General features: G+C 64.9%; 215 protein-coding genes and 3 tRNA genes (2 of these 218 running past the window's edge). 105 read left to right on the forward strand and 113 right to left on the reverse strand.

The features are described from left to right. From EZM81_RS01030 to EZM81_RS01045, 4 genes are all read left to right on the forward strand, one after another. On the forward strand, positions 1-877 hold the 3' portion of the coding sequence (locus tag EZM81_RS01030; RefSeq protein ID WP_248298091.1) for a hypothetical protein. 65 nt of this gene lie to the left of the window's left edge; 877 of the gene's 942 nt are visible here — the last part of the coding sequence; its start codon lies beyond the left edge, outside the window; the stop codon is at positions 875-877. A gap of 115 nt (positions 878-992) precedes the next feature. After that, positions 993-1,646: a protein-L-isoaspartate O-methyltransferase gene (locus EZM81_RS01035; protein ID WP_136644468.1), complete on the forward strand. Its 654-nt coding sequence runs from the start codon at positions 993-995 to the stop codon at positions 1,644-1,646. A gap of 90 nt (positions 1,647-1,736) precedes the next feature. Further along, positions 1,737-3,101: a TolC family outer membrane protein gene (locus EZM81_RS01040; protein ID WP_248298092.1), complete on the forward strand. Its 1,365-nt coding sequence runs from the start codon at positions 1,737-1,739 to the stop codon at positions 3,099-3,101. A 98-nt stretch (positions 3,102-3,199) separates the two neighbouring features. Further along, positions 3,200-3,988, forward strand: coding sequence for a hypothetical protein (locus EZM81_RS01045; protein WP_136644469.1), 789 nt, complete (start codon positions 3,200-3,202; stop codon positions 3,986-3,988). 65 nt (positions 3,989-4,053) lie between these two features. Here EZM81_RS01045 and EZM81_RS01050 read toward each other — a convergent pair whose 3' ends face one another. The 3 genes from EZM81_RS01050 to EZM81_RS01060 all read right to left on the reverse strand — a co-directional run bounded on the left by EZM81_RS01050 (position 4,054) and on the right by EZM81_RS01060 (position 7,200). Beyond that, positions 4,054-4,380, reverse strand: a complete 327-nt coding sequence (locus EZM81_RS01050; protein WP_135447109.1) for a DUF6280 family protein — start codon at positions 4,378-4,380, stop codon at positions 4,054-4,056. A gap of 237 nt (positions 4,381-4,617) precedes the next feature. Beyond that, on the reverse strand, positions 4,618-5,385 hold the full coding sequence (locus tag EZM81_RS01055) for a folate-binding protein YgfZ (RefSeq protein ID WP_135447107.1): 768 nt from the start codon (positions 5,383-5,385) through the stop codon (positions 4,618-4,620). Positions 5,386-5,529: 144 nt separating this feature from the next. Then, on the reverse strand, positions 5,530-7,200 hold the full coding sequence (locus EZM81_RS01060; protein WP_248298112.1) for an ABC transporter ATP-binding protein: 1,671 nt from the start codon (positions 7,198-7,200) through the stop codon (positions 5,530-5,532). A gap of 209 nt (positions 7,201-7,409) precedes the next feature. Here EZM81_RS01060 and EZM81_RS01065 point away from each other — a divergent pair, with 209 nt between their 5' ends. The 3 genes from EZM81_RS01065 (at position 7,410) to EZM81_RS01075 (ending at position 10,159) form a co-directional block, all read left to right on the forward strand. Continuing rightward, positions 7,410-8,612 carry an alanine--glyoxylate aminotransferase family protein gene (locus EZM81_RS01065; RefSeq protein ID WP_136644471.1) on the forward strand — a complete coding sequence of 401 codons (1,203 nt, stop codon included), beginning with the start codon at positions 7,410-7,412 and terminating at the stop codon, positions 8,610-8,612. A 121-nt stretch (positions 8,613-8,733) separates the two neighbouring features. Continuing rightward, a complete protein-coding gene (locus tag EZM81_RS01070) occupies positions 8,734-9,540 on the forward strand; it encodes a gamma-glutamyl-gamma-aminobutyrate hydrolase family protein (RefSeq protein WP_248298093.1) in 807 nt (268 codons plus the stop codon). A gap of 67 nt (positions 9,541-9,607) precedes the next feature. After that, positions 9,608-10,159, forward strand: a complete 552-nt coding sequence (locus EZM81_RS01075) for a flavodoxin domain-containing protein (RefSeq protein ID WP_136644473.1) — start codon at positions 9,608-9,610, stop codon at positions 10,157-10,159. Here the strand turns inward: EZM81_RS01075 and EZM81_RS01080 are convergent. The 4 genes from EZM81_RS01080 to EZM81_RS18160 are packed head-to-tail and all read right to left on the reverse strand — an operon-like array spanning position 10,146 to position 14,087. Continuing rightward, positions 10,146-11,450, reverse strand: a complete 1,305-nt coding sequence (locus tag EZM81_RS01080; protein WP_136644474.1) for an HlyC/CorC family transporter — start codon at positions 11,448-11,450, stop codon at positions 10,146-10,148. The two genes, EZM81_RS01075 and EZM81_RS01080, sit on opposite strands and share 14 nt — an antisense overlap. 18 nt (positions 11,451-11,468) lie before the next feature. After that, positions 11,469-12,407: a site-specific tyrosine recombinase XerD gene (locus EZM81_RS01085; RefSeq protein ID WP_136644475.1), complete on the reverse strand. Its 939-nt coding sequence runs from the start codon at positions 12,405-12,407 to the stop codon at positions 11,469-11,471. A gap of 2 nt (positions 12,408-12,409) precedes the next feature. Beyond that, complete coding sequence (locus EZM81_RS01090) at positions 12,410-13,963, reverse strand: hypothetical protein (protein WP_136644476.1); 1,554 nt, start codon at positions 13,961-13,963, stop codon at positions 12,410-12,412. After that, complete coding sequence (locus tag EZM81_RS18160) at positions 13,950-14,087, reverse strand: hypothetical protein (protein WP_167850869.1); 138 nt, start codon at positions 14,085-14,087, stop codon at positions 13,950-13,952. The genes EZM81_RS01090 and EZM81_RS18160 overlap by 14 nt, the downstream gene beginning before the upstream one ends. A gap of 189 nt (positions 14,088-14,276) precedes the next feature. Here EZM81_RS18160 and EZM81_RS01095 point away from each other — a divergent pair, with 189 nt between their 5' ends. Both EZM81_RS01095 and aroB read left to right on the forward strand, forming a co-directional pair. Continuing rightward, the gene (locus tag EZM81_RS01095) at positions 14,277-14,825 is read left to right on the forward strand and encodes a shikimate kinase (RefSeq protein WP_136644477.1); all 549 of its coding nucleotides are present in this window, start codon (positions 14,277-14,279) and stop codon (positions 14,823-14,825) included. Beyond that, entirely contained in the window at positions 14,822-15,931 is a 1,110-nt protein-coding gene (aroB, locus tag EZM81_RS01100) for a 3-dehydroquinate synthase (protein WP_136644478.1), read from the forward strand. The genes EZM81_RS01095 and aroB overlap by 4 nt, the downstream gene beginning before the upstream one ends. Here aroB and EZM81_RS01105 read toward each other — a convergent pair. The 3 genes from EZM81_RS01105 to EZM81_RS01115 all read right to left on the reverse strand — a co-directional run bounded on the left by EZM81_RS01105 (position 15,928) and on the right by EZM81_RS01115 (position 17,500). Beyond that, positions 15,928-16,854, reverse strand: a complete 927-nt coding sequence (locus EZM81_RS01105) for an alpha/beta fold hydrolase (RefSeq protein ID WP_248298095.1) — start codon at positions 16,852-16,854, stop codon at positions 15,928-15,930. The genes aroB and EZM81_RS01105 overlap by 4 nt on opposite strands. Before the next feature lie 81 nt (positions 16,855-16,935). Then, positions 16,936-17,388 carry a hypothetical protein gene (locus EZM81_RS01110; RefSeq protein WP_135447084.1) on the reverse strand — a complete coding sequence of 151 codons (453 nt, stop codon included), beginning with the start codon at positions 17,386-17,388 and terminating at the stop codon, positions 16,936-16,938. A gap of 37 nt (positions 17,389-17,425) precedes the next feature. Further along, a tRNA-Gln gene (locus EZM81_RS01115) sits at positions 17,426-17,500 on the reverse strand. 112 nt (positions 17,501-17,612) lie between these two features. Here EZM81_RS01115 and EZM81_RS01120 point away from each other — a divergent pair. Continuing rightward, positions 17,613-18,788: an NAD(P)/FAD-dependent oxidoreductase gene (locus tag EZM81_RS01120; protein ID WP_136644480.1), complete on the forward strand. Its 1,176-nt coding sequence runs from the start codon at positions 17,613-17,615 to the stop codon at positions 18,786-18,788. A 66-nt stretch (positions 18,789-18,854) separates the two neighbouring features. Then, complete coding sequence (locus EZM81_RS01125) at positions 18,855-19,181, forward strand: multidrug efflux SMR transporter (RefSeq protein WP_135447080.1); 327 nt, start codon at positions 18,855-18,857, stop codon at positions 19,179-19,181. 3 nt (positions 19,182-19,184) lie between these two features. On the opposite strand, the gene kdsA is transcribed toward EZM81_RS01125, so the two are convergent. The 4 genes from kdsA to EZM81_RS01145 all read right to left on the reverse strand — a co-directional run bounded on the left by kdsA (position 19,185) and on the right by EZM81_RS01145 (position 23,660). Then, a complete protein-coding gene (kdsA, locus tag EZM81_RS01130) occupies positions 19,185-20,015 on the reverse strand; it encodes a 3-deoxy-8-phosphooctulonate synthase (protein WP_136644481.1) in 831 nt (276 codons plus the stop codon). Between the two features lie 16 nt (positions 20,016-20,031). Beyond that, positions 20,032-21,663, reverse strand: coding sequence for a capsule biosynthesis protein (locus EZM81_RS01135; protein ID WP_136644482.1), 1,632 nt, complete (start codon positions 21,661-21,663; stop codon positions 20,032-20,034). Beyond that, positions 21,647-22,300, reverse strand: coding sequence for an ABC transporter ATP-binding protein (locus EZM81_RS01140; RefSeq protein WP_136644483.1), 654 nt, complete (start codon positions 22,298-22,300; stop codon positions 21,647-21,649). Before EZM81_RS01140 ends, EZM81_RS01135 begins: the two co-directional genes overlap by 17 nt. Before the next feature lie 133 nt (positions 22,301-22,433). Then, a complete protein-coding gene (locus EZM81_RS01145; protein ID WP_136644484.1) occupies positions 22,434-23,660 on the reverse strand; it encodes a Na+/H+ antiporter NhaA in 1,227 nt (408 codons plus the stop codon). Positions 23,661-23,758: 98 nt separating this feature from the next. On the opposite strand from EZM81_RS01145, the gene EZM81_RS01150 reads away from it, so the two are divergent. The 4 genes from EZM81_RS01150 to rpsI all read left to right on the forward strand — a co-directional run bounded on the left by EZM81_RS01150 (position 23,759) and on the right by rpsI (position 26,348). Further along, positions 23,759-24,343, forward strand: a complete 585-nt coding sequence (locus EZM81_RS01150) for a uracil-DNA glycosylase family protein (RefSeq protein ID WP_136644485.1) — start codon at positions 23,759-23,761, stop codon at positions 24,341-24,343. A gap of 4 nt (positions 24,344-24,347) precedes the next feature. Next, on the forward strand, positions 24,348-25,121 hold the full coding sequence (locus EZM81_RS01155) for an SseB family protein (protein ID WP_169052286.1): 774 nt from the start codon (positions 24,348-24,350) through the stop codon (positions 25,119-25,121). Positions 25,122-25,398: 277 nt separating this feature from the next. Further along, positions 25,399-25,863 (forward strand): 50S ribosomal protein L13, encoded by a 465-nt coding sequence (gene rplM, locus EZM81_RS01160; protein WP_135447066.1) that lies wholly within the window; start codon positions 25,399-25,401, stop codon positions 25,861-25,863. Positions 25,864-25,865: 2 nt separating this feature from the next. Beyond that, positions 25,866-26,348, forward strand: a complete 483-nt coding sequence (rpsI, locus tag EZM81_RS01165; RefSeq protein ID WP_135447064.1) for a 30S ribosomal protein S9 — start codon at positions 25,866-25,868, stop codon at positions 26,346-26,348. A 242-nt stretch (positions 26,349-26,590) separates the two neighbouring features. Here rpsI and EZM81_RS01170 read toward each other — a convergent pair whose 3' ends face one another. Beyond that, entirely contained in the window at positions 26,591-27,565 is a 975-nt protein-coding gene (locus EZM81_RS01170; RefSeq protein WP_136644487.1) for a glycosyltransferase family 2 protein, read from the reverse strand. Between the two features lie 183 nt (positions 27,566-27,748). Continuing rightward, positions 27,749-27,952: a DUF1127 domain-containing protein gene (locus EZM81_RS01175; protein ID WP_136644488.1), complete on the reverse strand. Its 204-nt coding sequence runs from the start codon at positions 27,950-27,952 to the stop codon at positions 27,749-27,751. A 70-nt stretch (positions 27,953-28,022) separates the two neighbouring features. Between EZM81_RS01175 and EZM81_RS01180 the strand changes: the two genes are divergently transcribed. The 5 genes from EZM81_RS01180 (at position 28,023) to EZM81_RS01200 (ending at position 32,779) form a co-directional block, all read left to right on the forward strand. Continuing rightward, positions 28,023-29,447 (forward strand): PLP-dependent aminotransferase family protein, encoded by a 1,425-nt coding sequence (locus EZM81_RS01180; RefSeq protein ID WP_248298096.1) that lies wholly within the window; start codon positions 28,023-28,025, stop codon positions 29,445-29,447. A 126-nt stretch (positions 29,448-29,573) separates the two neighbouring features. Next, positions 29,574-29,834: a hypothetical protein gene (locus EZM81_RS01185; protein WP_135447055.1), complete on the forward strand. Its 261-nt coding sequence runs from the start codon at positions 29,574-29,576 to the stop codon at positions 29,832-29,834. Between the two features lie 172 nt (positions 29,835-30,006). After that, positions 30,007-30,876 carry an ABC transporter permease gene (locus EZM81_RS01190; protein WP_135447053.1) on the forward strand — a complete coding sequence of 290 codons (870 nt, stop codon included), beginning with the start codon at positions 30,007-30,009 and terminating at the stop codon, positions 30,874-30,876. After that, on the forward strand, positions 30,873-31,682 hold the full coding sequence (locus tag EZM81_RS01195) for an ABC transporter permease (protein WP_136644490.1): 810 nt from the start codon (positions 30,873-30,875) through the stop codon (positions 31,680-31,682). Before EZM81_RS01190 ends, EZM81_RS01195 begins: the two co-directional genes overlap by 4 nt. A 23-nt stretch (positions 31,683-31,705) precedes the next feature. Then, positions 31,706-32,779, forward strand: coding sequence for an ABC transporter ATP-binding protein (locus EZM81_RS01200; RefSeq protein WP_205909942.1), 1,074 nt, complete (start codon positions 31,706-31,708; stop codon positions 32,777-32,779). Positions 32,780-33,004: 225 nt separating this feature from the next. Here EZM81_RS01200 and EZM81_RS01205 read toward each other — a convergent pair whose 3' ends face one another. The 7 genes from EZM81_RS01205 to EZM81_RS01235 all read right to left on the reverse strand — a co-directional run bounded on the left by EZM81_RS01205 (position 33,005) and on the right by EZM81_RS01235 (position 39,428). Beyond that, the gene (locus EZM81_RS01205; protein ID WP_136644491.1) at positions 33,005-33,652 is read right to left on the reverse strand and encodes a TetR/AcrR family transcriptional regulator; all 648 of its coding nucleotides are present in this window, start codon (positions 33,650-33,652) and stop codon (positions 33,005-33,007) included. Then, positions 33,619-34,491, reverse strand: coding sequence for a polyphosphate kinase 2 (ppk2, locus tag EZM81_RS01210; protein WP_135447045.1), 873 nt, complete (start codon positions 34,489-34,491; stop codon positions 33,619-33,621). The genes EZM81_RS01205 and ppk2 overlap by 34 nt, the downstream gene beginning before the upstream one ends. A 41-nt stretch (positions 34,492-34,532) precedes the next feature. After that, complete coding sequence (locus EZM81_RS01215; protein ID WP_248298097.1) at positions 34,533-35,423, reverse strand: alpha/beta fold hydrolase; 891 nt, start codon at positions 35,421-35,423, stop codon at positions 34,533-34,535. A gap of 16 nt (positions 35,424-35,439) precedes the next feature. Next, on the reverse strand, positions 35,440-36,357 hold the full coding sequence (gene metA, locus EZM81_RS01220) for a homoserine O-succinyltransferase (protein ID WP_135447041.1): 918 nt from the start codon (positions 36,355-36,357) through the stop codon (positions 35,440-35,442). Between the two features lie 36 nt (positions 36,358-36,393). Continuing rightward, complete coding sequence (locus EZM81_RS01225; RefSeq protein WP_136644493.1) at positions 36,394-37,254, reverse strand: ATPase; 861 nt, start codon at positions 37,252-37,254, stop codon at positions 36,394-36,396. 98 nt (positions 37,255-37,352) lie between these two features. Continuing rightward, entirely contained in the window at positions 37,353-38,450 is a 1,098-nt protein-coding gene (locus EZM81_RS01230) for an outer membrane beta-barrel protein (RefSeq protein ID WP_136644494.1), read from the reverse strand. Positions 38,451-38,531: 81 nt separating this feature from the next. Beyond that, positions 38,532-39,428: a DMT family transporter gene (locus EZM81_RS01235; protein WP_136644495.1), complete on the reverse strand. Its 897-nt coding sequence runs from the start codon at positions 39,426-39,428 to the stop codon at positions 38,532-38,534. Positions 39,429-39,589: 161 nt separating this feature from the next. Here EZM81_RS01235 and EZM81_RS01240 point away from each other — a divergent pair, with 161 nt between their 5' ends. Next, positions 39,590-40,183: an outer membrane protein gene (locus EZM81_RS01240; RefSeq protein ID WP_169052269.1), complete on the forward strand. Its 594-nt coding sequence runs from the start codon at positions 39,590-39,592 to the stop codon at positions 40,181-40,183. A 123-nt stretch (positions 40,184-40,306) separates the two neighbouring features. On the opposite strand, the gene guaA is transcribed toward EZM81_RS01240, so the two are convergent. After that, positions 40,307-41,881 (reverse strand): glutamine-hydrolyzing GMP synthase, encoded by a 1,575-nt coding sequence (gene guaA, locus EZM81_RS01245; protein WP_136644497.1) that lies wholly within the window; start codon positions 41,879-41,881, stop codon positions 40,307-40,309. A gap of 216 nt (positions 41,882-42,097) precedes the next feature. Between guaA and EZM81_RS01250 the strand changes: the two genes are divergently transcribed. After that, entirely contained in the window at positions 42,098-43,639 is a 1,542-nt protein-coding gene (locus EZM81_RS01250; protein WP_135447026.1) for a trimethylamine methyltransferase family protein, read from the forward strand. Positions 43,640-43,700: 61 nt separating this feature from the next. On the opposite strand, the gene EZM81_RS01255 is transcribed toward EZM81_RS01250, so the two are convergent. After that, positions 43,701-43,985 carry a DUF6477 family protein gene (locus EZM81_RS01255; protein ID WP_136644498.1) on the reverse strand — a complete coding sequence of 95 codons (285 nt, stop codon included), beginning with the start codon at positions 43,983-43,985 and terminating at the stop codon, positions 43,701-43,703. A gap of 193 nt (positions 43,986-44,178) precedes the next feature. Between EZM81_RS01255 and EZM81_RS01260 the strand changes: the two genes are divergently transcribed. Then, positions 44,179-45,330 carry a DUF6456 domain-containing protein gene (locus tag EZM81_RS01260; protein WP_136644499.1) on the forward strand — a complete coding sequence of 384 codons (1,152 nt, stop codon included), beginning with the start codon at positions 44,179-44,181 and terminating at the stop codon, positions 45,328-45,330. Between the two features lie 6 nt (positions 45,331-45,336). Here EZM81_RS01260 and EZM81_RS01265 read toward each other — a convergent pair whose 3' ends face one another. After that, positions 45,337-45,909, reverse strand: a complete 573-nt coding sequence (locus tag EZM81_RS01265; protein ID WP_248298098.1) for a hypothetical protein — start codon at positions 45,907-45,909, stop codon at positions 45,337-45,339. 172 nt (positions 45,910-46,081) lie between these two features. Between EZM81_RS01265 and lipA the strand changes: the two genes are divergently transcribed. Beyond that, the gene (gene lipA, locus EZM81_RS01270) at positions 46,082-47,026 is read left to right on the forward strand and encodes a lipoyl synthase (protein WP_136644501.1); all 945 of its coding nucleotides are present in this window, start codon (positions 46,082-46,084) and stop codon (positions 47,024-47,026) included. A gap of 299 nt (positions 47,027-47,325) precedes the next feature. Here the strand turns inward: lipA and EZM81_RS01280 are convergent, their stop codons facing one another. From EZM81_RS01280 to hpt, 3 genes are all read right to left on the reverse strand, one after another. Beyond that, a complete protein-coding gene (locus tag EZM81_RS01280; RefSeq protein WP_136644503.1) occupies positions 47,326-48,213 on the reverse strand; it encodes a c-type cytochrome in 888 nt (295 codons plus the stop codon). A 66-nt stretch (positions 48,214-48,279) separates the two neighbouring features. Beyond that, positions 48,280-48,456: a hypothetical protein gene (locus tag EZM81_RS18165; RefSeq protein ID WP_169052270.1), complete on the reverse strand. Its 177-nt coding sequence runs from the start codon at positions 48,454-48,456 to the stop codon at positions 48,280-48,282. Then, on the reverse strand, positions 48,453-48,992 hold the full coding sequence (hpt, locus tag EZM81_RS01285) for a hypoxanthine phosphoribosyltransferase (RefSeq protein ID WP_135447016.1): 540 nt from the start codon (positions 48,990-48,992) through the stop codon (positions 48,453-48,455). The genes EZM81_RS18165 and hpt overlap by 4 nt, the downstream gene beginning before the upstream one ends. A gap of 206 nt (positions 48,993-49,198) precedes the next feature. Between hpt and EZM81_RS18735 the strand changes: the two genes are divergently transcribed. The 5 genes from EZM81_RS18735 to EZM81_RS01310 all read left to right on the forward strand — a co-directional run bounded on the left by EZM81_RS18735 (position 49,199) and on the right by EZM81_RS01310 (position 52,568). Next, complete coding sequence (locus EZM81_RS18735; protein ID WP_371685706.1) at positions 49,199-49,540, forward strand: tetratricopeptide repeat protein; 342 nt, start codon at positions 49,199-49,201, stop codon at positions 49,538-49,540. A 108-nt stretch (positions 49,541-49,648) separates the two neighbouring features. Continuing rightward, a complete protein-coding gene (locus EZM81_RS01295) occupies positions 49,649-49,894 on the forward strand; it encodes a hypothetical protein (protein ID WP_136644505.1) in 246 nt (81 codons plus the stop codon). A gap of 172 nt (positions 49,895-50,066) precedes the next feature. Continuing rightward, positions 50,067-50,549 (forward strand): type II toxin-antitoxin system RatA family toxin, encoded by a 483-nt coding sequence (locus tag EZM81_RS01300; RefSeq protein WP_135447009.1) that lies wholly within the window; start codon positions 50,067-50,069, stop codon positions 50,547-50,549. Next, positions 50,546-51,628: an AI-2E family transporter gene (locus EZM81_RS01305; protein WP_135447007.1), complete on the forward strand. Its 1,083-nt coding sequence runs from the start codon at positions 50,546-50,548 to the stop codon at positions 51,626-51,628. The genes EZM81_RS01300 and EZM81_RS01305 overlap by 4 nt, the downstream gene beginning before the upstream one ends. A 61-nt stretch (positions 51,629-51,689) precedes the next feature. After that, complete coding sequence (locus tag EZM81_RS01310; protein ID WP_169052273.1) at positions 51,690-52,568, forward strand: PHB depolymerase family esterase; 879 nt, start codon at positions 51,690-51,692, stop codon at positions 52,566-52,568. Positions 52,569-52,652: 84 nt separating this feature from the next. Here the strand turns inward: EZM81_RS01310 and EZM81_RS01315 are convergent, their stop codons facing one another. From EZM81_RS01315 to EZM81_RS01325, 3 genes are read right to left on the reverse strand one after another with little or no spacing between them, the layout of a single operon-like run. After that, positions 52,653-53,120 carry a CinA family protein gene (locus EZM81_RS01315; protein WP_135447440.1) on the reverse strand — a complete coding sequence of 156 codons (468 nt, stop codon included), beginning with the start codon at positions 53,118-53,120 and terminating at the stop codon, positions 52,653-52,655. Continuing rightward, positions 53,117-53,623, reverse strand: coding sequence for a phosphatidylglycerophosphatase A (locus EZM81_RS01320; RefSeq protein WP_135447003.1), 507 nt, complete (start codon positions 53,621-53,623; stop codon positions 53,117-53,119). The genes EZM81_RS01315 and EZM81_RS01320 overlap by 4 nt, the downstream gene beginning before the upstream one ends. After that, positions 53,620-54,750 carry a bifunctional 2-C-methyl-D-erythritol 4-phosphate cytidylyltransferase/2-C-methyl-D-erythritol 2,4-cyclodiphosphate synthase gene (locus EZM81_RS01325; RefSeq protein WP_136644507.1) on the reverse strand — a complete coding sequence of 377 codons (1,131 nt, stop codon included), beginning with the start codon at positions 54,748-54,750 and terminating at the stop codon, positions 53,620-53,622. The genes EZM81_RS01320 and EZM81_RS01325 overlap by 4 nt, the downstream gene beginning before the upstream one ends. Before the next feature lie 184 nt (positions 54,751-54,934). Between EZM81_RS01325 and dusB the strand changes: the two genes are divergently transcribed. The 9 genes from dusB (at position 54,935) to hflX (ending at position 66,840) form a co-directional block, all read left to right on the forward strand. Further along, a complete protein-coding gene (gene dusB / locus EZM81_RS01330) occupies positions 54,935-55,912 on the forward strand; it encodes a tRNA dihydrouridine synthase DusB (RefSeq protein ID WP_371685707.1) in 978 nt (325 codons plus the stop codon). After that, positions 55,909-57,009 (forward strand): nitrogen regulation protein NR(II), encoded by a 1,101-nt coding sequence (locus EZM81_RS01335; RefSeq protein ID WP_240783898.1) that lies wholly within the window; start codon positions 55,909-55,911, stop codon positions 57,007-57,009. The genes dusB and EZM81_RS01335 overlap by 4 nt, the downstream gene beginning before the upstream one ends. Further along, on the forward strand, positions 57,010-58,374 hold the full coding sequence (locus tag EZM81_RS01340; protein WP_136644508.1) for a response regulator: 1,365 nt from the start codon (positions 57,010-57,012) through the stop codon (positions 58,372-58,374). Positions 58,375-58,472: 98 nt separating this feature from the next. Continuing rightward, positions 58,473-60,746: a PAS domain-containing sensor histidine kinase gene (locus tag EZM81_RS01345; RefSeq protein ID WP_136644509.1), complete on the forward strand. Its 2,274-nt coding sequence runs from the start codon at positions 58,473-58,475 to the stop codon at positions 60,744-60,746. Positions 60,747-60,750: 4 nt separating this feature from the next. Next, positions 60,751-62,142, forward strand: a complete 1,392-nt coding sequence (locus EZM81_RS01350; RefSeq protein WP_135446994.1) for a sigma-54 dependent transcriptional regulator — start codon at positions 60,751-60,753, stop codon at positions 62,140-62,142. 87 nt (positions 62,143-62,229) lie between these two features. Next, positions 62,230-63,606: a Trk system potassium transporter TrkA gene (trkA, locus tag EZM81_RS01355; protein WP_135446992.1), complete on the forward strand. Its 1,377-nt coding sequence runs from the start codon at positions 62,230-62,232 to the stop codon at positions 63,604-63,606. Then, complete coding sequence (locus EZM81_RS01360) at positions 63,606-65,120, forward strand: TrkH family potassium uptake protein (protein WP_136644510.1); 1,515 nt, start codon at positions 63,606-63,608, stop codon at positions 65,118-65,120. Before trkA ends, EZM81_RS01360 begins: the two co-directional genes overlap by 1 nt. A 155-nt stretch (positions 65,121-65,275) precedes the next feature. Then, positions 65,276-65,509, forward strand: coding sequence for an RNA chaperone Hfq (gene hfq / locus EZM81_RS01365; protein ID WP_008028786.1), 234 nt, complete (start codon positions 65,276-65,278; stop codon positions 65,507-65,509). A gap of 56 nt (positions 65,510-65,565) precedes the next feature. Beyond that, positions 65,566-66,840 (forward strand): GTPase HflX, encoded by a 1,275-nt coding sequence (gene hflX, locus EZM81_RS01370; RefSeq protein ID WP_248298099.1) that lies wholly within the window; start codon positions 65,566-65,568, stop codon positions 66,838-66,840. A gap of 19 nt (positions 66,841-66,859) precedes the next feature. Here hflX and EZM81_RS01375 read toward each other — a convergent pair whose 3' ends face one another. After that, positions 66,860-69,322, reverse strand: a complete 2,463-nt coding sequence (locus EZM81_RS01375) for a penicillin acylase family protein (protein WP_136644511.1) — start codon at positions 69,320-69,322, stop codon at positions 66,860-66,862. A 62-nt stretch (positions 69,323-69,384) separates the two neighbouring features. Between EZM81_RS01375 and EZM81_RS01380 the strand changes: the two genes are divergently transcribed. Further along, positions 69,385-70,266, forward strand: a complete 882-nt coding sequence (locus tag EZM81_RS01380; RefSeq protein ID WP_256371600.1) for an NAD(P)-dependent oxidoreductase — start codon at positions 69,385-69,387, stop codon at positions 70,264-70,266. Positions 70,267-70,300: 34 nt separating this feature from the next. On the opposite strand, the gene EZM81_RS01385 is transcribed toward EZM81_RS01380, so the two are convergent. Together EZM81_RS01385 and EZM81_RS01390 are read right to left on the reverse strand one after the other, a co-directional pair. Next, positions 70,301-70,861, reverse strand: coding sequence for a YSC84-related protein (locus EZM81_RS01385; protein WP_135446983.1), 561 nt, complete (start codon positions 70,859-70,861; stop codon positions 70,301-70,303). Between the two features lie 119 nt (positions 70,862-70,980). Beyond that, positions 70,981-71,571, reverse strand: coding sequence for a sulfotransferase family 2 domain-containing protein (locus EZM81_RS01390; RefSeq protein WP_136644513.1), 591 nt, complete (start codon positions 71,569-71,571; stop codon positions 70,981-70,983). Positions 71,572-71,774: 203 nt separating this feature from the next. Here EZM81_RS01390 and recA point away from each other — a divergent pair, with 203 nt between their 5' ends. The 4 genes from recA (at position 71,775) to EZM81_RS01410 (ending at position 76,922) form a co-directional block, all read left to right on the forward strand. After that, positions 71,775-72,845, forward strand: coding sequence for a recombinase RecA (gene recA / locus EZM81_RS01395; protein ID WP_135446979.1), 1,071 nt, complete (start codon positions 71,775-71,777; stop codon positions 72,843-72,845). Between the two features lie 222 nt (positions 72,846-73,067). Beyond that, complete coding sequence (gene alaS / locus EZM81_RS01400) at positions 73,068-75,722, forward strand: alanine--tRNA ligase (protein WP_136644514.1); 2,655 nt, start codon at positions 73,068-73,070, stop codon at positions 75,720-75,722. A 3-nt stretch (positions 75,723-75,725) separates the two neighbouring features. Beyond that, a complete protein-coding gene (locus EZM81_RS01405; RefSeq protein WP_136644515.1) occupies positions 75,726-76,016 on the forward strand; it encodes a DUF1330 domain-containing protein in 291 nt (96 codons plus the stop codon). Positions 76,017-76,175: 159 nt separating this feature from the next. Continuing rightward, positions 76,176-76,922 carry a class II glutamine amidotransferase gene (locus tag EZM81_RS01410; RefSeq protein WP_371685713.1) on the forward strand — a complete coding sequence of 249 codons (747 nt, stop codon included), beginning with the start codon at positions 76,176-76,178 and terminating at the stop codon, positions 76,920-76,922. 42 nt (positions 76,923-76,964) lie between these two features. On the opposite strand, the gene typA is transcribed toward EZM81_RS01410, so the two are convergent. The 6 genes from typA to EZM81_RS01440 form a co-directional block, all read right to left on the reverse strand. Next, positions 76,965-78,782, reverse strand: a complete 1,818-nt coding sequence (typA, locus tag EZM81_RS01415; protein WP_136644517.1) for a translational GTPase TypA — start codon at positions 78,780-78,782, stop codon at positions 76,965-76,967. A 72-nt stretch (positions 78,783-78,854) separates the two neighbouring features. Next, a complete protein-coding gene (locus EZM81_RS01420; RefSeq protein WP_248298100.1) occupies positions 78,855-79,478 on the reverse strand; it encodes a YitT family protein in 624 nt (207 codons plus the stop codon). A 169-nt stretch (positions 79,479-79,647) separates the two neighbouring features. After that, complete coding sequence (locus EZM81_RS01425) at positions 79,648-80,862, reverse strand: NADP-dependent isocitrate dehydrogenase (protein ID WP_136644518.1); 1,215 nt, start codon at positions 80,860-80,862, stop codon at positions 79,648-79,650. Between the two features lie 171 nt (positions 80,863-81,033). Beyond that, on the reverse strand, positions 81,034-81,618 hold the full coding sequence (locus tag EZM81_RS01430; RefSeq protein ID WP_135446969.1) for an HD family hydrolase: 585 nt from the start codon (positions 81,616-81,618) through the stop codon (positions 81,034-81,036). Continuing rightward, positions 81,615-81,884 carry a hypothetical protein gene (locus EZM81_RS01435; RefSeq protein ID WP_135446966.1) on the reverse strand — a complete coding sequence of 90 codons (270 nt, stop codon included), beginning with the start codon at positions 81,882-81,884 and terminating at the stop codon, positions 81,615-81,617. The genes EZM81_RS01430 and EZM81_RS01435 overlap by 4 nt, the downstream gene beginning before the upstream one ends. A gap of 1 nt (position 81,885) precedes the next feature. Beyond that, positions 81,886-82,545 carry an alpha/beta hydrolase gene (locus EZM81_RS01440; protein WP_135446964.1) on the reverse strand — a complete coding sequence of 220 codons (660 nt, stop codon included), beginning with the start codon at positions 82,543-82,545 and terminating at the stop codon, positions 81,886-81,888. Positions 82,546-82,717: 172 nt separating this feature from the next. On the opposite strand from EZM81_RS01440, the gene EZM81_RS01445 reads away from it, so the two are divergent. The 9 genes from EZM81_RS01445 (at position 82,718) to EZM81_RS01480 (ending at position 91,277) form a co-directional block, all read left to right on the forward strand. Further along, a complete protein-coding gene (locus EZM81_RS01445; protein WP_135446962.1) occupies positions 82,718-83,191 on the forward strand; it encodes an Rrf2 family transcriptional regulator in 474 nt (157 codons plus the stop codon). 84 nt (positions 83,192-83,275) lie between these two features. Further along, positions 83,276-84,319 carry a cysteine desulfurase family protein gene (locus EZM81_RS01450; protein WP_136644519.1) on the forward strand — a complete coding sequence of 348 codons (1,044 nt, stop codon included), beginning with the start codon at positions 83,276-83,278 and terminating at the stop codon, positions 84,317-84,319. 15 nt (positions 84,320-84,334) lie between these two features. Continuing rightward, positions 84,335-85,855 carry a Fe-S cluster assembly protein SufB gene (gene sufB / locus EZM81_RS01455; protein ID WP_135446958.1) on the forward strand — a complete coding sequence of 507 codons (1,521 nt, stop codon included), beginning with the start codon at positions 84,335-84,337 and terminating at the stop codon, positions 85,853-85,855. After that, positions 85,852-86,583 carry an FkbM family methyltransferase gene (locus EZM81_RS01460; protein ID WP_136644520.1) on the forward strand — a complete coding sequence of 244 codons (732 nt, stop codon included), beginning with the start codon at positions 85,852-85,854 and terminating at the stop codon, positions 86,581-86,583. The genes sufB and EZM81_RS01460 overlap by 4 nt, the downstream gene beginning before the upstream one ends. Positions 86,584-86,935: 352 nt before the next feature. Beyond that, entirely contained in the window at positions 86,936-87,691 is a 756-nt protein-coding gene (gene sufC / locus EZM81_RS01465) for a Fe-S cluster assembly ATPase SufC (protein ID WP_136644521.1), read from the forward strand. Next, the gene (sufD, locus tag EZM81_RS01470) at positions 87,691-88,992 is read left to right on the forward strand and encodes a Fe-S cluster assembly protein SufD (RefSeq protein ID WP_135446950.1); all 1,302 of its coding nucleotides are present in this window, start codon (positions 87,691-87,693) and stop codon (positions 88,990-88,992) included. Before sufC ends, sufD begins: the two co-directional genes overlap by 1 nt. After that, a complete protein-coding gene (locus tag EZM81_RS18175; RefSeq protein ID WP_169052274.1) occupies positions 88,989-89,468 on the forward strand; it encodes a YIP1 family protein in 480 nt (159 codons plus the stop codon). The genes sufD and EZM81_RS18175 overlap by 4 nt, the downstream gene beginning before the upstream one ends. Next, complete coding sequence (locus EZM81_RS01475; protein ID WP_169052275.1) at positions 89,465-90,064, forward strand: YIP1 family protein; 600 nt, start codon at positions 89,465-89,467, stop codon at positions 90,062-90,064. Before EZM81_RS18175 ends, EZM81_RS01475 begins: the two co-directional genes overlap by 4 nt. Beyond that, on the forward strand, positions 90,057-91,277 hold the full coding sequence (locus EZM81_RS01480; RefSeq protein WP_136644523.1) for a cysteine desulfurase: 1,221 nt from the start codon (positions 90,057-90,059) through the stop codon (positions 91,275-91,277). The genes EZM81_RS01475 and EZM81_RS01480 overlap by 8 nt, the downstream gene beginning before the upstream one ends. Before the next feature lie 48 nt (positions 91,278-91,325). Here EZM81_RS01480 and EZM81_RS01485 read toward each other — a convergent pair whose 3' ends face one another. Then, positions 91,326-93,539 carry a S8 family serine peptidase gene (locus tag EZM81_RS01485; protein ID WP_169052276.1) on the reverse strand — a complete coding sequence of 738 codons (2,214 nt, stop codon included), beginning with the start codon at positions 93,537-93,539 and terminating at the stop codon, positions 91,326-91,328. 179 nt (positions 93,540-93,718) lie between these two features. Between EZM81_RS01485 and EZM81_RS01490 the strand changes: the two genes are divergently transcribed. Together EZM81_RS01490 and EZM81_RS01495 are read left to right on the forward strand one after the other, a co-directional pair. Next, positions 93,719-93,795 (forward strand) — tRNA-Arg (locus EZM81_RS01490). A 284-nt stretch (positions 93,796-94,079) separates the two neighbouring features. After that, a complete protein-coding gene (locus EZM81_RS01495) occupies positions 94,080-94,763 on the forward strand; it encodes a D-lyxose/D-mannose family sugar isomerase (protein ID WP_135446943.1) in 684 nt (227 codons plus the stop codon). A 50-nt stretch (positions 94,764-94,813) separates the two neighbouring features. On the opposite strand, the gene EZM81_RS01500 is transcribed toward EZM81_RS01495, so the two are convergent. The 3 genes from EZM81_RS01500 to kynU form a co-directional block, all read right to left on the reverse strand. Further along, entirely contained in the window at positions 94,814-95,710 is an 897-nt protein-coding gene (locus EZM81_RS01500) for a L,D-transpeptidase (protein WP_136644525.1), read from the reverse strand. A 181-nt stretch (positions 95,711-95,891) separates the two neighbouring features. Further along, positions 95,892-96,284, reverse strand: a complete 393-nt coding sequence (locus EZM81_RS01505) for a RidA family protein (RefSeq protein WP_136644526.1) — start codon at positions 96,282-96,284, stop codon at positions 95,892-95,894. Beyond that, the gene (gene kynU / locus EZM81_RS01510) at positions 96,284-97,480 is read right to left on the reverse strand and encodes a kynureninase (RefSeq protein ID WP_136644527.1); all 1,197 of its coding nucleotides are present in this window, start codon (positions 97,478-97,480) and stop codon (positions 96,284-96,286) included. Before kynU ends, EZM81_RS01505 begins: the two co-directional genes overlap by 1 nt. A 131-nt stretch (positions 97,481-97,611) precedes the next feature. On the opposite strand from kynU, the gene EZM81_RS01515 reads away from it, so the two are divergent. The 4 genes from EZM81_RS01515 (at position 97,612) to EZM81_RS01530 (ending at position 102,916) form a co-directional block, all read left to right on the forward strand. Next, positions 97,612-98,073 (forward strand): isoprenylcysteine carboxylmethyltransferase family protein, encoded by a 462-nt coding sequence (locus tag EZM81_RS01515; RefSeq protein WP_248298101.1) that lies wholly within the window; start codon positions 97,612-97,614, stop codon positions 98,071-98,073. A 112-nt stretch (positions 98,074-98,185) separates the two neighbouring features. Next, complete coding sequence (locus tag EZM81_RS01520) at positions 98,186-99,757, forward strand: Re/Si-specific NAD(P)(+) transhydrogenase subunit alpha (RefSeq protein WP_135446934.1); 1,572 nt, start codon at positions 98,186-98,188, stop codon at positions 99,755-99,757. A 10-nt stretch (positions 99,758-99,767) separates the two neighbouring features. Further along, a complete protein-coding gene (locus tag EZM81_RS01525) occupies positions 99,768-101,201 on the forward strand; it encodes an NAD(P)(+) transhydrogenase (Re/Si-specific) subunit beta (RefSeq protein WP_135446932.1) in 1,434 nt (477 codons plus the stop codon). Positions 101,202-101,632: 431 nt separating this feature from the next. Continuing rightward, positions 101,633-102,916 (forward strand): DUF3422 family protein, encoded by a 1,284-nt coding sequence (locus EZM81_RS01530; protein WP_136644682.1) that lies wholly within the window; start codon positions 101,633-101,635, stop codon positions 102,914-102,916. 126 nt (positions 102,917-103,042) lie between these two features. On the opposite strand, the gene EZM81_RS01535 is transcribed toward EZM81_RS01530, so the two are convergent. Continuing rightward, positions 103,043-104,386: an FAD-binding oxidoreductase gene (locus tag EZM81_RS01535; RefSeq protein WP_136644528.1), complete on the reverse strand. Its 1,344-nt coding sequence runs from the start codon at positions 104,384-104,386 to the stop codon at positions 103,043-103,045. 142 nt (positions 104,387-104,528) lie between these two features. Further along, positions 104,529-105,686 carry an acetylornithine deacetylase gene (gene argE / locus EZM81_RS01540; RefSeq protein WP_371685708.1) on the reverse strand — a complete coding sequence of 386 codons (1,158 nt, stop codon included), beginning with the start codon at positions 105,684-105,686 and terminating at the stop codon, positions 104,529-104,531. Between the two features lie 250 nt (positions 105,687-105,936). On the opposite strand from argE, the gene EZM81_RS01545 reads away from it, so the two are divergent. From EZM81_RS01545 to EZM81_RS01565, 5 genes are all read left to right on the forward strand, one after another. Beyond that, entirely contained in the window at positions 105,937-106,959 is a 1,023-nt protein-coding gene (locus EZM81_RS01545) for an ABC transporter ATP-binding protein (protein ID WP_135446924.1), read from the forward strand. Next, complete coding sequence (locus EZM81_RS01550; RefSeq protein WP_135446922.1) at positions 106,952-108,007, forward strand: ABC transporter ATP-binding protein; 1,056 nt, start codon at positions 106,952-106,954, stop codon at positions 108,005-108,007. Before EZM81_RS01545 ends, EZM81_RS01550 begins: the two co-directional genes overlap by 8 nt. Then, a complete protein-coding gene (locus tag EZM81_RS01555) occupies positions 108,004-109,707 on the forward strand; it encodes a peptide ABC transporter substrate-binding protein (RefSeq protein WP_136644530.1) in 1,704 nt (567 codons plus the stop codon). The genes EZM81_RS01550 and EZM81_RS01555 overlap by 4 nt, the downstream gene beginning before the upstream one ends. Before the next feature lie 100 nt (positions 109,708-109,807). Beyond that, positions 109,808-110,815: an ABC transporter permease gene (locus EZM81_RS01560; protein ID WP_135446918.1), complete on the forward strand. Its 1,008-nt coding sequence runs from the start codon at positions 109,808-109,810 to the stop codon at positions 110,813-110,815. Further along, on the forward strand, positions 110,808-111,719 hold the full coding sequence (locus EZM81_RS01565) for an ABC transporter permease (protein ID WP_136644531.1): 912 nt from the start codon (positions 110,808-110,810) through the stop codon (positions 111,717-111,719). The genes EZM81_RS01560 and EZM81_RS01565 overlap by 8 nt, the downstream gene beginning before the upstream one ends. A gap of 17 nt (positions 111,720-111,736) precedes the next feature. On the opposite strand, the gene EZM81_RS01570 is transcribed toward EZM81_RS01565, so the two are convergent. The 4 genes from EZM81_RS01570 to alr all read right to left on the reverse strand — a co-directional run bounded on the left by EZM81_RS01570 (position 111,737) and on the right by alr (position 114,828). Beyond that, positions 111,737-112,171, reverse strand: a complete 435-nt coding sequence (locus EZM81_RS01570) for a paraquat-inducible protein A (RefSeq protein WP_136644532.1) — start codon at positions 112,169-112,171, stop codon at positions 111,737-111,739. A 91-nt stretch (positions 112,172-112,262) separates the two neighbouring features. Continuing rightward, the gene (locus tag EZM81_RS01575; protein ID WP_136644533.1) at positions 112,263-113,009 is read right to left on the reverse strand and encodes an ABC transporter ATP-binding protein; all 747 of its coding nucleotides are present in this window, start codon (positions 113,007-113,009) and stop codon (positions 112,263-112,265) included. Then, the gene (locus tag EZM81_RS01580) at positions 113,006-113,782 is read right to left on the reverse strand and encodes an ABC transporter permease (RefSeq protein ID WP_136644534.1); all 777 of its coding nucleotides are present in this window, start codon (positions 113,780-113,782) and stop codon (positions 113,006-113,008) included. Before EZM81_RS01580 ends, EZM81_RS01575 begins: the two co-directional genes overlap by 4 nt. Beyond that, entirely contained in the window at positions 113,779-114,828 is a 1,050-nt protein-coding gene (gene alr, locus EZM81_RS01585) for an alanine racemase (RefSeq protein WP_135446907.1), read from the reverse strand. Before alr ends, EZM81_RS01580 begins: the two co-directional genes overlap by 4 nt. Before the next feature lie 114 nt (positions 114,829-114,942). On the opposite strand from alr, the gene EZM81_RS01590 reads away from it, so the two are divergent. Further along, positions 114,943-116,829 (forward strand): cation-translocating P-type ATPase, encoded by a 1,887-nt coding sequence (locus tag EZM81_RS01590; protein ID WP_136644535.1) that lies wholly within the window; start codon positions 114,943-114,945, stop codon positions 116,827-116,829. Between the two features lie 238 nt (positions 116,830-117,067). On the opposite strand, the gene EZM81_RS01595 is transcribed toward EZM81_RS01590, so the two are convergent. The 7 genes from EZM81_RS01595 to EZM81_RS01625 form a co-directional block, all read right to left on the reverse strand. Then, positions 117,068-117,847, reverse strand: a complete 780-nt coding sequence (locus EZM81_RS01595) for an SDR family oxidoreductase (protein ID WP_135446903.1) — start codon at positions 117,845-117,847, stop codon at positions 117,068-117,070. A gap of 145 nt (positions 117,848-117,992) precedes the next feature. Beyond that, positions 117,993-119,501 (reverse strand): replicative DNA helicase, encoded by a 1,509-nt coding sequence (locus EZM81_RS01600; RefSeq protein WP_371685709.1) that lies wholly within the window; start codon positions 119,499-119,501, stop codon positions 117,993-117,995. A gap of 218 nt (positions 119,502-119,719) precedes the next feature. After that, complete coding sequence (locus EZM81_RS01605) at positions 119,720-120,397, reverse strand: orotate phosphoribosyltransferase (protein ID WP_136644684.1); 678 nt, start codon at positions 120,395-120,397, stop codon at positions 119,720-119,722. A gap of 84 nt (positions 120,398-120,481) precedes the next feature. Further along, positions 120,482-121,522 (reverse strand): dihydroorotase, encoded by a 1,041-nt coding sequence (gene pyrC / locus EZM81_RS01610; RefSeq protein WP_136644536.1) that lies wholly within the window; start codon positions 121,520-121,522, stop codon positions 120,482-120,484. A 315-nt stretch (positions 121,523-121,837) separates the two neighbouring features. After that, entirely contained in the window at positions 121,838-122,728 is an 891-nt protein-coding gene (locus EZM81_RS01615; RefSeq protein WP_135446897.1) for a phosphoadenosine phosphosulfate reductase, read from the reverse strand. Between the two features lie 175 nt (positions 122,729-122,903). Beyond that, positions 122,904-123,938 (reverse strand): glycosyltransferase family 2 protein, encoded by a 1,035-nt coding sequence (locus EZM81_RS01620; protein ID WP_135446895.1) that lies wholly within the window; start codon positions 123,936-123,938, stop codon positions 122,904-122,906. Positions 123,939-124,042: 104 nt separating this feature from the next. Next, positions 124,043-125,263, reverse strand: coding sequence for an acyl-CoA dehydrogenase (locus tag EZM81_RS01625; protein WP_136644537.1), 1,221 nt, complete (start codon positions 125,261-125,263; stop codon positions 124,043-124,045). Positions 125,264-125,352: 89 nt separating this feature from the next. Between EZM81_RS01625 and EZM81_RS01630 the strand changes: the two genes are divergently transcribed. The 6 genes from EZM81_RS01630 (at position 125,353) to EZM81_RS01655 (ending at position 132,947) form a co-directional block, all read left to right on the forward strand. Next, positions 125,353-126,231, forward strand: a complete 879-nt coding sequence (locus EZM81_RS01630) for a LysR substrate-binding domain-containing protein (RefSeq protein ID WP_136644538.1) — start codon at positions 125,353-125,355, stop codon at positions 126,229-126,231. A gap of 48 nt (positions 126,232-126,279) precedes the next feature. Next, positions 126,280-127,185: a MoxR family ATPase gene (locus tag EZM81_RS01635; protein WP_135446889.1), complete on the forward strand. Its 906-nt coding sequence runs from the start codon at positions 126,280-126,282 to the stop codon at positions 127,183-127,185. A 2-nt stretch (positions 127,186-127,187) separates the two neighbouring features. Beyond that, the gene (locus EZM81_RS01640; protein ID WP_136644539.1) at positions 127,188-128,438 is read left to right on the forward strand and encodes a VWA domain-containing protein; all 1,251 of its coding nucleotides are present in this window, start codon (positions 127,188-127,190) and stop codon (positions 128,436-128,438) included. Between the two features lie 145 nt (positions 128,439-128,583). Further along, positions 128,584-130,869: an OmpA family protein gene (locus tag EZM81_RS01645; RefSeq protein WP_136644540.1), complete on the forward strand. Its 2,286-nt coding sequence runs from the start codon at positions 128,584-128,586 to the stop codon at positions 130,867-130,869. Between the two features lie 96 nt (positions 130,870-130,965). Beyond that, positions 130,966-131,952, forward strand: coding sequence for an XdhC family protein (locus EZM81_RS01650; protein ID WP_136644541.1), 987 nt, complete (start codon positions 130,966-130,968; stop codon positions 131,950-131,952). Next, positions 131,952-132,947 (forward strand): molybdopterin-binding protein, encoded by a 996-nt coding sequence (locus tag EZM81_RS01655; RefSeq protein ID WP_136644542.1) that lies wholly within the window; start codon positions 131,952-131,954, stop codon positions 132,945-132,947. The genes EZM81_RS01650 and EZM81_RS01655 overlap by 1 nt, the downstream gene beginning before the upstream one ends. A gap of 49 nt (positions 132,948-132,996) precedes the next feature. Here EZM81_RS01655 and infC read toward each other — a convergent pair whose 3' ends face one another. Next, complete coding sequence (gene infC / locus EZM81_RS01660) at positions 132,997-133,536, reverse strand: translation initiation factor IF-3 (RefSeq protein WP_135447421.1); 540 nt, start codon at positions 133,534-133,536, stop codon at positions 132,997-132,999. A 213-nt stretch (positions 133,537-133,749) separates the two neighbouring features. Between infC and EZM81_RS01665 the strand changes: the two genes are divergently transcribed. Further along, on the forward strand, positions 133,750-134,199 hold the full coding sequence (locus tag EZM81_RS01665) for a hypothetical protein (RefSeq protein ID WP_135446879.1): 450 nt from the start codon (positions 133,750-133,752) through the stop codon (positions 134,197-134,199). Between the two features lie 84 nt (positions 134,200-134,283). Here the strand turns inward: EZM81_RS01665 and EZM81_RS01670 are convergent, their stop codons facing one another. The 5 genes from EZM81_RS01670 to EZM81_RS01690 form a co-directional block, all read right to left on the reverse strand. Beyond that, positions 134,284-135,114, reverse strand: a complete 831-nt coding sequence (locus EZM81_RS01670) for a ferredoxin--NADP reductase (RefSeq protein WP_136644543.1) — start codon at positions 135,112-135,114, stop codon at positions 134,284-134,286. A 62-nt stretch (positions 135,115-135,176) separates the two neighbouring features. Continuing rightward, positions 135,177-135,578 carry a DUF934 domain-containing protein gene (locus EZM81_RS01675; RefSeq protein ID WP_136644544.1) on the reverse strand — a complete coding sequence of 134 codons (402 nt, stop codon included), beginning with the start codon at positions 135,576-135,578 and terminating at the stop codon, positions 135,177-135,179. Beyond that, on the reverse strand, positions 135,575-136,327 hold the full coding sequence (locus EZM81_RS01680; protein ID WP_136644545.1) for a phosphoadenylyl-sulfate reductase: 753 nt from the start codon (positions 136,325-136,327) through the stop codon (positions 135,575-135,577). The genes EZM81_RS01675 and EZM81_RS01680 overlap by 4 nt, the downstream gene beginning before the upstream one ends. Continuing rightward, a complete protein-coding gene (locus EZM81_RS01685) occupies positions 136,317-137,987 on the reverse strand; it encodes a nitrite/sulfite reductase (RefSeq protein WP_136644546.1) in 1,671 nt (556 codons plus the stop codon). The genes EZM81_RS01680 and EZM81_RS01685 overlap by 11 nt, the downstream gene beginning before the upstream one ends. A 7-nt stretch (positions 137,988-137,994) precedes the next feature. After that, positions 137,995-138,300 carry a DUF2849 domain-containing protein gene (locus EZM81_RS01690; RefSeq protein WP_136644547.1) on the reverse strand — a complete coding sequence of 102 codons (306 nt, stop codon included), beginning with the start codon at positions 138,298-138,300 and terminating at the stop codon, positions 137,995-137,997. 142 nt (positions 138,301-138,442) lie between these two features. Here EZM81_RS01690 and EZM81_RS01695 point away from each other — a divergent pair, with 142 nt between their 5' ends. After that, positions 138,443-138,904, forward strand: coding sequence for an Lrp/AsnC family transcriptional regulator (locus EZM81_RS01695; RefSeq protein WP_135446866.1), 462 nt, complete (start codon positions 138,443-138,445; stop codon positions 138,902-138,904). Between the two features lie 260 nt (positions 138,905-139,164). Here the strand turns inward: EZM81_RS01695 and EZM81_RS01700 are convergent, their stop codons facing one another. The 6 genes from EZM81_RS01700 to ssb form a co-directional block, all read right to left on the reverse strand. Further along, positions 139,165-140,346, reverse strand: coding sequence for a cytochrome P450 (locus EZM81_RS01700; protein WP_136644548.1), 1,182 nt, complete (start codon positions 140,344-140,346; stop codon positions 139,165-139,167). Continuing rightward, positions 140,346-141,278, reverse strand: a complete 933-nt coding sequence (locus EZM81_RS01705) for a DMT family transporter (protein WP_136644549.1) — start codon at positions 141,276-141,278, stop codon at positions 140,346-140,348. The genes EZM81_RS01700 and EZM81_RS01705 overlap by 1 nt, the downstream gene beginning before the upstream one ends. A gap of 59 nt (positions 141,279-141,337) precedes the next feature. Beyond that, positions 141,338-142,078: a triose-phosphate isomerase gene (gene tpiA / locus EZM81_RS01710; RefSeq protein ID WP_135446860.1), complete on the reverse strand. Its 741-nt coding sequence runs from the start codon at positions 142,076-142,078 to the stop codon at positions 141,338-141,340. Positions 142,079-142,160: 82 nt separating this feature from the next. Next, positions 142,161-142,520, reverse strand: coding sequence for an iron-sulfur cluster assembly accessory protein (locus tag EZM81_RS01715; RefSeq protein ID WP_136644550.1), 360 nt, complete (start codon positions 142,518-142,520; stop codon positions 142,161-142,163). Positions 142,521-142,580: 60 nt separating this feature from the next. After that, a complete protein-coding gene (locus EZM81_RS01720; RefSeq protein WP_135446856.1) occupies positions 142,581-142,934 on the reverse strand; it encodes an SUF system Fe-S cluster assembly protein in 354 nt (117 codons plus the stop codon). Positions 142,935-143,003: 69 nt separating this feature from the next. After that, complete coding sequence (gene ssb / locus EZM81_RS01725; protein WP_136644551.1) at positions 143,004-143,516, reverse strand: single-stranded DNA-binding protein; 513 nt, start codon at positions 143,514-143,516, stop codon at positions 143,004-143,006. A gap of 250 nt (positions 143,517-143,766) precedes the next feature. On the opposite strand from ssb, the gene EZM81_RS01730 reads away from it, so the two are divergent. The 7 genes from EZM81_RS01730 (at position 143,767) to EZM81_RS01760 (ending at position 150,862) form a co-directional block, all read left to right on the forward strand. Beyond that, the gene (locus EZM81_RS01730) at positions 143,767-144,357 is read left to right on the forward strand and encodes a lytic transglycosylase domain-containing protein (protein WP_136644552.1); all 591 of its coding nucleotides are present in this window, start codon (positions 143,767-143,769) and stop codon (positions 144,355-144,357) included. A gap of 350 nt (positions 144,358-144,707) precedes the next feature. Further along, positions 144,708-145,598, forward strand: coding sequence for a metal ABC transporter substrate-binding protein (locus tag EZM81_RS01735; protein ID WP_136644553.1), 891 nt, complete (start codon positions 144,708-144,710; stop codon positions 145,596-145,598). A gap of 7 nt (positions 145,599-145,605) precedes the next feature. Further along, positions 145,606-146,466, forward strand: coding sequence for a manganese/iron ABC transporter ATP-binding protein (locus EZM81_RS01740; protein WP_136644554.1), 861 nt, complete (start codon positions 145,606-145,608; stop codon positions 146,464-146,466). Positions 146,467-146,620: 154 nt separating this feature from the next. Continuing rightward, positions 146,621-147,454, forward strand: a complete 834-nt coding sequence (locus EZM81_RS01745) for a metal ABC transporter permease (RefSeq protein WP_135446845.1) — start codon at positions 146,621-146,623, stop codon at positions 147,452-147,454. Beyond that, entirely contained in the window at positions 147,451-148,269 is an 819-nt protein-coding gene (locus EZM81_RS01750) for a metal ABC transporter permease (protein WP_136644555.1), read from the forward strand. Before EZM81_RS01745 ends, EZM81_RS01750 begins: the two co-directional genes overlap by 4 nt. A gap of 167 nt (positions 148,270-148,436) precedes the next feature. Next, positions 148,437-150,137: a glycosyltransferase family 4 protein gene (locus tag EZM81_RS01755; RefSeq protein WP_136644556.1), complete on the forward strand. Its 1,701-nt coding sequence runs from the start codon at positions 148,437-148,439 to the stop codon at positions 150,135-150,137. After that, positions 150,134-150,862, forward strand: coding sequence for an SDR family oxidoreductase (locus tag EZM81_RS01760; protein ID WP_136644557.1), 729 nt, complete (start codon positions 150,134-150,136; stop codon positions 150,860-150,862). The genes EZM81_RS01755 and EZM81_RS01760 overlap by 4 nt, the downstream gene beginning before the upstream one ends. A 6-nt stretch (positions 150,863-150,868) precedes the next feature. Here the strand turns inward: EZM81_RS01760 and EZM81_RS01765 are convergent, their stop codons facing one another. Further along, the gene (locus tag EZM81_RS01765; RefSeq protein ID WP_136644558.1) at positions 150,869-151,240 is read right to left on the reverse strand and encodes a helix-turn-helix transcriptional regulator; all 372 of its coding nucleotides are present in this window, start codon (positions 151,238-151,240) and stop codon (positions 150,869-150,871) included. A 170-nt stretch (positions 151,241-151,410) separates the two neighbouring features. On the opposite strand from EZM81_RS01765, the gene EZM81_RS01770 reads away from it, so the two are divergent. Continuing rightward, on the forward strand, positions 151,411-152,337 hold the full coding sequence (locus EZM81_RS01770) for a PHP domain-containing protein (protein ID WP_136644559.1): 927 nt from the start codon (positions 151,411-151,413) through the stop codon (positions 152,335-152,337). 35 nt (positions 152,338-152,372) lie between these two features. Here EZM81_RS01770 and EZM81_RS01775 read toward each other — a convergent pair whose 3' ends face one another. From EZM81_RS01775 to EZM81_RS01785, 3 genes are read right to left on the reverse strand one after another with little or no spacing between them, the layout of a single operon-like run. Continuing rightward, positions 152,373-153,347, reverse strand: coding sequence for an ROK family protein (locus tag EZM81_RS01775; protein ID WP_136644560.1), 975 nt, complete (start codon positions 153,345-153,347; stop codon positions 152,373-152,375). 9 nt (positions 153,348-153,356) lie between these two features. After that, the gene (locus tag EZM81_RS01780) at positions 153,357-154,682 is read right to left on the reverse strand and encodes a GH1 family beta-glucosidase (RefSeq protein WP_136644561.1); all 1,326 of its coding nucleotides are present in this window, start codon (positions 154,680-154,682) and stop codon (positions 153,357-153,359) included. 1 nt (position 154,683) lies between these two features. Next, positions 154,684-155,712, reverse strand: a complete 1,029-nt coding sequence (locus EZM81_RS01785; protein ID WP_135449140.1) for a LacI family DNA-binding transcriptional regulator — start codon at positions 155,710-155,712, stop codon at positions 154,684-154,686. A 264-nt stretch (positions 155,713-155,976) separates the two neighbouring features. Between EZM81_RS01785 and EZM81_RS01790 the strand changes: the two genes are divergently transcribed. The 7 genes from EZM81_RS01790 (at position 155,977) to EZM81_RS01820 (ending at position 164,695) form a co-directional block, all read left to right on the forward strand. After that, on the forward strand, positions 155,977-157,329 hold the full coding sequence (locus EZM81_RS01790; protein WP_136644562.1) for an ABC transporter substrate-binding protein: 1,353 nt from the start codon (positions 155,977-155,979) through the stop codon (positions 157,327-157,329). Positions 157,330-157,475: 146 nt separating this feature from the next. Beyond that, positions 157,476-158,717 carry a carbohydrate ABC transporter permease gene (locus tag EZM81_RS01795; protein ID WP_136644563.1) on the forward strand — a complete coding sequence of 414 codons (1,242 nt, stop codon included), beginning with the start codon at positions 157,476-157,478 and terminating at the stop codon, positions 158,715-158,717. Between the two features lie 27 nt (positions 158,718-158,744). Further along, positions 158,745-159,887, forward strand: a complete 1,143-nt coding sequence (locus EZM81_RS01800) for a carbohydrate ABC transporter permease (RefSeq protein WP_136644564.1) — start codon at positions 158,745-158,747, stop codon at positions 159,885-159,887. Between the two features lie 5 nt (positions 159,888-159,892). Beyond that, positions 159,893-161,527 carry an alpha-amylase family glycosyl hydrolase gene (locus EZM81_RS01805; protein ID WP_136644685.1) on the forward strand — a complete coding sequence of 545 codons (1,635 nt, stop codon included), beginning with the start codon at positions 159,893-159,895 and terminating at the stop codon, positions 161,525-161,527. Between the two features lie 12 nt (positions 161,528-161,539). Continuing rightward, positions 161,540-162,625, forward strand: coding sequence for an ABC transporter ATP-binding protein (locus EZM81_RS01810; protein ID WP_136644565.1), 1,086 nt, complete (start codon positions 161,540-161,542; stop codon positions 162,623-162,625). Positions 162,626-162,738: 113 nt separating this feature from the next. Beyond that, a complete protein-coding gene (locus tag EZM81_RS01815; protein WP_136644566.1) occupies positions 162,739-163,524 on the forward strand; it encodes a phytanoyl-CoA dioxygenase family protein in 786 nt (261 codons plus the stop codon). A gap of 163 nt (positions 163,525-163,687) precedes the next feature. Next, positions 163,688-164,695, forward strand: coding sequence for a tellurium resistance protein (locus EZM81_RS01820; RefSeq protein WP_136644567.1), 1,008 nt, complete (start codon positions 163,688-163,690; stop codon positions 164,693-164,695). Between the two features lie 82 nt (positions 164,696-164,777). Here EZM81_RS01820 and EZM81_RS01825 read toward each other — a convergent pair whose 3' ends face one another. Continuing rightward, a complete protein-coding gene (locus tag EZM81_RS01825; RefSeq protein WP_136644568.1) occupies positions 164,778-165,476 on the reverse strand; it encodes a type 1 glutamine amidotransferase in 699 nt (232 codons plus the stop codon). 146 nt (positions 165,477-165,622) lie between these two features. On the opposite strand from EZM81_RS01825, the gene guaB reads away from it, so the two are divergent. The 3 genes from guaB to EZM81_RS01840 all read left to right on the forward strand — a co-directional run bounded on the left by guaB (position 165,623) and on the right by EZM81_RS01840 (position 170,404). Next, positions 165,623-167,071 (forward strand): IMP dehydrogenase, encoded by a 1,449-nt coding sequence (gene guaB, locus EZM81_RS01830; RefSeq protein ID WP_136644569.1) that lies wholly within the window; start codon positions 165,623-165,625, stop codon positions 167,069-167,071. Between the two features lie 9 nt (positions 167,072-167,080). Beyond that, positions 167,081-168,226 (forward strand): RsmB/NOP family class I SAM-dependent RNA methyltransferase, encoded by a 1,146-nt coding sequence (locus EZM81_RS01835; RefSeq protein WP_136644570.1) that lies wholly within the window; start codon positions 167,081-167,083, stop codon positions 168,224-168,226. A 66-nt stretch (positions 168,227-168,292) separates the two neighbouring features. Then, the gene (locus EZM81_RS01840) at positions 168,293-170,404 is read left to right on the forward strand and encodes an ATP-binding protein (protein WP_248298102.1); all 2,112 of its coding nucleotides are present in this window, start codon (positions 168,293-168,295) and stop codon (positions 170,402-170,404) included. Here EZM81_RS01840 and hemB read toward each other — a convergent pair. Continuing rightward, positions 170,401-171,399, reverse strand: coding sequence for a porphobilinogen synthase (hemB, locus tag EZM81_RS01845; protein WP_136644571.1), 999 nt, complete (start codon positions 171,397-171,399; stop codon positions 170,401-170,403). The two genes, EZM81_RS01840 and hemB, sit on opposite strands and share 4 nt — an antisense overlap. Positions 171,400-171,527: 128 nt before the next feature. Between hemB and EZM81_RS01850 the strand changes: the two genes are divergently transcribed. Further along, positions 171,528-172,052 carry a component of SufBCD complex gene (locus EZM81_RS01850; RefSeq protein WP_346763301.1) on the forward strand — a complete coding sequence of 175 codons (525 nt, stop codon included), beginning with the start codon at positions 171,528-171,530 and terminating at the stop codon, positions 172,050-172,052. A 10-nt stretch (positions 172,053-172,062) separates the two neighbouring features. Continuing rightward, positions 172,063-175,527 carry a transcription-repair coupling factor gene (gene mfd, locus EZM81_RS01855; protein WP_136644572.1) on the forward strand — a complete coding sequence of 1,155 codons (3,465 nt, stop codon included), beginning with the start codon at positions 172,063-172,065 and terminating at the stop codon, positions 175,525-175,527. A 66-nt stretch (positions 175,528-175,593) separates the two neighbouring features. Here the strand turns inward: mfd and EZM81_RS01860 are convergent, their stop codons facing one another. From EZM81_RS01860 to EZM81_RS01870, 3 genes are read right to left on the reverse strand one after another with little or no spacing between them, the layout of a single operon-like run. After that, the gene (locus EZM81_RS01860) at positions 175,594-176,817 is read right to left on the reverse strand and encodes a multidrug effflux MFS transporter (protein WP_169052278.1); all 1,224 of its coding nucleotides are present in this window, start codon (positions 176,815-176,817) and stop codon (positions 175,594-175,596) included. Continuing rightward, entirely contained in the window at positions 176,814-177,467 is a 654-nt protein-coding gene (locus EZM81_RS01865; RefSeq protein WP_136644573.1) for a DsbA family oxidoreductase, read from the reverse strand. The genes EZM81_RS01860 and EZM81_RS01865 overlap by 4 nt, the downstream gene beginning before the upstream one ends. After that, positions 177,464-178,966 carry a class I adenylate-forming enzyme family protein gene (locus EZM81_RS01870; RefSeq protein WP_136644574.1) on the reverse strand — a complete coding sequence of 501 codons (1,503 nt, stop codon included), beginning with the start codon at positions 178,964-178,966 and terminating at the stop codon, positions 177,464-177,466. The genes EZM81_RS01865 and EZM81_RS01870 overlap by 4 nt, the downstream gene beginning before the upstream one ends. A 64-nt stretch (positions 178,967-179,030) precedes the next feature. Between EZM81_RS01870 and EZM81_RS01875 the strand changes: the two genes are divergently transcribed. Continuing rightward, a complete protein-coding gene (locus tag EZM81_RS01875; RefSeq protein ID WP_135449126.1) occupies positions 179,031-179,654 on the forward strand; it encodes a helix-turn-helix domain-containing protein in 624 nt (207 codons plus the stop codon). A gap of 43 nt (positions 179,655-179,697) precedes the next feature. Here the strand turns inward: EZM81_RS01875 and EZM81_RS01880 are convergent, their stop codons facing one another. Beyond that, positions 179,698-179,814 (reverse strand): entericidin A/B family lipoprotein, encoded by a 117-nt coding sequence (locus EZM81_RS01880; protein WP_135449125.1) that lies wholly within the window; start codon positions 179,812-179,814, stop codon positions 179,698-179,700. Positions 179,815-179,842: 28 nt separating this feature from the next. Continuing rightward, positions 179,843-181,663: an extracellular solute-binding protein gene (locus tag EZM81_RS01885; RefSeq protein ID WP_371685710.1), complete on the reverse strand. Its 1,821-nt coding sequence runs from the start codon at positions 181,661-181,663 to the stop codon at positions 179,843-179,845. Between the two features lie 258 nt (positions 181,664-181,921). On the opposite strand from EZM81_RS01885, the gene EZM81_RS01890 reads away from it, so the two are divergent. Beyond that, entirely contained in the window at positions 181,922-182,695 is a 774-nt protein-coding gene (locus EZM81_RS01890; protein WP_136644575.1) for a 3-hydroxybutyrate dehydrogenase, read from the forward strand. 57 nt (positions 182,696-182,752) lie between these two features. Here EZM81_RS01890 and EZM81_RS01895 read toward each other — a convergent pair whose 3' ends face one another. The 3 genes from EZM81_RS01895 to EZM81_RS01905 form a co-directional block, all read right to left on the reverse strand. After that, entirely contained in the window at positions 182,753-183,469 is a 717-nt protein-coding gene (locus tag EZM81_RS01895) for a DUF502 domain-containing protein (protein ID WP_248298103.1), read from the reverse strand. 81 nt (positions 183,470-183,550) lie between these two features. Further along, complete coding sequence (locus EZM81_RS01900) at positions 183,551-184,465, reverse strand: pseudouridine-5'-phosphate glycosidase (protein WP_135449122.1); 915 nt, start codon at positions 184,463-184,465, stop codon at positions 183,551-183,553. Beyond that, complete coding sequence (locus EZM81_RS01905) at positions 184,462-185,352, reverse strand: PfkB family carbohydrate kinase (protein ID WP_136644577.1); 891 nt, start codon at positions 185,350-185,352, stop codon at positions 184,462-184,464. Before EZM81_RS01905 ends, EZM81_RS01900 begins: the two co-directional genes overlap by 4 nt. Positions 185,353-185,691: 339 nt before the next feature. Here EZM81_RS01905 and rpsB point away from each other — a divergent pair, with 339 nt between their 5' ends. Together rpsB and tsf are read left to right on the forward strand one after the other, a co-directional pair. Then, positions 185,692-186,450 carry a 30S ribosomal protein S2 gene (gene rpsB / locus EZM81_RS01910; RefSeq protein WP_136644578.1) on the forward strand — a complete coding sequence of 253 codons (759 nt, stop codon included), beginning with the start codon at positions 185,692-185,694 and terminating at the stop codon, positions 186,448-186,450. 72 nt (positions 186,451-186,522) lie between these two features. Then, the gene (gene tsf, locus EZM81_RS01915) at positions 186,523-187,431 is read left to right on the forward strand and encodes a translation elongation factor Ts (RefSeq protein WP_135449120.1); all 909 of its coding nucleotides are present in this window, start codon (positions 186,523-186,525) and stop codon (positions 187,429-187,431) included. A 256-nt stretch (positions 187,432-187,687) separates the two neighbouring features. On the opposite strand, the gene EZM81_RS01920 is transcribed toward tsf, so the two are convergent. The 4 genes from EZM81_RS01920 to ndk all read right to left on the reverse strand — a co-directional run bounded on the left by EZM81_RS01920 (position 187,688) and on the right by ndk (position 190,595). Further along, a complete protein-coding gene (locus EZM81_RS01920; protein WP_136644579.1) occupies positions 187,688-188,473 on the reverse strand; it encodes a LuxR family transcriptional regulator in 786 nt (261 codons plus the stop codon). 175 nt (positions 188,474-188,648) lie between these two features. Beyond that, positions 188,649-189,317, reverse strand: a complete 669-nt coding sequence (gene gph / locus EZM81_RS01925) for a phosphoglycolate phosphatase (protein ID WP_248298104.1) — start codon at positions 189,315-189,317, stop codon at positions 188,649-188,651. Further along, a complete protein-coding gene (rpe, locus tag EZM81_RS01930; RefSeq protein ID WP_135449118.1) occupies positions 189,310-189,999 on the reverse strand; it encodes a ribulose-phosphate 3-epimerase in 690 nt (229 codons plus the stop codon). Before rpe ends, gph begins: the two co-directional genes overlap by 8 nt. A gap of 173 nt (positions 190,000-190,172) precedes the next feature. After that, the gene (gene ndk / locus EZM81_RS01935) at positions 190,173-190,595 is read right to left on the reverse strand and encodes a nucleoside-diphosphate kinase (protein WP_135449117.1); all 423 of its coding nucleotides are present in this window, start codon (positions 190,593-190,595) and stop codon (positions 190,173-190,175) included. 124 nt (positions 190,596-190,719) lie between these two features. Here ndk and EZM81_RS01940 point away from each other — a divergent pair, with 124 nt between their 5' ends. From EZM81_RS01940 to EZM81_RS01955, 4 genes are all read left to right on the forward strand, one after another. Next, positions 190,720-192,567 carry an ABC-F family ATP-binding cassette domain-containing protein gene (locus EZM81_RS01940; RefSeq protein ID WP_136644580.1) on the forward strand — a complete coding sequence of 616 codons (1,848 nt, stop codon included), beginning with the start codon at positions 190,720-190,722 and terminating at the stop codon, positions 192,565-192,567. After that, complete coding sequence (locus EZM81_RS01945) at positions 192,560-192,976, forward strand: DUF2267 domain-containing protein (RefSeq protein WP_248298105.1); 417 nt, start codon at positions 192,560-192,562, stop codon at positions 192,974-192,976. Before EZM81_RS01940 ends, EZM81_RS01945 begins: the two co-directional genes overlap by 8 nt. A gap of 107 nt (positions 192,977-193,083) precedes the next feature. Next, entirely contained in the window at positions 193,084-193,704 is a 621-nt protein-coding gene (locus EZM81_RS01950; protein ID WP_135449114.1) for a MarC family protein, read from the forward strand. A gap of 51 nt (positions 193,705-193,755) precedes the next feature. Beyond that, positions 193,756-194,331, forward strand: a complete 576-nt coding sequence (locus tag EZM81_RS01955; protein WP_135449113.1) for a TIGR02281 family clan AA aspartic protease — start codon at positions 193,756-193,758, stop codon at positions 194,329-194,331. A gap of 38 nt (positions 194,332-194,369) precedes the next feature. Here the strand turns inward: EZM81_RS01955 and EZM81_RS01960 are convergent, their stop codons facing one another. The 7 genes from EZM81_RS01960 to EZM81_RS01990 all read right to left on the reverse strand — a co-directional run bounded on the left by EZM81_RS01960 (position 194,370) and on the right by EZM81_RS01990 (position 207,174). Then, on the reverse strand, positions 194,370-195,902 hold the full coding sequence (locus EZM81_RS01960) for a trimethylamine methyltransferase family protein (protein WP_135449112.1): 1,533 nt from the start codon (positions 195,900-195,902) through the stop codon (positions 194,370-194,372). 95 nt (positions 195,903-195,997) lie between these two features. Further along, positions 195,998-197,623, reverse strand: a complete 1,626-nt coding sequence (locus tag EZM81_RS01965; RefSeq protein WP_136644581.1) for an alpha-D-glucose phosphate-specific phosphoglucomutase — start codon at positions 197,621-197,623, stop codon at positions 195,998-196,000. Then, positions 197,620-199,752: a glycogen debranching protein GlgX gene (gene glgX, locus EZM81_RS01970; protein ID WP_256371598.1), complete on the reverse strand. Its 2,133-nt coding sequence runs from the start codon at positions 199,750-199,752 to the stop codon at positions 197,620-197,622. The genes EZM81_RS01965 and glgX overlap by 4 nt, the downstream gene beginning before the upstream one ends. Next, a complete protein-coding gene (gene glgA / locus EZM81_RS01975) occupies positions 199,749-201,179 on the reverse strand; it encodes a glycogen synthase GlgA (RefSeq protein WP_135449110.1) in 1,431 nt (476 codons plus the stop codon). The genes glgX and glgA overlap by 4 nt, the downstream gene beginning before the upstream one ends. Before the next feature lie 80 nt (positions 201,180-201,259). After that, positions 201,260-202,531: a glucose-1-phosphate adenylyltransferase gene (glgC, locus tag EZM81_RS01980; RefSeq protein WP_135449109.1), complete on the reverse strand. Its 1,272-nt coding sequence runs from the start codon at positions 202,529-202,531 to the stop codon at positions 201,260-201,262. 31 nt (positions 202,532-202,562) lie between these two features. Then, the gene (gene glgB, locus EZM81_RS01985; RefSeq protein ID WP_136644582.1) at positions 202,563-204,734 is read right to left on the reverse strand and encodes a 1,4-alpha-glucan branching protein GlgB; all 2,172 of its coding nucleotides are present in this window, start codon (positions 204,732-204,734) and stop codon (positions 202,563-202,565) included. A gap of 31 nt (positions 204,735-204,765) precedes the next feature. Beyond that, a complete protein-coding gene (locus EZM81_RS01990; RefSeq protein WP_135449107.1) occupies positions 204,766-207,174 on the reverse strand; it encodes a glycogen/starch/alpha-glucan phosphorylase in 2,409 nt (802 codons plus the stop codon). 751 nt (positions 207,175-207,925) lie between these two features. On the opposite strand from EZM81_RS01990, the gene EZM81_RS01995 reads away from it, so the two are divergent. Further along, the gene (locus EZM81_RS01995) at positions 207,926-208,264 is read left to right on the forward strand and encodes a TfoX/Sxy family protein (RefSeq protein ID WP_135449106.1); all 339 of its coding nucleotides are present in this window, start codon (positions 207,926-207,928) and stop codon (positions 208,262-208,264) included. 34 nt (positions 208,265-208,298) lie between these two features. On the opposite strand, the gene EZM81_RS02000 is transcribed toward EZM81_RS01995, so the two are convergent. Together EZM81_RS02000 and EZM81_RS02005 are read right to left on the reverse strand one after the other, a co-directional pair. Continuing rightward, positions 208,299-208,373 (reverse strand) — tRNA-Thr (locus tag EZM81_RS02000). 143 nt (positions 208,374-208,516) lie between these two features. Next, complete coding sequence (locus EZM81_RS02005) at positions 208,517-210,175, reverse strand: iron ABC transporter permease (protein ID WP_136644583.1); 1,659 nt, start codon at positions 210,173-210,175, stop codon at positions 208,517-208,519. A gap of 110 nt (positions 210,176-210,285) precedes the next feature. Here EZM81_RS02005 and EZM81_RS02010 point away from each other — a divergent pair, with 110 nt between their 5' ends. Further along, positions 210,286-211,170 carry a hypothetical protein gene (locus EZM81_RS02010; protein WP_136644584.1) on the forward strand — a complete coding sequence of 295 codons (885 nt, stop codon included), beginning with the start codon at positions 210,286-210,288 and terminating at the stop codon, positions 211,168-211,170. Positions 211,171-211,193: 23 nt separating this feature from the next. Here EZM81_RS02010 and EZM81_RS02015 read toward each other — a convergent pair whose 3' ends face one another. Next, positions 211,194-211,448, reverse strand: coding sequence for a DUF2312 domain-containing protein (locus EZM81_RS02015; protein ID WP_135449103.1), 255 nt, complete (start codon positions 211,446-211,448; stop codon positions 211,194-211,196). A 137-nt stretch (positions 211,449-211,585) separates the two neighbouring features. Between EZM81_RS02015 and EZM81_RS02020 the strand changes: the two genes are divergently transcribed. After that, on the forward strand, positions 211,586-211,801 hold the full coding sequence (locus EZM81_RS02020) for a hypothetical protein (protein ID WP_135449102.1): 216 nt from the start codon (positions 211,586-211,588) through the stop codon (positions 211,799-211,801). A 6-nt stretch (positions 211,802-211,807) separates the two neighbouring features. Here the strand turns inward: EZM81_RS02020 and EZM81_RS02025 are convergent, their stop codons facing one another. The 3 genes from EZM81_RS02025 to EZM81_RS02035 form a co-directional block, all read right to left on the reverse strand. Further along, entirely contained in the window at positions 211,808-213,544 is a 1,737-nt protein-coding gene (locus EZM81_RS02025; protein ID WP_136644585.1) for an enoyl-CoA hydratase-related protein, read from the reverse strand. 64 nt (positions 213,545-213,608) lie between these two features. Then, positions 213,609-213,821 (reverse strand): hypothetical protein, encoded by a 213-nt coding sequence (locus EZM81_RS02030; RefSeq protein WP_136644586.1) that lies wholly within the window; start codon positions 213,819-213,821, stop codon positions 213,609-213,611. Continuing rightward, entirely contained in the window at positions 213,818-214,141 is a 324-nt protein-coding gene (locus tag EZM81_RS02035; RefSeq protein ID WP_135449099.1) for a TraR/DksA family transcriptional regulator, read from the reverse strand. Before EZM81_RS02035 ends, EZM81_RS02030 begins: the two co-directional genes overlap by 4 nt. A 153-nt stretch (positions 214,142-214,294) precedes the next feature. Here EZM81_RS02035 and EZM81_RS02040 point away from each other — a divergent pair, with 153 nt between their 5' ends. Beyond that, positions 214,295-214,726: a TIGR01244 family sulfur transferase gene (locus EZM81_RS02040; RefSeq protein ID WP_136644587.1), complete on the forward strand. Its 432-nt coding sequence runs from the start codon at positions 214,295-214,297 to the stop codon at positions 214,724-214,726. A 4-nt stretch (positions 214,727-214,730) separates the two neighbouring features. Here EZM81_RS02040 and EZM81_RS02045 read toward each other — a convergent pair whose 3' ends face one another. The 11 genes from EZM81_RS02045 to EZM81_RS02095 all read right to left on the reverse strand — a co-directional run bounded on the left by EZM81_RS02045 (position 214,731) and on the right by EZM81_RS02095 (position 225,173). Next, positions 214,731-215,696, reverse strand: coding sequence for a FliM/FliN family flagellar motor switch protein (locus EZM81_RS02045; protein WP_136644588.1), 966 nt, complete (start codon positions 215,694-215,696; stop codon positions 214,731-214,733). A 55-nt stretch (positions 215,697-215,751) separates the two neighbouring features. After that, positions 215,752-218,436 carry an ATP-binding protein gene (locus EZM81_RS02050; RefSeq protein WP_136644589.1) on the reverse strand — a complete coding sequence of 895 codons (2,685 nt, stop codon included), beginning with the start codon at positions 218,434-218,436 and terminating at the stop codon, positions 215,752-215,754. Between the two features lies 1 nt (position 218,437). Continuing rightward, the gene (locus tag EZM81_RS02055; RefSeq protein WP_136644590.1) at positions 218,438-218,704 is read right to left on the reverse strand and encodes a hypothetical protein; all 267 of its coding nucleotides are present in this window, start codon (positions 218,702-218,704) and stop codon (positions 218,438-218,440) included. 10 nt (positions 218,705-218,714) lie between these two features. Next, entirely contained in the window at positions 218,715-219,077 is a 363-nt protein-coding gene (locus tag EZM81_RS02060; RefSeq protein WP_135449094.1) for a response regulator transcription factor, read from the reverse strand. Between the two features lie 80 nt (positions 219,078-219,157). Continuing rightward, positions 219,158-220,435: a helix-turn-helix domain-containing protein gene (locus EZM81_RS02065; RefSeq protein ID WP_136644591.1), complete on the reverse strand. Its 1,278-nt coding sequence runs from the start codon at positions 220,433-220,435 to the stop codon at positions 219,158-219,160. A 308-nt stretch (positions 220,436-220,743) separates the two neighbouring features. Then, a complete protein-coding gene (locus EZM81_RS02070) occupies positions 220,744-221,724 on the reverse strand; it encodes an ABC transporter substrate-binding protein (RefSeq protein ID WP_136644592.1) in 981 nt (326 codons plus the stop codon). A 39-nt stretch (positions 221,725-221,763) separates the two neighbouring features. After that, positions 221,764-222,609 carry an ABC transporter permease gene (locus EZM81_RS02075; protein WP_136644593.1) on the reverse strand — a complete coding sequence of 282 codons (846 nt, stop codon included), beginning with the start codon at positions 222,607-222,609 and terminating at the stop codon, positions 221,764-221,766. Next, entirely contained in the window at positions 222,606-223,472 is an 867-nt protein-coding gene (locus EZM81_RS02080; protein ID WP_136644594.1) for an ABC transporter permease, read from the reverse strand. The genes EZM81_RS02075 and EZM81_RS02080 overlap by 4 nt, the downstream gene beginning before the upstream one ends. Further along, the gene (locus EZM81_RS02085) at positions 223,469-223,804 is read right to left on the reverse strand and encodes a hypothetical protein (RefSeq protein WP_136644595.1); all 336 of its coding nucleotides are present in this window, start codon (positions 223,802-223,804) and stop codon (positions 223,469-223,471) included. The genes EZM81_RS02080 and EZM81_RS02085 overlap by 4 nt, the downstream gene beginning before the upstream one ends. Then, on the reverse strand, positions 223,805-224,383 hold the full coding sequence (locus EZM81_RS02090; RefSeq protein ID WP_136644596.1) for a hypothetical protein: 579 nt from the start codon (positions 224,381-224,383) through the stop codon (positions 223,805-223,807). It lies immediately after the preceding gene. Beyond that, positions 224,376-225,173, reverse strand: coding sequence for an ABC transporter ATP-binding protein (locus tag EZM81_RS02095; RefSeq protein WP_135449087.1), 798 nt, complete (start codon positions 225,171-225,173; stop codon positions 224,376-224,378). The genes EZM81_RS02090 and EZM81_RS02095 overlap by 8 nt, the downstream gene beginning before the upstream one ends. 83 nt (positions 225,174-225,256) lie before the next feature. On the opposite strand from EZM81_RS02095, the gene EZM81_RS18180 reads away from it, so the two are divergent. Continuing rightward, positions 225,257-225,397: a hypothetical protein gene (locus tag EZM81_RS18180; protein ID WP_167850948.1), complete on the forward strand. Its 141-nt coding sequence runs from the start codon at positions 225,257-225,259 to the stop codon at positions 225,395-225,397. 6 nt (positions 225,398-225,403) lie between these two features. Here EZM81_RS18180 and hydA read toward each other — a convergent pair whose 3' ends face one another. Then, on the reverse strand, positions 225,404-225,454 hold the end of the coding sequence (hydA, locus tag EZM81_RS02100) for a dihydropyrimidinase (protein ID WP_136644597.1). Its footprint extends 1,404 nt past the window's final position; only the last 51 of its 1,455 coding nucleotides appear in the window; its start codon lies off the right edge, out of view — the gene reads right to left on this strand; the stop codon is at positions 225,404-225,406.

Raw genomic sequence — 225,454 nt, forward strand, 5'->3', positions numbered from 1 at the left:
GGTCATTGTCACCGGCACGGGCGCTGGTGTCGGCTACGGATTCGGGGCCTTCGGGGACGAGGATTTTCAGGCGTCCAGCGCGTTCTGGGGCGGTGCGGCGGGGCTCGCACTGACGGCCGGGGTGATCTTCTTCCTGCGTGATTACACCCTTTACATGGTCAAGGCCGGCCACATCGCCGTGATGGTCGAGCTGCTGGATGGCAGGTCCGTTCCCGGCGGCACGGGGCAGATCGCCCATGCCCGCGACGTGGTGAAAGCGCGCTTTGGTCAGGCCTCGGCGCTGTTTGCACTGGATGTGCTGGTGAAGGGCGTGATCAATGCGGTGACCGGCCTGCTGGGGGGGCTGATGTCATTTCTGCCGATCCCGGGGCTTGACCGGCTGATGGGCGGGCTTCGGGCCTATCTGCGCCTGGCGGTCGGCCTGATCGACGAGGTGATCCTGGGCCACGCGATCCGCACCCGTTCGGAAAACGCGTGGGAGGCCGCGCATGACGGCCTGGTGCTTTATGCGCAGAATGCCCGGCCTATGCTGGCCAACGCGGCGTGGCTTGCGCTGATGACCTGGGTTCTGGCTGCCCTGGTCTTTCTGGCCGTGCTTGGTCCGGCTGCGGCCCTGGCCGGGGTGATGCCGGGCGACGGCATGGCGGGCACGTACGTCCTTGCCCTGATCTTCGCATGGGCCGTCAAGGCCGCGCTGATCGAACCTTTTGCGGTGGCCTGCATGTTGCAGGTCTTCTTGCGGGTGACCGAGGGGCAGGAACCGATGCCGGAATGGAAGGGTCGTCTGACCCGGGCATCGGACAAGTTCCGCAAGCTTGGCGAACGCGCGTTGTCCGTCGCCCCTTCGGCAGGATCAGGCGTGGGCATGCAGACATGACCGGCGGACGGTGCGCCCTTGGCCAAATCCATGATCCTGCGGCTTTCGCCCGTTGCGAGGTCCGGGGTTCTGTGGCAAGACTGCCCGACAGAGCCATGAAATCATCGAGTTCAGAATGAGCGATTTCGCCTCCCGCCGAGTGATGATGGTGGATACCCAGGTCCGCCCCTCGGATGTGACCAAGTTCCCCATCATCGACGCGATGCTGTCGGTCCCGCGCGAGGTCTATGTGCCCGCAGAGCGGCGCGAGGCAGCCTATGTCGGCGAAAACCTCGACATCGGCGGGGGCCGCGTGATGCTGGAGCCGCGGACGCTGGCAAAGCTTCTGGATGCGCTGGATATCCAGCCCGGAGAGATGGTGCTCGATATCGGCTGCGGTCTTGGCTATTCGGCCGCGGTCATCGCCAGGCTGGCAGGCACCGTCGTGGCCGTGGAAGAGGACGAGACCCTTGCTGCCGAGGCTGCGCGTCTTCTGTCGGCAGAGGGTGTGGACAACGCGCATGTGTTGCCCGGCGCCTTGGTCGCCGGGGCACCGAAGCATGCACCTTATGACGTGATCACCATCGAGGGTGGGGTGGAAACGGTGCCCGATGCGCTGCTGGCACAGCTCAAGGATGGGGGACGCATCGGGGCGATCTTCATGGACGGGCCGCTGGGAACGGCGAAGGTCGGCTTCAAGAGTGAGGGTGGCATGAGCTGGCGTCCGGTGTTCAACGCCGCGGCCCCGGTGCTGAACGGCTTTGCCAGGAAGCGGGGCTTTGTGCTTTAGGCCCCTAGGGCCTTGTCCGGAGAGGGCCAAGCGTCCGTTCGGATCCTTGATCATACAACCGCAGGAGTGCGCGGGCAAAGGAAAGGCAGAATGATGCGGGCATGGATGAGGACGGTCGTGGTTGCGGTGGCCGGAGCGCTGGCCGCGCCGGTTGCAGGGGCCGAAACGCTGGCCGATGCGTTGATTGCGGCCTATCGCAACTCCAACCTGCTTGATCAGAACCGCGCGGTTCTGCGCGCCGCGGACGAGGATGTGGCGCAGGCGGTCTCCTCGCTGCGGCCGGTCATCGCCTACACCGCGCAGGCCGGCTGGGGCCGGACCGATAGCGGCGCGGCGGTCGTGGACGGCACCAGTGCCTCGCTGCAGCTGACGGCAGACCTGACGCTTCTGGACTTCGGACGCTCGCAACTCGGGATCGCGATAGCGCGGGAAAGCGTTCTGGCGACGCGCCAGGCGTTGGTCGAGGTCGAGCAGCAGGTGCTTCTGGCGGCGGTTCAGGCCTATGTCGATGTGCGCCTGGCGCAGGACGTGGTAGCGCTGCGGCAGTCGAACTTGCGGCTGATCACCCAGGAACTGCGCGCCGCAGAAGCGCGTTTCGAGGTGGGAGAGAACACCCGTACCGACGTGGCCATTGCCGAGGCGCGGCTTGCCGGGTCTCGCGCGGCGTTGGCGGCGGCTGAAGGGGATCTGATGGTGGCGCGCGAGGCCTACAAGGCCGCGACCGGTGCCTATCCGGGCCGTCTGGCCCCGCTGCCGAAGGCGCCGGCCCTGCCCAAGTCGCTGGAAGAGGCGCAAGGCGTCGCTCGCTCGACCAACCCGCTGATCCGACAGGCGCAGCATCTGGTGACTGTCAGCGACCTGCAGCTGCGTCTGGCCGAGGCCGCGCGCCTGCCAACGGTCGGCGCCCGGGCCACGGTCGAGACGGATGACAGGGGCGTGGACAAGCAGACCATCGGCCTGAACATGAGCCAGACGATCTATGCCGGCGGGCGGCTGTCGTCGTTGCAGCGTCAGGCGATCGCCGGGAAGGACCGTGCCCGCGCCGCGTTGCAGCAGACGGCGGTGAACGTGATCCAGAACGTGGGTGTCGCCTGGGCGAACCTTGCCGTTTCGGCGGCCTCGATCGAGGCATCGGACCGTCAGATCCGCGCCGCACAGACCGCATTTGACGGTGTGCGCGAAGAGGCGAATGCCGGAACGCGTACGACACTGGACGTGCTGGATGCCGAGCAGGAACTTCTGAACGCGCGCAACAGCCGTCTTCAGGCCGAAGCGCAGCGCTATGTCGGGGTCTACCGCGTGCTGGCCACGATGGGGCTTTTGACGGCGGAACATCTGAAGCTCGGCATTCCGACCTACGACCCCGAGGCCTATTACGACACGGTTCGCAGGGCGCCGTCGCACAGCGTTCAGGGCAAGAAGCTGGACCGCATTCTGGAAAAGATCGGCAACTGACGCGCCCCCCGCATGCCGCGTGTAGAAATGCGTTGCCGGCTAGAGAGTTGGCGGGGTAACCTGATGTCGGGGTCGGCAGTCGGCTACGGAAACAAGTGATGTCAGGGCCACTCAGCAGCAATGAAATCGAGGATGTGGTCTCCTCTATCCGTCGCCTGGTCTCGGCCGAGATGCGCCCAAGACCAGCACCGCGCAGCCAGGGTGAGGACAAGCTGATCCTGACCCCGGCCCTGCGTGTCGTCACCGATGACGCTGAGGCGCCGATGCCGGCTCCCCCGTCTGCGGCCAAGGCAGAGCCGGACAGGCCCGCAGAGCCTGAATCGGAAGCTGTCTCTCAGATCGTCGATGCCGACTGGCAGGATCCGATCTGGCAGGAAGAGCCGACCCCGCTTGCGGAACTGGCGCTTGGTGCAGAAGAGGCCGAACTTGTCCTTCCCGCAGAGGAAGAAGGCCCCCCCTTGGTCGAGATGGCAGCAGAGCCGGTCTGGGAGGTGCCTTCGGAGTTCGAGGAGGACTTGCCGGAAGCCGTGATCCCAGAGCCGCAGATTGCGGAATTGGCGCCCGGACCCCGCGATGCCGAGGTTTGGGCGGGGGTTCAGGAAGACATCCCGGCAGACCCTGCCACCGTCGAACCCGAGGCGTTGGTGGGCCAGGCAGAACGCGGTAGGCCGACCGTATTCAGTTCGATCCTGGACGAAACGCAGACTCTGGTCGACAAGGACGGAAATCCCCTGACGGTCCTGGACGAAGAGGCCTTGCAGGAAATCGTGCGCAGCATCATCCGCGAGGAACTGCAGGGCGTTCTTGGAGAGCGCATAACCCGCAATGTCCGCAAGCTGGTCCGCGCCGAGATCAACCGCGCCCTTGCCGCGCGGGCGCTGGACTGACGCAGCCCTGAAATGAAAAGCGCGCCCCGAAGGGCGCGCTGTCGTTTGATCGGCTGGTCGCCGCCTCAGGCGGCTTCGGCCTGTTCGGCCTCAAGCGCGTGGCGGCGTTCGGATTCCTCGCGGCTAAGGGCGACGGAGGTGCGCACACCCTTGGCGACAAATTCCATCAGACCCTTCACGACACGCTCGTTCGGGTCGATCCCGGCGCAGGACAGCACTTCGCGCCCGTCGCGCGACCGCGCCCAACGGGCGATCTGGTCGGGTCCGTTGCCGTACTTCTTGTCGTCCGCAATGGCATCATCCAGCGCAGCCAGAACCACGGCGGCAAACAGCTTGCGCGCGCGCTGGCCCTGCTCGAAGTTGTAGGCGGTGCTGTCGATGGAGTCGAACATCTGACGGTCCTTATTCTTGCTCTTGTCTTTCGCGGCGTTCGCGGGTTGTAACGGTTTGATATCGATTCGGTGCTTCCGGTTTGGAATGGCGGCCATGCAACCGGTGCATGGCTTTGCCGGGGCGGCTCAGTATCTTGTGCCGATCTGCCGGAGGCGTTCGCCACATTTAGCGAAGCCGCCGCGAAATTCAACTGTTTGGTAAGAAATTCTGACAAATCCCTGTGATCGGACGCCGGGTCAGGTGTCCAGCCTGATCTTTGCTGTTCCTGCGGTCATCGGGCCATCGGCCCGGTCAAAGCGCAGATACGCCAAGGCCCGGTCGCCGGCCTGGGTGAACAGGACCCCGGCCTGCCTGTCGCCGGCATGAATTGGGGTGCCGACCGGCGCGCTGCCGTCTATCACTACGCGAACAAGGCCCTTGGCCAGCTGGGTCTTGTGCTTCATCCTCGCAGTGACCTCCTGGCCGACATAGCATCCCTTGCGGAAATCTACCCCATGCAGGCGTTCGAACCCGTGCTCCAGGATGTAGCTTTCGTTGGGGACGAGTTCGATGCCGCTTTCCGGGATCACATGTTCCACCCGGATCGCGTCCCAATCGATTGCGGGGGGGCTGCCGGCCTGATCCCCATAGGCACGCCAGCCTAGCGCAGGGTGGCGCGGGTCGGGCAGTGCGCCTTGCGGGGCGGGGCCAAGGCCGCGGCGCACATGCAGCGTCGAGGGCGAGATCCGCGCGTCGGCGCGCAGGCGGTAAAGGGTCAGCCGGTTCAGGGTAGCCGGTGCCAGCGGGGTGGCAATGTCGATCAGCAGGTCGCCCTCGGGCCGGCGGACGATGAAGAAGTCGGCCAGATACTTGCCCTGTGGTGTCAGCAGCGCGGCCCAGACTATGCCGGGGGCACCTTCCAGCGGGCGGACGTCGTTCGAGACAAGCCCTTGCAGGAAGCCCAGCGCGTCATTGCCGCTCAGGTTCCAGAGTGTGCGTTCGGGGATGGCTTCGCCTGTATTCATGCGCAGAAGATAGGCGGCGGCATGGCCGGGGGGAAGGGGCCTGCACGTGGGGGCCTTCTCGGGCGACTGTCTCTTCTCATCGGTGGGTCGCCATACGCCAGGTTGGTGCAGCATCGGGTCAGGGGCCGCGATCAGCAACAGGGGTCAGTCGCGCAGCTGGGCCTGTTGCAGCTGGGCATATAGCCCGCCCTTCTTCATCAGTTCGTCATGCGTGCCTTGTTCGACCACGCGGCCGCGGTCCAGCACGATGATCTTGTCGGCCCCCTTCACGGTGGAAAGCCGGTGCGCGATGACCAGCGTCGTGCGCCCCGCCTGTGCACGGGCCAGGGCGGCAGAAACGGCCGCCTCGGTGCGCGTGTCCAGCGCCGAGGTTGCCTCGTCCAAGAGCAGCACCGGCGCATCGGCAAGCAGCGCACGGGCTATGGCGATGCGCTGGCGCTGCCCGCCGGAGAGCGCCGAGCCGCGCGGACCGGCCGGCGTGTCCAGGCCATGCGGCAGGCTGGCAGCGAAGCCGGTAACTTCGGCATCTGCCAGCGCGGCAGCCAACCGGGTGTCGGGAATATCTGACCGGCCGAGCAGCAGGTTTTCGCGCAGCGTCTCGTCAAACAGTGCCGCATCCTGCGAGACCGAGGCCAGCAGTGCACGCTGGTCGGCAAGGCTCAGGTCGGTCACATCGACCCCGCCGATCATCACCCGGCCCGACTGGGGCTCGACCAGGGCGGCGATGATCTGGAAGACGGTGGATTTCCCCGCCCCCGAGGCGCCCACCAGCGCGGTGACCTTGCCCGCCTCGGCGCTAAAGGAAAGGTTGTCCAGCACTGGGCGGTCGGGATAGGCGAAGGTCACGTTCTCGAACCGGATCTCGGGCGCGCCGGGGGCGGGGCGGGCGCGGCTGACGGCGGGCCGACTGGTCGAGGGGCGAGTGTCGAACAGGGTGAAGATCCGTTCCAGGCTGGCTTCCGCTACCTGCCACTGCCCCGCCAGATCGCCCAGCCGACGGATCGGCTGGAAGGTCAGCGCCATTGCGGTGAAGAAGGACATGAACTCGCCAGTGGTTCGCGTGCCTTCGGCGACCTCGCGTCCACCCAGCATCAGCACGGCAAAGAAACCGATGCCGGTGATCACGTCGACCAGCGCTGGCATAGCGGCACGGCCGAGCGCGGTCTTGACCTCGGCCCGGACGATCGCATCGACGATGCGACGGAAGCGCGTGGCCTGATAGCTTTCCATGCGGTTCAGTTTCACCGCCTGGATGCCGTGGAATATCTCGTCCAGGCGCGTGGCGCGCAGGCCGGCCTGTTCGCGGGTGTGCAGGGCCTTGCGCCGCAGATAGCGGCGCAGGATCAGGGTGGGCAGCAGCAGAAGCGGCGCCCCGATCAGCGCGGCCAGCGTCCAGATCGGGTCGATCCACAGGGCCACGGCAAAAAGCCCCACCAGCGACACCAGATCGCGGCCGATCCCCCCAATGACCAGCGTTGCCGCGCCCTGTGCGGCCAGCGTGTCGCCCTGGACCCGCTCGATCAGCTTGCCTGGGGAATGGGTCTGGAAGAAGCCGGCATCCAGCGTGAGCAGGTGCTGCACCAGATCGGCCTGCATTGCCCCGGCGCTGGACTGGTTCACCCTGGCCAGAAGCCAGCGGCCAAGGATAGAGGTCACGGCGCGAACCAGGAACAGTGCCAGGATCGCCGCCCCCACCCAGACCAGCGCGCCCCCGCCACCCGGAACAAAGACCAGATCGAAGAGCGGCTGGATCATGTAGCTGAGCAGACCCAGCGTCGAGCCTTCGATGACCATCATGGTGAAGGCCAGCGCCATCAGCCCGGCATAGGGCCGCAGATAGCTGCGCCAGTAGCGGGCAAAGAGCGTGCGGGACGAATAGGCGCGGGCGGTGGGCACGTGGCCTCGGGCTTTGGGGCGGGTCTGGCAGGGTTTAACGGGTAAGGGCCGCCGGCTCAAGCGAGGCGGGCGCATTGACGCGGGCGCCCTGCGGGCCTAGCCATGGCGGGCTGACAGAGGAGAGACGCATGAGCCTAGCCAACGGCCGCCCCTATCTGGCGATTCCCGGCCCATCGGTCATTCCCGACAGGGTGCTGCGCGCCATGCATCGCGGATCGCCCAACATCTACGAAGGCCCGCTGATCGAAATGGTGGCAAGCCTTTTCCCCGATCTGCGCATGGTGGCGGGCACCACCGGCCATGTCGCAATCTACATCGGCAACGGCCATGCCGGGTGGGAGGCAGCGAATGCCAACCTTTTCTCTAAGGGGCAGAAGGCGCTGGTCCTGGCCACGGGACAGTTCGGGCTGAGCTGGGCGAATTCGGCCCGGGCCATGGGGGTCGAGGTCGAGGTGCTGGATTTCGGCAAATCCTCGCCCGTGGACATGGGGCGGGTCGAGGCGGTGCTGCGTGCGGACGCCGCTCACCGGATCAAGGCGGTGCTGACCACGCATGTCGATACCGCCAGTTCGATCAAGACAGACATACCGGCGCTGCGGGCGGCGATGGATGCGGCGGGGCACCCGGCGCTTCTGGCGGTGGACTGCATTGCCAGCCTTGGCTGTGACGAGTTCCACATGGACGACTGGGGTGTCGATGTGATGGTCGCGGCCTGTCAGAAGGGGTTGATGACGCCGCCGGGAATGGCCTTCGTCTGGTTTTCGGAAGAGGCCCGTCAGCGCTGCGGCAAGTCGGATCTGGCCACACCCTACTGGGCCTGGGGGCCGCGCGCGGAACCCGAGGAGTTCTGGCAGATCTGGAACGGCACGGCGCCGACCTCGCATCTTTATGGCCTGCGCGAGGCGCTGGACATGATCCGCGAAGAGGGTCTGCCGAATGTCTGGCGTCGGCACCGGGTGCTGGCGGGGGCGGTCTGGGCGGCCTTTGACGCATGGTCCGCGGGCAACCCGGCGATCGGCATGAATGTCGCGGACCCGGCCCATCGCGGCTGGTCGGTGACAGCGGCGCGCTTCGGTGCGCCGCATGCCACACGGCTGCGCGAGTGGTGCGAGAATAACGCCGGGGTGACGCTGGGCATTGGCCTCGGCATGGCACCTTCGACCGATCCGGCCTATCATGGTTTCCTGCGGGTGGCGCATATGGGGCATGTGAATGCCCACATGACGCTGGGTGTACTTGCAGTGATGGAAGCCGGCCTGCATTCCCTTGCCATTCCCTGTGGCCCGGGGGCGCTGGATGCGGCGATCCGGGCCGTGGCCGAGGGCGCCTGAAGCTGTCCGCCGCATTTCCGGGCATTGTGCGGGCGGCATGCCGATCTGTGCGGCAAAGCCAGGTTACTCCTCTTTCCGTGTCAGTCGGGGGGCGTTATCTTTCTGTGATGGAACGTGTCAGGTGACGGATGTGAAAGAAGAACGCTGCGGGGCCCGGCGGCCAGTGGTCGGGATCATCGGCAACAGCTATCTGCTTAACGACCACTATCCCGTGCATTCCGGTGGCACGATGAATTCCGCAGCCGTGGCCGAGGTGGCCGGCTGCCTGCCGCTGATCATCCCCTCGGACCCGAGATTTGTCTGCGTTAAAGAACTGCTTGATCTGTGTGACGGTTTTCTGTTGACCGGAGGACGACCGAACATCCACCCCAGCGAATACGGCGAGGAAGAGACCCCCGCCCATGGCACCTTTGATCGGTGCCGCGATGCGATCACCCTGCCGCTGGTGCGCGCCTGCGTTGAACGCGGCCAGCCCTTCATGGGCATCTGCCGCGGCTTTCAGGAGGTCAACGTGGCGCTTGGCGGCACGCTGCACCCCGAGATCCGCGACCTGCCGGGCCGGATGAACCACCGGATGCCGCCCGACGGCACGCTGGAGGAACAGTTCGCCCTGCGCCACAAGGTTACCTTCACCGAGGGCGGGCCATTTCATCGACTGCTTGGCGCGCGCGAGGTGATGACCAATACCCTGCATGGTCAGGGCATCGCGCGCCCGGCACCCCGGATCGTGATCGACGGGTATGCGCCCGACGGCACGCCCGAGGCGATCTATGTCAAGGATGCGCCTGGGTTCACGCTATCGGTCCAGTGGCACCCGGAATGGAACGCGGCCAATGATCCGGTGTCGCGTCCGCTGTTTCAGGCCTTCGGCACGGCGGCGGCGGAATGGGCGGCACGCAGGGCTCCGGCAGTGCGGCGGTCGGCCTGATCCGGATCAAGGCGCCGCTGCGCGGGCCGTGCTGTCCTGACCGGGTTAGCCGTGAAAGGATTCGTCCATGCTGCTGCTTGTCGCCTATGCCACCACCGATGGCCAGACCCGCAAGATCGCCCGCTTTGCCGCCGACCGGTTGGCGGGGCAGGGGCATGGCGTCGAACTCCTGAATGTCGAGGACGCCGAAGGTCTGGACCTGTCCCGCTTCGATGGCGCGATCCTGGCGGGCTCGTTGCACGCCGGGGGCTACCAGAAGGCCCTGATACGCTTCGTTTCCAGCCAGCGCGCGGCCCTTTCGGAAATGCCGACGCTGTTCCTTGCCGTGTCTCTGTCGGCGGCGGGGAATGATCCCGACGACTGGGCGGGGCTCAACCGCTGCCTGGCAGAGTTCCAGTCGGAAACCGGCTGGACCCCCGGCCGCACCGAACATGTCGCCGGCGCCTTCCGCTTTTCGGAATACGACTTCTTCCGTGCCTGGGCGATGCGCCGCATCGCCGACCAGAAGGGCGAGAAGGTCGAGCCCGGCAAGGACAAGGAATACACCGACTGGTCCGCGCTTGCCCTTGCGCTGGACGGCTGGGTCAAGGGGCTGGCACCGCGCGTCAGAGGGGCTTGACCTTCAGCTTTGTGATCCGGTTCTCGCGGCGTTCCACCACCTCGAAGCGGAAGCCGTGGAAGCTGAAGATCTGGCCCGTGTTCGGTATCATCTGCGCCTCGTGGATCACCAGACCGGCCACGGTGTTGGCCTCGTCATCGGGCAGCTGCCAGTCCATCGCCCGGTTGAGGTCGCGGATCGTCATGGCACCATCGACCAGCCAGGCGCCGTCCTCGGTCTTGGTGAGGCCGGAATCCTTTTTGACCGGGTCGAATTCGTCACTGATGTCGCCGACGATTTCCTCAAGAATGTCTTCCAGGGTGATCAAGCCCAGAAGCGCGCCGTATTCGTCCACCACCAGCGCGAAATGGGTGCGCCTGGCCAGGAACTCGCGCATCTGTTCGTCCAGTGTCGTGGTGTTGGGCACGAAATAGGGCTTCATCGCAATCTTCAGGATGTCGAGATTCTCGATCCCCCTGACCGAGCCCTCTTCGCCCCGGATCAGACGATGGACCTCGCGCAGGAGATCCTTCGCATGGATCACGCCCAGGATGTTGTCGTCGGTGTCACGAAAGATCGGCAGGCGGGTGTGGGGCGAGGCAAGGACCTGGTTGATGATCTCGTCGGGCGGCAGATCGGCATCGATCATCTCGACCTGGCGGCGGTGGCGCATGATCTCGTCCACCGTGCGGTGCGCAAGATCCAGTGCGCCCAGAAGGCGGTCGCGGTCTTCCTTTTCCACTGCGCCTTCGGAATGGCCGAGCGCGATGGCGCCGGCAATTTCCTCGCGCAGGGCCAGCAGTGGATCGGTCGTGTCGGCACGCATGCCGAACAGCCGCAGGACAGCGTTGACCAGCGTGCGCACGACAAGGATGACCGGCGAGAACACCTGCGTCACCAGCCGGATCAGCGGGGCCACGCGGGTGGCCACCGGCTCGGGGTAGGTGATGGCGACGGTCTTCGGCATCACTTCGCCGAAGATCAGGACCAGCAGCGTCATGCCCAACGTTGCCAGCGCCACGCCGCTGTCACCGAAGATTCGGGTCAGAAGCGAGGTGGCCAGCGCGGCCGACAGGATGTTGACGATGTTGTTGCCCAGAAGGATCGCCCCGATCATCCGTTCGCGGTCCTCGGTCACCTTCAGCGCGGCCTTCGCTCCGCGCGAGCCACGATCGGCCTGGGCCTTCAGCTTCGCCCGGGACGATGCGGTAAGCGCGGTTTCCGAACCTGAAAAGAAGGCAGACAGGACCAGCAGCAACAGGATTGCAACAGTGGTCAGCCAGAAGGCGGTGTCTAGTGCTGTATCAGGCATGGCGTCCAGCGGGTCTGGTCAGCCCTTGCGGGCCAGGGGGTGCTTGGTCAGGACAAGATCCTTCAGATGGTCGTCAAGCACATGCGTGTAAATCTCGGTCGTGGCAACATCTGCATGGCCCAGAAGCGTCTGTATCACCCGCAGATCGGCGCCATGCGCCAGAAGATGGGTGGCAAAGGCGTGGCGCAGCACATGTGGCGTCACCCGCGACGGAGAGATTCCGGCCAGCACGGCGACATCCTTGACAAGGCTGTGGAAATGCTGCCGCGTGAGGTGTCCGTCACGCCCCTCGCCGGGGAAAAGATGGCGCGAGGTCGCCCGCCCCGCCTGCCGCGCGGCTTCGTCCTCGGCGGTGCGGTGGTCCAGCCATTCGGCCAGCGCCGCCCTGGCAGGGGTCGACAGTGGCACCATCCGCTCCTTCCCGCCCTTGCCGCGGATCAGGATCATGCGCGGATCGCCCCGGACAGCGGCCAGGGGCAGGCTGACCAGTTCGGTCACGCGCAGGCCGGTGGCATAAAGCAGTTCGAACAGGGCGGTGTCGCGCAACCGCTCTGCCGGGCTGCGGCCGCGCCTGCGCGCCGCCTCCAACAGCCGGGCGACCTCGGCCTCGGTCAGGGTCTTCGGCAGCGACTGCGCCTTTCCCGGACCCGAAAGCCGCAGGGCCGGATTGTCACCGCGCCAGCCCTCGTCGAAGGCAAAGCGATAAAGCTGGCGGATCGAGGACAGGCGGCGTGCCCGGGTTGCCTTTGACAGCCCCTGCGCATCGCAGTGGACAAGGTAGGCCTCGACCGCCAAGCGGTCAGCCCCGGCAAGCGTATGCCCTTTCCGGCCCAGCCAGTTGGCGAAATCCATCAGGTCGCGTCCGTAGGCCAGCAGGGTATTGCGCGCAGCGCCCTGATCGGCGGCACAGGCATCAAGGAAGGTGGAAATCCATCGGCTGGACTCTGCGTCGGGCATCGCTAGCCCCGCCGTTCCAGGATCATCAGTTCCAGCGCCGTGCGCCGTGCCACGCTGTCCAGCCCGGCGGCGCGCAGCAGCGACAACCCTTCGGTCACCCCGCGCAGGTCGCCCTTGACGCCCCGCCCGACGCTGCGGATAGCCAGCAGGACGGCCTCTCCCTTGCGGTTGCCGTCGAGCAGCGCCTGCCCCTCGGCAGGAAGCAAGGGGGCCCGGAAGGCGGCGGCAATCGCCCGGCCCATGCTGTCGGGCGGCAACACGCCCGCCAGATCGCCTGCGACCAGTCTGGCAAGAAAGGTCTCTATCGGGCCATCGGGCTGCAACCGCTGCACGGCCAGTTCGCGGTAGGGCGAGAGAAGCGCCACGCGGAAGGCGATTTCGGCAGCATCCCCCTCTAGCGGCAGGTCGATCAGCGCCTTGCCGAACAGGACGGCAAACGGCACTTCCAGTTCGGCTTCCTGCATCCGCGCCCAGACTTCCGGCAGGGTCTGTTCCACGCGACCGGCATCCCCCGAATTCAGCGCCGCCTCGAACCGCTGGAAGGCGCCGGCCCGGTCCCACACCCCGCCCGAGGCAGCAGGCTGGCGTTCCGTGTAGAGACCAAGGATCACGTTCGGGGGAATGGTCCCGCCGCGTGTCAGTCGCTCGGCCGCCTCGATCCGCGCCTTCCAGCCGGATTTCGGGCTCATCTCGGCATAGGAAAAGGCAACCGGCAGACCTTCGGTCGGAAGCGGCTCGCCGATGGCTTCGTACATCTTCCAGTCCAGCGGCGTGACCGGGTTGGGGGCGGGAGGCGGAGGTTCGCCTTCGAAGGGATCGGGGTCAAGGAACCGGGCAAGCAGGGTCGCCTGATCCGGTCCGATCTCGCCCAGGGCTTCGGCACTGTGCAGGGTCAGGGCGGCGGTGTCCCAGTCGCCCGCGCGGGCAAGGCAGAAGATCCGCGCCGGCACGGTGGGGGCCAGAAGCGGGGCCTCGGACATGCCATCGCAGGCGCGGTCTTCGGCCCCGGTCAGCAGGGCCACGTCGAAGGCACGGCGGAAAAGTTCGGGAGAGCTGACCCCAGCTGCCTGAATCAGGGCGGCGGCCTGTTCTAGGGCCCCCAACGCCAGAAGCTTGTCGATGCGCACCTGCAGCAGTTCGCCGCGGCCGCCGGCATCCGCCGGGGGGGCAAGTTCGGCCATCAGGATCGTCAGGAAAAGCTGGCGCAGCGCCGGCAGGTCGCCGTCAGGATGGGCAATGATCGCCTCGGCGATCTCGCGCGTCAGGCCCGCGCCCCAGAAGTCGTGCGGCAGGCCCGATGCTGCCGGCGGGATCAGGCCCACGGCATCGGGCTGAGGCCCGTCAAGCGCCGTGGTGGCCACCGGCTGCGGCAGTGCGCCGCCGTCGCTGGCCACCGGCGGTTCGTCGATGGCCACGGGCAGTCCGCCGGTGTCCTGCGCCGCCGGTGTCGCCACTGATTGCGACAGCCAGTCGATCGCCGACAGGGGCCCGTCCTGGGCCACCGCCGCCGATCCGGCACAGGCAAGGACCAGACTTGCAGCCCTAATTGGTCGCATTCAGCACCACAGGCTTCGTCACCTCGCCTTGCACGGGGGTCAGATCGCCAAGATAGGCATAGATCGTCAGACCGATGAACCCGAATACCACCAGCACCACCAAAGCCTTGACGATCCGACCCATGCGCTTGCCCTTCCTCGTGTTCTGCCCGGACGGCTTGATCCGCCCGATCTTCTTGGCCTCGGCCGGGGCAGGCTGCGCCCGCTGAGGCTGTTCATGATGCGAATGTATATAGCATTCGCCGGAACTTCACGCCATTGAAGGAGAAAGTTTTCCCCGGGGCGGCGGAATGCCCCATGGGACGGGGGCAAGATGGTGCATCTGGCAAAGACCGTGGTGATGGTCGGGATGATGGGGGCGGGCAAGACTGCAGTGGGAACGGCACTGGCCCGGCAGCTGGGTGTGGAGTTCAAGGATTCCGACGAGGAAATCGTCCGCGCTGCCAACATGACCATCGCCGAGATCTTCGAACGCGACGGTGAACCCTTCTTTCGCGCCCGCGAATCCGAGGTCATTGCCCGGCTGCTGCGCGGCGTCCCCTGCGTGCTGTCCACCGGGGGCGGGGCGTTCCTGTCCGAGGCGAATCGGCGGCTGATCCACGACATCGGCGTTTCAGTCTGGCTGCGCGCGGATCTTGACCTGCTGTGGCAGCGGGTCCGGCACAAGACGACGCGGCCGCTGTTGCGCACCCCGAACCCGCGCGAGACCCTGCGTGAGCTTTACGAGGCGCGGCTGCCCCATTACGCCAAGGCCGACCTTACGGTGGATTCCTCGCCCGACCTGTCGGTTGAAGAGATGGCCACCCGCGTGCGTCAGGCGCTTCTGACGCGGCCGGATGTTCTGGTGGAGGACCAAGCTTGAACCGGGTTTCTGTCGATCTGGGCGCGCGCTCGTACGAGGTGCGCATCGGTGCGGGGTTGCTCGCGCGGGCCGGGACCGAGATCCTGCCACTTCTGCGTCGCAAGCGCGTGGCGGTGGTGACGGACGAGACGGTGGCCGCCGTTCACCTTGCTAAGCTTACAGCCGCACTGGAGGCCGAAGGTATTGCCGTATCCGCCCTTGCCCTGCCGCCGGGCGAGGCCACGAAGGGTTGGGACCATCTGGCGCACTGCACCGAATGGCTGCTGGAACAGAAGGTAGAACGGAAGGATCTGGTCCTTGCGCTTGGCGGCGGCGTGATCGGCGATCTGGTCGGCTTTTCAGCTGCGATCCTGCGCCGTGGCGTGCGCTTCGTGCAGTTGCCGACAACGCTTCTGGCGCAGGTGGACAGCTCGGTGGGCGGCAAGACGGGGATCAATACGGCGCAGGGCAAGAACCTGGTTGGCGCCTTCCACCAGCCCAGCCTTGTCCTGGCGGACATCGATGCCCTGGCGACCCTGCCCGAGCGCGACTTCCTGTCGGGATATGGCGAGGTGGTGAAATACGGGCTTCTGGGCGATGCGGCCTTCTTCGAATGGCTGGAGATGCACGGCCTGGCGCTGAAGGCTGGCGACTGTGCCGCGCGTCTGCATGCGGTCACGCGGTCTGTCGAGATGAAGGCGGGAATCGTGTCGCGGGACGAGACCGAGGAAGGCGAGCGTGCGCTGCTGAACCTTGGCCACACCTTCTGCCATGCCCTTGAAAAGGCGACCGGATATTCCGACCGTCTGCTGCATGGCGAAGGCGTGGCCATAGGTTGCGGGCTGGCCTTCGAACTCTCGGCGCGTCTTGGCCTGTGCAGCCAGGAGGATCCCAGCCGCATCCGTGCGCATCTGGCGGCGATGGGAATGAAGGTCGATCTGCGCGACATCCCGGGCGATCTGCCGGGAACCGAGGCGCTGATCGCGCTGATGGGCCAGGACAAGAAGGTGCAGGACGGGCGCCTTCGGTTCATCCTTGCGCGCGGCATCGGTCGGGCCTTCGTGGCCGAGGATGTGCCGGGCGATGCCGTCCGTGCCGTGCTGGACGAGGCACTGGCGCGGCGCTAGCCGTCCAGGAACTCGATCACCGGAACCAGGCTTTCTGCGGGCGCCTCTTCCTGCGGAACATGACCGAGGCCGGGCAGCACCACCAACCGCGCGTCGGGCAATTCGGCCAGATAGTCCCGTGCATTCGCGACGGGAATCATCGCATCCTTTTCGCCCCACATGAGCAGGACCGGCACAGGGATCCGCCGCAACAGGGGCCGCGGATCTACCAGCACCGTGTGACGCATCCGGTCGAGCATCGCCTTGCGGTTGCCGGAAGCCAGCAGCAGCGCGTGGTAGCGTTCCAGCACCGGCTCGCTCAGGCGGGCGGGGTCGCCATAGGCCGCCGCAATGCTTGGGCGCAGTGCCCATCTCGGCAGGAAGCACCGGATCAGGTTCAGCATCAGCGGCAGCTCGGGGGCCGTGCCGTAGGAAAAGCCTGGGCTTGCATAGCCGTCGGGTGCGATCAGGATCAGACGGTCCACCCGGTCGGGATGCACAGCGGCAAAGCGCCAGGCCAGCCGCCCGCCGATGGAATTGCCGGCAAGCGTGGCTGATTCAAGCTCAAGCCGGTCCAGGACGGCACAGAGCAGGGCAATGGATCGTTCATTGGTATAAAGGCTGTCAGGATCCGGCCCCGACAGACCCGCGCCCGGCAGATCGAACCGGATCACCCGGTAGCGCGCCGACAGAGCTGCCGCCCAGCCATCGAAGGTGTGCAGGCTTGATCCCAGCCCGTGCAGCAGGATGATTGCGGGTGCGGCAGGTGGTCCCTCGTCGCGCAGATGCAGGTGGGTGCCGTTGATCCAGACCAGGTCGCCGGGGTGACGCAGGTAGGCGGCCTCCAGCTTGGCGCGCGGCAGGTCCGGGGTGTAAAACCAGGTCGCCGCGCCAGCCAGCAGGACCAGCAGGATCGCGATGCCCCGGGCCAGAAACCGTATCACCGCGATCCTCCGTTCCGCCTGCCAGCACCACGTTGGCATGTCGGATGGCGCAGGGGCAGCGTGTCGGCTTCAGGCGTGTTCCTAGAACAGCAGCTTGTAGACGTTGCCCAGCGTGTCGGTCGCGCTGCCGGTGCCGCTGGCGGTGCCAGATCCGATCATGAACGTCCCCTGCACCCGCCGCCCGTCGGAACAGACGGCATAAAGTTCGCCGTCGTTCACGCGGGCCACAGTCTTGGTTTCGGCCCCGACCTCCCCCCCTGTCTTCTTCCACGTCAGCGACAACCCGCGAGAGCGCGAGACGGTCTTGGGGGTTAGCGAGGTCCAGGTGCCCTCGCAGCGCACCCGGCCGGGCAGGCGGAAGGTCAGCGGGCCAGAGGTGCCGCTGACGTTCTGCATCGTGGCCTCGATGACCAGGGTCGGGTCGGCTTCGGCAATGGCGCCTTGCAGCGGGTAGAACTGCATCGTCGTCGTGCCGCCGCCGCCACAGGCAGCCAGCGGCAGGAGGGCGGCGAGGACCAGAGGGCGAAGGGTCACGGGGCGCTGTCCTTTTGCTTCCAGGCTGTCGGGGGGTTGGCTGGGGCGCTAGGATTCGAACCTAGGTATGGCGGTACCAAAAACCGCTGCCTTACCACTTGGCGACGCCCCAACCGTGCGGCGGTGTTTAGCGAAGCGTCCGGGGGCGTGCAAGGGGCCTTCGGCGAAATTTCGTCGCCGTCGCGCGACTTGTCGCGCAGGCCCTTACGGGCTAGGTGCCCGGGATGATCTGGGATGCAGTGATCCTTGGTGCCGGGGCAGCCGGCATGATGGCCGCCATCGAAGCCGGGCGCCGCGGGCGCCGGGTGCTGGTGATCGACCACGCCAGCGCGCCCGGTGAGAAAATCCGCATCTCGGGCGGGGGGCGGTGCAATTTCACGAACCTTCACATCGCGCCCGAGCGATTCCTGTCGCAGAACCCGCGCTTTGCGCTTTCGGCGCTGAAGCGGTTCACGCAATGGGATTTCATCGCCCGGATTGATGCGGCCGGAATCGCCTGGCATGAAAAGTCGCTGGGCCAGCTGTTCTGCAACGGTTCGGCCACCCAGGTCGTGGACATGCTCGTGCGCGACATGGAACGGGCCGGTGTGACGCTGTGGCTTGGCTGTGCCCTGGGCGAGGTTCGGCGCGAGGCGGCGGGATTCGCGGTTGAAACCGCGCGTGGCATGCAGCTGGCCCGGGCGGTGGTGGTGGCGACCGGGGGCAAATCGATTCCGAAAATGGGGGCGACCGGCTTTGGCTACCGGGTGGCCGAAAGCTTCGGACTGCCAGTAGTGGAAACCCGGCCCGGACTGGTTCCGCTGACCTTCGCCGAACAGGAACTGACGTGGATGCGCCCGCTGGCGGGGGTCTCGCTGCCGGGGAGGGTGTCTTGCGAAAAGATCGGCTTTGACGAAGCGCTTCTGTTCACGCATCGCGGCCTGTCCGGGCCGGCGATTCTCCAGATATCCAGCTACTGGCGCGAAGGCGAGCCAATCCACCTTGACCTGCTTCCGGGGCGCGATGTGGCGGCGGATCTGCGTGCGGCCCGGCAGACGCAGGGCAGGGCGGCGCTGCGCACGGTTCTGGGCAATTGGCTGCCCGAACGTCTGGCCAGGCATCTGGAAGAGGCCACCGGCGTGACCTTGCCGGTGGGGGCGCTGTCATCGGCGACCCTGGATCGTGTCGCCGCGCTTCTGCGCGACTGGCGCCTGGTCCCCGTGGGATCCGAGGGCTACAGGACTGCCGAAGTCACCCTTGGCGGGGTCGATACCCGCGCCCTGGACGGGCGTACAATGCAGGCCGCGGGCGTTCCCGGCCTGTATTTCGTGGGTGAGGTCGTGGATGTGACCGGCTGGCTGGGCGGCTACAATTTCCAGTGGGCCTGGTCGTCGGGCTGGGCGGCCGGGCAGGCGGTCTGAGCCGGCGCTTGCCTGCAAGCTGCGATTGCGCCATGCAATTCAGGCGGAGCAACGGGGTCAACGCACATGGGCTGGATCTACCTTCTATTGGCCGGCACGGCCGAGATCTTCTATGCCGCGGCCATGCCGAAAACCGACGGGTTCACCCGGCTGGGGCCAAGCCTGTTTGCCATATTCTTCATCGCGGCCAGCATGTATCTGCTGTCGCTGGCCACACGGACGATCCCGATCGGCACCGCCTACGCGGTCTGGGTCGGGATCGGTGCGGTGGGCACTGCGGCCTACGGCATGATCGCCCTGGGCGAGGACCGCAGCCTGCTGCGGATGCTGTGTTTCGTCCTGATTCTGGCCGGGATCGTGGGGCTGAAACTGCTGTCCAGCCCCGGAAAGTGATCTTCAGACCCGCAACGGATCGGCCTTGGCCAGCCGGTCGAAGTGCATCAGGCTGGCCACCAGCGCAGGCATGTCCCGCAGCGGAATCATGTTCGGCCCGTCCGAGGGCGCCCGGTCCGGGTCTTCGTGCGTTTCGATGAAGACCCCGGCAATGCCAAGGCTGACGGCAGCCCGCGCCATGACGGGGGCGAACTCGCGCTGGCCGCCCGAGCTGGAGCCCTGGCCGCCCGGCTGTTGCACCGAATGGGTGGCGTCCATGATCACCGGATATCCCGTCCGTGCCATGATCGGCAGGCTGCGCATGTCGGCCACCAGCGTGTTGTAGCCGAAGCTGACGCCGCGTTCGGTCAAAAGGATGCGCTCGTTTCCGGTGCTGGCAACCTTGGCCGCGACATTGGCCATGTCCCAGGGCGCAAGGAACTGGCCCTTCTTGATGTTCACCACGGCACCCGTTTCCCCCGCAGCCAGCAGCAGATCGGTCTGCCGGCAGAGGAAGGCGGGAATCTGGATCACATCCACCACCGCCGCCGCCTCGCGCGCCTGGCCAGCGTCGTGAACGTCGGTAAGCACAGGAAGCCCCATTGCGCGGACCGCGGCCAGAACTTTCAGCCCCGCCTCGATCCCCAGACCCCGGCGTCCCGACAGAGAGGTGCGGTTTGCCTTGTCGTAACTGGCCTTGAACACATACTGCGCCCCGGCGGCAGCGCAGGCCTCGGCCATGCGGCCCGCGATCATCTGGGCATGGTCCAGGCTTTCCAGCTGGCACGGGCCGGCAATCACCAGAAGCGGCCGGTCGTTGCCGACGGTCAGCCCGCCGATCGTCACATCATTCATTTCAGATTTCACTTCCCTAGGCAGAGACCTGTTCGCGCAGGATCGCTATGGTCATCGAGACCATCAGATAGATGCCAAGCATGATCAAGAGGCTGACCAGAGTGTTCTCGAAGGCGCGGGGATAGGCTGGCGCATCCGTCGGGATCGGCCGTACGGACATAGACAGGTATCGCACCTGCCGGTTCGCCTCGATCCGGGCAGTCTCCATCGATTGCAGGGACTGCGCCAGGATCATCTGGCGCGTCTGAAGATCGGCCTGTGCGACAAGCAGCTCCCCCTGCACTTCGGCTAGGCTGGTCGCATTTTCACCACCCTCGGTCATGCGGGCCCGCAGGGCGGCAATTTCGTTCTCGAGGGTGGCGATCCTGCGGATCAAGGGCTCCATCCTGGCCTGATTGGGGTTCTCGTTCGCCTGCATCTGCGCCAGCGACAGGCGATCCTGTGTCAGCTGGCCCTCGAGCGACGCAATCTGCGAGGTCAGAAGCCCGACTTCGGTTTCGGAAGAAAGAACCTTGTACTTCTCCTGCAGCTCGATCAGCCGGCGTTGCGATGCCGCCAGATTTGCCTGCGCCTCATCATAGCCGATCTGGGCATCGCGCATCTGGTCGGCCCGCAGCCGCTGGGTCAGATGGTCCACCTGTTCCTCGGCGTAGGCAACCAGCTGCTCGGCCCAGGCGGTGGCCACCTTAGGGTCTGCCGCCATGACCTCCATCCGGACGATGCCTTCCGTCGGGTCGTAGGAAATCTTCACGAAACGCTTATAGACCTTGTAGGCCTCTTCCATCGTCGCGTCGGGGCCAAGCCTTTGCAGCGGGTCGATGTTTTCCGATTGGAAATGCGCGCGAAAGCCGACATCCGCCTCTAGCCGCGCCATGGCCTCGCGCGATTGCAGATAGCCCTGAACGGCGATCGAATCCTGCGAGGTTGCAAGCGCCGTACCCGAGAACAGCCCGCCTAGCGCGCCCGAGGCGCCGCCGGCCGGACCGGCCTGCTGAATCTGGAACTCTGCCCGTGTCGCATACATGGGCGTGGCGATCATGTAGAAATACCAGCCGGCCAGGAAGGCGGGCAACAGGACGAACACCGCCATCCGTGCCGCCAGCAGCGCGAGCCTGCGCCTGCGGCGGCGTGCGATGTCCTGCTGCATCCGCAGGATTTCTGCTGCCTGGTTGACCTGGGCCCGCTGTTCGGGCGATGGCGCCGAAATCGGCTGGGCGCGATCGGGCAGTTGAACCTCGTCGCCGGGCAGGCGGGCAAGGCTGCGCCCAGTTTCCGGGGCCGGGGCAGACTGCGGGACCACCTCCAGCATCGATGAGCGAGAGAAAGGTTCGATCCCGGCCCTGCGCAGTTGCAGGACGGCATCAAGGTCCGAACGGTGGGGGATGCCGTGCTGCTGTGCGACCATGCGTGCGCGGCGCAGCTGCCGTCCGGTCAGCCCTTCGGCCGCGATGGCAGCGATGGCGGCGTCATCAGGATCCTCGGCCTTCGGCAAAGCGGGCGTGTCCGCGCCGGTAGCCGCCGTTTCGGGGCGCCGGAAGTCCTGGGTTCCGAACCCGTCCTCGTGGTTGTCGAACGGCAGGTCCGACGCCGGCGCCGGCCGTTCCATGCGACGCAGGTAGAACCGTGCTGCCTTAGGCCTCGTAGTCATAGAGCCGTTTCGCTTCCTCGAGGGTCTCGAACTGGTAGAGTCTGCCATTCTTCAGGACGGCGGCAGATCGGCAGAACTTCTGAAGCGTCTGCGGTGAATGCGACACGATGACGACCGTGGCCTTCTGCAAGCGTTCCTTCAGGATGTTTCCCGCCTTTCGGTTGAATTCGGCATCCGCTGTTGCGGGCATGCCTTCGTCGATGAGATAGATGTCGAATTCGATCGAAAGGAGAAGCGCAAAGGAAAAGCGTGACCGCATCCCCGAGGAATAGGTCGCAAGCGGCATGTCGAAATATTCGCCAAGGCCGCAGACCCAGCGGCAGAAGCTTTCCACATAGTCGGGGTCCAGCCCGTAAATGCGTGCGATGTGGCGACTGTTTTCCCTTGCCGAATGCCTGGCGTTCACCCCGCCCATGAAGCCCAGCGGAAAGGACACGCGCGACGTCTTGCGGATGATCCCTTCGTCAGGTTTTTCGAGGCCCGCCATCATGTTGATGATCGTGGTCTTGCCGGCCCCGTTCTCGGCAAGGATGCCGAGGGATCTGCCAAGGTCCACCCGGAACGAGGCGCGGTCGAGGATGACCTTGCGCTGCTTGCCCGTCCAGAACGATTTCGAGACATCCTGAAACTCGATCATTCCTGCCTCTGAGTTCCGTTCTTCTGCCCCGGTGCCGGTGCGGTCCCCCGGCCGGTCTACGAGCCTAGCGTTAACATTCCGTTTGTGGCGGTAAAAGGGCCTGGGCCTGGCATCGCCGCGTGTCGTCCTGCCATCACGGAGATTTTCCTGCCTTGCGCTGCGCCCCTGCAAGCACAAGGGCCACCGGCCCTGCCAGCAGGCTGATGGCCAGGCCAAGGCGGGCTGCCTCCTGCATCACGCCGCCCGGCAGGGCGGTTTCAATTGCCACCAGCGGCACGGTGAAACCCATCGTCATGATCACTGCAATGGCCATGATGTTGCGCAGGCTGACGCCAGCGGGCAGCCGCAGCCCAAGGGCGGCAGCAAGACCAAGGCCAACGATCAGCATTCCCAACGGACGACCGAGCCAGAGCCCCGCTAGGGTTACCAATGTCGTCGGCGTGAAGGCTGCAAGATCGACCCCGCCGCGTGTCAGGCCGAACAGGAACAGCACCACGGTCAGCGGCCGGACAAGGGCATGGGCCAGCCGGTTCAGCGGGTCGTGCAGCAGCTCTTCGACTTCCGCAAGCAGCCCGAAGCTGTGGTTGGCATGGGCAATGGCAGGGACAATCGGCAGAAGCCCCAGCGCAGGCGGCAGGCCAGAGGCTGCGACCCCCAGCCACGAAACCAGCCCCGCCAGCACATAGGGCCACAGAACCTGCCGGGCCCGCAGTGCCCGTTCGGAAGATGCGGCCAGCGGCGTCCGGCCCAGTGTCGCCCAGATGCACAGCGCAGCGCCGAGCGGCAGGCCCAGCCAGATCGGTTGCAGTGCCGCAAGGGGCCGGGTCAGCCCCAGGACAAGCAGCGCAAGAATGTCGGTGGTGATCGTCAGCACCAGAAGAAGATGCAGGGCCGGATGGCCTGGCCCGAACAGGCTGCGTCCGACCAGAAAACAGATGACCACATCCGACCCCAGCGGCACCTGCCAGCCGCTGCCGAGGCTCGCCTTTTCGGCCGTCTCGAACAGGGTGGCGGCCAGCATCCAGACGCCGCCAGCGCCGAACATCCCGCCGAGAGACAGGCCGAGCGGCAGGATTGCCTGTCTGCCGTGCAACGCCCCGCGCGGAAGGGCCAGCGCCTCCCACAGCTCCTTTCCGATGAAGAAAAAGAACATCGCCATCAGCCCGTCAGAGACAACGGACATCGGGGTCAGGGCAAGGGGCAGCGGCCGGAGCCAGGCCGGCAGCGCAATGTCGGTAAGCCGGAATTCGATCGCATCGTAATAACTGGCCGGCGACAGGTTGACCCACACCGTGGCCAATATGGCACCCCCCAGAAGGGCACGGGCGAAGCGGGTGACGAAGGGCGATACGCGATACATGGCTCTGGCCGGTTTTGCGCTATCTGAGCGCGGATCACCGGGCGCTGCAATGGCTGTCTGGGCTTGCGTCCTGCCGCGAGAGGGGGCAGGTGTCCGGGATGGGGCTTGTCGAGGACATCCGTGATTGCAGGCTGTGTTCGGGCCGGTTCGCAGCCACGGCAACGGCGCACCAGCCGCGGCCAGTGGTGTGGTTTCGCGCCGGTGCGCGCCTGTTGATCGCCGGTCAAGCGCCGGGGGCGCGCGTACACGCCAGCGGACGCCCGTTCACCGACCGCTCGGGTGACCGGCTGCGCGATTGGACGGGGCTGGCGGAAGACGAATTCTATGACTTGTCGCGCGTGGCGATCGTGCCCATGGCCTTCTGCTTTCCCGGCTATGACGCGAAAGGGGCCGACCTTCCGCCTCCGTCGATCTGTGCGGCGACCTGGCGTGCACGGACCATCGCGGCGCTTGGAACGGTGTCGCTGACGCTGCTGGTTGGCGGTGCGGCAATCCGTTGGCACCTTGGACTGCGGAAGGTGACGGCGGCCGTGGCACAGTGGCGCGCCTGGGCGGAAAGGGGCGTCTTCCCCTTGCCGCATCCCTCGTGGCGGAATACCGGGTGGCTCAGGCGCAATCCCTGGTTCGAGGCTGACCTGGTTCCCGAATTGCGTGCCCAGGTGCGGAGGCTGATGGATGAGTGAGATCGTGACCCTGCTCGATGCGGCCCATGCCGCCGTCTCGGCCGATCCGGAAAACGAGGCGCTGCGTCTGCGCTTTTTCGAGCGGCTGGCTGATGGCGAACTGGTGATCCTGCTGGAGCGCGAGGCAGTCGGCGAAAGCCTTGAACCCAAGGTCTTCGAGCTGGAGGCGGGACCGGTAGTGCTGGCTTTCGATCGCGAGGAACGGCTTGCTGCCTTTACCGGCGGCATCGCGCCCTATGCCGCGCTGCCGGGGCGGGTGGTCGCAGGCCTGCTGAAAGGGCAGGGGATCGGGCTGGGGGTGAACCTGGGTGTTGCGCCGTCCTCGATGCTGCTGCCGCCCGAGGCAATGGATTGGCTGGCTGAGGCACTGGATGGCGGACCGGAAGAAGCCGAGGCGGTGCCGGAGGAATTCCTGCCCCCATCGGTGCCCGAATCTGTGCTGGCGGGCCTGGACGCCAAACTTGCCCGAGCTGGCGGTCTTGCGGTGGCCGCAGTGCTGGCCGGGGTGCGCTACCGTGACGGTCGGCGGGGGCATCTTCTGGCGCTGCTCGATGCGGTGCCCGGAGCAGAGGAGGCATTGGCGCGCGCGATCCGCGAAGCGCTGGTCTTTTCCGGAATCGAGGCGGGCGAACTGGATGTGACCTTCCCGCCGGCATCAGACCCCGTCGCCCTGGCGATGGCACGGGTGGGCCTGCGCTTCGACCTTCCCGCACCGGAACGTGCCGAAGCGCCGCCCGCGCCCGGACTTGACCCGTCGCGCCCGCCGAAACTGCGGTAATCGAAAGGAGCGGCTGCCGCCGCAGGCCTTGCGTCTCGCCTCTGGCCGTTCCGGCCAACCGGCTCGGGATGTGGTGGTTTTCTACCCCCACGCCCCTGGAGGATATTTGGGCGGAGAGGAAGGCTATTTTGGGGTATTATGTTACCCTAAATTCAAGGCATTGATTATACGGAATTAAATCTTCTACCAGGCGCTTGACGCAGAGTAGAGCTTCGGCGATAAGCCCGCATCCGAGATTCCGGGGGCAGGGGTGCCCCCCTATTCGTTGGGAACCACGATGAAAACCTTCACCGCTACTCCGGCGGACATCGAGAAGAAGTGGATCCTGATCGACGCCGAGGGCGTCGTTCTGGGTCGCCTCGCCACGATCGTCGCCAACATCCTGCGCGGCAAGAACAAGCCGACTTTCACCCCCCACATGGACATGGGTGACAATGTGATCGTCATCAACGCCGACAAGGTGCAGATGACCGGCAACAAGCGCAACGACAAGGTCTACTACTGGCACACCGGCCATCCGGGCGGCATCAAGCAGCGGACCGCGCGCCAGGTGCTGGAAGGCGCCCACCCCGAGCGCGTGGTGATCAAGGCAGTCGAGCGCATGATCACCCGCAATCGCCTTGGCCGTCAGCAGATGACAAATCTGCGCGTCTATGCCGGCCCGTCGCACCCGCACGAGGCGCAGCAGCCGACCGTTCTGGACGTCAAGTCCATGAACCCGAAGAACACCCGGAGCGCGTGATCATGGCCGACATCAAATCTCTCGACGACCTGAAATCGGCCGTGGGTTCGGCACCCGCCGCCGTCGAGGCCGCGCCGCGCCAGCCTGTCCGCGACAAGCTCGGCCGGTCCTATGCCACCGGCAAGCGCAAGGATGCGGTTGCCCGCGTCTGGGTCAAGCCGGGTTCGGGCAAGGTTGTGGTCAACGGAAAGGACATGGCGACCTATTTTGCCCGCCCGGTGCTGCAGATGATCCTGAAGCAGCCGTTCCAGGTGGCCAATGTCGAAGGCCAGTTCGACGTGTATGCCACCGTGGCTGGCGGCGGGCTGTCGGGCCAGGCCGGCGCCGTGAAGCACGGCATCTCGAAGGCGCTGCAGCTTTACGAACCCTCGCTGCGCCCGGCGCTGAAGGCGGCTGGCTTCCTGACCCGCGACAGCCGCGTGGTCGAACGGAAGAAGTACGGCAAGCCGAAGGCCCGCCGGTCGTTCCAGTTCTCCAAGCGCTGATCCGGTTCGTTCAGGCCGGATACACGATGCCAGCGGCCGCGGATTTCCGCGGCCGTTCCTTGTTGCGGCGCAACAGAAGTGCGGGAGAGGTGCGGGCGGTTTCTGCCGATGTCCGAGGCCTTCGTCATAGGCGGCAGACGCCGCCATGCGTTCGCGCTGCATCGAAGGCGTCACTGTCGCGACGGCGCTGTGGTGCAGGCAGGGTGGGACAATGACCGAATTCTGGCCGCCAGGCGCGCGCATCACCCCTGGAACAAGGTGTATTGCGGCTGCGCGGGAAGTGGCCTGACAAGGTGAAGCTTGTCCTGTGCCACCCGGGATCCGATTGTCCATACCCGCCCCGGCGGCCAAAGGGCAAAGGCTGCAGCGGCCAGCAAGCCGTTCTCCGACTTCCGGTCCAGGAAGTCGCGATACAGGAATTTTCCGCGCACTTGTCGGGCATGTCGCCGGATCATCGCAAACGCCGGGTCGGAAGGGTCGATCGCATCCAGATGTCGCCGGGATGCACGGTAGAGTTCCAGAAGATCCCTTGTCCGGTGCTGCCCGCTCAGCGATGCCGCCCGCACCTGTGCCGCATAGCCGATGCGTCGGGTCACAAGGAACCGTGCTCCGCGCATCATCATGCGGACATAGAGATCGTAGTCTTCACCCAGTCGGATGGACTCATCGTAGCGCAGCCCTTGTCCGTCGAGGAACGCCCGCGACAGGACGGGCTTCAGAAATCCCAGCTCGCCGCGAGGACGTTTCCGGTGGGCGATGTTACCCTGCACGAATGTCGCCAGCGAAAGATCGGTAAAGTCTGCCAGCATGGTGACCGGGACAATTGGGGGCCACGGGGCGCGATCTGGGTCGACGAACAGGATGTTGTCGGCAACAAGCTCTGCCTCGGGCGCAGCGGCAAGGGCGGCAAAGCGACCTGGCAGGATCAGGTCATCTGAATCCAGTATCGCGATCCGTGGGGCCCGGCTGATGGCGATTCCAAGGTTGCGGGCGGCCGAAGGCCCGGCGTTCCGTGACTGTCGGACGACCTTCAGCCGTCGTGACCCGTCATCTGCAGCCATGGCGGCCTGATCGCTGTCATCTGTGGACGCATCGTCCACGACCACGACCTCAGATACTTCCGGCTCTGCCAAGGCTGAAGCAACCGCAGAGCCGATCGTGCTTGCGGCATTGAATGCGGCAATGATGACACAGACCTCCGACCCGGAATTCTGCACCACAGTTCATCCTCGGGCTGCGAACAGCTTGCGAAAAAACGATAGATCAGTGCGGGATGCGGAACAAGGCCATAGCCGCGCCGTCAAAGACCTCTGCCTGCAACGTGGCCTTGCATCGCGGCACTTGGCAGAAAAAAAGGCCGGGAAAGCCCGGCCCAGTCAGGGGTAGGAAGAGTGGGGACTTCAGGCTCGCCAGAACGGCTTGGCCGCCTCGATTCGTGCCTGTTCCGGCGAAAGTCCGATGTCGCGCAGCAGATGCGCATCAAGATGTCCGAGGGACTGGCGTTCGCGCTGCCGGATGATTGCTTCGGAAAGAGTACGGACCAAACGCCTGACCAGGCCGGACCGGCCGGCAAAGGGAAGGGTTCTGATGTCGCTGCGGTACATCGCAGCCTCCTGTGATTTGTATTGATACAATCGGAACATTTCTGTAGGAACAATGTAGCAAGGGTTTTCAATGAGTCGCCAGAGGATTATTGTGCCAGATACAAATTGGGTGCCGAATCTGAGTCAATTTCCCGGACCAAAGTATCTTGCCCTCTCGCGGGCCTTGCGCGAGGCGATCCGCAGCGGTGAACTTCCCCCGGATTCCCAATTGCCTACGGTGCGCGATCTGGCCTGGCGGCTGCATCTTACCCCAGGCACCGTTGCCCGGGCCTATCAGTTGGCAACCCAGGAAGGTCTGCTTGCCGCAACGGTGGGCCGCGGCACTTTTGTTGCGGCACAATCGCCACGCCTTGGGCCTACACAGCCTTTGTATACCGAACGGGTAACCGGCGGGGCGACCGGGCTTGTGGACCTGCGTCCGCCGCTGGTACCCGAGGTGGGCCAGGCCGAGGCGTTCCGCGCTGCCCTTCTGGTGATGGCGGAAGCGACGGGGCAGGGCTGGCTGGACTACACCAGCCAGCGGGGCGAGGCCGCCTTGCGGGCAGAGATCGTGGCCTGGATGGGCGACCGCATCCTGGGGCCGATCGGGCCGGATGACGTGGCGCTGACCCATGGCGGGCAGAATGCGATCTCGCTGATCTTCGACTGCTGCCTCCGCGGCGAGCGTCCGGTGGTGCTGATCGAGGAGCTGGCCTATCCCGGTTTCCGCTACGCGGCCCGCGCGGCGCGGGCCGAAGTGGTGGCTGTCGAGATAGACGAGCACGGCATGGTGCCTGCCGCGCTCGAGGCTGCCTGCCGTCGACATGGTGCCCAGGTACTGTGTCTGACGACCGAGGCGCAGAACCCCACGACCGGACGGATGCCGGTGAGGCGGAGGCAGGAAATTGCCGATATTGCCAGAAGTTACGATCTTCAGGTGCTTGAGGATGACTGCTATTCGGTTGCCGAAAGTGATATCCCCTCGTTGCGTGCGCTGGCCCCGGAAAGGGTGTGGCTGGTGGGGTCCGTATCCAAGACCATCTCGGCCGCATTGCGCTTCGGCTATGTGATCTGTCCGTCCGGCATGGGCGAGGCTGGTCGGCTGACGGCGCAATACGGCTTCTTTGCCCTGTCTCGGCCGGTGGCCGACTTGATGCTGCATCTGTTCCGCAGTGGGGCGGCTGCGGACATCAAGTCGAAGGTTCAGGCCGAATTCGCCGCCCGCCAACAGATTCTGCTGAACCTTCTGGGCGGATATGACCTGTGCTGGCAGCCGGGTGTGCCCTTTGTCTGGCTGCGCATGCCACAGGGTTGGCGTGCTTCGACCTTCGTGCGCATGGCCGAAGCTCGCGGAGTGCTGCTGCGTTCGGCCGACGAATATGCGCTGGTCCACGCGCGCGCACCGAATGCGATCCGCATCGCCATCGCCGCGAACCTGCCAAGGCATGATTTTGTCGCAGCCGTAACGACGCTGGCCGAACTCCTGGCGCGGCCCCCCGCAGACCTGACCGTCTGAGACCGGAATTTCCGACCTGTTGCAGGAATGACTCGCTCACGCCGCTGTGATTCGGCGGGGCAATTGACCGGATTGGCCTGCCTGACAGAAAGTCGGGTCACGAGCAGATATGGCGAGAGTCCGAAAATGGGCCTGCAATCGACCTTTCATGCGCCCCATGGGGGCGCAGATTTTCTTGGCTGGCGCAAGACGCGCAAGGGCACGACCGAGATTGTCTATGACGACGGCGTGGCGCGGCGCATGGTCTGGCGCGTGGCTGGCGACGACCCGTCCGAGGCACGGATTGCCGATGCGCTGCGCGTGGCGGTCAGCTCTGTCCGCGTCGTGCCGACGCTTTACGATGAGCTGAAGAAACGCGCCATTGCCATTGAACGCGTGGCAGGCTAGGTCCGCCCCCGGCCCGCGACCGGATGCCCGGAAGGCGCCCGCCTTCCGGCACCGGTTGTCGTGGCCTGCGATGGCCCTCTTGCCTTGGCGGGGTGCGTCGGGCTAGATTTGATCAAATAGCGGGGCCGGGTACCGCGCCGGGTAGAATGGCGTGGGCAGGACAGGGGGAAACATGGCTGCGACGCCTAAGTCCGAGGCCAGGGCGGGCCTCAAGCTCATCAGTCCGACGGCAATCTACGTCATCCTTCTTCTGGCTGTGCCTCTGGCGACCGTTCTGGTGTATTCGGTGATGACGGGCGGCCGCGGCGTGGTGGCGCTGCCGCTGACCATCGAGAACTATGCCCGGCTGTGGTCGCAGCCGGTCTACGGCTTCATCATGTTCAAGTCGCTGATGGTGGCGCTTACGGTGACGCTGATCACTGTCCTGCTGGCCTATCCTGTCGCCTACTACGTCAGTTTCCATGTCAGGCCGGAACGGAAAAGCCTGTGGCTGTTCCTGATCACCATTCCCTTCTGGACCAGCTACATCATCCGCGTAAGCCTGTGGTTCGTGATCCTGGGCTATGACGGTGTTCTGGACCGTGCGCTGATTTCGCTGGGGATCATGGATACCCAGTTGAACTTTGCCAGCTACGGGATCCCGGCGATCATCTTCGTTCTGGCCCACGCCTATGCGCCGTTTGCCGTTCTGCCTGTCTTCGTGAGCCTCGAGAAGGTCGATCGCAGCCTGTTGGAGGCCGGCCAGGACCTGGGCGAGACGCGCTGGCGCACCTTCCTGCGCGTGACCTTGCCGCTTTCGATGCCGGGCGTCATTGCTGCTGCGCTGATCGTCTTCATCCCGACAGTCGGCGACTATGTGACCCCGCGTCTGGTGGGCGACGGCAAGGAGCCGATGATCGCCAACTTCATCGAGACGCAGCTCCTGCGCCTGCAGAACATGCCGCAGGGATCGGCCTTTGCCGTGGCCTCGATGACGATGGTGGGTATCGTCAGCATCGCCTTCGTCCTGTTGAACCGCCGTTTCCTGCGAGGGCAGAAATGAAGAAGGCTCCGATCCTGCGCGGCTTCACGCTGGCCTATCTGCTGTTTCTGTACAGCCCCATCATCCTGCTGCCGATCTTTGCCTTCAACGACAGCCGGGTGGTTGCCTTTCCACTCACCGGGTTCACACTGAACTGGTTTTCCGAGATGCTGGGCGACGTGAACCTGCGCAATGCGGCGAAGAACAGCCTGATCATCGCGCTTTCGGTTGCCTCCCTTTCCACCGTGCTGGGCATTTTCGCTGCCCGCGCCTCGGTTCGCTACAGCTTTCCGGGCAAGGCACCGCTGATGGGGCTGATCATGCTGCCCCTGGTGCTGCCCGAAATGATCGTGGCCATGGCGCTTCTGGTCGTGCTTCTGTCATTGAACATCACGCTGTCCCTGCTGACCGTGATCATCGGCCAGACGCTGATCTGCACTCCCTTTGCCGTGGCGATCCTGACCTCGGCCTTCCAGTCACTTGACCGCTCTCTGGAAGAGGCGGCGATGGATCTGGGCGAAACGCAGTGGTCGACCTTCCGGCTGATCATCCTGCCACTGGTCATGCCCGGGATTCTGGCCAGCTTCCTGATCTGTTTCACCATCTCGTTCGATGAGTTCATCATCGCGAACTTCCTGGGTTCGGGCCAGCCGATCCTGTCGGTCTACATCTTCGGCCAGTTCCGCTTTCCGGCCAAGGTTCCGTCCATGCTGGCGCTGGGGACGGTGCTGGTCCTGTTCTCGATCATCCTGCTCGGCGTGGCCGAGTATTTCCGTCGCCGTGGCATCGCCAAGGCCGGCGGCAAAGATACCGGAGGCTTCCTGTGACCTTTTCCGACGACCGCCCGACGATGATCGAGTTCCGGGATGTCCACAAGTACTACGGCGACTACCACGCGCTGCGGGGGATCAACGGCACGATCAAGGCCGGGGAGTTCTTCTCGCTGCTCGGGCCTTCGGGCTGTGGCAAGACCACGCTTCTGCGCACCATCGCCGGGTTCGAGGATATATCCTCGGGCGTCGTGATGATAGACGGCAAGGACATGGCCGGCGTGCCGCCGAACGTGCGCCCCACGAACATGGTGTTCCAGTCCTATGCGATCTTTCCGCACATGACGGTCGCTGAAAACGTGGGCTTCGGGCTGCGCAAGGATCCACGCTCTAAGCAGGAAAAGGCCCGCGCCGTGGCCGAGGCGCTTGAGATGGTGGGGCTGAAGGGCTTCGGCAATCGTGCGGCGCACGCGCTGTCTGGTGGGCAGCGCCAGCGGGTGGCGCTGGCGCGCGCGCTGATCCTGAAGCCCAAGGTCTTGCTTCTGGACGAGCCGCTGTCGGCACTCGACAAGAAGATGCGCGAACACATGCAGGTTGAGCTGATCAAGCTGCAACGCCAGGTCGGCATCACCTTCATCCTGGTGACGCACGACCAGGAGGAGGCGCTGGTCATGTCCGACCGCATTGCCGTCATGTTCGAAGGCGAGATTGCCCAGCTTGCCGATCCCGAAACCCTTTATCGCCGGCCCAATTCGAAGAAGGTCGCCGATTTCATCGGCACGATGAACTTCATCCCGGCCGAGGTGCTTTCGGAAAGCGGTGACAAGGTGGAGGTAGAGGCCAAGGGGCTTGGTCGGGTCACCATCGACGCTTCGGCGGCGCCAGCCGCGAAAGGGGAAAGCCCGGTCGTGGGTCTTCGACCAGAGACGATGACCTTGCTCTATGACGACCAGAAGGCGATCGAGCGCGAGACTGCCGGGGTCATCGACGAGGTGATCTATTTCGGCGACATGACCTATTACGATGTCTATCTTGGCGGCACTGATGTCGAGGTGCGTCTGTCCATGCGAAACGTTCCCGGACGTCCGGTTCTGGATGTGGGAGAGAAGGTGCGCGTGGCCTGGAGTCCCTCGGCGCTGGTGCTGTTCCGCTAGGGCTGCACCCCTGCATCACGCCTCTGGCCGTTCCGGCCAACCGGCTCGACCAAGCGGGGGTCTGATACCCCCGCGCACCCGTGGAGTGTTTCGGAAGAAGCAAGCACACTTGCTCTTTTCCAAATGCTCTCAGGGGGCTTGGGGGCAGAATCCCCCCATCGCCGAGGAGGAGCGCGCAGGCGCGACGACGAGTGGAAAGCTGTGCGGCCGCACGGCCGCGCCGCATCAGAGGTCGGGGGCCAGCAGGCCCAGGCCACGCAGATAGATGCCGATGGCCGTTTCCAGCAGATCCTCGGGCGGCCAGGGCTGCGGGCCGCCATTGCCGCGCAGGAACAGTTCCACCACCCCATGGCTGACGGCCCAGACGTGGGCCGAGATCATGCTGGCCGGCGGGCGCCGGTCTGCGGGCAGGCCGCGCGCCAGGTTGTCTGCGGCCCGGTCCATCGTTGCCCGCGCCTTGGCGGCAACCTGCGCAAGGTCGGGATGTTTTCCCGGCTGCAGCCCGCTTTCGAACATGGCCTGATAATGGCCGGGATATTTGCGTGCGAAGGCCAGATAGGCGCGACCTGTTGCCTCGAAGGCAGCAATCGGCGAGGGGCGGCCTTCGTCATAAGCGTATTCCAGAAGTGCCGCGAAAATGTCGAAGCCTTGCCTCGCGACCTCGGCCAGAAGGTCGTCGCGCCCCGCGAAATGCCGATAGACGGCCGCCGGTGTCACGTCCGCCGCCTTTGCGGCCTCGGACAGGGTAAAGCCCTGCGGCCCCTTTGCGACGATCAGCGTCAGCGCGGCCTCGACAAGGGCCTGCCGCAGGTTTCCGTGATGATAGCCGCGCTTCAAGGTCAGTCCTTCGGCCGAAGCTTCGGCCCGCCGCATATGCTGCTATCGACCTTGCCGATGGCCTTCGCGTCCTTGCCCGCATAGTCCACCGCGCCCAGGATCGTCTGGATCGCGGCGATGCGGGCACGCTTCTTGTCGTCGGACAGGATCACCGTCCAGGGTGCATTGCTGAAATGGGTGCGCTTCATCGTCTCGTCGATGGCGGCGCAGTAGTCGTCCCACTTCGCCAGGCCGTCCACGTCGATCTTCGAGAGTTTCCACTGCTTCAGCAGATCCTGTTCCCGCGCAAGGAAGCGGCGCAGCTGCTCTGCGCGCCCGACCTCCAGCCAGAGCTTGAGGAAGATGATGCCCTCATCGACGATCATCTGTTCGAATTCCGGCAGTTGGCGGAAGAACTTTTCGCGCTGGTCCGGCGTGCAGAAGCCGAAGACATGTTCGATCATCGCTCGGTTGTACCAGCTGCGGTCGTAAAGTGCGATTTCGCCCTGTGCCGGGAACCAGTCGACATAGCGCTGGAAATACCACTGCTGGCTTTCGCGTTCGGTCGGTTTCGGCAGGGCCACGACATAGGCCTGGCGCGGGTTCAGGTTCTCGGTCGCCACCTTGATGGTGCCGCCCTTGCCGGCGGCGTCGCGCCCCTCGAAGATCACGATCATCCGCTGGCCCGAGGCCTTGATACCGGCCTGCATCTTGGCCAGTTCGATCTGAAGCGCGCTCATGTGGGTGTCATAGTCCTTGCGCTTCATCTCTTCCCGATAGGGGTAGGATCTTGTCAGGATCTCGTCCTTGCCGCCCTGTTCGATGGCCTTGCGCACGGCTTCGGGTGCGCCTTCGCGGAAATAGCGGCTGATTGCACCGTCGAATGGCAGGGTCATGTTGGGCCTCCCGTTTTGCCGCAGTATGGCGAATGGTCCGGTCAGCGCAATGCGGCGCGGTCGATGGCTGTGATCACCGTTTCGGGGTGCGAATGATGTGGCATGTGGCCGGCGCCCTTGATCACGGTCAGCCGCGCGTCGGGCAGCAGCCGCGAAAGCGGGCGTGAGTGGATGTCGATCGGAACGATCCTGTCCGCGCTGCCATGGATAAGCTCGACCGGCAGGGTCAGATCCCGGTAGCGGTGCTGCATCCCGACCAGTTCGGCGCGCAGAGCATTGACTTGGGCGGCATTCGCGGCCAGGGACTGACGCCGAAGGATCAGCGGCATGCCCAGGTGTTCTTCATAACCGGGTGGAACAGGGTCCGGCGCAAAGACATCGGCAGTGGCAGACCGGATATAGGCCCGCGGCACGAAGGCCGAGGCCAGCGGGGCGGCCAGCGCCCGGCCGGGTTTCGTCGCGGTGACCCTGTACCAGGGGTCAAGCGTGCCGGGCCAGGGCAGCGAGGGCGAGCCAACCAGAACCAGCGACCGCGGCCCGCCCTCCAGCGCCCAGGCCAGCGCAACCGCGCCGCCGTAGCTTTGTCCAAGAACCACGGGATTGCGGACGCCAAGCCGCGCCAGCCCCGCCGCGATGTGCCGTGCCTGCGCGCGCAGCGACACCTCGTCAAGCGGGTCGGAATGGCCAAGGCCGGGGCGGTCAACCACTGTCACGCGGAACCGGTCGGTCAGCCGGTCGCGCAAGGCATGGGTGAGGTCGCGCAGGGAACCGGAGGCCCCGTGAATCATCACCAGATCGGGGCCGCTGCCGACCATTTCGTAATGCAGCTTCCGACCTTCGACAGGGATGAAATCGCCCGACGGGGGATAGGCTGCCAGAGCCGCCGCCTCGCGTGCCGAGGCGCGCCAGTGCGTGGCGCCGGCAATGGTCAAGGCAGCGATGAGGAGGCTAGCGGCCAATCTCGTTCAGGTCATATGGCGTGGTCTGGTAGATCTCGTTGATCCAGTTGCCATATAGAAGATGGGCGTGGCTTCTCCACCGGTTCAGGGGCGGCATCGCGGGGTTGTCATCGGGGTAGTAGTTCACCGGCACGTTGATCGGCGTGCCATTGGCCACGTCGCGGTCGTATTCCTGTTTCAGCGTGTCGCTGTCGTATTCGAAGTGGTTGAAGATGTAGAGCGCCCGATGCGCTGCATCCTCGACCAGACAGGGGCCGACTTCGTCGGAGCCAAGCAGTGTCTTCAGGCCCGGAACGGCGTCGATCTCGGCCTGTTTCATCTCGGTCCAGCGGCTGACCGGGATCACGAAGTCATCCGAGAAACCGCGCAGATAGGGCGATGTCGGGCAAAGGTTCCTGTGCCGGAAGCAACCGAAGGCCTTGGCCGGCAGCATGTGTTTCTGGACCCGGTGGAAATGGTAGATCATCGCCATCCCCCCCCAGCAGACGCCGAAGGTGGAATGCACGTTGGTCTGGGTCCAGTCGAAGACTTCGCACAGTTCGCCCCAATAGGTGACTTCCTCGAAGGGCAGGTGCTCGACCGGTGCGCCGGTAATGATGAGGCCGTCGAACTTTTCTTCCTTCACCTCCTGGAAGGGTCGGTAGAAGGTTGCCATGTGTTCGGCCGCGGTGTTCTTCGTCTGATGCTCCGTCATGCGGATCAGTTGCAGGTCGATCTGCAGGGGCGTGGCGCCAATCAGGCGGGCGAACTGGTTCTCTGTCTGGATCTTCTTCGGCATCAGGTTCAGAAGCCCGATGCGCAGCGGGCGGATGTCCTGCCGCGCCGCGCGTTCGGGCGTCATGACCATGACGCCCTCGTTCCGCAGAACTTCAAAGGCGGGCAGGGTCTCGGGCAGGGTGATGGGCATCTTTCGCGTCCTTCTGGAGCGGTGGATGTAGAGGGATCAGACCTGACGATCAAGCGCGCGGGCGATCAGAGCGTCGAAGCCTGTGGCGGTGCGCACGGCTGACACCTCTTCCGCCGTCACGGTGACGCCCCAGCGCGCCATGGCGGCATAGCGCGGCTGGCGGTGTGCCAGCGCGCGGGCATAGGTCCAGCGCACGAAATGATCTGGATCGCAGGATTCTTCAGTAACATCGTGGGTTGCGCGGTATTCTTCCCACATCGCATGAAGAAAGTTCGGCTGGTAATACATCGGCTTGGGCGCGCGATCGAAGCGGCGGACCAGTTCTGCCGTATGCGCCTCGGACCCCTTGATCCAGACCAGAAGCAGCGTGTCGGACAGCTGCCGCATCACCGGGTCGCCGGGATCGTCCGGCTCCACAACCTCGCAGATCGAGCCGGAGGTGTCGCAGACGAAATTCGGATAGCCGTAGATCTCCTCGGCCCGTTCGATGAAGCGGGCGGTGTCAAGGGTAGCGGCGATTTCGGCCTGGCGGTGCTGTTCCTGCCGCTTCATGTATTCGGCAAAGGGCACGCCGCCTCGTGCCGGGTCGCCGGGCTTTCCCAGATAGGTGGACAGGGGCGCAAGGTTGTCGAAGGTGATGTTCGACGCGATGTAGACGCTGTCGGTCATCAGCAATTCCCGAAGCAGCGGCACCTTCATCGCCTCGCGCTTGAAATTGTCGGCGATGTATTCGCCCATGTAGCGGGTGCCGATCCGGTAATCGACCGAGTAGTGGAACCACGACCCCTGGTCGCGCAGCATGTTGGCAAGATGGGTCTTGCCCAGGCCCGACATGCCGAACAGCATCACCCGCTTGCGTGGGGCGGCCAGATAGTCCTTGCCGGAAGCATATATCATCGCGTCACCTCTTCGCGGCCTGTGTTAGCCGCGTGCCTTTGGCTTCACAACGAAAAACCCCGCCAGAAGGCGGGGTTTGCAGCGGCAGTACGCAAGGCTCAGAAGGTGTAGCCGACGCGGATCCCGACACCAAGCCCATGGTTTCCGCTGAAGCTTGCGCTGACCGGCGGGTTCGTCGTCGCATCACCGATATCGACATACCGGATGCCGCCGGTTATCTTGAGGCTGTCCATCGTATAGGTGACGGCAAGGCCCGCGCTTCTGAACCCGTCGGTTGGGCCGAGGTTGCCCGTCAGTTCGCCATCGGCCGGCTCATAGCCAAGGATCACCGCGCCGGACCAGTTTTCGCTGAAGCGTCTTCCGATGCCAAGATTGTAGGTCACCCGATCGTTCGGATAATCGACCAACGCTTGCCCCGAGGTGGCGAGCAGATAGGCAGGCGGTGCGATCACGAATTCCGACCAGTCCACCCAGCGGATCGAACCGAACAGCAGTGTGTCCTTGGCGATGCCCGTCTGGAATTCCAGGTTGAGAGATTGCGGCACCTCTGTCTCGAAGCCGGCGGCCACCACGCCGAATTCAAGTGACTCCAGTTGATGCGTTATCGCCGAATTGTAGGTCAGCGCCACCCGCGCGGCAATCTCGGGCTTTTCCCAAGCGACACCAACGACATAGCCGAATTCGGAATCGTCATTTGTGTCGAGCGTGTAGCCCCCCAATACCGGATGCGCCACCAGCGGTATCGACACCTCGCCGTGCACGGTCTGATACCGCAAGCCGCCATAGAGCGAGACGTTGCTTTCGAACCTGTAGCGCAGCAGGGCGGTGACGGCGCTGGACGTCAGCGTCGCGGTTGTTCCGGCAAGCGGATAGGACAGCGGTCCGAATGTGCCGGGGTAGGCCACATCGGCGCCGATCGGCTGGTCCACGATGACGGCAAGGGCCATCCGGTCGCCGATGTCCATCTTGTAGCCGAGACTCCAGGAATTGAAGCTTGACGACATGTCGCCCGAAGGAAGCAGCCCGCCCAGAACCGAGCCTGTGACCGTCGGATCGAAATGCCCGAAGCTCAGTTCCGCGTAGCGGCCCTTCTCGAACAGGATCGCGACTGATTGTGTCGAACGCTCGACACCCCCGGCCTGCGCCCCGGATGCAGCGGCCGCCAGCGCGGCGGCCGAGCAGAGAATACGTTTCATTTTCCCCCATCCCATTTGCGAGATTTCCCCTGACCGAAACGCTAAGCGCAGGTTGAAAACCGGTCAATTGATGACGCCGCGTCACGGATTCGTGACCTTGCGCTGTTGCCTGTCCGCACGGGTTTCGGCGTTCAGATTGATCCAGATGCCCAGAAAGATCAGGCCGACGCCCAGGAAAAGGCTGGCCTCGACCGGTTCGGCGTAGAACACCGCGCCAATGGCCGCGATGATCGGCAGGCGAGCGAAATCGACCGGCACCACCACATTGGCCGGCGCCAGCGACAGGGCCGTGGTCAGGCAGAGATGCGCAGTCACGCCCGCAACTGCGATGACGCAAAGCCACGGCAGGGTGGCCAGGGATGGCAGTGCAACCCTGCCGTCCCACAGCACCATGACGCCACCCAGAACCGCCTGCATCAGCGTCAGCCAGAACAGGATCGCGATGATGGGCTCGTTCCGGGTCAGCCGCTTGGTCATCAGCGTCGTCGAGGCGAAGAAGAAGGCGGCGCCGGCGGCGGCCATGATGCCCGGGTCAAGGGCGGCGAAGTCGGGGCGGGCGACCACCAGGATGCCGGCAAAACCCAGGGCCGCCGCCAGAAGCCGCGATCGGGTAAGCCGTTCGCCAAGGACCAGCGGCGCCAGCAGCATGACCCAGATCGGCGAGGTGAACTCCAACGCGAAGACCTGGGCCAGCGGAATCAGGGTGATTGACCAGAACCACAGCGACTGGCCGGTGAAATGGAACAGGTTGCGCAGAACGTGGCTGCCCAGCCGGTCAGCCGTGATCTGACCCTGCCGCCCCAAGGCAAGCGCCGCGCCGACGACGATCAGCCAGCCGATCACCGACCGGTAGGCAAGGATTTCAAAGGTGTCATGCTCGCCCCCGATCTCGCGCGTGGCAATGGCCATCGAGGTGAAGGCCGCGATGGAACCCGTCATCCAGAGCGCGGCGGCAAGGGGGCGGTGGGTCCGAGTCATGAGGCCGGACCCTCGCTGCGCCGGGCGGCAATGTCCAGAGGCGCCGGGATCGATGTTGATTTCATGCCACATCCCGAAAGTTGCGGTCTCTCGGGCTGATGCAAGGCCAACAGACATCTGTTAACCTGTTCTCAATTTAAGTGAACTTCGAGGAGCGAGTAGTGCGTTATCTCATCTCTGTCGCTGCGGCGCTTGCGCTGTCATCTGCCGCGGGATCGGTGTCGGCCCAAGGCGCCGACTGGTCGGGCCTTTATGGTGGTCTGTCGATGGCCACACATGACGGGGGAAACTACTACGACGGAAGCGACACGGTAACCTACGATCTGGAGGGGCCCGCGTTCGGTGCCTTCATCGGGTACAACTGGGGCAACGGACCGCTTGTGTACGGGGCTGAACTGGCCGCATCGAAGGGTGGGGTATACGAGGTCGAACCGGACGGTGGCACCAGCTACAAGGACGAGTATGAATATACCCGCTTCCTCGACCTGAAGGGGCGTGTCGGATACACCTTCCACAATGTGCTGCTGTACGGCACGCTTGGAGTCTCGCGCGCATCCTTCCTGTCGGATGAAACGGTGACAATCGACACGACAGGCACGGTTTTTGGCCTGGGCGCCGATTACCAGTTCGGTGGGCGCTATTTCGTGGGCGCGGAATATCTGCGCCGGCAGTATGACTTCTACGACTTCAATCAGGGGTCTGATATCGAGGGTGATATCAATACCTTCACCCTGCGCGGCGGATTCAGGTTCTGAACGCGGGCGACGGATCCACGCTTTGACCGACGTTTTCCGGGTCACAAAGGGCCGCCCCATGGGGCGGCCCTGTCGTATTTCGGCGTTCCGACTGTGGGCAAAGCCCTTCCGGGGGCAACCGGGCTATTCCAGCTCGATCGTTCCCGGCGGCTTTGATGTGCAGTCGTAGAAGACCCGGTTGATGCCCTTGACCTCGTTGATGATCCGCGTCGCGGTTTCCGACAGGAATTCGTGGCTGAACGGGTAGTAGTCCGCGGTCATCCCGTCCACGCTGGTCACTGCGCGCAGGGCCAGCGCATAGTCATAGGTCCGCCCGTCGCCCATCACCCCCACGGTGCGCATCGGCAGGATCGCGGCGAAGGCCTGCCAGATCTCGTCGTAAAGCCCGTGGCGGCGGATCTGGTCGATATAGACCGCATCGGCCTGGCGCAGGATGTCTAGCTTTTCCCGCGTGATCTCGCCCGGGCAACGGATCGCAAGGCCCGGTCCGGGGAAGGGGTGGCGGCCGATGAAGGCCTCGGGCAGGCCGAGCTCACGGCCAAGCGCGCGCACCTCGTCCTTGAACAGTTCGCGCAGCGGTTCGACCAGCTTCAGCCCCATCTTCTCGGGCAGGCCGCCGACGTTGTGGTGGCTCTTGATCGTGACCGAGGGCCCGCCCGAGAAGCTGACCGATTCGATCACGTCCGGGTAAAGCGTGCCCTGGGCAAGGAAGGTCGCCCCGCCGACCTCGGCCGCGTGTTTCTGAAAAACGTCGATGAAGAGCTTGCCGATGGTCTTTCGCTTCACCTCGGGGTCGCTGACGCCCTCCAGCGCAGAGAGGAACAGATCGCTTTCGTCGGCATGGATCAGGCGCATGTTGTAATGGTCGCGGAACATGGAGACGACCTGTTCCGCCTCGCCCAGCCGCAGAAGCCCGTGATCGACGAAGACGCAGGTGAGCTGGTCGCCGATCGCCTCGTGAATCAGGACGGCGGCGACGGACGAATCCACCCCGCCCGACAGTCCGCAGATCACCTTGGCGTCGCCCACCTGTTCCCGGATCTTGCGGATCGCCTCTTCCCTATAGGCGCCCATGGTCCAGTCGCCCCTGAACCCGGCGAGGCGCACGAAATTCTCGAACAGCTTCGCGCCCTTGGGGGTATGGTGTACCTCGGGGTGGAACTGGACGGCGTAAAAATGGCGTTCGGGGTCGGCGGTTATGGCGAAGGGCGCGTTGGGCGAGGTGCCCAGCACCTGGAAACCGGGGGCGAGCTTCGAGACATGGTCGCCGTGGCTCATCCAGACCTGTTCGCGGGCCAGAGGGCCGTCCTCGGGTGGGAACCAGCCGGCAAGGATCGGATGGGTCAGCTCGGTGGGGCTGACATAGGCCTTGCCGAATTCGGCCGTGCCGTGCCCCCCTTCGACCTGACCGCCGAGGCAGTGCATCATCACCTGCTGGCCGTAGCAGATGCCAAGGATCGGCACGCCCAGATCAAAGAGGCCCGCAGGGGGCATTGGGGCGTTCTCCCAATACACACTGGCCGGACCGCCCGAAAGGATCACCGCCTTCGGCGCGAAGTCGCGCAGGAAGGCCTGGTCCACGCGGTTGTAGGGGTGGATTTCGCAATAGACCTTCAGTTCGCGCAGGCGGCGGGCGATCAGCTGCGTCACCTGGCTGCCGAAGTCGATGATCAGAAGGCGGTCATGGGCTTGGGTCATGCGCCCGCGTAGCGCGAGGTTTCGGCCGAAGCAAGGGGGTGGCGGGGCCCGGAGCCGGGGTTACGCCCCGCAGACCCGGCCGGAGGGGTCGGTCGCTGCAGGCAAAGGTCGGAATCCGCGCCGGCTCTTGTCGCTTTTGGTTGGCAGGTGACGGAAACGGGGGACGGCACGGCAAGGTTTGGCGGCATAAGGGCGGCAAACTGACGGAGGTCTTAGATGAACGAAGTGGCAGGGCGCCGGGCGCGCAGTGGGGGCGGCGCAAGCCGCCGGGCGGAACGCACCGCGATCAGCTTCGAGACCGCGCGCTTCATCCAGCGCAACATCCCGAACTTCGAGATCCTGAACGAGGAAGCGCTTCAGATCATCGAGCACAACGCCGAGACGGTGCTGGAAGAGATCGGGGTCAACTTCGTCGAAAACCCCGAGGCGCTGGAGCGTTGGCGCCAGGCGGGTGCCGACGTGAAGGGCGAACGTGTGCACATCCCGCGAGGTCTGGCCCGCAAGCTGTGCGCAACTGCGCCGTCCAGCTTCACCCAGCACGCCCGAAACCCGGAGCGCAATGTCGAGATCGGGGGGCGCAATCTGGTTCTGGCGCCGGTCTATGGCCCCCCCTTCGTGCGCGACATGGAAGGTGGTCGCCGCTATGCGACGCTGGAGGACTTCCGCAATTTCGTGAAGCTGGGCTACATGTCGAAATGGCTGCACCATTCCGGCGGCACGGTCTGTGAACCTACCGACATTCCCGTGAACAAGCGGCACCTGGACATGCTGCTGGCGCACATGACGCTGTCGGACAAGCCTTACATGGGGTCCGTCACCGAACCCTCGCGTGCCGCAGATTCCGTGGCGATGTCGAAGATCCTGTTCGGGGATGACTTCGTTGACCGCAACACGGTGATGACGTCGCTCATCAACATCAACTCGCCGCTCACCTTCGACGGCATCATGATGGGCGCGCTGGAGGTCTATGCCAAGGCCAACCAGGCAGCGATCATCAGCCCGTTCATCGTCGGCGGCGCCATGGCCCCGGTGACGGTGGCGGGGACGCTGACGCAGGTGCTGGCCGAGGTGCTGGCAGGTGTGGCCTATTCGCAGCTGATCCGTCCGGGCGCACCGGTGATCTTCGGCGCCTTCGTGACCTCGATCGACATGAACTCGGGCGCGCCCACCTTCGGCACGCCCGAGGCCGCGCACATCACCTACGGCGCGGGGCAGCTGGCGCGGCGGATGAACCTGCCCTACCGGTCGGGCGGGGCATTCTGCGGCTCGAAGCTTCCGGATGCGCAGGCGGCTTACGAGACGGCGAACAGCCTGAACATGGCGCTGCTGGCTGGGGTGAACTTCATGCTGCACGCCTGCGGCTGGCTGGAGGGTGGGCTGGTATCGTCCTATGAGAAGTTCGTGATGGACGCCGACCAGTTGGGCACGCTGCACCATCTGGCACAAGGCATCAGCATGGACGAGAACGGCCAGGCCATGGACGCGATCCGCGAGGTGGGGCCGGGCGGCCATTACCTGGGATGCTCGCATACCCAGGCCAACTTCAAGACAGCCTTCTGGCGGTCGGACCTGCTGGATTACAAGCCATTCGAGACCTGGGCCGAGGAAGGCAGCCGCGACACGCAGACGCTGGCCGCCGAACGGGTGAAGAAGCTGCTTGGCGATTACCAGCCCCCGGCGCTGGACGAAGGCATCCGCGAGGCGCTGGAGGCCTTCGTGGCGACCCGCAAGGCCGAGATGCCGGACGCCTTCATCTAAGCGTCGGCTTAACCGGGCGAAGGGGCGGCGCAAGGGCCGCCCCTTTCTATCTCAGACCATCTCAGACCATCGCGCTGCGCCGCAGCAGCTGTGCTTCAGCCAGAAGGGCAATCAGCACTTCGATGTGGCGCGCCGCCGAATAGCGCGCATCACCCTGCTGGCGCGTTGCTTCCAGTTGTGCTTCTGCCTCGATCAGGCGCGGCACGGTTTCTTCAGGTGACCCTACCGACCGGACCAGGCGGCGCAGATCGCGGTCGCGGTGGTATTCTGCCAGACCGAACCGCGCCGCGCGCATGAGAAGCCGCGGGCGACGCAGGGTGGCAAGCAGGGTCCAGACATCCGACATGGGGCACTCCATCCTTTGGTGGAGGTGACTATGCAGCAGAACAACCCAGCGTTGCGCGCTGAGCCAGGCAGCGCGCGGAGGTTACCGAAAAGTTTAGGATTTCGGATCAAGGGTTAAGGCCGGCCGAACGCTTAACAAACAGGTAACCATTTCCACCCAAGGTTGCGGATGTCCCTGGCCGGACTTCGCCTGAATGCTCGGGGTGGACAAAGACGGGACGATCGACTTGCCAGACCTGACTGCTGCCAGCCTGCCTTCCTGGCTGCCCGCTGCCGTGCGCCACTACCTTGACCATACGGAGGAGGGCACGTCCCTTCGCGCGCTTGCGCGGCGCGAGGGGATGCATGCTTCCACGATCCTGCGCCAAGTGCGCCGCTTCGAGGGCCGGCGCGAGGATCCTCTGATGGACGAGGCGCTTGATGCGATTGCCCGACTGGCCCTGCGACCGGCCGACGACCCAGCCCGAAAGGAAGACGTACCCATGTCAGCTGCCATGCGTCACACCGCAAAGACTGTCCTTTGTGACGAAGCCGCCCTTGCCCGCGAAGGCCGCCGGGTCTTGCGCCGACTGGTCGAGCCGGGAGCGGTCCTGGCCATTGCCCCGGAGATGGAGAAGGCGGCCGTGCTGCGCGAACTGCCCGATGGCCGCAGCCTGCGCACCGCAGTGCTGGACCGTGCGGTGGCGCAAGCCTTCATCCTCAAGGACTGGATCGCCTGCCGCAAGGCGGGCCGGGTTTCGGCCTACGAGATCACGGCGGCGGGCCGTGCCGCGTTGAGGCGGATGACCGAGGAGGAAGAGCGGCGGCGTCGGGGTCTGGCCGAGGCAGGCGCAGAGTTCGGCGATCAGCACCGGCATTGGGATGAGCGTGAGGTGATCGACGACGACGGGCCGCGCAAGGTGCGCTACAATGTTGCGGAAAGCCCGGTAGCGCTTCTGGGTCGCAGACTGGACCGGGACGGCAAGCCCTTTCTCGAGCCCGATCTGGTGGACGCAGCCGAACGGCTGCGCGAGGATTTCGAGCTGGCGCAGATGGGTCCGCGCGTTGCGCAGAACTGGGACAGGTTTCTGACCGGCGGTGACCGGGGCACGTACAGGCCCGACAGCGGTCTTGCCGAGGGGCCTTCGCAGGCCAGGGCGCGGGTGGCTGCGGCACTGCGCGATCTGGGGCCTGGGCTGGGTGATGTCGCATTGCGCTGCTGCTGCTTCCTGGAAGGGCTGGAGGTCGCCGAAAAGCGTCTGGGCTGGGCAGCGCGTTCGGGCAAGATCGTCCTCAGGATCGCGCTGATGCGTCTGAGACGGCATTACGACGAAACCTATGGCAAGGCCGGCCCGCTGATAGGCTAGGGCGGATCAGGCCCCCGCGCCGCGCAGGATCAGCACAAGCGAAACCGCCCCCAGCCAGACCGAGGCCAGCCGCCGCAGCAGATGCAGCGCGCGCGGCTGGCCGCGCGACCCGCCCCGCAGCGCGGCGCCAGTTGTTGCCCAAAGCAGGGCCACTGCCACGACCAGCCCCGCGAAGATGGTCAGATTTGCGCCCAGCCGTTCGGGCGAAGGCAGGATTACCAGCCCGAAGATCAGTGCCTTGGGATTGAGCGCCGTGGTCACGAACACTGCGCGGGCATCGACAGGGCCCACCTCTCCCGTGGCGGGCAGACCCCACAATCGAACCGCCAGCACCGCCACCCACATCCCTGCTGTCAGCGTGACGGCAGCATGCAGCCCTGGCCAGGCGGCCAGCACCGTTGCGCCGACCAGCGCCAACGGCAGGATTGGCGTCAGATAGCCCGCCAGTTCCGCCGGGATGAGCCGTGCCGCGCCGGCAAGGCCGCGTTCGGCCCCCGCGACCAGCATCAGCGTGTTTGTCGGCCCCGGTGTCACCAGCAGCGCAATCACGGCTAGGGTCAGTTCCGGCAATGTCATCATTTTCTCCTCATGGCGCCTGTCTGCCCCGTCGGCAAGTTCCGGTCCTTGACCCGGATCAAGTCTTGTCCCTTTCGCAAGGGGGGTGAGCAGCGTTGTGGGGGCTCTTCGCGTTGCCTTGGCGGCCGTTTGGCCTTATCTGGCAGGAAGGACGGTCCGTCAGGGGGGAACTTTCGTGCGCGACCTCAAGCTTCCCGAACAGCGCCACCCCGAAAAGGCGCATCGGCCGGACAATGCCCAGCCAAAGAAACCGTCCTGGATCCGGGTAAAGGCGCCGACGTCGGAAGGCTACAGGCAGACCCGCAACATCCTGCGCGAAAAGAAGCTGGTCACCGTCTGCGAAGAGGCCGGTTGCCCCAACGTGGGCGAGTGCTGGTCTCAGGGCCACGCCACCATGATGATCATGGGCGAAATCTGCACGCGCGGCTGCACCTTCTGCAATGTGGCGACCGGCAAGCCGCAGGCGCTTGATCCCTTCGAGCCAGGCCGCGTGGCCCATGCCGTGGCCGAGCTTGGCCTGAACCATGTCGTTGTCACCTCGGTCGATCGTGACGACCTGCCCGATGGCGGGGCAGAGCATTTCGCACAGACGATCCGGGCGATCCGACACCGCCGGCCCGAGACGACGATCGAGGTGCTGATTCCCGATTTCCTGCGATGCGGGCCCGAGGCGCTGGAAGTCGTGGTCGCTGCGCGACCGGACGTGCTGAACCACAACCTTGAAACAGTGCCGGGGCTTTATCCCGAGGTGCGCCCCGGTGCGCGCTATTTCCACAGCCTGCGGCTTCTGCAGCGGGTAAAGGAGCTTGACCCGCTGATGTTCACCAAGTCGGGCATCATGGTCGGTCTGGGCGAGGATCGGCAGGCCGTGCTGCAGGTGATGGATGACATGCGGTCGGCCGGTGTCGATTTCCTGACCATCGGCCAGTATCTGCAACCGACGCCCAAACACCACGCCGTGGCCCGCTTCGTCACGCCCGAGGAGTTCAAGGCCTATGAGACTGCCGCCTGGGGCAAGGGGTTCCTCATGGTCTCGGCTACGCCGCTGACGCGGTCCTCGTACCATGCGGGCGACGATTTCGCCCGCATGCGGACGGCCCGGCAGGCGGGGCGAGGCTGAGGCGATTTTTCACAGAAAATCAGAAACGCATGCGTATCGGGCCGCTGTTGCAGACCACGATGCACCGGGTGTGGGTCAGCAGCAGGTGAATCCCGCGTCTTCTGACCTCGATAATTAAGCGATCATGGCCAGCTTCGGCAGCAACCCAGCCGATGGCGCGAAGCACGAAACCCCCTTGGGCGGATCTGGCGGAGAGGACTTGATCGATCCAGGCATCAGGATCTGTGGTTCGGTGACGGCAACAAGAAACGCACATTCCGGCAGCATCGCCGCGGCAGATTGAGGACAGTTTTCCCCCGTCATGGAACCCCGGGCACGGCCAGAAGGTATTCTGCGACGGCCATCCGATCGCCTTCCGGCAGGCGGGCCATGTTTTCCACCACATGAACCATGTGCCCGCCCACGCTGTCGAAGTCCGGGGTGAAGCCGGTTGTCAGGTACTGCACGATTTCTGCTGCGCTCCAGCCCAGCGCGGTGGGCGTGATGTTCGGAATGCGGCCCTGACCCGAGGGGTTCGGCGCCCCGGCCAGCCAGCGCGAGGCATCCATGCCGCCCAGCGCGTCGCGGGGCGTGTGGCATTCGCCGCAATGGGCCAGCGCCTCGACGATATAGCGGCCGCGGTCTGCGGTGGGTGTCAGGTTGCCGTCCCGTGCCCAGCCTTCGTTCAGATACAGCAGCTTCCAGATGCCCAACATCCCGCGGATCGAGAAGGGGAAGCCGATCTCGTGCGGCTTGCTGGGCGTGGGATCGGCCGGCAGTGTCCTGAGAAAGGCGTAAAGATCCGCCACGTCCTGCATCCGCATCCTGGCATAGGAGGTGTAGGGCAGTGCAGGGTAGTAATGTTCGCCGCCCGGGCTGACGCCGCGTTTCAGTGCATTGGCGAGGTCCAGAAGGCTCCAACCGCCAATTCCGTGAACCGGATCTTGGCTTATGTTCGGTGCGATGAACGTGCCGAAGTCCGATGGAAAGCGCTGCCCCCCGGAAAGCACCAGTTGCGCCTCGCCCCTGGCGCCCTCGGCCATGTGGCACGAAGCGCAGCCGGCTGCCCAGAACACCTGCTCACCGCGCGCGGCGTCGCCGCTCAGGCCCGCCACGGCAGAGGCAGGTAGTGGCTTCGGCCGCGCCAGATACCACAAGCCCCCCGCGCCCATAACCGCAAGCACCATCAGCCAGCGCAAGACCCGCATTGCTCGCCCTTTCCTTTGTCGCTTTGCGTCGCTGTCCAGCCTAGGGGGCCGGACGGGCCTGTCCAGTCACGGTTTCGCGGACAGGCGGTTCACCGTCAGCCATTCGGGCCAGCCGAAGGCCCATTCCCAGGCGGCGATCGCGATGCACACTGCGATCACGCCGAGGACCAGCTTCACCCGGCCTTCCGAGGGTGGATTCTGTGCCCAGCGCTTGGCGCGGACCAGCCAGTGAATGATGTTCATGCCGATTCCACGAAGCGCACCTTGCCAATATAAGGCAGGTTGCGGTTCCTTTGCGCGAAGTCGATGCCGTAACCGACGACAAACTCGTCGGGAATTTCGAAGCCCGTCCAGTCGGCCCTGACCGGCACCTCCCGCCGCGAGGGTTTGTCAAGCAGTGCGCAGGTCTTTAGCCGCGCGGGTTCGCGCGCCTTCAAGAGGTGCAGGACATGGGACAGGGTAAAGCCCGTGTCGATGATGTCCTCGACCACCAGCACGTCGCGCCCTGCAATCTCTCCTCTCAGATCCTTCAGGATGCGCACCTCGCGGCTGGAATGCATAGCATCGCCGTAGCTGGAGGCTTCCAGGAAATCCACCTCTACCGGCAGGTCGATCTCGCGCACGAGATCGGCGATGAAGACGAAGGATCCGCGCAGAAGGCCCACCACCACCAGCTTGTCGGTGCCCCGGAAATGCTGGGTGATCTCGCGCGCAAGGGTCTCGACCCGGGCGGCAATGGCCTTGGCGCTGATCATCTGGTCGATGACATATTCGGACATGTGCCTTCCCCGCGCGTCATCCGGCTTTAACCCTCCCTTCCTTGCGCCAAGCTGGCACGGTTTCAAGAGGAGTATTGCGATGCAACGGTTGCTGATGGCCATCTGTGCGGTCGGGCCTGCCGCGCCGCTGCCGGTTTCGGCGCAGCCGGAAGATGACATCGAGCGCTTTGGGTCCGGCTGATGTTCGCGCGCGGGGACAAGACGCGATGGTTCCGAAGCTTGAGGTTCCGGTCTCGCGTGGGCATGCGCGGGCACAGGCGGATCCCGGATACCTTCACGAAAAGGGCCCTGGTCGCCCCAGGGACAAGGTGCGTGGCCAGGAACTTGCGCTGGCATCGGCAGAGCAGGGCTTTGCCACCGCCAGGCAAGACGTGGGCAGTCGCCATCAGGATGGCTTGGCCGGCGTGCCGGTTGATGAGGTGAAGGCGCGTGAATGGTACCGGAAGGCCGTGGCAGAGGACTGTCTGCCATCGTTGACGGCGCCCGGACACATGCTGTTGAACGGGAAGGGGGGCGGCGGATCGGACCACGTTGCTGGCCTTTCTTGAGCATGCGGTCTACCTTGGAGATCCGATCGCAACCGGTGAACTGCCCTGCAAGACAAGGGCGGCCACGGTGTCGATCATTAAAAGGAACATGCCCGCAGACCGTGCGGGGTGGCGGCGGCCCACCGCCTTGACCGGGCGGAAGGCGACTGTGGCAAGATGCCGGAACAGGGCGATTCCGGGCTGTCAAACATGCTTCGGGCCGATGCCTTCCATCAGCGATCGGCCGGGCAGGAATACCCGATGGCGGGAATGGACCCTGCCGAGATGATCAGGGCCGACCCTGATGCCGACGATGACCAGCAGGTTGAGCCGCTGGCCTGGTGCCACTGGGCCGCGGTGAAACCGCCCATTTAGTTTGTCACCGGTCAGGACGGCCGCTGCATCCAGTTCGAGGCCGAACAGTCAGCCGACGCTCTGGCACGCGCACACGCCCTTGCCGACTTGCCGAAACCTTCTGACCCCGCGACAGGGCGGCGCTTGATCTTCGGGGCCGGGCAGGCCACATGTCGGAAAAAGCCCGACTGCAATGCCAACCCATTCCGAGACCAAGCGCCTGCCCTACACGGCACGCCAGATGTACGATCTGGTGGCCGATGTCGCATCCTATCCGAAATTCCTGCCCTGGAACTCGGCCGCCCGCATCCGGTCGCGCCGCCCGATCCCCGGTGGCGGCGAGGTAATGGAGGCCGATCTGGTGATCAGCTTCAAGGTGTTCCGTGAACGCTTCGGCAGCCGAGTGACGCTTTGGCCGGATGCGCTGAAGATAGACACCGAATACATAGACGGCCCTTTCCGCCACATGAAATCCAACTGGGCCTTCCGCGACGTGCCCGGTGGCTGCGAGGTGGATTTCCACGTCGATTTCGAGTTCCGCAATGCTATCCTTCAGGGCATCATCGGCGTGGTGTTCAACGATGCCATGTTGCGGATCGTGCGCGCCTTCGAACGCCGCGCGGCAGAGCTTTACGGGCCAGTCGCGGCACCCGGCAAGGAACAGGGACAGGGATGAGCAACCGCACGGAAACCCGCCCGATGGGGATCATAACTGCCGCGGCGGGGATGCTGATGCTGATCCTGGTCGTCTGGGTGCTTTACGTCGCGCAGAACGTGCTGATCCCTATCGCCTTTGCCGTGGTCGTGGCCTTCGTCCTCTGGACGGTGGTCGACTGGATGGGGCGGGTGCCGGGGCTCAGGCACATGCCGCTTTTCCTGCGCCATGCGCTCGTGCTGGGGCTTTTCGTCTGGGCCATCGTGCTGCTGATCGGCACGCTGCGCAGCAACGGCGAAGTGCTTGTGCAGCGCCTGCCGCAATATACCGCGAACATTCTGGGTCTCGTTAAGCGCTTGGACGACGCCTACCGGATCGACGAATTCATTCCCGGCGGGCTGTCCTCGGTCGTCGCTTCGAACATCGACGTGACCGGGGTCGCGCGGCAGGCGCTTGGCGCGATGGGCAGCCTTGGCGGGCTGATCGTGCTGATCCTTCTCTATACCGCCTTCCTGATGATTGAATACACCGGTTTCGTGCGCAAGCTGCACCTTGCCTTTCCGACCGGCAAGAAGGCCGATCAGCTGATCGCCTTGTCATCTGACATAAACAGCAGGATCGGCGGCTTCCTTGCGGTCAAGACGCTGATCAACATCGTCCTGGGGGCGCTGAGCTATGTCGCGCTGAAATGGATGGGGGTAGAGCTTGCGGGTTTCTGGGCGATCTACATCGGGGTGCTGAACTATACGCCCTACCTGGGATCGGTGGCGGGCGTCGTGGCCCCGACGCTTATGGTCCTGGCCCAGACCGGCGAGATCAAGGCAACCCTCATCGCCATGGCGGTGCTGTCGGCGCTGCAATTCGTCATCGGCTCGCTCATCGAGCCTCAGGTCATGGGGCGCCGGATCAACCTGTCGCCGATGATGGTGCTGGTGGCGTTGGCCTCGTGGTATGCGCTCTGGGGCCTGCCGGGGGCGGTCCTGGCCGTGCCGATGACGGTGATCATCCTGGCCGTTCTGGGCGCAGTTTCCTTCACGCGGCCGATTGCGGTGCTTCTGTCGAACGACGGCAAGATCGGAGATCCAAGGCGAAGCGATTGATCTGACGCAACGGAAAGCCGCCTGGCGGACGTTAATGGGAAATTCAGCGAACGAGGGTTCCATGCGTATCGTCGCCGTGTTCCTGTCCCTGCTGCTTTCCGCCTTGCCCGCCTCCGCCGAGACCGTGCGGCTTGGCGATCGCTCCTACGAAATACAGCTGCCCGCCGAGCCGCGCGGCGCACCGCTGATCCTGGCGCTGCATGGCGGGGGTGGCAATCCTGTCCAGTTCGCCCGCAGTTCCGGCTTTGGCCGGGCTGCGGTCAAGGCAGGATACGCCGTAGTCTTTCCGGCCGGCACCGGCCGGCGGGGCGACCGACTGCTGACCTGGAACGCCGGCTACTGCTGCGCGTCGGCCGCCCGGAATCGGGAGGACGACCTCGGGTTCCTGGCCCGTGTTGTCAAGGACGCACAGGGCCGCTTCGGTCTTGGCGCCTCGGTCTACCTTACGGGCATGTCTAATGGCGCGATGATGGCCGAGACCTTCGCTGCCCGGCACCCCGCGCTGGTGACGGCCGTCGCGGCCGTGTCGGGCACGATGGACACAGGCTCGATCCGGGTCCGCGAGCCGGTGCCGGCGCTGATCATCCATGGCACGGCCGACGCCATGGTGCCCTATGCTGGCGGCAAGGGCGCTTCCTCGCTGACGCGCACCGAGTTTGCCTCGGTCGCCTCGGTGGTGCGGGCATTCCTCGCCCCCTGGGGCAGCGGTCTGGAGCAAACCGACCGGCAGATCGACCGTCGCGACGACGGCACCTCGGTCACGGTGACGGACTACCAGAAGCAGGGTCGCGTGATCTTGCGGCTGATCACGATCGAGGGCGGCGGCCACAACTGGCCCGGTGGACGCAAGGCAGGGCGTTTGCCCGCCAATGACGGTGCCGTGACACAGGAAATCGACGCCAACGCAGAAATCCTGCGCTTTTTCGCGACGCATCCGTGATTTCCCGGTCAGACAGCCCGTTTCATGCAGTCATCGCCTGCGGCCCTGCTGGCGTGGTGACGCAATCGACGTGGAGGGGGGAACCTAAGCCAAGGCCATTGCCAGCAGGCGCAGAGCATGCGCCGTCGCGGCCTCGCGCACTTTCGGGCGGCCAAGTGCCCCGAACTCCACCGTCTCGCACAATGTCGGCCGGCCACGGCGGGCCAGAGCAAAGCAGACCCGGCCCTCGGGCTTGAACTCCGATCCGCCGGGGCCCGCTATTCCGGTGATCGACACGGCCAGATCGGCGGCTGAGCGCGCCAGCGCGCCATCGGCCATTTCTCGCGCCACCGGTTCGGATACCGCGCCATGGGCCGACAGGGTCTCGGGCCGGACGCCCAGCATTTCGACCTTGGCGGCGTTGGAATAGGTGACGAAGCCGCGGTCGAAAACGTCGGATGATCCTGGAACATCGGTCAGGGCCGCCGCAACCATGCCGCCTGTGCAGCTTTCCGCCGTGGCGATCCGCAGACCCCAGTAGCGCGCCTGCGCCAGAAGCTCGGCCACCTTCACCCCAGCCATGGCTGCACCACGCCATGCCAGAGGCCCGCCAGCACGACCGAGACGATCCCGGCGAAAAGCCCCGCCCAGATGTCATCGAGCATCACCCCCGTCGTGCCCCCCATCCGGTCGGCCCGGCCCGCAAGCCACGGCTTCCAGATGTCGAACAGGCGGAACAGAAGGAAGGGCACCAGCCAGCCCGGCCATGCCCCAAGCGCCAGTCCCGCGACCCCGTGCCACCACAGGGGCAGGACGGTGAAGCACAGCGCCAGAAGCTGACCCGCCACCTCGTCGATCACCACTTCCGAGGGGTCCTCGCCCCCCGTGGCCCGCAGATAGGGCGGCACCGCCCAGAACCCGGCCAGCACGGCCAGCACGAACCCCGCCGGCACCAGAAGCGCCAGCCCCGCCTCATAGGCCACGACCGCCAGCGCGACGGTGACCGCGCTGGCCCAGGTCCCGCTGGCGGGCCGCAGGTAGCCCACACCGAAGAAGGTGGCGATGGTCGTGCTCATGGTCTCACCAGGGTTGCCGTGGCAAGGGCGGCGATGCCTTCCTCGCGGCCGGTGAAGCCCAGCCGTTCCGAAGTGGTCGCCTTGACCGAGACGCGGCCCGGCCCGACGCCCATGATCCGCGCCAGTTCCGCTTGCATCTCAAGGGCATGCTGGCCGATCTTCGGGCGCTCGCAGACCAGCGTCACGTCGCAGTTGCCCAGCTCATACCCCCGCGAACGGGCCAGGCCCATGGCATGGGACAGGAAGATGTGGCTGGGCGCGCCCTTCCATTGCGGATCGCTGGGCGGGAAGTGACGGCCTATGTCGCCCTCGGCCAGGGCACCGTAGATCGCGTCGGTCAGTGCGTGCATGCCCACATCTGCGTCGGAATGACCCAGAAGGCCCTTGTCATGCGGCACCCGCACCCCGCACAGCCACACATGGTCACCTGCGCAGAAGGCATGCACGTCATAGCCGTGGCCCAGCCGCACATCCATGTTGCGCCCCTTCAGGATTGCCTCGGCCCGCGCGAAATCGCCCGGCCAGGTCAGTTTCAGATTGCTTTCCTCGCCCTCGACGATGGTCACGTCAAGACCTGCGGCGCGGGCGACCTCGACATCGTCGGCCGCCCCACCCGGATGCGCAAGATGTGCCGCCAGGATCGCCGCAAAGCGGAAGGCCTGGGGCGTCTGTGCGCGGTAGAGGCCCGCCCGGTCCAGCGTGCCGGTCACCCGCCCCCCCGCGCCGCGCCAGAGCGCATCCGAGATCGCCAACGCAGGGGCCGCGCCCTCGCTGTCGTCCAGCGCTGCCACCAGCCGGTCGATCAGTGCCGGCGAAACCAGCGGCCGGGCCCCATCATGGATCAGCACCTTGTCGATCCCCGACCCCTGAAGCGCCCGCAGCCCTGCCAGAACCGAGGCATCGCGCGTTGCCCCGCCCTCGACCAGCCGGACCGAGGGCGGCAGGTCAAGCGCCTCGGCCCTGCCGCGGTCGTCGGGATGGATCACCAGCACCACTGGCAAACCGGCAAATGCCGCCAGCGTATGTGCCAGCACCTGGCGGCCGGCGAGCATCTGCCATTGCTTCGGCACCTCGCCCCCCACGCGGCTGCCGCGCCCGGCGGCAACGATGATGACGGCTGTCTGCATGCGACATTCCTTTTCCTGAACCTCCCTAATCTCTCTGTCCGCGCCTGACAATCTGGCGTGAGGTGGTGAGGATCTGCCTAATATTTGTGCATCGCATGTTTTTCAGCCATTATGGAGGCGTCGTTGCCTTGGACCTGATCACCGGGCGGGGTAACACAGTGCAAACTTCACAAGGAAAAGGCTGTTGCCGCTGCCCCTAGGCTCACTGACGCTGGATCCTCCCATATTCCTGGCCCCGCTGGCCGGGATCACCGACCTGCCGTTTCGCCGGCTTGTCGCGCGTTTTGGCGCGGGCCTCGTGGTCAGCGAGATGGTGGCCAGTGCCGAAGTGGTCCGCGCCCAGCCCGAGGCGCGGGCGCGGGCGGAACTGGGGTTCGGCGAACAGGCGACCTCGGTGCAGCTTGCAGGGCGGGATCCGCACTGGATGGCCGAGGGCGCGAAGTTCGTCGAAGGGCAGGGCGCACGGATCATCGACATCAACATGGGCTGCCCCTCGAAACGGGTGACCACGGGGCTTTGCGGCTCGGCGTTGCTGCGCGACCTCGATCTGGCGCTGCGGCTGATCGAGGCGGTGGTGAAGGCGGTCAAGGTGCCGGTCACGCTGAAGACGCGCCTCGGCTGGGACGACAGCCTGCACAACGCGCCAGAGCTTGCGCGTCGCGCGGAAGAGGCGGGGGTGCAGATGATCACGATCCACGGTCGCACCCGCTGCCAGTTCTACAAGGGCAGTGCCAACTGGGCGGCCATTCGCGCCGTGAAGCAGGCCGTCCGCATCCCCGTCATCGCCAATGGTGACATCACCGATACCGCGACCGCGCGCGAGGCCCTGCGCCTTTCCGGTGCCGACGGCATCATGATCGGCCGCGGGGCGCAGGGCGCGCCCTGGCGGCTGGCGCAGGTTGCGCACGACCTTTACGGCACGCCGGCCCCGAATATCCCTGACGGGGGGCAGCTTGGCCGCATGATCCTTGATCATTACGACGACATGCTCACCTTCTATGGGCGCGAGCTTGGCCTGCGGATGGCGCGCAAGCACCTTGGCTGGTATCTGGAAGAGGCGGGCCTGCCCCATGCACGCGAGGCGATCCTGACCTCGACCGACCCGGCCGAGGTGATCCGGCTGATCGAACTGGCCTTCGCCGATCTGGAGTTGGCCGCATGACCCCCGCCTACCGGATGCCCTATCCGGTGCCCGGCGTGGTCTGGGCCTCGCTGCCCTTGCCGGCGCTGCTTCTGGACCGCGACGCAAGGATCCTGGAGGTCAACCCCGCGGCCGAGACCTTTCTGAACACCTCGGACAAGGCGCTGCGCGGCCAGCCCGCCTTTGACCGGCTGGCGATCGACGCGCCAATGGAAGAGGCGCTGGCCCGCGCCCGCGCCAACCAGTCGCCGCTGAACATCAATGATGTGGACGTGACCTCGGGCGAACGCCCGCCGGTGCAGTGCACGATCCATTTGGCGCCGATGCACGACAACCCCGACGTGGTCATGCTGATCCTGTCCCCGCGCGAGATCGCCGACCGGCTGGGCCGGTCGATGGGGGTCAAGACGGCCGCGCGGTCCGCGATCGGCATGGCCGAGATGCTGGCGCACGAGATCAAGAACCCGCTTGCCGGCATTTCCGGCGCGGCGCAGCTGTTGTCGATGAGCCTTGCGCCTGAGGATCAGGAACTGACCGATCTGATCGTCGAGGAGACCCGTCGCATCGTCAAGCTTCTGGAGCAGGTCGAACAGTTCGGCAACCTGCGGCCCCCTGACCGCAAGGCGGTGAACATCCACGACGCGCTGGACCGGGCGCGACGCTCGGCGCTCGTCGGCTTTGCCGCGCACATGACCATCGTCGAGGATTACGACCCCTCGCTTCCGCCGACCTTTGCCGACAGCGACCAGCTGATGCAGGTGTTCCTGAACCTGATCAAGAACGCCGCCGAAGCCTGCAAGGATGGCGGCACGATCCGGTTGCACACCTTCTATGACCTTTCGCTGCGCCTGCGCCGCAAGGATGGCGCCTCGGCCGCCTTGCCGCTGAACGTGGAAATCATCGACGACGGCCCGGGAATCCCCCCCGATATCGCTGCGAACATCTTCGAGCCCTTCGTTTCGGGCCGCGAGAACGGCACGGGGCTCGGGCTGGCGCTCGTCTCCAAGATCATTTCCGACCACGAGGGCTGGATCAGCGTCGATTCCGTCCCCGGTCGCACAGTGTTCCGCGTGTCGCTGCCCATGGCGCCACGCGACAGAAGGAAGGAAGCTGAATAGATGGATGGCACCGTCCTTGTCGCAGACGACGACCGCACGATCCGCACGGTCCTTACCCAGGCCCTGACCCGCGCGGGATGCAAGGTCCATGCAACTTCTTCGCTGATGACCCTGATGCGTTGGGTGGAAGAAGGGAAGGGTGATCTGGTGATCAGCGACGTGATCATGCCCGATGGCAACGGGCTGGATGCGTTGCCGCGCATATCAAAGATGCGTCCGGGGCTGCCGGTGATCGTCATCTCTGCCCAGAACACGATCATGACCGCGATTCAGGCCGCCGAGGCCGAAGCCTTCGATTATCTGCCGAAGCCCTTCGACCTGCCGGACCTGATGAAACGGTCCTCCAAGGCACTTGAACAGCGACGCCGGGTGCCCAAGGTAGTGGTCCAGCCGCGCGAGGCGGGCGACGACCTGCCGCTGGTGGGCCGCACCCCGGCGATGCAGGCACTGTATCGTCTGGTCGCGCGTGTGATGAACACCGACCTGGCCGTGCTGATCACGGGCGAATCCGGAACGGGTAAATCATTGATCGCAAAAGCGATTCATGATTTCTCCGACCGTCGGACACTGCCCTTCGTCGTGGCCCAGGCCGCCGATCTTGCCGGGATCGACGGCCCCTCGGCCCTGCTGGCGCGGGCGCGGGGCGGTTCGATCGTTTTCGACGAGGTCGCCGATTATGACGATGACACCCAGGCCCGCGTAGTGCGGATGCTTGATCTGCTGGGCGACAATGCCCCGCGCGTCATGGCGACCAGCCAGTCGGACCTTGCCGCGAAGATGGAGGCCGGCCAGTTCCGCCAGGATCTGTTCTATCGTCTGGGCGGCGTGACCCTGCATGTGCCCAGCCTTCGGGAAAGGGTGGACGACATTCCGCTGCTGGCCGAACACTTCCTTGCGCGTGGCGAGCGTGATCTGGGCGCGATGCGGCGCCTTTCGCCCGAGGCGACCGACCTGATCCGCGCCTATTCCTGGCCGGGCAACGTTCGACAGCTGGAAAACACCATCCGCCGCCTGCTTGTCACCGCCTCCGAGGCAGAGATCGCCCGCGGCGAAGTGGAACAGATCCTGGGCAACCAGCCCGGCCCGGAGCCCCGGTCCGAAGGCGTGGCGGGGGAAAAGCTCTCGGCCTCGGTGGCGCGGCATCTGAAGCGCTATTTCGATCTGCACGGCGGGCAGCTGCCGCCGCCCGGCGTCTATCAGCGCATTCTGCGCGAGGTGGAACTGCCCCTGATCGAGATCGCTCTGGACGCCACCGCCGGCAATCAGGCGAAATGTGCCGATCTTCTGGGCATAAATCGCAACACGCTGCGCAAGAAGATCACCGATCTGGACATTCGTGTGACCCGTCGCCGCAAGTTGATGTAAGGACGCAACGGTCCGTGTGTCTTTCGGGTTTCACAGATCGCACCGACTAGATATAGTGGCGAAAGGCGGAAAAACCGTCGGCCAACGGGCAGATTCGGGTGGATCGCGCAATCCAGAACGACGTTTGGGCACGCTTCTCGCGCCTGCGGCGGCAACGCCGGGTGCAGACTGCGGTCACACTCGGAGTGGTTTTCCTGGGTCCGGTGCTGGCGGTGGCCACCTTCCTGGCGCTGGGCCCCTTCAACCAGGACGCCGCCTCTCCGACCCTGCGGCTGATATTGCTGTCGGATCTGATCTACGTCCTTCTGGTCGCCGCGCTGGTTCTGGCCCGTGTCGTGCGGCTGATCGCCGACCGCCGCACGCGTTCGGCGGGGTCGCGGCTGCACATGCGGCTGTCGGGCGTCTTCATGCTGATTGCACTGATCCCGACCGTTCTTGTCGCGGTCTTTGCCGTTCTGTCGATCAACATCGGGCTTGAGGGCTGGTTTTCGGAAAGGGTCCGCTCGGTCGTCGGATCCTCGCTTTCGGCCGCACAGGCTTATGAAGCGGTCCAGCGCGAGGATCTTGCCGCGGACGCGAACGCACTTGCCGGCTATCTGAACCGGGCAAAGCAGCAAAGCGTGTTTCTGCGCGACGACCAGCTGCGCCCGCTGCTTTCTCAGGCGCAGCAGGTGATCCAGCGCGGCCTGAAGGAAGCTTATCTGGTCGATGGTACAGGCGCGCTTAAGACGCGGGGTGAACGATCCTACCTGTTCGGGTTCGAGCCGCTGACAGCGGAACAGCTGCGCCTTGCGCGCGAAGGCAACACCGTCCTTATCCCCGACTGGGCCAACAACGAATTCCGGGCCCTGGTCTTTCTGCCTGCCTATACGGACCGTTACCTTTATGTGACGCGCGAGGTGGATGGCTCGATCCTCTCGCTGCTGGACGAAACGCAGGAAACCGTTCAGCTCTACAACCAGCTGGAAAGCGAACGTGGGCGGCTTCTGTTCAATTTCGGTCTGATCTATCTGGGCTTTGCGCTGATCCTGATCCTGGCCGCCGTCTGGCTTGGCCTCTGGTTTGCCGAAAGGCTGTCGCGCCCGGTGGGCCGGCTGGCCGGTGCTGCGGAACGGGTGGGCGGCGGCGATCTGGACGTGCAGGTGACTGAAGAAGAGAGCGACGACGAGATCGCCTCGCTGGGGCGCCTCTTCAACCAGATGACCCGGCAGCTCAAGGGGCAGCGCGAGGCGCTGGTCGAAAGCCACCGCCAGACCGAAGCCCGGCGCCGCCTGTTCGATTCGGTACTGTCCAACGTCACGGCCGGGGTGATCGGGCTGGATGCGGATGGCGACATCGACTTCGTGAACCGCGCGGCGGAACGGTTGCTTGATCTGTCCGACGGCCAGTCCGACATGCCCCTTGCGGCTGCTGTCCCGGAATTTGCCGCTCTCTTCGACCGGCTGCGCGAAAGCGGCAGCAATGCCGTGCAGGAGGAAGTGCGCCTGACCCGCAAGGGCAAGCTGGAAAGCCTGCTGGTGAGGATGAGCACGCGACGCAGCGATCAAGGCGGTCTCGAGGGGTATGTGGTCGCCTTTGACGACGTGACCGACCTGGTCAGCGCCCAGCGCATGGCGGCCTGGGGCGATGTGGCACGCCGCATCGCGCACGAGATCAAGAACCCTCTGACCCCGATCCAGCTTTCGGCCGAGCGGATCAGGCGCAAGTTTTCCACCCAGGTTCGCGACCATGAGGATCTGGAGCAATATACCGATGTCATCGTCCGGCAGACGAACGACCTGCGCCGGATCGTGGACGAATTCTCGAAATTCGCGCGCATGCCGGAACCCGACCGCCGCGACTGCGACCTGGTGGAACTGCTGAAGGGCGCTGTCCTGTTGCAGGAAAACGGCCAGCCTGGGGTCCGCTTTGTCAAAAGCATCCCGAATACCCCGCTGCCGATTGAACTGGATGCGACCATGATCGGCCAGGCATTGACGAACCTGATCAAGAACGCGGGTGAAGCAATTGAAACCTATCAGGAAAAGGGCGCATCGACCGGCTTTGTCCCGGAAATCCGTGTCACGTTGATGGTTGACGACGGCGAAGCGGTGATCCGCATCATGGACAACGGTATCGGCCTGCCCCCCGACCGGGCGCGCCTGTTCGAGCCCTACGTCACCACGCGCGAAAAGGGCACCGGCCTGGGCCTGCCCATCGTCAAGAAGATCATCGAGGAACATGGCGGGACACTGGCGCTTCTGGACGCACCGGTGTTCGACGGGTGCGACCACGCCGGCGCCATGGCCGAAATCCGCCTGCCGCGCACCACGCGTCGCAAGGCACGAACGTATGTCCCGCCCGAGGTTGCCGCGGCAGGACAGGGAGGGTGAGTACATGAGCATTCTGATCGTCGATGATGAACAGGACATCCGCGAACTGATCGGCGACATCCTGCGCGATGAAGGCTATGCCGTTCGGCTTGCAGCCAATTCCGACCAGTGCATGGCGGAAATCAATGTTGACCCGCCCTCGCTGATGATCCTCGACATCTGGCTGAAGGACAGCCGGATGGACGGGATCGACATCCTGAAGGCTGTGAAGCGCGACAATCCCGATATTCCGGTGGTGATCATCTCGGGCCACGGCAACATCGAGATCGCGGTCGCCGCGATCAAGCAGGGGGCCTATGACTTCATCGAAAAGCCGTTCAACATCGACCAGCTGATGGTCGTCGTGGGGCGCGCGATGGAGACGTCGCGCCTGCGGCGCGAAAACCAGGAACTGCGCCGCCGCGATGTCGCTTCGGCCGAGATGCTGGGCAGCTCTGCCGCGTTCAAGGCCCTGAAGGCGAACCTCGACAAGGTCACCAAGTCGAATGGCCGGGTGATGCTGACGGGCGAACCGGGGTCAGGCAAGGAAATGGCGGCCCGTTACATCCACAGCAATTCCAGTCGGGCCTCGGCTCCCTTCGTGGTCGTATCTTCGGCCACCATCGAACCCGAGCGCATGGAAGAGGTGCTGTTTGGTCGCGAAACCCCTGAACGGGGCGTAGAGCCCGGTCTGCTGGAGCAGGCGCACGGTGGTGTCATCTATTTCGACGAGGTAGCCGACATGCCGCTGGGCACGCAGTCGAAGATCCTGCGCGTGCTGACCGAACAACAGTTCACCCGGGTGGGCGGCGCCGACAAGGTGCGGGTAGATCTGCGCGTGATTTCCTCGACCTGCCGCGACCTGCGGGCGGAAATCGGCATGGGCCGGTTCCGCCAGGAACTTTACGACCGGCTGAATGTGGTGCCGATCACGGTTCCGTCGCTTGCGGACAGGCGCGAAGACATTCCCGAACTTGCCCGTCACTACATCGACTGGTTCCACAAGACGCAGGGGCTGCCTGCTCGCGACCTGACGCCCGAGGCCGAAACCATGCTTCAGACCATGGCTTGGCCCGGCAACATCCGCCAGCTGCGCAATGTCATCGAGCGGGTGCTGATCCTTGGCGACAGCACCGGCCCGATCGAGGCGCACGAGTTGCCCGGCAACGAGCCCCGGCCCGAGGCCGAAACAGGAATCCTGTTGTCCGGCGCGGTTGCAGCACTGCCTCTGCGCGAGGCGCGCGAACTGTTCGAACGCGAATACCTGCTGACGCAGATCAACCGGTTTGGTGGCAATATCAGCCGCACGGCCAGTTTCGTCGGCATGGAACGCTCGGCGCTGCACCGCAAGCTGAAATCGCTTGGTGTGGTGGGTGCAAACCGCGGCGGGCGCGGACTTGGCGACTACGACGAATGACGGGGCGCAGGGGCCAGGCGGCCTTTGGTTGACCCCTGTCGGCCGATCTGACATGCAGAGATCCGACGACGGCGCGCGGAGAGACTCATGAAGGTGATCATCTGCGGGGCAGGCCAGGTCGGCTGGCAGATCGCCCGCCACCTGTCCGGGGAAAAGAACGACGTCACCCTTGTCGATATCAATACCGATCTGGTCCGCCGCGCGACCGATACGCTGGACGTGCAGGGCGTGGTGGGCTTTGCCAGCCACCCTGACGTTCTGGAAAAGGCAGGCGCGCGCGATGCCGACATGCTTATTGCCGCAACCCATTCCGACGAGGTGAACATGGTCACCTGTCAGGTGGCCCATTCGGTCTTCAACATCACCCGCAAGATCGCCCGCATCCGCGCGCAGAACTATCTGTCGGCCCTGTACAGCGACCTGACCAACCAGGATCGCCTGGCCATCGACGTAGTCATCAGCCCGGAACGTGAAGTCGCCGAGGCGGCGCTGCAACGGCTTGCGGCGCCAGCTACGTTCGATACCGAAAGCTTCATGGGCGGCCGCGCCCAGCTTCTGGGCCTTGCGCTGGACGCCGAGTGCCCGGTGCTGAACACGCCGCTGCGCCAGCTGAACGAACTGTTCTCGACCCTGCGCGCGATCGTCGTGGGGATCCGCCGCGAAGGCAGGCTCTTTGCCCCCGATCCTGGCGACCAGCTTTATGCCGAGGATCAGATCTACGTCTTCACCCATGTCGAGGACGTGAACCGCGCACTGGAAATCTTCGGCAAGAAGACGAAGAAACAGGAACGCATCGTCATCATCGGTGGCGGCAACGTGGGTCTTGCCGTGGCCCGCGCGCTGGAAACCCGCACCGACCGGATTCGTGCCAAGGTGATCGAGAAGGACCGTGCCACCGCCGAGCACGCCGCCGACACGCTGGAGCGCACGATCGTCCTGCACGGCGACGGGATGGACATCGACTTGCTGATGGAGGCTTCGATCGACCGGGCCGACGCGATCCTGGCGGTGACCGACGACGACAAGACGAACCTTCTGGTATCGGTCCGGGCCAAGCAGGCGGGTTGCCAGATGACCATTGCGCTGGTGAACGACCCCACGCTTGCGCCGCTGATGGCGCCGCTGGATATCGACGCCTACATCAACCCGCGCGCTACCACCGTTTCCTCGATCCTGCGCCATATCCGGCACGGTCGGGTCCGTGCGGTCTATTCCATCGGTGATGCCGAAGCCGAGATGATCGAGGCGCAGGTCCTGACAACATCGCCCTTGGCCGGGCGGCTGATCCGCGACATCGAATTTCCGGAGGGGGTTCTGGTCGGGGCGGTGATGAAGGGCGAGAAGGTTCTGAAGCCCACGGGTGATCTGCGGATCGAGGCGGGCGATGTTATCGCGCTATTCGCAATGGCTGGCGACGTGCCTGAGGTGGAGCGCCTGTTGCAGGTCTCCATCGACTTCTTCTGATGTGGACGCGCCTGTCGGAGCTTCCGCTGCTGGTCGTGCTGATCGGCCTGACCGGCCTGCTGGCCCTCTTGCCGGCAGGATATGCCGTGGCGGTTGACCAGACCGCTCTTGGGAGAAGCTTCCTTTACCCGGCTCTGATCATCCTGATCGGAACGACGATGCTGGGTATTGCCACCGCGGCCTTCACCCCTCGCGACCCGGCACGCAGCCATCTGGCCGCCTTGGTCGGGGCCTATGTCGTCCTTCCGGTTGTCATGGCGCTGCCGATGAAGGAGGCCGTGCCCGACACCCGGTTCCTGAACGCCTGGTTCGAGATGGTCTCGTCCTTCACGACGACCGGGGCTACGGTCTATCCGCCAGCGCGCCTGCCGGATGCCGTGCATCTGTGGCGCGCCACGGTAGGATGGTTCGGCGGTTTCCTGACCCTGCTTGCCGGCTATGCGATCCTGGCGCCGCTGAACCTGGGTGGGGCCGAGGTCGCCACCGGCCGGGTTCCGGGGCGGGGTGTGCTGGGCGCGGGGCAGATGGGCCGCGGTGCCGATCCTTCCGACCGGCTGACCCGTTTCGCCCTTCAGCTTTTCCCGATCTATGCGGCGCTTACGCTGGCGCTGTGGGTGCTGCTGATGATCGCAGGCGCCTCGGGCGTGACCGCGCTGATCCACGCGATGGGAACACTGTCCACTTCCGGCATCTCGGGGCAGACAACGCTGGCTGCCAGTGGCGCAGGTTACGTTGGCGAGGCGCTGATCTTCCTGTTCCTCATCTTCGCGATCACGCGCCGGGCCATGCCCGGCACCGGCCTCGCCGAGAACCGCCGCCCGCTGTCCGGCGACCCCGAACTTCGTCTTGCCGGGCTGGTCCTGGGGACCGTGACGCTGATCCTGTTCCTGCGCCATTGGGTCATTGCCGACGAGGCCGGTTTTGCCGTGGACGAAGATCAGGCGGTGGCCTCGCTTTGGGGTATCCTGTTCACGACGGCCTCCTTCCTGACCACGACGGGCTATGTCGGTGCCGACTGGCAGACGGGCGCGGCGTGGTCCGGCATCGGCACGCCCGGCCTTGTGCTGATGGCGCTGGCCATCGTCGGCGGCGGCACGATCACCACGGCTGGCGGCGTCAAGCTGCTTAGGGTCTACGCGCTTTTGCGCCATGGCGAACGCGAACTGGAACGGATCATTCATCCCAATTCCCTGGGCCATGGCGGTCCCGAGGCACGACGGTTGCGGCGCGAGGGGGCACAGCTTGCCTGGGTCTTCTTCATGCTGTTCGCAGTCTCCATCGCGGTCACGGTGACCATTCTGTCCATCCTTCGCGTCGGGTTCGAGCCTGCCCTTGTCCTGGCGTTGTCGGGCCTGACCACGACGGGGCAACTGGCCAGTCTGGGCGCCCCGCAGCCGATTGCCTATGGCGATCTGTCTGACGCGGTGAAGGCCGTGCTTTGCCTTGCGATGATCGTTGGCAGGCTTGAGACGCTGGCTCTGCTTGCGCTGATTCTGCCTGTCCGGGGGCGATGATCCCACCGCTGCGTAACAGCCTGATTTTTGCGCTGGAATCTCCTTGCAAGGCGATTCATACTCTGGTCTGACCGTCTCTGGCGGTGCCGACAGGGGGGATCGGTCAGAACGCCCCACGCGACAGTGAAGCGACAGAAAAACAAGGCAAAAAAGCAATGGCCGCCGACAAGCAAAATCTGCAGGACGCCTTTCTCAATCATGTGCGGAAGGCGAAGGTTCCCGTGACGATCTTCCTGATCAACGGGGTCAAGTTGCAAGGCGTGATAACCTGGTTCGACAACTTCTGCGTGCTTCTGCGCCGCGATGGCCAGTCGCAGCTTGTCTACAAGCATGCGATCTCGACCATCATGCCGGGCGCGCCGATCAGCCTTTATGAAGGGGAAGACTGATCGCACAAGACCCAAAGGATGATGACGATCTCCTCGCCGGGCGCGAGGGTGGGCGGTTGCGTGACACGGCTGCAAGGCCGACGCGGGCCTGGGTGCTTCATCCGGCGCTTAAGTCCGCTGGTGGGCGCCGCCTGCCGGAACACGGGCTGGCCGAGGCCGTGGCACTTGCCAGCGCACTGCCGGAGCTGCAGGTCGTCGGCTCCGAAGTCGTGCGCCTTGCGCGTACCCATCCGGGCACGCTGCTTGGTTCGGGCAAAGTGCAGGAGCTGAAACAGAAGTTCAGGGATCAGAAGATCGACCTGGTGCTGGTCGATGGCACCGTCTCGCCCATCCAGCAGCGGAACCTGGAAAAGGAATGGGGCGTCAAGCTTCTGGACCGCACCTCGCTGATCCTGGAAATCTTCGCCGACCGCGCCCGGACACGCGAAGGGGTACTTCAGGTCGAACTTGCCGCGCTGTCCTACCAGCGCACCCGCCTTGTCCGCGCCTGGACCCACCTGGAACGGCAGAGGGGCGGCTTCGGATTCGTCGGCGGTCCGGGTGAGACGCAGATCGAAAGCGACCGCCGGGCGATCGACGATCAGGTGGTCCGTCTGAAGCGCCAGCTTGATCAGGTGGTCAAGACGCGCGAACTGCATCGCGCAGCCCGCGCCAAGGTGCCTTTTCCCATCGTCGCGCTGGTGGGGTACACCAATGCCGGCAAGTCCACGCTGTTCAACCGGATCACCGGGGCGCAGGTCATGGCCAAGGACATGCTCTTCGCCACGCTCGACCCCACGATGCGCGGCGTGACGCTGCCTTCGGGGGCCAAGATCATCCTTTCGGACACCGTGGGCTTCATCTCGGACTTGCCCACGCAACTTGTCGCCGCCTTCCGCGCGACGCTGGAAGAGGTGCTTTCAGCCGACCTGATCCTGCATGTGCGCGACATAAGCCACCCCGAGACCGTGGAACAGGCCGCCGATGTGACCGACATCCTCGCCAGCCTGGGCGTGAAGGAGGACACCCCGATCATCGAGGTCTGGAACAAGCTTGACCTTGTTGATGCTTCGCAGCGCGAGGCACTGGTTGCACAGGCGGCGCAAAGGCCGATGGTGCTGCCGGTATCGGCCCTGACCGGCGAGGGGGTGGATGCCCTGCTTGCGCTGATCGCGCGCACCCTGGACGAGGACCGGAGCGAGGCTGTCCTGACGGTCCCCTTCGATCAGGGCCGCAAGCGCGCCTGGCTGCATGAGCAGAACATCGTTCAGTCCGAGACCGAGACCGATGATGGCTGGCGGATTACCGTCCGCTGGACCGCACGGCAGGAAAACCGCTGGCAGCGACTTTAGCGCCGCGATCGGCCCAGACTCATTCGGCGGGCGTCAGCACCATGACGCCTGCTGCCGCTGCGCGGGCAAGGTCGGGATCCAGCGACATCGGGATGTATTCGCCGCGCCGCCACAGTTCGCCCAGGTCGTCGTAGTGCCTGCTGAGCGGATGGCCCGACTGGCCGGTGGCCGTGATGAACACCGAACTGTCGGGATCGGCAAAGTCATAGACCCCGCGATAGCCAGCTGAATGCACGTTCTGATAGGGCTCGGGCCCGGTGCCGCGCGTGACGCCGCGCATCAGCGTATCGTCGCCGCCGCTGGTGGATTGCCGGATGTTGACGAAATATTTCAGGATCGGCACCTCGCCCAGCACAGGGTGGTCGTGGGTCGCCTGATGCGCATCGCCCCAGCGCCAGCTTTCCAGATTCGGGCCATAGCGTTCCGTCAGCCGCAGCAGGGCCTCGTCCAGCGCGATGCGGGCAATGTCGGTGCAGGTTTCGATCGCCGCCGACTGGATTACGTCGCACCATATACTGGCGCCGCCCACGTTGCGGTAGACCCGTTCGATGAAGACCGGAGAGATATGGGTGAAACTGTCGGCCATGGCGCCCAGTTCGTCCCGGATCAGCCGGTCCATCAGGGCGCGCAGCCAGGCTTCGGCAATCAGGGGTTCTGGCAGATGCTCGTTCATCTCGCCATTCCATTCCGCCAGCAGAATCAGGGCGCGCTGGCGCAGCCGTTCCGGCGTGCCCTCGGGTGCGGGTTCGCCTGTGAACCACAGGTCCGCCCCGATCAGCGGCAAAAGGGCGCGCGCCGTCGGGTTCACGGTGTCAAGCTGCGCCTCGATGAAGCTTTCCCGTGTATGGACGCCCCGCGCGCGCATCAGCGTCAGCCAGCGCTGGATGCGCTGGGTGTCACCCCAGTCGAAACTGACGTGTTCGGGAAAGGGCCGATCCACGGTCTTGTTGTTGGTGTTGCCCAGAAGGCCCGAGTCCGGGTTCACGAAGCGCGGATTGTCCTCGTACGGCAGGACGCCGCGGAACCCGGCGGCCGGGCTCGCGCCCAGTACCGGCAAGCGGCCCTGCGACGGGTGTGCGGGGTCGCGCGCGGGCATCGCACCAACAAGCTGCATCGCGATCCCGTCCGTGTCGGCCAGCATCAGGTTTTGCGCCGGGGCGACATGCAGCCGCCCGGCCTCCAGCGCCTCGGCGACCGAGCCCGCGCGCATCAGCCGGATCGCGGCAGTCATCGAGGTATCGGCCCCGTTCAGTGCCGTCCAGGCCAGGGCAGCCACATGGCCCGGAGGCGTAACTGTTCCCAGGTTGAACTGCCCGCCGGTCATGATGGGCCCGTTGCGCGACCAGCGCAGCGTCAGGGTGACCGGTTCGGCATCCTTGACCGTGATGATCGTCTGCCGGCTGTCGAACCGGGCCCAGCCATCGGGTGTGCGGTATTCCTCGGGGTTGGCCGGGTTCACTTCCTCGATCAGTACGTCCTGGTCGTCCAGGTAGGCGGTGGTCAGGCCCCAGCCCAGCCGGTCGGACCGGCCGACGATCACTGCGGGAACGCCCGGAATCGTGCCGCCGATGACGCCGCCGGTCGAAAGTTCCAGCCGCGCCAGATACCACAGCGTCGGTGCGGTCAGCCCAAGATGGGGGTCGTTGGCCAGCAGGCTGCCGCCTGCCGCCGATCGTCCCGGCATCGCGGCCCAGGCGTTCGAGGCCCCCGCCTGGCCCGGCGCTGCGACCGGCGAGAAGGGTCCAAGTGCAAAATCGAGAGGATCTGACTGTGGCGTGACACCCGGCACCAGATCGGCATAGTCGGGCAGGGCGGCAACGCCTTGTCCCGGATCATCGGGCAATATGTCTGCCAGCCTGTCAGGTGGCAGCAGCAGCGAGACCCGCGCGCGCAGAACCTCTTTCTGGGCCGCGTCGGTCAGCTGAAGGGCCATCAGCTTCAGGATTGCGATCGAATCGGCGGGGGCCCAGGCCGATATCTCTGGCGAGAACAGGAAGAATTCGGGCGCGCCGCGGCCACGGGCGCCCTTGTTCACCTCGTTGATCCAGGCGTTCACGCCGGCGGAATAGGCCTCGAGCGCGGCCAGTGTCTCGGCGTCCTGCGCCTCTACCGACTGAAGCGCCAGCTGGTAAAGGTCCAGCCGTCGCATCAGTTCGTCCACCGCCAGCGTCGCGGGGCCGAACAGTTCCGACAATCGCCCCTGCGCCGTGCGACGCAGCATCGTCATCTGCCAAAGCCGATCCTGCGCGTGGACAAATCCCAGCGCGAAATAGACGTCGCGATCGGTCTGGCCAAAGATGTGCGGCACGTTGTCGTTGTTGCGGACGATCTCGACCGGGGCGGAAATCCCGCGCAGGGTGAAGTCCTCGTTATAGTCCACTAGCGAACGCGACAGGATCCAGTAGGCCAGCAGAACGGCGACGACGCCCAGGACGATCCCCCCGGTGACGAATCTCATCAGCCAGCGAAAAGCGGTCAGCATCGGGCCCTGTCCTTGACGGCGGAAGCGTGATCGGTTCCTAGTCGATCACCCTGGCAAGGGCAATCAGCGGGGAATCGGACATGGCGAAAGTTGCGTTTCTTGGCCTTGGCACCATGGGCTTTCCGATGGCGGGGCATCTGGCGGCCAGGGGGCACGACGTTGCCGTCTGGAACCGCACCGCCGCGAAGGCAGAGGCCTGGCTGCAGCGCCACAAGGGCCGGCATGCCGCCACCCCTGCCGAGGCCGCCCGCGGGGCCGAGTTCGTGATGGCATGCGTGGGCAACGACGACGACCTGCGTGCTGTCTGCTCGGGGCCGGACGGCGCCTTTGCCGGAATGACGCCTGGGGCAATCTTCATCGACCACTCCACCGTTTCGGCCACGATCACCCGCAAGCTTGCCGCTCAGGCGGCGACCGGTGGGATTGCATTCGTGGATGCCCCTGTCTCGGGCGGACAGGCGGGGGCCGAGAATGGCCAGCTTTCCATCATGTGCGGAGGCGATCCGGCAGACTATGCCCGGGTTGAGCCGGTTCTGGCCACCTATGCCCGCATCTGCCGTCTGATCGGGCCTTCCGGGTCGGGCCAACTGGCCAAGATGGTCAATCAGATCTGCATCGCCGGGTTGTTGCAGGGCCTGTCCGAGGCCCTGGCCTTCGGCGAAAAGGCGGGCCTCGATGGTGAGAAGGTGGTCGAGGTGATCTCTCAGGGCGCGGCCGGGTCGTGGCAGATGGTCAACAGGCACAAGACCATGCTGAAAGGCGAATTCGACTTCGGCTTCGCCGTGGACTGGATGCGGAAGGATCTGGCCATCTGCCTTGCAACCGCCGACGAGATCGGTGCACGGCTTCCGGTGACCGCGCTGGTGGACCAGTTCTACAAGGACGTGCAACTGATGGGTGGGGGGCGCAACGACACCTCCAGCCTGATCCGGCGCCTGAGATAGTCTCAGGCCCGGCGGCGCGCGGGGACCGCACGCCTTACGGAATGATACGGGTGTATTTCGTTCCGCCCAGCGTCGCACCCGCGATCAGGCCCTGCTGGCCGAAGACCAGTGCAATGACGGGTTCAAGCTCGGTTGTTTCCTTGCCGATCGAGGCGCCCTGTTCCGGGGTGGCATAGCGCACATCCGCCCCCACTGCCCAGCCCGACGAGCGGCGGAAGGTTTCCAGTGCATCCTGGGTCATGAAAAACAGGGCATGGGCATATTGCTGTGCGCCGATCTGGAGCCCGATCGTCCCCTTTGCGGCAGCATAGTAATCGACGGTCACGCCCTGAATGCGCAGCGCGCCGCGGCCATAGGCCCCGCCGATGCCGAAACCGGCCTCGGTCACGAGCGGCATGTAAAGCACCCCTGCGGCGCGCGCAGCAAGATCCTGCGTTCCGGGATAGCGCTGGAACAGGAAGCGTTGCGTCGCATCCACACGAGCATCGATCTGCGCAGCGCCGTTCGATCCCACGCCATTCGCGCATGCTGCAAGGCCCAGTGCGCCTGCGCCCAACACCAGACCACGTCGCGTCATGCCGTTTCCGATGGTCATTTGTCCGCCCTTTCTGCCTCACGGGGTCTGAAGGCCCCATTGCCCAATATCTAGCCGCTCACGGCCCGTTTGTCACTGTCTTACCACAAGATGGGCGGCGGGATGCCGAAACTTACGCTTCAGGGCAGAAGCGTCCGGTAAAGGGCGAAATCCTCGGCCGCAGCCCTGTGCAGCATGGCTTCGGTCTCGGGGGAAAGTTCGGTCAAGCCGGGGGGAGAGACGTTCAGGCGAGGCAGGATGATTTCGCAGTTCAGCCGATCCTCGAGGTACTGGACGAAACTGTCGATCTCCTCGTAGCGGAACAGCCGGTCCACCCCCTGGCCCTGTCGCGGACGCAGAAAGCGGGCCTGGCTGCCCACATCGGCGAAGGCGGGGCGCGGATCCTGGCACCAGGCGCGCACGAAATCGTCGAAGCTCATGCCCGCTGTCGACTTGTCCTCGGCCGTTTCCTCGCGCTGGCGGAACCTGTACCACGACCCCAGCCAGTCACGCGGCTCGCGCATCAGGGCGACCAGGGTAAAGTTGTCCTTTGAGGCTGCCTCGAGAAAGGGCCCGATGAAGCGGCGATAGCGGTGGACGGTCGTGTGCTTCAGAAGCGGCGGCCGCTGGATCGAGACAGCCGCAAGCGATTCGAGCGCGGCCGCAATCGCCGTAGAACCCGTCTTGGGCGTGGCCAGAAAGACCAGCCGCTGATCCCAGAACACAAGCACTTTCTTCCCTCGCACAAGAAAGCCAGTCGCTGCCCCGGTTTCGGGCGGCGGCATAAACTATCCGTTAACCAGACCGCGCAAAAGCTGTGTTTGAAGAGAAATTGATTGAAATGTTCCCGATTTGATCTCATAAGGACGAGAACACTTGGGGAACATGTGGCAGGATTGCCGCCCACACGCGGCTATGGAATAAGGAGACGGAAATGGCGGTGGCAAACCTTCTCGACCTCGGGGGCAAGCGGGACATGGACAAGGCGAAGGCGCTGGAAAGCGCGCTGGCGCAGATCGAACGGCAGTTCGGCAAGGGCTCGATCATGCGGCTGGGGGCCGACAGCCCGGCGATGGAGATCGAGGCCACCTCGACCGGGTCGCTTGGTCTGGACATCGCGCTGGGGATCGGGGGGCTGCCCAAGGGCCGGATCATCGAGATCTACGGGCCGGAATCCTCGGGCAAGACGACGCTGACGCTGCATGTCGTGGCCGAGGAACAGAAGAAGGGCGGGGTCTGCGCCTTTGTCGATGCCGAGCATGCGCTTGACCCGCAATATGCCAGGAAGCTGGGCGTCAATCTGGACGAGCTGCTGATCAGCCAGCCCGACACCGGCGAACAGGCGCTGGAGATCGTGGATACCCTGGTCCGTTCGGGTGCCGTCAGCCTGGTCGTGGTCGACTCGGTCGCGGCCCTCGTGCCGAAGTCCGAGATCGAGGGCGACATGGGCGACATGCAGATGGGCAGCCAGGCCCGCCTGATGAGCCAGGCGATGCGTAAGCTTACGGCCTCGATCGGCCGGTCGAACTGCATGGTGATCTTCATCAACCAGATCCGCCAGAAGATCGGGGTGATGTTCGGCAACCCGGAAACCACCACCGGCGGCAATGCGCTGAAGTTCTACGCCTCGGTCCGGCTGGACATCCGCCGCATCGGCGCGATCAAGGACCGGGACGAGGTCGTGGGCAACACCACGCGGGTCAAGGTGGTGAAGAACAAGGTCGCGCCGCCCTTCAAGCAGGTCGAATTTGACATCATGTATGGCGAAGGCATCTCGAAGACCGGGGAACTGATTGACATCGGCGTCAAGGCCGGGGTCGTGGAAAAGTCGGGCGCCTGGTATTCGTTCAAGGACGAACGCATCGGCCAGGGGCGCGAGAATGCAAAGGCCTTCCTGAAGCAGAACCCGAGCGTCGCGATGGAGATCGAGGACAAGATCCGCGCTGCGAACGGGCTGGATTTCGCCATAGCCGGCGGGGATGACGCCGATGTTCTGGACGAATGACCCGGCAAGCCAAGCGGGGCAGTCCGTGACCTTTCTGCCTGTCTGACCTGTTTGGGGCGTGAACTGCGGCGGAAGCCGGTCCTGCATCCGGAATCGCAAGGTCGGCCGGAAGCCCAGCTTCCGGCCTTTTATGTGCATGTCTCGGGCGGATAGTGGACAGGCCCGGTGCATGGGGCTACATGGGAGGCCGAATTCACGTTTCCGCCGCCCGAAAGGCCAGACATGGCATCGCTGAACGACATCCGATCGACCTTCCTCGACTATTTCCGCCGCAACGGCCACACGGTTGTGGACAGTTCCCCCCTGGTGCCGCGGAACGACCCGACACTCATGTTCGCCAACAGCGGCATGGTGCAGTTCAAGAACCTGTTCACCGGGATCGAGCGACGCGACTACGTGCGCGCCACCACTGCCCAGAAATGCGTGCGGGCAGGGGGCAAGCACAACGACCTCGACAACGTGGGCTACACTGCGCGCCACCACACCTTCTTCGAAATGCTGGGGAATTTCTCTTTCGGCGACTATTTCAAGGAAGGTGCCATCCCCTTCGCCTGGGAACTGCTGACAAAGGATTTCGCCATTCCGAAGGATAAGCTGCTGGTCACCGTCTATCACACCGATGACGAAGCAGCAGCAATCTGGAAGAAGGTGGCGGGCCTGCCGGACGAGCGGATCATCCGCATTCCGACCGATGACAACTTCTGGCGCATGGGTCCGACCGGACCCTGCGGCCCCTGCACGGAAATCTTCTATGACCACGGGCCCAGCATCTGGGGCGGCCCCCCGGGCAGCCCCGAGGCAGACGGTGACCGTTTCATCGAGATCTGGAACCTCGTCTTCATGCAGAACGAGCAGCTTCCCGACGGGTCGCTTCGCGTTCTTGACATGCAGTCGATCGACACCGGCATGGGGCTGGAACGGATCGGGGCGCTGCTGCAGGGCAAGCACGACAACTACGACACCGACCTGATGCGCAGCCTGATCGAGGCCAGTGCGAATGTCACCTCGCAAGATCCTGACGGGCCGGGAAAAATTCATCATCGGGTGATCGCGGATCACCTGCGCTCGACCAGTTTCCTGATCGCCGACGGGGTGATGCCGTCGAACGAAGGCCGGGGCTATGTGCTGCGGCGGATCATGCGCCGCGCGATGCGGCATGCGCACATGCTGGGGGCGCAGGATCCGGTCATGCACCGTCTGGTCCCGGCGCTGGTGCGCCAGATGGGCGCGGCATATCCCGAACTTGTGCGGGCCCAGGCGCTGATTGAAGAGACGCTGCGACTGGAGGAAACCCGGTTCCGCCAGACGCTTGAGCGCGGCCTGCGCCTGCTGGACGAAGAACTGGCAAGGCTGCCAGAGGGAAGCCCGCTTCCCGGCGCGGCCGCCTTCCGCCTGTATGACACCTATGGTTTTCCGCTTGACCTGACGCAGGATGCCCTGCGCGAGAAGGGGCGCGAGGTCGATGTCCAGGGCTTCGATGCCGCCATGGCCGAACAGAAAGCCAAGGCCCGCGCGGCCTGGGCGGGAACGGGCGAGGCGAAGGACGCAAGGATCTGGTTCGAGATCGCCGAGGAACACGGCACCACGGAATTCCTGGGCTATGATACCGAGACCGCCGAAGGCGTGATTTCCGCGCTGGTCCGCGACGGGGTGACAGTCGGTCAGGCGGCAGCCGGTGAACAGGTGCAGATCGTGGTGAACCAGACCCCCTTCTATGCCGAATCCGGCGGTCAGGTGGGGGATGCCGGTTTCATCCGCACCGATACCGGGCTGGCCGAGGTTACCGACACGAAGAAGGCTGCAGGGGTATTCATCCACATCGCCACGGTCACCGAAGGCACCGTGATCAAGGGACAGCCGGCGAAGCTGGAGGTCGCCCATGCCCGCCGCTCTGCAATCCGCGCCAATCATTCGGCGACGCACCTTCTGCACGAGGCTTTGCGCCGGCGGCTGGGCGAACATGTCGCCCAGAAGGGCAGCCTGAACGCTGCCGACCGCCTGCGCTTCGACTTCAGCCATTCCTCGGCGATTCCGGCTGCGGACCTTACCGCGATCGAGGCTGAGGTGAACGCCTTCATCCGTCAGAATGCGCCGGTGGAAACCCGGATCATGACCCCCGACGACGCCAGGGCCATCGGCGCTCAGGCCCTTTTTGGCGAGAAGTACGGTGACGAGGTCCGGGTTGTGTCGATGGGCGTGCTGGAAGGTTCGGGCAAGGGCGCCGAGGGGCGGACCTACAGCATCGAACTGTGCGGCGGCACTCATGTGCAGCGCACCGGCGACATCGGGGCGATGGTAATCCTTTCGGAAAGCGCCTCCTCTGCCGGCGTGCGCCGGATCGAGGCGCTGACCGGGCAGGCAGCACTGGACCATCTGCATCAGCAGGAGGCACGGCTGAACGAAATCGCCGCGATCATCAAGGCCCCGCCGGCAGAGCTGGCCGACCGCATCCGCGCGCTGTTCGAGGAACGCAAGGTGCTGGCGAACGAGGTTGCGCAGCTGCGCCGCGAACTGGCAATGGGCGGTAAGGCCTCTGGCCCGGAGGTCAGGGATATCAACGGGGTGAAGTTCATTGCTCAGGTGCTTTCAGGCGTTTCAGGCAAGGATCTTCCAGCGCTGATTGACGAGATGAAGGCTCGAATCGGCTCGGGCGCTGTTCTGCTGATCGCGGATACCGGTGGCAAACCTGCGGTTGCGGCGGGTGTCACCCAGGATCTGACTTCGGGGTTGTCGGCCGTGACGCTGGTCAAGGCCGCGGCCGAGGCGATGGGCGGCAAGGGCGGTGGTGGCCGGCCCGATCTTGCCCAAGCGGGCGGCGCCGACATCACCCTTGCCGACGCGGCAATCAAGGCGGCTGAAGCCGTGATCGGAGGATAACCCATGCCCAGCGCACTCTGGATCGCCCATGTCGAAGTGACCGACGCCGAGGCCTATGGCCGCTATGCAAAGGAAGCCGGCCCCGCCATCGCGGCGCACGGCGGGGTCTTTCTTGCCCGCGGCGGCCGCTATGTGCAGCTGGAAGGCAACGACCGGGCCCGTAACGTGGTTGCCCGCTTTCCCAGCCTGGAGGCCGCGGTGGCGTGCTACAACTCGGCCGCCTATCAGGCCGCGCTGGCCCATGCGAAGGGCGCTTCCGTTCGCGACCTGGTTGTGGTGGAGGAAATCGCGTAGGGCTTTCAGACAATTGAATGGACCAACCCTGCCGGTCGGCGAATTTTCTGCTAGACTTGCAGAAAAACAAAGGTTCGGGCAGATGATCCTTTCAGCCACGGGGGCACGCTGATGTGCCGTTGGGCCGCCTACACCGGGGCGCCGATCTTTCTTGAAGAGATCGTCAGCCGCCCCGGCCACAGTCTGATCCACCAAAGTCACTGCGCCACGCAGTGCCACACCGCGATAAATGCCGACGGGTTCGGGATAGCCTGGTATGGGGCCAGGCCGGAACCCGGCCTGTTCCGCGATGTTCTGCCGGCCTGGTCCGACCCGAACCTGCGCAGCCTTACGGCACAGGTGCAGTCGCATCTGTTCCTTGCGCATGTCCGCGCTTCGACCGGCACGGCCACCAGCCGCAACAACTGCCACCCCTTCACCCAGGGGCGGTGGAGTTTCATGCACAATGGCCAGGTCGGCGGATACGAGGCGTTCCGGCGCGATGCCGACATGATGATCCCCGAGGCGCTGTACCCGCATCGCAAGGGGGCGACCGACAGCGAGGCGCTGTTTCTTGTGGCGTTGGCCGAAGGGTTGGATGATGACCCGCGCAGCGCGCTGGAGCGTGCGGCGGCCCGGTTCATCCGGCTGTCCCGGCAAAAGGGCCAGGCGCCGCATTTGCGGATGACGGCGGCTCTGGCGGATGGGCAGCGGCTCTATGCCGTGCGCTACGCCACCGACGATGCCGCACCCTCGCTCTGGCACCGATGGTCGGACACACGGCAGGGCAGGGCAGTCGTTTCCGAACCGCTCGAGGCCGAAGAACACGGCTGGGAGGAAGTGCCCCCCGCCAGTTTCTGCACCTTCGAAGGAGACAAGGTTCGCATCGAGCCGTTCCTGCCCTGCCGGCTTGCCGCCGCCGCCTGAGCAGGGCGGGCGGGTGCCGCATCGCCCGCCCGATGCCGGGCCTCAATCCTTGCGTGAAGCCCGCTTGCGTTCGTTTGGGTCCAGCAGGCGCTTGCGCAGGCGGATGATCTTGGGCGTGACTTCCACCAGTTCGTCATCGTCGATATAGGCGATAGCCTCTTCCAGGCTCATCTTCACATGCGGGGTCAGCCGCACCGCTTCGTCCGAGCCCGAGGCGCGGATGTTGGTCAGCTTCTTGCCCTTCAGGGGGTTTACCTCAAGGTCGTTGTCGCGGCTGTGTTCACCGATGATCATGCCGACGTAGACCTGTTCCTGCGGCCCGATGAACAGGCGGCCGCGCTCTTCCAGGTTCCACAGCGCATAGGCGACCGAGACGCCGCTTTCGGTCGAGATCAGCACCCCCTGGCGGCGGCCCTGGATCGGGCCCTTGTGCGGCGCCCACCCGTGGAAGATGCGGTTGAGCACGCCCGTGCCGCGCGTGTCGGTCAGGAACTGGCCCTGATAGCCGATCAGCCCGCGCGAGGGCACATGCGCCACGATCCGCGTCTTGCCGGTGCCGGCGGGTTTCATCTCGACGAGGTCGCCCTTGCGCTCGCCCGTCAGCTTGTCGATCACGGCGCCGGTGTATTCGTCGTCCACGTCGATGATGACTTCCTCGATCGGCTCGTGCCGGACGCCGTCGATGTCGCGCATGATCACGCGCGGGCGCGAAATCGACAGTTCGAACCCCTCGCGCCGCATGTTCTCGATCAGCACGCCCATCTGCAACTCACCACGGCCCGAGACCTCGAAGGCCTCGCCGCCGGGGGTGTCGGCGACCTTGATTGCGACGTTCTGTTCGGCCTCCTTCATCAGCCGGTCGCGGATGACGCGGGACTGCACCTTGGTTCCGTCGCGGCCCGCAAGCGGGCTGTCGTTGATGCCGAAGGTCACGGTGATCGTCGGTGGGTCGATGGGCTGCGCGGGAAGTGGGGTGTCCACCTCCAGCGCGCAAAGCGTGTCGGCCACGGTGGCCTTGGTCATCCCCGCAAGCGTCACGATGTCGCCCGCTACCGCCTCGTCGATCGGCTGCTGCGACAGGCCGCGGAAGGCGAGGATCTTGGTCACGCGGAACTGCTCCAGCCGCTCGCCGATGCGCGACAGGGCCTTCAGCGTCGCGCCGGTGCTGATCCGGCCCGATTCCACCCGGCCGGTCAGGATGCGGCCCAGGTAGGGGTCGGCCGACAGCGTGGTCGCCAGCATCGAGAAGGGTTCGTCCTGCCGTGCCAGCTGTTTCGGCGCCGGCACATGGCGCACGATCAGGTCGAAGAGCGTCGAGAGATCCTTGCGCGGCCCGTCCAGTTCCAGATCCGCCCAGCCCGACCGGCCCGAGGCATAGACATGCGGGAAATCCAGCTGCTCGTCGGTCGCGCCGAGATTGGCGAAAAGGTCGAACACCTCGTTCAGCGCGCGGTCGGGTTCGGCATCGGGCTTGTCCACCTTGTTCAGCACCACGATCGGACGCAGGCCAAGGGCCAGCGCCTTGGTCAGCACGAACTTGGTCTGCGGCATCGGGCCTTCGGCGGCGTCGACCAGGAGGCAGACGCCATCCACCATGCTGAGGATCCGCTCCACCTCGCCGCCGAAATCGGCGTGGCCGGGGGTATCGACGATGTTGATCCGGGTGCCCTGCCATTCGACACTGGTGCATTTCGCCAGGATGGTGATGCCGCGTTCTCGTTCGATGTCGTTGGAATCCATCGCCCTTTCGGTGACGGCCTGATTGTCGCGGAAGGCGCCGGACTGTTTCAGCAGCTCGTCCACCAGCGTGGTCTTGCCATGATCGACATGCGCGATGATGGCGATGTTGCGAAGCTCCATCGGAGAAATCACTTTCGTTCTTGCGGTTTGGGGCGGCGATAGCGCAGGCCGCCCGGAAAGGCCAGAGGAACCTTACGCCGCGATATAGCGGTCGCGCCGGTGGTTCACGGCGAGGAACAGCGAAAAGACCGCAGCGCCAAGGAAGCTGTAGGCGAGCGTGTCGAAGGGCAGAATCAGCGCGGCCAGGCCAAAGATCGCCGCGTCCGACAGAAGTTGCGCATGGCCTGCCGGAAAGCCGGTGCGGTCCTGCAGCTCGATCCAAAGGACCGAAAGTCCGCCGAAGCTGCCGCCATGCCGGATCGCCGCCAGCGCCGCGATGCCGAAGAGCAGGCCGAAGAGGATGGCGGCCACCGCAGGCTCGATCCGGCCCAGCTCGACCCAGCCTGGCAGGAGAGCCACCAGAGCCGAAAGCGCCGCGGTCGTCACCAGCGTCTTGATCGCAAAGGCCGCGCCCATCCGCCGCCAGGCGATTCCGAGGAAGGGCAGGGTGACCGCCAAATAGACCGGCGGGAAAGGAAGGCCGGTCCAGTGCGCGATCAGTACCGCAAGGCCGGTGGTCTGGCCGGTGACAAAGCCCATATGGGTCAGGATGTGCATCCCCAGCGCGGCCATGGTGACGCCGAAGGCAATGCCCTGTGCGTCATCTGCCGCGCTGTGGCGCGGGCGGTCGGCGATCTGGTCAGGCCGGTCTGGCATGGCGGAGTCCTTGTCGTGGATCCGATGTGGCGCAAGGCATGATGAAAGTCAATAATGCTGACCTAATTTGTCGGGCGCACGAAGAAGGGCCAGAGGTTGCCCTCCGGCCCCGGTGTCGTCGTGGCGGGCATGCGGTGCGATGCAGCGCACCCTACGCCAGCAACAGGTTTCAGCCCTTCAGCGCCTTGTTCAGGTATTCGTCCACCTTTTCCAGATAGCCCATGGTGGTCAGCCATTTCTGGTCGGGTCCGACCAGAAGCGCCAGGTCCTTCGTCATATAGCCGTCCTCGACCGTCTGCACGGTCACCTTTTCCAGCGTGGTGGCAAAGTTCATCAAGGCATCGTTGCCATCCAGCTTGGCGCGGTGCTTCAGCCCGCCGGTCCAGGCGAAGATCGAGGCAATGGAGTTGGTCGAGGTCTCGCGGCCCTTCTGGTGTTCGCGGTAGTGGCGGGTGACGGTGCCGTGGGCTGCCTCTGCCTCGACCACCTTGCCGTCGGGCGTCATCAGGACGCTGGTCATCAGGCCAAGGCTGCCGAAGCCCTGCGCAACGGTGTCGGACTGCACGTCGCCGTCATAATTCTTGCAGGCCCACACATAGCCGCCCGACCACTTCAGCGCGCTGGCCACCATGTCGTCGATCAGCCGATGTTCATAGTGGATGCCTGCGGCCTTGAACCGGTCCTCGAACTCTTCCTCGTAAACCTTCTGGAACAGATCCTTGAACCGCCCGTCATAGGCCTTGAGGATCGTGTTCTTTGTGGACAGGTAGACCGGCCAGCCCTTCATCAGGCCGTAGTTGAACGATGAACGGGCGAAGTCGATGATCGACTGGTCAAGGTTATACATCCCCATGACCACCCCGGCGCCGGGGGCATCGAAGACCTCGCGCTCGATCACCTCGCCATCCTGGCCCACGAATTTCAGGGTCAGCTTGCCGGGGCCAGGGAAGCGGAAGTCGGTCGCGCGATACTGATCGCCGAAGGCGTGGCGTCCGACAACGATGGGCTTGGTCCATCCGGGCACGAGACGCGGAACATTCCGGCAGATGATCGGCTCGCGGAAGATGACGCCGCCCAGGATGTTGCGGATCGTGCCGTTCGGCGACTTCCACATCTGTTTCAGGCCGAACTCCTGGACCCGCGCCTCGTCCGGCGTGATCGTCGCGCATTTGACCCCCACCCCGTACTTGAGGATCGCATGGGCGGCATCGACGGTGACCTGGTCATTCGTCCGGTCACGTTCCATGATCCCCAGATCATAGTATTTCAGGTCGATGTCGAGATAGGGCAGGATCAGCTTCTTCTTGATGAAATCCCAGATGATCCGGGTCATCTCGTCGCCGTCGAGCTCGACGACGGGGTTTTCAACCTTGATCTTCGACATCGGGACCTCCTGTGGATTCGGTTGCGCGCTGCATAGCGGAAAATCGGACGCATGGGAAGGGCGGTATGCGATTGTATACCATTTGTCGCGGGTGCCTGCCGCCTGCCAGCCAATGATCTTGCCCCCTAGACTGAACAGTGGGTGGCGAATGGCCGCCGTCTCCCTGATCGGTCAGGTGAACCAGGGACGCGCCTTCGCCTTCACCCATTCCCAAAGGCCGGGTGCTCCTTTTGCGATCTTGCTGCCGACCCGTGTTTCCAGCTGGTCGTAGGTGACGTTGTAGGTCGCCCAGGTGCCACCGCCCGACATCAGATTCGCCATCACCGGCTGCACGCGGTCGAGACTTTTGGCAAAGCGGGCGTCCGGGGTTTCGGCGGCTTCGAATTCTTCCCACAGGCTGCGAAGGGCGGTCGCCAGGTCGTCGGGAAGCAGCCCGAAGATCCGCTCGGCAGCCTTTGCCTCGGCCGCCTGTGTCTGCGGGCTGGCATGGGCCTGACCGTTCTGGGCATGGATTGGTACGTCGCCCACGTCGATCTCGACCAGATCGTGGATGAGCAGCATCCGGATGACCCGGTCGACCGACACGCCCGGCCCGGCCTGATCGGCCAGGACCAGCGCATAAAGCGCAAGATGCCAGGAATGTTCTGCTGAATTCTCGGGACGCGAGCCATCGACCAGCGTGGTGGCGCGCATGACGTGTTTCAGCCGGTCGGCCTCGTTCAGAAAGGCGAACTGCTGCTCAAGCCGCTGCGTCAATGGCCCATGCCACCGAAATCAACCGGGGCGACGGGTTCTTCCTCGACCTCTCCGCGCCTGGCCGCGAGGGCCTGGTTCAGGAATTCCCGGCCCCGTCTCTCGGCCAGGCGAACGCGGATCGAGGTCATGAAGGCCTCCTGAAACGTGGGCGAGGCGGCCATCAGCACCTTGGCGATCTTTTCGTAGAACCGGTCGTCCCCAAGCTCGGCCTCGGCGGCCAGGACATCTTCGGCCAGCTTGTCGGCAAGATCCTGAAGCTTGGTCATGCTAGCGCGTCACCTCGGTCATCCGCCGGCGGACATATTCGGTCACCGTGTCGATCATCGGCTTCATGTGGGCTTCTTCGTCCTTGAAGAAGTGATCCGCCCCCTCGATCTCGGCATGGGTGATGGTGATCCCCTTCTGCTCGTGCAGCTTGGACACCAGCGCGCGGATGTCCTTGGGTGGGGCAACCTTGTCGGCGGTGCCATTGATGATCAGGCCCGAAGAGGGGCAGGGCGCAAGGAACGAGAAGTCGTACAGGTTCGCAGGAGGCGCGACCGAGACGAAGCCGGTGATCTCGGGCCGGCGCATCAGCAGCTGCATGCCGATCCACGCGCCGAAGCTGAAGCCGGCGACCCAGCAGTGCTTGGCGTTCTGGTTCATCGACTGCAGATAGTCCAGCGCCGCGGCCGCATCCGACAGCTCGCCAATGCCCTGGTCATACTCGCCCTGGCTGCGCCCGACACCGCGGAAATTGAATCGCAGCACCGTGAAGCCAAGGTTGTAGAAGGCGTAGTGCAGGTTGTAGACCACCTTGTTGTTCATCGTGCCGCCATAGGCCGGGTGCGGGTGCAGAACGATGGCGATGGGTGCGTCGCGGTCTTTCTGCGGGTGGTAGCGGCCTTCCAGACGACCGTCGGGGCCGGCGAATATTACCTCGGGCATGGGCCTCTTCTCATGCAGGAGCGCGCGGTTTCTTGACGCTTTCGCTCGACTAATTTAGAACCATTCTAAAGGGCGCTTGGGTGCCTGTTCATCGGGTCCGGACTGAGGTAATGCGCGCAAGGCGTGGCGTCAATCGGCTTGGCACCAGCATTTTTCGCGCCAGGAGGTGGCGATGAAACTTTCGACCAAGGGACGCTATGCCATGGTCGCGCTTGCCGACCTGGCGCTGGTCGAGGCACAGTCTGGCGGCAATGAACTGGTGTCGCTGGCCGCCATCTCGAAGCGGCAGGACATATCGCTGGCCTATCTCGAGCAGCTTTTCGTCAAGCTGCGTCGGGCAGGCCTGGTCGAGGCGGTGCGTGGCCCCGGCGGCGGCTACAAGCTGGCGAAAAGCCCCGACCAGATCCGCATCTCGGAAGTCATGCAGGCGGTCGAGGAAACTGTCGATGCCATGCACACCGGGGCAGGGGCCAGCGGGGCGGTTTCGGGTACACGGGCGCAATCGTTGACCAACCGGCTGTGGGAGAGCCTGTCGGCGAACGTCTATGTCTTCCTGCATCAGGTGCGGCTGTCTGACGTGGTGAACAACGACCTGACGCCCTGTCCTGCGGTGCCCTCGCTTTTCCGCGTGGTGGACGAGGAATGAGACCCTTGTGCCCGTGGCGGCCGCCGGGGGTTTCACACCCCCGGACCCCCGTGGGATATTTGGGCAGAGAGGAAGGACCGGGTCGTGACCAGACTTTATCTTGACTGGAATGCAACCGCACCGCTGCGGCCCGAGGCGAAGGCCGCGATGGTCGCGGCGATGGAGGTGGTGGGCAACCCCTCGTCTGTCCACGCCGAGGGGCGGGCCGCCAAGGCGCTGATGGAAAGGGCCCGCGCGAAGATTGCGGCTGCGCTGGGGGCGGACGGGTCGGATATCGTTTTCACCTCGGGGGCGACCGAGGCCGCGGCCTTGGCATGTGCCGGGCGCGGGCTGGTTTGTGCGGGGATCGAGCATGACGCAGTGGCCGCCTGGTGTGATGTCAGCCTGCCGACGGACGCGCAGGGTCGGGTGGCCGTGGCCGACGCGGGGCACACGGCACTGCAATTTGCCAACAGCGAGACCGGGGTGCTTCAGGATCTGCCGCCCGGCCTTGCGGTCAGCGACCTCACACAGGCATTCGGAAAGATTCCCCTGTCTTTCAACTGGCTGGGTTGCGACATGGGCCTGGTTTCGGCGCACAAGCTGGGCGGTCCGAAGGGAATCGGCGCCCTTGTGGTGCGACACGGGGTCGAGGTGCCGGCGCAACTGAAAGGCGGCGGGCAGGAAATGGGCCGCCGTGCGGGAACCGAGAACCTGATCGGCATCGCGGGCTTTGCCGCCGCGGCCGAAGCTGCGCAGCGCGACCTTGCAAACGGACTGTGGGACGAGGTTGCCGAAATTAGAAATATTCTAGAATCAGAGTTGTCGGCAGCAGGAAATGGGACTATTTCTGTCGGGAATGCCGCGCCCCGGCTGCCGAACACACTTTGCCTGATCGCGCCCGGATGGAAGGGCGAGACCCAGGTCATGGCGATGGATCTGGCGGGTTTCGCTGTCTCGGCGGGATCGGCCTGTTCCAGCGGCAAGGTGCGCGCAAGCCGCGTGCTGACCGCGATGGGCCTTGACGAGGCGCTGGCGGCGCAGGCGATCCGGGTCTCGATCGGCCCGGGGGTGACGAAGGATGACGTGGGGCGGTTCGCGAAAGCCTGGACCGCCGGCTATGCCAGGGCCCGCGCGCGGGCCGCATGAGGGAGAGACGGGTCGATGAACGCGATTGTTGAAACTGCCGCCCAGGACATCCGTGAAGGGGTGGACCGCGAGACGATCGAAACCGTCCAGGCGATGGCCGGCAAGTACAAGTACGGCTGGGAAACCGAGATCGAGACGGAATATGCGCCGAAGGGCCTGAACGAGGACATCGTGCGCCTGATCAGCGAAAAGAACGGCGAGCCCGAATGGCTGCTGGACTGGCGTCTGGCGGCCTACCGGCGCTGGGTCAAGATGGAAGAACCCCGCTGGGCGATGCTGCATTACCCGGAAATCGACTATCAGGATCAGTATTACTACGCCAAACCCAAGAGCATGGCGCAGAAGCCCAAGTCCCTGGACGAGGTGGATCCGAAGCTTCTGGCCACCTACGCAAAGCTGGGGATTCCGCTGAAGGAACAGATGCTTCTGGCCGGGGTCGAAGGGGCGGATGAACCGCGCAAGGTGGCGGTGGATGCCGTGTTCGACTCGGTCTCGGTCGGCACGACCTTCAAGGCGGAACTGGCGAAGGCCGGCGTGATCTTCTGTTCCATCTCCGAGGCAGTGCGCGAACACCCCGAGCTGGTGAAACAGTATCTGGGCAGCGTCGTGCCGCCGACGGACAACTTCTTCGCCACGCTGAACAGCGCCGTGTTCAGTGACGGGTCGTTCGTCTATGTGCCCAAGGGCGTGCGCTGCCCGATGGAACTTTCGACCTATTTCCGCATAAACGCGGAAAACACCGGCCAGTTCGAACGGACGCTGATCATCGCAGACGAGGGGTCTTACGTCAGTTATCTGGAAGGCTGCACTGCGCCCAAGCGTGACACGCATCAGCTGCACGCGGCGGTGGTGGAGATCGTGATCCTGAAGGATGCCGAGGTGAAATATTCCACCGTCCAGAACTGGTATCCGGGCGACGAGCAGGGCCGGGGCGGCATCTACAACTTCGTCACCAAGCGCGCCGATTGCCGCGGCGACCGGGCCAAGGTGATGTGGACACAGGTGGAAACCGGATCGGCGATCACCTGGAAATACCCCTCGTGCATCCTGCGCGGCGATGACAGCCAGGGCGAGTTCTATTCCATCGCCATCGCCAACAACGCCCAGCAGGCCGATACGGGAACCAAGATGGTGCATCTGGGCAAGCGCACGAAGTCGCGCATCGTGTCCAAGGGCATCAGCGCGGGCCGGGCGCAGAACACCTATCGCGGGCTTGTCTCGATGCATCCGAAGGCCAAGGACAGCCGCAACTATACGCAGTGCGACAGTCTTCTTATTGGCGACAAATGCGGGGCGCATACCGTGCCCTATATCGAAGTGCGCAACAATTCCTCGCGCGTGGAACATGAAGCGACCACCTCGAAGGTGGACGACGACCAGCTGTTCTACTGCCGCTCTCGAGGGATGGACGAAGAGGAAGCCGTTGCCCTGGTGGTGAACGGCTTCTGCAAGGAGGTGCTCCAGGCCCTGCCGATGGAATTCGCCATGGAGGCGCAAAGCCTGGTCGCGATCAGCCTGGAAGGAAGCGTGGGGTGAACGTCACGGTGCAGACCGGGCGGCGGCGCAGGGGCACGTTCGTATCGCCCCTTGCTCATGTCGTGCGGACGGTCATCCATGGCGAGCCGATCTTCTTTACCGTCGGCAACCCGTTCGACGCGATCCAGCGCTGTCACATGGAAGGTCGGTTCTATGAGCAGGAAGAACTTGCCATCATCGCCAGGCATTTTCCCATAGGCGGAACCTTCCTTGACGTCGGGGCCAATGTCGCGAACCACACCATCTATGTTGCGAAGTTCCTTCACGCGTCGCGGATCGTCTGCATCGAGCCGAACCCCCCGGCAATCGCGCTGCTGGAAAGCAACGTCTGGCTGAACGGCCTTGCGAAGGTGGTCGATGGGTCTTTTCTTGGTGTCGGCCTGTCGGACCAGCGGAAAGAAAATGTGGGCTTCCGATACTCCGGCAGAAATCTGGGAGGGGCGCGGGCCGTCGAAGGGGAAGGAGCGATCCGGCTTGAGCGCGCGGACACGCTGCTTGCCGGGCAGCGCTTCGATTTCATAAAGATCGACGTGGAAGGCATGGAATTGGCAGTGCTTTCCGGCATGAGCGGCATGCTGGCCACGCATCGGCCGAAGATGTTCATCGAAGTGGACAACGCCAATGCGCAGGGCTTTGCCGCCTGGCTGGAAGGTTCCGGCTATCGCGTGGTCGAGCAGTTCCGGCGCTATTCGGCAAACATCAACTACCTTGTTGCACCGGTGCCATGACACGTCCGTGCATGATATCGAAGCTGAAAGGCAACCGGCCGGCGCGTGTCTTTCGTGCCTGGCCGGGCCCAGTGGTGCAATCCGCTGCTTTGGCGGATCCGCGGGCGTCACTGCGCGGCGGGCCTGGCGGAACGGCTGCGGGCCAGGTGGTCGATCGTGGTGCCTTTCGACAAAGACGTTTGGAGGCCGGCTGCCAAGACGTCAAAAGGCGGGCCCGCAAGGACGCGCTGGCGGGCCGGATGGCGCGCTGGCCCATCTTGCCCGGCCCGATAGCTCCCGGATTGCCGATCCGGGTGATCGCATGTTTTCCGACCCGATCTGATGGTCGCCCGACATTCACAGGATGAGAAAGATGCTGGAAATCAAGAATCTGCACGTCAAACTTGAGGAAGAGGACAAGGTCATCCTCCGTGGTGTCGATCTGAAGATCGGCCCCGGTGAGGTGCATGCGATCATGGGGCCCAACGGGTCGGGCAAGTCGACGCTGTCCTACGTGCTTGCCGGGCGCGAAGGCTATGAGGTTACCGAAGGGTCGGCCATGCTGGAGGGGCAGGAACTTCTGGAGATGGAGCCAGAGGAACGCGCCGCGGCGGGGCTGTTTCTGGCGTTCCAGTATCCGGTGGAGATCCCCGGCGTCGGCAACATGACCTTCCTGCGCACCGCCGTGAACGCCCAGCGCAAGGCGCGCGGGGAAGAGGAACTGTCGGCAGCCGATTTCCTGAAGGTCGTGCGCGAAAAGGCCAAGGCGCTGAAGATCGATGCCGACATGCTGAAGCGTCCGGTGAATGTCGGATTCTCGGGTGGTGAGAAGAAGCGCAACGAAATCCTTCAGATGGCCATGCTGGAGCCCCGCATGTGCATCCTGGACGAAACCGACAGCGGCCTTGACGTGGATGCGATGAAGCTGGTTTCGGACGGGGTGAATGCGCTGCGTGACGGCAAGCGGTCGTTCCTCGTGATCACCCACTACCAGCGGCTTCTGGACCATATCAGGCCTGATGTCGTGCACATCATGGCAGGTGGCCGGATCATCCGGACCGGTGGGCCTGAACTGGCGCTGGAGGTGGAAACCAACGGCTATGCCGACATCCTGGGCGAGGTGGGTTGATGGCTCTGGCGGCTGCGAAGGAAACGGCGCTGGCGGCGCGCGAGGCTGCCCTGCGGTTGCCCGAGTGCTCAGGCTGGCTGGGCGCGGCGCGGATCTCGGCCCGGGCCCGGCTGGCTGCCATGGGCCTGCCGGCCAGGCGTGACGAATACTGGCGCTATACCGATCCGGCGAGCCTGAATGCGCCCCAGGCCCCTGTGGCGGCAGTGTTCCGGCCCGGCGACGAGGCCCCCGCCTTCGACGGGATCGACCGGTTTAGGATTGTCTTCGTCGATGGTGTCTTCGATGCCGCAGCTTCGGACGACCTGTCGCTTGCGGGGGTGGAGATCGAGCGCCTCTCGCAGGCGGGTGGCTCCGACATCCATTGGGCTCAGGGGATCTATGGCGTGCTTGAGGCCCGGGGCCAGTCCCCCGTGCAGCGGCCCTATGCGGCGCTGAACACGGCCTACGCGACCGACGGCGTACTGATCCGGGCCACCGGCCGGGCGACAAGGCCGATCGCACTGGTTTATGTTCATAATTCAGAGACATCCGATGCGATCCTGCATCACTGCATAAAGGTCGAGGCCGGTGCCGAACTGACAGTGCTTGAAAGCGGCCCGGCCGCGGCGCGGTTTTGCAAGGTGATGGAGGTGGACATCGCGGATGGCGGGCGTTTCCACCACATCCGCGTACAGGGACGCGATCACGAACGCCGGGCGGTGACGCATGTCTTCGCCCGTCTGGGGGCGGAAGCACTGTTCAAGTCCTTCACGCTGACCGCGAACGGGCGGCTCACGCGGAACGAGGCGGTGATCGAGCTTTGCGGGCCAGACTCGGTCGCCCATGTTGCCGGTGCGGCGGTGGGCGACGGCGACTTCCATCATGACGACACGGTGTTCATCACCCATGCGGCCGAACATTGCGAAAGCCGGCAGGTGTTCAAGAAGGTGCTGATGAATGGCGCGACCGGCGTGTTCCAGGGCAAGATCCTTGTGAAGCCCGGTGCACAGAAGACGGATGGCTACCAGATCAGCCAGAGCCTGCTTCTGGATGAGGACAGCCAGTTCCTTGCCAAGCCCGAACTGGAAATCTACGCCGACGACGTGAAGTGCAGCCACGGATCCACCTCGGGCGCGATCGACGAGACCGCGCTGTTCTACCTTCAATCGCGTGGCGTGCCGCGCGTGGTGGCACAGTCGCTTCTGGTTCAGGCCTTCCTGGCCGAAGCCATCGACGAGGTGGCTGACGAGGCCATTGCCGAGGACATCCGTGGCCGGCTGGAAGCCTGGCTGGCACGGCACGCGGCCAAGGCAGGCGCATGACGGTCACCACCGATCTTGTCGCCACCTGGCGGTCGCCCAGGGCGGCCGTGCGTCGGCATCTGGCGCGGGGGGTGTCTGAGCCCTTCGCATTTTCGCTGCTGCTAGTATTCCTGATGCTTGCCTTCATCGGCCAGTGGCCGGTTGCGGCGCGCGAAGCCTTTCTTGCGGGCGAACCATCGGCCGCGCCGCGCATCCTGGCGCGGGCTTTCGCGGTTCTGGCCACCATTCCGCTGTGGTATGGTCTGGCCGCGCTCAGCCGGCTGGTCTCGGGCGCGCTTGGCGGGCGGGGAACATGGTATGGTGCACGCATCGCACTGTTCTGGGCGCTGGCGACGGTGGGGCCGCTGATGCTGCTGCAAGGCATGGTCGGCGGGATGATCGGGCCGGGGCCGGGGCTTTACGCGGTGACGACGGCAGTGGGACTGGCGTTCCTGTGGCTCTGGTTCACCATGCTGCACGAGGTGGAACGCGGATGACGGGCCTGCGCGATCAGATCATTTCCCTGGCGCGGCTGTCGGTGCAGGACCCGCGCCGTGGCGCACGCACGCTTCTGTCGATGGACGTGCCGCTTCCCGCGCGCACCGCGGGCCTTCTGCTGATGGCGGTGGCTTCGGCGGTGCTGATGCATCTGGGGTTCCTGCTTCTTCCACCCGCAAATGACCAGATGAGCCAGTTCCTGATGCAAAGCCCGATCCGCACAGCGGTGATCCAGTGGCTGATCCTCGTTATTTCGGTCTTTCTGATCTTTCAGATCGGTCGCGCCTGGGGCGGGCACGGCAGCTTGCCTGACACGCTGCTGATCGTCGTCTGGTTGCAGGTCATCATGCTGGGGGTGCAGGTGGTGCAGCTTCTGGCACTGATCCTTGCGCCGCCTCTGGCGGGCATTGTCAACATCGCCGGCCTGATCCTGTTCTTCTGGCTGCTGTCCAGCTTCATCGCCGAACTTCACGGCTTTGCTTCGCGCGGGAAGGTTCTGGCCGGGATTTTCGCCACCACCTTCGCCGTGGCGCTGATCGTGGTCTTTGTCCTGTCGCTGTTCATCGGCCCGGAGGCTTTGCAAGGTGGTGTATGACGTCCGGAAAATCCGCGCCGACTTTCCGATCCTCGGCCGCGAGGTGAACGGCAAGCCGCTTGTCTATCTGGACAACGGCGCAAGCGCACAGAAGCCTCAGGTGGTCATCGATGCGGTGACACGGGCCTATTCGATGGAATATGCCAATGTTCACCGTGGCTTGCACTATCTTTCGAACCTCGCCACCGACAAGTACGAGGCGACGCGCGGCAAAGTTGCCCGCTTCCTGAATGCCGGATCCGAGGACGAGATCATCTTTACCACCGGCACGACGGAAGGGATCAATCTTGTCTCCTATGCCTGGGCCGCGCCCCGGCTGCAGGCGGGCGACGAGATCGTGCTCAGCATCATGGAGCATCATGCCAACATCGTTCCCTGGCACTTACTGCGCGAACGGCAGGGCGTGGTGCTTAAATGGGTCGAGGTAGACGGCAAGGGCGACCTTGATCCGCAGGCGGTGATCGATGCCATCGGTCCGAAGACGAAGCTCGTTGCCGTTACCCACATGTCGAACGTGCTGGGCACGGTGGTCGATGTCGCGGCAATCTGCCGTGGCGCGCGGGAAAAGGGCGTACCGGTCCTGGTGGACGGGTCGCAGGCCGCCGTCCACATGCCGGTCGATGTTCAGGCCATTGGCTGCGACTTCTACGCCATCACCGGACACAAGCTATATGGACCAAGTGGTTCCGGGGCGATCTTCATCTGCAGCGACCGTCAGGCTGAGATGCGCCCCTTCCTTGGCGGCGGCGACATGATCCGCGAGGTGACGCGCGACACCGTCACCTGGAACGACCCGCCGATGAAGTTCGAGGCCGGCACCCCCGGTATCGTGCAGCAGATCGGGCTGGGCGTCGCACTTGACTATCTGATGGACTTGGGAATGGCGAATATCGCCGCGCATGAGCGCAGCCTTCGCGATTACGCCCGCGACAGGCTGGCGGGGCTGAACTGGCTGAACGTTCAGGGTCAGTCGGCCACGAAGGGGGCGATCTTCTCGTTCACGTTGGACGGCGCGGCGCATGCGCACGACATCTCGACCATCCTGGACAAGCGGGGCATCGCCGTGCGCGCTGGCACCCATTGCGCCATGCCTCTGATGGAACATCTGGGAATTACCGCCTCGTGCCGGGCGTCGTTCGGGCTTTACAACACTACCGAGGAAGTGGACGCCCTTGTCAGCGCGCTGGAACTGGCGCATGAGTTATTTGCCTGACCGGGCAAGGGCCCACGGATTTCACGAGTGATCCGTGGGCCTTTCAGGTCAGAAGCGGAAGGCGAAGGCAAGTGCGCCGCTGGTGTCGCGTTCCCCGGCGCGGTTGCCGAAATTGTCGGATCGGATCAGCGACAGTTTCATCTCTAGCCCGTCGGTCAACGCTGTCTGGTAAGTCATTTCCAGATCCAGCTGGCGGTCCTGCGGGGCAAGGTCCAGCGCCACGCTTTCGAATCCGGTCGAGGCGCCATTGCGAACCACTGGCAGCTCCAGCTTGGTGCGGCCCGCAGAAATGGCCAGCGGCATGCCGATCCCCACGGACAGCCGGTCGCCGGCTGAAAAGATCCCGCCTTGCCCTGCCGTCAGCTTGACTGCATCAAACCGGGCAGAGCCGGTCGCCCCGAAGGCGGTTTCGCCGCCAAGGTCGGTGACGCCCACTTCGCCCGACAGCGCCAGGAAGGCGCCTGCGCCCAGATCCTGCGTGATGCCGAGTGTGACCGACGCCATGGTCGCGGTATTCCTGCTGTCCATGCTTGTCAGGTCGCCGTCGTCGCGCAAGAGCTTCACCCCCATCTCGATGCGTGTTGCGCCGTCAGTCAGGGCTCGGCTCAGGCTGAAGCCGGCGGTCTGCGATCCTTCCGTCGGCAGCAGGATCGATGCTCTGGCAGTGCCATCCGGCGTGGTCAGGGTTGCTACCGGTCCGGCATGGGCGGCAAAGGGGGTGGCCAGCGCGGCGGGTTCGGCCATCCGTTCTGCCGTAAGGTTGCCGCCAAGGCCCTGCGCCAGCAGCCGACCTGCCTGTGCCCCGGGCCGTGCACCCGAAGCCAACGCAGCGCCGGGCATGACGAAACCTGCAGCCAGCGCATCGCGCACCCCGACCTCGGTTCCTGCCAGAGACCGTTCCACCGCATCGCCAAAGGCGCTGCCGGTGCGCAGCGGTGGCGTGTCTGTGTGCAAGGCCATTCCGTTTGCCAGCGGCAGCGTGACCGCCCCGATCGGCCGCAGCGCGGCCTCGATATCCAGGAAGCCATGGCCGTAGATCACCGAATAATCCTTGAAGAACCCGGCGGCTAGTTCAACGCGATCATCGGCAGCGAAGCCGCTGAACAGGGTATCGGCCGAGGCAAGCAGCCGCACACGCAACTGGTGCGGTGTCAGGTCGGGGAAGGCTTCGGCCAGAAGGGCCAGCGCGCCTGCAACCTGCGGTGCGGCAAAGGACGAGCCAGTAGTTTCGTCATAAATCGCCCCGCCATAGACCGCTGCATCCCACGAGCCGTCGGCCACGATGCACCAGCGCGCCGACTGGTAGCAGGGCGAAGACAGCAGATGCACCGACGTCACATCCCCATCCAGCGACACGGTCGGCACGCCGTTGGCCACGGCCAGCCAGCCGGCTTCGAACTCTGGCCGCAGCCAGGGCAGGCCATCCATGATGCCGGATCCGCCGGTGTCCGCGTTTGCGACAGCGAAGACGACCACCCCTTCGGGGTCGGGGCCGGGGCGATTGACGGCATAGGCGTGCAGCGTGTTGTAGTAGGCCGCCCCGTCCGGGCCGGCGAAGGCCGCGTTGAAGCCCGACTGGTCGGCGGAAAGACCGCCATAGCCCCACGAATTGTTCCAGGCCACGGCCTTGGCAGTGATCGCCGCCTGGCCCAGTTCGCTCAGTTTGGTCCACTGTCCAGGGTCGCCGTAGTAGCCGAAGATCGCTGTCGCCCCCGGCGCGGTGCCGACAAAGTTCGGCGAAAATCCAAGCGCCACCGAGGCGACCGAGGTGCCGTGTTCGTCGTCGTAACAGACCGATGGTCCGCAGACGACCGCCGGCCCGTTTGACACGACGGTGACGCGCCCGGCCAGGCTTTCATGCGTGGCCGAGATGTGGCTGTCTGATATCGCGATCACCTGGCCTGTCCCGGTCAACCCTGCGGCATGTGCAAAGGCCGCCCCGGAAGAACGCAGGGGCTGGTTCGTGGCACCGGCAGGCACGCCGGGGTCGATGAACTGACGCAGCCAGGCGATTCCGGCACCGTTGTCGTATTCGGGCCGGGCCAGCAACGCCGCGAGACTGGCCGTCACCGCCGCTTCGTCGAACAGGTAGCCACGGCTCAGCAGCGAAATGGCGATGGGTGGTGGGGCTGCGAAGTCGGGCAGATACGCGGACAGGTCTGTTCGCCCGTCGCCGCCCCCGCCACAAGCGGCCAGAAGGGCAAGGCTGGAGAAGGAAAGCGGCAGTGCCGGGGCGCGCAGGATGCGAGGCAGCAGGGGCACGGAATATTCCTCAGGGTCGATTGTGCGCCTTACTGCGCAATTCTGAAGAGATTCGGTCAAGAGCCCGATGCCCGATGCGCCCGCTCTGTCGCCACGGCGGGCGCTTTGGCAACAGACGGCTCTGGTCAACGCCGATTGCCGTTGAAACCGCCGTAACGTTCCGCTAAAGACCAGCGCAGGCACCCGTAGCTCAGCTGGATAGAGTGCTGCCCTCCGAAGGCAGAGGTCACAGGTTCGAATCCTGTCGGGTGCGCCATAAAATCAATGACTTGGCTGGAATAGCAGGGTGCGGGTCCGCCAAGGACTGCTGCCTGATCCTGCGGCATGTGCGAACGCTTTCCGGCGTCGTCGCGCACCCTGAGCAGCCCGGAAGGGACAGAGCGACCTCTGTGCTTTGCGTAGCCCGGCGGCAGACCCTGACGCTCTGCCAGAACCCGGACTGGAGGTGCTTCACCGTGTTGCGGCGGCAGATGGCCCGCCTTGGGTGACAAGCTCTGCGAAATGGGGTCATCTTTCCGTGCGAATCCGTGAGAGGAAAAGATGAAACGATCCCGCATCAACGACATCATGCGCGCCGCAGACGAGATGATCCGCAGCCACGGCTTTGTCCTGCCGCCCTTTGCCTACTGGACACCCGACGAGTTCAAGGCCCGGAAAGAGGTTGCCCGCGCCCTGATCGATGCGCGCTGCGGCTGGGACATCACTGATTACGGCCAGGGCCGCTTTGACGAGATGGGGCTTTTCCTTTTCACGCTGCGCAACGGGCGGCTGGCCGACCTTAAGCGCGGCGGGGGCATGTGCTACGCGGAAAAGTTGCTGATCAGCCGCAAGGACCAGCTGTCGCCTATGCACACCCATGTCATAAAGGCCGAGGATATCATCAACCGCGGCGGCGCGACTCTGGTGATCGAACTTTACGGTTCGGACGACCTGGGGCGCTTTGCCGAGGACCGGGGCGGAACGGTCTTTTGCGACGGTATCGCGCGGTCTTATGGCCCGGGCGAGAAGCTGAAGCTGGCACCGGGTGAAAGCGTCACGCTGATGCCGGGTGACTGGCACGCCTTCTGGGGCGAAGGCGGCGACGTGCTGATCGGCGAGGTCTCGACCGTGAACGACGATCTGACCGATAATATCTTTGTCCAGCCCATCGGCCGCTTCGCCGATGTGGACGAGGACGAGCCTCCGCTGCACCTTCTGGTCAGTGACTATGATCGCTGGCTGTAAATGATGGGGGGCGCCCATGGCGCCCCCGTTTCATGTCTTCGGGTCGCGGATCAGTTCTCGGGCGCGGCAGGCGGGCAGACACCGTCGGTCAGGGCCGTTGCGCAGGCCTGTGCAGGGGCCGGCGCCGCAGCCGGGGTAGCCGCGGGGGTGCCGCCACCTGTGGCGATGGAAGGCGGCGGCAGGATGGTCAGCGCCGGCACCGCATTCGCCGGGATCACCGGCGCGGGCTTCGGCGTCTCGGCCTTCTTCGCCGGGGCCGGGGGTTTGGGTATGTAAAGGCCCTTCGGCATTTCGCCGTTCGCCGTCAGCACGATCACCTTTTCGCCGCCCTTCAGTCGGCCGTAGAGATCGATCACGTCCTGGTTGATCATGCGGATGCAGCCGGAAGAGGCATTGCGGCCGATCGACTGCCATTCCGGCGTGCCATGGATGCGGTAACCGTAATCCTTGCCGCCCGAAGTCAGATAGATCGCGCGCGCGCCCAGCGGATTGGTCGGCCCGCCCGGCTGGCCATTCGCCCATTTTGCCAGCTTCGGATCACGGGCAATCATCTCTTTCGGCGGGGTCCAGGTCGGCCAGGGTTTCTTGTCGGCGACGATCGCCTCTCCCGACCATTCGAACCCGGCCCGGCCCACGGAAATGCCGTAGCGGATTGCCTTGTTCTTGCCAGTCACGAAATACAGCAGTCGTGTCTTGGGGTTGATGATGATCGTCCCCGGCGCCTGATCCGTTTCATAGGTCACCACCTGCCGGCGGTGGCTTTCCGGGATCTGATCGACCGGCAGGGCCGGGATCTGGATCCCGGCATCCATCGTGGCGACATAGACGTTCTCTTCGGGCTTCGGCAGGTTCTGGTTCGAGGCCGAAGGGCTGATCGTCGGATCGACGCAGGCTGCCATGGCAATCAAGGCAAGGGCTGCGGGCAGGACCATCAGCCTGCGGGTCATGGAAATGTCAGTCTGGCGCATAAGGCACTCGCTTTCTTGCCCACAGGCATCGGGCCTCCGGGAAACAATGTAGTGACGGTAACTTGGCCGTGAGGTTCCGTCAAACGGTGCATGGCCCCGGTCTGGATCACGGGCGCGTGAAATCCGGCGGAATTCGCGGCCAATCGGGAATTCCCCGGCCCTACCCGGCGGCTACCGCATCGACCTCGACCAGCAACGCCGGCGAAGCAAGGCCTGCCACGATCAGCAGAGTCGCCGCCGGAGGCGGCGCATCGCCCACCCATAAATCGCGCCGCGCGCGGTAGGTGGCCACCGCATCCGGGCTGTTCTCTGTCAGGTAGACGGTTATCTTCATCAGGTTGTCTCGCCCCATGCCGACCGCGGCAAGCGCCCGGTCAACATTGGCCAGGGCCACGTCCAGCTGCGCGGCCAGACCCACGGCCAGGGTGCCGTCGGGGTGGATGCCGATCTGGCCGGAAATCTCCAGCCGTCGGGTCGCGCCCTCGGCCAGCGCGATCTGGCTGTAGCGCGATGCGGGCTTCGGCATGGTCTCGGGTGAAATGTGCCGGATCATCAGGTCACCGCCGCACGTTGCTTGAATTCTGGCCTGTCCCAGGTGCCGTAGTCCAGTATCCTTGTCAGGACATTCACCGCACGGGCCACGTCATCTTCATCGACGTAAAGGGGCGTGAACCCGAAGCGCAGGATGTCGGGGGCGCGGAAATCGCCGATCACCCCCTCGGCGATCAGCGCCTGCATGATCGCATAACCTTCGGGGTGGCGGAAAGACACCTGGCTGCCGCGCATCAGATGCGACCGGGGGGTGGCCAGTTGCAGCATCGGCGCGCGGCTTTCCACCCCCTTGATGAACTGGTCCTGGAGCCGCAGCGACTGGGCATGAACCTCATGCAGATCCACATCCTCCCATATCTCCAGCGCCGCCTCGAGGGCGGCCATCTGCAGGACCGGAGGCGTGCCGACCCGCATCCGCTCGATCCCCTGGCCGGGGCGGTAGGACAGGTCGAAGGCGAAAGGCGCCTCGTGCCCCAGCCAGCCCGAAAGGGCAGGGCGCGCGGCGTCGGCATGGCGCGGGGCAACATAGATGAAGGCCGGGCCGCCGGGGCCGGAGTTAAGGTATTTGTAAGTGCAGCCCACGGCGAAATCGGCCCTGGCGCCGACAAGATCGACGGGGATTGCGCCCGCGGAATGGGCCAGATCCCATACGGTTAGCGCGCCAAGTTCATGTGCGCGCCGGGTGATGTCGGCCATGTGATGCCGCCGCCCGGTGCGGTAATCGACCTCGGTCAGCATGACCACGGCGACGCTTTCGTCGATGGCCGACATCACCTCTTCGGGGGCAACGGTCTTCAGCCGGTATTGGCCGCCCAGTGTCCGGCACAGGCCCTCGGCCATGTAGAGGTCGGACGGAAAGTTGCCGGTATCCGACAGGATGACCCGGCGCTTCGGGTTCAGATCCAGTGCCGAGGCCAGCGCCTGATAGACCTTGATCGACAGCGTGTCGCCCAGAACCACCGTGCCGGCCTCGGCCCCGATCAGTCGGGCGATCCGGTCGCCCAGCATCCGCGGCTGCGCCATCCACCCGGCGTGGTTCCAGCCGCGGATCAGCATCTCGCCCCATTCGTTGCGCACCGCCGCATCCACCCGTGCCGGCACCGTGTTGACCATCGGCCCCAGTGAGTTGCCGTCCAGATACACCACACCTTCGGGCAGATGGAACTGGGCCTTCTTGGCGGCGAAATCGATTGGCATCGGCGGTCTCCTCTTCATCACCCGTTATCCGCTCTGTCGTGGCGAAAGCCAAGTGCTGCCGCATCGGGCAAGGGAAAGGCGGCTTGCGCCTCGCCCGGCGCTCTGTCTAGATCGCGGCCGGAGGACCTCCCGTGCGCGCGATCCTGTCCGAGATCGACATCCCGCCGACCTGGCTGGCGCTGCATGTGGCGGCGGTCTGGGTGCTGTCGTTGGTGTCGCCCGCTGTCCTTGGTGACGCGGGGGCGGCAGCGGGAAAGGTTCTGGTGTTACTGGGCGCGCTCATCATGGCCGCCGCGGTGACGCAGATGGCGCTGAGACGGACAACCGTCATTCCGCGCCGGATGCCCTCGACGCTGGTCACCACGGGGCTGCTCAGTTTGTCGCGCAATCCGATCTATCTTGCAGATGCAATCATCCTTCTTGGTGCCATCCTGTGGCTGGATGCGATCCTGGCGCTGCCGCTGCTGGCAAGCTTCACCTGGCTGATCCAGACGCGCTTCATCATTGAGGAAGAGGCCCGCCTGACTGCTGCCTTCGGCCCCGAGTTCGGCCTGTGGGCGGCCCGGACCCGGCGCTGGCTGGGGCGAAAATGACGCGGTGCACGGCGGAAGAACTGGGGTTTGAAATATTGTTGCGCGGTGATAAGTGATCGCGTCAATTTATGACTCGGGGCGGGACACCAGCCCAGGCAAGCGGGGGAAAAGTGTGAAGATCGGAGCGTTGACGGAAATCTTCCCGGGGGAAAACCGGGTGGCTATGACGCCGGATTCGGCTGTGCAACTGGCAAAGCTGGGCCATACGACCTGCATCCAGTCCGGGGCAGGGGCGAAGGCCGGGTTTTCGGATGCTGCCTATGCCGCTGCTGGCGTCGAGGTGCTGCCTGATGCAAAGGCGGTCATTGCAGCGGCGGACGTGATCGTCAAGGTCCGGGGTCCGGATGCAACCGAACTCGCCACGCTTCAGGACGGTCAGACTCTGATCAGCTTTTTCTGGCCCGCGCAGAACCCCGACCTGCTGGAGGCGGCAGCAAAGAAGAACCTGACCGTGGTTGCCATGGACATGGTGCCCCGCATCAGCCGCGCGCAGAAGATGGATGCGCTGTCCTCGATGGCGAACCTCGCGGGCTATCGCGCGGTGATCGAGGCGGCGAACAACTTCGGTCGTTTCTTCACCGGCCAGGTCACGGCGGCCGGCAAGATCCCTCCTGCCAAGGTGCTGGTGGTCGGAGCAGGCGTTGCCGGTCTTGCCGCGATCGGGGCGAGCGTCAGCCTCGGCGCGATCACCCATGCCTTCGACGTGCGCCCCGAGGTGGCCGAACAGATCGAATCGATGGGCGCGAACTTCGTGTTCCTCGAATTCGAGCCGACCCAGGACGGGGCGGCCACGGGCGGCTATGCCGCGCCTTCCAGCCCCGAGTTCCGCGAAAAGCAGCTGGCCAAGTTCCGCGAGCTGGCGCCCGAGATGGACATCGTCATCACCACCGCCCTGATCCCCGGCCGGCCGGCGCCGAAGCTGTGGACCGAGGACATGGTCAGGATGATGAAGCCGGGGTCAGTCATCGTGGACCTCGCGGCGGAACGCGGCGGCAACTGCGACCTGACGGTGCCGGATCAGCGGATCGTCACCGACAACGGCGTCATCATCATCGGCTATACCGATTTCCCCAGCCGGATGGCGACGCAGGCCTCGACGCTTTATGCCACCAACATCCGGCACATGCTGGCGGATCTGACGCCGAAGAAGGACGGGATCATCCTGCACAACATGGAGGATGACGTGATCCGCGGCGCCACGGTGGCGCACATGGGGGCGGTGACCTATCCGCCGCCGCCGCCCAAGGTGCAGGCCATCGCCGCGGCAAAGCCCAAGGAAAAGCCGAAGGAACTGACGCCCGAGGAACGCCGCGCGCAGGAGGTCGCGGCCTTCAGGGCGCAGACCCGGCAGCAGGTCTTGCTTCTTGCGATCGGCGGCGGGCTGATGCTGCTGGCGGGGCTGTATGCTCCGGCCAGTTTCATGAGCCATTTCATCGTCTTCGTGCTGGCGGTCTTCGTCGGCTTCCAGGTGATCTGGAACGTTTCGCATTCGCTGCATACGCCGCTGATGGCGGTGACGAACGCGATCTCGTCGATCATCATCCTCGGCGCGCTGATGCAGATCGGCTCGGGGTCGTTCCTCGTGATCCTTCTCGCCGCGCTGGCGGTCTTCATGGCCGGGATCAACATCTTCGGTGGCTTCCTTGTCACCCGGCGCATGCTCGCCATGTTCCAGAAGTCGTAAGGGGACAGACATGGCTTACGGATTCACCACTGCGGCCTATGTCGTCGCCGCTGTCCTCTTCATCCTGTCGCTGGGCGGCCTTTCGGGCCAGGAAAGCGCCAAGCGCGCGGTCTGGTATGGCATCGTCGGCATGGCGCTGGCGGTCGCGGCCACGCTTTACGGCCCCGGCGCGGGCCTGTGGTGGCTGTCGGTCGTCCTGATCCTGGCCGGCGGCGCCATCGGCTGGGTCGTGGCGCAGCGCGTGCAGATGACCGAGATGCCGCAGCTTGTCGCCGCGATGCACAGCCTTGTCGGCCTTGCCGCGGTCTTCATCGGCTTCAACACCCACATCGAGCTGATCCGCATCGCCGGACTGGACGAGGCCGCCCGCGCCGCGCTGACCGGCTTTGCGGGGACCATCGCGCATAAGACCGGGGCCGAGGTGACGATCCTGAGGATCGAGACCTTCCTCGGCGTCTTCATCGGCGCAGTCACCTTCACCGGATCGGTCATCGCCTTCGGCAAGCTCGCGGGCAAGGTGGACAGCAAGGCCACCAAGCTGCCGGGCGGGCATCTGCTGAACGCGGGCGCGGCGCTGTTGTCGCTGGTCCTGCTGGTCGTCTATCTGCAATCCGGCTCTACCCTCGCGCTGATCGTGATGACGCTGGCGGCCTTCTTCATCGGCTACCACCTTATCATGGGGATCGGCGGCGCGGACATGCCGGTCGTCGTGTCGATGCTGAACAGCTATTCGGGTTGGGCGGCGGCGGCCATCGGCTTTTCGCTTTCGAACGATCTTCTGATCGTGGTGGGGGCGCTGGTGGGCTCTTCGGGTGCGATCCTGTCCTACATCATGTGCAAGGCGATGAACCGGTCGTTCATCAGCGTGATCCTCGGCGGCTTCGGCAACAGCACCGGCCCGGCGATGGAAGTCACGGGCGAACAGATCGCCATCGACGCCGAGGGCGTGGCCGCGGCGCTGAACGATGCGGACAGCATCATCATCGTGCCGGGCTACGGCATGGCGGTGGCCCAGGCGCAGCAGTCGGTTTCGGAACTCACCCGCAAGCTGCGCGCCAAGGGCAAGAATGTCCGCTTTGCCATCCATCCGGTCGCCGGGCGTCTGCCCGGGCACATGAACGTGCTGCTGGCCGAGGCCAAGGTGCCCTACGACATCGTTCTGGAGATGGATGAGATCAACGAGGACTTCCCCGAAACCGACGTGGCCATCGTCATCGGTTCGAACGACATCGTGAACCCGGCCGCGCAGGAAGACCCGAACAGCCCCATCGCCGGCATGCCGGTGCTGGAGGTCTGGAAGGCCAAGCAGGTGATCGTGTCCAAGCGCGGGCAGGGCACCGGCTATTCCGGCATCGAGAACCCGCTGTTCTACAAGGAGAACACGCGGATGTTCTACGGCGACGCGAAGAAAAGCATCGACAGCCTCTTGCCATTGATCGACTGATTCACGCAGGCCGGGCCTTCTGGTCCGGCCTGCACGCGCAGGGGCACAAACCTTTTCGACAATCACAGCTGACCAGATGCGGTGACCTGGCCGCAAGCCACCCCTCGTTCATCACGTCAGTCCCTTTGGTGGATATTTGTCGGTTTCGGATCGGGCAAACATGCCAGGGGCCAAGCCTTCAGCTTGCTCAGCCTCCCGGAGCGCTTCTGCCGGGGTCGTCTTGCCAGGCCAGGAATTCCGCCTGACGCAATTGAATTCCGCCTGACGCAATTGTAGTTGGATCCCCAAGCGTTAGCTTGCTGCGGGCCTCGGCCCTGCCTTTCCGCAGAGCGAAATTTGCAACACCTCGCCGGCATACCCTTGTATTCCGGCATTTTTCTGGAAAGCGTGCCAAGTACGGCCTACCTGTCACGCCGACCTGTTCGAGAAAACTGATGCCGATCGCCGACCATCCCCTGCGTTATGCCACCGTCAATGAACTGCACGCCAGGCCCTTTCCGGCGTTGCAGGTGCCATCGACCGCAGTCTATGTCGCGATCAAGGAGCCGGTTCAGGCGCACAACCGCGACCGGCAGAAGGATCTTGCCCATCTTGTGGCGCTGCTCGACCGGCACGGAAGCCAGCATCCCCAGCCCGGCGCCACCCATTTCCAGGGCCCGATCGGCCGCGCAGAGCTGAAGTGGGAAAGCCACACCGAATTCGTCACCTATTCCGCCTTTTCGCGCGGGCTGTCGAAGCGCCCGTTCGATCCGGCCGATGCCGAGGTGCTGCCCGAGGACTGGCTGGCCCAGGCACCCGGCAAGCGGCTGACTTCTGTCATGATCCGCATCGCGCCATTGCCTGCCTCGGACGCCGAGCTTCTGGCCCAACTGGACGAATGGTTCGTGCCCGAAAGCCTTGCCGTGTCCCGGGTGGTGGATGGCGCCGCCGTGATTGCGGGCGACTTCCGTATCGACCCGGCGGGTCACATGCGGTTTGCCGTGTTCGTGCGACCCGGCACAGGCCCGCGCCGTGTCGGCCGGATCGTGCAGCGCCTGTGCGAGATCGAAACCTATCGCGCGATGTCGATGCTGGGCCTGATGCGATCACGCGACCTGACGGCGCGGCTGAATGCACTTGATCCGCGCTTGTCGGCCCTGGTGTCGGGCCTCGACAATGCCGAACCTGCCCCCGAGGCGGCGCTGCATGACCTGCTTTCCATTTCGGCGGAACTGGAAAGCCTCGCCGTGCAGTTCTCGTTCCGCTTTGGGGCGACGGCGGCCTATGAGGCGATCGTGAACCAGCGGATCGAGGTGCTGCGCGAGCAGCGGATCGAGGGTCGGCAGACCTTTGGCGAATTCATGATGCGTCGTTACGACCCTGCCATGCGTACCGTGAAATCGGCCGAGGGGCGTTTGAAGGCCATGGCAGAGCGGGCAGAGCGGGCGGCAGAGCTGTTGCGCACCCGGGTGGATGTGGAACGTTCGGCGCAGAACCAGAAGCTTCTGGAATCGATGGACCGGCGGGCCGACCTGCAACTGCGGCTGCAACGCACGGTCGAGGGGCTTTCGACCGTGGCGATCAGCTACTACGCCGTCAACCTGATGGCCTACCTGCTGGAACCTTTGGCCTATCGGTTCGGCATCAGTCATGGCGCGCTTTTGTCCGGGCTGGTGCCGGTCGTGGTTCTGGGGGTCTGGCTGATGATCCGCCGTATCCGACATCACCTTAGCTAGGCCGACTGGGGCCCCCGCTTTGCCCCGTCTGCACCGGACCGGCGAGGAGTGAATAAGCCACCGAAGCGCCCGTGTGTTGCCGCGGGCCGGATGGTCAGCATATAGGGCGGGATTTCCGCCAGCGTCTCAGAGGCTTGGGCCTGGCGCAATCCTGGTGCCATCGGTGAACCGCTGGAACCGGAACCGCGACAGATCGTGGCCGACGTGGCCACCCGTCACCAGGTCGGCCACCACGCGCCCCATGCCCGGCCCGATGCCGAAGCCATGCCCGCTCATTCCCGTGGCGATCGTCAGGCCGGGAATCGGGCCATGGTCCACCACCGGCACAACATCGGGCATCGTGTCGATCATGCCGCCCCAGGCCGTGCGCAGCTTTGGCCGACCGAGTCCAGGAAAGGCGCGGGCAAAGGCGTCCTGCACCCGTCCCAGCGTGCGCAGGTTCGGCGCGGGGTTCAGGATGCGCATCGCCTCGAACGGGGTCGGCTGATCCTCGGCCCAGCGGCGGGGGGTGCTCCAGGCATCAGGAAAACCCTTCGGCGCACGCAGGCGGAAGCTGGACGATCGCCATTCCTTCTTCAGGATCGGTGTGTATACCCTGAACGATCGGAAGGCGTCGGGGCCGATGAAGAAGTCATGCTCGGCTCCTCCCGGCGCGATGGAATATCCCCCGTCCGCGCGCCGGCGAAAGGCGAAGTCGTCGTCGGCAGCGTTGCCGGGGAAGATCTCGGGCAAAGGTTCCGTGGCGGCGACCGAGGCAAGCACGGACAACTGCGGAATACCGATGCCGTGCCTGGCAAGGAACAGTCGCGACCACGCGCCCGCGGCAACCACCACATGGTCACAGGCGACCCGGCCTGCCTCGGTCACCACACCGGCAACCCTGCCTGCTGCCAGGTCAAGGGCGCGAACCGCGCAGGCTTCCCGGATCGCCACCCCCATTTCGGCAGCGCGTGCGGCCAGCGCGGGAACAGCGGTCCATGGCTCGGCGCGGGCATCCGAAGGGGTGTAGATCGCTCCCTTCCAGGGGGCCACGGCACCCTTGAGCAGCGCTGCCGTCTCTGCCCCCGTCAACAGCCTGGTGTCGAGCTGGTGCGCCCGCGCATGATCCATCCAGGCCGCGAAGCCCGCCATTTCGCGTTCGGTCTTCGCCAGATACAGAACGCCGGTCTGCCGGAAGCCAAGCGCTTCGCCCATCTCGTGCGAAAGCGATTTCCAGATCGACAGGCTTTCCACCATGATCGGCAATTCGCCCGGATCCCGGCCCTGCTGGCGCACCCAGCCCCAGTTGCGGCTAGACTGTTCGCCGGCGATCCTGCCCTTTTCCAGCAGCAGGACGGAATGGCCCTTACGGCTCAGGAAGAAGGCCGTCATCACCCCGATGACACCGCCGCCGATCACCACGATACCGACACGTGGCGGCAAGGGGGCGGCAAAGCGGACAGGGTTTGCGTCGGTGATCGGGAAGGTCATGGCTCAGGATCTGCTGCAAGGTCCCCGCCGGTCCATCCGTCTTGCACAAATGGGGCAGGGCGGCGCGGGGCGACATGCGGTGCGCGACACCGCAGGGATGGACGTATCCGGTGCCCCTGCTGGGGTGGGGGGCGGAATGGCGTCATGCCAGCGCCTCGAGAAGCCGCTCCATGAACTGCTGGCCGGCCTCGAATTGGCTGATTTCAAGGTATTCATCGGGCTGATGTGCCTGGGCGATGTCGCCGGGGCCGCAGATGACGGCAGAATAGCCCGCCTGCTGGAACTGGCCTGCTTCAGTGCCATAGCTGACAACGCCGGTCGCGTTGTCGCCGGTAAGGCGGCGGACCAGGGCTTCTGCCTCGCCGTTCCTTTCGGGTTGCAGTCCCGGGACGCCGAAGAAGCGATCCAGGTGAATCGCAGCCTCGGGGCGGACCTTTCGCATCGCGGCCTCGATCTCGCGGACCCTTGCCTCGAACCGCGCCTCCCAGTCGGGGATCGACTCGCCCGGCACCACGCGCATCTCGACGGAAAAGTGGCAGTCGGCCGCCGTGATGTTGTGGGCCGTGCCTCCCCGGATCATGCCGACATGCAGCGTGGTGAAGGGCGGGTGAAAGGCGGCGGCCAGCGGCGTCGGCGTACGGGCCTGAAGCTCGGCGTTCACATCGTTCAGCCAGTCGATGAGCCGCGCCCCCTCCATGATCGCCGAGACGCCGTAGGGCAGCAGCGAGGAATGCACTTCATGGCCTTTCACATGCACATGATAGCCGGTGCCGCCCTTGTGCCCGGTGATCAGCCCCATGCGGCTGGGTTCGCCGATGATTGCGGCGCTGCCTTTCGGTACCACCTCCTGCATGGTGCGGATCATCGGCGGTGCACCGGTGCAGCCCACCTCCTCATCATAGGAAAGCGCAAGTTGCAGCGGCCGGCTTACGCCGCGGCGCTGCGCCTCGACCAGCGCCCGGACGGCCAATGCGACAAAGCCTTTCATGTCGCAGGTGCCGCGGCCATAAAGCCGCCCGTCACGTTCGCTGACCGTCCAGGGGTCGGTGGTCCAGCTCTGCCCGTCCACCGGCACCACGTCGGAATGGCCCGATAGAACCAAGGCGCCTGCCTTCCATGGCCCGGCATGGGCAATCAGCGCGGCCTTCCGGCGGTCCTCGTTCCAGTGCCGGAAGCAGCGAACGCCGTGGCCTGACAGGTAACCCTCCAGCCAGTCGATAAGCCCGAGATTCGAATCGCGACTCACTGTCGGAAACATGACCAGCCGGTCAAGGATCTGACGCGACGTCAGTACCTGCATTTCGGGCATCGACACTTTTCCCAGATGTTGTGGCCAGCCTGTCGTCGGCCCCCGGAACTGTCAATATCTGGCGGAATGACCGGCAAATCGGTCAATCTGCCGGCAAGCTGCTGTGGAATCGCACGGCGAAACGGGATTGATAGAGTGCGGGAAATCGGGAACAGTGGCCCGAAGTGTCGGCAACCGAAAGTTGTCGATCCCAAAAAAGACGAACAAAAACAAGAAAGAAGACGACACGGGGGAGCACTTGATGGCCGAAGGGGCCGCGCCAGTCCTTGACGTCAGGGGCCTTAAGACGGTTTTCCGCACCCGCGGGGGCGAAATCCATGCCGTGAACGACGTCAGCTTCCAGCTCAGGCGCGGCGAGCTTCTGGGCGTCGTGGGTGAAAGCGGCTCGGGCAAGTCGGTCACGATGATGTCGCTGATCCGGCTGCTTCCGTCGCCGCCGGCAGACATCCGCAAGGGCGAGGTGCTGCTGAACGGGCGGGATCTTCTGAAGATGTCGCCCGAGGCCCTGCGCGAAGTTCGGGGTGCGAGGGTCGGTTTCGTATTCCAGGATCCGATGACCAGCCTGAATCCGGTTTTCACTGTGGGCGACCAGATCATGGAGCCCCTGCGAGAACATCTGGGCATGACCAAGGAGATGGCTGAACGTCGGGCGGTGGAGCTTCTGGAGCTGGTCGGCATCCCGGACGCGCGGAAACGGCTGAAATCCTACCCGCACCAGTTTTCCGGCGGCATGCGCCAGCGGGTGATGATCGCCATCGCGCTGGCTTGCGACCCGGACGTGCTGATCGCTGACGAACCGACTACGGCGCTGGATGTGACAATCCAGGCGCAGATCCTGGAACTGGTGAAGGATCTTCGGCAGAAGCTTGGCATGGCGATCATCTGGATCACGCATGACCTGGGCGTGATTGCAGGCATCGCCGACAGGGTGATGGTGATGTATGGCGGGCAGGTGGTGGAACAGGCCCCGGTGGGCGAACTTTTCGCCAATCCGCAACATCCCTATACCCGCGCGCTTCTTCAGACTATCCCCAGGATCAATGGCCCGCGCGAGACGCGGCTGAAGGTGATCGAGGGCCAGCCGCCGATCCTCAGCGCACCCCTTGCCGCCTGCCCGTTCCGGGCCCGCTGCGAATATCGGCATGATGCTTGCGACCGGATGAACCCGGCGCGGCGGCCGGTGGATGGCCGCCCGGTGGGGCAGGGCCACGATGTCGCCTGCCACTGGCAGGCCCCCGCGCGGGTGGAGGCGGCCCATGCTTGACACGCGCCCGGCCCCGCTGGTCCAGGTCGAGGACCTGCGGATGTATTTCCCTATCTATACCGGGATACTGCGCCGCCATACTGGCAACGTGAAGGCGGTGGACGGGGTGAGCTTCTCGATCCAGGCGGGTGAGACCCTTGGTCTGGTTGGCGAGTCCGGCTGCGGCAAGTCTACCGTGGGCCGGGCCATGCTGCGGCTTTACGAACCCACCGGCGGTCGGGTGGTGATCGACGGCGACGATGTTGCGCATCTGCCACCCGAAGCCCTGCGCCGCAAACGCCCGACGATGCAGATGGTCTTTCAGGATCCGCAGGCCAGCCTGAACCCGAGGATGACGCTGGCGCAGATCATATCCGAGCCGCTGGACGAACACACCGACTGGTCGCGCGACAAGAAGATCGAGCGCGTGCACGAGCTGATGGACCAGGTCGGTCTGAATCGCCGCTTCATCAATCGCTATCCGCACGAATTCAGCGGTGGTCAGCGCCAGCGCATCGGCATCGCCCGGGCCTTGGCCCTGAACCCCAGGTTCATCGTCTGCGACGAACCGATCGCCGCGCTGGACGTGTCGATCCAGGCCCAGGTTGTGAACCTGCTCGAGGATCTGCAGGACCGGCTGGGGCTGACCTATCTGTTCATCAGTCACGATCTATCGATGGTGCGCCACCTGGCCGACCGTGTGGCGGTGATGTATCTCGGCCGGATTGCCGAACTGTCGCCCTCGGCCGACCTTTACGCCCGCCCGTTGCACCCCTATGCCGAGGCGCTGTTGTCGGCGGTGAACGAACCCGACCCGGCAATCGCGGCGCGGCGCAAGCGGATCATCCTGAAAGGTGACGTGCCTTCCCCGGCCAATCCGCCCGTCGGGTGCAATTTCTGCACCCGCTGCCCGAAGGTCATGGACATCTGCCGGCAGGTGAAACCCGATCTGGTCGAGGTCGAACCTGGCCGTCTGGTCGCCTGCCATCTTTTCGAAAGCCGACAAGCCGCCGGGACTACCGGCGCACCCGAGGCAACAGAGCGCAACCAACAAGGAGTGTCGCAATGAAACTGAGAACCGCCCTTCTGGGCGCCGCCGCTGCGGTGGCCTTCGCCCCCGCTGCCTTTGCCGAGCGCGGGGCCGACGGTCATGTGAACGTGCTGTATTGGCAGGCGCCTTCGATCCTGAACCCCTACCTCAGCTCGGGCACCAAGGATGTGGAAACCGCCTCGCTGGTCCTTGAGGGCCTGGCGGGCTTTGACGACAAGGGCGTGGTCTTCCCGCGTCTGGCCGAGTCGATTCCGACCGTGGAGAACGGCGGCATCACCGAGGATCTGACCCAGATCACCTGGAAGCTGAAGCCGGGCCTGCTGTGGTCGGACGGCACGCCCGTAACCTCGGCAGACGCCAAGTTCACCTGGGAATACTGCACGCATCCCGAAGGCGGCTGTGCCCAGGCCGCGCGCTATGAAGGGATCGAAAGCATCGAGACCCCGGACGATCTGACCATCGTGATCAAGTTCTCTGGCCCGAAGCCAAACCCCTACCAGGCCTTCGTGGGGGGCACCTCGCCCATCCTTCAGAAGGCCCAGTTCGAGAACTGCCTTGGCGCTGCAGCCTCGACCTGCACCGAACAGAACTTCAAGCCGATCGGCACGGGGCCCTTCGTCGTGACCGACTTCAAGGTGAACGACACCGTCAGCCTGGCGGCCAACCCCAACTATCGTGACCCGGCCAAACCGGCCTTTGCGACCATGACCGTAAAGGGGGGCGGCGACGCCGTGGCGGCTGCCCGTGCCGTACTGGAAACGGGCGAATTCGACTATGCCTGGAACACCCAGATCAACCCGGAACAGCAGGCGCAGATGTCGGCTGCCGGCAAGGGCGTGCTGCTGAACGGCTTCGGCACCCTGGTCGAGCGGATCGAGATGAACTTGACCAACCCCGACCCGGCCCTGCCGGAAGGTGAGCGTTCAACCACCAAGCATCCGCATCCGTTCCTGTCCGACATCCGCGTGCGCAAGGCCCTGTCGATGGCGATCGACCGGCAGATCCTGGTGGACATCGGCTATGGCAGCGCGGGTCGCCCAACCTGCAACCTGGTACCCGCGCCCGAGATGTTCGCGTCGGACAACACCGAGTGCATCCCGCAGGACATGGAAGGTGCCAAGGCGCTGCTGGAAGAAGCGGGATGGACCGACACCAACGGCGACGGAATCCGCGACAAGGACGGTCAGAAGCTGCGCATTCTTTACCAGACCTCGACCAACCCGGTCCGGCAGGACTTCCAGGCGGTCATCAAGGACTGGTGGACGGAACTGGGCGTGGAAGTCGAGCTGAAGAACATCGACGCCTCCGTGTTCTTCGGTGGTGACCCGGGCTCGCCCGACACCTTCCAGAAGTTCTATGCCGACGTCGAGATGTATGCCAACAACTTCGACGGCACCGATCCGGAACCCTATCTGGCACAGTACAAGTGCGACAAGATCCCGGGCCCGGAAAACCAGTGGCAGGGCGAAAACATCAACCGTTTCTGCGACCCTGCGTATGATGCGCTGGTGGATGAACTGGCGAAGACATCGGCCATGGAAGAACGCGCAGCCATTGCCAAGAAGCTGAACGACATGCTGACCAAGGATTCCTATGTCGTGGTCCCGCTGGTCGATCGCGGCCGTCTGTCGGCGGCCTCGAACACGCTGGGCGGCGTGGTCCTGAACACCTGGGACACCGAATTGTGGAACGCCCAGGACTGGTTCCGCGTGAAATGATCCTAACCTCGGGCGGGTCATCGACCCGCCCGGCCGGCGGGGGCCCCGGGGCTCCCGCCACCCTCTTTGCCGCTAGACTGCTGACCCGAGGCGCCCGCCCATGCTCACCTACACGCTGAGACGGCTTCTTTTGGCCATCCCGACGCTTCTGCTGATCAGTCTCGTCATCTTCCTGCTGGTCGATCTGGCCCCCGGATCGCCTGCCTCGGAAATCCCGCTGACCGTGCCGCCCGAGGTCCGCGCCAAGATCCTCGAGGCGCTGGGGGTGAACGAGCCGGTCCACATCCGCTATCTGCTGTGGCTCAAGCAGTTCTTCTGGGTGGAACCTCTGAACGGTTTCGACGCGATCTTCGGAACACATTACGCCGAAGGCATGCAGCGCATCATCAGCTACCAGAGCCGCAGCCCGGTCTTTCCGCTGATCGGCGAACGCCTGCCGCAGACCCTGACGGTCATCGGTACCGCCTATCTGGTCGGCGTGCTGATCGCCCTGCCGATCGGGATCTATTCCGCCTACCGGCAATATTCGCTGTTCGACCAGTTCGGCACCATGTTCGCGATGATCGGCTTTTCGGTGCCGACCTTTTTCACCGGCACGCTTTTCATCATCATCTTCGCGGTCTGGCTTGGCTGGTTCCCCACGAAATACAACACCACGCTGGTCGTGACCGACTGGGCAAGCTTCAAGGAACAGCTGCGCCAGATGGCGATGCCCGTGATGGTTCTGGGCCTTGCCAATGCCGCAGCGATCAGCCGCTACATGCGGTCCTCGATGCTGGAAAACATGAGCCAGGATTACGTCCGCACCGCGCGCGCGAAGGGGATGAGCGAAAGGACCGTCGTGCTGAAGCACGTCCTGCGCAATTCGCTGATTCCGGTCGTTACCGTCATCGCGCTGGGGATCCCGTCGATCTTCGGTGGCGCGATCATTACCGAGAACCTCTTCGGCGTGAACGGCATCGGCTCGGCGCTGATCCAGGCGATCCGCGGCAATGACCTTCCCATGGTTCAGACGCTGGCCTTCATCTTCGCGATCCTGATCGTGACCTTTAACCTGATTGCCGATCTTCTCTACGGCATGCTCGACCCGAGGATCCGCTATGACTGACACCGATCTTGGGGTGCCCCCGCCGGAATCGCTTCGGGCTGCGGTCTGGGCGCAGTTCCGCAAGCACCGCGGCGCGGTGTTCGGGCTGGTGGTTCTGACACTGCTGATCATCTTCTCGGTGGTGGGACCGCTGGTCTGGTCGCCCGAGAAGCTTTCGGTCGTCGAGGCGCTTAAGTCGAAGAACCTCGGCCCCAGTCTCGTTCATCCGATGGGCACCGACCAGCTGGGCCGCGACCAGATGCAGCGGATGATGGCCGCGGGACGCGTCAGCCTTGCGGTGGGCTTTGTCGCCATGGTGATCGCTATCTTCCTTGGCACGCTGATCGGCGTGCTGGCGGGGTATTTCAAGCGGCTTGACGGGCCGCTGATGCGCCTGACCGACATGTTCCTGGCGCTGCCGCTGATCCCGCTGTTGCTGGTCATGGTGATGCTTTTCCGCGATCGCATCGCCGGGGTTCTGGGGCCCGAGCTGGGCGCCTTTGTCCTGATCGTCAGCGCCATCGGCATCACCAGCTGGATGCAGGCAGCGCGGATCGTGCGCGGCGAGGTTCTGGCGCTGAAAGAACGGGAATATGTGCTTGCCTCGCGGTCGATCGGTGCGCGGCCGTTCCGGGTGATCCTGCGCCACATCCTGCCGAACGTGGTCTCGCCGGTCATGGTGGCGGCGACGCTGGGCGTGGCCGAAGCGATCATCACCGAAAGTGTGCTCAGCTTCCTCGGCCTTGGCTTCCCGCCTGACTTCCCGACCTGGGGTCGGCTGCTTTACGAAGGGCTCGACTACTTCCAGTATTACCCGGAGCGGGTGATCTTCCCTGGGCTCGCGATCTCGCTCACGGTGCTTTCGGTCAATTACATCGGCGACGGACTGCGCGACGCGCTGGACCCGCGGATCCGGGGCAGGTGATGCCGGCGCACCGGGCCTCAGCCCCGGCGTGAGCCTCGTCCGGTCTGCCATGCGATGAGGATGGACCCCAGGATGCACCCGGTGAACAGGTAAAGACCCCAGGCGGTTTCGACCGTCACATGGCCCGCACCCTTGGCGATGACGATGTAAAGTGAGACCAGGAACACTTCGGCCATGGCAAGTTTGCCAAGGATCTCCAGCGCCGGCAGCAGCCGCGGAGACAGGAGTTCCCAGTGCAGCAACGCCAGGCCGATCGTTTTTATGTAGGGGGCAAAAACAGCAAGGAAGGTCACGATCAGCGCGAAGGCCGGGTCGGACCGCCATAACGATTGCAATCCGGTCACGACCGAGATCTCGTCCATCCCGAAGACAGGCAGAAGCGCTGCGCGCAGAAGCGGCGCGAACCAGGCCACCGGGAACAGGATCAGCAGGGCAAGGTTGAAGTATTTCAAGGCGGGTCTCCCATGGCTGCCGTTGCACCGGGGCTTTCACACCCCTGGACCCCTGTGGGATATCTGGGCAGCGAGGAAGGAGCGGGTGGGTTCAGCGGATGCTTTCGATCGGCCCCTCCGCCCGGCCGTGGATGAACTGCTGCACATAGGGGTCTGGCGTCGCGTCCAATTCGCTGACCGGTCCGGTCCAGCGGATCACGCCGCCGTGCAGCATTGCCACGTTGTCGGCAATCGCGCGGACCGAGGACATGTCATGCGTGATCGTCATCGCGGTCGCCCCCATCTCGACCACGATCTCGCGGATCAGATCGTTGATGACGCCAGCCATGATCGGGTCGAGGCCGGTGGTCGGTTCGTCGAAGAAGATGATCTCTGGCTCGGCTGCGATGGCGCGGGCAAGGCCCACGCGCTTCTGCATGCCGCCTGAAAGTTCGGCAGGGTAGAGGTCGGCGGTCTCGGGCTTCAGGCCGACGCGGCGCAGCTTCTCGATCGCGACCTCGCGCGCCTGGGCTTTCGGCAAGGCATTCGCGCCGCGAACCAGCCGGAAGGCAACGTTTTCCCAGACCTTCAGCGAATCGAACAGGGCGCCCCCTTGGAAGAGCATCCCGAAGCGCGAAAGAAAGGCGTCGCGGTCGCCCTTGGTCACATCCTGCCCGTCCAGAGTGATCGTTCCGCTGTCGGGGCGCACGAGGCCAAGGATGCATTTCAGAAGGACGGACTTCCCTGTGCCCGAGCCGCCGATGATCACCATCGAGGTGCCCGAGGCGATGGTGAGGTTCACCCCCTGCAAGACGCGGTTCTGGCCGAACCGTTTGTGGACATCGCGCAGCTCGATCATGAGGTGAAGAAGATCTCGGTCAGCACATAGTTCGATGCCAGGATCAGCACGCTGGCCGAGACTACTGCCGATTTTGTCGCCCGGCCCACGCCTTGAGCGCCGCGGGCCGAGTTCATGCCATGGTAGCAGCCCATCAGCGCGACGATGAAGCCGAAGACCGCGCCCTTGACCAGGCCCGAGCCCACATCCCAGACCTCGAGAAAGTCGGCGGTGTTCTTCAGATAGGTGGCCGAGTTGAAGTCCAGCCGCGTGATCCCGACCAGCCAGCCGCCCATGATGCCGATGGCATCGCCCACCGCGACCAGCACCGGCATTGCAATGGTCGCAGCGACCACGCGGGGGACGGCCAGATACTTCAGGGGATTTGTGGACAGTGTCACCAGCGCGTCGATCTGTTCGGTGACCTTCATCGTGCCGATTTCGGCCGCAATGGAGGAGGCCACGCGCGCAGCCACCATCAACCCGCCGAGGACCGGGCCAAGTTCCCGCGTCATGCCGATTGCGACGATGCTTGGGACCACCGATTCCGCGTTGAACCGCGCGCCGCCGGCATAGATCTGCAGGGCCAGGGCGCCGCCGGTGAAGATCGCCGTCAGCCCGACCACCGGCAGCGAGAGCCAGCCGATCTGCAGCAGCGCCAGCCCGAATTCCCGCAGATAGTAGGGTGGGCGCAGGATGTGACCCAGAACCTGCGCGGTGAACAGCCCGACACGGCCGACCGCTGCAAGCGCCTCGAGGACCGGGCGGCCGATGGCGCCAAGAATTGCCGTCATGCGCCGCGCTCCTGCCAGCGGCGCTGATAGCGCGGGCCAAGCGCGGTCAGAATTTCATAGCCGATTGTGCCAGCCACATCGGCAAGGCCATCTATCGTCTGGTTCGGACCAAGGATGTCAAGGCTGCCGGGCACTTCGCGCAGATGGGTGACATCGACGGTGATCGCATCCATCGACACGCGGCCGACCACGGGGCAGGGCACATCGCCATCCCAAAGCTGCACCCGGTTCGACAGGGTTCTGGGCAGACCGTCCGCATAGCCCGCTGCCACCGTGGCAATGACCGAAGGGCGATCGGCAATCCAGGTGCAACCGTAACCGACCGCCTCGCCCGGTTCGACCGTGCGGGTCTGGATCACCGGCAAGGACAGGCTGACAACGGGGTGTGCCGCAGCGTAGGGAAGCCCGCCATACAGCCCGATGCCGGGGCGCGTCAGGTCGAAATGCCAGCGCGGACCCAGCAGGATGCCCCCCGTCGCAGCCAGGCTGCGGGGCAGGCCGGTGCCGTCGGTCATCTGATGAAAGACGCGCAACTGCGCTTCGTTCAGCGGATGGTCAGGCTCGTCTGCGCAGGCCAGATGGCTCATCAGCAGTTCCGGGCCGGCCTCGACCAGGATCGATGCCACCGCCTGCCATTCCTGCATCTCGACGCCAAGACGGTTCATCCCGGTGTCGAGCTGCACCCCGAAGGGATGGCCAGGCAGCGCCTCGAGATGCCTCGTGATCTGCTCGAGGCTGTTCAGCATCGGCGTCAGATCCAGGTCGTGGATCATCTCGGTGTCGCCCGGGCAATGCCCCGAAAGAACCGCGATCTGCGGCCCCGGGCCTAGCGCCTGCCGGACGGCGGCGCCTTCTTCGGCGTAGGCCACGAAGAACCGCCGCGCCCCGGCCCGGGCCAGGGCACGCGCGACGCGCGTTACCCCCAACCCGTAGGCATCGGCCTTCACCACCGCAGCCGTCTGCACGCCCTGTCCGGTCATCCGGTCCAGCGCCCGCCAGTTCGCGGCAATGGCATCAAGATCAATCGTCAAGGTCGCGGTTGCCATGCCGGCTGTTTCGACCGGCAGGCTGGCGTGGTCAAGCGGAAAGAACCGGCCGGGCGGCACCTTGCGCTTTCTCTTGCCACGGGCAACTCTGCCGCCGAGCGGAGGGCAAGCAGCATGGCCAGCGAATCCGAACCACATGACGAAGCCGGCCTCTGGCTCACGGTGCTGTGCTGGATCGGTCTGGCCGTTGCCGCACTGGATGCCTTCCTGCAACCCCTTCCGGCCGGCCTGACCTGGGCAGCACTGGCGCTGGCCTACCTGACCGGTGGGGTGCCGGCTGCACGATCGGCCCTGGGCGATCTGTGGCAGAACCACAGGCTGGACATCGACCTTCTGATGGTTGTCGCCGCCTTGGCCGCGGCGGCCGTGGGGGCTGCGCTGGAAGGGGCCGTGCTGCTGGCGTTGTTCTCGCTGTCCAACACGCTGGAACATCGCGCCATGGGCAAGGCCCGACGTGCAGTCGAGGCGTTGATGCAGCTGCGCCCCGAGTTCGCCCTGCGCGAGGGGCCGGACGGCGTGACCGAGGTTCCTGTCGAAACCCTTGTCCCCGGCGACCGCGTCATCCTGCGCCCCGGCGCGCGGGTGCCGGTGGATGGCCGCGTCCTTGTCGGGACCGGTCATCTTGACGAAAGCACCGTCACCGGGGAATCGGAACCCGTGCGCAAGGCGCCCGGCAGTCCGGTGCACGAAGCCACGGTCAACCTGGACGCTATCCTGACGATCGAGGTCATCCGCAGCCTTGCTACCTCGACAGTGGCGCAGATGATCCGCCTGGTGACGGAGGCACAGGCGATGCGTTCGCCCTCGGAACGATTTTCCGACTGGTTTGGCCAGCGCTACACCATCGCAGTTCTAGGGGGCTCGATCCTGGCTTATTTCGGCTTCCGGCTGGCCGGATACGACGGTGGCGATGCACTTTACCGCGCGGCCACCGTACTGGTTGCCGCCAGCCCGTGTGCCGTGGTGATCTCGGTTCCTGCGGCGATCCTTTCTGCCCTTTCTGCTGCTGCTCGGGGCGGGGTGCTGTTCAAGGGGGGCGCCGCGCTGGAGGGCCTGGCAGAGGTGAAGACCTTCGCCTTCGACAAAACCGGCACGTTGACCACCGGTCGCGCTGGGGTGACCGGAGTGGTTGCGCTGGAGGGATCCGAGCACGACTTCCTGGCCCTTGCCGCCGGGCTCGAGGCGCACTCGGAACATCCGATCGCAGGGGCGATCCGGGCCGAGGCGGCAGCGCGCGGCATCACCCCTGCCGAGGTTTGGGATGTGCGCGCCCATCCCAGCGAAGGCATCACCGGGCAGGATGCGGAAGGCCCGCTATGGGCAGGAAATGCCCGCATGCTGGCGGCCATGGGCGCCACTCTGCCGGCCCGACTGTCCGGCATGGCAGATGGGTCCGAGACCCTTGTTGTCGTGGGCCGCGGGGCCAAGGTGCTGGGCGCGCTCACGGTTGCGGACGAGGCGCGCGAAACTTCGGCCGAGGCGGTCGCGGCCCTGCGCGAGGGTGGGGCGAGCATCCTGATGATGACCGGCGACCGGGCCGAGGTCGCCAGCCGCATTGGCAATGGGCTGGGTCTGCGGGCAGAGGAAATCCACGCGGCGCTGCTGCCCGCAGACAAGGTGGCTCTTGTCGATCATGCGGCCCAGCGGGGAAGGGTGGCCTTCATCGGTGACGGGGTGAACGATGCCGCAGCCCTTGCCCGTGCCGATGTCGGCGTGGCGATGGGGGTTGCGGGCAGCGAGGTCGCGCTTCAGGCGGCCGACGTGGCGCTGATGGCCGAGGATCTGCGCAAGCTTGCCGCCGCCCGCAGGCTTGCGCTGCGCACGGCGCGCGTCATCCGGCAGAACCTGACACTGGCGCTTGGCGCGATGGTGCTGCTGGTGACCGGCAGCCTTTTCTTCGAACTGCCGTTGCCGCTTGCCGTTATTGGCCACGAAGGCGGCACGCTGCTTGTGGTGCTGAACGGTCTGCGCCTGCTTGCCGACCCGATCCGCGTGCGCTGAAATACCGGCCTCGCGGGGCAGGGCCCGGCATCTGCTGTCTCATCCTGCGGTGCGGCGTGGATGGCCGCCCCTGCGTCCTGCCCGATCCGAAATTGACAGACCGGGTGACCGCGCCCTGCGCCTTCCCTTGTGTCGAGATTGAAGGAAATCCGGCGAAAGGTGGAGCCGCGATAAAAGCAATTTCACCCCAGAACGAACAATTACCATTGAAAAAATCAATACTCTGCCGTCCGATCTTCTATCGCCCGAGCGCCCGGTCCAGATGCACGTATCCGCCATCGACGAACAGCCATTGCCCGGTGGTATGGCTGGCCTTGTCGGAAAGCAGGAAGACGACTGTCGCCGCGATCTCCTCTGCCGTGGTCATCCTCTGGCCAAGCGGGATCCGTGCGGTGATCAGGGCCTCCTGACCGGCCGGATCATCGAAAGAGTCCAGCCATTTGCGATACATTGGCGTCATCACCTCCGCAGGGATCACCGCATTCACGCGCACGCCATCAGGTGCAAAGGCCGCCGCCCATTCCCGCGTCAGCCCAAGCTGGGCAGCCTTGGCCGCCACATAGGCCGATGTCCGGCCCTGACCCGTCAGCGCCGTCTTTGAGGAGATGTTGACGATGGACCCCTTGGCGGCCTTCAGATCACCCAGCGTCAGATGGGCAAGCGTATAGTAATGCACCAGATTCTGGTCCAGTGACCGCCGGAAGGCCTCTGGTCCGGCCTCAAGCCCAACCCCGTCATTTGTGCCGGCATTGTTCACCAGCCCATCAATCCGCCCGTAGCGCGCGCGCACCTCTGTCACTGCCCGCCGGCAGTCCTCATCCCGTGACAGATCGGCCAGAATGACATGAGCGTTGGGCTGCAATTCCTTGAGTTCCGAAAGGAAATCTGTCTCTGGCTTGCGCCGGGCCAGGATCGCGGGCACCGCACCCTCTGCCGCCAGCGCCCGACTGATCGCCCCGCCAATCCCCGCGCCGCCGCCAGTGACGATGACCACCTTTCCCGCAAGACCCAGATCCATTCCCACCTCCTGTTTTCGTCAGACTGGCGAAATGGTTGCGAAAGGCAAGATGCAAACGCCTGCGCACTTTCTGCCGTCTTCTCAGACTGTTAGAGCCACCACTTGACCGACGGTTGGGTGAGGTCGGCGATGAATTCCGGAACTTTCAGAAACCACCCTCCGACCCGCCAGACCCCTGCCACGGCTTCGCCAGGTTGCCGAACCGGGTGAACCGGCCCTCGAAGGACAGCTCGACAGTCCCGATCGGACCGTGGCGCTGCTTGCCTATGATGACCTCGGCCTTGCCATGCACGCTTTCCATGAGTGCCTGCCATTGCGCCATCTTTTCCAGTTCGTGGTCGCCGGGCTTTTCGCGTTCGCGGTAGTATTCCTCGCGGAAGACGAACATCACCACGTCCGCGTCCTGTTCGATTGACCCGGATTCCCGCAGGTCGGACAGCTGCGGTCGCTTGTCCTCGCGCGCCTCGACCTGACGGGACAACTGCGACAGCGCCACGACGGGGATGTTCAGCTCTTTGGCGATTGCTTTCAGTCCCTGCGTGATTTCAGAGACTTCCTGAACGCGGTTGTCCTTGGACGAACCCTTCAGAAGTTGCAGGTAGTCGATGAACAGCACATCCAGACCATGCGTCCGCTTCAGACGCCGCGCCCGGGCGGCGACCTGGGAAATCGGAAGCGCCGGTGTGTCATCGATGTAAAGCGGGCAGGATTCCAGCGCCTTGGCCGCCTCCACGAAACGTCGGAATTCGGCTTCGGTCATGTCGCCGCGGCGGATCTGTTCGGACGGAACTTCCGAGGCCTCGGACAGGATCCGCGCCGCAAGCTGCTCGGCGCTCATTTCAAGCGAGAAGAAGCCGACCACGCCCCCTTCCACAGCGCCTTCCGTGCCGTCGGGCAGGCGGCCACGCTTGTAGGCCTTGGCGATGTTGAAGGCTATGTTCGTGGCCAGAGAGGTCTTGCCCATCGAGGGTCGCCCGGCAAGGATCAGCAGATCCGAAGGGTGCAGACCGCCAAGCTTTCTGTCCATGTCGATCAGACCGGTGGAGATTCCCGCCAAGCCCCCATCGCGCTGATAGGCGGCATTGGCAACATTCACTGCGTCTGTCACGGCCTTGAGAAAGCTTTGAAATCCGCGTTCGGCTACGCCTTGTTCGCCCAGTTTGTAAAGCCGCTGTTCCGCTTCGATGATCTGGTCTTTCGGCTCGGACGCGACCTCCACCCTTGCCGCCCTGGCCGCAATGTCGCGGCCCAGCTGGATAAGTTCCCGACGCACCGCCAGGTCATAGACCATCTGGGCATAATCCCTTGCGGCGTAGGCCGAAATCGCCGCCCCGGCAAGGCGCACCAGATAGGCCGGTCCGCCCAGTTCCTTCAGGCCGGGGTCGTCCTCGAGGAATGCCTTCAGCGTCACCGGCGAGGCAAGGGCATTCTTCTGGATCCGTGCGGCAGCGACTTCGAAGATGCGCTGGTGGACGGGATCGAAGAAATGCTCGGCCCGCACGAGCGCCGAGATGCGGTCAAACACCTCGTTGTTGGTAAGAATCGCGCCCAGAAGCTGCTGTTCGGCCTCGATGTTGTGCGGCAGAACCTCGGCTTCAGAGTCGCCCTGGGCTGCGGCCGGAACCATCGGCCTCAGTGCGGTGATCTCGGTCATGTCTGCCCCCTGCCGTGTTTGGCTGTTTCTTGTTGCATCCACCGGTTATCACGACCCTCGGTGGAATGGGTTGGGGGTAAGCTGTGCATAAGCTGCTTATCCACAATTTTCAGATTACCATATCTGGCGCACCTGTTGAAGATCACGCCAACCTATCGCAAACGCACCACGGTCTTGCGCCGACCGCTACCGAAGCGTCCCGATGTCCGGGCGTGGAATCAGCCCGTTCGGGCGTCCTGCCAGGCGCGGGGAGCGTTCAGGAAGCTTTCCACCTCGGAAAGGGTTGCGGCGTCAAAGGTGCCTTGCGCCCGCGCCTCGGCCAGCACGTCCCACCAGGTGCAAAGGTGATGAAGTGTCACGCCGTGCGCGGCAAGCCTTGCCTCGGTATCGGGAAAGATTCCGTAATAGAAGATCACTGCCGTATGGCCACAGGTTGCGCCGGTTTCGCGGATCGCATCGACGAAGGAAAGTTTCGAGCCGCCGTCCGTGGTCAGATCCTCGACCAGAAGGACACGCTGTCCCTCAGTCATGGTGCCTTCGATCCGGGCGTTGCGACCGTATCCCTTGGGCTTCTTGCGAACGTAAGTCATGGGCAGGGCAAGGCGTTCGGCCACCAGCGCCGCAAAGGGGATACCGGCGGTCTCGCCCCCGGCGATGTTGTCGAACGCCTCCATCCCGGCTTCGCGCATCACGGTGATGGTCAGGAAGTCCATCAGTGTGGAACGGATGCGCGGGTAGGAAATGAGTTTGCGGCAGTCGATATATGTCGGTGAGGGAAGGCCCGAGGCCAGGGTGAAGGGTGTCTCGGCATTGAAGTGGACCGCCTTGATTTCCAGCAGGGCGCGGGCTGTCAGGCGGGCGATTTCGTCCTTGGGCGGGAAGGTCGAGGGGATCATGCGATGGTCCTTTCGGCGGGGCATGTCGTGCGCCTGCGTTTGCGTCTTGCGGTGATGACATTTGACGCAGGCATCGGGGGACGGTCAGGTCACGACGTGCCAGTGCACGGGAAAGCCGGGGTTGAAGACGGTGACGGGACCAGAGCCAGAGACGATCTTTTCGGGCCATGTGCATGGCTCGGGCCGTTTTTCCAGGGTGATCGTGGCGGTGTTCACCGGCAGGCGGTAGAAGGCCGGGCCGTGGCGCGACACGAAGCCTTCCAGCCGGTCGAGTGCGCTTTCCTCCTCGAAGACATGGGCAAGAAGGCTGAGGGTGTTGGTGGCAGTGAAACAGCCCGCGCAGCCGCAGGCGGCCTCTTTCAGCGCATCGACATGCGGCGCGCTGTCGGTGCCAAGGAAATAACAGGGGTTGCCAGAGGTTGCGGCACGGCGCAGGGCCAGGCGGTGCCTTTCCCGCTTTGCGACCGGCAGGCAGTAGTAATGCGGCCGGATCCCGCCCGCGAGGATGTGGTTCCGGTTCAGGATCAGGTGATGCGTGGTGATCGTCGCGGCAAGGTTTTCCCCGCCTTGGGCGGCATAGGCCACCCCTTCTTCGGTGGTGATGTGTTCCATCACCACGCGCAGCTCGGGCAGGCGGCGGCGCAGGGGATCAAGCACCGTGTCGATGAACACGGCTTCGCGGTCGAAGATATCGACTTCGGGTGTCGTGACCTCGCCATGGGTGCAAAGCGGCAGGCCGATTCGTGCCATGGTTTCCAGGACAGGCATGACCTTTGCCAGATCACGCACCCCCGATTGCGAATTGGTCGTGGCACCCGCCGGGTAAAGCTTTACCGCCTTCACCAGGCCCGAGGCCGCTGCACGTTCCACATCGGCCGGATCAGTGCCTTCGGTCAGATACAGCGTCATCAGCGGCTGGAATGCCATTCCCGGGGGCAGGGTGGCCATGATCCTGTCGTGGTAGGCACGCGCATCATCCAGCGTTACCACCGGCGGCACCAGATTGGGCATGACGATGGCGCGGGCGAAATGGCGGGCCGTTTCCGGCAGCACGGCCTGAAGCATCGCACCATCGCGCAGGTGCAGGTGCCAGTCGTCGGGGCGGGGCAGGGTCAGCGTTTGCATGGTGCCCCGGGTAACCCAAACCTCACGGTCTTTCCAGTGGCAAGGCGATGCATGACGAACACAGCCGCCCAGTTCGAGGGAATGGTTGCCGCCTTCCGGTCCTGGCCAGGCACCGGGCGTCCCCGCAGCCTCGGGAACGGGAAAGCGCCCCTCGGGGCCTGATCGCGGTCGCACCTGCGCCACAGGGTCTGCCAACCCTGCTGGCCGGGCCTTGACCTGGGTCCGCAGCATGGCCTGCCGCGTTTACGCCTGGACTGGCAAGCCGAAGAACCTACGCCCCTTGCCGCGCGGCCTGGCTGCGGCCTCGTCAAAGGATCAGGCGCCGCCCGTAAGTTCCTCAAGCCGCCGGGCAAAGCGCGGGGCGTTCAGCCGCCGCGTGACCGAACGGCAGATCATGATTTCCCGCTGCCGGTTTCCCGACATGCGGGCCCGCGCCAGAATTGCCCGCAGATAGCTTGCATTCGACCGACGCCCGCGCCACAGCCACGCGAAGTAGGATGCGGAAAGCTTGCCGTCCATTGCCGCCTCGAGGATCCGGTCCAGTACCTTCATCTCGATGAGCGTGTCCTCGGTGCCCTCGCCAGTGTAGCGGGCATAAAGCGGCGTGACCCACGGGCGATGGAACAGCGCGGCATGCATCGCGTCGGGCCGGTGCAGCGGGTCGTGGATCAGCCAGACCCGTTTGGCGCTTTCGATCATGTCCGGCGCATAGCCATAGCGGCTGCGGAAGTTGATCCGCCGGGCGATCCGGTGGCGTTCATCCCAGCCGGCAAGCGCAGGATCAAGCGTGGCGCGCGGGGCAACCAGCACCAGTTCGGCCCCCGGTGCCGTGATCGAATAGGCGGCCGCCGCATAGCCTGCCGGTCCGGCACCGTAGAAGATGACCTTGTCGAAATCCTCAAGGAAGCCGTCGTCAGAAAGCCGATCGAAATAGCGGAAGACCGCAGGATCGCGCCACCAGGTTTCACCTTCGGAAAGGATGGTCAGCAGTGACCAGCCGCGCTGCTTGCAAAGCCTGTAGTGTTCGGGAAGTTTGTCTTCGCGTTCGCGCAGGTCGGCGGCATCTTCAAACGTCACCAGAAGAACAGGTCGTTCCTCGGCGAAAAAGGCATAGTGGCGCTGGCCGAGCGGCATGAAATCACCGTCGCCCTCGGCAATCTTCAGCATGGCGTGCTGCCATTCGGGTGCCGCAGAGATTTCGTTCATGTGCACCTTCGCATCGGGGCGAAAAATGCTGCCCCGGCCTTGGAATGTGAAGCGAAAAGCCAGTTTACACAAGGGTTTACACGCCAAAGTCACGCCCGATGCGCAAACAACGGATCGGCATTGTTTCGGTATTGCGGGCCGGCGCAACCATTGGGCAAAGGGAGGGGTGAGGCGATCAACCCCCGGTCGCGCGGGCCCCGTTCGCGGCCTTGCGGATCGCATCTGCGACCTCTTTCGGCAGAACGCGCGACGGCGGCGCCATGAGAAGCCGACCGTAAAGCGCGCGCCAGGGTTCCTCGGTCAGCAGGGCACGGACGCGCTGCCGTCGCCATGACAGGGCCGCGCCGTGCAGGCCACCGAGGACGCTGTCCTGCATGAGTGCGGACCGAAGGCCCGAACTGTTCAGCGACAGGATGCTCCGGTCCTCGACATCGCAGAAGTTGCGGTCGATCCAGTAATCCATGCCCATCACCGAGCCCTCGCGGTTCGGCCGGCCCCGGTCGCATTTCAACAGGTAATCCTCTATCGAACCAAGCGCATAATGGTTCAGCTGCGCCAGACGGTAGTTGTCCTGCCCGAAGGCAGAGTAGACGCGGCCTGTCCGGTATTCCGCGGGAAGCCGCCGGCCCGAGCCATCGAACCAGCAGGCGCCGTCAAGCCGGTCGGGGTTCGCTGCGCGTGGGCGATGCACCCCAAGCTTGCCGTAGCAGCCATCGTTGCGGAACAGGGTCTTGAACATCGCCGCCCGCCAGGGCCAGTGCAGAACGGCCGGTGCTGCGCGAGTGAAGGTCTCGGTGACCGTTCCGTCAGTCGCCACGACCCCCGCGTTGCCGAAAAGCCGCCAGGTCAACGGAATGGCCGTGGCCTGCGGCAGCGCCGCCAGCAAGGCCGGGATCGTCCGGTCGCCGGCGTGGACATTGATGAACTCATCGATGTCCAGGACGATCAGCCAGTCCGCCGTGCGCACCAGTGGGTGCCTGTCCGCCTGTTTCAGGGCCGCCCATTGCGGGCCTTCGTCATGGGGCCCCGGATTGCGGACATGGGTCAGCCAGCCCAGTTCGGCCAGCCGGTCCAGCATCTCGTCTGTTCCGTCCTCGCAATCGTTCGAGAACACGAGGAAATCGGTGATCCCGCAGGCCCGGTGATGCGCCAGCCATTCCAGCAGGAAGGCGCCCTCGTTCTTCACTGTCAGGACGGCCGTGATCTTCACGACCGCCTCCCCAGTCTTCCTTCAACTGTCCCCGCCGGAGGCATCCACCCTCTCCACCCGCGCCACGCCGCAGGCGTAGCACGGGCGAAGAAGCCCGGCCAAGCTCAGAAGAATGCCTGCAGCCCGGTGATCGCCCGGCCCAGGATCAGAGCATGGATGTCATGCGTTCCCTCGTAGGTGTTCACCGTCTCGAGGTTCACCATGTGGCGCATGATCTGGAAATCTTCCTGGATGCCGTTGCCGCCATGCATGTCGCGCGCCATCCGCGCCGCTTCCAGCGCCTTGCCGCAGTTGTTGCGCTTGACGATGGAAATCATCTCCGGTGCTGCGTTGGCTTCGTCCATCAGCCGCCCGACGCGCAACGACGCCTGCAACCCCAGCGAAATCTCGGTCATCATGTTGGCAAGCTTCAGCTGGTAAAGCTGCGTTCCCGCGATCGGCTTGCCGAACTGCTTGCGGTCAAGCCCGTACTGCCGGGCGGCGTGCAGGCAGAACTCCGCGGCCCCCATGACGCCCCAGCTGATGCCATAGCGCGCCCGGTTCAGACATCCGAAGGGCCCCTTCAGACCTTCGACATGCGGCAGAAGCGCGTCCTCGCCGACCTCGACATCCTTCAGCACGATTTCGCCGGTGATGGATGCCCTAAGCGACAGCTTGCCCCCCACCTTCGGCGCCGACAGGCCCGTCATGCCCTTTTCCAGCACGAAGCCCTTGATCTTGCCGCCATGCGCCTCGGACTTGGCCCAGACCACGAAAACATCCGCGATGGGCGCGTTCGAAATCCACATCTTCGCGCCGTTCAGCACATAGCCGTTCGCCGTCTTCTTCGCCGTGGTCTTCATGCCCGCCGGGTCGGACCCCGCGTCGGGTTCTGTCAGGCCGAAGCAGCCGATCCATTCGCCGGTTGCGAGCTTGGGCAGGTATTTCTGCCGCTGCGCCTCGGTGCCATAGGCGTAGATCGGATACATCACCAGGCTCGACTGCACGCTCATCATGCTGCGATAGCCCGAATCGACCCGCTCCACCTCGCGCGCCACCAGCCCGTAGGCCACATAGGACGCGCCAAGCCCACCGTATTCCTCGGGGATCGTCACGCCCAGAAGCCCCATCTCGCCCATCTCGCGGAAGATGCCCGGGTCCGTCGTCTCCTCGCGGTAGGCAGCCACCACGCGCGGTTGCAGCTTTTCCTGCGCATAGGCGCGGGCCGCATCGCGCAGCATCCGCTCTTCTTCCGTCAGCTGATCGTTCAGCCGGAACGGATCCTCCCAGTCGAAACGCCCCAGATCCGGGGCATCCTTGGCCTTCAGTTTCGGTGCATCCAGCATGGTCAGACCTCCATTCGCTGACGGCAGTATTGCACGAAAGGGCAGGGGCCTGCTATCGAAAGCCCTGCACGGGTTCATGAGGGAAACTCATAATGCTGCCCCGCCGCTACCTGCCGCCGATCCCGGCCCTCATGGCGCTCGAGGCCGTCGATCGCCTCGGCACCGCCTCCGGGGCGGCACGCGAGTTGAACCTGACACAGGGTGCGATCAGCCGCGCGCTGCAAGGGCTGGAAAGCCAGCTCGGCGTGCCGCTCCTGATCCGCGAACGCCAACGCCTGCAGCTGACGCCGGCGGCGCGGGACTATGTGAACGATGTGCGCAAGGCCCTGCATCTGCTGGCCTCGGCCTCGGTCACCCTCAGGGCGAACCCGATGGGAGGGTCGCTCAACCTCGCGATACTGCCCGCCTTCGGGATGCACTGGCTTGCCCCTCGCCTTGCGCGCTTTGCCCAAAGCCACCCCGAGGTGACGGTGAACCTGTCCACCCGCCTGCGCCCTTTCGATTTCGCTGGCACGACCTTCGATGCCGCCATTCACTACGGGCGGCAGGACTGGCCGGGTGTGGCTTACCTCAAACTCATCGACGAAGCGGTGATCGCTGTCGCCGCGCCGGGTCTGGCAGGGCTGACCCACGCGACGGACATCCTGTCTCATCCGCTTTTGCAGCTGGAAAGCCGCCCGGGCGACTGGGGGCGCTGGCTTGCGCATCACGGCCACCCGGGGCACAGGCCGACGGGCATGATGTTCGACCAGTTCGCCACGCTGATCCAGGCCGCGATCCACGGCATGGGGCTGGCACTGGTTCCGACTTTCCTGATCGGGCGCGAGCTGGACGAGGGCCGGCTGGTTCCCGTCTTCGGCCCGCCCGTCGCTGCGCTTGGCAGCTACTATCTGGTCTGGCCGCAGGCCGGCCCCGACCGGGCGCCCCTGCGGTCGTTCCGTGACTGGCTGGCCGCTGAAACGGCTTGACCCTTGCGCAAGGCCCGGACAACCTGCCGCGACGGCCAGGAGGAACGATTGACCGCCATTCCCAGAGACATCGACGGTGTGGAAGCCTTGCTTGCAGGGCAGGGCTATGTCGCATCGCGCGCGCTGGCGACGGTGGTGTTCCTGGCGCTGAAACTTGGGCGTCCGCTTTTTCTGGAAGGCGAGGCAGGGGTCGGCAAGACGGAAATCGCCAAGACGCTGGCCTCCGCCCTGGGCCGCCGGCTGATCCGCCTGCAATGCTACGAGGGGCTTGATGCGGCTTCTGCCGTTGCCGAATGGAACTTTGCCGCACAGATGATCGCCATTCGCACCGCCGAGGCCACGGCCGACCGCGACACGCTGCAATCCGAGCTGTTCACCGAACGCTACCTGATCGAACGCCCGCTTCTTGCCGCCATGCGCCCCCAGCCCGGCGGCGCGCCGGTTCTTCTGATCGACGAACTAGACCGCACCGACGAACCCTTCGAGGCCTTCCTGCTGGAGGCACTGTCGGATTTCCAGGTGACCATCCCCGAACTTGGCACGATCCGGGCGCCTGAACCGCCCATTGTCATCCTTACCTCGAACCGCACGCGCGAGGTGCATGATGCTCTGAAACGCCGCTGCCTGTATCATTGGGTAGATTATCCCGGCTTCGATCGCGAACTTGCGATCCTGCACGCCCGCGTGCCCGAGGCCCAGGCGCAGCTTTCGCGCGAGGTGGTGGCCTTCGTCCAGCGCCTGCGCTCGGAAGACCTGTTCAAGAAACCGGGCGTGGCCGAAGCGATCGACTGGGCGAAATGTCTGCTGGCGCTGGATGTGATTGCGCTTTCGCCCGAGGTGATCGCCGACACGCTGGGCGCGATCCTGAAATACCAGGATGACATCGCGAAGATCCAGGGCGCCGAGGCCAGGCGCCTGCTGGACGAGGTCAGGCGCGAACTGGCTCCGGCCTGAGCATGGCGAGCTACGCCCAGCTTGACCTGCCCGAGGACGGCAAGCTTGCCGAGAACCTGGCCCACTTTGCCCGCGCCCTGCGCAAGGCGGGATTGCCGGTCGGTCCTGGTCGAACTCTGGACGCGGTGCGCGCCGTGGCGGCAGCGGGCTTTGCCCGGCAGGAGGATTTCTTCCACACCCTGCAGGCGGTCTTTGTTTCCCGACCCGAGGAACGCGCAACCTTTGCCCAGGTGTTCCGCCTGTTCTGGCGCGACCCGCGCTACATGGAACACATGATGAGCCTCATGCTGCCGCAGATCCGCGGCGTGCAGGAGGATCGCGCCGCCCAGGCCGCCGAAAAGCGCGCGGCCGAAGCGCTGCTGGACGGGCAGTTGCCGCCCATGCCCCAGACCGGCGAGGCGCCTGAACAGATCGAGATCGACGCCACCGCCACCCTGTCGGCCGAAGAACGGCTTAAGACCCTCGACTTCGAGCAGATGTCGGCCGAGGAGATCGCCGCAGCCAAACGGATGCTTGCGCGTCTTTCGCTGCCCGTGCCGCCACTGAGGATCCGCCGCACCGCGCCTTCGGCCCTGACCGCCCGGATCGATGCCCGCCGCACCCTGCGTCAGGCGCTGCGCCACGGAGGAGAGATCGCCAGCCTTGCCCACAAGGCCCCGGTCACGCGGTGGCCGAACCTTGTCGTGCTGTGCGACATTTCAGGGTCGATGACTGACTACAGCCGGATGGTGCTGCACTTCGTTCATGCTGTGGCCAACCGCAAGGGGCAGGGCTGGGCTAAGGTGCATGCCTTCACCTTCGGCACCCGGCTGACGAACATCACCCGCCACCTGCGTGCGCGCGACGTGGATGCCGCGCTGAAGGCAGCCGGGCAGGAGGCGCAGGACTGGTCGGGCGGCACACGCATCGGTCAGTCCCTGCATGTGTTCAATCGTGACTGGTCGCGCCGCGTGCTTGGGCAGGGGGCGGTGGTGCTGTTGATCACCGACGGGCTTGACCGTGACGATGCGGGGGTTCTGGCAAAAGAGGCCGAGCGTCTGCACCTGTCCTGCAGAAGGCTGATCTGGCTGAACCCGCTGCTGCGCTGGACCGGCTTTGCCCCGAAGGCCGCCGGCATCAGGGCGCTTCTGCCGCATGTGGACAGTTTTCGCGCAGGCCATTCCATTGCCTCGCTGGAAGCTCTGGGTCAGGCGCTGTCCGACCCCGGTGACCGTGGCCTGCGCGACAGGCTGCTGGCACGGATGCATGACTAGGCGCGGGCTTGCGCAGCGGTTATCCTGTTGCAGGGCCTTGCTATGGCATATCAGCGCCTGGCTGCCTTAATTGGTCGGGCCGGGCTTTGACGGGAACGATGCAGGTCTGCTGCATTGCCGGCATGGCCCTTCAATGTGAGGAACGATGATGAGAAAGCTTCTGATTTCCACGACGGCCCTGTCGGTCGCCATCAGCCCGGTGGGCACCATGCCCGTCCATGCACAGGTGCTGAACGACGATGGCTCTGTGACCGGGCCGGACGGGTCGGTGCTGTGCGTGCCTACGGCCGAGGCGCCCTGCGATCTGGAGGCCATCATCGAATCCCTGAAACAGGCCGAGGCTGCCGCGGCCGAGGCTGCCGCCGCCCAGGCTGCCGCAGAGGCAGAGGCAGAAGCGGCCGCCCGGGCCGCCGAGGAGGCCGCAGCACAGGCCGCCGCCCAGGCGCAGGCCGAGGAAGAAGCCCGTGCTGCGGCCCAGGCGGAAGCCGAAGCGCGTGCCGCGGCAGAAGCGGCGGCGCTGGAAGCCGCCCTGGCCGAGGAACAGGCCCGCGCCGAAGCGGAAGCCGCCGCCAGAGCCGAAGCCGAAGCGGCGGCGCAGGCGGCAGCAGAAGCTGCGGCACAGGCGCAGGCCGAAGCCGAAGCCGCCGCCCGGGCGGCCGAGGAAGCAGCTGCCAAGGCAGAAGCCGAGGCTGCCGCCCAGGCCGCCGCCGAGGCCGAAGCTGCCGCCCAGGCCGAGGCCGCAGCGCAGGCGCAGGAAGAAGCCGAGGCTGCGGCAGCCGCACAGGCCGCCCTGGAAGCCCAGATGCAGGCCGAGGCCGAGGCTGCCGACCGGGATGCGGCCGAAGCTGCCGCACAGGCGGAAGCAGAGGCCGCCGCACAGGCGGAAGCCCCTGCCGAGGCCGTTGTCGAAGAAACTGTGCCTGATGCACCGGCCGAAGGGGTGATCGTCGAACAGGCTGCGCCCGAGGCCCCGGCAGAGGAGGCGGTCGTTCAGGAAGCGGCGCCCCAGGCTCCGGCCGAAGAGGCGGTTGTCGAACAGGCGACATCCGCACCTTCTGACGAGGGGATCGTCAACCCGGCCACTGGCGAGATCATCGATCCGGCAGTCGCGGCGGCCGCGCTGGCGGCGGCCGAGGCCGAACTGAAGACCGACGCGTCGGGGCAGCTCATCGATCCGGCGGCAGGCCTGAAGGTGGCAGAACAGGAACCCGTTGACATTACCCAGGCGGTCGATGCCCCTGTCGTCACCGAGGCCGAGGTTGAAAGCTTGACACAGCTTCTGACCTCAGATCCGACTGCGATCGAACCCGAGGCGATCGCCGCTGCGGCAGCTGTCGCGGCGGCGCCTGCCGAAGGCGCCGCTCAGACGATCGACGGCACGGTGCCCCCGATGCTGGCTCCGGCGGATCCTGCGGCGGTGGTCGCGGCCGTGACCGAAACCATTGCGCCGGATGCCGTGCGCAGCTCGGCCCAGGAATTCGCCGCGCCGCCCGTGGCCCTGTCCGGCGGCAAGAAAAGTGGTCTGTCCGACCTTGAGAAGGCGGGCCTGCTTGTGCTGGGCGCGCTGGCGGTTGGCGCGATCATCAAGTCGGCCAACAACGAACGCGAAGAGCGCCGCGTCGTTTCGAATACCGGAGACCGGGTGATTGTGCTGCGGCCGGATGGCACCTATCAGGTGCTCAAGGACGACGACACCGTGATCCGTCGCCCGGGTTCGACCGTGCGGACAGAAACCTTCAAGGATGGTTCGACCCGCACCATCATCGAACGCGAGGATGGCACTCAGGTCGTGACGATCCGCGACGCGACCGGCCGGGTGCTGCGCCGCGCGACCTATGACCGGCTGGGCCGCGAGATCATCCTAATCGACGATCTGGTCCGCGAAACCCCGGTTGTGGTGCGCGACCTGCCAAAGCCGGGGCGCAGGATCGTGATTTCGCCGAATGACAACGATGCGGCGCTGAAGCGCGAGCTGGCCGCGATCGAAGCGGAGCGGGCAGGTCGCAAGTTCAGCCTGCGCCAGATCCGCGAGATCCCGGAAGTGCGGGCTCTGGCGGCGGTGATTGATGTGCCCAACATCACCTTTGCGACCAATTCCTCGGTCGTGGCGGCCTCCGAAGCACGCAAACTGGCCGATCTGGGCCGGGTGATGCAGCGGCTTCTGGAGGTGAACCCTGGCGAGGTCTTCCTGATCGAAGGCCATACCGACGCCACGGGGCCGGCCGCGCTGAACCTGGCGCTGTCGGATCGGCGGGCAGAATCGGTGGCGCTGGCACTGACCGAATATTTCGGCATTCCGCCCGAGAACATGGTCGTTCAGGGCTATGGTGAAACCGAGCTGCTGATCGACACCCAGGCGAACGAGCCCCGCAATCGTCGGGTCGAGGTGCGGGTCATCACGCCGCTGATGCGCACCGCGCAGCTTCGCTGATCCTGGCCGAACCGGAATGGCGCCGCAGAGAGCCCACTCTGCGGCGCTTCCTTTTCTGCCGGCCCTTGCGCATACTTCGGCCCGAGGAGAACCCGCATGACCCAAGCCGCGCATGACCAGATTCCCGAAGCAGCGCTTGCCTGGCACCGGCAGGGCAAGGGTGCGGCGCTGGCGACCGTCGTGGAAACCTGGGGATCGGCCCCGCGTCAGGCGGGTAGCCAGCTGGCAGTGTCGGGTGCGGGCGAGATGGTCGGCTCGGTCTCGGGCGGCTGTGTCGAAGGGGCAGTGGTGACCGAGGCGCTGGAGGCGCTGGAAGACCGAAAGCCACGCCTTCTGACCTTTGGCGTCAGCGACGAGACCGCCTTTGCTGCGGGACTGGCCTGCGGTGGCACGATCCGCGTGCTGGTAGAGCCGGTGGGCGAAGGGGCCGAGGCCCTGCCCGAATCGCTGCTGGCCGATCTGGTCGCCGCGCGTGCGGCATCCCGCGCCGTGGCGCTGGTCACGCGGCCCGAGGGCTGGTACCGCGCGCTGGTGGCCCCCGGCCAGGATGCGGCGGTCGATGCACGGCTGAAATCCGACCGCTCGGGGATGGAGGAGGACGGCCGCTTCATTGCCGTTCACAACCCGCCGCTGCGGCTGATCGTGGTGGGTGCGGTGCATATCGCCCAGCCGCTGCTTTCCATCGCGCGCGCCTGCGGCTATGTGCCAACCCTGATCGACCCGCGCGCTGCCTTCGGGTCGCAGATGCGGTTTCCCGGCGAGACGATCCTTGACGACTGGCCCGACGAGGCGTTGGCCCGACTTGCCCCCGATGGTCGTACGGCCATTGTCACCCTGACTCACGACCCCAAGCTGGACGACCCCGCGATCCGCTTTGCCTTGCGTTCGCCCGCCTTCTATCTTGGCTGTCTGGGTTCAAGGAAGACACATGCCAAACGGCTGGACCGCCTTGCCGCGGCGGGTTTCTCGCCTGACGAGATCGCGCGGATCCATGCGCCAGTCGGCCTGGATATCGGCGCCCGGACGCCTGCGGAAATCGCGGTGTCAATCATGGCGCAGATTACCCAGACCCTGCGGACCTGATGTATTTCGGCCCTGTCCCGCTTGCCGTGGCCGAAGGTGCGATCCTCGCCCATTCCGTGGCCGTGCCCGAAGGCCGCCTGCGCAAGGGGTGCAGGCTGGGCCCGGCAGAAATCTCGGCCCTTGCCGCGCTTGGCCTGACCGAGGTCATCGTCGCGCGGCTTGGCCACGAAGACATGGACGAGGATGAAGCCGCCCTTGCCGTGGCCGAAGCACTGGTGCCCGATCCGGCGGCGGCGGGACTGCGGCTGAAACCGGTAGGCACCGGCCGCGTGAACCTTCATGCCACCGCCGCCGGCGTGGTGGAGGTTCTGCCCAATCTTGTGGATGCGCTGAACGCGGTCGATCCGATGATCACCCTGGCCACCGTGCCGCGATGGCAGCGCGTGGCCGCGGGCGAGATGGTCGCGACAGTGAAGATCATCGCCTACGGTGTGGCGCGCGCTGCCGTGGCGGCAGCTTGCGCCGCCGGTCGCGGAGCGCTGCGGCTTCACCCGGCGCGGCTGTCGTCGGCCATTCTGATCCAGACCGTGACCGGCGCCGATGACGGCAGCAGCGGCCACCGTGCCATCCAGTCGCGGCTTCAGGCGCTGGGGGTTGAGATGTGGCCCAAGCGCCTGGTGCCGCACCGCGAGGCCGATCTTGCCGTAGCCCTGGCCAGTGCTGCAGGGGCGGAGTTGATCCTGCTTCTGACCGCTTCGGCGACCTCTGACCTGAATGATGTCGCACCCGCAGCGCTGCGTTGCGCCGGTGGAAAGGTCGAGCGCTTCGGGATGCCGGTCGATCCGGGAAACCTGCTGTTCCTGGGCAGCCTGGACGGTCGCCCGGTGATAGGCCTGCCAGGCTGCGCCCGCAGTCCCGCACTGAACGGGGCGGATTGGGTGATGGAGCGGGTAATCTGCGGGGTTCCGGTGACCGGAGCCGACATCGCCGCAATGGGGGTGGGGGGGCTGCTGAAGGAAATTCCGCAGCGCGGCCGGCTGCGCGAGGCGAAATGAAAACGGGGGCAGACTGCCCCCGCACTGCTTCGCACTCAGGCGGCGCGGCTCATTTCGGGGCGACCATCATCACCATCTGACGGCCTTCCAGCTTGGGCATAGACTCGATCTTTCCGGCGTCGCCCACGTCGGCGGCGACCCGGTTCAGCAGTTCCAGCCCAAGTTCCTGGTGCGCCATCTCGCGCCCGCGGAAGCGGAGCGTGACCTTCACCTTGTCGCCTTCCTCCAGGAACTTCAGCACGGAACGCATCTTCACGTCATAGTCATGCTTGTCGGTGCCCGGCCGGAACTTGATTTCCTTGATCTCGATGATCTTCTGCTTCTTGCGCGCTTCGGCCTCGCGCTTCTGCGTCTCGTACTTGAACTTGCCGAAGTCCATGATCTTGCAGACCGGCGGGACGGCATTCGGCGAAATCTCGACGAGGTCAAGTCCGGCCTCCTCGGCCATCTGCAGGGCTCGTGCCGGGGTCACCACACCGACATTTTCGCCATCCGCCCCGATCAGGCGGATTTCCGGGGCGCGGATGCGGTCGTTGATGCGCGGGCCGGTTTCGCGTTGCGGCGGGGCGTTGTGGGGTCTGCGGGCTATGGTGGTGGTCCTTCGTGCTGTTGCGTTGTGCGCGCGCAATCTAGACCCGAGCGCCTCGCCCTGCAACCCGGCAACCCAGTCCAGAAGCCGGATTTTCCGCAGCTTGCAGCCGATTTCCCTGTTCTCGGGCGGGGGCTGCCCTTTCAATTCCGGGTCCAAGCTGCCATATGACCCGCATCCGGGCCAGAGGCTCCGGTCAAAGGAGTATTTGACATGAACAGAACCGTAATCATCGGCGCCATCGTCGTCCTTCTGGCTGCGGGCGGCTATTACCAGTTCAGCTACAAGCCCGCTCAGGAGGCCGCCATGGCCGAAGAGGCGGCTCGCAAGGCCGCAGAAGCCGCCGCAGCGGAAGCTGCCGCCGCCGAAGCTGCCGCTGCCGCCGCTGCTGAAGAGGCTGCAAAAGCTGCCGCTGCCGCGCAGGCCGAGGCCGAGGCCCAGGCTGCCGCCCTGCAGGCGCAGCGCGAAGCCATCAGCAACCTGGCGCAGACCGCGCTGGATCCCAACGCCTTCAATCCCGATCAGGCGCGGGAGATGATCGATCAATCCTGGCTGGAACAGGCCGTGAAGGACCAGCTCAAGACCGCCATTGATGCGGCCGCGACCAATCCGGCTCTGGTGCCGGAGGTGATCGCCCAGGTTCGCGCCGCGCTTGGTCTCTGATCGGAAGCAACCGATGCAACGGCAAAGGGCCGCGGGGATTCCCGCGGCCCTTTTCGTTTTTGTCATCGGCAAGTTGCGGCGAACCTAGATCCCGTCGCCGACGAAAGCCTTTTCCACCACGAATTCCTTCGGATCGCTGTTGGCGCCTTCACGCAGGCCAAAGCCTTCGAGAATCGCTTTAACGTCGATGTTGAAGGCAAGGCTGCCGCAGACCATTGCGCGGTCCTCGGCGGGATTCATCGGCGGCAGGCCGAGATCGGCAAAGACCTTTCCCGAGGCAAGGTTGTCGGTCACCCGCCCCATGTGATGGAAGGGCTCGCGCGTGGTGGTGGGGTAGTAGATCAGCTTGCCGCCCACCATCTCGCCGATCAGCGGGTCATCCTTCAGGCTTTCCACCAGCTGCCGGCCGTATTCCAGCTCGGCCACCTCACGGCAGGTGTGCATCATGATGACCTGATCGTATTTCTCGTAGGTCTCGGGTTCGCGCATCAGGCTCGCGAAGGGGGCGATGCCGGTGCCGGTGGCCAGGAACCAGATCCGCTTGCCGGGCAGAAGCGCATCGTGGACCAGTGTGCCCACGGGCTTTGGGCGCAGGATGATCTCGTCCCCCGGCTTGATGTGCTGGAGCCGGCTGGTCAGCGGGCCGTCGGGCACCTTGATCGAGTAGAACTCCAATTCCTCGTCCCAGGCCGGCGAGGCGATGGAATAGGCCCGCAGCAGGGGTTTGCCCTTGTCGTCCAGAAGCCCGATCATCACGAACTCGCCAGAGCGGAAGCGCAGCGACTTCGGCCGGGTCACGCGGAAGGAAAACAGCCGGTCGGTCCAGTGCTTCACGCTGGTCACGGTCTGGGCATCGGGCAGATGCGGTTTGGCGGCGACGGGGCTTGCTTCGGTCATCAGGCTGATTTCGGTCATGTGGATCGATCCGGCCCTAGACCGGCTTTCCTTTTTTAGCGTTGATTCAGATCAGGCGGAAGTCAGGCGCGCAGCCGCGCCTGATAGTGATGCGCCTGCCAGTCGGCGCGGAAGCGCCATTGCGCCTCGGGCTGGCGCGCGGCGAGTTCGTCGGGGATCTCGGCCCCGTCGAAGCCCACCCGGCGCAGCATCGCATACTGGTCGGCGATCACCGGACCCAGCGCCAGCAGTTGCCCGCGGTAGCCCATCTCGCGCAGGCGGCGGGCAATGGTGAAGGCGCGGCCGTCGTTGAAGGCGGGGAAGGCCACGCGGATCAGGCTCAGCCGGTCGAGATGCCCGGCCAGCGCCGCCGGATCGTCGGTGTTCGTCAGGTCCACCGCCGCCTGGTCGGTCAGATCGGCAAGGCCCACGACCTCGCGCTCGGGTGCCGGGGCAAAGCCCGCATCGGTCACGATCACGCTCATGCTGCGTTCTCCTTCGGGGTGCGCACGGCCTTGCCGTTGATGAAATGGATGCCGCATTCGGTCTTGCCCTGGCCCCGCCAGCGCCCGGCGCGGGGATCCTCTCCGGGCTTTACCGGGCTCGTGCAGGGCGCGCAGCCGATCGAGGGATAGCCTTTTGCCACCAGCGGATGCCGGGGCAGGCGGTTTTCGACCATGTATTCCTCGATGTCCTCGCGGCCCCAATGCGCAAGCGGATTGACCTTGATGCGGAAGTCCCCCTCGTTCTCGAAGAAGTCCAGTGTCCCGCGTTCCGCGTTCTGGAACCGCTTGCGCCCGGTGATCCAGCCGTCGAAGGGCGCGAGCGCGCGTTCCAGCGGCTCCACCTTGCGCACGGCGCAGCAGGCGTCGGTGTTGAACTGGTGCAGGGTCCCGTCCGGGTCCTCGAAGCTGACCCGTGCCGGATTGGCCCGAATCGTGCGGATGTCGCAGAGGTTCAGCTTCTCGGCCAGTTCCCGTTGATAATCCAGCGTTTCCTGGAACAGCATCCGGGTGTCGATGAACAGCACCGGCGTTTCCGGAGCGATGACGCTGACCAGATGCAGAAGCACGACCGACTCTGCCCCGAAGGAAGAGACAAGCGCGACCTGGCCCAGGTCTTCGTCGTTCAGTGCATGTTCCAGCACGGCGGTCGCCGAGTGGTGCTTGTAGCGCGCGTTCAGCGCCGCGACACGCTCGGCAACCGGGCCTTCGTGGCGCCCGTCACGCGGCATTCCGTTCCCCTTCGGCCTCGTAGAGTGCGGCCTTGAACGGTTCCATCCCGACCCGGCGGAAGGCTTGCAGGAAGGTTTCCGACGGCTTCAGTCGCAGGTCCAGATAGGCACGCAGGATGCGTTCGATGGCGGGCACGATCTCGTCATAGGCAAAGCCCGGGCCGGTCTTTTCGCCGATAACCGCGTCCTCGGTGCCGTCGCCGCCGAGGGTGATCTGGTAGTTCTCCACCCCCGCACGGTCGAGGCCGAGAATGCCGATATGGCCGACATGGTGATGCCCGCAGGCGTTGATGCAGCCGGAGATCTTGATCTTCAGCGGGCCGATCTCGTGCTCCAGCTTCAGCGCCTCGAAATGGGTGGCCAGTTCCTGCGCCACGGGGATCGAACGGGCGGTGGCCAGCGCGCAATAGTCCATGCCGGGGCAGGCGATGATGTCGGACAGAAGGCCGACATTGGCGGTGCCGAGTCCGGCCTTGACCAGCGCCGCATGCAGCGCCGGCAGGTCGGACTTATGGACATGCGGCAGGATCACGTTCTGTTCGTGGCTGATCCGCAGGTCGGAATGACCATATCTTTCAGCAAGATCGGCGATGAGCCGCATCTGGTCGCTGGTCGCGTCGCCCGGCGTCTGGCCATGCGCCTTCAGGCTGATGGTGACGATGGCATACTGGTCGTTGCGGTGCCGGGTCAGGTTGGTGTCGGCCCAGGCGCGGAAGACCGGATCGGCCTTGTAGAATGCGTCATAGGCATCGGTCGGCGCGTTGCGGAAGGCAGGGGGCGCGAAGGCCTCGCGGATCTCGGCCAGCAGTTTCCGGTCCGCGCCGCCGAACTGGGCGCGCAGCTCTGCAAAGCGCGCCTCGATCATCTCGGTGATCGCTTCGCGGCCGGTCTCGTGCACGGTGATCTTGATGCGCGCCTTGTACTTGTTGTCGCGGCGGCCAAGCGTGTTGTAGACGCTGAGAATTGCCTCGACATAAGGCAGAAGGTCCGCCTCGGGCAGGAAGTCGCGGACGGTGACGCCGATCATCGGGGTCCGGCCAAGGCCTCCGCCGACGATGACCTCGAAACCGGGCTCACCCGCCGCGTTGCGGACCATCCGCAGGCCGATGTCATGCGCCTTGGTCACGGCGCGGTCGTTGGGGCTGCCGGTGATGGCAATCTTGAACTTGCGCGGCAGGAACTGGAATTCCGGGTGGTCGGTGGACCATTGCCTCAGAAGTTCGGCGTAGGGGCGGGGGTCGGCAATTTCGTCGGCGGCGGCACCCGCGAAATGGTCGGCGGTGACGTTCCGCACGCAGTTGCCCGAGGTCTGGATCGCGTGCATCTGCACATCGGCCAGTGCCGAAAGGATCGCGGGCACGTCCGGCAGTTTCGGCCAGTTGAACTGGATGTTCTGCCGGGTGGTGAAATGGCCATAGCCCTTGTCCCAGGTGTCGGCGATGTAGGCCAGCTGCCGCATCTGCCGGGGCGAAAGCGAGCCGTAGGGGATCGCCACACGCAGCATGTAGGCGTGAAGTTGCAGGTAAAGCCCGTTCATCAGGCGGAGCGGGCGGAATTCTTCCTCGGTCAGGCTGCCGTCGAGGCGGCGTTCGACCTGCTGGGAGAACTGTGCGACGCGGGCACGCACGAAGGCTTCGTCGAAGTCGGAATAGGAATACATGCCTGCCTCACTGCGCCAGATCGGCCTGCTTGCCGTGCGGATAGTTGGATGGGCCGCGGGTTCGGAAGACTTCGCGGAAATGGGTGGGTTCGGGCCCGTTTGGGCCGGGACGGGCATCGGCAAGATAGGCCCCGACCACGACCAGCTTCTGGGCATTTGCATGCAGAAGCCGCATCTGGGCATGGGCCTCGTCCTCGATCAGCTCGGCCTCGTGGTGGAACGGCGACCAGCGGTCATCTGCGGTCAGATAGACCACATCGCCTTCGCGCAGCAGGTTCGCGGTGACAACCTTGGGGGTGAAGCGGCGGCTCATCAGGGGCCTCGGGAACTGAAAACCTGTCCGGAATATAGAATAAATTCCCTCTTGGGGACCAGATACCCTTGCAGATAAGGACATCTGTTCCGATAATCCACAAAATGATGGCGTGTGTTCCGGGAATGGGAGGAAATCAGGGATGAGTGCCGCGCTGGACGATCTGGACCGGAAAATCCTGTCCGAACTTCAGGCTGATGCCGAGCAGTCGCTAGACGAGATCGCCCGCAAGGTGGGCTCGTCCAAGACGCCCGTCTGGAACCGGATCCGCAAGATGCGCGAACAGGGGGTAATCACCCGCACCACGGCAATCCTCGACCCCGAGTCGCTGGGGCTCGAGGCCTGTTTCTTCGTCCTGATCCGCACCTCCGAGCACGAGGCCGAATGGCAGCGCAAGTTCCTGAAGGCGCTGAAGGAACGCCCCGAAGTGCTGGAGGCACACCGGCTGGCTGGGGACATCGACTATATCCTGAAGGTGCGGGTGAAGAACGCACGGGCCTATGACACCTTCTATCAGGCGCTCATTTCCGAAGTGAAGATCTACAACGTGACTGCTCTGCTGAGCATGGAGGAGATCAAGTCAACCACCGTGCTGCCCATATAACCGGTGCGGGGGACGGGCGCGCCGTCGGCGCAGATCCTGTTTGTCGCTTCTGGCCGTTCCGGCCAACCGGCTTGTGCGGCGGGAGTTTCACACCCCCGCACCCCAGTGGGATACGTGGGATATTTGTGCAGAGAGGAAGGGGCCTTCCTGTCCGCACAGATATCCCGGTGAGCGCGAGGTGGCAGCACCCGTCGTTCCAGATGAGGAGGCGCAGGCCGACGACAAGACGCATGGCTTGCGGCGCAAGCCGCGCAATCAGGTCAGCGCCGGACGCGCAGCGCACGAAGGCCGTGGAAGTGATAGACGTCGGCATATTCCGGCTTCCCGGTCAGGCGCAGGCCGGGATGGCGCGCGAAAAGGATTGGCAGGGCAATTTGCAGTTCAAGCCGGGCGAGGGGGGCACCGACGCAGAAATGCAGACCCGCGCCGAAGCTGACATGCGGTCTGACCGGTCTTGCGGGCAGAAAGCGATCGGGGCTGTCCCATGCCCCGGGGTCGCGGTTTGCGGCTGCAAGCAGCAGGCCTACCTGGTCGCCACGGCGGAATGTGTGGCCCATGACCTCGACATCCTCGTAGGCCCAGCGGGTGAACATGTGCAGCGCCGGGTCGAAGCGCAGGATTTCCTCGACCGTTCCTTCCACCGCGTCCGGCCCCAGTGCCGAAGCCGGTGTGCCGGTTTCCAGCAGCACCTTCACCCCGTTGCCGATGGTGTGGACGGTCGCCTCGTGGCCGGCGTTCAACAGCAGGATGCAGGTGGTGATCAGCTCGTCCGTTGTCAGCTTTTCGCCCTCCATCTCGGCGGCGATCAGCTGGGTGATCAGGTCGTCGGCCGGCCGGGCGCGGCGCTGTTCGACATAGCCGCGCAGGAAGGCGACGAAATCTACGGTCGCGGCCACGGCGCGGTCCTCCATATCGCGCGTGCGGCCGGCCATGTACATGCCGACCATCGCGTTCGACCAGCGCAGCAGGTCGGGAGCCATGACCTCTGGCACACCCAGGAGACGCGCGATGATGCGAACGGGCAGCGGCTGGGCGAAGGCTTGCAGAAGGTCGAACTCGCCCTCCGGGAAGGCATCGGCAAGCTCGTGCGCAAGGGCCGCGATCTCGGGCCCAAGGCCGGAGATCCGGCGCGAGGTAAAGGCGCGCAGGACGAGGTTGCGCAGACGAGTATGGCGGGGAGGCTCGAGTTCCAGCATGGAATGGGCCTCGACCGCGTAGAAGGGGGCGAGATGCGGCGGGATCGGCTGCTGCTTTTCCGGGGGCACTTCGCGGCCAAACCGGCGGTCGCGGAAGATCGCGTTCACGGCGGCCGCATTGCCGGTACAGACCAGACTGTAGTCCTGCCAGTGGAAGAAGGGCCCGGCAGCGCGGGCGCGTTCGTAGAACGGGTAGGGGTTCTGGACGAAGGCGGGGTCGGTCGGGGATTGCGTCAGTGTCTGCATCAGGGGGCTCCGGTCGTGGTCCAGCGCTGGCCGATCAGTCCCTGGGCTATCAGTGCACCGGCAACGACGATGCCGGCGCCCAGCGTCTGCAACCAGTTCCACGGGCCGCCCAGCAGGAAGACGATCAGCATGGTATAGAAGGGCACCGCGTTCATGTGCATCGAGGCGGCGCCAATGCCGATCCGGCCGACCGAGACGATCCACAGAAGTTGGCTGATCGCCATGGAGCCGATACCGAAGATCGCAAGGCCGGCAAATTCTGCCGGACCGATCGCCTGCCACTGGGGCCAGTTGTCGCGCAACAGCCCATCCCCAAGCGCCGCAATCAGCGCCACCACGGCGCAGCCGGCCACCGTCACCGTGCTGCGGCCAAGAGGCGAAAGGTCCGGCAGGGCCTTCACCGTCTCGCGCGAGCCCCAAGTGTAGCACAGGACCGACGCCAGCGCGGCCAGAACGCCGATGCCGAAATCAAGGTTGCCCTCGGTGCCCGAGACCGCGATCAGCCCGCCCGCGACCGAGAGCAGCAGCCCCAGGGCAAGCGCCCGGGTAAAGGGGCGCCTGTCTGCCAGGCATTCCAGCAGGATGCCGGCGACGGGCATCACGGCCGTCACGATGGCCACGGTGACCGGATCGTTGAACTGCAGCGCGATGATGACGAAGAAGGATGCAAGGCCCAGGGTGACGAAGCCCACCCAGGCGCCGGTTCGCCAATCGGCCCGCAGAACCGTGTTGCGGCCCTCCCACAGCCACCAGACCGGCAGCAGGACCAGCGCGGCCAGCGTCGCCCGCCCCGCGGTCAGCGCGATGGGCGGCATGTGCGGGATGATCAGGTTCGCTGCAGGCAGGCCCGCGGCCCAGATTGCCATCGAGGCCAGACAGATCAGGTTCGCGGCAAGAAGCGCGCGTTGCGCGCCGGGGGAAATGGCGGTCATCGGCACAGGCTATCCTCGGGTGCGGTGCGGGCTGATCTGTCCGCGACGCGCGGATGTCGTCAGGCGGACAGGGCCGCGACAATCGCACCGAAATCGGCGGCTTTCAGACTTGCGCCCCCGACCAATGCGCCATCGACATGCGGAACGGCAAAGATATCCGAAGCGTTCGAGGGCTTGACCGAACCGCCGTACAGCAGACGCACGCCTGCAGCCTCATTCCCGATCAGGCCTGCCAGGCGGTTGCGCAGGAAGGCGTGAACCTCGGCAATCTCGTCCAGTGTCGGCGTGCGGCCGGTGCCGATGGCCCAGACCGGTTCGTAGGCGATGACCAGATTCGCCGCCGTCGCGCCCGTGGGGAACGACCCGTCAAGCTGACCCCCGATCACGTCGAGCGTTCGGCCCGCATCGCGTTCGGCCTCGGTCTCGCCGATGCAGACGATTGCGGTCAGCCCTGCCGCAAGGGCGGCCTCGGCCTTGGCTTTCACCAGGGCATCAGTCTCGCCATGGTCGGTGCGGCGTTCGGAATGGCCAAGGATCACATGGCTTGCCCCCGCATCGGCCAGCATGGCAGCCGAGATGTCGCCAGTATGTGCGCCTGAAGCCTTCGGGTGACAGTCCTGCCCTCCGACCTTCAGCGCGCTGCCCCGCGCCATGTCGGCCATGCGGGAGATCAGTGTGGCAGGAGGGCACAGAAGCATCTCACAGGCGGGTGCGGGATGAGTGGCAATCAGCGTTCGCACCTCGCCCAGGGCGGCCGCAGTCCCGTTCATCTTCCAGTTCCCGGCGGCGAGCTTCTTCATCGCATGATTCCCCTGTTGCCTTGCGCGGGCCTGACCCGCGTGGCGACAGGAAAAGCCCATCGGGGCCGGCAGGGTCAAGGGGTCAGGCGGCCGAAGTGTCGCGGAACTTGATCGACTCGCCGCAGCCACAGGCCTCGACCACGTTCGGATTGCGGAAGGTGAACTTCGATTCCAGCAATGACGTCTCGTAGTCGATCTCGGTCCCGATCAGGAACATCTGCGCCATGGGTGCGATCATCACACGGGCGCCGTCCTGTTCGACCACCTCATCCAGCGGATTGATCGTGTCGGCATATTCCATCGTGTATTCCATGCCCGCGCAGCCGCCCTTCTTCACGCCGATGCGCAGACCCTTGTGACCGTCTCGCTGCATGAGGCGCGCGATCTGGCGGCTGGCTGCGGGGGTCAGGGTGACGGCGGCTTTTCCGGGAATGCCGAACATCTCAGATCCTTTCGATGATCCCGCAAGGTAATCCCGCCGGGGCAGCCGTTCAAGGCCGCGTCACATGAAGCCCAGTTCCAGCCGCGCCTCGTCGGACATCATGTCCATGCCCCAAGGCGGGTCGAAGGTCATGTGCACATCGACCTGCTTGACGCCCGGCAGGGGTTCCACCGCATCGGCAACCCAGCCCGGCATTTCGCCCGCAACCGGACAGCCTGGGGCGGTCAGGGTCATGGTGATGTCCACCTCGTTCTCCGGGCTGATCTCGATCGTGTATACAAGACCCAGGTCGAAGATGTTCACCGGGATTTCCGGGTCGAACACGGTCCGGCAGGCTTCAACGATCTGCGGATACAGCGGATGGTCGGTGGTAGAGGGCTTGATCAGCGGCTTGCCCTCGATCTGGTCCTGCATCGTCCTCGCCCCATCATGGGTTGTTGAGCGATTATATAGGGAATCGCCCCGTCGAGGTCCAGAGCCTGCCTAGAACGGGATTTCGTCGTCCATGTCGGACCGTCCCCCACCGCCTGCGGGACCGCCGAAGTCACTGCGCCCGCCCTGCGATCCGCCGTCATAACCGCCGCTGCCGCCCTCGTCATAACCACCGCGGTCGTCGTATCCGCCGCCAGAGCCACCCCCTTCGCCACGGCCGCCCAACAGCGTAAGGTTCCCGGAATACGGGCGCAGAACGATTTCGGTCGTATATCTGTCCTGGCCGGACTGGTCCTGCCATTTCCGAGTTTCAAGCTGACCCTCGATATAGACGGTGCTGCCCTTGCGCAGATACTGTTCGGCGATCTTTCCCAGCGCCTCGTTGTAGATCGCGACCGAATGCCATTCGGTACGTTCCTTACGCTCGCCCGTGTTGCGGTCGCGCCAAGTTTCCGATGTTGCGATGCGCAGGTTGACCACCTTGCCGCCGTTCTGGAAGCTGCGCACCTCGGGGTCGCGGCCGAGGTTGCCGATGAGTATGACCTTGTTGACCGACCCCGCCATGCGATTCTCCCTGATCCGGCTTGCCACGGTCAGTGTCGCCGCAGCCTGGTTAACGAACTTATACCGACGCCAGAGGCGGCTGCAACTCGGCTTGCGTCGGTCCGTTTGCGATGCGGGTGGCACCAGGCATCCGCATCTTCGGCCACCCGGGCGGATTCGCGGCTGGAAAAGTCTGGACAATTCGCTATAGTCCGCAGGTCTGCAACTTGACGGGAACGGGCTCGTGAAGGGTTTCGGAACATCATTGGTCATGATCGCAGCAATCGGCGCCCTTGGGGGGGAACTCTTTGCCGCAAAGGCCGAGGGTCTGAAGCTTACCAGCTCGACCAAGTCGCGAAGCGCGATCTTCGAATCGCAGGCCAGGCTGATCGACGAGAGGCTTTCGAAACAATATAGCGGGTCGGTCAGGCTGACGCCGAACTATAAGAAGGGCGACGCCGTGGCCGCCGGAGAGGCGGTGCCGAAATTCCGCGGCAGCTACAAGGGCAAGTATCTGGAGGTCGCAAAGGCCGCCGCGCGCAAGCATGGCGTGCCCGAGGATCTGTTCCTGAGGCTTGTCCAGCAGGAATCGGGCTGGAACCCGTCGGCAGTAAGCCACAAGGGGGCGACCGGTCTTGCGCAGCTGATGCCGGGCACGGCACAGAAACTGGGTGTCGATATTGATGATCCGCACCAGAATCTTGAAGGCGGCGCGCGCTATCTGCGGATGATGTATGACCGCTTCGGCAGCTGGCGCCTGGCTCTGGCGGCATACAATGCGGGCCCCGGGGCGGTGGAACGCCACGATGGCATTCCGCCTTACGCCGAGACAGAGAATTACGTGAAGGCGATCCTGGGCTAGGCAGCATCCAGCTGGCGATCCGGTGGGCGCAGGTTGGATTGCCGCGCCGGTTCGCCGGCATGTCGCGCTTGGCGCTTGCGTTTCGTGCGCGCCGCAACGCAGAGGCGACGTTGTCCCTTGCCCGCCAGGCCTTGCCACAGACCCATCCGCCTTGGCGCAGCGACCAACGCCGCCAGACGGCCCGGCGCCCTTGGCGGTCTCTGTGCGCGAGACATTTCAGGACGCACCGCACGTCCCGCCGAATTCGGAATGGTGTTATCGGAATGACGGGGCCCTGCCAGACGACGTGCCTTGCCTTGCCTTCTTGCAAATGCTTCTCATTTACAGTCTAGTATTGCAAGAGGAACCCGATGTCCTGGCCCCGTCTTGCCCTGATCGCCGCCCTGGCCCTTGCCGCCCTGCCGGCCAGGGCCGAGGACCGCCTGAAGGTCGTCACCACCTTCACCGTCATCGCCGACATGGCACGCAACGTCGCGGGTGAGGCTGTCGAGGTCGTCTCGATCACCAAGCCCGGGGCCGAAATCCACGGATATGAACCCACCCCGCGCGACATCGTGGGGGCCTCGGACGCCGATCTGGTCTTGTGGAACGGGCTGGGGTTGGAACGCTGGTTCGAGCAGTTCCTGAAAAACCTGGGCGAGGTGCCGTCGGCCACGCTGAGCGACGGGATCACGCAGATCCCGATATCTGCTGGCGACCACGAGGGCCGCGCGAACCCCCATGCCTGGATGAGCGTGGATAACGCGCTGATCTATGTGGACAACATCGAGAAAGCCCTGTCCGCCGTCGATCCTGCCAATGCGAGCACCTATGCCGCAAATGCCCGGGCCTACAAGGCCCGGCTGCGCGACGTGCTCGAGCCGCTCAGGGCACAGATCGTCGCCCTGCCGGAAGACCGCCGCTGGCTTGTCACCTGCGAGGGCGCCTTCAGCTATCTCGCCCGCGATCTGGGGCTGAAGGAGCTTTACCTCTGGCCGATCAACGCCGACCAGCAGGGCACGCCGCGCCAGGTGCAGGCGGTGATCGACGGGGTGCGCAAGCATGCCATTCCTGCCGTATTCTGCGAAAGCACCATCTCTCCCGCACCCGCCGAACAGGTTGCACGCGAGACCGGCGCAGCTTTCGGTGGCGTTCTTCATGTGGACAGCCTTTCGGCCGCAGATGGTCCGGTCCCGACCTACCTGGATCTTCTGCGGGTTACCACCGAAACCATCGTCCGGGGGCTGACAGCGGCGGAATGAGGCACCGATGCGCGATGTGATGGCAGAAACGACGACAGAGGGGATCCTCGCCGAACGGGTGACGGTAGCCTACCGCAATGGTGTGACCGCACTGACTGATGCCAGCTTTTCCGTTCCGCAGGGGTCGATTGCCGCGCTGGTCGGGGTGAACGGGGCCGGAAAATCGACGCTGTTCAAGGCGATAATGGGCTTTGTGCCCCTGTCGCGCGGGCGCATCCGGCTGATGGGACTGCCGGTCGCGCGGGCGTTGCGGCAGAATCTGGTCGCCTATGTGCCACAGGCAGAAGAGGTGGACTGGTCCTTCCCGGTGCTGGTCGAGGATGTGGTGATGATGGGCCGTTACGGGCACATGGGCCTGCTGCGCCGCCCCTCGGCGACCGACAGGGCAAAGGTGGACGAGGCGCTGGCGCGCGTCGGCCTTTCCGACCTGCGCCATCGCCAGATCGGAGAGCTGTCGGGCGGGCAGAGGAAGCGGGTCTTCCTTGCCCGTGCGCTGGCGCAGGAAAGCCGGATCATCCTGCTGGACGAACCTTTCACCGGCGTTGATGTCACCACCGAAAGCCAGATCGTCGCCCTGCTGCGCGACCTGCGGGACGAGGGGCATGTCATGCTGGTCTCGACCCACAATCTGGGCTCGGTGCCGGATTTCTGCGACCGGACGATCCTGGTCAAGGGTACGGTGCTTGCCCATGGCCCGACCGAAAGCGTTTTCACGCGCGAGAACCTTGAAAGGGCGTTCGGCGGCGTCCTGCGGCGCTATACGCTGGGCGGGACCGACCTGCACGAGGACGACGATGCTCGCGAGGTCAGCATCCTGACCGATGACGAACGCCCCTTCGTCCAGTATGGCCGGAAGGCGGGTGCATGAAGGCCGCATTGCGCCTTTGCCCCCCACGCCGTGGAAGGGAGAGGGGATGCACACACGCCAGGCCCGTTGCTCCAGTGCCGGGCCGGCGTTTCTGCTACCTTGCGATCCGGGAAGGGGTGGCACGCGCCATTCGTCCGAACGGAAGGGTCTGACGATGCTTGAACCCTTTGCCTACGGCTACATGACCAATGCGATGTGGGTGGCGGCCCTGGTCGGCGGGGTCTGCGGCTTTCTATCCGCCTATCTGATGCTGAAGGGCTGGTCCCTGATTGGCGACGCCCTTTCCCATTCGGTCGTGCCGGGCGTTGCGGGGGCCTACATCCTGGGCCTGCCATTTGCCCTTGGCGCCTTCCTTTCGGGCGGACTGGCAGCCGGCGCGATGCTGTTCCTGTCCTCCCGTTCGGGCTTGAAGACCGATACGGTGATCGGGCTGATCTTCACCGGCTTCTTCGGGCTTGGCCTGTTCCTGATCTCTGTCTTTCCGACATCGGTCTCGGTTCAGACCATCGTGATGGGCAACATCCTTTCGATCTCGCCGGCGGATACGGTGCAGCTGGTGCTGATCGGGGGAGTCTCGGCCGCCGTCCTTCTGGTCCTGTGGAAGGATCTGATGGTCACCTTCTTCGACGAGGCCCATGCCCGCACCATCGGCTTGCGCCCGGGCCTTCTGAAGGTGGTGTTCTTCACCCTGCTTTCCGCAGCGACCGTGGCCGCGATGCAGACGGTGGGGGCTTTCCTGGTCGTCGCCATGGTCGTGACGCCTGGTGCCACCGCCTATCTTCTGACTGACCGCTTTCCGCGCCTGCTGGCATTCTCCGCCGGAATCGGCGCCGCCACCGGCTTTGCCGGGGCCTACGCCAGCTATTTCCTCGACGGGGCCACCGGGGGCGTGATCGTGCTGTTGCAGGCTGCGCTTTTCGGCCTGGCTTTCGTACTTGCACCGAAACACGGGCTGCTGGCCGCCCGCGCGCGGGGGAGGGCGGCATGATCGAGGCCTTCCTTCAGCCATTCCAGTTCCCTTTCATGCAGAATGCTTTCTGGATTGCGCTGATCGTCGCCCCGCCCTGCGCGCTTCTGTCGTGCTTTCTGGTCCTGAAGGGTTGGGCGCTGATGGGCGATGCGGTCAGCCATGCCGTGCTGCCCGGGATCGTGCTGGCCCATCTGGCCGGCCTGCCACTGCTGGCGGGGGCCTTTGTCGCCGGTCTCGGCTCGGCACTGCTGACCGGGTTTCTGGCCGATAACAGCCGGGTGAAGCGCGACACGGTGATGGGGGTGGTGTTCTCGTCCATGTTCGCCCTGGGGATCGTGCTGAACACCGCCTTTCCCGGCGAGCTGCACCTGGATCACATCCTGTTCGGCAACATGCTGGGCATCGGGCGCGAGGATCTGATCACCGCCGGGCTGATCTCTGCGCCGGTCACGCTGATGCTGCTGCTTTCATGGCGCGATCTGATGCTGCACGCTTTCGATCCGGCGCAGGCGCAGGTCAGCGGTCTGCCTGTGCGGGCGCTGCATTACGGCCTTCTGGCGGCGCTGTCCCTGACCATCGTGGCGACGCTGTCCTCGGTCGGGCTGATCCTTGCCATCGGCCTGCTGATTGCCCCGGGGGCCATCGGCTTCCTGCTTGCCCGCAGCTTCGGCAGGATGCTGGCGGCCGCCACACTTGCCTGCCTTGCCGCGATGCTGGCGGGAGTCTGGATCAGCTTTTACCTCGATGCCGCCCCGGCACCCACCATCATCCTGATCCTGATTACGATGTTCGGCCTTGCCTTTGCCGGAAAGCGCCTGCGCCGCGCCGTCTGATCCTGCTTTACCCGCGACCGGTCAGCCCTTACCCATGTGGACATGACCCATCTGCCCAGTCCCTGGATCCGGGCTATAGAGCTGAGCCGCGCCTGGATTGACTGCCAGCCATCCCGCCCCAGCCGGGAAAGGCGTGGCGACCCGCGGCCACATAGGAAGCGCCGCTGATGCCCGCCCCCACGCCTTCGGCCAATGCCGCGATCTGGTTCTCTGCCGATGGATTTGACCCGAAGGCAAGGGGCATCAACGGCCGCCGCGTTGCGGGCGAAGGTTTTCTGCGCGGCTTCTTTGCCCATGGCGCGGTGGACGAGTTCGTAAGCCTTGCCCACCGTGCTGCGGATCATGCCGCCTTTGCCGCAATGGCGGCCGAATGCCGCGTCACCCGGCCCTTGCGCGCCGTTCCCTTGCACCAGCCAAGACAGCTCGCCCCGGTCGATCTGGTCTTTTACCCCTCGCCCCCGCCAACTGTCGAGTTCTGGCGGCGCGCCCCTTACGGCACGGCAGCCTGGGCCCTTTGCGGAATCACCCATACGACGGCCACGGCAACCGTGATGAACCTGGTCTTCGATCTGCGATCGGCGCCGCAGATGCCATGGGATGCCCTGATCTGCACCTCGAACGCGGTTCAGCAGTCGATGCGGACACTGATGGAGCTGGCCGAGGCGCATCTGGCCGATCGCTTCCCCGGGGCCGTCATGCCCGCACGGCCCCTGTTGCCGGTGATCCCGCTGGGCGTGAACTGCGACGATTTCCGCAGGGACGAAGGCAGAGGAAGGGCTCTGCGCGACCGCCTGGGAATCGGTCCGCAGGATGTGGTCGTCGCCACGATCGCGCGGCTGACGCCTGACGAAAAGTTCGATCCCCTGCCGCTGTTTCTGGCGATGGAAATGGCAACCCGCGACATCGCGGCCCGGGGTGGCCGACTGCACCTTGTTCTCTGCGGGTATTTCCGTAACGAGACCTGGCGACCAGCCTTTGCCGAGGCGGCGGCGCGGCTCATGCCATCGGTGGGGTATCACCTGCTGGACGGCACCAGCACGGAAGAGCGACTGGCAACGTTGTCCTGCGCCGACATGTTCGTGTTCCCGATCGACAATGTGCAGGAAACCTTCGGCCTTGCCCCGGTCGAGGCGATGGCCGCCGGCCTGCCGGTCATCGTGTCGGACTGGGACGGGATGAAGGATACCGTAAGCACGGATGCCGGCATCCGTGTGCCTGTCGAGATGCCTGCACCTGCCACGGCGACGCATCTTTCGCTGCGGCATCTGGGTGGCACCGACAGCTATCTGCAATATGTCGGCCAGATTGCCGCCCTGACCCGGGTCAACGTGACCGCGCTTGCCCGGGCGCTGGTGGTGCTGGGCACCGACAGGGATCTGCGTCTGAAGATGGGGGCAGCCGGTCAGGCCAGGGCCAGAAGACTATACGACTGGCAGGCGGTCATTCCGCAGATCCAGGCGCTGTGGGCCGAACAGGCCGCCATGCTGGCCCATGCCAGGGCAAGGGGCGGACGTCCCGTCGCTGCGATGGATCCTGCCCGGATTCCGGTCGGTCCCGCGCCCGAGGTGATGTTCGCGGCTTATCCGAGCACCCCGCACCCCGATCCCCGGACCCGCCGCCTGCGTGCGGTGGCGTATGGCGATCGTCCGGATGTCGGAGCAACCTTCGCGCTTCGGCGCTATGCGCAAGGCGGGCGCATCATCGAGCGACCGGAAAGGGTGCAGGCGGTTCTCGACGGCTTTGCAGAGGCGGGCCCGGATGGCGCCACCCTGGCGGAAATCGCCGCACGGGTGGGCCTTCCCGGCGTTGTCGTGTCCGTTATCAGCCTGTGGCTGCTCAAGTATCACTTTCTGGAAGAGGCCCCATGACCCGACGCATCATCCTGATCACCGGTGCCGGCGCTGGCATCGGCCGCGCGACGGCACGACTGTTTCTTGCAGAAGGCTGGGAGGTCGTGTTGCTGGGTCGGCGGACCGAGACGCTGGCCGAAACCGCTGAGGGTCACCCTGCAGCGCGCATCATCGCTTGCGATGTCGGCGACCCCGGGCAGGTCGAGGCCGCCTTTGCCCGGCTTTCGCGGCTAGATGTCCTGTTCAACAACGCCGGGATCTCGGCCGCCGCGGCGCCGATCGACGAGATTCCGGTCGAACGCTGGCTGGACGTGTGCCGCACGAACATCACCGGCATGTTTCTTTGCGCACGAGCGGCCTTCGGCCTGATGCGACGCCAGTCACCCTGCGGCGGGCGGATCATCAACAACGGCTCGATCTCGGCCCATGTGCCGCGCCCCGGCTCGGCGCCATACACCATGTCCAAACACGCGGTCACGGGGCTGACGCGGACACTGGCGCTGGACGGTCGGGCATTCGACATCGCCTGCGCCCAGATCGACATCGGCAATGCGCTGACCGACATGGCCGCACGGTTTGCAAAGGGCGTGCCCCAGGCAGATGGCAGCATCCGGGCCGAGCCGGTGATGGATGTCGAACATGTGGCCCGGATGGTGCTGCACATGGCCAGCCTGCCGCTGGAGGTGAACACACCTTTCGTCACGATCATGGCGCGCGACATGCCCTATCTTGGGCGGGGCTGAGGCGGATCAGTCCTCGGCAGAGAACAGGTTCCGAAGCAGCCGGATCTGGGCCAGAACCTTCGGATCCTGGATCGAATAGTAGATCGTCTTTCCGTCGCGCCGGGTGGTGACAAGACCTTCCAGCCGCAGACGCGCCAGCTGCTGGCTGACCGCGGCCTGTCGTGCGCCCAGAAGTTGTTCCAGTTCGGTCACCGACCTTTCGCCTGACGCGAGGTGGCAGAGGATCATCAGCCGGCCTTCATGACTGAGGGCCTTCAGGAATGCAGCCGCTTTCGAAATCCGGACGGCGATGGATCCTTCGATCTGCGCATCGCGCAGACCGGCTGCCAACAACTCAAGCGCGGCGTCCGTCTCGCGCGCCGATCGATCAAGCGACATGCGGGGATCCCATGCAATACTGATCGGGTACCTTAGCATGTGGTCGGGCCGGGTGCGAGGGCCACTTGCAGCCGCGCAGGCGCGCGGGCAAGGTCTTGCCGAATCTTGTGCCGATCCCCGGGGACGAAAACCTGCACCGGTCAGCACCATCCGTTGAAAGGACGCATCCGATGACCCGCCCGCTTGCCTTTTCTGCGCCCGGCCGTTTCTGGCGCGGCAACCTGCATACGCATTCCACGCGCTCTGATGGCGTGTTGGACCCCGAAGAGGTCTGCCGCCGCTACCGTGCCGAAGGGTATGACTTTCTTGCCCTGACCGACCATTTCATCGGCAGTTACGGCTATCCGATTGTCGATACCGTGCCCTTCCGGACCAAGGGGTTCACCACGATCCTGGGCGCCGAGCTGCATTCCGGGGCGATGAAGAATGGAGAGATCTGGCATATCCTTGCCGTCGGACTGCCGGCAGACTTCGCGCCATCCGACAGCCCGACCTTTCAGCCGAAGCCGGGGCAGGAGACAGGCCCCGAGATCGCGGCGCGCGCGGTGGCGGCTGGGGCTTTCGTGGCCATTGCTCATCCCCAGTGGTCGGGGCTGACGCTCGAGGATGCCCGCAGCATCTCCGCCGCTCATGCCGTGGAGATCTACAACCACGGTTGCGCCACGGGCTGCGATCGTCCCGACGGCGCGGCGATTGCCGACCTGCTGCTGACCGAGGGCCGTCGGCTGACCCTGATCGCTACCGACGATGCGCATTTCTCTGAACCCGACCATTTCGGCGGCTGGGTGATGGTCAAGGCCGAGGAGAATACGCCCGAGGCGCTGCTTGCGGCGCTGAAGGCCGGGGCCTTCTATTCAAGCCAGGGGCCGGAACTGCGCGACGTGTATCTGGATGGCGACCATGTGGTGGTGGAATGTTCGGCTGCCGTCTCGGTCGTGGCGATGGGACACGGCACCGGGGCCAAGGCGGTGCATGGTCATTCCATGACCCATGCGCGTGTTCCGCTGGCGCGGCTGAACAAGTCGCCCTGGGTGCGCGTGGCCGTCATAGATGCGGCCGGCAGGCGCGCCTGGTCCAACCCGATCTGGTGCGACTGACCGGCGGACCGGCACGACGTGCCGCCTTGCGGCTGTCATCCGATCGCGTGCAGATAGGCCGCGCAGCCGGTCAGGGCGGCATAGTCGTCCTCGACCACGGTGATCGAGAAGTCCTGTTCCAGAAGATCCACCCGGCGCGGTTCGCGGAACTGGGCGCCAAGGCCGAAGCTTGCCATGTGCGGCGTCATCGCGCGGGACATTCCGCCGATCAGGTAGATGCCGCCGTAGGGCAGGTGGATCAGCGCGAGGTCTGCCAACATCTGGGCCAGAATATGAACGTAAAGCCGCGCGGCGTGGATGGCGATCGTATCGCCTTCCTCGGCGGCCTTCAGCACCTCGGCCGAAGTCAGGCTTGCAGGATGGCCTGCGGCATGGGCCGCGAAGGCGTGCAGGTTGGCAAGGCCCCGTCCCGCCAGCACCTCTTCGACCCCGGCATGGGGGGGCTCGCCCGCAGCGCGCAGCTTCGCCTCGATGAAGCGGGCCAGCTGGAAATCCTCTTCCGTGCGCACCGGCATGTTGACATGGCCGCATTCCGAAGGCGGAACCACCCGACCCTGTGGCCCGGGATGAACGGGCGCCGCATTCACTCCGGTGCCAAGCCCCACGACCAGCATCGGGGCCGCCCGCTTGACCGGACCATCCACCACCCGACGAAGGTTTTCTGCCCGGATATGACCCAGCGCCTGACCCTGGGCCTGCAGATCGTTCAGGATGGCGACCTTGCCCGCACCAGTCGCGGCGGTAAGCTTGGCTCCGTCGATCACCCAGTCGAGGTTCGTCATCGTGGCGATACCATCCTGCACCGGCCCTGCCGCCGCGACGCAGACACCAGAGACCTGAGCGCCTGTCTGATCCAGATAGTCGCGCAAGACGTGAGCAATGTCCTGACCGCGCGCCTGATAGTCGCCATTCGGGAAACGTCGTATCGAGTCGATACGGACCTCTGTCCCCTCGGCCAGGGCAACTCGCGTGTTGGTGCCGCCGATGTCGGCAAGAAGGGAAAGCGTCATTGCTTGGCCTCAGTCGTTGCGCGCCAGGGCGCGGGCGAGGGCGTGATAGGAGGATTTCGGCGTGCGCGCCAGTGTGTCGAAATCGACATGGACCAGGCCGAAGCGCTTTTCGTAGCCCTCGGCCCATTCGTAGTTGTCAAGAAGCGACCAGTAGAAGAAGCCCCTGACATTGGCCCCGTCGGCAATCGCCTGCTTTGTCGCAGCAAGGTGGGTGAAAAGGAAACTCTCGCGTACGTCGTCGTTTACCTGGCCATCTTCAACCACATCGGCGTTTGCCATACCGTTTTCGGTGACATAGATCGGCAGGTCGCCCACATGGTCGCGCGCCAGCCGGATCAGAAAATGGTGCAGGCCCTCAGGATAGATCTCCCAGCCCATCTGCGTGCGGGGCAGTTCTCCGGGAACGTCGCGCAGGCTGGGCCACGGAGTGCCGGGGGCATGGGCGTGCAGGTGGCGGGTGTAATAGTTCACCCCCAGCCAGTCGAGGGGCTGTCCAATCAAGGCCATGTCGTCCTGCCAGTTTTCGGGCATGTGCGGGCCAAGTCCCTTCAGCACATTGGCGGGATAGGTCCGGCGGGTGATGCCTTCGATGAACCATCGGTTGAAGATCGCATCCCAAAGGTCTGATGCGGCTTGGTCTTCCGGGCTGTCTGTCGCCGGGGTCGCATGGTCGAAGTTCAGCACGATGCCAAGGTTCGGCTGGCCCATGCAGCGCAGACGTTCAAGGGCCAGGCCATGGGCCAGAAGGATGTGGTGCATCGCGCGGGCGGTGGCACGGATATCGCGCAGGCCCGGCGCATGGACGCCCATGAAATGCGAAAGCCACGCGACGCACCAGGGCTCGTTGATCGTGGCGATGGCGGACACGCGGTCGCCCAGCCGGCGGGTGATGGCTTCTGAAAAATCCGCGAAGCGGTGGCAGGTGTCGCGGTTGGTCCATCCGCCCAGATCGGCAAGTGCCGAGGGCATTTCCCAGTGGTATAGGGTCTGAAACGGTTTCAGGCCCCTGGCCAGCATGCCGTCGACCAGACGATCATAGAAATCAAGGCCTTCCGGGTTTACGTTCACCCCATCCGGCATGACCCGTGCCCACGAGGTCGAAAAGCGGTAGCCGTCCAGGTTTGCGGCCTTCAGCAGGTCCAGGTCCTCCTCCCAGCGGTGATAATGGTCACAGGCGCGGCTGCCGTCCTCGGCGCGCACGACATTGCCGGGGGTGGAGGCGAAGCTGTCCCAGTGGCAGGGGCCGCAGCCGCCGAAGGCAGAGCCCTCGATCTGGTAGGCAGCGGTGGCGGCCCCGAACACGAAGCCCACGGGAAAGTCGAAACGTGTCAGCATGTCAGGCCTTCGGGGCAGGGCCGGTGGACTGGCCGATGATCAGCTCGGCCTCGAGCAGGCGTTGTTGCGGGCCGGCGTCGGGATGGGCGATGACGTGAAGCAGCATCTCGGCGGCTAGCCGACCGGCCTCGCGCACCGAGGATCGCGTGGCGGTAAAGATCGGCACATCCTCGCCGTTCTTCATGTAGGAAAGGTCGTCGTCATGAATGATGATCGAGATGTCGCGGCCAATCACTAGCCCGGCACCTTCGACGGCCCGGCGGGCACCCATGCCCGAAATCATCGAGGAACAGAGTATCGCCGTTGGCGGACGGGGCAGGGCAAGCATGGCCTGCGAGGCACGGTAGCCGGAGAATTCGGTCATCTCCCCGGAGAACATCAGCGACGGGTCCGGTCCAATGCCGCGCGCGGCCAGCGCATCCAGATATCCGGTGCGACGGCGGATGGCAAAATCCATGAACTCCAACCCGTTGACCAGACCGATGCGGACATGGCCGAGGTCAAGCAGGAATTCGGTCGCACGCTGAAAGGCACGGCGGTTGTTCACGTCAACCCAGTTGTAGGGTTCGGCCGCCCCGGTCGAACGACCATGAACCACGAAGGGCAGACCGATCTCGCGCAGCAACGGGATGCGGGCATCGTTCAGCCTTGGGGCGTGGATGATGACGCCATCCACATTGCCCTTGGATTTCAGGCTGCGGTAGGTGGCCTCCTCATCTTCGTCGGCGACGACAGACAGGATCATGTCATAGTCGTTGCGGCTGTAGATCTCGCCCGCCCCGGCGATGAAATCGGCGAAGACCGGGTTCACGATCTCGTGTCGCGTGGCGATGGGGATGACATGACCCACGGCCATGGCGCGGCCGGTGGCCAGGCGGATCGCCCGGGTGTTCGGGTGGTAATTGTGCCGTTTTGCGGCAGCGATGACGCGCGCGCGTGTGGCCTCGTTGACCTCGGGGTATCCGTTCAGCGCGCGCGACACCGTTGTGGGCGACAGTCCCAGCTTGGTGGCGAGTTCCTTAAGATTCATCGGTTCGCTGGCTCAAAACGGTTTCAACTGCCCGGAAGATAGACGGCTTGAGCAGCAAGCGTCAAAAGGTATCGCCATGGGCCTTTGATGTTTACGGTTCGGATTCGGCGCACACAACAGGCAGTTTGCGTTGTTTGAAGGCGCTTTGGATTGACTTGCAAGGCAGGATCGGCGAGGGTTGGCTATCCAAAGCGGTTTGAAGCGATTCTGCCGCCCTTGGCACAGCGCCCCGCCAATAGGGCGGGGGAATCGGGAGGACTACAGATGAAATCCGGACTTTACGTCAGCGTCGCCGCGCTGGCGCTGGTTGGCAGCGGCGCGCTTGCGCAGGACCTTGCGTTCCCGGTGGGCGAGGGTGCGTTCAACTGGGCATCCTACGAGGAATTCAAGGCCGCGAACGGCGGCCACGACGGCAAGGAGCTGACGATTGCCGGCCCTTGGCTGGGCCCCGACCAGGAACTGGTGGAATCCATGCTGGCCTATTTCGAGGCCGCCACCGGCGTCGACGTCAAGTATGTCGGCTCGGACAGCTTCGAACAGCAGGTGCGGATCGACGCCGAGGCGGGATCATCGGCCAACATCTCGGTCTTCCCGCAGCCGGGCCTGACCGCGGACCTTGCAAAACTGGGTTTCGTGGCACCCCTGACCGACGCCGATGCCGCATGGCTGCGTGACAACTATGCCGCCGGCCAGTCCTGGGTAGATCTGGCCAGTTTCCCCGGCCCCGACGGAAACCCCGCGCTGTTCGGTTTCTTCTATAAGGTCGATGTGAAGTCGCTGGTCTGGTACAACCCCGAGAACTTCGAGGATGCCGGCTATGAAGTGCCGCAGACCATGGAGGAACTAAAGGCGCTGACCGACCAGATGGTGGCCGATGGCGTAACGCCGTGGTGCATCGGTCTGGGTTCGGGCGGGGCGACCGGCTGGCCGGCGACCGACTGGGTGGAAGACCTGATGCTGCGCACCCAGACCCCGGCCGATTATGATGCCTGGGTCAGGAACGACCTGAAATTCAACGACCCGAAGGTCGTGGCCGCGATCGAGGAATTCGGCTGGTTCATCGAAGATGGCCGAGTTGCCGGCGGCAAGGGTGCGGTTGCCACCACCGATTTCCGCGACAGCCCGAAGGGCCTGTTTACTTCGCCGCCGCAGTGCATGATGCACCGTCAGGCCAGCTTCATCCCCTCGTTCTTCCCTGAAGGCGTGAAGATGGGTGTGGATGCCGATTTCTTCTACTTCCCGGCCTATGCCGAAAAGGATCTCGGCAAGCCGGTGCTGGGCGCGGGCACGCTGTTCGGCATCACCAAGGACAGCCCCGAGGCGCGCCTCTTCATCGAATGGCTGAAGACCCCGATCGCGCACGAGGTCTGGATGGCCAAGTCGGGCTTCCTGACCCCGTACAAAGGCGTAAATGTCGATCTCTACGGCGACGCGACACTGAAGAAGATGGGCGAGATCCTGCTGGGCGCCGACACCTTCCGCTTTGATGGGTCGGACCTTATGCCGGGCGGCGTGGGCGCCGGCGCATTCTGGACCGGGATGGTGGATTTTGCCGGCGGCAAGTCGGCCCAGGCAGTGGCCGACGCGATCCAGGCTGCCTGGGACGGGCTAAAGTAAGCGTGCGCATGCCGGCAGTATGAGTGTCCCCGGGCGTTCCACAGGAGCGCCCGGGTTACCGTCCGGGCCTGCTGAAGGGCGGCCTCATCAGCAGAGCCGGGCCAGCCGGTCGCATCGGGGAAACGTTTCGGGGGAGGATCATCGGAATGCATCCGGCGCTTCAGGGCCTGATCACGATCGTCGTCGGCGTCGGCGGCTGCGTGGCCTACTACTATTTCTCGAACCTCTTCCTCGACAAGGTGCTGTTCCCGGCGCGGGGTCCGCAGGCGGGGCGCAACATCAACCGGGCCAACATGATCCGGCCCTGGCTGTTCCTGGCACCTGCACTGATCGCGCTTGGTCTGTATTTGGCCTATCCGGTCTTTGCCACGCTGCACCTTTCGCTGACCCAGCGCGTGACCGGGGGCGGATACGATTTCGTGGGGCTGGACAACTATGCGAAGATGGGCGCCGAGCCCAAGTTCTGGGAAGCCCTGCAGAACAACATGCTCTGGCTGATCGTGGTGCCTGCGGCCTCGACCGCCTTCGGGCTTCTGGCGGCGCAGCTTTCGGACCGGATCAGGTGGGGCAACATCGCCAAGTCGCTGATCTTCATGCCGATGGCCATTTCCTTCGTCGGCGCCGCTGTGATCTGGAAGCTGGTGTATGACACCCGGCCCGAGGGGCAGGATCAGATCGGGGTGATGAATGCGGTCTGGCTGGCCTTCGAGGAAGGCAGCATCTGGTCCTTCGTCTTTCTCAAGGCGGTGCCCGTGCTTCTGGTGGCAGGTTTCGCGCTGGCCGTGGTCTGGATCGCCTGGGTTCTGGCAAGACCTGTGGTGCGGCGCAGCGGTCCGGTGTCCACCGGAAGAACCGTCGCTGCGGCGCTTGGTGCGCTGGTGGCGCTGTGGCTTGCCTATGAATCGCTGCGCGGCATCATCGGGATCGCGATGGCCGACCTGCCCTATGGCCAGCCCCAGACCTGGCTGACCATGCCGTTCTGGAACAACTTCTTCCTGATGGCGGTGCTGGTCTGGATCCAGACTGGCTTTGCCATGGTAATCCTGTCGGCCGCTCTGCGCGGTGTACCGGAGGACACGATCGAGGCCGCCATCGTCGATGGGGCGAACCCGTTCCAGATCTTCTTCCAGATCAAGGTGCCGCAGATCATGGGCACCATCGTCGTGGTCTGGACCACGATCACCATCGTCGTGCTGAAGGTCTTCGACATCGTCTATGCGATGACCAACGGCCAATGGCAGACGCAGGTTCTGGCAAACTACATGTACGACAAGCTGTTCCGGGCGAACGACTGGGGCGTGGGCTCGGCTGCCGCGATGGTCATCATGCTTCTGGTGACGCCGATCCTTGTGTGGAACGTCTACAACGCCCGCAAGGAGATGCGCTGATGGCCCGCGACCGGAGGGGAACAAATCATGGATAACATTGTCGGCAAGAAATCCGGGCTGACCTGGGCGGTGCAAATCTCGATGGCGCTTCTGGTGGCGCTGTGGCTGTTCCCGACAGTGGGCCTTTTCGTGTCGTCGTTCCGAACGGCCGACCAGATCGCAACGTCCGGCTGGTGGTCATCTCTGGCCACCCAGGAACGGCAGAACCCGGCGATCCGCATCGAGGGAGATGTCGTCGAGGCGGACGGCCAATTCACCATCTCGGGCAACCTGTTCGGCCGACATGGTGTGACGGTCAGCGCCTGGGGCACCAACAGCCGCGAGCCCCAGGCCTATGCACCGGGCCAGACCGTGGATCTCGGCGACGGGCAAAGACTCACCGTGCAGGAGAACGGCGATTTCGTCCTGAGCTCGGCCACCGATTTCGGCGACCAGCGTCTGCCGCGGGTATTCACCACGGCCACCACCCCGCCCGAATTCACGCTGGACAACTATCGAGCGATCCTTTTCGATCCGAAGAACGTGGACGGGATGGCCAAGGCCTTCTTCAACACGCTAACCGTTACAATTCCCGCAACGATCATCCCGATCCTGGTGGCAGCCTTTGCAGCCTATGCGCTGGCCTGGATGGATTTTCCTGGCAGGGCTCTGCTGATCGCGGCCATCGTGGGCCTTCTTGTGGTGCCCCTGCAACTGGCGCTGATCCCGCTGTTGAAGCTGCACAACGACGTCGGCATCGGGAAAAGCTATCTGGGCGTCTGGCTTGCCCATACCGGGTTCGGCCTGCCGCTGGCCATCTATCTGCTCAGGAACTACATGGTCGGCCTGCCGCGCGACATCATCGAGAATGCCAAGGTCGATGGGGCGACGGATTTCCAGATCTTCACCAGGATCGTGCTGCCTCTGTCCTTCCCGGCGCTGGCGTCTTTCGCGATCTTCCAGTTCCTCTGGACCTGGAACGACCTGCTGGTGGCGCTGGTGTTCCTGCTGGATGCCAGCGGCGAGACGACGGTCATGACCAAGCAGATCGTCGAACTGATGGGCACCCGCGGCGGCAACTGGGAGATCCTGGCAACCGCGGCCTTCGTGTCGATCGCGGTGCCGCTTCTCGTCTTCTTCCTGATGCAGCGCTATCTGGTGCGCGGCCTGTTGGCGGGGTCGGTGAAGTGAGCCTTATGGAACGCGAGGGACGCAAGGTGCTGGCGGCTGACCCGGAATGGTGGCGTGGCGCGGTGATCTACCAGATCTATCCGCGCAGCTTTCAGGATTCGAACGGTGACGGGGTGGGGGATCTGGCCGGGATAACCCGGCGTCTCGACCATGTCGCGCGCCTCGGCGCCGACGCGATCTGGATCAGTCCGTTCTTCACCAGCCCGATGAAGGACTTCGGTTATGACGTCAGCGACTATTGCGACGTCGATCCGATGTTCGGCACCCTGGCAGACTTCGATGCGCTGGTGGCGCGCGCCCACGACCTGGGCCTGCGGGTGATGATCGACCTGGTGCTCAGCCACACCAGCGACCAGCACCCCTGGTTCAGGGAAAGCCGCAAGGATCGTACCAACCCGAAGGCAGACTGGTATGTCTGGGCCGATCCTAAACCCGATGGCACGCCGCCCAACAACTGGCTGTCAATCTTTGGCGGCAGCGCCTGGGAATGGGACAGCCGGCGCGAGCAGTATTACCTGCACAACTTCCTGACCTCGCAGCCTGACCTGAACTTTCACCACGCCCCGGTTCAGGAAGCGCTTCTGGACGTGGCGCGCTTCTGGCTGAAGCGGGGGGTCGATGGCTTCCGGCTGGACACGATCAACTTCTATGTTCACGACAAGTATCTGCGCGACAACCCGCCCCTGCCGAAGGAGCTGCGCAACGACAGCATCGCGCCCGGCGTGAACCCCTACAATCACCAGCTGCACCTTTTCGACAAGAACCAGCCGGAAAACCTTGATTTCCTGAGGAAGTTCCGCGCCGTGCTGAACCCCTGGAACGCCGCCGCCGTGGGCGAGGTGGGCGATGCCCAGCGGGGGCTTGAGATCATGGCCGAATACACCTCGGGCGGCGACAAGGTGCAGATGTGCTATCCGTTCGAAATGCTGCAACCCAAGCGGCTGACGGCTGCCCTGCTGGAGGAGACCTTCGCCCGGATGCGGGCGGCGGCGCCCGATGCCTGGCCGTGCTGGTCCTATTCCAATCACGACACGGTGCGCCACATCACCCGCTGGGGGCTGACGGCAGCGGCAGCCAAGTCCTACGCCACGCTTCTGGCGTGCCTGCGCGGCTCGATCTGCCTTTATCAGGGGGAAGAGCTGGGCCTGCCCGAAGCCGAGCTGAGCCTCGAGGAGTTGCGCGATCCCTACGGCATCCAGTTCTGGCCGGAGTTCAAGGGCCGCGACGGGGCAAGAACACCGATGGTCTGGGTGACCGACAATGCGAGCGGCGGGTTTTCAGACGCCACGCCGTGGCTACCGGTGAAGCCACCGCATCTGCCCCTGTCGGTCGCTGCGCAGGAAGGCGATGCTGGCTCCATCCTGTCGCATTACCGCGCCGTGCTGGCCTTTCGTCGGGCGCATCCAGTTCTGCGGACGGGCACGATGGAGGATATTGCGGCCCAGGGCGATGTGGTCAGCTTCCGGCGCCGGGGCGAGGAAGAGATCTTCTGCGCCGTCAATCTGGGTGACAGGCTGGCCGAGGTCAGGATGCCCGAGGGAAACTGGGAAACGGTCGGAACGGAACTTGGCAGCCAGGCGGCGACGGGCGGGCGCGTGGCGCTGGGGCCCTGGGGCGTCTGTCTGGCCAAGCGGGCCTGAGGGGAGGGGCTTATGGCTGAACTGGTCTTGAAGAACGTCGAAAAGGCCTACGGCGAGGTCAAGGTGTTGAAGGACATCAACCTCGACATCAAGACGGGCGAGCTGATCGTCTTCGTCGGCCCCTCGGGCTGCGGGAAATCGACGCTGTTGCGCATGATCGCGGGGCTGGAGAGGATCACCGGCGGCGATTTCAGCATTGACGGGGTGCGAATGAACGACGTGCCGCCGGCGCAGCGCGGCATTGCCATGGTGTTCCAGAGCTATGCGCTGTATCCGCACATGACGGTGCGCGACAACATGAGCTTTGCGCTGAAACTGGCGAAGAAATCGCCGCAGGAAATTGCCGCGGCGGTGGAAAAGGCCGCGCGCATCCTGCAACTGACACCCTATCTTGATCGTCTGCCCAAGGCCCTGTCGGGTGGGCAGCGGCAGCGGGTCGCAATCGGGCGGTCGATCGTGCGCGATCCGAAGGTCTATCTTTTTGACGAGCCCCTGTCGAACCTCGACGCGGCCTTGCGGGTGGCCACCCGGATCGAGATTGCCCAGCTGAAGGAGGCAATGCCGAATTCGACGATGATCTACGTCACCCACGACCAGGTAGAGGCGATGACGCTTGCCAGCCGGATCGTCGTGCTGGCGGGCGGGGGGATTTCGCAGGTAGGCACGCCGCTGGAACTGTATGAAAAGCCCGAGAACGAATTTGTCGCCCAGTTCATCGGCAGTCCCTCGATGAACCTTATGCCCGGCGAGGTGGTGGCAGCCGGTGCCGAGACGATGATCCGCCTCGACAACGGCGGCATGGCGAGATCGGCGGTGCCGACGCAGGCCGCTGACATGGGTTTGCGGGTCAAGGTCGGCGTCCGGCCGGAGGACTTCCACGAGACAGATGGCGACGCGATCTTCACCGGCGAAGTCGAGATTACCGAGGCCCTGGGCGAGGTTACGTTGCTTTATTTCAAGCGGCAGGGCGACGCGCCGCAGGTGGTGGCCAAGCTTCCGGGCATCCGGTCAGAACTGCGCTATCAGATGGTGAAGCTGACCGCCGAACCCAGGAAGGTTCACCTGTTCGCCAACGGCAAGTCGCTGCTTTACCGCTGAGCCGGTACCATCGGCCCCGGACAGAGCGGGCGATCGGCGATCTTGCGGGCGGCCTGTCCGGTCTTGCGTGGCGCGGGTAGGGCGGGCAGGGTGCGCGCAGACATGGGGGGGAGATGGTCACGGTGACGGATGAAATGGTCGAGGCCTACCAGCGCGACGGGGTCGTTCTGGTCAGGGGGCTCTGGGCCGACTGGGTAGAGATGCTGCGTGCTGGCGTTGCGCGGAACATGGCTGCTCCGACGCAGCAGATGGCGACGCTGAAGCCGGGCGAACCGGGGTATTTCTTCGACGACTACTGCAACTGGCAGCGCATTCCGGAATTTGCCGCGGTAATCCGGCAGTCGGCCGTGGCCGATGTCGCGGCGCGGCTGATGCAGTCGGAGAGGGTGCAGTTGTTCCATGATCACGTTCTGGTCAAGGAACCCGGCACGACCAAGCCCACGCCATGGCACACTGACGGGCCGTATTACTTTGTCGAGGGCAGGCAGACCGTCAGCTTCTGGTCGCCGCTTGACCCGGTGAAGGATGCAGCCTTGCGTTGCGTGGTGGGCTCTCATCTGTGGGAAAAGGATGTGCTGCCGACGCGGTGGGTCAGCGAGACCGACTTCTACCCGGGCGAGAATGACTATCTGCCGGTGCCGGACCCCGAGGCCGAGGGAATGAAGATCGTGGAATGGGAGATGGAGCCCGGCGACGCCGTGGCCTTCAACTTCCGCACCCTGCACGGGGCGCGCGGCAACATCACGACGAACCGGCGGCGGGCGTTTTCCCTGCGCCTGGTGGGAGAGGACGCACGCTATGTCGAAAGGCCCGGCCCGACCTCGCCGCCCTTTCCCGGGCACGGTATGCGACCTGGCCAGCGGCTGCGCGAGGACTGGTTCCCGGTTCTGCGCGGCTGAGACGACGGAACGCTTCCGGCCGTCCTGCCCCGACGTTGGTCTTGGCCGGAAGGCATCTCCTGGGGAGACAGCTGCGGTATTATGAAGCGCCGCCTGCCGTGATCGCCCCATTGCCTTGGCCGAAGGGCGCGATATGAGTATGAGGAGGGCAGGAGACCTTCGAATGACCCCCTCTGATCCCCGTCTCGACGCGCGCCCCAAACGCTATCCGCCGCCAGAATTTCCGCCCCGCCAGCCGGCCCTGTTCGCAAGGACGCCGCCGGCACTGTTTCCGCCGGCGCTGGGTCTCTTGGGCCTTGCCATCGCGCTGCGCATGGCATTGGGGCGGCTGGGATGGGATCAGGCGCCGGGCGATCTTCTGGCAGGGGTCGCCGTGGCGCTGTGGGGTTTTGCGACGGTGGTGTGGCTTGCCAAGGTCGCGCGCCGGCCAGGCGTCGTGGTCGAGGATCTGCGGGTTCTGCCCGGACGGGCGGGGCTGGCGGCCATGACCATGGGGGGCATGGCGGCGGCCGCGCTGCTGGCGCCGCATGCGGCACAGATCGCCAAGGTACTGCTGGTCGCGGCACTGTCCGGGCACCTTGTGCTTGCGCTGTTGTTGATCCGGCTTCTCGTGTCGCTTCCCCCGCCAGGGCGCGAGGTGAACCCGACCTGGAACCTTAGCTTTGTCGGGTTCATAGTCGCTGCCCCGCCGGCACTTGCCCTTGGCTGGGCTGATCTGGCTGCCGTGCTGTTCTGGGGCACGCTGCCCGTGGCAGTGGCGATCTGGGTGATGAGCGGCCTGCAGTTCCTGCGCGTGACGCCGCCGGCGGTGCTGCGGCCGCTGCTGGCGATCCACATTTCCCCGGCAGCACTGTTTGCCACGACCGCGGCACTGATGGGGATGCCGGACATCGCCGCAGGCTTTGTCGCGCTTGCGGCTGCCTTTGCGGCGGTTCTGGTCTTGTCATGGCGCTGGTTGGGGGAAACGGGCATCTCGCCCCTGTGGGGCGCCTTCACCTTTCCGCTTGCGGCGTTGGCCACGGCAATGCTGGTGAAGGGGGGCGGTTGGCAGTGGGTCGGGTTCGGCCTGGTCGGCGGCGGCCTGGTGGCGATTCCGCTGATCCTGTGGTGGGTCTGGAAGCTTTGGCCGGGGGGCAGGCTGGCAGCGATCACGAACGCTGCCGAGGCGTGACTTGTCCGCCATTCGTCAGCTGCTGGCCCACCGGGGCGACCATCCGCAGCAACCGTCTGCCAAACGGGAAGCCCGTGACCGCCTAGCGGATGAGGGACACCCAGGCGCGGGCAAGGGCCAGGCCGTGCGCATCGGCCTGGACGCCAAGGGCGGCGGCCTCGTCCGGATGGCGCAGGGCCCAACCGGGCGCCAGGGCTTCGACCTGGGCGGGGAACCGGCGCAGCCAGTCGGCCACCACGGGACGCGAGGCCTCGAAGTGGAACTGTGTGCCATAGGTGGCCCGACCGATGCGAAAAGCCTGATGCCTTGCGGTCGGACTGTGGGCCAGATGAATGGCGCCTTCGGGCAGGGTGAAGGTGTCAGAGTGCCACTGGAAGATCGGGAACCGGTCGGGAACTGCCGAAAGCACAGGATCTGCGCGCCCGGCTTCGGTCAGGGTGACATCGACCCAGCCGAATTCCGGTGCGGTGCCCAGATGATTCTCGGCCCCGTAGGCGCGGGCAAGGATCTGGGATCCAAGGCAGATGCCAAGCACCGGCTTGTCTGCCGCAGTATAGGCCGCCATCAGGCCGGCGAGTGCTGGAAGATAAGGATGGGTGTGGTCGTCCAGTGCGGACTGTTCACCGCCAAAGACCACCAGCGCATCGGCATCGGGGGACGCAGGCAATGGGGCGCCCGACCATGGCTTGTACAGGTCGATCAGCGCGGCCCGTTCGTGCAAAGCCACGCCGACTTGGCCATGATGGGTGATGCGGGTATTTTCGACGATGGCAACGCGCATTTCGGCCTCTTCTCCAGCAGGGTGTAATCAGCACGAGCGTGCAGTGGCTGCAAGGGGTGCTCGCGGGGTGGATTTGCCCTTGCACCTGCGCGCGGGGCGTGAAATGGGGAACCGCCAAACGATGCTTGCTCCCGGAGGCTTTACCCATGGAGATTCGTGAGGCTCTCACCTTTGACGACGTGCTTCTGGTGCCGGCGGCATCCAGTGTCCTGCCGTCGGACGCGGATACCTCGACCTGGGTGACGAAGGCGATCCGCATGAACATCCCGCTGCTGTCCAGCGCGATGGACACGGTGACCGAGGCGCGCATGGCTATCGCCATGGCTCAGGCCGGCGGGATCGGGGTGATCCACCGCAATCTCGACCCCGAGACCCAGGCGCGTGAGGTGCGCCGGGTGAAGCGTTTCGAGTCCGGCGTGGTCTATCAGCCGATCACGCTGCGCCCCGACCAGACGCTGGCCGACGCGAAGGCGCTGATGGAACGCTATTCGATCACCGGCTTTCCGGTGGTGGATGAGGCGGGCCGCGTGCTGGGGATCGTCACAAACCGCGACATGCGATTTGCCAGCGACGACAAGACGCCGGTGCGGGTGATGATGACCAGCGAGAACCTCGCCGTGCTGCGCGAACCTGTGGACCGCGCCGAGGCGATCAGCCTGATGAAGGCGCGGCGGATCGAGAAGCTCCTGGTGACGGACGGGCAGGGCAAGCTGACCGGGCTTCTGACGCTGAAGGACACAGAGAAATCGGTGCTGAACCCCAATGCCTGCAAGGATGAGATGGGCCGTCTGCGGGTCGCCGCGGCCTCGACCGTGGGGGATGCGGGGTTCGAGCGCAGCCAGGCGCTGATCGACGCGGGGGTGGACCTGGTGGTGATCGACACGGCGCACGGGCACAGCGAAGGCGTCTCGAAGGCGGTGGAGCGGATCAAGCGGCTGTCGAACACGGTTCAGGTCGTGGCCGGCAACGTGGCCACCGCCGAGGCGACGCGGGCGCTGATCGACGCGGGCGCTGATGCGGTAAAGGTGGGGATCGGGCCGGGCTCGATCTGCACGACGCGGATCGTCGCGGGCGTGGGCGTGCCGCAACTGACCGCCATCATGGATTCGGCCCGGGCGGCGGGGGATATTCCGGTGATCGCGGATGGCGGCATCAAGTATTCCGGCGATTTCGCCAAGGCCATCGCGGCGGGGGCCTCCTGCGCGATGGTGGGCAGCGCGATCGCCGGCACCGACGAAAGCCCGGGCGAGGTGATCCTGTGGCAGGGGCGCAGCTTCAAGGCCTATCGCGGCATGGGCAGCCTTGGCGCGATGGCGCGCGGCTCGGCCGACCGCTATTTCCAGAAGGACGCGGCCTCGGACAAGCTGGTGCCGGAAGGCATCGAGGGCCAGGTGCCCTACAAGGGCTCGGCGGCGGCAGTCATTCACCAGATGGTCGGAGGGTTGCGCGCGGCGATGGGCTATACCGGCAACCGCACCATCGAGGAAATGCGCACCCGCTGCCAGTTCGTGCGCATCACCGGGGCGGGGCTGAAGGAAAGCCACGTCCACGACGTGCAGATCACCCGCGAAAGCCCGAACTATCGCATCGGCTGAGGCCGGGTCATGACCCCCGGCGCGCGTGCCTCGGCGGCCATCGCCATCCTCGACCGGATCCTCGCCGGAGAGCCGACGGAACGCGCGCTGACCAACTGGGGCCGCGCCAGCCGCTTTGCCGGCTCGGGCGACCGGGCGGCGGTGCGGGATCTGGTCTTCGACGCGCTGCGCCAGCGCCAGTCCGCGGCGGCGTTGGGGGGCGGGCTGACGGGGCGGGGTCTGATCCTTGGCCTGATGCGCGCCGCGGGGCAGGAGACGCTGTTCTCCGGCGCAGGCCATGCCCCGGCACCGCCTGGCCCGCAGGACCAGGGCCGACCACCCGGGGGGGCCGAGGCGCTGGACGTGCCGGACTGGCTGCTGCCCGAGCTTGAGGCAAGCCTGGGGTCCGACTGTCCCGCCGTGCTGGAGGCGCTGCGGCACCGCGCGCCTGTATTTCTGCGGGTGAACCTGCGAAAGGGCGATCGTATGGCTGCCATCGCGGCGCTGGCAGAGGAAGGGATCGTGGCAGTGGCGCATCCGCTGGCTTCGACTGCGCTGGAAGTGATCGCCAATGCGCGCAGGGTCCAGACTTCGCGGGCCTACCTGTCCGGACTGGTCGAGGTTCAGGATGCCTCCAGCCAGGCGGTGGTCGAGGCGCTGCCCCTTGCCGATGGCATGCGCGTGCTGGACCATTGCGCCGGCGGCGGCGGCAAGACGCTTGCCATGGCGGCACGGGCCGATCTGCGGCTGTGGGCACATGACATCGCGCCCCGGCGGATGGCCGATCTGCCCGAACGGGCGCGGCGCGCGGGAGTGCGGGTTACGTTCACCGACCGGCCCGAGTTGGCGGCGCCGTTCGATCTGGTCCTGGTCGATGCGCCCTGTTCAGGATCCGGCAGCTGGCGCCGCGACCCCGAGGGGAAGTGGGCGCTGACGCCGGATCGTCTGGCCTCGCTGGTGGCCGAACAGGCTTCGATCCTGGCTCGGGCGGCGGCCATGGTCGCGCGAGGGGGCATTCTGGCCTATGCCACCTGTTCCCTTGTCCGGCGCGAGAACCAGCTTCAGATCCAGACCTTCCTGGCAGCAAGCGCCGGTTGGCGGCAGGAACGCGAGCTTTCGCTGACACCGATATCAGGCGGCGACGGGTTCTTTCTCGCGGTACTGCGGCGAGCTTGACCGAAGTATTGCAACCATAGCGTGTGTATCGTAAGCGATTAAGCATCGGTTAACCTTTTGGCGGCCATGTTCACCTGGGAACAGTCGGGACGGATCGGTCGCGTGTCTGAAATGCTGCGCAGGGCTTATACGGGTCTTGACCGGGTTCCTTCGGCAGTGCTTCTTGCTCTTGCCGCCTTCGGGTCGGGCCTTCTGGCCCTGTGGATCACGACCACGGCAACTGTGGGCAACCCGGCGGGCGTAGCGGCTGCCACGGTACTGGCGCTTGTTGTTGTGCTGTGGGGGGTGTCGCATCTCCAAAAGCGCGACGGCCGGGCCCAGCATGCCGGCAGCTTTGCCCTTGTGGGGGCCGATGCGGCCGCGTGTTTCATGACCAATGCTGCCGGGCAGGTGATCTTCCAGAATGCGGCGGCCGAGGCCAGGTTTGGCAACAGCATCCGGTCCCTGACCGATGTCCTTGGCGGGCTGGTGCTGGCTCCGGGCCTTCTGTTGCTGGCCCTGTGCCGTGCGGCCGATCGCGATGGCGCAGCGCGGCGCGATCTGCCGATGCATGAGGGCGTTCTGCGCCTTTCCGTTCATCGTTCTGCGCCGGACCGCTATTTCTGGCGCATCGACGAATTCCGGCTTCCCGCCGCCGTTTCATCAGATCTGCCTTCATGCGACCAGCCGCCGAAGGATGCAGGCGGGGCGGACCTGGAGGAAGTGCCGGTTGCCCTGATGTCCTTCGGGTCAGATGGCGTCCTGCGGTCGGCCAACAGGGCGGCGCGCGACCTTCTGTGGCAGGGCGAGTTGCGCGCGGCGATGTTCCACGATGTCTTTGAAGGATTGGGCCGTCCTGTGTCGGACTGGCTGTCCGACGTGGCCTCTGGACGCTTGCAAGGCGGTGCAGAGGTGCTGCGCGTGCGTAATGCAAGGGAAGAAACCTTCCTTGAGGTGACCCTGCGCCGTTTCGTCGATGGCGGTCGGCCGGGTGCTCTTGCGGTGCTGAATGATGCCACCCGCCTGAAGACCTTGGAGGCGCAGTTCGCGCAAAGTCAGAAGATGCAGGCAATCGGCCAGCTTGCAGGCGGAATCGCGCATGATTTCAACAACCTGCTGACCGCCATTTCCGGCCACTGTGACCTGCTGCTGCTGCGCCACGGGCACGAGGATCCGGACTTCGCCGATCTGGAACAGATCCGTCAGAATGCCAACCGTGCTGCGGCGCTGGTCGGGCAGTTGCTGGGCTTTTCCCGCAAGCAGACGTTGAATCCGGAAAGGCTTGATCTTGAAGAGGTCTTGTCGGACCTGACGCATCTTCTGAAACGGCTGGTCGTGGAACGGGTGGATCTGAAGCTGTCCAGTCCGGCCGCCCTCCAAGGGCGGCCGCTGAAGCCGATTCGTGCTGATCGGCGGCAGCTGGAACAGGTATTGATCAATCTGGTGGTCAATGCCCGGGATGCCATGCCCCAGGGTGGAACCATCGAAATCGCGACCGAATCCATCACCTTGACAGAGCCGATGTGCCGCGATCGCGCCTCGGTTCCCGCCGGGGATTACACGGTGATCCGGGTGATCGACTCCGGGATTGGGATTGCCGATGAGAACCGCCAGAAGATCTTCGAACCCTTCTTCACCACCAAGCGCGCGGGCGAGGGCACGGGACTTGGCCTGTCGATGGTCTATGGCATCATCAAGCAGTCGGGTGGCTTCATCTTCGTCGATTCCAATCCGGGTGCAGGCAGCACCTTCTCGCTTTACTTCCCTGTATTCGCTGGCGAAATGACGCGGCCCTCGCCCATCGAGCCGCGTCGTGGCCCGTCGCGCCCTGGTGCCGGTGTCGTCCTTCTTGTTGAGGATGAGGCACCTGTGCGGGCCTTCGCCGTGCGTGCCCTGCGTCTGCGCGGGCACACCGTACTGGAGGCAGCAACCGGAGAAGAGGCATTGCATGCGCTGGACGACCCCGGCCTTGACGTCGACCTGTTCGTGACCGACGTGGTGATGCCGGGGCTCGACGGGCCGGCCTGGGTACGAAAGGCGTTGGAAAGGCGGCCGGGGGCAAAGGTGATCTTCATGTCGGGCTATGCCGAGGACGGATTGTCGGAAGACCAGTCACGCATTCCCAATTCGGTCTTCCTGCCCAAACCCTTTTCGCTGAACGACCTTGCGGAAACCGTGCAGGCCCAGCTTGCCCGCTAGCCGCGCAGACGGCGGGCGGCCTCTGGCGCGAAGTAGGTGAGGATACCGTCGCAGCCTGCGCGCTTGAAGGCGATCAGGCTTTCCAGCATCGCCTTTTCCCCGTCGATCCAGCCGTTTGCCGCGGCCCCCCGTATCATCGCGTATTCACCCGAGACCTGGTAGGCATAGGTCGGGGCGCCGAAAGCGTCCTTCACCCGGCGGCAGATGTCGAGATAGGGCATGCCGGGCTTGACCATGACCATGTCCGCCCCTTCGGAAAGGTCACGCGCCACAAGGCGCAGGGCCTCGTCGCTGTTGGCCGGATTCATCTGATAGGTCTTCTTGTCGCCCTTCAGGGCTCCCGTAGCGCCAACCGCGTCGCGGAATGGTCCGTAGAAGGCACTGGCATACTTTGCGGCATAGGACAGGATCGCCACGTCCTTGTGTCCGGCGGCCTCAAGGGCCTGACGCATCGCCCCGATCCGGCCGTCCATCATGTCGGACGGCCCCAGGATATCAGCGCCCGCTTCGGCCTGGACCAGCGCCATCCTGACCAGCGCATCGATGGTTTCGTCGTTGAGGATCACCCCGTCCGCGACCAGCCCGTCATGGCCATGGGCGTTGTAGGGATCAAGCGCCACATCGGTCATGACCGCAATTCCAGGAACCTGCGCCTTGATCGCGCGGATCGCGCGGTTCGCCAGATTGTCAGGGTTCCAGGCCTCGCGGCAATCGGCCGTCTTCTTCGCGGGATCGGTGTAGGGAAAAAGGCAGACCGCCGGAATGCCCAGGCCGGCCGCCATCGCGGCAGCCTCGACCACAAGATCAACCGAAAGCCTTTCAACCCCCGGCATCGAGGCAATGGGTTCGCGCAGCCCCGACCCATCGCGAACGAAGATCGGCCAGATCAGGTCCGACACCGTAAGCTGCACCTCCTGCGTCAGTGCGCGCAGCGCTTCGGTTCGGCGGGTCCGCCGGAACCGCGTCTGCGGAAAGGGCGCAAGGACAGGCTGCATGGGCTGGCTCCGTGAAGGTTGACGCAAGGAGGACTTGCGGCTTCCCGTTCTGCCTGCCATGGAAAAGGGCGCACCTCAAGTTATCTGTGCTTCCCAAACGGGCAGCCAGGGAAAGGACGATCCGAAAGGTGGACGTTATCGACAAGGCGTTCGAAGTGATCGACATGCGGTCCTTCTCGAACCTCTGGTACTGGATCGCTCTGGCTGTCATGTGGTCATCGGTCAACTACTGGGTGCTTGGCGTGCCATACGACATGATCCAGCGCGCCCGGCGCGAGGGCGGCAAGGCGCAATCCGATCTGGAAGACCTGGTGCGGATAAACACCGACCGGCTTCTTGCGCTGGTGGATCAGGGCGCGATGGTGCTGGTCGCCTTGGGAAGCTTCTGGCTAAGCGTGCTTGCCGTGTCTGGCTTCTACTACGATTTCGAATTCGCTCAGGCTGTCTTTCTGCTGATCTTTCCGCTGAGCCTGGTGGTCCTGCTCAGCATACGAGCAAGTCGGCGCATCCGGGCCGGTGCTGACACAGGCGAAGCGTTGTACCGCCGCCTGATCGTTCATCGGCTCTGGACACAGGTGATCGGCATGGTCTCGATACTCGTGACCGGCATGTATGGCACGTGGCAGAACCTCAGCATTTCGGTCCTGAACTGATCGGGTCGGCATGACAGCAGAACGCATCATCCTGGGCGGCGCGCCCGAAGGTTTTGACGCGCGGCTTGTGGCGAAGGAAATGGCGCGCGGGCGCCCGGTGATCCACATCGCCCGTGACGACAAGCGGGCCGAAGCTATGCGGGCGGCGCTGGCCGTGATGGCGCCAGAGGTCGCGGTGCTGGATTTCCCGGCCTGGGACTGCCTGCCCTATGACCGTGTCAGCCCCAACCCCGACATCAGCGCCCGCCGCATGGCCACGCTTTCGGTGCTGGCCGACGGGCTGAACGGCCCCTTCGTTCTGCTGACCACGCTGAATGCTGCGACCCAGAAGGTGCCCGCGCGTGACGTGGTGCGCGCTGCCTCGTTCCGGGCTGAAGTCGGGCAACGCGTCGATGAGGCACGGCTGAAGGGCTTCCTTGCACGGATGGGGTTTTCGCCTGTCTCGACCGTGGCGGAACCCGGCGACTATGCGTTGCGCGGAGGGATCATCGACATCTACCCGCCTGGGCCGGGCGGCCCGATCCGGCTGGATTTCTTCGGCGATGTGCTGGACGGCGCACGGCGGTTCGATGCCGCCACCCAGCGGACCGTCGAAAAGCTGAAGCGTGTCGAATTCGCCGCTGTGTCCGAGATCATCCTGGACGAGGCGGCTATCGCCCGGTTCCGCCAGAACTACCGCATCGCATTCGGCGCGGCGGGCACGGATGACCCGCTGTACGAAGCCGTCAGCGCGGGACGCAAGCACCAGGGGATGGAGCACTGGTTGCCCTTCTTCCACGAGCGGCTGGAGACGCTGTTCGACTATCTGCCCGAAGCCAGCGTGATGCTGGACGACCAGGTGACACCCGCGCGTCTGGCTCGCTGGGAGGCGATCGACGACAGCTATGATGCGCGCCACGAGGCGATGAGTGCCAAGGGGCGCATCGACACGGTCTACAAGCCTGTGCCGCCCGGGGAACTGTATCTTGACGACGCCGCATGGCAGTCAGCATTGGCCGGGCACCGCCTGGTGCAGCTTTCGCCGTTGCCCCAGGCGCCAGGGCCTGGCGTGCTGGATGCGGGCGCCCGGGCCGGGCGGAACTTTGCACCCGAACGTCAGCAGGAAAACGTAAACCTTTTCGGCGCACTGGCCGATCACATCGGCGCGCTTTCGAAAGAGGCCCAGGTCGTCGTCGCCAGCTGGTCCGAGGGCGCGCGAGAGCGGCTGAAGGGTCTTCTGGCCGACCATGGCCTGACCGGGGCACGGGAAATTGCCGATTTCCGCGAGGTGCCGGAAGGCAAGGGCGGGCTTTTTCTTGTCGTTTGGCCGCTGGAAGCCGGCTTCGTGGCGCCGGGCCTTGCGGTGATCTCGGAACAGGATGTGCTGGGCGACCGGATGGTGGGAAAACCCCGCCGCAGGCGCAAGGCCGACAACTTCCTGCGCGAGGTCGATACCCTGTCGCCCGGCGATCTGGTGGTGCATGTCGAACATGGGGTGGGTCGCTATCTGGGGATCGAGACGATCACCGCGCTTGGCGCGCCCCATGCCTGTGTTGCACTGGAATATGCCGACAATGCAAAGCTTTACCTTCCGGTCGAGAATATCGAACTTCTCAGCCGCTACGGCCATGAGGAAGGGCTGCTGGACCGTCTGGGCGGTGGGGCATGGCAGGCGAAGAAGGCAAGGCTAAAGGAACGGATCAAGGAAATTGCCGACCGCCTGATGCGGGTGGCGGCGGAACGCGCGCTGCGCCATGCCCCGATCCTGGAGGCGCCGCACTCGCTGTGGGAGGCCTTCGCTGCCCGCTTCCCCTATCAGGAAACCGACGACCAGCTTGCCGCGATCGCGGATGTGGTGGCCGACCTGGAAAAGGGCAGCCCGATGGACCGGCTGATTGTTGGCGATGTCGGCTTCGGCAAGACAGAGGTTGCGATGCGCGCGGCCTTCATCGCCGCGCTTTCGGGGATGCAGGTCGCCGTGGTCTGTCCGACGACGCTGTTGGCGCGACAGCACTACCGCAGCTTTGCCGAGCGGTTCCGGGGTTTTCCGATAACAGTCAAACCCTTGTCGCGCTTTGTTTCAGCAAGGGACGCCAATGCGACCCGCGCCGCCATGGCCGACGGATCGGTAGATATCGTCGTCGGGACCCATGCGCTCTTGGCAAAGGGGGTGACGTTCAAGAAACTCGGGCTGCTGATCATCGACGAGGAACAGCATTTCGGCGTTGCCCACAAGGAACGCCTGAAGGAGATGCGGTCGGAAGTGCATGTGCTTACGCTGACTGCCACACCGATTCCGCGCACGCTGCAACTGTCGCTGACCGGGGTGCGGGATCTCTCGATCATCGCGACACCGCCGGTGGACCGGCTTGCGATCCGCACCTATGTTTCGGAATTTGACACGATAACCATTCGCGAGGCACTCTTGCGCGAAAGGTTCCGGGGCGGGCAGTCCTTCTATGTCGTGCCCCGGATTTCAGACCTGAACGAGGTCGAGGACTTCCTAAAGACCCATGTCCCCGAGGTAAGCTACGTCATCGCCCATGGTCAGCTGGCGGCAGGCGAGCTGGATGACCGCATGAACCAGTTCTACGATGGCAAGTATGACGTGCTGCTGGCGACAACCATTGTTGAAAGCGGTCTGGATATACCCCGTGCAAACACGATGATTGTTCACAGGGCGGACATGTTCGGTCTGGCCCAGCTGTATCAGATCCGGGGCCGGGTTGGGCGGTCAAAGACGCGGGCCTATTGCTATCTGACAACCAAGCCGCGCGCGCCGCTGACACCTCAGGCGGTGAAGCGGTTGCGCCTGCTGGGCAGCCTTGACAGCCTTGGTGCTGGCTTCAACCTGGCCAGCCACGACCTTGACCTGCGCGGGGCGGGGAACCTTCTGGGCGAGGAGCAGTCCGGCCACATCAAGGAAGTGGGATACGAACTCTACCAGCAGATGCTGGAAGAGACGATCGCCAGGATCAAGTCAGGTGAATTGCAAGGTTTGTCCACGATTTCCGATGACTGGAGCCCGCAGTTGAACCTTGGTGTTCCCGTCATGATCCCCGAGGACTACATCCCGGATCTCGACATCCGGCTGGGGCTTTACCGACGGCTGTCGTCGCTGACGACAAAGGTGGAACTGGAGGGCTTCGCGGCCGAACTGATCGACCGGTTCGGCCCCCTGCCGAAAGAGGTGAACACGCTGATGCTCATCGTGCGCATCAAGGCGATGTGCAAGCGGGCAGGGATCGCAAGGCTGGATGTGGGACCGAAGGGCGCAACGATCCAGTTCCACAACGACAAGTTCGCCAATCCCGCCGGTCTGGTCGATTTCCTGAAGGCCCAGGGGCCGGCGGCAAAAGTGAACGGCAATCGTATCGTGCTGACGGGCGAGATGAAGTCGGAGGCAGACCGCATCAAGGGTGCCTTCGCAATAGCCCGCGATCTGGCCGAGGTGGTCAGGGCGGGAAAGGCGGAAAAGGTCGGAAAGGCGGGATAACTAACCCGCTTGCCGACGACTTCGTGCATCTGTCCGGCAAGGACGTGCGCACCACCCCAGACGGCTCTAGTCCCGCGGCTCGCCCAGGGTTGCCAGTGACAGGGCCAGCGCCAGGCCGATCAGCACCGCCACGCCCCACAGCAGCGGCATCACCGTGCCGTCGAAGGCCAGTCCGACCGGGATTGCCAGCAGGACCGAGCCCACGGTTGCCAGCGACAGGATGACCGATGCCGCAAGACCCGCAATATGGCCCACGGGTTCCATGGCCAGCGCGTTAAGGTTGCCCATTGTCAGGCCCATCATCGCGAACAACCCGATGCACCACACCAGATGCACGACAAAGGCCGTATTCCCCGTGACCAGCCCCGTACCCAGCAGCCCCAGCGTAACCAGCGTCAGGCCGATCTGGGCGGCGTAGGTGCCCCGCACCACGCGGCGCATGCCCAACGTCATCACAATTCGGCTGTTCAGCAGGCTGCCCGACATCGAGGCCACCGCGATCACCGCGAACCAGAGCGGGAAGCTGTCGGCGCGGCCGTGGACAGTTTCGAAGATCGGCTGGATCGAGGACAGCGTGGCGAACAGCGCGCCCAGGGTCAGGGTCTGCAACACGGTCGAGACGATCACGACCGGATGCCGGGCTAGCTCGATCGTGGCGCGGGCAAGGTCGCCCAGATGCAGGCTGCGCCGGCTGTCTTCGGGCAGCGTCTCGGGTTGGCGCAGGCCAAGCCACAGCATGGTCAGACCGGAAAAGGCGACATAGGCCAGAAAGATCGCGTGCCAGTCGGCCAGCGCGATGATGCCCTGGCCCATGAGCGGCGCGATGGCAGGGACGATGGTGAAAATCATCATCGCGAAGGACATGATCCGCGCCATCTCGCGCCCGTGGAACAGGTCGCGGATCATGGCGACCGACACGGTTCGCGGCGCCGCCGCGCCGATCCCCTGCACCAGGCGCGCGATCAACAGGGTTTCCAGTGTGGGCGCGACATAACAGGCCAGGGCCGCCAGCGCGTAGACGCCCGAGCCTGCCATGATCACGCGTTTGCGCCCGAACCGGTCGGACAGCGGCCCCGCGACGAAGGTGCCAAGCCCCATGCCAAGGACAAAGCTGGTGACCACCAGCTGCGCGGCATTCGGCGCCGATGGGGTCAGCGTCGCGGCGATATCGGGCAGGGCCGGCAACACCGCGTCAATGGATATGGCAATGGTGGCAAAAAGCATCGCCATCAGTGCGACAAATTCGGTCTGGCCGAGTCTATGGGTCGGGGCCTGGGCCTTGTCAGTCACTGGGCTTGCTCGCGATCGGCAAGTTCGGCGATGACCTGTGCCCAAAGTCCGGGCGGCTGGGCTCCGGTCACCACATAGGTCTGGGCGACAAGGAAAGTGGGCACCGAACTGACCCCCTTTGCCCGCGCATCGGCATCGCGGGCGGCGATGTCGTCGGCATCGGCGTCGGATTGCAGCAGCCGCAGCGTGGCTGCCGGATCCATGCCCGCCTCGCCCGCAATGGCCGCCAGGGTTTCCATTTCGCCGATATCGCGGCCTTCTTCCCAATAGGCGCGCATCAAGCGGCTGACGACTTCGGACTGGCACCCCTCGATTCCGGCCCAGTGGATCAGGCGATGGGCGTTCAGCGTGTTGGGTATCCGCTGCGGCCTGTCGGGATCAAGCGTCACGCCGGCGGAGCGGGCGACCTCGCGCAGGCGTTCGTGGACTGCGTCCACGCGCTCCTTCCCGCCGAACCGGGCCTCAAGCCAGGCGCGCTTCGGCACCCCTTCGGCCGGCATGTCTGGGTTGAGCTGGAACGGGTGCCATTGGACGCTGAAAGGATGGTCGGGATGGTCGGCGAGCGCCCGGTCGAGATTGGCCTTGCCGACAAGGCACCAGGGGCAGACCGGATCCAGAAAGATGTCAAGGCGGACGGGCTGGCGGATCATGTGGCGGGCCTTGCGTAAAGCGGGCCGAGGGCCCGGCGGATGACCTTGCCGGTCGCAGTGCGGGGCAGGGCAGGGATGTGCTGGTAGTGACGCGGTTGCTTCCAGCGGGCAAGTGCGCTTTCCGCGCGCCGGCGCAGAAGCGCGTCGCCGATTTCGCACGGGGCTTCGTAGAAAAGGGCGATGATCTTCGTGCCGGGTGCGGGTTCGACCTCGGTCGCAGCGCAGGCCAGAAGGCCCGGAAGGCCCTCGAAGGCCGCCTCTACCTCGACAGGCGAGACACGGAAGCCCCCCGCGTTCAGCAGGTCGTCCTTGCGGCCCAGGTGGGTTACGGCGCCGTCAGCCGCCATGATGGCCATGTCACCGGTGCGGAACCAGGGGCCTTGCGGGGCGGGTGCCCCCAGGTAACCGCGCATCAGGCCGGGATCGGTAGTGGCGACGGCAAGTTCGCCCTGGGCGCCGCGTGTGACGGGTTGGCCGTCCTCGCCCAGCAGCGCGACGTGGCGGCCGGGCTGGACATATCCCACGCTGCCGGGCAGCGCCGGGCGGGCGGGAGAGCCGGACAGATAGGTCGAGATTTCGGTCATCCCGAGCGCCTCGTGCACCCGGGTGCCGGTCGCATCTTCCCAGGCCGCGCGAGTGGCCGGTGGCAGACCCTCGCCCGCCGATAACGCGTGGCGCATCCGGGGCAGGGCAGGGATGGGCGCGCGCAGCATCTGGCGAAATACGCCGGGCGCAGCGGCAAAGATCGTGGCCGCGCCACGGGCCAGCAGGGTGGGCAAGGCGGCAGGCGGCGTGCCGGGTGCGGGGATCAGCGCAGTGGCGCCAACCGTCCAGGGGTCTAGCAGCCCGGTGCCCAGCGTGTAGGTCCAGTTCATTGCCCCGGCGTGCAGCAGCCGATCTTCGGGGGTCAGCCCCTCCCATCCCTGGTGCATCGGCTGCCGTGCCAGGATTGCGCGATGGGCGTGGCTGACCGCGGCAGGCCTGCCCGAAGTGCCAGAGGTGAAGATCACATAAGCCTCGGTCTCCGGGTCGGCGGCGACAGGGGGCAGGGGCGGCATTGCCTCCCACAGGGCGAGGTCGGGTGCGATGGTGGCGATTTCCCCCTGGGGCAGGGCGATTCCGGGCTCGGCCACGATCAGGCGGGGCCCGACAAGGCCGGCAAGTCGCGTGATCTCGGCCACCGTCAGCGCGGCAGAGGTGGGGACGGGGACCAGGCCTGCCGCGATGGCCCCGAGAAAGACGATGGGAAAGGCGGGGCCGTTCCCCAGTCGCATCAGGATGCGGTCGCCGGGGGCGAGGCCAAGGGTGAAGAGATGGCGCGCGCAACCCAGGACGAGGGCCTGAAGTCGGGCGTAGGTCAGGGTCTCGTCCCGGTCGGAATGCAGGATCACCAGCGCAGGTTTTTCATCGGGCGCCCTGGCGCGGCCCAGTACATGCGCCGTAAGGTTCATCGCGGGTGGCACAGGCGGATGCGGGCGGGTGTCGATGACTGAAAGCATGGCCAAGGGGTGGCATTGCCGCAGCGCAGTTGCAAGGCCGGTGCCTGTGGACTATCGGAGAACCATGCAACCGACCGATCCAAAGACCATGATCCGTGTCGCCCGCGAAGCCGGGGGCGAGGTGCATGTGGAACCGGTAAACCTGGGCGAAAGGGTGCGCGAGCTGCGCCGGTCAAAGGGCTGGACGCTGGAAGAGGCGGCAACGCGCGCGGGCCTGGCGCGGTCCACCCTGTCCAAGATCGAGAACGGCCAGATGAGCCCGACTTACGAGGCGCTGAAGAAGCTGGCGCAGGGGTTGTCGATCGGTGTGCCGCAGCTTTTCACGCCGCCATCCAAGGCGCAGGTCATGGGGCGGATGGCGGTAACCAAGGCGGCCGAGGGCCAGAGCCAGGCAACCGCCACCTACGAGCACGAGCTTCTGGCCGCCAGCCTGACGAAGAAGCAGATGCTGCCCTACCGCGCCACGATCCGGGCGCGGGCCTTCGAGGAATTCGACGGCTGGGTCCGCCACGACGGTGAGGAATTCCTCTATGTCCTGACCGGCGTGGTGCGGCTTTATACCGAATTTTACGAACCCGTCGACCTGCGCCGGGGCGACAGCGCCTATTACGATGCGGCTATGGGCCACAACGTGATCAGTCTGTCGGAAGAGGATGCAACGATCCTCTGGGTCACGTCCCTCGTCTGAGACAGTGGTGCAGGCACCCGGGAGTGGACCCTCTCCCGGGCCGTCAGAACATGCTCTGGACCTTGCGTGCGCCGGCCGAGACATCCTCGCCCACGCCGGCGACCGTGTTGCAGCCGGCCAACGCCAGCAGAGTTGCGGTCAGGATCAGGAATTTCTGCATCGTTCTGCCTCGTATCGTTGCCCGTGGGTCATTCCTCATACCACCACAGGGCGGGAAGATAGGAGTAGCCCCAGTCGCCGTAAAGCTGCACCCGTTCAGGCTGCTTCAGTTCCTTGCGGTGGACGATCAGGTTGCGGTCGGCATACCAGAAGGGCACCACATAGCGCCCGGCAGTCAGCAGCCGGTCCAGCGCCTGGGCGGCGGCCGCGGCCTCTTCCTGGCTGCGGGCGGACAGAATCGCGCCGATCACCGCGTCGATGGCGGGCGACTTCACCCCCATCCAGTTGCGCGAGCCCTCGGTATCGGCCGCCTCCGATGACCAGTAGAGGTTCTGTTCGTTGCCCGGTGACAGCGACATGGTGCGGATCATGTAGGTCATGTCGAAGTCGAAGGTGTCGGTGCGCGTCTTCATCTGCGCGCTGTCCAGCATGGAAACCGTGGCGGTAACGCCGATGTCCTTCAGCGCCTCGACATAGATCGCGGCGATGCTGGCAGCCTCGTCCTGGCCGATGGTCAGCAGGATTTCGAAGGTGAAGGGCCGGCCGGCGGCGTTCTTCAGAAGGCCGTCGTCGGCGATGGTCCATCCGGCCTCTTCCAGAAGCGCCAGCGCGCGGCGCAGGCCGGCGCGGTTGCGTTCGGTTCCGTCACTGGCCGGCAGGGCGTAGCCTTCGATCGTGCCGGGCAGAAGATCGGCGCGGAATGGTTCAAGCAGTTCAAGCACCCGTCCTTCGGCCGGGGCGCCGGGAACCATCGCGAACGGGCTGTTCGAGAAGTAGGAGGTGATCCTTGGCGCGGCGCTGCCGGTGATCGTGCGGTTGATGAAGTCGAAGTTGAACATCTCGATCATCGCCTCGCGCACGCGCCAGTCGGCAAACTGCGGTCGGCGCGTATTCATGACGAAACCGATGATCCCCGAGGGCCGGTCGTGCGGCACCTCGAGCTTCACCATCTCTCCGCTGGTGATGGCCGGAAAGTCGTAGCGGCTGGCCCAGCGGGCAAGGTTGTCCTCGCGATAGGCAGTGATCGCGCCGGATTTGACCGATTCGAAGACCGCGACAGGGTTGGCGAAATAGTCGAAGCGGATCGTATCAAAGTTCCACTGGCCGCGGTTTATGGGCAGATCCTTTCCCCACCAGTCGGGGTTGCGCCGGAAGGTGATCTGCACGCCGGGATCGACGCGATCGACGACATATGGCCCCGACCCGGTCAGCCGGTCCAGCGTCGTTGCCTCGAAATCCTTGCCGTCGAAATCCGCCTTCTTCAGGATCGGACGAAGGCCTAGGATCAGCGGAAGTTCGCGGTCTTCGGTGTTGAAGGTGAAGCGCACCGTGCGCGGGCCGGTCGCTTCTGCGCTTGCGACCTTCTTCCATGCACCATGATATCGCGGATGGCCCAGCGTGCCCAGCGTCTCGTAAGACCAGAGCACGTCCTCGACAGTCACAGGGCTGCCGTCGGCGAATCGCGCCTCTTCACGCAAGGTAAATTCCACGTAGGTCCGGGCATCGTCAGTCTCGACCGATTCGGCCAGAAGGCCGTACAGGGTAAAGGGTTCGTCGAAGCTTCGCGCCATCAGCGTCTCGAATGTCAGGGGCGCGACACCCTCGGCCGGGCTGCCCGCGGTAATGAAGGGGTTCAGCGTGTCGAAGCTGCCGTTCACCGCCATGGTGATCTGACCGCCCTTGGGAGCATCAGGGTTGGCTTGGGGCAGGGACACAAAATCCGGGGGAAGTGCGGGGTCGCCATACATAGCTATGCCATGCATCGGTTCGGCACGCGCCAGTGTCGCGCTTGCGGCAAGGGCCAGCGGCAGGGCAAGACGGATCACGGCAGCGGCTAGGTGGCGCAACATTCTGGGGTCCCTGTTCATAGGTCGTTCCGGTCGCCGAGCCTAAGCATGTCCGTCAGCCAATTCAAACTTTTAGCTTGGCCATCGGCAAAGAGACGACTATAAGGAAGTTACTGCTCGATAGGTTTCTTGCCTGTATGAAACCTGCCTCAAAGACTTGACGCCGGCCTCGCGCCGGCGTTTTTTTTGTGCGCAATGACTGGCGCCGTCCGCCGCAATCGCCGTATGCTTTTTCGCAGATGCAGCACGGGAGAGCGCGATATGACGCTGAAGGGCAAGCGGGCCATCGTCACCGGATCGAATTCGGGAATCGGTCTGGGTGTGGCAGAATCGTTGGCGGCGGCTGGGGCCGACGTGGTTCTGAACAGCTTCACCGACCGCGCCGAGGACCATGAGCTTGCCAGCGATCTGGGCGCCCGGCACGGTGTGACGGCGCGTTACATCGCGGCCGACATGTCAAAGGGGGCCGAATGCCGGGCCCTGGTTGAAAAGGCCGGTGGGTGCGACATCCTGGTGAACAACGCCGGGATCCAGTTCGTCAGCCCGATCGAGGAGTTCCCGGTCGAAAAATGGGATGCGATCCTGGCGATCAACCTCAGTTCCGCCTTTCATGCCACCGCCGCTGCCCTGCCGGGGATGAAAGAACGGGGGTGGGGCCGGATCGTGAACATTGCCAGTGCCCACGGTCTGACCGCCAGCCCCTTCAAGTCGGCCTATGTCGCCGCCAAGCACGGTGTCGTCGGACTGACCAAAACCGTTGCGCTGGAGGTTGCCGGCCAAGGCATCACCTGCAACGCGATCTGCCCCGGCTATGTACTGACGCCCCTGGTCGAGGCGCAGATCCCGGAACAGATGAAGGTCCACAGGATGGACCGCGAAACGGTGATCCGTGAGGTCATGCTGCAACGCCAGCCCTCGCGCCAGTTCGCCACGGTCGAACAGATTGGTGGTACGGCTGTCTTTCTGTGCAGCCCGGCGGCGGATCAGATCACCGGAACGACGATTTCCGTCGATGGCGGCTGGACGGCGTTGTAAGGCGCCTCCCGGTCGCGCAGGCGGTTTCCTTGCCCACGGCAAAGCAAAGATCGGGGCCTAGCGCGGCGCAGACCTGCCGGGGGTTTCAGGCTTGGCCGCCGCTTCCCTGGGCATGGGATAGACCAGCCCGCCCGAAACGATCAGCTTGGCGGCGTCGTCCACGCCCATGTCCATCACGACCAGATCCTTCGTCGGCACGAAAAGCAGCATCCCGCTGGTAAAGGGCGTCAGGCCAACGAACACGGCCGACATGTCGGGTCCGAGCGCCGCGAGCCGCGCGGCCAGTTCGCCCTTTGGCCGGGTTGACAGGAACCCCAGCGCCCAGCTGCCGGGGCGGGGAAATTCGACCAGAACGACCTTGTCGAAGCTTTGTTCCTTCTTGTTGAAGAAGGTCTCGGCCACCTGTTTCAGGGCGCCGTAGATCGACCGGACTATCGGCATCCGGTTAACCAGATCTTCACCCTTTCGGATGATCGACCGGCCCAGAAGGCCCTTGGCCAGCCAGCCCACCAGAATCGTGCCGATCAGGAAGACCAGTACCCCCATGCCCCGCACGGGAAATTCGTAATCCGGTCCGAACCAGTCGCGGATCAGTACGTCCGGCTGATAGGCGGCGGGAATAAGCGGCAGGATCCATCCGTCGATCCAGCCGATCGCGGCCCAGACGACATAGATCGTCAGCCCCACGGGCAGGACGACGACAAGACCGGTCAGGAAGCTGGCACGCAGGCTGGCCAGAAAGCCGCGGCGGGTCGGTTGCGACGGTTCGTTCACGATGTCAGGCCCCCAGTAGGCGGCACATTAGGGTCAGCCGGGCGCCTCCCGCAACGGGGCCGGGCCTTTCACACGAGAATTTCAGTCTTGCCGGTCCAGATGGGCGGCGATGGCTGCTGCCAGCCGGGCGTTCGACAGGACCAGCGCGATATTGGCCGCGAGCGACCGGCCGGCCGTGCGTTCAAAAAGGCGTTGCAACAGGAAAGGGGTCACGGCCTTCGCGGCGATCCCATCGCGCGCGGCCTCGGCCAGCGCAGCCTCGATATGCGGCAGGATCTCAGAGCGCGGGATCTCGGCCTCGGCCGGGATCGGATTGGCAACCAGTTGGCCACCCGGCAGGCCAAGCCGGACGCGCATGCGGTGGGCGGCGGCGATCTCGGCGGGGCTATCCATGCGCAGCGGTGCTTTCAGACCCGAAGAACGCGACCAGAAGGCTGGAAAGTCGTCCTGGCCCACGGCGATGACCGGCACGCCCATGGTTTCCAGGTATTCCAGCGTCTTAGGCAGGTCCAGGATCGCCTTCGCCCCGGCGGCGACCACCGTGACCGGGGTTTCAGCCAGCTCTCTCAGGTCGGCCGAAATGTCAAAGGTAGTTTCCGCCCCCCGATGCACGCCGCCTATGCCGCCAGTTGCAAAGACCTTGATACCTGCCAGATGCGCACAGATCATCGTCGCGGCCACCGTGGTGGCCCCGATGCCTCCCGAGGCGAGGCAGGCCGCCAGATCGGCCCGGGAAAGCTTTGCCACGTCCCGGGCCTGGCCCAGGGCGTCGAGCTGTGCCTCGGTCAGGCCGATGTGGATTTGCCGGTCCATGATCGCGATGGTGGCAGGCGTGGCGCCATGGGCGCGAACCTCGGCCTCCACCTGTCTGGCCGTTTCCACATTCCGCGGGAATGGCATGCCGTGAGTTATTATTGTGCTTTCAAGGGCTACAACCGGGGCTCCGGCCTTTCGGGCCTGCGCCACTTCGGGCGAATAGGTAAGCGGCAGGGTCATGAACCGATATCTCCCGATACATAGGATGCTGCGGCCCGCAGCGCCTGTTCCAGGGCGTCTGCACGCGAGGCGCCGCGCCGTTCGGCCACCAGATGCGCGGCCATGAACGTATCGCCCGCACCGGTGACACGTGTCACCTGCACCTGCGGCGGGGCGGATGCGATGACACCTTTGCCGCGGCGCCCGTCCGCGGCAGGCGCGCTGCCATCTGTCACCAGAACGCGCTCTGCGCCGCAGGCAAGCAGGGCCTCGGCGGCCTCGGGTGCGGTGGCTGCATCGCTGCGCGCCAGGATGTTCGCCTCTTCCAGGTTGACGTAGAGCGTGGCCGAGGGATGGGCCAGCAGGGGCAGCAGACGGCCGGCCTTGCCGGGCGAGGCAGGCGCCACACGCAGGTCGGCGGCCGATAAGAGAGGAGAGGCCGCAATCGCGGCAAGCAGCGCCTCGGTAAGATTGCCATCAAGGGCGATCGGCCCACCCCACGGCGCGGCAGCAGTGCCGAGGCGCCCGTCCGACAGCGGGCGCAGGATCCTGTCGCCCGCAGCCTCCAGCGAACGGGCGTCAGCTATGGCCGCGATCAGGCCATTCGCACCCTCGACGGCCATGTAGCGGTCAGTCGGCAGATCATCCGGCCGGTAGACATGGTCCGTCACCAGCCCCAGTCGGTCGCAGGCGGCAAGCAGTTCGTCGCCCTCGGCATCGCGACCAATGGCTGTCAACAGGGCAGGGGTCATGCCGAAGCGACGCAGGGTCATCGCGATGTTCATGGCCACACCCCCGGGCAGGCGGCTGATGCGTCCGGGCATGTCCGAACCCAGCCGCATCGACGTGGACGAGCGACCGATGATGTCCCACAGGACCGAACCGATGCAGAGGATTTCGGGCATCATTGTGCCTTGATTGCTGAAAGCCCCGACCGGCGCAAGCCCGACCGGGGGCAGGCGCAACGCACCCGTGCGTCTGGACATTCGTGGCTAGCGGCAAGGCCCGTCTCGGGTCATGCCCTGCAACCGCCTGTCGAAAGGCGACGACTGCACGAGGCCGTCGGGGGAGGTTGCGAGAGGATGGGCGAAACAGGGCCTTGATGCCCTCACAGCTTCCGTCTATACGCGCGGCACTTCACAGGGTTGGTGCGGGCCTTGGCGGGGAGAAATCCCGTCAGGTCCACCGGTTGGGGCAATAGCCCTGAAATCACTGGCCCGAGGCGCGAAACCGGAAAGGAAAAGGACATGGCGCTCCCCGAGTTCACCATGCGTCAGCTGCTTGAGGCTGGCGTTCACTACGGCCACCAGACCGCCCGCTGGAACCCCAGGATGGCGGAATACATCTATGGCGACCGCAACGGCATTCACATCATCGACCTGACCCAGACCGTTCCGATGCTGGAACAGGCCCTCAAGGTCGTGCGCGACACCGTGGCCAAGGGCGGCCGCATCCTGTTCGTCGGCACGAAGCGTCAGGCCCAGAAGCCGATCGCCGAAGCCGCCGAGAAATGCGCGCAGTATTACATGAACCACCGCTGGCTAGGCGGCACGCTGACCAACTGGAAGACCGTCTCGCAGTCGATCCAGCGCCTGAAGCACCTGGACGAGGTGCTGGGCGCGGGTGGCGAGGGCCTGACCAAGAAGGAACGCCTTGGGATGGAGCGTGACCAGGCCAAGCTGCAGGCCAGCCTGGGCGGCATCCGCGAGATGGGCGGCATTCCGGACCTTCTGTTCATCATCGACGTGGGCAAGGAAGACCTCGCCGTCCAGGAAGCGCAAAAGCTGGGCATCCCGGTGGTGGCGGTGGTCGATACCAACTGCTCGCCCAAGGGCGTTGACTATGTGATCCCCGGCAACGACGACGCGGCGCGCGCCATCGCGCTGTATTGCGACCTCGTGGCCCGCGCCGCGCTTGATGGCATGTCGGCCCAGATGGGCGCGGCCGGTGTCGACCTGGGCGCTCTGGAAGCTGCCCCCGAGGAACAGGCGGTCGCCGAGGCCTGAGCCCCGGACTGTCACCGAATTTTCACCCGGCGGGCCTATCCCGCCGGGCCATCGATTCCAAGGAGAGAGACAATGACTGTCACCGCTCAGATGGTGAAGGAACTGCGCGAATCGACCGGCGCGGGGATGATGGATGCCAAGAAGGCCCTGACCGAAACCAACGGCGACATGGAAGCTGCCGTTGACTGGCTGCGCACCAAGGGCCTGGCCAAGGCCGCCAAGAAGGCCGACCGGGTCGCTGCCGAGGGCCTGATCGGCGTCGCCGTCACCGATGGCCGCGGCGTGGCGATCGAGATCAACTCGGAGACCGACTTCGTCGCCAAGAACGAGGACTTCCAGGCGCTGGTCCGCGACGTGGCGAACGTGGCGCTGACCACCGGCGACTCGATCGAGGTCGTGAAGGCCGCCCATCTGAACGGCAAGACGGTCGAAACCGTCATCCAGGAAGCCATTGCCCGCATCGGCGAGAACATGACCTTCCGCCGGATGCATGTGCTGGAAGGCGACACCGTGGTGTCCTATGTACACAATGCTGCCGCTCCTGGCATGGGCAAGATCGGCGTGCTGGTCGCGCTGAAGGGTGACAAGGCCAAGGCGGAAGAGATCGGCAAGCAGTTCGCGATGCACATCGCGGCAACCGCGCCGCTGTCGCTGTCGGAAGCCACGCTCGATCCGGCCGTGCTGGAACGCGAGCTGGCCGTGCAGACCGCCAAGGCCCTGGAAGAGAACGCAGCTTCGGCCAAACCCAAGCCCGAGCAGGTGATCCACCAGAACATCATCCCGGGCCGGATGAAGAAGTTCCTGGCCGAGAACACGCTGCTTGGCCAGGCGTTCGTGATCAACCCTGACCTGACGGTGGCCCAAGCGGCCAAGGAAGCCGGGGTCGAGATCACCGGCTACGCGCGCGTCGCGGTGGGCGAAGGCGTCGAGAAGAAGCAGGAAGACTTTGCCGCCGAAGTGGCAAAGGCCCTGCAAGGCTGATTGCCCGGACGAACGGGGAAGGGGCCGGAGCCGCGAGGTGCCGGCCCCTTTGCTTTTCGGCGCCCCGAAAATGCAAACGGCGCAGCCCCGGGGAGAGCCGCGCCGTCAGGTTCGTCCCGGGACCCTGGGGATGAGGACACGATGGAACGAACCGGGTTCCCGCCGCACCAGAAACGGACCGGGGAACCTTGCGTCGTATTCGGCGGACCATACATCTGACCTTGGGTAAGGACAGTATGGGAAACCTTACCTGGCCTTATCGCGCTGCGCGGGCCGCGTCGGGCAGTCGTTGGAAGATCATGTTCAGCAATGCGCCCTTGGCCACCGCCTGCGCCGTGGTTTCGACGGACAACGCCTCTCTGGCAAGCCGCAGGTGCTTTTCGACCATGGCAGGACTGACGCCCATGAGAAGCGCCACGTCCTGCGTGGTCTTGCCGTCGGCAACCCATTCCAGAGCTTCACGCTGGCGCGGGCTTAGCGCCCGGTGGCGGGAAAGATGGGGCAGGTGGACAATCGTCAGATGCATCATGTTGGCGACAGCCAGGATCTCTTCGCGTCTTTCGGCAAAGATGCGGTCCACATCCTGGTGGGTCAGGCCGGGGTCGGCAATCATGCCCATTGCGCCCTTCGACCGTGCCGAAACCTCGGGGAAACTGACCGAGATCCCGGCAGTGACACCCATGGCCAGGTTCTGCCGCACGGCCTCGGCTTCTTCTGCGGAAAGGTGTCCGGCTTCGAACGCCTCCTTCACCCATGTCCAGGTGCAGGCGCCCGAATTGCATTCGGCCCAGCGAAAGACGGGGGTCTTTGCATAGAATCCACCGCGGAAATAGCGGTTCACATAGTCAGAGTCGCAGGTGGACAGAAACAGCGCATCGTCCGGATCGCCGATCGTCTTCAGATGGCGGAACCGCGTGAAGCCGTAGTTCACGCGCCGAAAGCCCAGGCTGGCAAAATGTGCGGTCGCCAGCGCCCAGGCTTCATCAATGCTCTGCGCGGCAGCGATGCGGTTCAAGAGAGGCAAAATCGAATGATCTGTCATGGCAATCTTCCCTGTCGCCAGCGCAGCCCTGCGGAGAGGTGGTCTCAGCCTCTGGGCACACCCCGGCAATGCGCGAGTGATACGGAACGCAAGCCGGGCTGTCGAGACTTCGCATGGCGAAATGCCGGCGATGCCGCGACAAGACGGAACTTTTCATCGACACCGGGGCGGGAAATCAAAGCCTTGGTGTCAGATGTGTCACAAGACGGGGCAGGGCATCATGATGATCGAAGATGATCCGCGCCCCAAGCGACTCGGCCGAAGCCTTGCGATAGCCGCCCGTGAACAGCGCCAGCGGAACGTCTGCTGCGTGGGCGGTTTCGGCATCTACCTCGCTGTCGCCAACGAACAGCGCCCGGCGTGCGCCCGTTGCCGCGATGGCGGCCCGCAGCGGGGCAGGATGTGGCTTGCGTTCGGCCAGACTGTCTCCGCCGATGAGAGCCCGGAACAGCTGATCAATTCCGAAATGGCGCAGTGCGGCGCGTGCAGGTGCCTGTGGCTTGTTGGTGCAGATAGCCAGGGGATAGCCGCGATCATGCAGATCGGTCAGCATCTCTGCCACAGATGGGTAAAGCGAAGTCATTGCAAAGGCTTCTTCGTAAATACTCAGAAACTCCGAAACCATTGCCGCATGCAGGTCACCGCTATCCGTCATCCCTCGGCTGGCAAGAAGGCGGCTGACCAGCACGCCAACGCCGTTTCCGATGAAGCCCCGGACCACGTCGAAGGGGAAGGGCTCCATGCCCCGGGCGCCGAACACCTTGTTGGCCGCGCAATGGATATCGGGCGCGCTGTCGATCAGCGTGCCGTCCAGATCGAATATCAAGGCAGGCAGATCAGTCACGCGCTGCCTCGGCCGCTGCCCGGATTGCGCGGATGTTGGCGCCATAGGCGGCCGGGGCGTCAGCAGAGCCACCCTTGAACACCGCCGAACCGGCCACCAGCACATCGGCGCCAGCGGCTGCAACCAAGGGCGCCGTCTTTTCGGTGATGCCACCGTCAACCTCGATGTGCACCGGGCGGTCGCCGATCAGGGCGCGCAGGCGTTCCACCTTGGCCACCTGGCTGGCGATGAAGCCCTGACCGCCGAAGCCAGGGTTGACCGTCATGACACAAATCAGATCCACAATGTCAAGAAGATCGGACACCGCCTCGACCGAGGTGCCGGGGTTCAGGGCAACGCCGGCCTTTTTTCCAAGTGCACGAATGGCTTGCAAGGTGCGGTGAATGTGCGGTCCGGCCTCGAGATGTGCGGTGATGATGTCGGCACCGGCCTGAGCGAAGGCATCCAGCCACGGATCCACCGGCGAGATCATCAGATGCACGTCCATCACGCCTTTTATGTGCGGCCGAAGTGCAGCACACATCGCCGGTCCGAACGTCAGGTTCGGCACGAAATGGCCGTCCATGACATCGACATGAACCCAGTCGGCACCCTGTGCCTCGACCGCGCGACATTCCGCGCCGAAGTTGGCAAAATCCGCAGCCAGGATAGAGGGGGCGATCTTGATGGAACGATCGAACATGGCTCAGGCTCCTGTGGTGGTGTGGCGCGTCATATCCCGGGGAGCACCGGCTTGCCAGAGCCCTTTCCATTACATAATACTGATTATGCGATAATCGGATTTGCGCTTACTCCCTGCTCCAAACAGAAACGGCCCGGTCACTTCAACCGGGCCGCTTCGATATTGCGTTTCGATCAGCCGACCAGTTCGAGGCCCGAGAAGAAGAACGCAATCTCGCGCGCGGCCGACGCTTCGCTGTCCGAGCCGTGCACCGAGTTCTCACCCTTCGACAGCGCGAATTCCTTGCGGATCGTGCCGTCGGCGGCCTGGGCCGGATCGGTCGCTCCCATGACTTCGCGGTTCTTCAGGATGGCGTTCTCGCCCTCCAGCACCTGCACCACGACCGGCTCCGACGCCATGAAGGCGCAAAGCTCGCCGTAGAACGGGCGCTCCTTGTGTTCAGCGTAGAATTGGCCGGCCTGGGCGGGCGTCAGGTGGATGCGCTTAGATGCGATGACGCGCAGGCCGGCTTCCTCGAACTTGGCAATGATCTTGCCGGTAAGGTTGCGCTTGGTCGCGTCGGGCTTGATGATCGACAGGGTGCGTTCAATGGCCATCGGGCTCTCCATGGGGTTGCGGCGCGCACGCCGGAATGGGACGGGCGGCTGCTACCACGGCCTGCCCGGCTTGAAAAGGTGCCGCAGCATTGACGGCAGGGCGCGCTTAGGGCACTTCGCCTGCATGCTGAAGATCGAGGACATCACCTACAGCGTCGAGGGCCGCCCCTTGTTCGAGGGCGCGACCGCGACCATACCGACCGGCCACAAGGTGGGCCTTGTCGGCCGCAACGGCGCGGGCAAGACCACGCTCTTTCGGCTGATCCGGGGAGAGCTTACGCTGGAAGGCGGCACGATCACCCTCCCCCAGCGTGCCCGCATCGGCGGCGTCGCGCAGGAAGTGCCGTCCTCGGACACCTCGCTGGTGGATACGGTGCTGGCCGCCGATACCGAACGCGCGGCATTGATGGCCGAGGCCGAGACCGCCACCGATCCGCACCGGATTGCCGAGATCCAGGCCCGGCTTTCTGACATCGACGCCTGGTCGGCCGAAGCGCGGGCTTCCAGCATTCTCCGGGGCTTGGGCTTCGATGCTGACAAACAGCGCATGCCCTGTTCCGCGTTCTCGGGGGGGTGGCGAATGCGGGTGGCGCTGGCGGGCGTGCTGTTTGCCCGGCCCGACTATCTGCTTCTGGACGAGCCGACCAACTATCTCGACCTCGAAGGCGCGCTCTGGCTGGAAAGCTATCTTCAGAAATACCCCCACACCGTCCTCATCATCAGCCACGACCGTGGCCTTCTGAACCGCGCTGTGCAGGGCATCCTGCATCTTGACAGCCGCAAGCTCACCTACTGGCAAGGCGGCTACGACCAATTCGCACGCCAGATGGCCGAGCGCCGCGCCGTGTTGCAGGCCGAGGCGAAGAAGGTCGAAGCGCGGCGTGCCCATCTGCAAAGCTTCGTCGATCGCTTCAAGGCCAAGGCCACGAAGGCCGCACAGGCGCAGTCGCGCGTCAAGATGCTGGAAAAGCTGACCCCCGTCACGCCGCCGGAAGAGGCGAAGAAGGTCGCCTTCAGCTTCCCTGCCCCCGAGGAGCTCGCGCCGCCGATCATCAATCTGGACGGGGCAGCGGTGGGCTATGGTGGCCCCCCGGTCCTGCGCCGGCTGAACCTGCGCATCGACCAGGACGACCGTATCGCGCTCCTTGGGCGGAATGGCGAAGGAAAGTCTACACTTTCCAAGCTTCTGGCGGGTAAACTTCAACCGTCCGAGGGCAGGATCGCCCGCTCGTCAAAGCTGCGGATTGGCTATTTCGCCCAACATCAAGTTGACGAGCTGCATCTCGACGAGACGCCCCTACAGCACGTTATGCGCCTGCGCCCGGACGAGGGGCAGGCCCGCCTGCGCGCGCGGCTGGCGGGCTTCGGGTTGATGGCGGACCAGGCGGAAACGGTAGTGGGTCGTCTGTCGGGCGGGCAGAAGGCGCGACTGTCGCTGCTTCTGGCCACCATCGACGCGCCGCATCTTCTGATCCTCGACGAACCCACCAACCACCTCGACATCGAAAGCCGCGAGGCACTGGTCGAGGCGTTGACCGAATATCCGGGTGCGGTGATCCTGGTGAGCCACGACATGCATCTCCTCAGCCTCGTGGCTGACCGGCTCTGGCTGGTCAAGGATGGTACCGTGACGCCCTATACCGAGGATCTGGAAGCCTACCGCCGCCAGCTTCTGGCGGGTGATGACGAGGTGAAAACCGCGCCGAAACCCACGGAAAAAACAAGGAAAACCAGTCGTGATGAGATCCTTGCCCTGAAGGCAGAGGTCCGCAAGTGCGAGGAGCGGCTGGAAAAGCTGAGCGCGATGCGCGACAAGCTTTCGGCCAAGCTTGCCGACCCCGCGCTTTACGAGGACGCGCGCAAGGGCGAACTGGCCACCTGGAACGCGAAATATGCCGAGGTGATGCAGGCGCTCGACAAGGCCGAGGCGCTGTGGCTTGCCGCGCAGGAACGGCTGGAGGCGGTTGTCTGAGACGCCGATACCCTGGAGCTACCGCCAGGCAACGCGCGAATGGCAGGCCTTTCTTGCCCACGCGCGCCAGGCGATGGATCTCGAGACCGACAACCTTGCCTACACCGCCGTCCGGGGCGTCTTGCCGGCCTTCCGGCGACGGCTGACCGCGCAGCAGGCCATCGACCTCGCCCAGGTCCTGCCCAGCGACCTGCGTGCGCTTTTCGTCGCCGACTGGCAGATCGAGCCGCCCGTCCTGCCCGGCACCCGCGCGGACTGGACGACCGAGGCGATGGCCTTGCGCCCGCACCACAGCCTGACGCCGCCGAATTGCGTCGAGGCGACGGCCTATGCGCTGCGCAGATCCATCCTGCGCGCGGAGCTGGGGCGGGTGCTGGCCACCCCGCCCCCCTTCGCCGCCGAATTCTGATCGACCCCCGGCATCGACCCGGCGACCCTCGGCCAGGGCATCTTCTGAGGTTCCGCTTCCCAAAGCGCGGGTTGCCGCCTAGCCTGCGGGAAACTCCCGGGGGACAGATGCCGGAAACCGCCTTTCTCATCACCGCCTTCGCCACGCTGTTCGTGGTGATCGACCCGCCGGGCCTTGTGCCGCTGTTCATCGCCCTGACCCGCGGCATGGCGCCCGACCAGCGGCGGGCCATGGCGCGGCGGGCCTGCCTGATCGCAGCCTTTCTTCTGCTCATCTTCGGCCTGGCTGGCGAGGCGATCCTTGCCTTCGTCGGCATCTCGATGCCTGCCTTCCGCATCGCAGGCGGAATCCTGCTGTTTCTCACCGCGCTCGACATGCTGTTCGAGCGCCGTACCCAGCGGCGCGAAGGGCAGCAGGCCGAGCCTGACCACGACCCCTCGGTATTTCCACTGGCAACACCCCTGATCGCGGGGCCCGGGGCGATCGCCACCATGATCCTGCTGGTCGGTCAGGCCGGGCCTGACTGGACCGGCACGCTTTGGGTGCTGGGGCTGATGTTGGTGATGATGGCGGTGACCTTCGCCTTCCTGCTCGCCTCTCCGCCTCTGGAGCGGATGCTGGGCCGCACCGGCACCATCGTCATCACCCGCCTTCTGGGCATGCTGCTGGCGGCCCTTTCGGTGCAGTTCGTGATCGATGGCGTGCGCGGCACGGGACTGATCGGCTGACCTTTCCTTCGCCGCCCCCTACCCCCATATCAGGCGGGAATGGAGACAGGCATGGACGGCGAAACCCTGGCCCGCGTGGGCTATCTGGCAATCATCCTGGTGGCGCTTGGCGGCTGGGTGCTGGTTGAATTCCGCCAGCGCATGGGTCAGGCGCTGCGCATGGCCATGGCTTGGGGGTTGATCTTCGTCGGGATCGTGGCCGGATACGGCCTTTGGTCCGACATCCGCCGCGACATCCTGCCCATGCAAGAGGTGACGCAGACCGGATCGGTCGTGGTGCCGCGCGCGCCGGACGGGCATTATTACCTGACGCTTACGATAAATGGCACGCCGATCAGGTTCATGGTCGATACCGGCGCCTCGGGCATGGTGCTGTCGGACCGGGATGCCGAGCGGCTGGGAATCGCGCCGGACAGCCTGATGTTCCTTGGCCAGGCCAACACCGCAAACGGCGTGGTGCGGACGGCGCGGGTGACCTTGCCGATCGTCGAACTGGGCCCGTTCCGGCACCAGGATTTCCGTGCATTCGTCACCGAAGGCGTGCTGGAACAGTCGCTTCTGGGCATGGACTACCTGGGTCAGTTCCGGATGGAATTTGCCGACGGAAAGCTGATCCTCAGGCCATGACGTCCAGCCCCGGGTTTTCGGCCGCCCCCTTTCCGGCCCTAGTGCCAGGCGTCTGGCATTTCGGCCTTTCTGCGCGCGACGAAGTCATGCAGCGCCTCGCGGATGCCGTCGTCAAGCGGCGGCGGCTGATATTCTGCCAGCCGCTTCTTCCAAAGCCGGTTGGCACGCGTCGCGGCATCGGTTGAGCCGGCAGCCTCCCATTTCTCGAACGGTTCGTTATCCGACAGCTCGCTGTCCCAGAAGGCCGTTTCATAGTGCTTCATCGTGTGGCTGCAACCGAAGAAGTGGTTGCCGGGTCCCACCTCGGCGAAGGCCTCGACGGCAAGCTGGTCTTCGTCGATCCTGACCCCGTCCAGATAGGCGTGCAGCGCGCCACACAGGTCTGCATCCAGCATGAATTTCTCGTAAGACATGGACAACAGGCCATCGAGGAACCCGGCCGAATGCAGGATGAAGTTTGCCCCGCAATGGATTGCTGCCAGCATGGACATGGTGCCTTCCATCATCGCCTGCGCGTCAGGCAGCTTCGACGTGGTGAAATTGCCCGAACACCGCAGCGGCAGATTCAGCCGACGCGCCAGCTGCCCGATCACTTGCGAACCGATCGCTGGCTCTGGCGTGCCGAAGGTGGGGCTGCCCGATCGCAGCGACATCGAGCTGAGGAAGTTGCCGAAGATCACCGGTGCGCCCTTTCGTTCCAGCTGCGTCAGCGCGCAGCCGGCCATCGTTTCGGCCAAGGCCTGCACGATCCCGCCCGCATTCGTCACCGGCCCCATCGCCCCGCCCAGGATGAACGGCACGATCACCGCCGCCTGATTGGCGCGGGCATAGGCGCGCAATGCCAGCGTCATCGTGCCATCCCAGACCAAAGGCGAATTGACGTTCACATTCCCCAGAATAACGCAATTTTCGTTCACAAACGCCTCGCCAAAGACGATCCGGCTCATCTGGATGCTATCTTCGGCCCGGCTTTCAGCGGTGACAGAGCCCATGTAGGGCCGATCCGACAATTCGATATGGGCAAGCACCATGTCGAGATGCCGCTTGTTCACGGGCAGATCCGTCGGTTCGCAGATCGTCCCGCCGGAATGGTGAAAGTTCGGCGAAGATTGCGCCAGGCGGATGAAGTTGCGGAAGTCCTCGATCGTCCCGAAGCGGCGGCCGCGGTCCAGATCCATCACGAAGGGGCTGCCATAGGCGGGGGAAAACACCACGTTCCTGCCCCCGATCCGAACCGAATTGGACGGATTGCGGGCATGCTGGGTGAACTCGGATGGAGCTGACTTCAGGATCTCGCGCAGCATGCCGGGTTCGAATTTGACCAGCACGCCATCGACCTTTGCGCCGGCACGGCGCCACAGGTCCAGCGCCGCGGGGTCGTCGCGGAACTCGATCCCCGTTTCGGCCAGAACCCGGTCGGCTGCCTGTTCTATTCGGATCAGGTTCTCTTCAGAGAGCACGTCATAGGTCGGGATGTTCCGCACGATGTAGGGCCGGCCCATGCCGCCCCCCTTTGCCGCCCGTTCCGCCTGCCGTGCCTGCCGGCCCGACCGCACCCTACCCTCGCCCATTGCCGCTCCTCCAGAAAACTCGACATGGGTGTCAGGTTTGGCGTATCGAGAACTGGGGTCTGGTCCATTTGCGACATCGAGCCACTAAAATCTTGTCAGGTCACCACATCCGGGGCCATCCGGCCGGTGTGATGTGCGATGCCTGCAAGTGCATGGGCTGCGCGAATGACCGGGGCGAGTGCCTCTTGCGGGTCATGGTCAAGACCATCAGGCCCCGGCGCATAGCGTTCCAGATAAACCCGCAGGGTGGCCCCTTCTGTTCCCGTGCCGGAAAGCCGGTATACGATCCGGCTGCCATCCTCGAACATCACGCGCACCCCCTGCCCCGCGCTTACCGACCCGTCCACGGGATCGGCGTAGGCGAAATCATCCGCGCGGCTGACCGTCATATGTTCGATGACCTGGCCGGGAAGGCTGCCCAGCGACGCCCGCAGGCCCGCCATCATCGCCTCGGCCGCAGCCGTGTCGATCGCTTCGAAATCGTGGCGGCTATAGTAGTTGCGCCCGAAACTTGCCCAATGTTCGCGCAGGATTTCGGCCACCGACTGCCTGCGGACCGCCAGGATGTTCAGCCACAATAGGATCGCCCATAGCCCGTCCTTCTCGCGCACGTGGTCCGACCCGGTGCCAAAGCTTTCTTCGCCGCAGATGGTGGCACGGCCGGCGTCCAGCAGGTTGCCGAAGAACTTCCAGCCTGTCGGCGTTTCATACCTGGCGATCCCCAGCGCGTCGGCCACCCGGTCCACCGCGGCGCTGGTCGGCATCGACCGGGCCACGCCCTTCAGCCCCCCGGCATAACCTGGGGCCAGATGCGCATTCGCCGCCAACACCGCCAGACTGTCAGATGGCGAGACGTAGATTCCCCTGCCCACCACCATGTTGCGGTCGCCGTCGCCATCTGATGCAGCACCGAAGTCCGGCGCCTCGGGGCCGAACATTTCGTCCATCAGCGCCTTTGCCCAGGTGGGGTTAGGGTCAGGATGCAGGCCGCCGAAATCAGGCAGGGGCGTTGCATTCACGCAAGTCCCCTTCGCTGCGCCCAGCCGATTTTCCAGTATCTCCACGGCATAGGGCCCGGTTACGGCGCACATCGAATCCATCCGCATGCGGAACCCGCCGGCGAACAGGTCGCGGATAGCCGCAAAGTCGAACAGCCTTTCCATCAGGTTCGCATAGTCGGCCACGGGATCGACCACATCCACCACCATTCCGCCCAGCGTTTGCCGGCCGACCTGCGACAGATCGACGTCCTGTGCCTCAAGAATGCGGTATTCGGCGATTTCTGTCGTGCGGCGATACATAGCCTCGGTGACGGCTTCGGGCGCGGGGCCGCCGTTGGGCATGTTGAACTTGACCCCGAAATCCTCATTCGGGCCGCCGGGGTTGTGGCTGGCCGACATGATGATCCCGCCGTCCGTCCTGTTCAGGCGGATCAGATGCGAGGCCGCCGGCGTCGACAGGATCGCCCCCTGCCCCACGATCACCCGTACCGCCCCGTTCGCCGCCGCCATCCGCAGGATCACCTGCGCTGCGCGGTCGTTGAAATAGCGCCCGTCGCCGCCCAGGACAAAGGTCTTGCCCGCGCAGCCCACCACATCAAAGATCGACTGGACGAAGTTTTCCAGATAGTGCCGCCCCATGAAAACCGGCGTCTTCTTGCGCAATCCGCTGGTGCCGGGCTTCTGACCCGGGATCGGGGTCGTTGCGACAGTGGTGATCATGGCTTTCCTCCCTTGGACGTGCCGGCGAGCGACCGGAACAGAAGAACCGAATGCGCCGGCACATGGGTCATGTCGGATGCCTTGCCGGTGGGCACCAGGTCGGGGCGCGTGGTGTCCAGCAAAAGCTCCCAACCCGGCGCGGTTTCGGGCAGGTGCAACGCGGCGGAAGACCCGGTGTTGAAGACGGCAAAGATCGCATCCGGGCTGGGATCCCCACCTTCGGCCTGCATCCGCAACTCGACGCACAGGCAGCGGAAGGCCGGGTCGTGCCATTCCTCGGATTGGGGGACCGTGCCGTCTGCCCGGCGCCAGATCACATCCGGCAGGCCGTCCGCAGCGCGCAGGCGGGCATGCAGGAACCGGCGCTGCCGCAGGACGGGCAACGACCGGCGCAGCGCAGTCAACCGTTCGACAAAGGCCTGAAGGTCGCGGTTGGCCTTCGACCAGTCGATCCAGCTCGTTTCGTTGTCCTGCGCATAGGCGTTGTTGTTTCCACCCTGCGAATGCCCGATTTCATCGCCCGCAAGGATCATCGGGACGCCCTGGCTCAGCATCAGCGTGGCCAGCAGGTTCCGTTTGCGCAACGCGCGGGCGGCAAGCACGGCCGGGTCTTGCGTCGGCCCTTCGACCCCCAGATTGTCGCTGTGGTTCTCGTTCTGGCCATCCCGGTTGTCCTCGCCATTGGCGAAGTTTCGCTTGACGGTGTAGCTGACCAGATCTTCCAGCGTAAAGCCGTCGTGGCTGGTGACATAGTTGATCGAGGACGTGGCCGCGCGCCCCGAATGGTCGAAGCGTTCCGCGCTGCCCAGGATGCGCGCTGCAAGATCACGTGTCATCCCCGCATCGCCCTTCCAGAACCGCCGTACCCCATCGCGGAACCTGTCGTTCCATTCCTGGAACGGGTGCGGATAGGCGCCCAGCTGATAGCCGCCGGGGCCGATGTCCCAGGGTTCGGCGATCAGCTTGACGCGCGACAGGACCGGATCCTGCCGGATCGCATCGAAGAACCCGCCATTCGGGTCGAAACCGTGCGCCTCGCGTCCAAGAACGGTGGCCAGATCGAAGCGGAAGCCATCGACATGGCCGACTTCGACCCAGTAGCGCAGCGAATCCATCACCATCCGCAGTACCATCGGGTGGGTCAGGTTCAGCGTGTTCCCCGTTCCCGTGTCGTTGACGTAATATCGCCCACCCATCGCCAGCCTGTAATAGCTGGCATTGTCGAGGCCACGGAACGAAAGCGTCGGCCCCCATTCGTCGCCCTCGCACGAGTGGTTGTAAACCACATCCAGGATCACCTCGATCCCTGCGGAATGAAAGCGGCGAACCATGGTCTGGAATTCCCACAGCGCGCCCTTCGACATGTAGCGGGGCTCGGGGGCGAAGAAGGCAAGGGTGTTGTAGCCCCAGTGGTTGCGCAGGCCCCGGGCCACCAGAAAGCGGTCGTCGATGAAGCCCTGAACCGGCAAGAGTTCGATTGCCGTGACGCCGAGCTTCAGAAGATGGTCGATTACCGGGTCACAGCACAGGCCCAGATAGCTTCCGCGCAGGCCCTTCTCGACCCCCGGGTGCAGCTGGGTCATCGACTTGACATGCGCTTCGTAGATCACCGTGTCGATGCGCGGGGTGCGCGGCGGCTGGTCGTTGCCCCAGCTGAAACTGGGGTCGGTCACCACTGCCTTGGGCACGGCAAAGGCACTGTCCCGGGTGTCGAAGCTTAGATCCCCGCGCGGGCTGCCGATCTTGTAGCCCATCAGCGCATCCGACCATTTCAGACGCCCCTCCAGAGCGCGGGCATAGGGGTCGAGCAGCAACTTGTTCGGGTTGAAGCGGTGCCCCTGTTCGGGTGCATAGGGGCCATAGGCGCGAAATCCGTAGACGGTCCCGGGGGTCAGGCCTCCGACATGGATGTGCCAGATGTCGCCGTCCCGTTCGATGATGGGCAGACGGCACAGCTCTTTCCGCCCGTCGGAAGAGAACAGGCACAGTTCGATCCTTTCGGCATTGGCCGAAAACACGGCGAAATTCACCCCGTCGCCGGTCAGGCTGGCCCCCATTGGCCAGGGGCGGCCCGGCCCGACCGCATGGCCGGCCAGCCGCGCGGGCGGCGAGACGCCTTGCGAGGTCACGCCACCAACCCTTCGTAAAGGTGCGCATAGGCCTTGGCGCTGTTTTCCCAGCCTACGGGATGGGCCATCGCATTGGCACGCAGCTTCGCCCAAAGCCTGGGCTGGCGGAAAAGCTCCAGCAGCCTTGCCATTGCTTGCCCGAAGGCAAGCGCATCGACCGGATGAAAGGTCACCCCTGTGGCCGCCCCGACCGCCAGAGTTGCGGGCGATGCGCCGATCACCGTATCGGCAAGCCCGCCCACCAGGCTCACCAGCGGCAGTGTGCCGTAGCGCAGGCCATACATCTGCGTCAGTCCGCAGGGCTCGAACCGCGAGGGCACCAGCACGGCATCCGCCCCGGCAAACAGCCTGTGGCTCAACCCCTCGTCATAGCCGATCCGCACGGCTACCCGGCCTGGAAACCGGTCGGCCAGATGCCGCATCGCCCCCTCCAGCCCCGCATCGCCGGATCCGAGCACGATCAGTCCGCCGCCGCCCAGCACGAAATCCGGGATCACCAGCGGCAGAAGGTCGATACCCTTCTGGTCGGTCAGCCGGCTGACCACGATGGCCAGCGGTCCGGGAACCTCCAGCCCGAACTCCTCGCACAGGGCCTTGCGATGCGCGGCCTTGCCGGCGATGGACTTGCGGTCATAGCCCGGATCCTCCCGCGCGGGATCCCAGATGCGCGTGTCCACCCCGTTCAGGATCCCAGAGACCACCGACGCCCGTGCCGCGATCACACCTTCAAGCCCCATGCCGAATTCTGGCCGCATCAGTTCCGCCGCATAGGTGGGCGAAACCGTTGTGATCCGGTCGGCCGTGACCAGACCTGCCTTCAGGCTGGAAATTCCCCCGTAATATTCCAGCGCCTCGGGGTGCCAGGCGTGACCAGGCAGGCGCAGAACCCCCAGCATGTGGGCGGGTGCCCAGCCCTGAAAGGCGATGTTGTGGATGGTCATGACCGTTCTTGTCCCGCCGGCGCCGTGATAGGCCAGGTAGGCAGGGGCCAGTCCAGCCTGCCAGTCATGGGCATGCAGGATGTCCGGCTTCCAGCCGCCCAGCCCCTCGCGCGCGATACGAGCCCCGATCCAGGACAGAGCCGCAAAGCGCACCGCATTGTCGGGATGATCGCCCGATGGCCCCGTATAGGGCCCGCCGTCACGGTCATAAAGGTGCGGTGCGTCCAGCAGCAGCAGCGGCACGCCCGCTACCTCGCCTGACAGCACCCGCCCCGGCCCGCCCCAGAGGTCCGGCTCCTCCAACAGAACCGGCCAGTCGGCCGCCCGGGCCCGGACCGTGCGATATGCTGGCAGAAGCACCCGCATCTCCCAGCCGGTCGCGGTCAGGGCCCCGGGTAGCGCGCCAACCACATCGGCCAGCCCGCCGGTCTTGACCAGCGGAACACATTCCGACGCCACCGATAGCACCCGCCCGCGCACTGTCATGGCGCCCTCTTTCTTCCGTTCCCAAATATCCCACGGGGGTCCGGGGGTGTGAAACCCCCGGGGCCTCCGCCCGCGCGCCGTCAGGACAGTGCCCGCGCCCTGGCGTCGATCATGTCCTGCGTGATCAGCACGATGCCGCCCTCCGACCGGCGGAACCACTTCGCATCTTCCTCCGGGTCCTCGCCCACCACAAGGCCCTCGGGGATCTCCACTCCGCGGTCGATCACGCAGTTCTTCAACTGCGCCTTCCGGTTGACCGTCACCTGTGGCAGGGCCACCACATATTCCAGGCTGGACCAGCTGTGCGTGCGCACACCGGTGAACAGCAGCGAATTCCGCACCTCCGATCCCGAAACGATGCAGTCGCCAGAGACCAGAGAACTGACCGCCATGCCGCGCCGGCCGTCTTCGTCATGAATGAACTTCGCAGGCGGCACGATCTCGGCATAGGTCCAGATCGGCCAGGCGTTATCGTAAAGGTCGAGCTTGGGCACGAAATCGGTCAGGTCGATGTTGGCCTGCCAGAAGGCGTCGATCGTGCCCACGTCGCGCCAGTAAGGCTCGGTTTCCAGACCGCTGGTCACGCAGCTGTCGGCAAAGCGGTGCGCTACGGCCTTGCCGTGCTTCACGATCTGCGGGATCAGGTCGAAGCCGAAATCGTGGGTCGAAGTGTCGTCCGCCATGTCGCGGATCAAGAGGTCGCGCAGGAAGGCCCAGTCGAAGACATAGATCCCCATGCTGGCCAGCGCATGATCGGGGTCGCCCGGAATGGCGGGCGGATCCTTGGGCTTTTCCAGGAAATCGGTGATCCGCATCGTTGCATCGACATGCATCACACCGAAGGCCGTGGCCTCCTTGCGTGGCACGGTAAGGCACCCGATGGTCACATCGGCCCCCGCCTCGACATGCTGGCGCAGCATGACCTCGTAATCCATTTTATAGATGTGATCGCCGGCGAGGACGATGACGTATTTCACGCTGTAGCTGTCGATGATGTCGATGTTCTGCGCGACCGCATCGGCAGTGCCCCGATACCAGTTCACTTCATCCATCCGCTGGCTGGCGGGCAGGATGTCCAGGTATTCGTTCCGTTCGGCCCGGAAGAAGCCCCAGCCGCGCTGGACGTGACGGATCAGGCTGTGCGCCTTGTATTGCGTGGCGATCGCCATCTTGCGAATGCCGCTGTTCAGCGCGTTCGACAGGGCAAAGTCGATGATCCGTGTCTTGCCGCCGAAATAGACCGCCGGTTTCGCCCGCCGGTCGGTCAGCTCCTTCAACCGGCTGCCTCGGCCCCCCGCCAGAACGAAGGCCATCGCCTGACTGGACAACCGCTGGTTCGGTCTCGGTTTCATTCTTCCCTCCCCTGGCGGTGTATCCCGCCCTTCAGTCCTGTTGCAGATAAAGTGCCGACAAGGGCGGCAGCGTGACAAGCGCCGACTGGGTCTGCCCGTGCCAGGGCGTGGCTTCCGTGACCACACCGCCCAGATTGCCGCGGTTGCCTCCTCCGTAGGCTTCGGCATCGGTGTTCAGGATCTCGCGCCAACGGCCTGCCGAGGGCAGGCCCAGCCGATACTGCCGCTCCACCGGCGTCATGTTCATCAGCGCCACTACCGGCCGGTCGCCGTCGCGCCCTTTCCTGACCCAGGCGAAGACCCCCGCTTCGGCGTCATTCGACTGGATCCAGTCAAAGCCCTCCGGGCGGCAATCATGCACATGCAGGGCGGGGGTCTCTCGATATACCCGGTTCAGGTCGCGGATCAGACGCTGGACGCCATGGTGTTCGGTCAGGTCCAGCTGGTGCCAGTCAAGGCTTTGCGCGTGGTTCCATTCCGCGCCTTGCGCAAATTCCTGCCCCATGAACAGCAGCTTCTTGCCGGGATGCGCCCACATGAAACCGTAATAGGCCCGCAGGTTTGCGAATTTCTCCCAGGCATTGCCCGGCATCTTGGCTAGCATGCTGCCCTTGCCGTGCACGACCTCGTCATGGGAAATCGGCAGGATGTAGTTCTCCGACCAGGCATAGACCATGCCGAAGGTCATCTGGTGGTGATGGTACTTGCGGTAGATCGGATCCTTCTGGATGTAGGACAGCGTGTCGTTCATCCAGCCCATGTTCCATTTGAACCCGAAGCCCAGCCCGCCCAGGTCTGCGGGTCGCGACACGCCGGGAAAGGCCGTCGATTCCTCAGCCACGGTCATGATGCCAGGACATTCGCCGTAGGCGGTGATGTTCATCGCCCGCAGCATGTCGATCGCCTCGTAGTTCTCCCGCCCGCCATCCCGGTTCGGGATCCATTCGCCAGGTTTGCGGCTGTAATCGCGGTAAAGCATCGAGGCCACCGCATCCACCCGCAGCCCGTCAACGTGGTATTCCTCCAGCCAGTACAGGGCGTTGCTGACCAGGTAGTTCTTCACCTCGGTCCGGCCATAGTTGTAGATCAGGGTGTTCCAGTCCTGATGGAACCCCTCGCGCGGGTCGTCGTGTTCGTAAAGCGCGGTGCCGTCGAAGCGGCCTAGGCCATGGGCATCCGTCGGGAAATGCCCCGGCACCCAGTCGAGGATCACGCCCAGGCCCTTGCGGTGCGCTGCATCGACGAAGGCGCGGAACTCGGATGGCGTGCCGTGGCGGATCGTGGGGGCGAACAGGCCTACCGGCTGATAGCCCCATGAGCCATCAAAGGGATATTCGCTGACCGGCAGGCATTCGATATGTGTGAAGCCCATGTCGGCGGCGTAATCGACCAGCTGTTCGGCCAGTTCCAGATAACTCAGCATCCGGTTGCCCGGCGCGCGCTTCCAGGATCCCAGATGGACCTCGTAGATGCTGATCGGCGCGTCGATGGTCTGCCTGGAAGCACGCCCGTCCATCCAGCCGCCATCATGCCAATCACCGCGGATTGTCCTGACAACCGAGGCATTTGCCGGCGGATGTTCAGATCCGAAGCCGACCGGATCGGCCTTCAGCGGCACGATCTGCCCACCCGGCCCCCTGATCTCATACTTGTAGGCCGTGCCCTCGCCCAGGCCGGGCATGAAGATTTCCCACACCCCCGTTGCGCCCCGCCGCCGCATCGGGTTGCGTCGCCCGTCCCAGACGTTGAAATCGCCCACGACCGAGACCCGTTCCGCGTTCGGTGCCCAGACGGCAAAATGCACGCCTTCGACCCCTTCATGCGTAATCACATGCGCCCCCAGGGCCTGCCACAGCCGGCGATGCGTACCTTCGCCCAGCAGATATTCGTCCAGCTCGCCCAATACCGGGCCGAACCTGTAGGGGTCGTCAAATTCCCATTGGGTTCCATGGCCTTCGGCGCGAAACCTGTAGTCTGTCCTGCGCGCCAAACGGTGCGTGAAAAGACCCGGAAGTCCCCGATATGGCGATGCTTCTGCCGCCGTCTTGCCCGTCAGCACCCAAAGGCGCTCTGCCCCCGGGACGAAGGCGCGCACCTCCCAGCCCTTCGCCACCTTGTGCGGCCCCAACACTGCGAAGGGGTCGCCATGCCGGCCCCCGGCAATCGCCTCGGCTGCGCCCCGGTCCAATGTCGTCTCAGCCATGCTTCCCTCCCCCGAAAGCCGCCGGAGCGTGTTACAGCGCCGATGTCGTTTGCCAGATCTCTTCCATGTAACCGCGGATCGTCCGGTCAGAGGAGAAGAACCCGCTTCGCGCCGTGTTCAGCGCCGCCATCTTCCACCAGCGCGCCGGGTCGGCATAGGCCGCATCCACCTGCGCCTGTGTCGCGTGATAGGCCGCGAAATCCGATGCCACGAGGAAATAGTCGTGGTGCCAGACCCTGTGCACCAGCTGGTGATAACGTTCGGGTTCGTCGGGGCTGAAACGTCCCTCGGCGATCATCTGCAGCACATCCATCAGCGGCTGGCTTGCCTCGATGGCCTTTCTGGCATGGTCGGGATCCTCGCGCCGCCTGGCCACTTCTTCCGCGGTCAAGCCGAACAGGAAGAAGTTCTCTGCGCCAACTTCTTGCAATATCTCGACATTCGCGCCGTCCAGCGTGCCGATTGTCACCGCGCCGTTCATCATGAACTTCATGTTCCCGGTGCCCGACGCTTCCTTGCCGGCGGTCGAGATCTGTTCCGACAGGTCGGCAGCCGGGATCACCCGTTCCGCCATCGTGACATTGTAGTTGGGTGGATAGACGATCTTCAGCAAATCCCCTGTGACCGGATCATTGTTAACAATCAATGCCACATCATTGATAAGGCGAATGATTTCCTTTGCGACGGCATAGCCGGGCGCGGCCTTGCCACCGAAGATCTTGACGCGCGGCACCCAGGGCTCCCTCGGGTTCGCGCGTATCCGATGCCAATGGGCGACGGTTTCCAGGATGTTCAGCAGCTGGCGCTTGTATTCGTGGATGCGCTTGACCTGCACGTCGAAAACCGCATCGGGCGAGACCTGCACCCCCAATTGGCGCCCGATCCAGTTTGAAAGCTCGACCTTGTTCGCCCGCTTGGCGGCCGCGAAATCGGCCCGGAAACCGGCGTCTTCGACATGCGGCTCAAGTTCGCGGAGGCGGTCGAGATTGGCCTCCCACCCGGTTCCGATCGTTTTGGTGATCAAGGCCGAAAGCGGCCGGTTCGCCATCCGCAGCCAGCGGCGCGGAGTGACGCCGTTGGTCTGGTTCACGATCCGACCGGGATGGAGCGCGTGCAGTTCAGGGAATAGGGTCTTCTTCACCAGATCGGTATGCAGCGCGGAAACGCCGTTCACCTTGTGCGACATGATGAAGGCCAGCTCTCCCATCCGCACTTCCTGGTGCTTGACGATACCCACATAATGCGGACGGCTGGGATAGGCGCGGCGATGCCAGCTGTCGATCCGTTCCACGATCTGCATGTGCCGCGGCAGAACGGTCCCGAACGTATAGGTCGCCCAGCGTTCCAGAGCCTCGGGCAGAAGCGTGTGGTTGGTGTAGCCCAGGCAGGCCCGCGAAATGGTCAGCGCCTCGTCAAACGGAAGGCCGTGATCATCCGTCAGCAGACGGATCAGCTCTGGCCCCGCAATTGCGGGATGGGTGTCGTTCATCTGGATGGCAACATGCCTCGGCAGCGCGCGCAGGTCGGAATGGCTGGCCAGGAACCGGCGCAGGATGTCCTGCAGCGCGGCTGAGGTCAGGAAGAATTCCTGCTTCAGCCGCAGCACCTTGCCCTGGTAGGTCGTATCGTCCGGGTAAAGAACCCGGCTCAGCGTGCGCGCCAGCGTCTCGGGCTCGGCCGCAGCCGTGTAGTCGCCGCGGTTGAAGCGTTCCAGATCGAACTGCGTTGTCGCCTTGGCCCCCCAAAGCCGCAGCGTATTGGCCCACTTGCCCTGCCAGCCGATGACCGGCGTGTCATGCGCCTCGGCGATCACGGTTTCGCCCGGGTGCCACACCTCGCGTCCGTCGCGCGATGCCACATGGCCCATGAAACCGATGGTATAGGCACTTTCGGGCCGGGCGAATTCCCAGGGATGTTCCTGGGCAAGCCAGTTCTCCGGGGTCTCGATCTGGCGCCCGTGGTCGAACCGCTGGTGAAACAGCCCATGCTCGTAGCGGATTCCGTAGCCATAGGCGGGGCAGCCGAGCGTCGCCATCGATTCCATGAAGCATGCCGCAAGGCGACCAAGCCCCCCGTTCCCCAAAGCCGCATCGGGTTCGTCGTCGATCACCGCGCGCAGATCGACGCCAAAGGCTGCCATCGCATCCTGAGCAGCATCGTAAAGACCAAGGTTGATCGTCGCGTCCTCCAGAATCCGGCCGATCAGGAATTCCATCGAAAGATAGTAGACACGCTTGTGGTCTTCCGCCCAAGTGCGGCGTGTCGATGCGAACCAGGGCTCGACGATGCGGTCACGGATCGCATGGGACAAGGCGATGCGCCAGTCATGCACACTGGCATGCGGAGCATCCTTGCCGACCGTGAACATCAGATGGCGCAGGATATCGGCCTGCAGAAGGTTCGGGGTCACGCTCAGATCGGTCACGGTTCTGTCCAGCATGTCAGTTCGTTCGCAAAGCCTAAGCGCCGCAGGACGGCGGTCAAGCAGTCAGTCGGGCCCTGCGATGGGTGTCCAACATGAACAGGACCATTCAAACCGCTTTTGTGTTACCGCAACCATAACTCCTGTCTACTGTTATTTTTCAAATGTCTGCTCTGATTAATGCCGTTTCAAACCGGTTTGATTCATTGCGTCGGGCCAAGGGTATGGATCCAAAAGGGAAACCGGTACGGACACCCCGGACTCGGCCCATTCTGCGGCGCATCACGGCGGGATCCGTTCGGCCAGTCGGGCCGACTGGGGCACGCGCAGGTGGACGTGCTATCCGAGCCAGCCCTTCGGCAGCGTCATGATTCCCGCCCTGCCCCGGGTGATCGCCGCGCAAACTGCCATGGGGGAAAGGAAATGTGATCATGTCGATGTTGCGAAACCCGCACAACCCTGCCACAGCGTCGCAAGATCGTCGTCAAGCGGGTTTGCCAACGCTCGCAAGCGACGCAATATATTCAGAACGCGACAACCAGAGCCAGAGCACGGAGCAGTCAGATGGCCTCTTCCCCAGCAAGCCCCCAGCAAGGCGGCACTTCGGGTCAGACCCCCCAGCAGCAGGGTCAGCAGACCGGTACCCCCACCCAGCAGGCCGGTCAGACGGTCTTCAGGGACTGGGCGTCGATCTGATACCTGGCGCGCCGTTGACAAGCCGGGGGCCAGCCGCAAGTCTGGCCCCCTGTTTGTTTCGGCCGCGCCCAGCATGACCAGCCCTGTCTCGACGATCCCGAACCTTGGCCCCGCTTCTGAGGCAGCCTTCGCGCGTGCCGGCATCACCAGCGCCGAGGAACTTCGCGCCATTGGCCCCGATGAAGGTTATCGCCGGCTGCTTGCTGCGGGCACACGGCCACATTTCATTGGCTATTATGTGCTGGTGATGGGCTTGCAGGGCCGCCCTTGGAACGACTGCAAGGGCGAAGAAAAGAAGGCCCTCCGCAAACGTTTCGATGCCCTGTGCGCCACCTTCAACCGGTCCGACGCAAAACTGCGCGCCGATCTGGAACAAGCGCTGGACATGCTCGGTGTTGTCGCGCGAAGCTGAGTCCTGCGCCACGCCCGCAGTTCTGAGTGTAAACTGGTGCCCCCAGAGAGATTCGAACTCCCGACCTTCGGTTTACAAAACCGCTGCACTACCGCTGTGCTATAGGGGCTACGCGTGCCGTAGATATGCCATTGGCGCCGCAAGTGCAATCGGCTCTGAGTGCGCCGCGCTTCCGGTCGGTGTGCCAGCAGGGGTGGTCGCGAGAGAGAGTGAAGCGCGCAGGATCAGCGGCCCGTGCGGGGTGCGGGGCGATCAGTCCCGCTCGCCCCTGGCAACGATCACCACGGCAATCATCCCGACCGCCATGACCAGCAACGCCGCCGGCGCCGCCTCGGACAGACGTTCCAGGCTTGCAAGCTCGAAGACCCGGGTAGACAGCGTGTTATAGTTGAAGGGCCGCAGCAGAAGAGTTGCGGGAAGTTCCTTGACGCAATCGACGAAAACGACCAGCAACGCGGTAACAACCGAACTTTTCATCAGCGGCAGATAGACCGCCCCCAGCGTGCCGCCGGCCGTCCTGCCCAGCGACCGGGCCGCCATCGGCAGCGAGGGCGAGACCCGGCCGAAAGCCGCATCCACCGCCCCCTGAGCTATCCCGAAGAAGCGCACCATGTAGGCCAACCCCAAGGCAAAGGCAGTTCCGGTGATCATCAACCCGGGGTCCCAGCCGGTCAGGGACAGGACTGCATCAGCCAGGCGATGATCGACAGCGGCGAGTGGCACCAGCAATCCCAAGGCCAGAACCGCCCCCGGCGCGGCATAGCCGATCAGCGTAAGGGGCAGCAGCCAGCGCACCATGGCCGATCCGGCCAGCCGCAGCGCATAAACAAGATAGAGCGCGGCGCCGACCGTCGCCAGCGCCGCAAGGCCCCCGACAACAAGAGTATTCCGCAGCGCCTCCACAAGTCCTGGCGCCAGCCAGCCGTCTGGTGCCTGCATGGCATGGGCCAGCATCACGGCCACCGGCAGCACGAAACCGCCCGCAAAGGGCAGCAGGCAAAGCGCCGTTGCCAGCCAGCGCCGGGCACCCAGGATCTGCTGGCGTTGCACCGGGCGCAGTGCCCGGCTGGTCTGGTGGAAGCGCGCGCCGCCGCGACCGGCACGCTCCAGCCCGACAAGCAGCAGGATCAGCAGCAGGATGACCCCGGAAATCTGCGCCGCACCACCTGCGTTGCCGGCATTCAGCCAGGTCGAGAACACCCCCGTCGTGAGCGTCTGCACCCCGAAATGATATACGGTGCCGTAGTCGGCTACGGTCTCCATCAGGGCAAGCGCAACGCCTGCGGCGATCGCCGGGCGGGCCAGGGGCAGGCCGACCCGCAGGAACATGCCCCATGGTCCGCACCCCAGCGCACGGGCCACTTCGTAGGTGGCGCCAGACTGTTCGCGCCAGGCTGCGCGCGCCAGCAGATAGACATAGGGATAAAGGGCAAAGGACAGCACAAGGATCGCACCGGGCAACGAACGCGCCTGGGGGAACCAGTAGTCCCGGGCCGATGTCCATCCGAAGGTATTCCGCAGGGCCGTTTGCAGCGGGCCCGCGTAATCAAGAAAATCGACCAGGGCGTAGGCCCCGACATAGGCCGGGATGGCCAGGGGAAACAGCAATGCCCAGGACAGCCAGTTGCGGCCTGGAAAGCGGTATTGGCTGACCAGCCAGGCCGCGCCGGTACCCATCGCCGCCGACAGGGCGGCAACCCCCAGCATCAGCACAAGCGTGGTGCCCAGATAGCGTGGCAGCACCGTGGCCATCAGATGCGGCCAGATGTTCTCGGTCGGGGTAAGGGCGATCCAGAAGATCGAGCCGATCGGGGCAAGCACGATCGCAGCGATCAGAAGGGCACCGGGTGTCCACAGATCCATGCGGAACCGGGGTCGCGGTGGGTCAAGTTGACTGAAATGCTCGGTCATTGCGACCCGCTTACAGGAAAGGCGTTTGACTGTCCAGAAAAGCCTATCCCATATAGTGCGGAAAAAGGCTGCACCCCAGCCATACAGGGATCGACCCGAAAGCAAGGCCCATGCGCATCGCCTATCACCTTGGTGCCCACTGCACCGACGAGGATCGACTTATCCGCTGCTTTCTGAAGAATCGTGCGGTGCTTGCCGAACAGGGCATTCTGGTGCCCTCTCCGACCCGCTATCGTCGGCAGGTGCGCGAAATATCCGACAAGCTTGGCGGTCAGGTGGCAACACCGGAGACACAGGCGATGATGCTCGAGCAGATCATTGATGATGCCGAAGGCGAACGCATCGTGCTGTCATGGGACAGTTTCATGGGATTTCCCGCCTGGGCTGTGGGCGAGACCTTCTACCCCAGGGGTGGCGAGATCATGCGCGCCATCACGCGGATTTTCCCCGACCACAGTTCCGAGTTCTTTCTTGCCATCCGCAATCCTGCCACCTTCCTGCCGGCGCTGCAGGCAAAAATCGACGCAAAGGGCAGCGCGTCCGGCCCTCGGGCGATGGTTTCGGCGATTGATCCGTTCAGCCTGCGCTGGTCCGACACGGTGCGCCAGATCCTGCGCAACAACCCGGGCGTTCCCCTGACGGTCTGGTGCGACGAGGAAACCCCACTGATCGAACCGGAAATCATGCAGGCGATCTCGGGGCATGCGGCAGGAACATTGCTGGCCGATTCCGATGAGGTGCTGGCGCAGATCATGACCGACATCGGCATCGCAAGGATGCGCAACTATTGCAAGGAACACCCACCGCAGTCCGTTTCGCAGCGGCGGCGGGTGGTCACGGCCTTCCTGGAAAAATTTGCAAGGCCAGAGCGGGTCGAGGTCGAGATCGACGTGCCCGGCTGGACCGATGAAACCGTCGCGCAGCTGACCGATCTGTATCTGCGCGACGTCGCCTATATTTCCGGCATGGCCGGTGTCAGATTGATCGAAGCCTGAAGCGCGGGACGCGCTGCGCGGCCCTAGGTCATGCCAAGTGCGGCCTTGTACATTTCCAGAACCGCCTCTTCCTCGGCGATCTCGTCGGGCTTGCGCTTGCGCAGGGCGATGACCTTGCGCATCACCTTGGTATCGTAGCCGCGGCCCTTGGCTTCGGCCATCAGCTCTTTCTGCTGTTCGGTGACATCCTTCTTCTCGGCCTCCAGCTGTTCGTAGCGCTCGATGAACTGGCGCAGTTCGTCCGCGGTCACGGCGTATTGCTCGGTCGGATCGGCCATCGCATGTCCTTTGTGCTTGGGGGTCAGGCGGTTCCTACCCTGCCCCGCCCCGCAGGTTCAAGCGGCATCCGCGCGCAGCTTGCGAAGCAGTGCCGAACCGGGTAGCCAGACCCCGATGGCGACTGGGAACGGCATACATGCAGGCATTGATCTGGGCAGGGGCAGCGTTGACGATGGCAGGGCTGGCGGGCATTGGCTACTGCGTGGTCAGGGCCATGCGGGCCAGGCATGCCGGGCTTGACGACACGGCGATGCGCGCGGAACTGCAACGGGTGGTGTTGATCAACATGGCAGCCATGGGGGTTTCTGCCCTTGGTCTGGCCATGGTCGTGACGGGCATATTGCTTGGCTGACGTGGGTCAGCCGTCAAGATCCGAAATCCGCAACCCGTCCTGGATCAGCCGATCGATCAGGGGCGCGGGTGCCCATACCGGGTGTTCCTGCGACCACAGACGCAGGTCGTGGCGCAGCACCATGAGCCCCCGCTCTTCTGCCTGATGCATCGGTCCGCCCTGCCACCGCGGGAAACTGTAGCCCGCGACCAGCAGGCAATCCACATCCGAAGGTCGCCGCGCAACCCCACGATCCAGAAGCCGGAACCCCTCGTTTGCGATGGCGGCCAGCCATCGGTTGACGATTTCGCGCGGCGGCATTGCCCGCATCGGGGCGTTTGCCTCTGGCAGTTCCATGGGCACCCTGGCGCCGAAATCCCCCAGGGCTTCGGCCAGAAGACGCTGAGACACGCCCAACCGGGCCAGCTGGGCAAGCGCGGTCTCGCCCGCAGCCATCAGTCTTTGGCCCAGGATGGGGCGCTGCCCGACCAGGATCGACGACAACCCCATGCGGCGCAATGTGGCCACCGCAAGACCGATCTCGCGTGGCGCCTCTTCCGCCAGCACAGCAAGCTCGCAGGTCCGCAGCGATGGGGCCAGTGCAAGCCCCAGCTCTCCCTCGGCACCGCCCAGCACAAGGTGGGCCTGCCCCGTGTCCGACCGCAAGGATCGCGGGGTTGAGGGTCCGGCGTGAATCTGCACCGGCGCGGCGGACGCCTCGGCTGATCCCTCGGTCAGCCGTGCCCGCTGCGCATCCCGGTCCCCGGGGGTCAGCCGACCGGCACGCACTTCGGCCGCTTCGGCATGGTCAAGGGCCGCAAGGCTTGCCTGCCGTGCCGCGTCTGACGGGTGATGCCAGTGAACGGCCATTCCGCTGGCCAGCGCCCGGCGGGCCAGCCCGGCCAGCATGGGCGCCGAACCATGCAGTGCAATCGCATCGGCGGCAACTGGCCGCAGCCGGGCAACAGCGGGCGGCAGCCGCGCTACCCGACGTTCAGCCAGGACGGCGGATCGCAGTGCCCGGGTCTCGGGCGACAGTTCCAGATCCTCGCGCGCCACTTCCTCGAAGGCGCGATGCGCTTCGGGCGGCAGCAGGGCCGCAGCCTCGACGCAGGCGATGATCCGTTCGGCCGCAGCCTGCGCCGAAGATCGCAACCGCCGCGCTTCGGCACAGGCTGTCAGGGTTTCGCCCGCCGCGCGAGGTGGCAAGACCGGCCGAATGGGTGTCATCGCAGCCGCGGCAACCGGGTCTGCTGCCAGGGAATCGACCAGACCCATGTCCTGCGCTGCCATGGCGTTGACTGCCCGGCCGGACAGCAGCAAGTCCAGTGCCGCACTGGCGCCGATCAGCCGGGGCAGGCGAAGGCTGGTTCCGCCTTCGGGGCAAAGCCCAAGCGCGACCTCGGGAAAGGCAATGCGGGTTCCCGGTGCAGCGACCCGGGCGTGCGCGGCAACTGCCAGTTCCGCCCCCGGCCCCATCACCAGCCCCTGCAACGCCGCGATGACCGGCACCGGGGCGGTTTCGACGGCGGCGCACAGATCGGCCAGCGAGGGGACCGCGCGATCCGGTTCAAGGGAGATCGCGCTAGAAAACGTTGCGCCACTACCCGCCAGAACCACCCGGTCACAGTCCAGGGTGGAAAGGGCGTTGATCAATGCCGCGCGCACCTCCGCATCCAGTTCATTGGACGGGCCGCTGGCAAGGCGCAGGACCAAGACCTGCCCCTGCCTCTCTGCCGTAACGCCCGCTGCACCCATTGGCATGTTCCCCCGCCCCTGGGGCAAAGTAAGGCGGATTCAGCGGTTTCAGGCAAGGGCAACCACCCGATCAGACGGGCATGTTGTCGAAACCTTCCTCAGTCTCTGCATCGGTTGGGTGATGCAGTTGTGTTCCGGGAACCTTTGCCCCCGGCATCAGCGCGGCAAGGGCCTGCATCTCTGCCAGCAGCAGTTCCAGATTCTGGCCTTGCAGCTCGATTCCCGCCTGAAGAAGTTCGGCCTCCTTGCGGATCAGGTCTTCGGTCGGGTCAGGTTTGGTCATGTCGCACATCTCCTGCAAAGCGGGGTCCAGGGTATCGCATCCAGACGGGCCTCGCCGATTTCTTCGCCGCACCGAACGCAGAGGCCGTAACTGCCATCCGCAATCCGGCGCAGCGCGGCGCGGATCTGGGCAATTTCCGCAAGCCCGGCATTTCCGGTGGCCTCGAGCACCTCATCGACCTCACGCTCGGTGGCCAGATCCTCCCAGTCGGGGTTGTGATGCGAGTCGAGCTCCTCCTCGATCGCCTCCAGCCGTTCGCCCAGTTCGATCAGCCGCCCCTCCAGCATGGCCTTGCGGGTCGCCAGCGGTGTCTTCGCCATTTCGTCCATCCAAATCAGTGCTTGCTGCTTCCTGATGAAAGTAAAACGCCGGCTGCGCCTTGACACAAGTCAACGCCGACGCTTTCGCTTTGCGCAGCCTGCGGCTATCCTTGGCTTGGCCGCGGTAACGCGGCACCCTGTACAGAGGAAGACATGGACATCCGTGCGATCACACCAGACTACGCCGTTTCCCCGCAGATCGAGCCTTCGGATCTGCCGGCCATCAAGGCTGCGGGTTATGTCACGGTGATCGACAACCGCCCCGATGGCGAGATTCCGCCCCATCTGCAGGCCGACGCGATGCGTGCTGCGGCCGAGGCGCTTGGTCTGGTTTTCGTCGTCAATCCGGTGATCGGGGGGATGCTGACCATGGACAACGTGGCGGCGCAGGGTGCGGCAATTGCGGCGTCCCGCGGTCCGGTCCTTGCCTATTGTGCCAGCGGCAACCGCAGCTCCATCGTCTGGGCGCTGAGCCAGGCCGGAAAGCGGCCGGTTGATGAACTGATCGCGCTGCCTGCGCGTTTCGGCTATCAGCTGGAACATCTGCGCCCGCAGATCGAGGCGCTGGCCCGGTCGGGCAGCTGAGGCATCAGCCGGCTGCGCGCCATTCCTCTTCCGCTTCGGTTGCCGCGTCCGCCGCGCCAGGCAGCACAGACTGCTCTGGCGATGGTGCCGGCCTGCTTGTCTGCGGTCCAATCGAAAGGATCTTGACCGCGCGCATCCCGCGCTTCTGGCCCAGCCGTGCGCGGGCAACACCGCGAGCGTCCAGGGTTTCAAGCGAAATGCTGTCAACCGTGGCCGAGGCCATTTCCAGCACATCGCCCGGCTTCAGGGCCATGATCCTGCCGATCGTCAGCCTTGCCCGCCCGATGACGGCGTCAAGCCGGCAATCGGCCAGTTCCACCTGCGCCGCAAGCGCAGCCGTAAACTGGGGGGCAGTCTCTTCCACCTCGGCCGATGACCAGGCGGGCCGGTCCCCCCGCCCGATGGCCGGCAAGATCAGGATTGCCTGACCGGTCCGGTTGCCGCCAAGCGCAACATCCGCAGTAAGGACGCGGTAATCCTCTTCCTCCAGGATCAGGGCCAGCGGGCGCACATCTTCCAGCCACGAAGCATAGCGGAAGCCACCGGCCCAGACGAAATCGGCCTCTTCCGCCAGCGCCTCATCCAGGAAGGCAAGCGCCTTGTCGATCACGCCGGACACCATGGCCGCGTCAATCCGCGTCGGGCGACGCGGCGGCGCAGGCTGCGACTGAAGCCGGCCGAGCGCCTGAATCTCGATGAAGGCGGCCGTCACTGCGGGCGAAAGCATCAGGGCCCCCAGCCCCCCGCGCGGCCCGTCCAGCAAAGCCACGAGGGCGCGATCCGGCGCACTGTCAAGAATCTCGGCCAGTCCGGCACGGGTGATCGCAAGGCGATCCACCCCCAGGTCGAGGCCGAGCGCCTCGCGCGCGGCGCGTGCCAGCGCAAGGCGCCAGCACCGGTCCACACCGGGCGCGCCATCTGCCTGGGACGGGCGGGCGCGGTCGATCTTGCGACGGATGACATGCGACATTCCGGCCCCCCTGTTGCAGCGCGGCCAGACTAGGTCGCCCGGCCTTGACAAAAGGTTAAGCTGCGGCCTTTTCCAGCCGCAGCGGCACGGTCACCCGGAAGGCAGCGCCGCCCTGCCCCGGCAGATAGGCGATGGAGCCGCCAAGGTTGGTCATAACCTCGCGACAGATCGCCAGACCCAACCCTGCCCCGCCCGCCCGGTTGGCATCGGTAAGCCGCGCGAATTTTTCGAAGATCAGCGCCTGGTTCTCTTTCGGGATGCCGCTGCCATTGTCGATGAAGTCGATCATCACGCGCCCCGCGCGCTGGCGTACCGCGATCCGCAATTCGGGGTTTTCGGCATCGCAATACTTGCGCGCATTCGAGATCAGGTTGATGAACACCTGGGTCAGCCTGTCGGCATCGGTCTTCAGATAGATCTGTTCCGAGGGCAGGTCGCGGTGGATCACGAAGCTGCGCTCGGGCCGGGTCTGGCGCGCTGCGGTCAGCGCGGTGTCGATCATCTGCTGCAGGTTCGCCATTTCCAGGTTCAGCTGCACCGTGCCGTTTTCCAGGACCGAAAGATCCAGCAGATCGTCCAGAAGCCGAGTTAGCCGCTTCGCCTCGTCATGGATGATCTTGCCATACTTTGCCACCATGTCCGGCGGAAGATCGCCTTCCGTCAGGATTTCCGAGAACGCCCGGATCGACGTCATCGGCGTGCGCAGTTCGTGGCTGATCTGGCTGAGGAAGGCGTCCTTCTGGATCGAAAGCTGGGTAAGCTTCTCGTTCGCTTCGCGCAGGGCCCCGGCGGTGCGGGTCAGCTCGGCCTCGCGGGCCTCGAGCTGGGCGGAGTATTCCATGATCTGAGCGGATTCGCTGGCCACCGCCATCAGATCCTCGACCGTCACCATCGCGCGGCCGACCAGTTGGCTGATCATCGCGTGTGCCGTCGCGGCACCGACCGAACCTGACAGGCGTGCCTCGAGCGTATCAAGGAAGGCCGGTGTAGGATCGGGCAGGAAACCCTCCTTGCCCTGATCGCGGGCGGCCGACTGAAACAGGGTCAACGCCGCCTCCTCGCCCAGGATACGCTGCGCCATGGTCAGCAGCGCCTCTGGCTCTGCCTGACCGCGTGCCCAGCGTTGCGGGCCGGCGCCGCCGTCGAAGACGTTGACGAAGGCTGCCCCTTGCAGGCGTTCCACCGGTCCCGGGAAGGTCAATAACGAACCGAGGCAGAAGGCCGCGGTGTTCAGCGTCATCGACCAGAAAAGCGCATGTGTAAGGGGGTCCATCGCCTCGGTGCCGAACAGCGCGTGGGGGCGCAGCCAGGACAGTCCGAAAAGCCCCTGCTGGAAGACGGCTTCCGACAGCGCCGCCCCGGGCCCGAAGGACGGCAGGAACGAGGCAAAGGCCCAGACCGCAAAGCCGGTGACCAGCCCGCACATCGCCCCGACACGGGTCGCCCCGCGCCAGAACAGGCCCCCGATCAGCGCAGGCAGAACCTGCGCCACACCCAGAAAGGCAATCAAGCCGATGGCCGCAAGCGCCGCCGAACCGCCAGAGACGTGATAGTAGCCATACCCCAGCGCCAGAACCGCCGCGATGGCGATGCGTCGCGCGCGCAGCACGACGACACGCAGATCGTCGCCCGCACCGGCCGTCGGATGCCAACGCAGCCAAAGCGGAATCACGATGTGGTTGGAAATCATCGTGGCCAGCGCGATGGATTCGACGATGACCATCGAGGTGGCCGAAGAGAACCCGCCAAGGAAGGCCAGCATGGCCAGGCTGCCCTGCCCTTCTGCCAGCGGCAGGGTCAGCACGAACATGTCGGGGTTGGATCCCGCCGGCATCCGCTCAAGTCCCACCACGGCGATGGGCACGATGAACAGGCTCATCAGCATCAGATACAGCGGAAAGGCCCAGCTGGCGCGGGCCAGGTGCCCCTCGTCATCGTTTTCCACGACCATGACCTGAAACATCCGTGGCAGGGTGATGACTGCCACGGCCGAAAGGAAGATCAGCCCCGTCCATCGCCCCGGCTGCACCTGCCACGCGTTCAGATGTGCCGCGTCGATCCTGGCGATGATGTCGGAAACGCCCCCGGCGATTCCCCAGACGACAAAGGCCCCGACCGCGAGAAGGGCAACCAGCTTCACCACTGCCTCGACGGCAATTGCCGTGACGATGCCGTGGTGCTGTTCCTTCGCGTCCAGATTTCGGGTGCCGAACAGGATGGTGAACAGGGCAAGCCCCACAGCCACCCAGATCGCCGTGCTGCCGGCATCGAGGGGCGCCTGTCCGTCAGGTGCGGCGCTGGCAAAGACGCCGAAGCTCAGCACCACCGATTGCAGTTGCAGCGCGATGTAGGGCGTGGCCGCAACAACCGCGATCAGGGTGACGATCACCCCCAGCGTGTTCGACTTTCCGAAGCGCGAGGAGATCAGGTCCGCGATCGACGTGACCCGGTATTGCCGCCCGATCCTGACCAGCTTTCGCAAGAGCCACCACCAGCCGACGAAGACCAGCGTCGGGCCGAAATAGATCGTCAGGAACTCCAGCCCCGACCGCGCCGCATAGCCGACCGCACCATAGAAGGTCCAGGCGGTGCAGTAGATCGACAGCGAAAGCGTATAGACCAGTGGCGAGCGCAGCCAGCCCAGCCGCCCGATCAGCGCCCGGCGCTCGACAAGGAAGGCTACGGTAAACAGGAAGATGACATACAGCAGGCAGGCCGCCACCAGAAGGTTGAAGGGCATGTCAGTCCTCCTCCTCCTCGGGCTGTTGTTCATCGGCGCGCAGGCCCGGGGCAAAGGCAGCCGCAAGACCGATCAGGATCAGCCAGACAGCAAAGAAGTAGATGACATCAGCCGAACTCAGGCTGACCTCTGCCTTCGGTGTCCACAAGAGCGGCACCAGAAGAAGAAGAAACATCCCCACCACCGGCAGAAGCCGCGCCGCATCCCGCAGGCGGCGGCGGCGGTAGGGCGCCCGGGCAAGGAACAGAGGCGGTTTCACCCGGGCCATCGCACAACCCCTAGCGCCCCACAAGCGCGCGCACTTCAGCCACTATTTCGGCATTCGAGAAGGGCTTGGATATGAAGCGGTCGGCCCCGGCCTGCTCGGCAAGTTCCCGGTCGCGGCCGCGCGCCGTCAGCATCATCACCGGCAGTGCGCGGGTTTCGGGATCAGCACGCAGCGCAGCCAGGATTTCCAGCCCGGACATGCCTGGCAGCATGAGGTCGAGGATCAGCAGGTCGGGACGGTCGGCGCGCACCCGCTCCAGAACCTCGGTGCCCTGGGCAAGATGGCTGACCCTCCAGCCTTCCCGCGACAGGATGAAGCGCATCGCCTCGGCGATGTTCGGCTCGTCCTCGATGAGGAGCACATGCAATGTCACCGGTTCCCCCCCCGGGCGGGCTTGGCGCCGCCCCTGATTCACTATCCGCAGAACCGGCCCGCCTGTCAAAACCGGATGCGTCAGAGGGCAAGGCTCAGGATCGAGGGTTCCCGCCGTGCCGGGCATTCGGCCCTGGCACAAACGCGGCAGCTGGACCCGACAGGCAAAGCCGCACCAGCCCCCGGCTCTGCCGGAAGAATCAACATGGCCGCCGCCCTCAGTTCGGGTCCGCGCAGGCCTTGCGGATGTTGCATTTGGCCCCAGGCCACCGTTCGGAAGGTCCGTCCGCCCTGTCCGGCGATCGAAACCAGCACCTCGACCGGCTGGCCCGGTCGGCCGAGTGCCGTGTAAAGCGGCCACAGCGGGCAAGCCGCACCGAAGCGCGGCAACGGAAACCCCGAAGCGGGCTTGCGAAAGGTCAGCGTGCCCGATCCGTCGCAGATCACCAGTCCCGCCGCGACATCGGACCGAAGCGCCAGCCGCCGCATGACCGTCAAGGGATCAGCGCCGAAACGGTCGGCCAGCGACAGGGGGTCTGGTCCGGTGACGGCAAGGGCTGCGGCGAACGCGGTCTCGGGCAGCGCGCGCGCATCGGCGGCGGCTCCGGCCAGAAGCCTTTGCGCCAGACTGCGTGCTGCAGTAGAAGCCAGCGCGGCGACATCATCCCTGCACCCCGAGGCCAATTCTGCATCGGTAAAGATCCAGCCTCGGCGGTTCAGCCAGTCCTCCACCTCTTCCTGCGGAGACGCGATGCCCTGTTCGGCGATTCCGCTGCCTGCATCCAGATAGGCAACAAGCGCTTCTGCACCTGCTGCCAGCCGTTCGCTGTCATGGTGCAGGTTCCTGTGGAAGCGCGAGGCCCATTGCGGATCAAGGTCTTCCGTCTCGGCAAGAATTGCTGCTGTGGCCCGCACCGAGGACAGCGACGACAGCACCTCGTGCAGCGCCTGCGACAGGTGGGGGTCATGGCTCATCCGGTCGTTCAGAGCTTCGACCGCGCGTTCCAGCATCTGCACGCGCCGGTCCAGCGCCACCAGAAGCTCGGCCCAGCCGGGAAAGCGGCTGACCAACTCCTCGGCCCGGTCGAGTTCTGCAAGCGTCGGTGTCGCACGCGATGCGGCAGCCCGCAGATCCTCGACCAGTGCCGCATCCTCGCCACCGGCCAGTGCGGCACGGTCCAGGCCCAGAATGCCGGCCAGCCGGTCGATCAGCTCGGGCGAAACCTTGCGCCGGTTGTGTTCGATCAGGTTCAGGTAGCTGGCCGAAATTCCGGCCGCCTCTGCCACGTCAGCCTGCCGCAGGCCCGCGGCCAGCCTTCGTTCGCGCAGACGTGTTCCTGTCAGGGTGGACAGCGGCATCGGAACGAATTCCCGGAAGCATTTACAGGATGAGTCCCGATTTACAATGCATAGTCAACCAGTGCCAAGCCCCGCGAAGCTTTCCCGCGGGCTGCCTGCGACAGTGCGGGATCAGTCCTTCACCGGGGCAAGCAGCACCCTTTCCACAGCTCGGTGCATCAGGCATGTGCCGCCGAATGGCCCTGTCCGCGCAGGAAGGTCGGCACGTCATGAGAAAGGGCGGACGCAACCCACGGCCGCGCCCGCCCGCTTCAGCAGCGTCCAGCGATCAGTTCGCCAGCGCCTTGTCNTTCAGCAGCGTCCAGCGATCAGTTCGCCAGCGCCTTGTCGGTGATCATGTGGGTCCAGGCCCCTTCCGGCGCCTTCGAGATCACCGGGTCGGACCCGCCGGCCAGCAGCGTGGCCACCGTGCGTTCGTAGTCGGCCGGATCGAGTGCCCCGTTCGAGCCGGCGGTCAGCTTGGCCACCTCGCCCATCATCCGCTTCTGGTGGGCCTCGGTCTGGGCACCGGTCTGGTCGTTCTCCAGCACGATCATCGCTGCCTCGTCCGGGTTCTCCTCGGCATATTTCCAGCCCTTCATGCTGGCACGGACGAACTTGACCATCGTCTCCTGAAAGGCAGGGTCGGCCAGCCGGTCCTCAAGCACATAAAGCCCGTCCTCCAGCGTCGCCACGCCCTGATCCTCATACTTGAAGGTCACCAGGTCGTCGGGGCTGATGCCGGCGTCGATCACCTGCCAGTATTCGTTGTAGGTCATGGTCGAGATGCAGGCGGCCTGCTTCTGCAGCAAGGGGTCCACGTTGAAACCCTGCTTCAGCACGGTCACGCCACCAGGGCTCCCGTCGGTCTTGAAGCCGAGCTGGCTCATCCAGGACAGGAAGGGGTATTCGTTGCCGAAGAACCAGACCCCCAGCGTCTTGTCGGCGAAATCCTTGGGCTCCTTGATCCCCGTCTCCTTCAGGCAGGTCAGCATCATGCCCGAGGACTTGAAGGGCTGGGCGATGTTCACCAGCGGCAGGCCCTTTTCCCGCGCGGCGAGCGCAGCGGGCATCCACTCCACCACCACATCGGCCCCGCCGCCCGCAATCACCTGGGTCGGCGCGATGTCCGGGCCGCCCGGCAGGATGGTGACGTTCAGGCCCTCCTCTTCATAGAAGCCCTTGTCCTTGGCGACATAATAGCCAGCGAACTGGGCCTGGGTCACCCATTTCAGCTGCAGCTTCACATCCTCGGCGTTGGCGCCAGAGGCTGCCGCTGCCAGGAAGGCCGCCGTGATCAGTCTCTTCATCTTCGTTCTCCCGTGTTGAGCCCGTATCCCGGGCCTTTGTTAATGCCGTTGCGACGGATGCCAGAATGTCACCCACCGTTCGATCAGCGCGATCAGACCATAGAAGGCCGAACCCGCCAAGGCCGCCACCGCAATCTCGGCCCAGACCATGTCAAGGCCAAGCCGCCCGACCTCGGTCGAGATGCGGAACCCCATGCCGTAGATCGGACTGCCGAAGAATTCGGCAACGATGGCCCCGATCAGGGCCAGAGTCGATGCAATTTTAAGCCCATTGAAGACGAAGGGCATCGCCGCCGGCAGGCGCAGTTTGATGAGGCTCTGCCAGTAGCTTGCCCCCCAGGTGGCCATCAGGTCGCGCTGCATCCGCTCGCTCGCCTGAAGACCGGCAACGATGTTCACCAGCATCGGGAAGAACACCATGACCACCACGACCGCCGCCTTCGACTGCCAGTCGAACCCGAACCACATCACCAGGATCGGCGCCAGGCCGACGATGGGCAGCGCGGCCACGAAGTTTCCGATTGGCAAAAGCCCGCGCTGCAGGAATGGTGAACGGTCGATGGCGATGGCGGTCAGGAACGCCGCACCGCAGCCGATCAGGAAGCCCGGAATTGCCCCCCGGAGGATCGTCTGCGCAAAATCCTGCCACAGGACCGGCATAGAGGTCGAAATCTTCGTGGCGATGGCCGATGGCGCCGGAAGGATCACCGGGGCGACCCCCAGGCCCCGCACCAATCCCTCCCACAAGACCAGGACTGTCGCGCCGAAGATCAGCGGAACCAGCGCGCGGCCGAACCCCCTTCGCGACAGCGGTTGCCCCGCCAGCCAGACATTCAACGCCCAGGCGCCCAGCCAGACGGCGACAGCGATCCAGAGTGCGCTCATGCCGGAACCCCCATGCGCCTGCGTGCCAGCCGTTCCACCAGCCCCACGGTCACGATCAGCAGCCCTGCCAGGATCGCCGCCGCGAACAGTGCCGCCCACATGATCAGCGGCTCGCCGAACTGCGATCCGATCAACATCCGCGCGCCCAGGCCCTCGATCGCGCCGGTCGGCAGCTCGCCCACGATGGTTCCGACAAGGCTTGCGGCGACCGCCACCTTGAGCGAGGCGAAGAAATACGGCATCGAGGCTGGCAACCGCAGCTTCAGGAAGGTTTCGGTCTGGCTTGCGCTGTAGGTCTTCAGCAGATCAAGCTGCATCTGGTCCGGTGCCCGCAACCCTTTCACCATGCTGACCAGTACCGGAAAGAAGGACAGATAGGCCGCGATGATCGCCTTGGGCACATCGCGCCCCGAAATGCCCAGCTGGCTGGACAAGGTGATGATCATCGGCGCCAGCGCAACGATGGGAATGGTCTGGCTGATGATCGCCCAGGGCATCACGCTCTGGTCCATCACGCGGAAGCGCACGATGGCCATGGCCAGAAGCACGCCCACGATGATCCCAAGGCCGAACCCCGTCATCGTGCCCTTGAAGGTGACATAGCCGTGATAGACCAGGCTGCGCTTCGATGTGACGGCCTGTCCGAAGAGGCCCTTCCAAAGCTCTGCCCCCACCTGGTGCGGCGGTGGCAGAAGCGGGCGCGTCTGGTTCATCGTCTGGGGGATCACCTCTGCCCAGGTCACCTGCTGACCGGCGCGCTCTGCCTGGTCATAGACCCATTTCGCGTTCATCCAGACCGCAGCGGCATACCAGATCGCCACGATCCCGGCGAGGACGGTCAGGACGGGAAGCGCCCGGCTCATGCCCTGCCTCCCTGCGGCCAGGCGATCATCGCCACTGCCACCACACCCAGCGCCATGCCGGCCAGTTGCAGCGGCGAGGGGCGCTCGCCAAACACCACGATCGCCATCAGCGAGATGGCAACCAGCTGGAAGATCGCCGACAGCGCAATCGCCAGCCCCAACCCGTTTGCCCGCATCACCTGCACCATCAGCCAGTTGCCGACACAGAACAACGCCAGCGCGCCGACCAGCACCGGCCAGCCGCCCTTGACGGCATAGGTCTTCAGGACGCCATTTGCCGCCACGAACACCGCCGTCGCGGCCGAAAGCCACAGAAAGCTGATCCCGCCCATCTAGAGACCTCGGTCCTTGTCACGCTTTTCCTTCACGTTGATCGCCACGATCACCGCATACATCGCCAGAAACCCGACAAACATCAGCCCGGCCTCGCCAAACGGCCGCCCCTTCAGCCAGTCGTCCACCACCAGCACGGCCACCGCAACGGTGCAGAACAGCCAGATCGCCGTGATGATGATCATCTCGCGCCAAAAGGCCTGGCGCCGCTTCTTCTGCGCCGCCGTCTCGCGCTTCTTGCGCGTCGAGGGTGGGGGAACCGCGTCGGGCGAGACTTCATCGCTGTCGACGAAAACCTCGCCCCGCCGGAAGGCCGCCAGCCGCTTCCACAGAAGCCAGATCTCATGGCCGAGGATCAGCGGTACCAGGACCAGCGCCATGGCCTTGATCCAGATGTAGTCCCACCAGTTGCGCGGGTTCAGGCTCACCTCTTCCAGCGCGACGAAGAGCGCCACGACCGCGACGCCCAGCACGATCACCAGCGCAAAACCCGTCTCGCGCGCAAAGGCCCCCCAGGCCTCGGCCGGGGTCCTGGGCGTCACGCGGCGCCCGCGCCAGGCGCGGCGGGTCTCAGTCATCCTGATGTCCCGCCCTCAGCCCCTCGCGCACGCGGTGGGCTATCTCGATGAACTCGCGGCTGTCGCGGATGTCGAGCGGGCGCTCTTTCGGCAGCGGGCTGTCGATCACATCGGTGATCCGGCCCGGACGCGGCGACATCACTACGATCTTGGTCGAAAGATAGACCGCCTCGGGGATCGAATGCGTGACGAAGCCGATGGTCTTGCCGGTGCGCGCCCAGAGCTTCAGCACTTCCTCGTTCAGCCGGTCGCGAACGATCTCGTCCAGGGCGCCGAAGGGTTCGTCCATCAAGAGGATGTCGGCATCGAAGGCCAGCGCCCGCGCGATCGAGGCGCGCTGCTGCATGCCCCCCGACAGCTGCCACGGGAACTTCTTGCCGAAACCCTTCAGCTCCACCAGCTCCAGCACCCGTTCGGTTCGTTCTTCCTGCTCGGCCTTCGGGAACCCCATGATCTCCAGCGGCAACCTGATGTTCCCGGCGATCGTCCGCCACGGATACAGCCCTGCCGCCTGGAACACATAGCCATAGGCGCGCTTCTGGCGTGCCTCGTCCGGGGTCATGCCGTTCACTGTCAGCGTTCCCGAGGTCGGATGCTCCAGCGCCGCGATGCAGCGCAGGAAGGTGGTCTTGCCGCAGCCCGAAGGCCCGATGAAGCTGACGAAATCGCCCTTGCCGATCGTCAGGTTCACGTCCTTCAACGCCTGCACCGGCCCGTCCGATGTCTGAAAGACAAGGTTCAGCCCCTTCGCCTCGATCACCGGCTGGTCCAGACTTTTCGTGTCCTTCACACCCACATTCCTTCACATTCCCGTTGTCGGCCCGTGCGATCCTGCCATTGGCTTACCATCTGAAGCACGAAAGGAGGACCGCCATGCTTTATGACACCTTGCAGACGACCCTCGCTTTTGCGCCGCAGCCCGAGGATCTGGAAGACATCCACTTCGACGCCCCCGTCATCGCCTTCCACCCGCCCGCAGCGGATGACGAGGAAAGCGAGCCAGGAGAGCCCTGACACCTCTCACACCCCCGTTGCCGGGATACCCGTCCGTTCGACGGGCCGCGGCGCGGT

It is taken from the genome of Tabrizicola sp. YIM 78059 (assembly GCF_004959785.1).
Taxonomy (GTDB): Bacteria; Pseudomonadota; Alphaproteobacteria; order Rhodobacterales; family Rhodobacteraceae; genus Tabrizicola; species Tabrizicola caldifontis.

Coding starts and splice junctions, on each gene's coding strand:
- EZM81_RS01035 (WP_136644468.1), top strand. CDS start 993: ATGAGCGATTTCGCCTCCCGCCGAGTGATGATGGTGGATACCCAGGTC.
- EZM81_RS01040 (WP_248298092.1), top strand. CDS start 1,737: ATGATGCGGGCATGGATGAGGACGGTCGTGGTTGCGGTGGCCGGAGCG.
- EZM81_RS01045 (WP_136644469.1), top strand. CDS start 3,200: ATGTCAGGGCCACTCAGCAGCAATGAAATCGAGGATGTGGTCTCCTCT.
- EZM81_RS01050 (WP_135447109.1), bottom strand. CDS start 4,380: ATGTTCGACTCCATCGACAGCACCGCCTACAACTTCGAGCAGGGCCAG.
- EZM81_RS01055 (WP_135447107.1), bottom strand. CDS start 5,385: ATGAATACAGGCGAAGCCATCCCCGAACGCACACTCTGGAACCTGAGC.
- EZM81_RS01060 (WP_248298112.1), bottom strand. CDS start 7,200: ATGGCGCTGGCCTTCACCATGATGGTCATCGAAGGCTCGACGCTGGGT.
- EZM81_RS01065 (WP_136644471.1), top strand. CDS start 7,410: ATGAGCCTAGCCAACGGCCGCCCCTATCTGGCGATTCCCGGCCCATCG.
- EZM81_RS01075 (WP_136644473.1), top strand. CDS start 9,608: ATGCTGCTGCTTGTCGCCTATGCCACCACCGATGGCCAGACCCGCAAG.
- EZM81_RS01080 (WP_136644474.1), bottom strand. CDS start 11,450: ATGCCTGATACAGCACTAGACACCGCCTTCTGGCTGACCACTGTTGCA.
- EZM81_RS01085 (WP_136644475.1), bottom strand. CDS start 12,407: ATGCCCGACGCAGAGTCCAGCCGATGGATTTCCACCTTCCTTGATGCC.
- EZM81_RS01090 (WP_136644476.1), bottom strand. CDS start 13,963: ATGCGACCAATTAGGGCTGCAAGTCTGGTCCTTGCCTGTGCCGGATCG.
- EZM81_RS18160 (WP_167850869.1), bottom strand. CDS start 14,087: ATGGGTCGGATCGTCAAGGCTTTGGTGGTGCTGGTGGTATTCGGGTTC.
- EZM81_RS01095 (WP_136644477.1), top strand. CDS start 14,277: ATGGTGCATCTGGCAAAGACCGTGGTGATGGTCGGGATGATGGGGGCG.
- EZM81_RS01120 (WP_136644480.1), top strand. CDS start 17,613: ATGATCTGGGATGCAGTGATCCTTGGTGCCGGGGCAGCCGGCATGATG.
- EZM81_RS01125 (WP_135447080.1), top strand. CDS start 18,855: ATGGGCTGGATCTACCTTCTATTGGCCGGCACGGCCGAGATCTTCTAT.
- kdsA (WP_136644481.1), bottom strand. CDS start 20,015: ATGAATGATGTGACGATCGGCGGGCTGACCGTCGGCAACGACCGGCCG.
- EZM81_RS01135 (WP_136644482.1), bottom strand. CDS start 21,663: ATGACTACGAGGCCTAAGGCAGCACGGTTCTACCTGCGTCGCATGGAA.
- EZM81_RS01140 (WP_136644483.1), bottom strand. CDS start 22,300: ATGATCGAGTTTCAGGATGTCTCGAAATCGTTCTGGACGGGCAAGCAG.
- EZM81_RS01145 (WP_136644484.1), bottom strand. CDS start 23,660: ATGTATCGCGTATCGCCCTTCGTCACCCGCTTCGCCCGTGCCCTTCTG.
- EZM81_RS01150 (WP_136644485.1), top strand. CDS start 23,759: ATGGGGCTTGTCGAGGACATCCGTGATTGCAGGCTGTGTTCGGGCCGG.
- rplM (WP_135447066.1), top strand. CDS start 25,399: ATGAAAACCTTCACCGCTACTCCGGCGGACATCGAGAAGAAGTGGATC.
- rpsI (WP_135447064.1), top strand. CDS start 25,866: ATGGCCGACATCAAATCTCTCGACGACCTGAAATCGGCCGTGGGTTCG.
- EZM81_RS01175 (WP_136644488.1), bottom strand. CDS start 27,952: ATGTACCGCAGCGACATCAGAACCCTTCCCTTTGCCGGCCGGTCCGGC.
- EZM81_RS01180 (WP_248298096.1), top strand. CDS start 28,023: ATGAGTCGCCAGAGGATTATTGTGCCAGATACAAATTGGGTGCCGAAT.
- EZM81_RS01185 (WP_135447055.1), top strand. CDS start 29,574: ATGGGCCTGCAATCGACCTTTCATGCGCCCCATGGGGGCGCAGATTTT.
- EZM81_RS01190 (WP_135447053.1), top strand. CDS start 30,007: ATGGCTGCGACGCCTAAGTCCGAGGCCAGGGCGGGCCTCAAGCTCATC.
- EZM81_RS01195 (WP_136644490.1), top strand. CDS start 30,873: ATGAAGAAGGCTCCGATCCTGCGCGGCTTCACGCTGGCCTATCTGCTG.
- EZM81_RS01200 (WP_205909942.1), top strand. CDS start 31,706: ATGATCGAGTTCCGGGATGTCCACAAGTACTACGGCGACTACCACGCG.
- EZM81_RS01205 (WP_136644491.1), bottom strand. CDS start 33,652: ATGCGGCGGGCCGAAGCTTCGGCCGAAGGACTGACCTTGAAGCGCGGC.
- ppk2 (WP_135447045.1), bottom strand. CDS start 34,491: ATGACCCTGCCATTCGACGGTGCAATCAGCCGCTATTTCCGCGAAGGC.
- metA (WP_135447041.1), bottom strand. CDS start 36,357: ATGCCCATCACCCTGCCCGAGACCCTGCCCGCCTTTGAAGTTCTGCGG.
- EZM81_RS01225 (WP_136644493.1), bottom strand. CDS start 37,254: ATGATATATGCTTCCGGCAAGGACTATCTGGCCGCCCCACGCAAGCGG.
- EZM81_RS01230 (WP_136644494.1), bottom strand. CDS start 38,450: ATGAAACGTATTCTCTGCTCGGCCGCCGCGCTGGCGGCCGCTGCATCC.
- EZM81_RS01235 (WP_136644495.1), bottom strand. CDS start 39,428: ATGACTCGGACCCACCGCCCCCTTGCCGCCGCGCTCTGGATGACGGGT.
- guaA (WP_136644497.1), bottom strand. CDS start 41,881: ATGACCCAAGCCCATGACCGCCTTCTGATCATCGACTTCGGCAGCCAG.
- EZM81_RS01250 (WP_135447026.1), top strand. CDS start 42,098: ATGAACGAAGTGGCAGGGCGCCGGGCGCGCAGTGGGGGCGGCGCAAGC.
- EZM81_RS01255 (WP_136644498.1), bottom strand. CDS start 43,985: ATGTCGGATGTCTGGACCCTGCTTGCCACCCTGCGTCGCCCGCGGCTT.
- EZM81_RS01260 (WP_136644499.1), top strand. CDS start 44,179: ATGCTCGGGGTGGACAAAGACGGGACGATCGACTTGCCAGACCTGACT.
- EZM81_RS01265 (WP_248298098.1), bottom strand. CDS start 45,909: ATGATGACATTGCCGGAACTGACCCTAGCCGTGATTGCGCTGCTGGTG.
- EZM81_RS01280 (WP_136644503.1), bottom strand. CDS start 48,213: ATGCGGGTCTTGCGCTGGCTGATGGTGCTTGCGGTTATGGGCGCGGGG.
- EZM81_RS18165 (WP_169052270.1), bottom strand. CDS start 48,456: ATGAACATCATTCACTGGCTGGTCCGCGCCAAGCGCTGGGCACAGAAT.
- hpt (WP_135447016.1), bottom strand. CDS start 48,992: ATGTCCGAATATGTCATCGACCAGATGATCAGCGCCAAGGCCATTGCC.
- EZM81_RS18735 (WP_371685706.1), top strand. CDS start 49,199: ATGGTTCCGAAGCTTGAGGTTCCGGTCTCGCGTGGGCATGCGCGGGCA.
- EZM81_RS01300 (WP_135447009.1), top strand. CDS start 50,067: ATGCCAACCCATTCCGAGACCAAGCGCCTGCCCTACACGGCACGCCAG.
- EZM81_RS01305 (WP_135447007.1), top strand. CDS start 50,546: ATGAGCAACCGCACGGAAACCCGCCCGATGGGGATCATAACTGCCGCG.
- EZM81_RS01310 (WP_169052273.1), top strand. CDS start 51,690: ATGCGTATCGTCGCCGTGTTCCTGTCCCTGCTGCTTTCCGCCTTGCCC.
- EZM81_RS01320 (WP_135447003.1), bottom strand. CDS start 53,623: ATGAGCACGACCATCGCCACCTTCTTCGGTGTGGGCTACCTGCGGCCC.
- EZM81_RS01325 (WP_136644507.1), bottom strand. CDS start 54,750: ATGCAGACAGCCGTCATCATCGTTGCCGCCGGGCGCGGCAGCCGCGTG.
- EZM81_RS01335 (WP_240783898.1), top strand. CDS start 55,909: ATGACCCCCGCCTACCGGATGCCCTATCCGGTGCCCGGCGTGGTCTGG.
- EZM81_RS01340 (WP_136644508.1), top strand. CDS start 57,010: ATGGATGGCACCGTCCTTGTCGCAGACGACGACCGCACGATCCGCACG.
- EZM81_RS01350 (WP_135446994.1), top strand. CDS start 60,751: ATGAGCATTCTGATCGTCGATGATGAACAGGACATCCGCGAACTGATC.
- trkA (WP_135446992.1), top strand. CDS start 62,230: ATGAAGGTGATCATCTGCGGGGCAGGCCAGGTCGGCTGGCAGATCGCC.
- EZM81_RS01360 (WP_136644510.1), top strand. CDS start 63,606: ATGTGGACGCGCCTGTCGGAGCTTCCGCTGCTGGTCGTGCTGATCGGC.
- hfq (WP_008028786.1), top strand. CDS start 65,276: ATGGCCGCCGACAAGCAAAATCTGCAGGACGCCTTTCTCAATCATGTG.
- EZM81_RS01375 (WP_136644511.1), bottom strand. CDS start 69,322: ATGCTGACCGCTTTTCGCTGGCTGATGAGATTCGTCACCGGGGGGATC.
- EZM81_RS01385 (WP_135446983.1), bottom strand. CDS start 70,861: ATGACCATCGGAAACGGCATGACGCGACGTGGTCTGGTGTTGGGCGCA.
- recA (WP_135446979.1), top strand. CDS start 71,775: ATGGCGGTGGCAAACCTTCTCGACCTCGGGGGCAAGCGGGACATGGAC.
- alaS (WP_136644514.1), top strand. CDS start 73,068: ATGGCATCGCTGAACGACATCCGATCGACCTTCCTCGACTATTTCCGC.
- EZM81_RS01405 (WP_136644515.1), top strand. CDS start 75,726: ATGCCCAGCGCACTCTGGATCGCCCATGTCGAAGTGACCGACGCCGAG.
- typA (WP_136644517.1), bottom strand. CDS start 78,782: ATGGAGCTTCGCAACATCGCCATCATCGCGCATGTCGATCATGGCAAG.
- EZM81_RS01420 (WP_248298100.1), bottom strand. CDS start 79,478: ATGCCAGACCGGCCTGACCAGATCGCCGACCGCCCGCGCCACAGCGCG.
- EZM81_RS01425 (WP_136644518.1), bottom strand. CDS start 80,862: ATGTCGAAGATCAAGGTTGAAAACCCCGTCGTCGAGCTCGACGGCGAC.
- EZM81_RS01435 (WP_135446966.1), bottom strand. CDS start 81,884: ATGACCAAGCTTCAGGATCTTGCCGACAAGCTGGCCGAAGATGTCCTG.
- EZM81_RS01440 (WP_135446964.1), bottom strand. CDS start 82,545: ATGCCCGAGGTAATATTCGCCGGCCCCGACGGTCGTCTGGAAGGCCGC.
- EZM81_RS01445 (WP_135446962.1), top strand. CDS start 82,718: ATGAAACTTTCGACCAAGGGACGCTATGCCATGGTCGCGCTTGCCGAC.
- sufB (WP_135446958.1), top strand. CDS start 84,335: ATGAACGCGATTGTTGAAACTGCCGCCCAGGACATCCGTGAAGGGGTG.
- sufC (WP_136644521.1), top strand. CDS start 86,936: ATGCTGGAAATCAAGAATCTGCACGTCAAACTTGAGGAAGAGGACAAG.
- sufD (WP_135446950.1), top strand. CDS start 87,691: ATGGCTCTGGCGGCTGCGAAGGAAACGGCGCTGGCGGCGCGCGAGGCT.
- EZM81_RS18175 (WP_169052274.1), top strand. CDS start 88,989: ATGACGGTCACCACCGATCTTGTCGCCACCTGGCGGTCGCCCAGGGCG.
- EZM81_RS01475 (WP_169052275.1), top strand. CDS start 89,465: ATGACGGGCCTGCGCGATCAGATCATTTCCCTGGCGCGGCTGTCGGTG.
- EZM81_RS01495 (WP_135446943.1), top strand. CDS start 94,080: ATGAAACGATCCCGCATCAACGACATCATGCGCGCCGCAGACGAGATG.
- EZM81_RS01500 (WP_136644525.1), bottom strand. CDS start 95,710: ATGACCCGCAGGCTGATGGTCCTGCCCGCAGCCCTTGCCTTGATTGCC.
- EZM81_RS01505 (WP_136644526.1), bottom strand. CDS start 96,284: ATGATCCGGCACATTTCACCCGAGACCATGCCGAAGCCCGCATCGCGC.
- kynU (WP_136644527.1), bottom strand. CDS start 97,480: ATGCCAATCGATTTCGCCGCCAAGAAGGCCCAGTTCCATCTGCCCGAA.
- EZM81_RS01525 (WP_135446932.1), top strand. CDS start 99,768: ATGGCTTACGGATTCACCACTGCGGCCTATGTCGTCGCCGCTGTCCTC.
- EZM81_RS01535 (WP_136644528.1), bottom strand. CDS start 104,386: ATGACCTTCCCGATCACCGACGCAAACCCTGTCCGCTTTGCCGCCCCC.
- argE (WP_371685708.1), bottom strand. CDS start 105,686: ATGCAGGTACTGACGTCGCGTCAGATCCTTGACCGGCTGGTCATGTTT.
- EZM81_RS01545 (WP_135446924.1), top strand. CDS start 105,937: ATGGCCGAAGGGGCCGCGCCAGTCCTTGACGTCAGGGGCCTTAAGACG.
- EZM81_RS01550 (WP_135446922.1), top strand. CDS start 106,952: ATGCTTGACACGCGCCCGGCCCCGCTGGTCCAGGTCGAGGACCTGCGG.
- EZM81_RS01555 (WP_136644530.1), top strand. CDS start 108,004: ATGAAACTGAGAACCGCCCTTCTGGGCGCCGCCGCTGCGGTGGCCTTC.
- EZM81_RS01560 (WP_135446918.1), top strand. CDS start 109,808: ATGCTCACCTACACGCTGAGACGGCTTCTTTTGGCCATCCCGACGCTT.
- EZM81_RS01565 (WP_136644531.1), top strand. CDS start 110,808: ATGACTGACACCGATCTTGGGGTGCCCCCGCCGGAATCGCTTCGGGCT.
- EZM81_RS01575 (WP_136644533.1), bottom strand. CDS start 113,009: ATGATCGAGCTGCGCGATGTCCACAAACGGTTCGGCCAGAACCGCGTC.
- EZM81_RS01580 (WP_136644534.1), bottom strand. CDS start 113,782: ATGACGGCAATTCTTGGCGCCATCGGCCGCCCGGTCCTCGAGGCGCTT.
- alr (WP_135446907.1), bottom strand. CDS start 114,828: ATGGCAACCGCGACCTTGACGATTGATCTTGATGCCATTGCCGCGAAC.
- EZM81_RS01590 (WP_136644535.1), top strand. CDS start 114,943: ATGGCCAGCGAATCCGAACCACATGACGAAGCCGGCCTCTGGCTCACG.
- EZM81_RS01595 (WP_135446903.1), bottom strand. CDS start 117,847: ATGGATCTGGGTCTTGCGGGAAAGGTGGTCATCGTCACTGGCGGCGGC.
- EZM81_RS01600 (WP_371685709.1), bottom strand. CDS start 119,501: ATGACCGAGATCACCGCACTGAGGCCGATGGTTCCGGCCGCAGCCCAG.
- EZM81_RS01605 (WP_136644684.1), bottom strand. CDS start 120,397: ATGATCCCCTCGACCTTCCCGCCCAAGGACGAAATCGCCCGCCTGACA.
- pyrC (WP_136644536.1), bottom strand. CDS start 121,522: ATGCAAACGCTGACCCTGCCCCGCCCCGACGACTGGCACCTGCACCTG.
- EZM81_RS01615 (WP_135446897.1), bottom strand. CDS start 122,728: ATGAACGAAATCTCTGCGGCACCCGAATGGCAGCACGCCATGCTGAAG.
- EZM81_RS01625 (WP_136644537.1), bottom strand. CDS start 125,263: ATGCTGGATGCACCGAAACTGAAGGCCAAGGATGCCCCGGATCTGGGG.
- EZM81_RS01640 (WP_136644539.1), top strand. CDS start 127,188: ATGGCGAGCTACGCCCAGCTTGACCTGCCCGAGGACGGCAAGCTTGCC.
- EZM81_RS01645 (WP_136644540.1), top strand. CDS start 128,584: ATGATGAGAAAGCTTCTGATTTCCACGACGGCCCTGTCGGTCGCCATC.
- EZM81_RS01650 (WP_136644541.1), top strand. CDS start 130,966: ATGACCCAAGCCGCGCATGACCAGATTCCCGAAGCAGCGCTTGCCTGG.
- EZM81_RS01655 (WP_136644542.1), top strand. CDS start 131,952: ATGTATTTCGGCCCTGTCCCGCTTGCCGTGGCCGAAGGTGCGATCCTC.
- EZM81_RS01665 (WP_135446879.1), top strand. CDS start 133,750: ATGAACAGAACCGTAATCATCGGCGCCATCGTCGTCCTTCTGGCTGCG.
- EZM81_RS01670 (WP_136644543.1), bottom strand. CDS start 135,114: ATGACCGAAATCAGCCTGATGACCGAAGCAAGCCCCGTCGCCGCCAAA.
- EZM81_RS01675 (WP_136644544.1), bottom strand. CDS start 135,578: ATGAGCGTGATCGTGACCGATGCGGGCTTTGCCCCGGCACCCGAGCGC.
- EZM81_RS01680 (WP_136644545.1), bottom strand. CDS start 136,327: ATGCCGCGTGACGGGCGCCACGAAGGCCCGGTTGCCGAGCGTGTCGCG.
- EZM81_RS01685 (WP_136644546.1), bottom strand. CDS start 137,987: ATGTATTCCTATTCCGACTTCGACGAAGCCTTCGTGCGTGCCCGCGTC.
- EZM81_RS01690 (WP_136644547.1), bottom strand. CDS start 138,300: ATGAGCCGCCGCTTCACCCCCAAGGTTGTCACCGCGAACCTGCTGCGC.
- EZM81_RS01695 (WP_135446866.1), top strand. CDS start 138,443: ATGAGTGCCGCGCTGGACGATCTGGACCGGAAAATCCTGTCCGAACTT.
- EZM81_RS01700 (WP_136644548.1), bottom strand. CDS start 140,346: ATGCAGACACTGACGCAATCCCCGACCGACCCCGCCTTCGTCCAGAAC.
- EZM81_RS01705 (WP_136644549.1), bottom strand. CDS start 141,278: ATGACCGCCATTTCCCCCGGCGCGCAACGCGCGCTTCTTGCCGCGAAC.
- tpiA (WP_135446860.1), bottom strand. CDS start 142,078: ATGAAGAAGCTCGCCGCCGGGAACTGGAAGATGAACGGGACTGCGGCC.
- EZM81_RS01715 (WP_136644550.1), bottom strand. CDS start 142,520: ATGTTCGGCATTCCCGGAAAAGCCGCCGTCACCCTGACCCCCGCAGCC.
- EZM81_RS01720 (WP_135446856.1), bottom strand. CDS start 142,934: ATGCAGGACCAGATCGAGGGCAAGCCGCTGATCAAGCCCTCTACCACC.
- ssb (WP_136644551.1), bottom strand. CDS start 143,516: ATGGCGGGGTCGGTCAACAAGGTCATACTCATCGGCAACCTCGGCCGC.
- EZM81_RS01730 (WP_136644552.1), top strand. CDS start 143,767: ATGATCGCAGCAATCGGCGCCCTTGGGGGGGAACTCTTTGCCGCAAAG.
- EZM81_RS01735 (WP_136644553.1), top strand. CDS start 144,708: ATGTCCTGGCCCCGTCTTGCCCTGATCGCCGCCCTGGCCCTTGCCGCC.
- EZM81_RS01740 (WP_136644554.1), top strand. CDS start 145,606: ATGCGCGATGTGATGGCAGAAACGACGACAGAGGGGATCCTCGCCGAA.
- EZM81_RS01745 (WP_135446845.1), top strand. CDS start 146,621: ATGCTTGAACCCTTTGCCTACGGCTACATGACCAATGCGATGTGGGTG.
- EZM81_RS01750 (WP_136644555.1), top strand. CDS start 147,451: ATGATCGAGGCCTTCCTTCAGCCATTCCAGTTCCCTTTCATGCAGAAT.
- EZM81_RS01755 (WP_136644556.1), top strand. CDS start 148,437: ATGCCCGCCCCCACGCCTTCGGCCAATGCCGCGATCTGGTTCTCTGCC.
- EZM81_RS01760 (WP_136644557.1), top strand. CDS start 150,134: ATGACCCGACGCATCATCCTGATCACCGGTGCCGGCGCTGGCATCGGC.
- EZM81_RS01765 (WP_136644558.1), bottom strand. CDS start 151,240: ATGTCGCTTGATCGATCGGCGCGCGAGACGGACGCCGCGCTTGAGTTG.
- EZM81_RS01770 (WP_136644559.1), top strand. CDS start 151,411: ATGACCCGCCCGCTTGCCTTTTCTGCGCCCGGCCGTTTCTGGCGCGGC.
- EZM81_RS01775 (WP_136644560.1), bottom strand. CDS start 153,347: ATGACGCTTTCCCTTCTTGCCGACATCGGCGGCACCAACACGCGAGTT.
- EZM81_RS01780 (WP_136644561.1), bottom strand. CDS start 154,682: ATGCTGACACGTTTCGACTTTCCCGTGGGCTTCGTGTTCGGGGCCGCC.
- EZM81_RS01785 (WP_135449140.1), bottom strand. CDS start 155,712: ATGAATCTTAAGGAACTCGCCACCAAGCTGGGACTGTCGCCCACAACG.
- EZM81_RS01790 (WP_136644562.1), top strand. CDS start 155,977: ATGAAATCCGGACTTTACGTCAGCGTCGCCGCGCTGGCGCTGGTTGGC.
- EZM81_RS01795 (WP_136644563.1), top strand. CDS start 157,476: ATGCATCCGGCGCTTCAGGGCCTGATCACGATCGTCGTCGGCGTCGGC.
- EZM81_RS01800 (WP_136644564.1), top strand. CDS start 158,745: ATGGATAACATTGTCGGCAAGAAATCCGGGCTGACCTGGGCGGTGCAA.
- EZM81_RS01805 (WP_136644685.1), top strand. CDS start 159,893: ATGGAACGCGAGGGACGCAAGGTGCTGGCGGCTGACCCGGAATGGTGG.
- EZM81_RS01810 (WP_136644565.1), top strand. CDS start 161,540: ATGGCTGAACTGGTCTTGAAGAACGTCGAAAAGGCCTACGGCGAGGTC.
- EZM81_RS01815 (WP_136644566.1), top strand. CDS start 162,739: ATGGTCACGGTGACGGATGAAATGGTCGAGGCCTACCAGCGCGACGGG.
- EZM81_RS01820 (WP_136644567.1), top strand. CDS start 163,688: ATGACCCCCTCTGATCCCCGTCTCGACGCGCGCCCCAAACGCTATCCG.
- EZM81_RS01825 (WP_136644568.1), bottom strand. CDS start 165,476: ATGCGCGTTGCCATCGTCGAAAATACCCGCATCACCCATCATGGCCAA.
- guaB (WP_136644569.1), top strand. CDS start 165,623: ATGGAGATTCGTGAGGCTCTCACCTTTGACGACGTGCTTCTGGTGCCG.
- EZM81_RS01835 (WP_136644570.1), top strand. CDS start 167,081: ATGACCCCCGGCGCGCGTGCCTCGGCGGCCATCGCCATCCTCGACCGG.
- EZM81_RS01840 (WP_248298102.1), top strand. CDS start 168,293: ATGTTCACCTGGGAACAGTCGGGACGGATCGGTCGCGTGTCTGAAATG.
- hemB (WP_136644571.1), bottom strand. CDS start 171,399: ATGCAGCCTGTCCTTGCGCCCTTTCCGCAGACGCGGTTCCGGCGGACC.
- mfd (WP_136644572.1), top strand. CDS start 172,063: ATGACAGCAGAACGCATCATCCTGGGCGGCGCGCCCGAAGGTTTTGAC.
- EZM81_RS01865 (WP_136644573.1), bottom strand. CDS start 177,467: ATGATCCGCCAGCCCGTCCGCCTTGACATCTTTCTGGATCCGGTCTGC.
- EZM81_RS01870 (WP_136644574.1), bottom strand. CDS start 178,966: ATGCTTTCAGTCATCGACACCCGCCCGCATCCGCCTGTGCCACCCGCG.
- EZM81_RS01875 (WP_135449126.1), top strand. CDS start 179,031: ATGCAACCGACCGATCCAAAGACCATGATCCGTGTCGCCCGCGAAGCC.
- EZM81_RS01880 (WP_135449125.1), bottom strand. CDS start 179,814: ATGCAGAAATTCCTGATCCTGACCGCAACTCTGCTGGCGTTGGCCGGC.
- EZM81_RS01885 (WP_371685710.1), bottom strand. CDS start 181,663: ATGTTGCGCCACCTAGCCGCTGCCGTGATCCGTCTTGCCCTGCCGCTG.
- EZM81_RS01890 (WP_136644575.1), top strand. CDS start 181,922: ATGACGCTGAAGGGCAAGCGGGCCATCGTCACCGGATCGAATTCGGGA.
- EZM81_RS01900 (WP_135449122.1), bottom strand. CDS start 184,465: ATGACCCTGCCGCTTACCTATTCGCCCGAAGTGGCGCAGGCCCGAAAG.
- EZM81_RS01905 (WP_136644577.1), bottom strand. CDS start 185,352: ATGATGCCCGAAATCCTCTGCATCGGTTCGGTCCTGTGGGACATCATC.
- rpsB (WP_136644578.1), top strand. CDS start 185,692: ATGGCGCTCCCCGAGTTCACCATGCGTCAGCTGCTTGAGGCTGGCGTT.
- tsf (WP_135449120.1), top strand. CDS start 186,523: ATGACTGTCACCGCTCAGATGGTGAAGGAACTGCGCGAATCGACCGGC.
- EZM81_RS01920 (WP_136644579.1), bottom strand. CDS start 188,473: ATGACAGATCATTCGATTTTGCCTCTCTTGAACCGCATCGCTGCCGCG.
- rpe (WP_135449118.1), bottom strand. CDS start 189,999: ATGTTCGATCGTTCCATCAAGATCGCCCCCTCTATCCTGGCTGCGGAT.
- ndk (WP_135449117.1), bottom strand. CDS start 190,595: ATGGCCATTGAACGCACCCTGTCGATCATCAAGCCCGACGCGACCAAG.
- EZM81_RS01940 (WP_136644580.1), top strand. CDS start 190,720: ATGCTGAAGATCGAGGACATCACCTACAGCGTCGAGGGCCGCCCCTTG.
- EZM81_RS01950 (WP_135449114.1), top strand. CDS start 193,084: ATGCCGGAAACCGCCTTTCTCATCACCGCCTTCGCCACGCTGTTCGTG.
- EZM81_RS01955 (WP_135449113.1), top strand. CDS start 193,756: ATGGACGGCGAAACCCTGGCCCGCGTGGGCTATCTGGCAATCATCCTG.
- EZM81_RS01960 (WP_135449112.1), bottom strand. CDS start 195,902: ATGGGCGAGGGTAGGGTGCGGTCGGGCCGGCAGGCACGGCAGGCGGAA.
- EZM81_RS01965 (WP_136644581.1), bottom strand. CDS start 197,623: ATGATCACCACTGTCGCAACGACCCCGATCCCGGGTCAGAAGCCCGGC.
- glgA (WP_135449110.1), bottom strand. CDS start 201,179: ATGACAGTGCGCGGGCGGGTGCTATCGGTGGCGTCGGAATGTGTTCCG.
- glgC (WP_135449109.1), bottom strand. CDS start 202,531: ATGAAACCGAGACCGAACCAGCGGTTGTCCAGTCAGGCGATGGCCTTC.
- glgB (WP_136644582.1), bottom strand. CDS start 204,734: ATGGCTGAGACGACATTGGACCGGGGCGCAGCCGAGGCGATTGCCGGG.
- EZM81_RS01990 (WP_135449107.1), bottom strand. CDS start 207,174: ATGCTGGACAGAACCGTGACCGATCTGAGCGTGACCCCGAACCTTCTG.
- EZM81_RS01995 (WP_135449106.1), top strand. CDS start 207,926: ATGACCAGCCCTGTCTCGACGATCCCGAACCTTGGCCCCGCTTCTGAG.
- EZM81_RS02005 (WP_136644583.1), bottom strand. CDS start 210,175: ATGACCGAGCATTTCAGTCAACTTGACCCACCGCGACCCCGGTTCCGC.
- EZM81_RS02010 (WP_136644584.1), top strand. CDS start 210,286: ATGCGCATCGCCTATCACCTTGGTGCCCACTGCACCGACGAGGATCGA.
- EZM81_RS02015 (WP_135449103.1), bottom strand. CDS start 211,448: ATGGCCGATCCGACCGAGCAATACGCCGTGACCGCGGACGAACTGCGC.
- EZM81_RS02020 (WP_135449102.1), top strand. CDS start 211,586: ATGCAGGCATTGATCTGGGCAGGGGCAGCGTTGACGATGGCAGGGCTG.
- EZM81_RS02025 (WP_136644585.1), bottom strand. CDS start 213,544: ATGCCAATGGGTGCAGCGGGCGTTACGGCAGAGAGGCAGGGGCAGGTC.
- EZM81_RS02030 (WP_136644586.1), bottom strand. CDS start 213,821: ATGACCAAACCTGACCCGACCGAAGACCTGATCCGCAAGGAGGCCGAA.
- EZM81_RS02035 (WP_135449099.1), bottom strand. CDS start 214,141: ATGGCGAAGACACCGCTGGCGACCCGCAAGGCCATGCTGGAGGGGCGG.
- EZM81_RS02040 (WP_136644587.1), top strand. CDS start 214,295: ATGGACATCCGTGCGATCACACCAGACTACGCCGTTTCCCCGCAGATC.
- EZM81_RS02045 (WP_136644588.1), bottom strand. CDS start 215,696: ATGTCGCATGTCATCCGTCGCAAGATCGACCGCGCCCGCCCGTCCCAG.
- EZM81_RS02050 (WP_136644589.1), bottom strand. CDS start 218,436: ATGCCCTTCAACCTTCTGGTGGCGGCCTGCCTGCTGTATGTCATCTTC.
- EZM81_RS02055 (WP_136644590.1), bottom strand. CDS start 218,704: ATGGCCCGGGTGAAACCGCCTCTGTTCCTTGCCCGGGCGCCCTACCGC.
- EZM81_RS02065 (WP_136644591.1), bottom strand. CDS start 220,435: ATGCCGCTGTCCACCCTGACAGGAACACGTCTGCGCGAACGAAGGCTG.
- EZM81_RS02070 (WP_136644592.1), bottom strand. CDS start 221,724: ATGAAGAGACTGATCACGGCGGCCTTCCTGGCAGCGGCAGCCTCTGGC.
- EZM81_RS02075 (WP_136644593.1), bottom strand. CDS start 222,609: ATGAGCGCACTCTGGATCGCTGTCGCCGTCTGGCTGGGCGCCTGGGCG.
- EZM81_RS02080 (WP_136644594.1), bottom strand. CDS start 223,472: ATGAGCCGGGCGCTTCCCGTCCTGACCGTCCTCGCCGGGATCGTGGCG.
- EZM81_RS02085 (WP_136644595.1), bottom strand. CDS start 223,804: ATGGGCGGGATCAGCTTTCTGTGGCTTTCGGCCGCGACGGCGGTGTTC.
- EZM81_RS02090 (WP_136644596.1), bottom strand. CDS start 224,383: ATGACTGAGACCCGCCGCGCCTGGCGCGGGCGCCGCGTGACGCCCAGG.
- EZM81_RS18180 (WP_167850948.1), top strand. CDS start 225,257: ATGCTTTATGACACCTTGCAGACGACCCTCGCTTTTGCGCCGCAGCCC.